The sequence below is a fragment of the Vibrio sp. 2134-1 genome (genome assembly GCF_033339495.1).
This window is the reverse complement of sequence record NZ_JAWOUS010000002.1, coordinates 173015-403700: the sequence shown is the minus strand read 5'-3', so window position 1 is coordinate 403700 and position 230686 is coordinate 173015. Positions and strand designations below refer to the sequence as shown.

Here is a 230686-nt window from a genome sequence, read left to right as displayed (position 1 = left end):
ACGACCTCAATCACTTCGTCTTCATCGCACTCGTAACGGTTCGTTTTGTTAAGCTTTTCGGCAACAAATAGATACTGTATCTCATCACAAAATCCGGCAAGAGGGGTGACTTGGCCGAGAGACGTGAATTTCTCTGCACTAAACCCAGTTTCTTCCTCTAACTCTCTTTTGGCGCAGCAGAGTGGCTCTTCGTTGCCTTCTCTGGTACCAGCAGGAAGTTCCAATAGCCATTTATTAAGTGAAGGCCGAAATTGGTGGACAAGGACAATCTCACCCTCCGCTGTAATAGGGAGAATCACCGCAGCACCCGGATGATGGATTGTGGTGTGCGTAATTGCCTGTCCTGTAGGAAGCATAACGTCTTCTTCAATCAGAGAAATTTGCTTCCATTTATAAATTATCTTGCTCATGCAGTTATGAACCCTAGCTGTTACCGCATTTTTGACGTTTTTCGACATTAACCACAAATGGTGGGAAACAAAAGCAAAAAATACTGCAACACGACGAAAGCGTTTGCACTTTAAGTGAGCAATGTCTCATAAATGGAAACTTTGATTGCTTCGTCAAGAAGCGGAAAAGCATCTGCTATAAGGGGAATTCGACAAAATATATTTGTAACAAAGTTATAACAAGTGTATAAAAATGTTAACGCAATACCACTTCAGTAGCCGGAGAACGTATGACACAAACCTTATTTGCCTCAAATGCCGAAAAAGCGCTTCTCTCAGAACGCATCAATAAATTGGCGAAAGCGTTAACGGATGGCGTTTATGAGCGTGAACATACGATCAAGCTCTGCCTTCTTGCTGCACTTGCTGGTGAAAGTGTTTTTCTTTTAGGTCCCCCTGGTATTGCAAAAAGCTTAATTGCCAAACGACTCATCCAAGCGTTCGATAACAGCAGTTACTTCGAATACCTGATGACGCGCTTCTCAACCCCTGAAGAGGTGTTTGGGCCACTGAGTATCCAAGAGCTAAAAGACAACGGCCGTTATGTTCGCTTAACTAAAGGGTATTTGCCAACTGCACAAGTCGTATTTTTGGATGAAATCTGGAAGGCGGGGCCTGCAATTCTTAACACATTGCTGACAGTGGTTAATGAGAAAACATTCAAAAATGGCAGCGATATCGAGCGTGTGCCAATGCGCCTGTTAGTATCGGCTTCCAATGAATTACCCGATGAAGATAGTGGATTGGATGCGCTCTACGACCGCATGTTGGTGCGTGTGTTTGTGAATCGAATTCAGAATAAACAAAACTTTAAGTCGATGTTGACTGTGGGCACATCGCAAGAGGCACAAGTACCAGAAGGCCTAGCGATAACTGATGAAGAATATCATCAATGGCAACAACAGCTCGACAAATTGACGCTAACCGACAATGCATTCGAAAAGCTTTTCCAGCTTAAAACGATGTTAGAAAGCAAAGTTGAAGCTCAGTTTGGTGATGTGGCCAATACCGACATGTATGTCTCTGACCGCCGCTGGAAGAAAGCCGTGAAGTTGTTAAAAGCGAGCGCGTTTTTTAATGGTCGCGATGAAATAAATCCGCTTGACCTTCTACTGTTGCAAGATTGTTTATGGAACAGTCCTGAATCGCGAGATGTGGTACGTGAAGTGGTTCAAGAGTTCGCCTTAAAACATGCATTTGATCAACAAGACGCGGAGCAGGAAATTGAGTACTGCCGTGAGTCTTTGGTTGATGTTCAACATGAACTTGAAGATGCCTACCGCATGACGTTAACGTCTGAAGCGGCAACGGGTATTTTGCGTAAAGAAACCATGCGCTTTGATACCTCTAAAGCCAAGATGTACAAAGTTGGCGCAGCCGTTAACTTAGTTAAATTGGTTGTCTTGCAAAGCAACATGTCGGTTTCAGAATCAGAAAAAGGTGATAGCCGCTGGGTTTATGTACCCAAAGATGAGTTAGATCGAGTCATTAAAGAGGGAAGCGGTGATGTGTATGGTTACGTCAATCAAAACACCAACATGTGCCGTTTACGATTTGACGTTGACGCGGCGAATAACCTAGTTATCCGTGATATCGCGAACCGAGGCATTCTGGTTAGCCTAGTGACTCAAGAGGGCTTGGATGTAGAGCTCTACCAAAAGTGGTTAACGCAGAGCGAAAAAGCCGTAAATCAGCTTAGTGAGGCAGAACACCATATGCGCAAGGTGAAAGCGAACTTTCATGATGCGCTTCCGCATAGCTTTGTTGATCCTGAATTACCCCGCCTAATGGAGTCGAGTCTGCAACAGGTTAGTCAGAGACTTGAATCAATCCAAGCAGAAAGTGAAAAAGTTATCCAACGCTTTAAAAACTTACATCAGTTTTTCTCATAAGGAGACGACATGCTAGGTGCAGACGGACTTAACCTCGCGCTGATGGTGGCCGACTCCGGCATCATCGATAGCGCAGTTAATGATTTGATGGCGCGTTCACAAGTCATGATGATGGCAGAAAACAGAGGTGTTAAATCTTCGGTCAAAGGTCACTTGTTAAAGTGGCGAGGCAGTGTTAAAAAACGGATCACCAAGGTATGTGAGACAGAGCGTTTCCAACAAGAGCTGTCTTTATATCAAGAGGTTATTCATTGGGATGAAGAGGCGTTTTTTGAAAACATCGAAGATGTGATTAAAAAGCTGGAATGGCACTCTGCGTTTTACATGCAAGCTCGCCGAATGATGGAAAAGAACAAAGGGATGAATAACCCTATGTTCCCACATTACTTTTGTGATCAATGGTACCAAAGCCTCACCGATGCAATAAAACAAGCGCAAGTAAGCGAGCTTGAAGCCAATAAAGAAAAGGTGCTGAATGACCTGTATCAACGTATGGAAACCATGCGTAATATGGATAAAGTCACGGAGTCGGGTGACGCTGAAAGTGTAGGGCGCCTGTGGGATATGGCATCTGCCAAGTTGAGTAAAACAGACTTAACGGTGATGAAACGCCATGCTGAGTTTCTGAAGAAGCACCAAGGCTTGCAAGAAATTGCGGAGCAACTCGGTCGTATGGCGGGGCAAGTAAATGATCCTGAACTAAATCGTGCGCCCACTGAAGAACTTCAATTGGTCGAAGAGAAAAGTGATGAGGCGACGGATGATATTGTCGGTATTCACGAAAGCGATGATCTAAATAAGCTACTTCCCAACGAAACGATGTTTTTGGCGTATCCTGAACTTGAAGTTGTGTTCTATAAACACTTAGTTGATAAACGGCTCATGAACTATCGTACACAAGGCAAATCGCGCACGTTACGTAAAGTTAAAGCTCACCGACCTGACCATAAAGCGGTAGATATCGAAAAAGGCCCCTTCATTGTTTGTGTGGACGCGTCCGGTTCCATGAGTGGCTTTCCTGAGCAATGCGCCAAAGCCATGGCTTATGCTCTGATGCAAATCGCACTAGCGGAGCAACGTGATTGCTATGTCATTATTTTTTCTACGGAACACATTACCTACGAACTAACCAAACAAGATGGTCTGCGCGAGGCGGCGGACTTTCTAACTTATAGCTTCCATGGTGGTACAGACTTAGAGCCAACTTTGATTAAATCTATCGACTTGATGAGCGGTGATAAATATAAAAACGCAGACATGGTAGTCATTTCCGACTTTATCGCGCCAAAACAACAAGACGAGTTACTGGCCAAAGTGGATGCGCTCAAAGCGAAGAAAAACCGTTTTCACGCGATTAGCTTATCGAAATACGGAAATCCTGCATTAATGTCGATGTTTGATCACACTTGGTCTTATCACCCTAATGTTGTGGGAAGATTGCTAAAAAGGGTCAGCAACTATTAAACGCCTTAATGTTTCATGGGACAAAACGAACTGAAAGCGAGATTTATATTGCTTCGTTTTAAGCCAATAAGATCGAACTTTGGTCGAATTGACTTAAAAGAAATCAAACGAACAGAAAATGAAATATTTTTGTTTGACTATCTTCCCTCAATCCGTAAAGTAGCCACCAACGCAACGGGGTAGAGCCCTGAAGCGTAATAAAAAGGCGCCTTGGCAGAGTGGCTATGCAGCGGATTGCAAATCCGTGGACCTCGGTTCGACTCCGGGAGGCGCCTCCATTATTCTTTTGAGAGCAAATGGCTTTCGAGAAAAATGCGACACTAGCTCAGTTGGTAGAGCGCAACCTTGCCAAGGTTGAGGTCACGAGTTCGAACCTCGTGTGTCGCTCCAAATTATTCAGATATGGCCATGGCGGTATCTCGATGCCAAGTGCATCAACTTAAAACCAGCGAAAGCTGGTTTTTTTGTATCTGAAGACTGATAAATTCACACCATCTCTTTTTCATTACCTGTGAGCTTAGCAACACCATCTCTGTCACGAGTTTCTGATATTAAGTGTGACCCGATGTTTCGCACCTCAGCCAATTTCAGTTTACAATACGGGCTTCCAAAGGATTTGACGAAGACGCATGAGAAATACCGACGATTACATCATTTTTTATCACTTGATCGAGCAAGGTTCATTCAGTGCTGCCGCGAGACATATGTCACTGACCAAATCGGTCGTCAGTAAACGCATTGCCAAGCTTGAACAAGAGCTTGGTGTACAGCTTCTCTACCGAACAACGCGAACGCTAACGTTGACTGAAGCAGGACGAGCGTTTTTTACTCATGCAAAAGCGGTTTATCAAGCGGTGGCAACGGCGGAAGAATCCATTGTGGGTTTAGGTAAAAACTTATCTGGACACATTAAAATTTCGGTGCCTACTATCTCTGGTGAATTAATTCTTCCTCAAGTGATTAATGAATTTAATCAGAAATACCCAGACATCAATATCGATATGGATCTAGATAATCGTTTCGTCGATATCGTGAATGAACGTTTTGATTTGGCAATTAGAACGGGTGTGTTGCCAGATTCTAGTCTGATTGCAAGAAAGCTGGTGGATGCGAATTGGATCATTTGCGCGTCACCCCAATACCTAGCTAAACATGGCATACCTAAACAACCTCAAGCCTTGGCTAAACACAATTGTTTAGTCTATTCCTACCAAGAAACCGGAGCGCATGAGTGGGCGTTTAAAGATGGAGACGAGGTATATCAAATCACCGTCGACGGTAATCTCTGTACCAACAATTCTTCTGTATTGAGAAATGTGGCGCTGTTAGGGCAGGGAATCATCTATGTGCCGCGTGTCTTGGTTTATGAAGACTTAAAACAAGGCAGTCTGATTCAGTTATTTAAAGACGAAACCGCCAAATGTTTGGGTATTTATGCGGTGTATCCCTACACTCGTCAGCAACCAGAAAAAATTAAGATCTTTATCGATCATCTATACACAAGCTTTCAAAGTCAAAGCCATCGATTTTAAGCCAATAACTCAACACCGATCGTTATGTTGGTGTTGAGCTTATGTTTCCATCTTCATTTCTAAGAATCCTCTTAAATTTAGGAGCTTACGCTTCTCCTCGTTTTCTTCACTAATATTGATAACAAGATACCCCGCACAACTGTTAACAAATGGTTTTGCTATTGTTTCTTTTAAGAAACGGTCTGTTTCTTACGTTAAATTTCTCAAATGTGAAAGATAAGTGACAGAAAAATAAAGAATTATTTTGTTTGTTGTTTATTGATTACGTATTGCTCGCCCGTCTGACATAGACGCAGAGAAATGGACTGCTTATAGTGGCTCAAACGCCATGCCTGCCGCTAAGCGGTGTTGTGAGCGAAGTACAATAACTAGAGATACGGATATGAAACAAAAGCAGCTGATTGAAGAATTTAAAGCCATCGTTGGGGAAGAAAATGTTCTAACCGACGAGGTTAAAACGAAATATTACCGCTCGGGGTTTCGTTCGGGTAGTGGTAATGCGCTTGCTATCGTGTTTCCTAACACTCTTCTAGAACAATGGAAGATTATTAAACAGTGTGTTGAAGCAAACTGCATCATTATCATGCAGGCGGCTAAAACAGGTTTAACAGAGGGCTCGGCTCCGAGTGGTAATGATTATGATCGCGATGTGGTTGTGATCAATATTACCAAAATCAAGAAGATTCACTTATTAGATGGCGGTAAGCAGGCGGTTTGCTTGCCTGGTGCGAGCTTACACTCTTTGGAGAAAGAGTTGAAGGCAGTGAACCGAGCACCGCATTCTATCATCGGCTCTTCATCGCTAGGTGCCACTGTGGTCGGTGGTATCGCCAATAACTCAGGCGGTGCGCTAGTTAAGCGTGGTCCTGCTTATACGGAACTGGCGATCTATGCGCAGGTCGATAAGCAAGGCCAGTTACATTTGGTGAACCACCTTGGTATTGAAGGATTAGGTGAAACGCCAGAAGAAATTCTAACAAACCTGCAAGAAGGGAACTTTGACCCAGCGAAGATCATTCATGATGAGCGAATGGCATCAGACAAAGAATACGATGAACGTGTTCGAGACGTGACTTCTGACATTCCTTCTCGCTTTAATGCCGATGAACGCCGATTATTTGAAGCCAGTGGCTGTGCTGGAAAGTTGGGTGTTTTTGCCGTTCGGGTTGACAGCTACCCAGTACCCGAAAAAGAGCAGGTTTTTTACCTTGGCACCAATGACCCTGCGAAACTAACGAAGTTGCGAAAAGACTTCTTATCTACGTTTGATAACTTGCCTGAGATGGGAGAATACTTGCATCGAGATATCTTCAACATGGCAGAGAAGTACGGCAAGGATGTGTTCTTATCCATCGACTTGTTAGGCACAGATAAGCTGCCAAAAATGTTCGCACTTAAAGCTAAGGTAGAAAACTTCTTAGAGCGCATCCCGTTTGTCAGTAAATATCTGCCAGACACCATTTTGTACTACGCGAGCAAGTTGTTCCCACAACACTTACCAGAGCGAATGCTGGATTTCCGTGACAAGTATGAGCATCACCTGGTATTGAAAATGAGTGATGGTGGTATTGCTGAAGCACAAAAATACCTCAAAGAAGTTTGGGCTGTTGAAGACGACTGTGATTTCTTCGAGTGTACGCCGGAAGAGGGTAAAAAAGCTTATTTACATCGCTTTGCAGCAGCAGGTGCAGCAATTCGTTACGAGACGATTCACCGAAAAGACGTAGAAGACATCGTTGCACTTGATATTGCATTGCGACGTAATGATGAAGAGTGGCTAGAAACTTTGCCTGAAGAGGTAAGTAAGAACCTTGTTCAAGCGCTCTATTATGGTCACTTTATGTGTTACGTCTTCCATCAAGATTACATTTTCAAAAAAGGGACTGACACGAAGTTGATGAAAAAGCTGATGCTAGAGCACCTCAATAGCCGTGGTGCCAAATACCCAGCAGAACATAACGTGGGTCACTTGTATGAAGCCGAAAACTCGTTGCAGAAGTTTTACCACGAATTAGACCCAACCAATACCTTTAACCCTGGTATTGGTAAAATGGACAAATATAAGCGCAATTGTAACTGCTGTGCGTAATGTGCTGTCTCTCCATGATTAATAATCGTTGTTCATCGTTAAAATGATGGGCATAAGATAAGCCCTGATGACACTTGTGACATCAGGGCTTTGTGTTTTGGGTCTTTTTATTGATGACTGGTATCGGCGTTGAAACAGCGACTAAAGAGCACGTACTGCGGCGGCGGCGATGATGCCTGCTGCAATTGCGGGTAGAGGCTTTTTCACGATGAACATGACAACGGCAGTAGAAAACAGTGCTGCTCTAGCACCATTATCACCCTCTACTGCTAGCGGAGCTAAAAGGGCAACCAGTACGGAGCCTGACATTGCAGTAATGAAACGTTGAACCCGTTCGCTAATTGGAATGAATGACATAACATACACTCCGCCCCAGCGGGTTATGAGCGTGACTAGCGCCATAGCGATGATGATAAGCAGTGTGCCACCTAAGGTTGTTTCGATGTTCATGCTTTCTTCTCCTTCCAACAAGCACCCAAGACTCCGCCAGTAATGGCGCCAACCACTACGTGGCTATTCTCTGGCAAATACCAATACGCCAACATAGAAGAGGCTGCTGCTATGGCCCAAACTGCAAAGATTCTTAAGTCTTTCGGCCCAGCCACCACCATAGACAGCAGGAAGCATCCCATAACCATATCGAGCCCGAGGCCCACCGGATCTTTGATTGCGCTACCAAAATAAATGCCGATCCAGGTGCCCACAATCCAAAAAGACCACATCGCTAAGCCGCCACCAACAAGCAAGCCAAAGCCTGGTTCTTTTCTACCAAATGCATTGAGTGCCATTGCCCAGTTAGCGTCTGATGCTACCAGCATTACACCGTAACGTTTTGTTGGTGGGAGTTGTCGTAACCATGGATAAAGTGTGGCTCCCATCAAGAGGTGACGAGCATTAATAGCAAATACAGTAATAAGAACTGGAATGAGAGGGACTTCTGCTCCCCACATTTCTAACGTGGCAAATTGTGAAGCACCGGCGAAGACCAGTGTGCTCATCAACATAGTGGGAAATACATCTAGTCCAGTCTGTACCGCAGCAACACCGAAAGCGAGGCCAAATATGACCACGAACATAGAGAGGGGTAAAAGTTGGGTGAAGCCGTTCCAGACGTCAAGCCGATTAAATTCGTGCAACTCAGTGGAGGAGCGTTGAAGATGTTGAGTATTTTCTGTCATAGAGATACCTAGCTAGCAGGCAAAGGGGCAGTGCCATACGAGTGTGTTTGTTATTCTTTTGTAAACTTCATGTTTAACATCAATTGGAGGGGCTTTCAAACACTAAGTGCTATATAAAAATGAGCCATCCAAGCGGCTTTAAGAAACAGAGTGTAGAGAGTCGCACTTGGTAGTGCTAAAGGAGAGTAAAACAACAGAAATAGTAAGCTCTGTTCAATTGATAACATCACGAGCTAGTACAGATTAGTAAATAAGAAAGAAAGCGAGCACGAGGCTCGCTTTTTCGCTCTGTTACGAATAACTGAGTAGGTTTATTTTACGTAGACACGAGGGTTCGCGCTTCCCCAAACCGTGTATAGTTCAGGGAAGATGACTTCTGCGTGTTTTTCCATCTCAGCAGCTGAAATCGTTTTGCCTTGTTGGGAGCCAAACAAAACAACTTCAGAACCAGGCTCAACATCTTTGATACCTGTAACATCTACCATTGTGGTGTTCATTGAAGCAACGCCCGCAACTTTTGCACGTTGGCCATTGATCAGAACTTCTGCTGTATTCCCCATTTTTCGTGGATAACCATCAGAGTAACCAACAGGAATGTTCGCCATTAAGCTTTCTTTGCTTGTTGTGTAGCTGCTGTCGTAACCGACTGTGCTATTTTTTGGCAGGTGGTGAACGGATGCCACGCGTGTTTTGAAAGACACGATAGAAGGGTACTCAGGGTTAGTCGGTAAGTCTCCGTATAAAACGCCACCAGGGCGAACCATATCAAGCTGCGCCTCTGGAACATTAAGCGCGGTGTAAGAGTTTGCTACGTGCAGTAAAATGTTGTCGCGTTTTAGATTCGCTTCTTTAATCAGCCATGCAGAACTGTCTTTGAATGAAGCTAACTTTTGGCGCACGTCGTCTGCATTGTAGTTAGGGAAATGAGTCATGATACCAACAATATTAACGCCAGCTTGTTGAGCGATTTCTAGCGCTTCTTTCTTGCCCGCTTCTGTCGTCATATCAACACCATTACGTCCCATACCACCGTCGTTCAGAGCAAGGTGAACTTTGATTTCTTTACCAGCTTTCTCGGCTAGTTTAGACAGTGCTTTAGCTTGCTCTGCTGTGCCTATCAACTCTTCGACATTTAGGTCGATTGCGGCTTCAATCTCGCCAATATCCGCTGAGCGTACACGCATAAGTTGGCCTTTAAAGCCACTGTCGCGAACAGTTTGTGCTTCGGCGTTACTTGCAACGGCAACGCAAGGAATTTGTTGCTCGATAATAGTCGGCATCAGGCCTGCGATACCATTGCCGTATGCGTCGGCTTTCATCACGGCACAAATTTTCGTTTTGCCATCCATGTGCGATTTAAACTGCTCAATATTATCGCGGAACTGACCTAAGTTTATTTCTAGCCAAGCGTTAGCACCTTGAACTTGCTCTGCTTTTGCTGCTGTATTGCTAATTTGAAGAGGAGCAGCAGTAGCTTGCATTACAGGAACCGCGATTGCAGCAGCGATAGTCAGTGATAGTAAGGTTTTATTTAAGCGCATAAAGTCTCCGTACGCGTTTTTTGTATTGGTTATGTTATTGAGTACTTGGGGAAAGTACCTGACGAAGTAAAACGCTCCAAGTGGTGCTTTGGAGCGTTTATTAAGATAGTGATTTAATATATACCTAAATATACCTCAGTGATGACATTCAATTTAAGCAAATCGGGATTGATTTGATATCTACTAAGGTACCCACTGAGTTTAACTCAGTTTAAAGCGGCTCATTACATCTTTAAGAGAAATGGATAGCTGGCTTAGTTCGCGGCACGCCTGTGCGGTTTGCTCCGAGCCTTGCGAGACCTCTTGAGATGCTAAATGTATGTTTTCAATGCTGCGGTTAAGCTCTTCCGCAACAGAGTCTTGCTGGTTACAAGCCGTGGCGATTTGGGTACCCATGTCTGAGATGTCCGAAATCGAATGCTCAATGTCGCTCATCAGCTGTTTTGATTGAATGCCTTGTTCTGCACATTCTGAAATACTGGTTCTAGAAAGTTCAGTGGCTGATTTTGCGTCTTTTGCAAGTGATTGTAGCTGCTCAATGATCGAAGTGATTTCACTCGTTGAATCTTGCGTACGGCCGGCAAGCGTTCGAACTTCGTCTGCAACGACGGCAAAGCCACGACCAGACTCACCAGCACGCGCCGCTTCAATGGCTGCATTAAGTGCAAGTAGGTTGGTTTGATCGGCAATGTCGCGGATAACATCCACGATCACGTTAATTTTATTCGATTGCTGTTCAAGCTCTGCTACGGTATCGCCTGCAGCGCCAATTACGTTGGAAACTTCTTGAATCGCGTCAACCATACCTTGGGTTTCACGAACACCGTGTTGTGTGCGTCGGTTTGCTTCGTTAGCTTGGTTCGCTGAGTCTTCAGTGTTACGAGCAACATCGGCTACGGCCGCTTTCATTTCTGTCATTGCTGTTGCGATGTGCGTAATTTGCAGCTGTTGATCTTTCATACCAGACGCAGAAATATCGGAGATTTGGTTCATCTCTTCGACAGCGCTGCTTAACTGAGTAACTGCAGCAATCACGTTATCGATAACTTGGCGTAAGTCATCTTGCATCTTAGTGGTCGCGTCTGCCAGTTCACCAAGCTCGTCATTGCCGATTGCTTTACGGTCAATGTCACTTGATAGATCACCTGTCGCGATGGCATTTGCTTGCTCAACAACAAGTTTAAGTGGGCCACAAATTAGGCGAGTCAGCACGTATGTCATGCCTACCATGATCAGTAGAATAATCACGTTACTTGCAATTGAAGAATTACTCAATCCATTTACAGAGGACAGGATATGAGTTTTGTTGCTATCCATAGCTTCTTTAAGGAGACGGATTAGTTCGCCTAACTCTGAGTCAACCGCTTCGAAAGCAGACAAAGAGTTCGCCAAAATAGGGTGGGCCTTGCTTTTGTCGTTAGCTAGCATCGCTTCATTGTACTGGTCCATAGTATCCAAGTACTTTTTCCACTGACGCATAAGACGCTGGTAAGTTTGCTGCTCTTCGCCAGGCCAGATAGTTTCACCGTAAGCGTTGAGCTCTCTAGTGATCTTTTCGCGTTCTCTAATATTGTTAGAAATTTTAGTTTTGACTTGGTCTGCGTCTTCATAAGTGTACGCAGCAAACTGAGCTCGGCGCCAGCGAGACAAGTGATCTCGAATCGAATCGACCCTTTCCATTGCAGGAAGCGTATCGTCGGTATAGTTTAAAAGCTCAGATTTGATGCTTTTGAGCTCTGTAGATAAAAATACGCCAAATGCAATGTTGACGATGGCAATGAGTAAAAACGATAGCGATATCTTTTTCGCTATAGAAAGATTCTTGATAGACATTAGTGATATACCTTGTTTTTCTTATGTTGTGTCGCCAAAGTAAACCACATCCTTATATGTGATATATGTCCATTAAATTACTGCAACTCGTGTAACGTACCATTATTTATTGATATTTTCGATAATGAATTGAGCTTTGTTTGAAAATAAAAAAAGTCAATGATTTTATAAAGGTACGACCACATTCGATATAAAGTTATCGGTAACAAAATATGATGTTCTGTACGCAGTCGTGCCAAGAGTAGGGAATCAAATTGTTACAGATGTTACAGCGGTGAAAAGATCAGCGTTCATAACGTGATAGTCGCGTGTTTACCTCGAAGCAGTTTCGGGCACTAGTATGCGTATGACTTTATAGCTAATGAAAGGGAACGGGTGCTTATTGGTCTAATTGAATGCCAAATATACTAGGCAGATCGCTTTTTAAGCACTTAAATCAAAAAGATAAAATTTATTGTTGACCAGATAAATTAATCCGTTAAAGTACGCCTCGTTCTCACGGCAAAGGTCGCTGAGACAGATGGTGTCTAACCCATCGCATGATTGCGTTGCCCTGGTGGTGGAATTGGTAGACACAAGGGATTTAAAATCCCTCGGCGTTCGCGCTGTGCCGGTTCAAGTCCGGCCCGGGGCACCATCAAAACCTTTGGTGACAGAGATACAAAATCAGAAAGGCGCCTTGGCAGAGTGGCTATGCAGCGGATTGCAAATCCGTGGACCTCGGTTCGACTCCGGGAGGCGCCTCCACTATTTCGAAAGCCAGTCTTAAATGACTGGCTTTTTTCGTTTTTAGTCTGCCTTTCCGTAATCCTTTGCGCTTTCCTAAAGTCTCCCATGTTTTGATCACCATTCAATATTTTTAACGCGCTAATCATTGATTTTATAAATGTTAGACAACTCAATAATTGTATAGTGTGATTGGTGATAGTTTCTCTTCGATTGTAATCCGAACTTTTTGTATTACAGGCAGCAACCTAGCTAGCGTCATAGTTAGCATCGCTTGGTGCGTATATGCAGAAAGGAGGATTCTAGTCCTTAACGTGAGAGAAAAATAATGAAAACATTCAACCTTAAACCTACACTTTTACCCTTAACTTTGCTGCTCAGTTCGCCTGTAATGGCGGCACAAAATGGCACCATGATGCAGTACTTCCATTGGTATGTGCCAAATGACGGTGCACTCTGGACACAAGTTGAAAACAACGCGCCGGCACTATCGGACAACGGCTTCACCGCGTTATGGCTACCGCCCGCCTATAAAGGTGCTGGTGGCAGCAACGACGTCGGTTATGGCGTTTACGATATGTATGATTTGGGAGAGTTTGATCAAAAAGGTTCGGTGCGCACCAAGTATGGCACCAAAGATCAGTACCTAAGCGCCATCAATACTGCCCATAAAAACAATATCCAGATTTATGGCGATGTGGTGTTCAACCATCGCGGCGGTGCGGATGGTAAATCCTGGGTCGACACCAAGCGAGTCGATTGGAACAACCGAAATATTGAACTTGGTGATAAATGGATTGAAGCGTGGGTAGAGTTTGATTTCCCTGGGCGCAACGATAAGTACTCAAACTTTCATTGGACGTGGTACCACTTTGATGGCGTGGACTGGGACGATGCTGGCGAAGAAAAAGCTATCTTCAAATTCAAAGGCGAGGGTAAGGCATGGGATTGGGAAGTGAGCTCGGAAAAAGGCAACTACGATTACCTTATGTACGCTGACCTAGACATGGATCACCCTGAAGTGAAGCAAGAGCTGAAAGACTGGGGTGAGTGGTATATCAACATGACTGGTGTTGATGGGTTTAGAATGGACGCGGTGAAGCACATCAAATATCAATACCTGCAAGAATGGATTGATCACCTACGTTGGAAAACAGGGAAAGAACTTTTCACGGTCGGAGAGTACTGGAACTACGATGTGAATCAGCTGCATAACTTTATCACCAAAACTTCTGGCAGCATGTCTCTATTCGACGCACCGTTACATATGAACTTCTACAATGCGTCTAAATCGGGTGGTAGCTACGATATGCGTCAAATCATGGATGGTACGCTGATGAAGGACAATCCAGTCAAAGCGGTAACCTTAGTAGAAAACCATGATACTCAACCTTTGCAGGCTTTGGAGTCGACGGTTGATTGGTGGTTTAAGCCGCTCGCTTACGCATTTATCTTATTGCGTGAAGAAGGTTATCCATCCGTGTTTTATGCAGATTACTACGGCGCGCAGTACAGTGATAAAGGGCATGACATCAATATGGTCAAAGTGCCTTACATTAAAGAGCTAGTAACATTGCGTAAAGATTATGCGTATGGCAAACAACATTCTTATCTCGACCACTGGGATGTAATTGGTTGGACTCGAGAAGGTGATGCAGAGCATCCACATTCAATGGCCGTGATCATGAGCGATGGACCAGGCGGCTCGAAGTGGATGTATACGGGTAAACCAAGTGCTCGCTACGTAGACAAGTTGGGTATCCGAACTGAAGAAGTTTGGACTGATGCGAATGGTTGGGCTGAGTTCCCAGTAAACGGCGGATCTGTCTCGGTTTGGGTTGGCGTTGAATGATCCATTCCTGTGATTTTGATACAGAGTAGGCAATTCTTAATAAAACTTTTCAATGAATCAATGTGTTGTTTGATATTCATTCTGCAAATGAGTAACTTATATTTGAGCATAATCTAGAGGAAGATAAAGAATGGAATCTATTGCTGATGTATTGGTTGTGGCTATTGTGTTCGGTGCCATATTTGGGGGCGGGATAATAAAGTTAATCTTGAACCATCGTAAAGAAGTAAGAGCGTTGGAGATATCTGAACGTAATACGATGAGCCGAGAAGAACAAGATAACCTTAACAAGCAAATTGGTGACTTGAAGCGACGTGTTGAAGTGTTAGAGCGAATTGTCACAGATAACAAATATCAACTTGAAAAAGAAATTGCCTCTCTGTAGATCACCACTTAATCGTAAAGCCGGCGAAGTCCGGCTTTTTCGTGTCTGTACGTCAGACCTTTCGGATGTTTAACTCAGCGTTCATCAAAAAAGTCTTTGTCGCGAATGTATTTACTCATAAAGTGATAAGAGAACGGTCGCATTAACCAACTAAATAAGGAGCGCCCAAGCCGTATGAGCGTTGGGGTGTTCTCGTATATTCTCCCGTTATATAACCATAGCATTTTGCCTACATGCCAATACAAAAAAGGTACGGGCGGCATAAAGGTCACGATGTCGATGTCGCAACAAATCCTGTATGTTTTGTGCCCCAAACGGTAGCGTTTCTTAAACGTCCAATCCCCGACAGCGGGCTGTCCGAAAGTGACCACGCGTTTAATGCTTTTTGGGTATTTTTTCTCAATATAGTCAGCAAAAACACTGCCAATCGCGCCACCTGAAGAGTGGCCAGTAATAGTGATTCTTTTCCCCCTGAGAATAAGTGGTACAACGATACCTTCGAGGCGTTCGATCACGGTCAACCCTAACCGATCTTCATTCCGGCTCGGTAAACTTTCTTGGAACAACAGATGATAGAAACCCGCGTGAATGCGATAGTTTAGTCCCAACCTTCGACAGCTTCTCGTCCACATCGCGAAGTTCAACAACCAATCACTGATACTGTGTGAGCCTTTAATCACTACGACCACTTCACTCTGTTTTTTACTCCAGAGCACGCGAATCATAATCTTACCGTGTTCATTTCTAATGACTCGTTGCCCATTAGGATCGAACCCGTATTGAGTTTGCCTGAAGACGCGAGGGTAGGCGAGATTACAAAGCACCGCATAGCGCTCGTATTGGTATCGTTTTAATGGTTTCACGTTAACTTTCTTAGTGGAGCCTAACGGTTGACTGTAATTAATGAATATTAAAAATACGTGAATCTTGATTTAGGGTCGGTAGAGATTCTGTATATTGGTATCGCGAATGAAAGACTCAAACTGGCTTAAATGCGTCAAGATGGTTTGGCGAGAGAGTGCATGATGTTCGCTAAGCACGTTAATTAGCTTTTTCAAAGCCTTACGATCTTGTTTATTGAGATTTGCTGTCTCTTTGAGTTGTACGAAAAATTCAATTTGACTTGAAGTGTCGTTAAAGTCACCGAGCTTGTCTTGCAATAGTTTTAGTTGTTTCACGTTGTTTTTGTGCTGTTGGGAAGGGTAGAGCGTGGAAAACCCTTCCAACAAATAACGCAGCGCTTTGCACTTTATCCGCATCGAATGAATCACGCTGTCACGACTTTTGTCCGAGATCTTGCGTCGTGCTTTATCAACTTTTTTAAATTGATCGGAGATTTTTTGGCTTGCGAAGAGTAACGCAGGTACGTTGCTATCCACTCGTTCGTGTTGCGTACTTCGCAGCAGACTATTCCTGACCAAAGTGCAGTGCGTTGTGTATTCTTCTGTAGCTAGCCAACGCGTAACTTTTGCCTGTTCGTAAGCACGTTCGGCTTCGATAAAGCCAAAAAGCTGCTCAAGAGACGATTTGTGATTTGGGAGCATTTCAATGTATTGGTTTTTGTCCAAGATAAATACGTCCAAATCACGCAGCTTATTTGTTTTCTTCATCATTATTTTTAAATGAGGTTTCAAAATACGCTGTTCAAAAGGAGGGAGCAGTTCGCGAAGTAGTAAGCATAGTGAGCGTATGCGCCTCAGTGTGACGCGATACTGGTGAGTATATTCAGGATCCAAGTCTTCGATGACTCCCAGCTCCAGAGAGCGTCCATAATCAAATTCAGTAAGGAAGAAGTAGGGCACTACGAAGTCGAGTTCGGAATCAGTATGTAGCGGTAATTGAAATGATGACTTTCGAAACATGATGAGCGCTTATTTGTCCCCTGCAGTACGAGTTAAGTTTATACCCATACTGCCAATTTGTGCGACTTGTCGATTCCTCATTGACATGAAGTGATGAAGCAAAGTAAACGAGAGCAAAGCATGCTGATGTTCTTGTGAGCAAAATGATCGCCCTTTGTTCGTTTGAGTTGGCTTTTTAACCATTTGAATAAAAAAGACTAATTTTTTGTTGACCAGATAAATTAATCCGTTAAAGTACGCCTCGTTCTCACGGCAAAGGCCGCAGAGACAGATGGTGTCTAACCCATCGCATGATTGCGTTGCCCTGGTGGTGGAATTGGTAGACACAAGGGATTTAAAATCCCTCGGCGTTCGCGCTGTGCCGGTTCAAGTCCGGCCCGGGGCACCATCAAAACCTTTGGTGACAGAGATACAAAATCAGAAAGGCGCCTTGGCAGAGTGGCTATGCAGCGGATTGCAAATCCGTGGACCTCGGTTCGACTCCGGGAGGCGCCTCCACTATTTCTAAAAACCGGCCTTGTGCCGGTTTTTTACTATCTGGTATTGTCAAACTATTCTAATACACATTTATTATTGAATAATTAATTTTTGTACAAATACCAACCTCAATTATCAGTTAATCACTCTTTAACAGGTTTTCCTGAATTGCTATCTATAGCGTTATATTATCAATGTGATTTTAGTTCAATATTGAAAATAAAGTTGTGCATATATCCTGCTTGTTTCTCTATATGCCTCTAGTTGATATTGCACTGTATCGCTCAGTCTGTCTTTTAATCGAGTATAAAACTAGGTGAGCAAAAAACTTCCACCACTTTAATTTAACGTAAATTTAACAATTAAAGATGGATAATATTACTCATGAGTTGTTGAGGTATATTATTAGAATGACTCGCTATTAAGTTAATGAATTTAAAGGTTATAACTTTATGCGATGAAATTGAGATTGTTTTAGTTAAATTTATAATTGTTTGATTTTTAATGATTTAAATTGGCTGTAGTGCAAGTGATTTATTAAAGTCATTGTTGAATACAAAGGCTGTTCATATAAAACAATCATAAGATTATTTTAAGTAACTGACAAAAATGGATAAATTTATTATTACACAAACTTAACCTAAATTACTTATCACTCTGGTTGAATTTTGACCGGTTGCTTTGCTATGATTCCGGCTCTTATATTTTTGGTGGTTATCCTTTTATAACCATGTTGATGTATATAGGAACATATTTGGCTTTATAGGCTAGGGCATTTTATTTCCTAAAATTTATATTATTTTACCCTACCATTTCTGCTTATATTGGCGGGAGGGTGAACTCGTTATTAAATTAAAATTAGGTGAAGCAGTGATAAAAAATATTAAAATAAATAGAACAATCCTAAATAAAGGGTTGTCATTTTTATTAGTAATATTCGCTTGTTTACAGAGCATCCATTACGCCAGTGCAGCAGGAAGTACGACGGGACAGCAAAATACATTGGTTATCCTGCTGAACTTCAAAGAAAACCCAAATGAGCAGCCATTAACTTTGTCAGAGGCAAATAATCTAATCTTTGGCACAGTAAATGACTTCTACCGTGAAAGCTCTTTTGATCAAATGTGGCTGTCTGGGAAAGTCGTGGGTTGGTTTAATTTACCGTTGTCTAATCAGGTTTGTGATTTTACCGCTGTTCAAGATGCAGCGGATCAAGAAGCCATCGCAGCGGGAGTGAAGCTTGAAGAGTACGATCGTATTGTTTACTTGATGACAAAAACGGCATGTGGTGTCGCTGGATCCGCAACTATTGATGGCATGCCTTCACGCGCGCACATCAATGGTGATTTTTCTCCGATGAACATCGCTCATGAGCTTGGACATAACTTTGGTTTGCATCACTCTCGTGCTCTTGATTGTGGCGAGCATACGCTTTCAGACAACTGTACGTTGCGTGAATACGGTGATACCTATGATGTAATGGGTGGTCCAGACATCGGCTATTTGAATACTTTCCAGCGCGAGCGACTAGGATGGCTAGAGGGAGAGCACGCTTCAAAGACACTGGAAGTTACTCAAAATGGTACATACTCCATCGCGAATTACGAGACGACTAGTGCTCAGCCAGTTACGATAAAAGTACCTCGTGGTACTGATCCTTCTACAGGTGCAAAAAAATGGTTTTACATTGAATACCGCCAGTCTATTGGGTTTGACGACTTTTTAGATGCTCGTTCTTACTCGTTCTATCGTGGGGACGTTACGGATGGCATCATCATTCGAAGCGCTGTAGAAGGCGATGGGCGCAGCAGTAATCTGCTTCACTTTAAAACTGATTCTGAATATCGTGCGGTTTTTGGCCGAAATGACTGGTTTGACCCATCTATGCCGGTCGGTGGTAGCTATACTGACCCAGACTCAGGTGTAACATTGAGTTTGGTGAGTGCAGCGAACGGCATCGCCGAAGTAAGCGTTGTCTTTGACGGCTCTGACAACGGTAATATCGGGACTTGTACTGTAAATGCTCCATCAGTGACTGCGAAAGCTGCAACAAGCCACTCGGTTGCAGCCGGCGATGAGGTTCAATATCAGGTCACTATTACCAACAAAGATAGTGCAGATTGTTCAGCGAGCAGTTTTTCTGTAAACGCGTCAGTGCCAACTGGTTGGAAAGCGAGCAGCAGTGCAATCACGCTAGCAGCAGGTGAAACCGGACAAGTAATGATATCAGTCGTATCTTCGGTTGAGGCTAGTGATAAAGACTATGCTTTGAAGATGATCGTGACGCACGGAGAAGACTCAAGTCTGCAAACCGCAGCATCCGTGAACTACTCTGTAACCAATGAAATCTCGCCATCACCAGAGCTCGTTGCTGTTGATGATCAGGTGACTATGTCTTCGAAACAGTCGGTGATTATCGATGTGATGGCAAACGATGTTGTTGGAGAGCAAAACTCTGCAAGCGTGGTTTCTCTTACTAGACCAAGTAAGGGGCGACTAGAGCTGTTATCAGATGGCACCCTGCGTTATACACCTGAGAAGAAATTCAAAAATAACGACAGCTTTACCTATACCATAGGTGATGGTCAAAGCAGCTCGACCGCTCAGGTCTCAGTGAAGTTAGAGTCCTCATCTGGTGGCGATTCTGGCAACTCTGGTAACAATGGGAAAGGTAAGAATAAATAGAACGGTATAGTTCGAAAGAAAACGCCTGACGAGTTAACGTCAGGCGTTGTTTTATTAAGTTGTAAGTAGACCTTATTCAGGGCAGTTAACAGGCTCTGGACAAGTTGGACATAGCGTACATTCTGCAGACGCTGTTATCGCTTCTACGACAACATTGCCGAAGATAGTTTCACCACTCGCATCCACAGTATCTGTAAACGCTCTGACTTCTTCACCCGGTAATGGAAGGCCTTCACCATCTCCTGGGATTGGCTCGTAGTTACCAGTAAAGTCGTAACACTCAGCAGGCGCAAGCATACCAACCTGGATTGGATTCGAGTCTTTGTTGTCGATTACGACAATGCCGTCAATGGTGACATTGGAGGTATTACATACACTACCACTGTAATTGACTTGAAGACCGTATTCATTAATACCAGTATCTTCAAATCGATTCACGACGACGACACTACAGTCTTTCTCTAGAGACAATGAACCAGGGATGTTTTGGCTTGGGCATTCCCAATCTGCGTTGTCAGAAACCGCAACACCACCACCAGTTTCAAGTGCTGCGCTTACTTCTGCATAGTTAGTGATACCGTTTTGGTCAATAATAAACGAACCATTAAACTCTTGCGTTTGTCCAACGGCGAGCATCGCTAAATTGAACACATGGTCACCAGCAGCCATATCGTTGTCAACGGCTGTAGTGTCTGTTGCCACAACATCATACAATGCAAAGTCACCGGTGTTTTCTACAGTGAGTTTATAGTTGTATTTCAAAGTGTTACCATTGACAATATCACCAAATGTACAAGTTTTAGTGATTTTAATGTCTGGTACGCCTGGTGTGTAACAGAATGAAATATGACTTAAGCCATAGTATCTACCATTTTTCCCTACAGGTGAATGCAGCAAGGCATCATCTTGATACAATAATCCATCTGTGAAGTAGTTATATAGGTTTCCGTCAGGACCACCTTTAACAAAGATAGCTTGCATAATCACAGGGCTATCACCTTGATCCCAACTGAAGGTTTTTGCCCCAGGTTGTTGATCAATAACCACTTCAAGCATGCCATCACCGAAAGTGCCGTCTGTAACTGGCTCAAGCTTGTATTCTATCAAACCATCGATCCCTGGAAGTAATTGTTGACAGGTGTTATTCCCTTCAACAAATATTGGTTGCACGCCTCGGCTTGAAGGGTCGCCAGCGGATGCGTAAACAATTTGAGAGCTCAGCACTAAACTAACCGCTATGACCCAAGTAAACAGCTTAAACATGCTGCTGATATTGATCGCTGTAAGTATATTCTGGCTACATAAAGTGGAACAACGGTAACTCTTATTGCCCCACCAAGAGTTAAATATGGTTTTCATAAAACCTCCTTGTGTAAGTGGGCTCGCTACGTCCTTGAGCCCACATACGTGATAGTTTTCTCACAGAGTTAAACTGCGTCGGTTGACTAGCATAGAGTGTTCCATATTTAACCTTTTGTATTTGTTGGTTATTTTTTATTTTTGTACAGAGGGGTGAACAGTTTGTTTATATTTTCATAAATGGTTGAGCTAAAACTTATTCGCTAAACTACTGAATATGTTTTAGTTAAATGAGTATTCAATTAGATGTGTAAAGGATGTAACACTATGCAAACAGGTGTTACACATCACCTTCACATTAGTTGGAACAGGTGAGTAAGCGTCTATTTCATATTCATAGTGGACAGTTTCAATACCGTCGTTTTTGTGCACCTGTCACAGGTGTAAACAATAAAGTGTCAATCTGTAACATTATCCTAGAACACGTATATATCTTTGTTATCGTAGGTTTTTTTGTCTCTTTTGTTTTCTTTCTCTTTCTTTAAAATTGAACACTCTGTTCATTCTCTTCGCTGTTGAAAATATTTAGTTTAATAAAATCATAACCTTAAGTAGTGGCATGCTCTATGCGTTATACAAGCCGAAACGAAAGTTGTATCTCGCTTTCACTCTTTCTTAAAAGGCAATTAATGACATAGGGACCTTCGTCTAGCTTTAGAAGCGTTCTAAGGAGTAGGTTATGAATTCTTGTAAGTCAGGTATCTGGCATACGATGAAGAGCTTTCTTTATGCAATATTTACAAGTTTGCTAATAGGTAGCTCTGCATTTGCAACACCAACAGATGGCGTATTTGAGTTAGAAGCAAATGCTAATGCGATAGATGACTCTGGAGTGGGAGCTCCAGATGACTGGTCAACGCCGCCAAACAGTGGTGGAGCATTAGTATTTAGCTTTGAGAATGACACGGCAACACCGGATACAATCTTTACTGGTGGTAATAAAGACATCAAAGACATACCAGAACTCGGTTGGAAGACTGGGACGGTACTCGATAAAGGGGATATTCTTCATGCGTATGCAGCGGCATACAACATTAATAATGACCTTGTACTCACCTTTGGTGCAGACCGCTTTGGTAACAGCGGTGATGCCTTCTTAGGTTTTTGGTTTTATCAAGACTCAGTCAGTACAAACCCAGACGGTACATTCACTGGTCAACATATTGCTGGCGACCTTTTGATTCAGGTGAATTATTTGCAAGGGGCAAATGAGGGGCCAGAAATTTTGGTTCTTGAATGGGACACAACTTGTGCGAAAGCTGATAACAATAATCCACAAGATGGTCAGTGTGCTGCGACAAACTTACGTTTGAAAGTTAAGACAAATGCACTGTGTTCACCGGGCGCGCAAGATGTGTGTGCTTCAACCAATACAACTGACTCACCTGCACCATGGGCGTATACGCCAAAAAGTGGTGTCGAAAATGTCTTCCCTCCAGAAACCTTCTTTGAAGGTGGTGTAAACCTTACTGAACTTCTACAAACAGACACCTGTTTTAGCTCATTTGCAGCCGAAACAAGAGCATCAAGCAGTATTACCGCTCAGTTGAAAGACTTCGTGGTTGGTGACTTTGAGTTGTGTAGTGTTGATATCACCAAAACATGTAATCAAGCGGTCGTGAATGATACAGAAGATGGTTACGTTTACTCATACAGCGGCGACGTGATTAATGATGGTGTTGGTACGCTATACGATGTTGTTGTAGAGGATTTAGAAGCAGGTACTACACATAGCTTAGGTGCCATTGCTTCAGGTGACAGTGCTTCATATAGCGGCAGTTTTGAAAGTACAAATAACGGTCTAACTAATACGGTAAGAGTCACAGCAGCTGCGACTCCGGGTGGCCAAGCGACCATTACTGATACCGCAAGTGATCCATGTGAGTCATTGAGCTTGTCTCCAATGATTAGTGTAACGAAATCATGTGAAAGCGGCTTCAAACTTACTGAAAACGGTATCATTGCAGAAGTGAGCTTCTCGGGAATGGTATGTAACACAACGCCTGGACTTACTTTAGTGAATGTTTCTGTTGTGGATGACTCAGGTACGCCTGAGGATACTTCTGATGACGTGAAAGTGGTAGATAATATCGAACTCGCTTCGGATCAATGTCAGTCTTATACTGGTAGTTATATCCCAACGGCATTTAGCAATGCAGAAACACAATCTTTCCGTGATACTGTGACAGCGGTTGGTTTCTTGAAAATCGATAATACTCAAGCGACGAATACAGCTTCTGCAGACTGTGACATTTGTCCTGCACCAAGCAACTAATTGACGTCTTGTGAATAAAAAGCCTGGAGTATTCTCCAGGCTTTTTCATATTGAATTGCGTGATTTAGTTCGGTTTCCCTTTACCGTTTCCACCACCATTCCCACCAGAACTCGATTGTAAGGTGATGCTAATCGTCGCGGTTGAAGAAGATTGACCGTCACTGATCGTATAAGTGAATGAATCATTATTCTTAAACTTCTTCGAAGGTATGTATTCAATGGAGCCATCGCTCAGTACACGGGCGCTGCCTTTGTTTGGCTTAGCGACCGTAATTGCAAGAGAAGTCGATTGTTCAAATGAGTCATTATTTAACTGTTGGATGCGAACGACGGATTTATCACTGATCGTTGCGCTATCATTCACCGCTTCAAGTGGTGACGTTGACTCAGATAACACTGTGTAAGGTAGCTCGGTTTTGGCTGATTGTTCATTTTCAGCATCTATAACGTCAACGGCTATGCTGTAAGAGTTCGGTTGAGCATCGCTGTTTGACGTAACCATGACCGTCGTTTCTGCACTCATGCCGGAAGGAACCGTCAAGGCTCTTGCGTCATAATTCCAACCGTCAGGAACGCTTAAAGCTGTTGTATAGGTCGCGTCTGCACATTCTGTATTGTTCTGGTTCGTCACTTTAAGATTATACGCTAATGTTTCTCCGGCATTAGCATCAAAACCTGAAAGTGGGGTTAGAGAGAGTAGAGGCGATGTCGCAACGCATTGCCCTGATTCACCACCAAATATGACACTGACCTGTGCGTTTTGACCATTAGCACTTTCCAAAGTAATCGACACGCCTGTTTTTGGATCGGTGAACGTTCCACCGATTGGAAGAGCGGGGTCTTCCCAGTCATTACTCCCAAATAATTGTTTGAAAGTGGAGTCAGGCTTCATGTGTAGCAAGCGGCTACTTTTAAGATCACCGTCTGTCGCTAGGCGCACAACCACACCTTCTGTCACATCTTGGCGGTATACGATGTACGAACGGTCACGTAAAAAGCTGTCGTAGCCAAGAGCTTGTCGATATTCAACGTAAAACCATTGGCGCTGGCCTGTAATTGGATCGGTACCTCTTGGGATTTTTAAAACTTTTGATGAAGTACTTTCAAAGTCTTCATAGGCATCAATAGAGTAAACACCATCACTAGAAATGATTTGAGCAGGGGAGGTCTGCCACCCTAAGTTTTCCAGTTGGAAGGCGCTAAAGTAACCCATATCGTAGTTACCCATCGTATCGTAGCTATCACCGTACTCTATGACACGGCAATCACCAGCCAACGTACCGTCTTTACAGTCGAGTGCGGAAGCGTGATGCAATCCAAAATTATGTCCTAATTCATGGGCGATAACTCGAGGCTCGAAAACCGCATTTATTGACGCTCTAGAGGGAGTTACTCCTTGACTACCAGAGCCTTCTGATGCACATCCAGTTTTGGTTGTTAAGTAGATAAAACGGTCATAGTTTGATAGTTGATATCCCGCAGTTTCAGCCATTTTGTTGGCTTCCGCAGCTACAGCATCATCATCGCAAATTTGGTTTGATATCGGCAAGGTGAATGTTCCAGCAACATCACCAGTTAGCCAAAGTTGCCCCTGGGACATTTGCGAATAGAAGTCGCTAACGGTATTAAAAACCACATGATGGGCGTCTTCTTTAGAGATCGGGATCTCTTGAGGGTTTTCTTGGAAATTGACGAGTACAACTAATGTTTTTTGTTCACCACTAGCCACTTGCTCAGAATAAACCTCTGATGAAAAAGAATATGCTGACACGAGGGTTACAAAGCCAAGAGCTAGCAAGCGTAAATTTGACGCAACAAAGCCCAATTGAGGGAGGATGACCTTCTTCAATTTATATACCTACTTAATATTTTGATATTAAATGAAATTACAAATTCATAATGTTTTAAATAAAATAAATAACGAGCTCTACCCAAATAGAACCAGTAATGATCAAGTGTGCATTATGTTTTATAAAGTTTGTTTTATATTTGTGTGTGTTTATTACTTTTAAACACGAGGCGAGATATTAGCAGAAGGGGTGGTTAAAATTCAACCATGCATTTCGGTTTTTATAAGTTTATGAATTATAATGTTTAACTACTTGTTATTGGTGGTTTTTATAAAAATAATAAGAAATAATATTGTATGCAACAAAAGCAGTCACAAAAACAGTAATAATATTACACCGTGTAGTATGCAACACTCTTAATTGTTTGTTATTTCTTTTGTTTCCTATATAAATGACTTATTAAAAATAAGACGCTATCAATTCCGTAGAGAAAATTGTCAAATTAAAGAAATATTAATTTCAAAAAACAAGAGACTTATTATATCTGGATATAGGCAACGCCATTTTTGCCATTTTTCTTTATCTCATACATTGCGTGATCGGCTTTTTGATACACTTCATTAAACGGTTGCTTTCCTTTGTTAAAGAGACAAACACCGATACTCATTCCTATCGTTACTTTATGTAAGTCTTGATTTATCGCTGGAATGATTGAATCTAAGAGTTGATTGCAAAGTTGGGATATTTCCTCTCGACTTGAATGCCAGTTTAAGATAACAAATTCATCGCCTCCTATGCGTCCAACTTGAGACTTGCTTGACGCAAGCTCTGTTAAGCTATTGGCGATATTGATGAGGAGGGTGTCGCCAGTATGATGGCCTAGCTGGTCGTTAACTGCTTTAAAATTATCTATATCAACAAACACTAAAGCAGACTGCTGAGACGGTTCGGTTTGAGGTTGATGATTAAAGTTTTCCTCAATTGCTTTTCTATTTAACAATCCAGTCAATGGATCACTCGAAGCCAACTTGGCCAGTTGCTGCTCATAACGCTTTTCTTTTGTAATATCGATATGAGTACCCATCATCCGTAGTGGTTCGCCATCAGAACCATACTCGACGATGCGGCCTCGATCATAGACCCAACTATCACTGCCGTCTTTATGAATCATGCGATGAACTACCTCATAAAGGTCGGTTTTGCCAGCTAGGTGATCTTCAAATGCACCCACCGCAAGATCATAATCTTCAGGGTGGAGATTGTTTTTCCACGTTTCAACCGTCGCGGTTAACTCATGGGGCTGATAACCTAGCATTTTGCCCCACTGCATGTTGAATATCGTCAAAGTACCTGAAGGAATATGCTGCTCCCACAAACACAGTCCATTACTGTCGAGTGCAGCATTCAACTTTTCTTGTAGTCGCGCATTTTTCCGCTTCAGCTCTTCATTTTCTTTTTCTAAGCAGGCAATTCGAGTTAGATATTCTTCCATTTTGCGCATAATTTACGTCGTTTTCGGAGCGACAATATACGAAAAATACTTTGCAATTTCTATGATTGAGCTTGGAGATATAAGTATTGAATATGCGGTAAATAATAAAGAATCGGTGATGTTACTTAAGAGCAGCAAAGTAAATGCTTGGAAAACAAAGAAGGAAATAGGGGGTAAGCGAGGGGCTCTCCTGGTGCAAAGTCTTAAATGGAGGCCTTTGCACCGGGACTACTGAGGGTTAGCGGTTTAGTGCACCACAACGCTCAGGCTGGTAGGTGATATCGACAATTTCAATTGTCTTCACTTGATTATTTGGCATTGGCCAGTCAAGTTTTTGACCAACAGACAAACCGATCAGTGCGCTGCCTACGGGCGCAAAAATAGAGATATCATCACTGCTTTTCAGTTCAGAAGGGTAAACCAGTGTCTTTGTCATGGTTCTATCTTCACCTGAAAATTTAAACTCTACAGTCGAGTTCATCGTGACCACGTTATCTGGCATTTGTTCTGGCTCAAGAACTGTTGCTCGGTCGAGCTCTGCTTCTAATTCCACAAGCTCCGCTGCGATGTTTGGCATTTTATCCAACAAAGCCGTGATTCGGTTCATATCTAAGCTTGAGATGTAGATAGAATTGTTTTCTGACATTTTATGACTCCCAAATAAAAGGCCGCCTCACAAAAATGGGACGGCACTCTATATGTCAATTACGGTATCAATCATATGGACGCTATTCCATATGAACTAAACCTGATTTTAGTCTTTATAGTGCGACTTAGCTAGTAAAAAATTTTTGTTGTGAAGCTTGATTTTTCTAAATCTTTCAATCACTTCAGATATTGTTCTCTGATCACCTTGAAACGGTGAAGTCAAGTGAGTGCGTCGTTTAGAAGCAAAACAGGATTTATCGTAGGTGTGCTCGGTTTCGATGGTCAGCCTAACTTCATAAAAGCAAAACGGTATAGTCCGTTGCTAGCATGGCTTCGGTTATCTCAGTTTGTTAAAACTACCAATATCCGTTAATAAATTACTTTTTATTTCGCAATAGTCAGATAAATACGTTCATCTACCCCTTTAGGGTAGTTTGAAATTGTAATTGATTTACATCATGTATTAATTTTCTTTCACAACTAACAATGAGCTCAGTGATAAGAACCTAACCCTTAGGAATTATAATGAGCAAGTTGAAGCTAGTAGTCATCGGTAACGGTATGGTAGGGCACCGTTATATTGAAGACTTAGTCGAGAAAGCTGATATGTCTAATATAGACATTACGGTTTTCTGTGAAGAACCTCGTGTCGCATACGACCGTGTGCACCTTTCCTCTTACTTTTCTCACCATACTGCAGATGAACTTTCTTTAGTAAAAGAAGGCTTCTACGAGAAACACGGTATTAACATGCTGATCGGCGAACGCGCGATTAACATCAACCGTGAAAACCGCATTGTTTACTCAAGCACTGGCCGTGAAGTTCAATACGACAAGCTGATTCTTGCTACTGGCTCGTTCCCATTTGTTCCACCTATCAAAGGTCACGAAAGCAAAGACTGTTTTGTTTACCGTACTATCGAAGATCTTAAAGCGATCGAAGCGTGTGCGAAGAAGAGCAAATCAGGCGTTGTTGTCGGTGGTGGTCTGCTAGGTCTTGAAGCAGCAGGCGCATTGAAAGCACTGGGTGTAGAAACGCATGTTGTTGAGTTCGCACCGAAGCTAATGGCTGAGCAACTTGACCTTGCTGGTGGTAACCAACTTCGACAAAAGATCGAGCGTATGGGCGTGAACGTTCACACTAGCAAAAACACGCTTGAGATTGCGCCAGAAGGCACAAACGCACGCAACGTTATGCGTTTTGCTGACGGCTCAGAGCTAGAAACAGACTTCATCGTATTCTCTGCAGGTATTCGTCCACAAGACAAACTAGCACGCCAAATGGAGCTAGAAGTGGCACCTCGTGGCGGTGTTGCTATCAACGACCATTGTCAGACTTCTGATGAGAACATCTACGCGATTGGTGAATGTGCTTCTTGGAACGAAATGTTCTACGGCCTTGTTGCTCCTGGCTACAAGATGGCGACAGTTGCTGTTGATCACCTACTAGGTAACACAGAAAGCAAATTCGAAGGCGCTGACATGTCTGCGAAGCTGAAACTTCTAGGTGTAAAAGTAGGTTCAATCGGTGACGCGAACGGTCGTACTGAAGGCTGTAAGAGTTACGTTTACCAGAACGAAGAACAAGAAGTTTACAAACGTCTTATCGTTTCTAAAGACAACAAGAAACTGCTTGGCGCGGTTATGGTTGGCGACACCTCTGACTACGGCGACCTGCTTCAACTTATGCTGAACGAAATCGACCTACCAGAACACCCAGATGCGTTGATCCTTCCTGCTCACGCAGGCGCTGAGAAACCAGCATTAGGTGCAGACGCTCTACCAGAAAGCGCAGTGATCTGTTCATGTTTCGACGTGACAAAAGGCAAGATCGCACAAGCAGTTGCTGATGGTCACCATACATTGGGTGACATCAAAGCAGTGACTGGCGCAGGTACAGGCTGTGGTGGTTGTATTCCTCTAGTTACGTCTGTTCTAAATGCTGAGCTTGCTAAATCTGGTATCGAAGTGAAGAACGACGTGTGTGAGCACTTTGCATACTCACGCCAAGAGCTGTTCCACCTAATCCGTATTGAAGAGATCAAAACGTTTGATGAGCTTCTAGAGAAATACGGTAAAGGTTACGGCTGTGAAGTTTGTAAACCACTGGCTGGTTCTATCTTGGCTTCTTGCTGGGGTGAGCACATTCTTAAGCCACAACTGGTTAAGCTGCACGACACGAACGATAACTTCCTAGGTAACATCCAAAAAGACGGTACTTACTCTGTTATTCCACGTATGGCGGGTGGTGAAGTAACACCTCAAGCACTGGGTGCGCTAGCGAACGTTGCGGCAGAATACAACCTATACACCAAAGTCACTGGCGCTCAACGTATTGGTCTGTTTGGTGCTCAAAAAGACGATCTTCCAGAGATCTGGCGCAAGCTTATCGACGCTGGTTTCGAAACAGGTCAGGCGTACGCAAAAGCCCTTCGTATGGCGAAGACCTGTGTTGGCTCAACGTGGTGTCGTTACGGTGTTCAAGACTCTGTTGGTCTAGGTTCCTACATCGAGAACCGTTACAAAGGCATTCGTACACCTCATAAGATGAAGTTCGGTGTTTCTGGTTGTACTCGTGAGTGTGCGGAAGCACAAGGTAAAGACCTTGGTATCATCGCGACTGACGCAGGCTGGAACATGTACGTATGTGGTAACGGCGGTATGAAACCTCGTCACGCAGACCTACTTGCAAGTGACCTAGATAAAGAAACGCTAATCAAGTACATCGACCGCTTCATGATGTTCTACATCCGTACTGCTGCGCCATTACAACGCACATCAGTTTGGATGGAAAACATGGAAGGTGGCGTTGACTACCTACGCGAAGTGATTGTTGACGACAAACTTGGCATCAACGCGCAACTAGAAGCAGACGTAGCGAAACTTGTCGACGAATACGAGTGTGAGTGGACTGCGACTATCAACGACGAATCACAACTGACTCGTTTCGCGCACTTCATCAACTCTGACAAGCGCGATGAAAACGTCGTGTTTGTACAAGAGCGTGAACAGCACCGCCCAGCAACCTTCACGGAAAAACACCCTGAAGCGAAAGGCGACATCCTACACGTAGCGATCACTGAAGCATAAGGGAAGGTTGATTATGTCATTTGAAAAGATTTGCCAAATCAGCGACATCGTACCGGGCACGGGTGTTTGTGCACTGGTTGATGGTCAGCAAGTTGCGGTATTTCGCCCAACACAAGCAGAAGAAGTGCTGGCTATCAGCAACACAGATCCGTTCTTCCAATCAAACGTGCTTTCTCGCGGTTTGATCTGTGAGCACCAAGGCGAGCTTTGGGTGGCTAGCCCACTTAAGAAGCAGCGCTTTAACCTGACAACAGGTGCGTGCATGGAAGACGAACGTTTTAGCGTGAAAGCGTACAAAACGCGTGTAACCAACGGCGAAGTAGAAATCTCTGCGTAAGCTTGGTTTTCATTCCCTCCTCTTAGGGGGAGGGAATGAACTGAAACCTAGATTTAATAGACAAAGGCTTTCCAAGCATCATCTCAGGGGAACAGGGAAGCGAGGTGTTGTAGACAGCGTTCAGGTGTCAACGGGAAGCCTTTCTCTATTCAATCTTTAACTTTTTAACTTTCAATTTTGGATAAGGACACATTCATGTCTACTGATTTTAAGCCTGCAGAATTCGTGCAAACCATGATCAATGTTGGTGAAGCGAAAACCAATACAAGCACGCGAGATCTTCTGCTTCGCGGTACGATGGCTGGCGTTATTCTTTCGCTTGCGGTGGTGGTTGCTATTACCGCGATTGTACAAACGGGTATCGGCCTTGTAGGAGCACTTGTTTTCCCCGTTGGTTTCGTAATTCTAAGTGTGATGGGGTATGACCTAGTGACCGGTGTTTTTGGTCTAGCGCCTCTGGCTAAGTTTGCTAACCGTCCGGGCATCACTTGGGGTCGTATCTTCCGTTGTTGGGGTCTTGTAGGCTTGGGTAACCTTATCGGTTCTCTGATCGTTGCTTACCTAGTGGCTATCTCTCTAACAGGTAACTTCTCTCTAGAACTGAACGCAGTAGCGAAGAAATTTGTCGCTGTTTCTACGGCGCGTAGCCTTGGTTTTGAAAACATGGGTATGGACGGATGGATCACATGTTTCGTACGCGGCATCTTCTGTAACCTAATGGTGTGTCTAGGCGTTATCGGCAACATGACGGCACGTTCAGTGTCTGGTCGCGTAGCAATGATGTGGTTCCCAATCTTCATCTTCTTCGCACTAGTATTCGAGCACACAGTAGTAAACATGTTCTTATTCCCACTAGGTATGATTCTAGGTGCGGATTTTGGTATCGCGACTTGGTTGAACTTCAACCTTATCCCAACCATCCTAGGTAACATTGTTGGTGGTCTAGTAATGACTTGTATTCCACTGTACCTAACTCACGCTAAAACTGCGCCTTCTATCAATGCTGAAGAAGAAGTAAAAGCACAGCCTGCAATCGCAAAATAAACCGCTTTTATCTGGCCCTACCTATGATAGGTAGGGCTGTTCAACTCATTTAACTTTCGATAAGTATTGTATTGATTTAGCTATAAAAAGTAATAACTCCTTGGGGTGATTTTAACCTTGAGTTAATGACTTGAGTGTTACTTTTTATGTCCAAATTTTCGATAGGCGTTGATATGACAACTGTTAACTCATCTTTAAACAGCGGCTTTGTTTCTCTTGTTGGTGCAGGTCCAGGTGATCCTGATTTACTCACAGTAAAAGGCTTAAAAGCCATTCAAGCGGCTGAAGTTGTTGTGTACGACCGATTGGTATCAAAAGATATTCTTGAGTTGGCCCATACATCAGCAGAGATGATTTACGTAGGAAAAAAATTGGACTTTCACTGTGTGCCTCAAGATCAAATTAACCAAATCTTGGTGCAGAAAGCGCAAGAGGGTAAACGCGTTGTGCGCCTAAAAGGTGGGGACTCATTTATCTTTGGCCGTGGTGGTGAAGAGCTAGAAGAGCTAGCCGAATTTGGCATCAAATACGAAGTGGTTCCGGGTATTACGGCGGCGGCGGGCGCGACGGCTTATGCTGGTATTCCATTAACACACCGCGACCATGCACAAAGCGTTCAATTTATCACTGGTCATGTACAAAAAGATGGTCGTGAGATTGAATGGCATTCACTAGCGCAATCCAACAACACACTTGTGTTCTATATGGGTTTGAAGCAAAGCGGCCACATTATGGATAAGCTGATCACTCATGGGTTAGATCCTGAGATGTCATGCGCCATTATTGAAAACGGTACGCGCCCAGAGCAGCGTGTGTTCCAAGGAAAGTTGAACGAGCTATCGAGCATGGCAGAGCAAGCCGTGAGCCCAGCATTGATTGTGGTTGGCAGCGTGACTCAACTTCACAACAAGTTGGATTGGTTCGCAAAGTAACATTGCCCAGAAGTGACTATATTTTACAGGGGCTTTGCTGCCTCTGCATTTCTTGCTTACGCATAGGCATTTGATCAATGAGGTTGTTGATAAACGGCCAGTCTGTTTCTGCGCCCCAGCGGTGCTTTTCTAGACCATCTTTACCAAGCAAAATAGCGGTGTGAGATCCTTTTTCGACCTCATAAAGACGAGCTAGCATTTTTAAGTCGAACTCTTCTTTAAGCCAAGCAGGAAAGGTATACCCTTGCTCTGTAATGACCAGTGTGACGACATCTCTGTCTTCCAACTCACACTCATTCATAAGTGTTTCTAGCAAGAATTGTTTGACGTATTCATCATTTTCCGGCGCAAAGTAGAGCACACTTCTATGTGGCCAGTATTTGGAGTGCGCTGGATAACCAAATGCTGTCGATGACAAGATACAAGAAAGTAGTATCACTAGTAACTTTCCGCCCATGACAGTTCCCCTAGAAACCCAAATAACTTTTTATACGTTAAGTTTAGTGGAATTGGCTCATTGTGCTTTTTCCAAAACTGGCATAGGGTAGGCAGCAAATAAATTGAGCGTAGAAATAGATGAGTTCGGAAAGCAAACAAAAAATCGCTATTTTGGTTGATGTACAGAATGTGTATTACACCTGTCGCGAAGCGTATCGAAGCAATTTTGATTACAACCAGTTTTGGTATGTTGCCACACAAGGGAAAGAGGTGGTAAGTGCTCGTGCTTATGCTATTGCGAGCAATGATCCCAAGCAACGTCAGTTCCACCATATTCTTCGTGGTGTTGGCTTTGAGGTGATGCTTAAACCCTACATCCAGCGTCGTGATGGTAGCTCGAAAGGCGATTGGGATGTGGGTATTACTCTCGATGCAATTGAAATTGCTCCCGAAGTTGAGGAAGTGATTCTAGTTTCGGGAGATGGAGACTTTAGTCTGCTAGTAGAGAGAATTCAGCAGCGCTTCAATAAAACGGTGACCGTTTATGGTGTACCTAAACTTACATCTCAAACTCTGATTGATTGTGCCGACAATTTTGTCGCGATTGATGACGATTTCCTGCTGTAGTTAATAGTGCAATAAAGAAAGGCGAGTCACTCAGGCTGTACGAAAACGTACAATGACTCGCCTCTAATTTATCGTTGATTTGGCTAGTTACGAAGGAATGATCATTTGCCCTAGCAAGTAACCCAAGCAACACGCACCAATCACGCCGATTAAGCCCACAGACATGAATGAATGGTTGAAGTACCACTTACCAATCTTAGTTGTGCCCGATGTATCGAAGTTCACAGTCGCGATATCTGAAGGGTAGTTGGGAATAAAGAAGTAGCCGTATACCGCTGGCATCAAGCCGATAAGCAGCGCAGGTTCCAAACCTAAGCCGAGACCAACAGGCAGCATCATGCGAGCCGTTGCAGCTTGAGAGTTCACCACAACCGACACAATGAATAACGCAAGCGCGAATGTCCAAGGATAGTTGGTTACCATCTCTACGATGCCAGATTTAAATTGAGGCATAGCGTACTGGAAGTAGGTATCTGACATCCATGCAATACCGAAGATAGCAATCGCCGCCACCATACCAGATTTAAATACCACCCCATTTGGTACGTCACGCGGGTCAGTTTTGGTCGCAAGCAAAATGATACCGCCGAAGCAGAGCATCATCATTTGAATCACAACTGCCATGCTGATTGGCTTCGAGCCATCTACGATGGTACGAATGTCTGGCCACATCGCGATAACGACGATAACCAAGATAGAAGCAATGAACAGCAATACAGAGTTACGAGCACTTGTTGGTAGTACTTCATCAAGAGACGTTGCAGTTGTGTTGAGGATTTTTTCTCTCCACACAGGATCTTTCAAACGCTCTTGGTATTCTTCATCGTCGTCTAGCTCTTTACCACGCTTTAGGCTGTAAAGTGACATCAACAACGTACCGAATAGCGTTGCAGGTACGGTAACGAGCAGAATTGAGAGCAGAGTGATCTCGTGTTGAATATCAGAGAGTTGCGCCAAGTAGTAAACTACGGCCGCTGAAATTGGTGATGCCGTGATTGCGATTTGAGAGGCGACAGAAGCGGCAGCCATAGGACGCTCAGGACGAATGCCGTTTTTAAGTGCAACGTCGCCAATGATTGGCATGATAGAGTAAACCGCGTGACCTGTACCAAGTAGGAAGGTCATAAAGTAAGTCACGAACGGAGCAATAAGGGTGACGCGTTTTGGGTTCTTACGAAGCACACGCTCGGCAACTTGCAGCATGTATTTCAAACCGCCAGCGGCTTCAAGAATGGAAGCACATGTTACCACCGCTAAAATGATCAACATGACGGTGACAGGAGGAGAGGTTGGCGGCATCTTAAAGATGAATACTTCAATCACCAAGCCAATTCCGGATACGACCCCAAGGCCTATACCACCATAACGTGAGCCGATATACAGCATCACGAGCAAAAATAGAAACTCAAGATACAACATGTGGATTTCCTTATTCAAAACAGAGGGCTACATAGCCAAATTACCTCTTTGTATTGTCTCGATATTCAGAAAGAAAATACTTCATGTTGTTCACAATCCGCTGGATAAGAAACAGCAATATTCAATTATTGGCAATAACTCACGCTACACAGGGAAACTGTTAACACAGTTTTATCAGGGTGTTTTTATGCTGTGTATTTTTGCGATCATGTGAGCGTTAAATGCGAAGAGGTTTAAGAGTTTGTTGCTATTCATCGCATACGTAACCAGACCTTACAGCTTCACAGAACTCGGAAATACAGTCATAACTAACCCTAAGAGTGCTTCTTTGTTATGAAAACGCAAAGGATAATAGTTTGCATTGCGATTGGGGCTTGGGTATAAAGGTGTCAGAATGACTACACCAACAATAAGCCACCATGTCTGAGCAATTTTTCCCGCAACTGTTTCAAACTTCGAGTGAGATTACACCTTACCTACACGGTGATATCGGCGAGATAGGGCAAGAAGCTATCCATATAGAGAATGATATCAACCCGATCATCCAAGTCCTTTACCAGCAAATCTCGGAGGCTCATCCGGAAGCGGGAAAAGCATATTGGTTGACAAGAACGTGGGATTTACTTTGTTGGCAGCCAGTTTATGTCGCATTCATCTCTATTTACGGTTACCACACGTTGCCAAACATTCGCGAGATAGCGCAGCACCTCAAACCTTGTTTTGTTTCTGGGTACCGATTCGCCGACGAAGCGCATATACATGGCGAGCCAGAAGCGTTGATAAAAGAGGCGGGGCGTCAAATCCGAGAACTGTTCGACTTCTATCAACAAGAGATGAGTCAATGGACACGCATTCGTCCTGGCTTCACCCATCAATTGATGTCGGACGGAATCATGGCTTGTTTAATTCGTCTCCAACAGCGCTTTCCGCAAATGACTAACTCGACACTTCAGGAGCATGCGGTCTTGTGGCTAAGCGCAATGGGTTTGGATGTTGATAATAGTCGCTCACTTCATGAGACGGAATCTGATCAGCCGCTAAAGTTAGTAAGAAAAAGTTGTTGTTTAGTCTATAAGTGTGAAGGCAGAAAGCTTTGTGCAGATTGTCCTCGTTTAGAGGAAAATCGACAGCTTATGAGCAAGAAGGTTCTTAATTAACATTTATTTAACTTGTGTAACAGTGCTCGATTTGAGAGTGAGAATAAGTATCATTGCATGCTCTTGTTGACAACAAAAAGATAAATACAATGATGAAAAGGACGTTTTCTTTCAATCTCATCGTACTTGCGATGAGCAGTGGATACGCAGTTAGCTCAATAGCAGCAGAAGATCTTCAACAAACATCGACTCCGAGCGATGAGCAATTGGTTGTTGTAGGCAGTGTGATGCCGAAATCGATCTCCGATATTCCAGGAACGGTTTGGTTTGTTGGCCAAGAAGAGATTGCTCAGCAATATCGTGCGGGCAAGACACTGGGTGATATTCTTTCTGCAACCATCCCTTCTTTAGACGTCGGCACCGGTGGTCGAACTAACTATGGTCAGAACCTTCGCGGTAGAGCAATGTTGGTAATGATTGATGGTGTCTCGTTACAGTCTTCTCGCCCGATTAGTCGTCAGTTAGACGCAATAGACCCATTCAACATCGAGCGAATTGAAGTACTATCTGGTGCAACCTCCATTTATGGTGCAGGCGCTACTGGTGGTGTTATTAACATTATCACCAAGAAAGCGTACTCGGATGACTTGTCGTTTGAATCCTACGTGAGTGGCACTACAGGTTTTAATAGCAGCGATGACTTTGATTACAAACTCGCTCAGTCTATCTCGGGTGGTAATGAGCGAATTACCGCTAGAGGTTCGGTTGTGTACACCGAGACACAAGGTGCATTTGACGCAAATGGCGACATTGTCACCCCAGACATTTCACAGGGCTCTTTGCAGTATAATTCAACGCTCGATGTTATGGGATCGACCGAGATTCAAATCTCCGATGCCAGCAAGTTAAACCTTGTCGCACAATACTATGACAGCCAGCAAGATTCGCCATACGGTTTGTACATTGTTAACAATAAATTTGTTGACGTACGAGAGGGGTTCGATTCCGACCGTGAACATGGTACAGAGCGAGTTCTCTTAAGTGCGAACTACGCTCACGACAGCGTATTCGGTCATCAACTGATAGGCGAGTTATCTTACCGTAGTGAAGACCAAACCTTTACTCCTTATTACCAAAGTGCCTCTCAACAAAAAACAGAAGTTTTTGCTGGGCGCTTAGCGTTAGCTAAAAGCTGGGAGTCATTCAAACTTGTTTATGGTGTCGATGCGTACTTAGACCGTTTTGAAAGTAACCAGGCTCTGTTCGATCCAACCATTGCGAACAGCTCTGGGAACTTAATTAATCGAACCTATGCCGAAGTGGGGCGTTACCCAGATGTTGATGTGGCGTCTTACGCAATGTTTGTCCAAGGGGATTACCAAATCAATCAAGATTGGTCAGTACAAGCAGGCTACCGCTACCAATACATGGACAATAAGATTGATGATTTTGTTGCCTATAGTATACAAAAGAAGATCGCATCGGGTAATGGTGTATCAGCGGATGCGGTACCAGGTGGCAGCACTGACTACTCTGTGAGCTTATTTAATTTGGGCACCATTTATCAGCTTAACGATGAATCTCAGCTTTGGGCGAACTTCTCTCAAGGTTTCGAACTCGCTGATCCTGCAAAGTACTACGGCCAAGGTAGCTACGATGCCGCGGATGCAAATGGTCACTACGCGTTGAACAATAGCATTAACGTATCTGACTCAAAAATGTCGGGCATCAAAACGGACAGCTATGAAATCGGTTACCGATTAGATACCGATACTGTCGCACTGCAAGCGGCGGGTTACTACTCGGTGTCGGATAACTCAATCAAGTATGACAAGAAGACGCTCCTAATCACCAATGTTGATGACGAGAAACGTGTATACGGTGCCGAAGCAAACATTAACTACTGGGTAAACCGTGATATTTTGTTAGGTGCATCAGGTCACTATGTGGTTTCTGAGCTGAAAACCAACGGTAAGTGGGAAGATCTAAGCGCGGGTAAAGCAAGTACATCAAAAGCGAACGCGTGGGCGGCTTACTATCAGGATGGCTATTCAGTACGTTTACAAAGCCAGACGATGTTTGATTACGAAGATGACGCAAACAATAAACTAGATGGATACACTACGTTTGATCTTCTTGGTAACGTAACACTACCTATCGGGCAGTTAGGTTTTGGTATTCAAAACCTATTTGACGAAGACTACACAACCGCTTGGGGACAACGTGCGCAGATTCTTTATGCAGCACACTACGATGCAGCAGCGTACGACTACAAAGGAAGAGGTCGCACATTAACACTGAACTACAGTGTCGAATACTAAAGCTAACTCTCTCCGAATATCAAAAAAGCCGCTGAAAGCGGCTTTTCTTTTAGGCTTGATCTGTCTGCGCTGTGTCTACAACGTTTTCCGTGTGTTCTGAAGCTTGGTTTTGTTCTTCAGCTTCCATTTTTGCGCGTTCAGCTTTGGAGATATAACGCGGCTTATTGCTCTTATGTAGCTTAGCGTTATGCTTCTTCTGCTTCGCTTTCAAGATCTGATTGATTTTCTTCTTGCGGTTCATGGTGGTGGTCCTTTAATTTAGCGAGGCAGGATAGTTACTTTTTTATCAAGTTACAACTAAATAAGCGCCGGTATCGGTCGCAAAATTCAAGTACGTTCCTATGTCCAATCATCTATCGCGTTTTAATGGAGCCCAAATGAAAACACTGTACACCGAACGTTTGATACTGCGTCTTGTGAGTGTAGATGATGCACCATTTATACTAGAACTTTATAACCACCCAGACTTCTACCGTTTTGTCGGAGACAAACAAATTCGTACCGAATATGAAGCGGCGCGTTACATAAAAGAAAACATGCTACGCATGCAACAAATTAAAGGCGTGAGTTTACTCGTTGTAGAGAAGAAAGAAGATGGGCAACCCATCGGGATTTGTGGGTTGGTTAAACGTGACACATTACAATACTATGATCTCGGATATGGATTTTTACCTTCCGCTTATGGCTTCGGCTACGGAACGGAGTCTGCAACCGCAGTGCTGGAATACGCTAGAGAGGAAATGAAACTCGATAATTTGGTTGCCATCACCAATAATGACAATATTCGTAGTATAAGTTTGCTCAAAAAACTGGGCTTTGAGTTTGAACGAGTTGAGCAGCAATATGATAATGGCCGCACGTTAGAACTTTACACAATGATGTTGTGATTTTTGGATAGCGCATGAGCGATATTTTACTTGGCAAACTCGCCACTGAATTTAAGACAGTAAAAGCCATGGTAGAGGTTTACTGTCATGACCATCATGGAACAAAACGTGACTTATGCTCAGAATGTCGTGAGCTGCTTGAATACGCAGAAGTGCGCCTCGACCGCTGTCCTTATGGAGAGAATAAACCGACGTGTAACAAATGTCCGATTCACTGCTACAAACCAGAGCCGAAAGAACAAATGCGTTTGGTCATGCGTTACTCTGGCCCCAGAATGTTACTGAAACATCCCATCTTGGCGGTTCGTCATTTGCTTCATGAAAAGCGCATGGTACCGGAAAAGCCTGCAGCGAACGCGTCAAACCGTCACAAGCGTTTATCTAAACAAAAATTCGAAGAATAAAAAAACGAGGGCGACATGCCCTCGTTTTCGTTGAGTAGAAGCGGCGTGGTTAGAGGCCAGCGGCCATACGCTGCTTGGTTTTGCTCGCAGCAAGTAGCATGTATACGCCAGTCGCAACCAAAGCGGCAAACAAGTAGCCTAGCAAGCCGTGTTCTTGGCCCATGAATTTATCAGCGACAACAGGACCAGCAACAGAGCCGATGCTGTAGCTAAACAGCATGACTTGTGTCGCAGAGACAATAAAGCGTTCATCAAGACCTTCGCAACCTAAGTTGATTGCAATCGGGTACAAAGCAAAAGTAGCTGCACCTAAAAAGAATAATGCAGCAGCCAATACCACGGCTGACGAGGAAATAAACGTCATACCGATCGAAAAAATACCCAAAATACAGAAAAACGCCATTAGCACTGTGCGGCTCATGTATTTGTTTAACGCGGTCACCATTGGTTGAACTAGCATGCCACCTAGAATCACTAGCGCCATCAATGTACCAATGTCTTGATGGCTAATTTTACGGTTAGTTAACTCAACTGGCATTAATCCGTAGATCGCGCCTAAGGTCAAACCTGAAACAACACAACCAATAATTGCTGCATGGTTTAGTTTGGCAATTTGCTTAAATGATAAAGCGGTTGATTCATGGCTGTTTGGCTGCTCACACTCAATGAACATTAGCACCAGCATCGCCATTAGGATCAACGTCGTGATCGCAATAAACGGAACGCCGCCACTTACGCCAAGCACGCCAATACCAAACTGGCCTAATGCTGAACCACCATAAAGCGATAGCATGTACAAGCTCAAACGTTTCGCACGCGATGCTTCGTCTCCAGACATTAGCCAAGACTCAACAATGACAAAAACACCAGCAACCGCGATACCCGCAATAAAGCGAGCGGCAAGCCACATCAATCCGTTAGCAAACACGGGTAGTGTGACGATAGTTAGCGAAAATACGGCCAAGCAACCAATAAACGCGTTACGGTGACCAACTTGACGTACGATACGTTCAATAAAAATAGCACCGGTTAATAAGCCGCCATAAAACACACTCGCCAACCAACTCGCGTAATCTGCTGAGATGTTGTATTCACCGAGCATGAGAGGGATCAAGCTCATTAAATAGCCCGAAGCCACCGCATAAAGAGACAGTGCGACGACTGGAACTGTAACTCGTGGTGATGCTGCAGGAACGACTGTGTTTTCCACTGTTTTGCGCCTATAAGTTAAATGAAATCTAAGGGTTATTCGGCGCGAATATGAGGCTAATAGTTAGGCAAGTAAAATGATAAATTTAAGTCGTTTCGATAAATAATATTTGTTAACTAGATAGGTTGATAAGTTGCATAAAAACGCCAACCTACAAACAAGGTTGGCGTGGAAGATTATTTAGTAAGTGCTTGATTTAACCATTGATCGAATTGAGTTTTAGGTAACGCACCATTGATCATATCAACGCGTTGACCATTCTTGAAAACCATAATGGTAGGAATACTGCGAATACCAAATTGCGTCGCAAGTTGTTGTTGAGCTTCGGTATCAATCTTAACAAAACGAGCCGTTCCGGCTTGCTCATGAGCAACATCAGAGAAAACAGGAGCAAAGCCAACGCACGGGTTGCACCATGGGGCCCAAAAATCTACTACAACAGGCATATCACTTTGTAATAGAGCAGAAAAGTTATCTTGTGTACCTTCGATAGGCGAGCCGTCTAAAAGTGCACTTTTACATTTACCGCAAGTTGCAGATTCGGCAACGCGCTCATTAGGGACACGATTTAGACCGCCGCACGAAGGGCAGCGAGTTTTAAACGATGACATGACTTCTTCCTTTATTACGTATTGATGAAAACATGACTTACCAGTCAGCCTCATTATTTGTATACTTATTTTTTAACCTGCCGAAATAACGCAGCGCAGGTTTGTATTTGAGCCTAAGGTTCTAAGAAATTTTATTAAAATACAACAATAAATAGGTCTGCGATGACAAATTACTACGCTGAAATTACAGGTTGGGGGAAATGTGTTCCGCCAGCCGTGCTCTCTAACGATGATCTTAGCACTTTCCTCGATACTTCCGATGAGTGGATTCGTACCCGCACTGGTATCGAAAACCGCCGTATTAGTCATGTAAACACGTCAGACATGGCGACCGTTGCTGCTAAACATGCATTAGCTCGAGCAGGCGTCGATGCAACAGACGTGGATTTAATCATTGTGGCGACTTGTTCACCAGATTCATTGATTCCAAATATCGCGTCTAAGGTACAGCAGAACCTAGGTATTCGTGCAGCCGCTGCCTTTGACTTAAATGCCGCATGTACGGGATTTGTCTATGGCCTAGAAACGGGCACACGTTTGATTCAATCAGGTAACTATCGTAACGCGATCATTATTGGTGCGGAAAGATTGTCTTTCTACATCGATTGGGCAATGCGAGATACCGCTGTTCTATTTGGTGATGGTGCGGGCGCCGTTGTGTTATCAAGAACGGAAAAAGAAACGGGTTTACTACAGTCTCAAATCGGTTGTGACGCAAAAGGCCGCGATATTCTGTCCGTACCAAAGTTTGGTACTTGTATGGATCGCTTTGCGGAAGACAACGGTTACTGGGATTTCAACTTTGTAGGACAAGAAATTTTCAAACGTGCGGTAAAAGGTATGGGGCTAGCTGCGAAAACCGTACTGAAAGCATCACAGTTAACGACGGAACAAATCGATGTTGTGATTCCGCATCAAGCGAATATTCGTATTATTCAAACCTTGTGTGACCTGTCTGGAATTCCACACGACAAAGCGTTTGTTAACATTCAAAACTATGGCAATACTTCAGCTGCGACGGTGCCAATTGCATTGTGTGAAGCGGTAGAGCAAGGTCGAGTTAACCCAGGTGATAATATGCTTCTTGCTGCGTTTGGTGCAGGTTTGACATGGGGTGCGGCAGTATTGAAATGGGGTGACCGCGTAACGCCAGTTTCTGAAAGTGATGCGGTTCTGCCTGAATGTGAGCAATCCGCGTTAGAATTACTTGAGCGTGCCATTAAGCTGTGTAACGAACGCCGTCGCGACGAGGTGTAACGGACACTCTGCAAACATAAGATGAGTAAGGGAGCGCGAGGCTCCCTTATTTGATGATGCGTTCTACAGCTAACCTGTAAAATATCTTAAGCCATAAAACCCAGGTTTGAATGAGTAAAATTACGGATGTTCGGGAACACGTATTCCAGTGCAGCGTTATCACTCACGCCCATCCACTGCGCTAGTGTTGAACCAACTTGATCAGCGGCAATTTTGGGTATGAGTCGGCCTTGAGAGTAATCATCGTTTCCGCCCAGTATTAGTTCCGGCCATGTACCGATAGGTTGTTTCCCATTTACCGCGCCTCCAATTAATAGTTGATGGCCACCCCAGCCATGATCGGTACCATTTCCGTTGCTCATCATCCGTCGACCGAAGTCAGACATAGTGAAAGAGGTGACTTGCTTGTTTAGCCCTAACCGTTCGACCGCACGATACATTGCTAAAAGGTTTGTCGCGAGATCCTCAAGTAACACTGGATGACGTGCCAGTTGCGAATCGTGTAGGTCATACCCAGAGTGTTTAACGAAAAAGACTTGTCGTTGCTGCTTCAGGACATCTTGGCTTGCTATCAATTTGTACACGGTTTGCATCTGCTTGCCGAGCGTCGACGACGTAAACAGCGGCTCGTCAGCAATGTGGTTGAGTTGCTCGCTCAGTACACTGCTCATTACCATCGACTCATCAACCATCAAATTAAAATGACCATTAAATGGATTGTCAGTTTGATGAGAGAGAAGGCGATCATAGATACCTTTGTATAAAGGGTTATCAATCGCGGTAAGCTGAACCGCGCGATCTTTTTTCAGGACGGTTTGGCGGTGTTCCATTGCCCGTAACCAAAGCGAGTTGCCATGCACACTGTATAGCGGTGTTATTTCTGATTCAGAGTTTAATACATCCAACATTCTGCCAGCCCAACCAAGATTTTTAGACTCGCTCATTCCACCAAGTAACCAAGCGTCTGTTTGAGAATTATGAGAAAACAGTTGCTCGGGAAGTGATGCTTCACCTTGCTCAATAGCTTGTTTGGTGACGGGATGGTTGAGAATGCCACTATTGAGCACGATGCTGGCATCGCCTTGTTCGAAAACGGAAGTTAACGCATTTAACTTTGGGTGTAAGCCGAGCTTCACTGGGTGATTTGAGCTATCGACAGCACTTAAATTGATAGGGAGTATGTCTTCTTTGGCGACAGAGAGTGGCCCTCTGACTTTGGAATATTGACGATAGTGCGCCTCCGATAATGGCAGTATGGTGTTGAATGCATCGTTTCCGCCTGCTAAATACACACATATTAATGCTCGAAAGTCATTGGATGGCGCTGCGAGAGAGTAACCTGGCAGACTAAGAGAGGCTAGTGCGCCCATCGATAGCGTGCTTTGTATAAAATGTCGTCGTGAAATATCCATAATTCACTCCTAATCCTGAATATAGAATTCGTCGCCAGAAATGGCGGTAAATATCACTAGAGCGAGTTTTGTTGTTGGCACATAGTCCCCACGATAATCATTCAGGGCGGTGAGCATGAGCTCTTTCAATTCAGCAGAAGCCGTTCCAGCAAAGAAACGCTCGTTAACCAATTCGACTAAGGCACGGTGATCGTCCAGAAGAAGATAAAACTCGTTAAGATCGAAGTGGTAGGAATCACCACCTCCTCTACGAGTGCTGGTTAACATATAGTTGACCAAATCGGTATAAACAGACCAATTGAGAAGTTCATACTCTGGAGAGTTAATACCAGACTCCGTAAACTCGTTAGACGGCTGATAGTCTGGAGAGTAAAAATTAAACACGGAAGGAGAACGAAGCGGCCCTTGATTAGCGATGTTCATCATCGTTGTTGCGTCTTCGTAACGTGAGCCTTTAACCGTAAAACCTGATGCTCGATGAAAATTAGTCAGGACCAGTATCGGTTCTTTCACTTTTATAGGCGGGGTATCCGTCATCCCTAATGCTTCAGGGTCGAGCAATATGGCTCGAACAACGGCGGTTAGATCGCCTTTTTCTCCTTCCCCATTGTTGTTAAATATCGTAGCAACACGCGCGACGTACTCTGGGCTTGGATTTGAACTGACCAAACGTTGGATAAGTAACTTTGAAACAAATGGAGCAACATTTGGGTGAGACATCAACATATCAATCACTTTTGAAAGCTCTTCTTGTGCGGTTAGACCCGATGGGATCACGTTCCCTAGAAATCGCTTCTCGCCGGTGTCGTGTCTTTGACTGATAACTCGCATCGGTTTCACGAATGCGATGTCGGAATTTTTCCATCCAGTTAATGCTCGCGCGAGCTCTTGAATATCAGTTTGATTGTACGTGGGGATAGGTTTGCCTGTTGCGTGGTTTAGTTTTTTACTGCCATCTAAATTGAGTTCATACAAACCGATAGTGAATAACTGCATTAACTCTCGAGCAAAGTTCTCATCGGGAAGCGTTCCTGTCGTACTATTTTCTTTTGCACTACCGAGCATAGATAAATAGCTTCCCATGACTGGATGGATGGAAACGTCGTACAACAGGTCTCGGTAGTTGCCAAACGCATGTTCAACCAACAGATCGTAGTAATTCACCAACCCTGTAGGTTTGCTGGAAAGAACGCCGCCATAACGAGAAACGACTACGATCTGACTCAATGCATAAGCCGTTCGCTGCCTAAGCTGATCTTCAGCAGTAACAACAATTTGATACCAAGCATTTTCTCGGTTTGACTGTAGGCCTTTAGAAAAAGGCGTTTGATAAAGTGGTTGATGGTAGGTTGCTGGCAGGTTGATTTGTTTCTGTATCCAATCCTCTAACCCGTTTTCCCTAACCTCATTAATTAACGCAGGTGTTGGTCCAAAAGAGGTTTGATAGAGAAAACGCGCAACGGTTTGATCGGATGGGGATTGCTGTATTTGTGCTGATACATTAGACACATGGCTCAACAATAAGATAGCCAATCCTAGTACCCAAGCAGAGATTTTATTTAGCTTCTGACGTCTCATAGTTAACTCGCTTACCCGAAGTAACGATTTAAGTCCATTTAACGGGAGTTATTAAGCTCTTTTGAGCTGTTTAGTAAATTTATGAAAATCAAGCAGCTGCATAGGCGAGTATAGTAGCTATAAGTGGTGAACAAAAAACTCAAACGGTGAATTTGGTACTATAGTGCTAGAAGTTTTTGATGCTATTTTTTCTAAGATACTGATATTAAATATGGCCAATGAAGAGTGACAAGCAGAGATATCGCAATGGATATAGAAGGGGGACAGCTAAAGTACTGTTAACAAGAGATTGGTATGTTTGTTAAGGCTTAAGTTAGTTTCAAGAAATTATTGAGCCAATAAATAAAGTCCATTGGTTTACACAAGAGAAAACCACACGGATGTTCTCTTGTACAAAGCAACAAAGGTTATTTTCGGGCAAGCTTATGGTGAGCACGAGAGAAGTGATCGGCACAAAATGCGCCCACAATCGAGAGTTCGCCAGCTAGACAAAGCGAAGCTGCGACTTCGGCTAACGCTTTCGCATTGCCGTTGCCGTGCAAACCCAAAATATCCAAACATGCTTTTTGCGTTGGAAGGCCAGTACCACCGCCAACCGTTCCCACCATGATGTTTGGCAAGGTCACGCACGCGTACAAGTTGCCTTGAGCGTCCACATCCATACGAGTGATTCCAATGGCAGACTCTGCAACGCAAGCGGCATCTTGACCACAAGCAATGTACAGCGCGGCAAGGGCGTTTGCGTAATGCGCGTTGACGCCAATTGTCCCGCTGAGTAAACCGCCCACTGTGGTCATTTTGCCAAATTGAACCATAGACTCCGGCGTCGTATGCAGATATTTTTCCACCAACTCAGCAGGAATGGTCACTTCGGCGGATACTTTCTTACCGCGTACCGAGCGCAGTGTGTGTGCGTTTGGTTTTTTGTCGCCTGATAAGTTGCCATCCAAGAATGCTTGAGTTGGTTTGATTGGGCTGGTCGCCAAAATATGATGGAACACTTCGTTTGTTGCGATGGTCACCATGTTTTGTCCGGAAGCGTCACCAGTCACGTATTCAAAGACCAAATAAACATGGTTTCCTTCGATATTTACATTGATGTCTTTGAGTTTGCCATGTGAGGTGGTGGATTCCGCAATTTGACGAAATACGTCAAACTGGGTCACAACCCAACTGACGAACTGGCCGGCGTCAGCAAGGTGATTAAAGGCGAATACTGGTGTTCGGCTCACCCCTTCACTTAGTAACAATGCGCTCGCGCCACCAGCGGCGGTGATAAGATTTGCGCCACGGTTGTAGGAAGCGACTAACGCGGCTTCTGTCGTTGCGAGCGGAACCAAAAAGTCATCGTTCGCATACAAACCGTTGACGCGTAAAGGACCTGCGATGCCGACCGGCACATTGACAGTACCAATGAAGTGCTCGATGTTGTTGGAGTAAGCGTCGCAATGTGACTGTGTGAAAGGATCAAGAAGATGATCTTTATTGGTCACTTGTTCCAATACTTGCCAACGGCGCGCCAAATGCTTATCCGATAGGCCAGGGCTTAAGCAGAGACGTTTCTCTGGCTTGTGAAACTTCGGTTCTAATGCCGATTGAATCTTACTGCTGGTTTCGATATCGGAAAGGGCGGAGCTTTGAACAGGGTTATCTTGGTTTAACTTCGGCATACAAACGTTAACTGAAAAATCGAACCAGAGATTGTAGTGATTGGGGCTTTGATTACAACGTTGATTATACGTTTTGCAACAAATACCACTGTGCAAGCGCCTTTATTATCCAAGTGATTTTATATTGGAGCGGCGAATTTACCGGAAATAAATGGGTTTTGACAATGAATGTTGCAGTAAATGGCAGAGCCGGGAGGTTATGGCTCTTAGAGAAACTGGCCTGTAGGTGTTTGGATTCGGCAAGGTGTAAGCATGAGTGCCTTAAAAGCGGAATGGTTCAATCTATGAAAGGAATAAATTGTCTAACCCAGTCCCTTGGGTCAGACGTTAGTTTGAATCAGTTATTCAAAAACTAGTTGAAGGCGCGAGCCACACGTCCCGCACTTTGAATACGGTAATGGCCAACGTAAGCAGGAACAAATACAGATTGTCCTTTCGCAGCGGTTAACGTCTCACCGTTATCACTGATGAGTGTCAGGTCGGCATCAATCGCCATCAAAATCTCTGCGCTGTTTGCCTCAACCACTTCATTGTTCGGTTGGTTAAGAATGCTGAAACTAAAGTCTGCCACTGGGACCGGATAAAGGCTTTGGCAACCATTGGCATTGGGTTTAAGAACAAGGCTGTTAAACGGCTTAGGCACAAAATCTGTGCATTTAACCAGTTCTTCAACATCCATGTGTTTCGGCGTGAGTCCTGCACGCAAAACATTATCTGAGTTCGCCATGATCTCTAATCCCGTTCCTTTAATGTAAGCGTGTGGCGTTCTTGCGCTCAGGAACATCGCTTCGCCAGGTTGCAGCGTGATGACATTCAACAGTAATGGCGCAAACAAGCCGACATCGCCGGGGTATTGAGTGGATAGATCCAAGATGAGCTGGAAAACGTCGCTGTCAGTGCCTTGCTCCGATTGACGTGAAGCGTGGGCAAGAAGCTGTTTCAGTGCTCGCTCTTTTGTTTCTCCTTCCATGGTAAGAATGTGCACAAAGAAATCGCGTAAACCTTGTGAGTTGATTTCGCGTTTGAATGTGTCAAGAGGCGCGCGTAGCTCATCGATATCGCAAAGGCTAAATGCCTCAATAATCTCGGCATACGAGCGAAAACCGTTCATGGTTTGGTAACTTGTCAGCGCGTACACCAACTCAGGTTTGTGGTTTGGATCCTTGTAGTTACGATGGCTTGCGTTTAGTGGGATCCCGGCACTTTGTTCTTTTTCGAAGCCTATTTCGGCATCTTGTTTGCTTGGGTGAACTTGAATCGACAGTGCATGTTCGGCCGCTAAGATCTTAAACAGAAAGGGCAGGTCGCCAAATTTCGCTGCGGTTTCTGCTGATAAGTAAGCGGGTTGGTTTTGTTTGATCAGTTCAGACAAAGGCAGCGTGTTCTGCTCAATCTGAACTTCAGAGCAGCCGTTTGGGTGAGTACCCATCCATACTTCTGCTTGAGGCTCATTCGTTTCGTTAGAAAAGCCAAACAAATCGTGAATAGAAGAGGTGCTTCCCCAAGCGTAGTTTTGGATTTTGTTGTTCATTTGAAAGAAGCTATGTGATGAAATAGTGTTCAAATTCATGAATTTTTCCCATAGTTAACCCTCCGAACTGAATCGGAAGAAAAATTGAGCAGAGATACGTTAAATAAGGTGGGCGAGCGCGGTTAGGTCACTCGCCAATTTGCCCGAAGGGCGATAAGTCGATTTACAACCGAGGTTTTGGTTCGAGTGGTTTTCGTGATGGTTGCGCTTGCAAAAATGGCAGCAACAAAAGGCCAATGACGGCTGCACAAACTGAAATGGTGATGAAGAAACCCGTCCAATGATATTCTTCAAGAATTAACGCCAGTGGATAACCAGACAATGCTGCGCCCATGTAGGCGAACAAGCCCACGAATCCTGTTGCCGCGCCGGCAGAGTCTTTGTGAGAGCACTCCGCCGCCGCCATACCGATCAGCATTTGTGGTCCAAAGACAAAGAAGCCGATGGAGAACAATCCCGCTGCTTGGAATGCAAAGTTGGTCAGAGGCATTAGCCAAAGCGCGGAGACAGATAAGAAAATCCCAATCGCGAACAGCAAGTTCATTGGCCCACGGTTACCGCCAAAGAGTTTGTCTGAGCCCCAACCCGCAACCAATGAACCAACAAAACCGCCGATTTCAAACATCGACAGAGCAGCGTTGGCGTTAATCAGGCTGTAGTGATGCTGCTCTGTTAAGTAAAGGTTTCCCCAGTCGTTGATTGCGGTTCGGACGATGTAAACCAACACATAACTGAACGCGAGCAGCCAGATGTATTTGTTGTTAAATACGTACGATTTCAGAATTTCTCGGTAGGTGAGGCCACGTCCGTAATTTTCTTGCGCAAGTTCTAGTGCGTCGTTGCGCCATTGGCCGACACTTGGTAAACCCATTGTTGTGGGTTTGTCGCGCAATCGCCAACAAACGAATAGACCGAGTAATACCCCGATGATGCCGGGTAGAATAAAACCTTCACGCCAGCTGTAGTGCAACGTTAAATAGCCCACCAAAATAGGGATCAGCGCGCCACCAACGTTGTGTGCGGTGTTCCAAATCGCCCATAAGAAGCCACGCTCGGAACGTGAATACCAAGTCGTTAACAGCTTGGAGCATGAAGGCCAGCCCCAGCCTTGGAACCAGGCGTTTAAGATCCACAGAGTGATGAAAGCCGCGAGTGAGCTAGAAAAACCGAACGCGATATTGACCAGACCTGTCGCAATCAATCCTAATCCCATGAAATAACGAGGGTTAGAGCGATCCGAAATCGTGCCAGAAATAAACTTCGAGCAGCCGTAGGTGATGTAGAAAAGTGTACCGATAAGACCCAAGTCGCCTTTATCTAAGCCAAGGTCGGTGATCATCGCTGGTGCTGCGTAGTTAAAGGTCTTACGGGTAAAGTAGAAACCTGCGTAGCCGATGTACATCCCCAACATAATGTGCAAACGCCAATGGCGGTAACGCTGGTCGATTTGCTCGTTGCTCAGACTCGGTTGAGTAAATTTAGGTGAACGTAAAAATCCAAACATCTTGAGTTACACCTTAGGTAAAGTAATGCTGATTTGTGTGCCGATCATTTGATCGCTGGTGGAGTAGATAACCATTTTTCCACCTAACGCGTGCACACGCTCTTGCATGCCGCGAACGCCCATGCCTTTCATGCTGTCCTGAACTTTGAAGCCGACACCATCATCGTGAATCATTAGTGACACCGCCGTTTCTCCAATTGTCAGCTCAATATTGATCAACTGCGCTCCTGCGTACTTGGCGGCGTTATTCAATGACTCTTGGCATAAACGGAATAGGGTGACTTTGAGTGTGTCACTCACGCTGGTGTAATTGCCTTGCCAGTTCAGTTGAACAGTTGTTCCATGATTGGCGAATTCCATCTCTCGCGTCAGTTGCTCGACGGATTCTTTCAAGTCCAAATCATCCAGCATTTTGGGTCTTAGCTTGCTCAACAGTCGCTTAGTGGTGTCGTACACGTTGAGCGAAAGTCTTTCAATCATGTCTGCGCAACCTACGCGTGTTTCTGTGTTATTTACCCGCTTAATGATGTTGGCTTGTGTGCGGATTGCCGTGATGTTCTGGCCGATTTCATCATGTAGCTCGCGCGCAATATCGCGTCTTACCGATTCTTCCGCTTTGATAAGCTGGCGAGACAAATTCTGATTGCGTGCAAGTTCGCCGCGCAGTTTGTGATTGAGGTCTTTTTGTTTCTGAACCCCTAAACCGAGCATAATGCCAGTAATGGTTTGCGCCGAGAGAGATAATAACAAATCGGTGATTTCTAGATTCGATACGCCGCTACGAGCCGCAATCAGCGCTATGCTGTTGAGCATGGTGGCGAGTAGGGCACCTTGCCAGCCGTAACGCAGAGCAAGCACGATGATTGGAATCGCCATACAAAACGGCGCAAATCGTTTTAGCTCTTCAGGCAAACTGGTTTGCACCAAAATACTGCCGATCAAAAGCAGCGCATAAAGCACGATATGACGCACCTGAAATACAACGGCATTACTAAGTAGGAGAGAGCTGAGCGGAGACCAACGACTTTGGAACAAATAGCTCCACAACAGGTAGCACATAGGCACCACGAGCAAGCCTCCAGAAATGCTAGCCAGCCATACCATGTAAACAGAAGGCACGTGAAATCCGACCGCCATTACGTTGATGAAGGCGGTAATGATGATCACAATGCCCATGACGGCTAAGTGGCGGTTTTGGTCACCGTAGTAGTATTTTTTCGCAATCAGTGTGACCGGGATACTGGCAATGCTCGCAATCAGCACGGTAAGCCACTGCGGTTGACCCAGTAACATCGCAAGTGCGATGGAAAGTCCCCACTCCGAAAGGTAAATCGTCGGCCAATAAGCGGTGCGAGTGTGAAGGGCGACACCTAATCGTAAAGCGAAAGGAAACAATAAGATCGCCAGCTCGGGATCATTGACAAAGTAATAGGCAATCACCCACAAGCAAAACCAAGCGCAAGCCATAACAAAAAGTCCGCAAATGGTGGTAACAGCATAAGCTCGCATTAAAAGGACTCTTGAGAAAATAGTTTGGCGAGCTCAACGTTGTTTTTCACGCCGAGTTTGTCGATGGCATTCGCACGATGAACATGCACAGTCTTGTGGCTCAAGCCAAGCTCTGCCGCGACAGACTTTACATCCAACCCAGTGGCAAGTAGCTGACATACCTCGTTTTCACGTTTTGTCAGTTGGCATAGAGAGGTGGTGTTGTCGCTAGGCGTTGCAAGTTTAAGTGCAATATCTGATGTGAGGTAACAGCCGCCAGAAGCACTGGTTCTCACGGCTTGAATAAGTTCGTCTGGGCTACAGCGTTTACTAAGATAGCCTTTTGCACCTAGCTTTAGTGATTTTTCCACCATCGCAGGGGAGTCATGCACGCTAAGCATCACGCAGGCAATGCCAGTTGGTATTTCGCTGAGAAAGTTTAAGCCGCTTTCATCTGGCATGGAGATATCTAGGATGACGACGTGTGGGTGTACCGCAGGCAACCCTTTTCGCGCTTCGGCGACAGAGCCGAATTCACCAACAACGGTAATATCACTTTCTAAATTTAATAATTGTGCGAAACCTGAACGCACGATGACGTGATCATCAACTAGAGCAACATGAATCATTATTACAACCAAATAGAGCAGACGACTAACAACAATAAGCTCCAACAGGAGCTAATAGAAAAATCTTTAATGATACTGAATTGAGCCATGCTTTTTAATGATCTTGCGCGCTTTACCGAAGTAAAGCGCGCAGAGAAGCTAGGCTTGGTTTTGTGCAAGTTGAAGCTTCTTCGCGTGTCGAATCTTCTTCTCTTCCGCGATAGCGACGAAAGCGAGCAAAACAATACAAATCATGGCGGAGGTATCTAGGGCTGCGAAGGTACCTTTCCAACCTGTTAAGCCGAAGATAGGTGTACCGTCTGCAATCATACCGAGACCAAGTTTCGCGAAGCTGTCACCGATTAGGTAAGCGAATGTACCTTTTACGCCGTCAGCCACACTGATTGCTTTTTTAGGGACAAAACCAACTGCGGCAACACCGATAAGAAGTTGCGGACCAAACACCAAGAAGCCCAATACAAATAGTGAGGCCAAGTACATGAACTCGCTAGTGGCGTGCTGGTAGAACTCAAGCGATACGATGATCAAGCCAAGAGACACACAAGCAACCAATGCGCGGCGACCGTTTGCTAGGTCAGACAGGTAACCCCACATCAAAGTACCCACAAGCGCACCGACTTCGAACAGAGTAAAGCCAGAGATTGCCGTTTCTTTTGACAGACCAAGTTCTTGGTACGCGTATACCGTTGACCATTGGTCGATACCGATACGAACGATGTAAAGGAAGATGTTGGCAAAGCAAAGTAGCCAGATAACTTTGTTTTTAAGAACGTATTCAACAAAGATTTCTTTTTTGGTCATCTGGTTTTCTTCAGCGGCGGTGTCTTCTTCACTCACTGCTTCATCGAAAAGTTCTTCTACTTTACCTAGACCGTAAGCTTCTGGAGAGTCGCTACCAAAGCGCATACCGATAAAGCCGACGATGATCGCGATGATAGAAGGGAACACGAACATGCCGATTACGTGTCCGTCGAATAGGTAGTTGGCACCGAAAAGAGCAACACCCGCTGCGCCCGCACCACCAACGTTGTGTGACATGTTCCACAAGCCTAGGTAAGAGCCGCGTTTGTTACGAGGTGTCCATTTTGTAATGGTTGAGTAACTAGAAGGGCCACCAGTACTTTGGAAGAAACCACTCAGAGCGTAGAAAGCCACCATCAAGAACAGGCTTGCACTACCGCCGCCCATGCTGAAGCTGAAACCAAGCATTGCAAGACCAGAAAGGATCAGCATAAAAGGGAGGAATTGCTTGGTGTTCTTACCGTCAGCGTAGTAAGACACAACGGTTTTACCGATGCCGTATGTGATGGAGAAGCCAAGGCCAATAAGACCTAGGTCTGTCATGCTCAAACCGTAAGTTGAGATCATGTCGTTTTGCGCGACATTGAAGTTCTTACGAATCAAGTACATGGTTAGATAGCCGATGAATACGACCAAGTAAGATTGGATGAACGGTTTAAACCACATCTTTCTTCTAACTTCGACAGGAAGATCGAGGGTCGGCTTCCGCACCTGTTCGAGGAATTTTAACATGATGAACTCTCTTGTAATTGTTTTAGAAACACAACGGAGACCGTTATGCGCTCTTGTTACCTTTGACTGAGCGGAATTCTAGAGAGTGGTTTTGTGAGGCACATGAGATGGTTGCCTAGATCGGCTAGGAAAAATTCCTAGAAATGCCTAGGAAGGCGGAAAAGCGTGAAAAGAGTCACACAAAATCCTTACTAATCTATGGGTTTTTGACTGGGTTCTTATCGGATTGGAAAGCGTTCAAATGCAAGCAGGTTAATATACGCAAGCTTAGTGCTGACAAGGGGTGAGCACGTTTGGTTGGAAAGAATAGTGGCTGGTCGCTAAGTATCAATTGGGAATCAGAAGCAAACAACAGAGGCCCAGAGGTCTCTGTTAGAAATATTAGGAATTCGGCTAAGTTGACGTGTTAAGGCGCTGGGCTGTATAGACGCGGCGAGCCGTGTTTTGGTAAGTGAATTAGGTTCAAATGGTTTCTTCTTGCCCATTCGACGGTTAACGCTGTAGGCGCAGATAAGCAAACCAGAGTGGGGATACGCGCGCGAACGGCTTTGTGGATCAACTCCAAGCTGCAACGGCTTGTCATGATAGCGAAGCCACTTTGAGGCTCGATGTGATTGTTGGCCAATGCACCAATCAACTTATCTAGCGCGTTGTGACGGCCGATGTCCTCTCGACACAACTTGATGTTGCCTTGTAAATCTGCAAATAAAGCGGCGTGTAACGCGCCAGATTCACGTGCGGCTTCTTGATGCAGTGCGACTTTGTCTCGCAGCCCTTCGAATACATCGGAGCGCGGAGGAAGAGACGGTGTCAGCGACGCCAAATCAGGCAAAGCTTGTTCCAGAGCCTCTACACCACAAATGCCGCATCCGGTTGTGCCGGCAAGATTTCGGCGCTGTGTTTTTAACGCCCAGAAAGCGCGGTTGCTGATTTCCACTTCCGCATAGTGAGATTCGTGATCGCCACCAATTTCAATGTCTTTAATCTCTTTGAAATCGTGGACGATGCCTGTGCTTAGGCTAAATCCTTTCACGAAGTCTTCCAGATGGCCTGGCGTCACCATCATGACCGCTTGGCTAATGCCGTTATAGCTGATAGCTAAGGCGGATTCACTCGCCAGCGACATTTGTTGCACTGGGCGGCCATCAATCAATTCTCGGTAATTGAACGCACTTGGTTGAGGTGGTGCTTGATTGAAATCGGACAGTTCAAAATAAGATTGAGTAGTACATCTCATGAAATCACCTCATAAGCCGTTATGTATGCCAAAATTGACATGTGGGTTGTTGTTATCGATTGAATATGTTTTTTGCTTCTGCGAAGCACTGATCGGTTAGCGCGGAGAAGGGTTCTTGTTTTCGCTTTAACAAACCTAGCGGGGCGTGAACGGCGGCTTCTTCGATAGGGATAATGCGAAGCGTATCGTTCAACTCTTCCAATCCACAGTTCAGCGGCATAATGGCGCAACAAAGGCCACTGGTTACTGCTTGGATCAAGTGAAAGGTGGAGTTACTTTCAATGACGGTTTGCGGAACCAGCCCTTTACTCACAAAGCTAAGATCAATTGAGTGGCGATAGTGCATACCCTTCGAAAGCAGCCCTAGCGGAATGTTATTGAGTGACTCCCACAACACTTCAGATTCGCCAAAATCAAAATGACGCTCATCGAATAAAACGCCAAGTTTGGTCGAGTCGAGCTCGATAACATCGAAGTAAGCGGTGTTAACTTGATCGACATAACACATGCCCAAATCAAGCTGATTGCGATTGAGTTGGTCTATGATCTGTTCGGTCGTCATGGAGAGTATTTGAAAGCGTAACTCAGGGAACTGGTGAGCTAATGGTTTGAGCAATTGCATCGGGTTTTGGCTGGCGAGTGGCACCATTCCAAGCCGAAGTGAACCGACCAACTGACCACGGCAGTTAGCAGCCTCGGCTTGCAATCCATCATGAGCGGCTAAGACGGTTTTCGCCCAAGCTAAAATGCGTTCTCCTGCTTCAGTAAACCCTTCAAATCGTTGACTTCTTTGGATTAATTCGAGATCGAGTTCTTCCTCTAAGCTCCGGATTCTCATGGACAAGGTAGGCTGCGTAATGTGGCACAATGCGGCGGCTTGACCAAAGTGTTTGGTCTGTTCAAGTGCGATGAGATATTTAAGTTGTTTGATATCCATAATGGCTTGTTAACCTTGCGTTGTGAGTCACATGTACGGGGAACTCCCTAAAAAGGGCACAGCACTACCGTACTTTTTAAGCGCTGGAGCGTTTTAACTGGGAAATGGAAAACCAAAACCAAGTCAAGAATAAAACCACACTCAAAATTGATCTGAATCAAGGCTATTCCTGATATTAATTAGGGTCAAATTTAAAGTATCTATAGTGTGATAGATATTATCTATTATCAAGAGTGCCGATTTTATTGAGTTCGTTAAGCGAACTAGGTGGAATCGGATGGGAAAACGATTAACCTCATAAATTGTATTGATTAAAAATGTGATGACCGTCAGTGGAAAAATTCGTCATAGATTTTGTTTATCACTCGGTCAGGATTATCAATTGGACGCATATTGAATAACGACTTAATCTTTGATTTAGATCAAGACGCAACAATGCGAATTGAATCTACCAGTCTTAGAAACAGTAGGCGGGTATCCGATATCAAGAATCTAGATAAGTAAACGCTCGGACAAGCGAGAGCATGTTGAGTGGTTACTTATTTGGATTAAAAAATACATGGATTAGAAACTAAGCCCTTCAATACTTCCGCATTATCTCAATAAATAACGCGCTTGTTTTCACGGGCACCCTGCTTGCTGGTATATCTGCGAGGAGTAAAGTCGTGAGCCAAAAAGAACAAATAAAAACATACAAAGGTCCAGCTGGTGGTTGGGGTGCACTGAAAGCCGTAACCAGAAGTTGGTGGGGCAGTGAAAATGCAGTTAAAAACATTCGCACCATGCTCAAAACCAACCAAAATGGCGGTTTCGACTGCCCGGGATGTGCATGGGGTGAGTCGCCAGATAGTGGTAAAGTCAATTTCTGTGAGAATGGCGCGAAAGCGGTAAACTGGGAGGCGACCAATCGTCTGGTTGATCCTGAGTTTTTTGCCAATCACAGCGTTTCATCTCTCTCAACGCAAACCGATTACTGGTTGGAATACCAAGGCCGTATCACGCACCCAATGCGATACGATGCTGAATCCGATCACTATGTGCCAGTCTCTTGGGATGAGGCTTTTGCACTTGTCGCGAAACATCTCAATCAATTGGATTCACCACACCAAGCGGAGTTTTATACCTCTGGTCGTGCAAGCAACGAAGCGGCGTTTTTGTATCAGCTATTTGTGCGCGCATTCGGTACCAATAACTTTCCAGATTGTTCCAACATGTGTCACGAAGCCAGTGCAATAGGAATGAAAGACACCATTGGCGTTGGTAAAGGCACAGTGATCTTTGATGATTTTGAAGAAGCTGATGCGATTTTCGTGATTGGTCAAAACCCGGGCACGAACCACCCACGAATGCTTGAACCTCTGCGCGAAGCGGTAAAACGTGGCGCACAGGTTATCTGTCTAAACCCGCTCAAAGAGCGCGGATTAGAGCGTTTCCAAAACCCACAAATGCCGATTGAGATGTTGAGTAACGGCTCAGAGCCTACAAACACGGCGTACCTGCGCCCTGCTTTAGGTGGAGACATGGCAGTGTTTCGTGGCATCGCGAAATTCTTGTTGCAATGGGAGCGCGAGGCATTGCAAAACGGTGGCAAAGCGGTATTTGACCGTGAATTCATCAAGCAGCACACGATAGGTATAGATGACTATTTGGCTGAAGTGGACGCAACCGCTTGGGAACACATCACGGAACAATCGGGTCTTGATTTAAGTGAAATCGAGATGGTGGCGAGCATGTATCGACGTGCAGAACGTGTGATCATGTGTTGGGCGATGGGGTTGACTCAGCATCGTCACTCTGTACCAACGATTAAAGAAGTCGCAAACGTGCAAATGTTACGAGGTAACGTTGGTAAGCCGGGCGCGGGTCTTTCACCAGTGCGTGGTCACAGTAACGTTCAGGGCGACCGTACGATGGGCATTGATGAAAAACCTTCAGATCTGTTGTTGGATCGTATTGAAAGTCGATTTAACTTTGCCGTCCCGCGCGGTGAAGGCCACAACACTGTGCAAGCCATTAAAGCGATGGAAGAAGGGCAAGCGAAAGTATTTATCGGTTTGGGCGGTAACTTTGCACAAGCAACGCCAGACACAGAACGTACGCACAACGCGATGCGAAACTGTAATTTAACCGTACACATTTCGACGAAGTTAAATCGTTCTCACCTTGTCACAGGTAAAGATGCGCTTATTCTTCCGTGCTTAGGCCGTACCGAGATTGATCAGCAAGCGACGGGCCCACAAGGTGTGACGGTTGAAGATACCTTCAGCATGGTACATATCTCATTTGGTCAGCTAAAACCGCGTTCGGAGTATTTGCGTTCAGAACCAGCGATTATTGCCGGTATTGCCAATGCGACACTCGGCGCAAAACCAATTGATTGGTTGTGGGCGATTGAAGATTACGACCGTATTCGCGATTTGATTGCCGACACGATTCCGGGCTTTACCGACTTTAACCATAAGCTTAAACAACCGGGTGGATTCCACTTGGTAAACCCAGCTGCCGAGCGTCGATGGAATACACCAAGCGGCAAAGCACAGTTCAGCTCTAGCGAGTTGCCGAAGCAGTTGATCAGCGAAGCGATACTCGAAAAAGGCCAAAAGCCAGATTTGATCTTGCAAACCATGCGCTCGCACGACCAATACAATACGACACTTTACGGCTTGAATGACCGTTATCGTGGAGTATTTGGTATGCGCGAAGTGCTGTTTATCAATGAAGCGGATATTCGTAAACTCGGTTTTGAATCGGGCGACAAAGTGGACATGGTGTCATTGTGGGAAGATGGCGTTGAGCGCCGTGTGAGCGGATTTACGCTTGTTGCCTATGATGTACCAGCAGGTCAGGCGGCGGCTTACTATCCAGAAACAAACCCATTAGTTCCTTTGGACAGTTATGGGGATAGGACGTTTACGCCAACCTCTAAGTTTATTGCGATAAAATTGGAAAAATCTACATCCGATAAGATCGCTTTGGTGGAAGCGGAATAGTGACCAAACCGGCACAACGACATTTCCGATAAGCAAACGGCTGATATTAATTATCAGCCGTTTTTAATTACGCTCAGTCTGCATTTAGTGCGCATAGCTTGTGTATAATGTTAATGACATTATGCTGCTCGATAATAGACAGATAAGGCCGATTTGAATCTAAATTCAAGTAGTAAAACTAATAAGAAGATGCTTATGACCTTGAAAAATATAATTAAATTAACAATCAGTCACTTAGTGTCAGTTTCTATTGGCATTGCGATAGGTATCTATACTTTACCGATCCTTATTGCACCACCTGCGCCGACCGATGAACAAGTTGCTAAGAGCAAGCAAGGTGCAGAATACAGCGCAGTGTTTAAGAGGGAACTCAAAGGTAGCGATGCTTTTCATTGGGGAGAGGGAGAGATTCATTTGAGTTCTGAAGTCATTACGTTGGTAGGAAAACTCGCTCCCGGACCAGACTATAAACTCTATCTATCTCCTAAGTTTGTCGAAACGGAACAAGAGTTTAATGACCTTAAATCTGAAATGAGCTTAATTGGTGATGTAAAAACGTTCGATAACTTCGTTGTTGAGGTTCCTCAAAGCACTTCAATTTCTGAATACAATACGGTTGTTGTATGGTGCGAGACATTCGGTGAGTTCATTACTTCGGCAAAGTATCAATAAACCTTAGCAGTAGAGTAAAAGGCTTTTCTTTTCACTTTACGCTAGGATGTTGTTTCGCATCATTAGAAGGCAAAGACGCTTAAACATTCTAAATTTAAGAGTCTTTGTTTAGAGTTATTGACAGAACCATTCGACTTGTAAGTCGTTTGCACCTTTCAGGCTACGTTCTGGAAAAACAAGATTTCGAACTATTTAGAGTTATTCTCTGTTTGGCTTGTTTCGTTCGATGACGCTAATCGCAATGGCTAAAAATAGAATATCTTTTACTAAAAAGAAGTTTGTCACCAAAACCCCATCAGATACTTTCCATGTATTCGGTGTCGTAATTAGAAAGCTGAGTGTCGCAAGAAAAATAATTGCGGCGGCTATGCCAGAAAAATAAGCGACTCGTGTATTTTTAAGGCCAACGATTAATCCAATAGCGACAATGATTTCTGTTGCGCCAATGATGTTTGATACGGCTTGAACTGACATCACATCATACAACCAACTCATCAGAAAATGATTTTCAACGAGCGGTTGTATAAGCTTGGCCTCTGTAGGTGTGAATTTATAAATACCAATCCATATTAGAACTAAAGAAACGCCGAAAACTCCGATAAAATATCCAATTGAGTCACATTGATGATGGCTTTTTACGTTTTGCATAATTAACTACATTCTCCTGTTTGTTAGCGCTTCCAACAAGACCTATAAGGTTGGTAGAAAATTTCATAGGTTTTTTTTCGCTCAAACAACAGATATTAAAAATCACGTGATACAGAATTACGTGTTTGATAGAACTTAAGGATATTTCGTGGAAGTTAAAATTTTTCAGGTTGACTCGTTTACATCAGAGGTTTTCAAAGGTAATCCCGCGGGTGTTTGTATCACAGAGTCAAGCCTTGATGAGGAAACGATGTTGGCCATCGCGGCCGAGATGTCGTTATCTGAAACGGCATTTCTGTCACTCAGTACAATGCAACTTCGTTGGTTTACACCGAGGACGGAAGTTGCTTTGTGTGGACACGGCACACTTGCAACGGCGCACGTTCTGAAAGAGCAGGGGTTATATAATACTGGAGATACGATTGAGTTCGTTACGCTATCTGGGGTTTTAACTGCACAACTCGATCATGAAGAAATTCATTTGGTGTTTCCTGCTCCAACTTTAGATATGCGAGCTAGTATTAACAAAGACTTACTTCATGGTTTGGGGCTAGATGCCGCCAATGTAGTCGCCTACGGTCAGTTTGATAATAAGCAGTTGGTCGTCATTAATGATGAATTTGTGCTTGAACAGCTCGACCCTGATTTTGGTGCGCTGCTTAAACAAAAAGGCCGTGGCGTCGTCATCACTGCTCAATCAAGCACTGACGCCGATTTTGTCTCTCGATACTTCGCGCCTTGGGTAGGTGTTAATGAGGACCCAGTTACAGGCTCTGCACATTGCGCTTTATGTGTTTACTGGGCTAAAGAGCTCAACAAAAAGCAACTGAAAGGCTTCCAAGCCTCCAAGAGAAGTGGGGTCGTCCATACAGAGTTGTTAAGCACTGAGCACGTTAAGCTTTCTGGAAATGCAGTAACGATATTGCGAGGATATATGAGAATCGCGTAGCGGTCCTTGTGGGAATGATTTTATTTTCGTGTTACCCAATACTCAATAGTGAAGACGCTTGAATGCTGCTTATTTAAGTGGCTGATTTTTTTTAAAAACACCCCTGGCACGGTGGTGTATAACGATTGGAGAGTTATATGAAAACTATCGGCCTTCTAGGTGGTATGTGAATAGCCACCGACTTGATAGACACCTTTTAGTTAGGCAAAATGACTAAAAGAGAGGTGCTTATGAGCAGCAAAAGATATCCAGAAGAATTTAAAATTGAAGCGGTCAACCAAGTGATTCAGCATGGCTATGCCGTTAACGACGTTGCTGCTCGCTTGGTGATATCCAGTAAGACGCTTTATAACTGGGTATCAAAGTTCTCTAAGCCACCGACTCAGTGTAAACAAGATGGCGATCTTCTCACTGAAATTGCGCGCTTGAAGAAGCAACTCAAGCGAGCCGAGCAAGAAAGGTATATTTTAAAGGAAGCCGCAAGGTTGTTTGCCAACGAGTCAAAGAACGATACGCGTTCATAAAATCTCGCAGTCATCACTACCCCATCCGAGCGATGTGTCGCTGCTTAGGGCTACACCCTAGTGGTTATTACACATGGCTGAAAGAGCCACAAAGTAAGCAGTATATTGAAGAAAAAAGCTGTTGCTCAAAATCAAACAGCTTTGGCTTGAGGGTGGTGGTTTACATGGATACCGCAATCTTCACTTGGATTTAAAGGATGAGAAAATAGCCTGTGGGAGAAATCGAGTTCTGAGATTAAAGCAGAACGCTAACCTCAAAGTTTTACGAGGTTAGAAGCGTCCAAAAGTGGATTACTCCGGTCTTTAATAATGGCCTCAATAGAGAGTTTTAAGTGTTAGCGCCAAATCAGTGGTGGGTGAGCGATATCATTTATATCCACACGCACGAAGGATTTTTGTTCTTGGTGGTTGTAATGGATTTTTACGCTCGGCAAGTTGTCGGTTGGTCTATGTCACCAAGAATACGGAGGATCTTGTTTTATTAGCGATCACGATGGCATATTGGAACTGAAAGCATGAGTCGCCAACCCAAAACTGCGACATAGATATATAAAGATAAGATAATTGTGCTCATGCTCAATTATTAGGCATGTATAAACTAATCGCCGTACGATTTATCCCTTCCATGTAATGCAGAAGGTGGCGGAAGGCGTTTGCTGGTGCTCTCTCAGCCTGTGTAGGATGTAATAATTCATAGCAATAATCATTAAGTGGATGAAAACCAAGTAATGCCGCTTGCTGTCGCCACGCTTCAAGTTGCTGTTTGGTTTTTGGGCGTAAGTTATGAGCCCCTTGCTGTAGAATCGCGTGAGATAACTGTTGCCATTTCAGTAAAAAATCAGAGAGTTGATTTCGTTCCATTTAGTTTTTGTCCTTTGTTTTTATTTGCACTAAGCCGAATTTTTCATCAGAGAGTGGGGTTTTGGTAAACATCGCCAATACCTCAAAATAACTCTGTTTTGCATTGCAGTTCCAGCGACCAAAGAGCAGTTGCTGATGCTCATTACTCATAGATAAGTCTATATTTTTTGGGATACGAACATTCACCCTTGTATCGCATGTGGTAACGATCTCCGCTTCTTGATAGTGACAATATGGCATGTGTTGCGTCTGGTATGCTTGTTCGCAGCATAGCCAACCTAATTGATCCGTATTGGATGCAAAACGGTTTGATAAACGACGGGTTTGCATACGCTGCCATTGGGCACGAACCTGAAGTTCTGGGTGATCAAACAAGGTTTCCCATTCAATATCGGTAGGAGACGATGTGATTTTAGTATCTTTTATGGATAACTCATTGTGATGCGTTATTTTTGATTGCGCCGAAAACGACATCAGTGCCAATGAAGGCAGAGCTTTGAGATCGCACTGAGTATGCGCAAACGCCAATTGACTATTCCAGCCTTGATTTCGCTGTGCTTTTCGACCATCGGTGATGGTAGTCCATTGGTGCTGAACATGATCATAAAGATAAAAACGATACCCTTGAGCGCCTTTATCGGTACGCCAAAACTCCACACTTATCCCCATTAGGTTGTGATAACTCACTGGATGATAACGGCGCTTGTGTTCACCCGCTAAGAGATACAGTGGACAAGGCAGTGGCGTTTGTTGTAAAGCATGAAGTTGCAAGCTTAATGCCGTGATCTGCGGTATGACGGTGGCGTAGTCAACATCAATATAGTTAGCGACTAAATACTCAATCGTATTCAATACACTATTGAGTTGGGCTGACAGAGAGGGTAAATCCACTTGGTTTAACTCAAGTACCAAAGTATGCGCTTGTGCCAGTTGTGCAGGAACGATGTTTTGCACGCCCACTGAGAGCGTCTCTTCTAACCATTGTTCTAATTGCTGTAATTGAGCGCGTTGCTTATCGCTGATTTGTTCAATGAAGATCGCCTCATCCATGGCTAAGGTATTGCCTTGTATGGAAAGTGCAATCAGTGCCGCCGCTTGGTGTACGCAAGGGTGTTGTTTGCATGAGCAGGTGGCAAGTTCCCATTGCGACGCTCGTGGGAAATAGAGACGAAAGGATTTGCTGCTTGCGAAATGACATTGAACGATGGCGTGTTCATCATGGATTTCTACATCAAGGGTAATCCCTTTTCGCCAGTGCTGAATGGCCTTGGTGACGGTGCTCTTTCCCATAATAGGGGCGAGGTCATCACAGTGCTGTATAAACCAATCGTTAAGGGAAAAAGGCGCCAAAGAGGAGGCGACGTCTGTGGTGGTTTCAGGAGTAGTTTGACTTTCACATTGACGTAATGCAATAAAAAACGCCACTTTATGAAAGCAGGTATTGATGGCACCACACGAGCAAGTTAAGGCATCAATGCTCTTTTCACTGAGCGTTAATTGGTGTTGATCAATGACGCCATTTAGGTGAGAGGGGGTGATGTCCCACTCACTGATATCCATATCTTGGCTTTGTTTGGTGGCGCGACGTAATAAACCGCGATTTGTCCAGTTAACTAAGAAATCATCGCTTAATTGTTGCGACCAGTGTAGCAATGTCATTATTTGATTACCTCAGCAACCCATTGACTTAAATGTTCGGGCGTCATTGATGCTATCTCCATCCCCTTATGTAACAGTTGGTTGGTGATTTGATTGTCGTACTGTGGAATGCCCGCCGTATCTAATGCCGTTAATCCAAGCAGGGTTACGCCATCGCGGTGCATTTTTTCAGTATAGTGATACAGCGAAGCGGGTGAGCCACCTTCATAGAAATCACTGATCAATACCACCATGCTACGAGCCGGATCCGTGATGCGTTCATGCGTGTATTGCATGGCTAAACCGATGTTTGTCCCACCACCTAATTGAGAATTCAACAAGATGGCCAGAGGATCCCCTGCATGATCGGTGACATCGACAACCCGTGTATCAAATAAATAAAGTTTGACATTGAGCATAGGCAATCGACAAAAAATGGTGGCTACCACAGCGGCATGGATCAAGGAATTTAACATCGAACCACTTTGGTCAACCACCAAATGAATGTCCCACGGCACTTTATTTTGTTGGGTTTGATAAAAGAAAGGGCGTTCTAAAATAAACGTCTCTGTGTCAATTTGGTAGTGCTTTAAATTTCGTTTAATGGTGTGATGCCAATGCGTATAGGATAACGGCATCGGTTGTGCGTGGCTCATCGGTATTCTGTGATGAGAAAAAACACTGCGAATTTGTTGTACGAGTACCTCTTCTAACTCTTTGCATACGGTTTGAATAATGCGTTCTAGCTCAGAATGAAGAGAGGCTGGGATTTGTTCGCGAAACGATAACAGCAGTTGCAATAAATCCAAATCGGCCGTTTGTTGCTTGAGGGTATCTTCATCGAGTAGCAGCGATGTTAAGCCATAGCGCGCTAAACCGTGTTGTTGTAAAATCTCTACGGTGGATTTAGGAAAGGCTTTTTTTACGCTTGAGAGCCATGTTATTGGGCTAGGTAAACCGCTGTTGATGCCACCTTTAGACGACACGGTAAATCGGTCTTTATATTCCTGTGAATACAGTTGATCCAGACACTGATCTTTTAATGCGTCTTCTTGATTAAGGGTGTGTGAATAGCGTTGGCCTAAGATTAACCGCCAACGTCGATTTTGCTCATTAGTCATGAGAGATCCCCCATAATGATAGCCACTCTTCAGCTAGGTGTTGAAGTTGATTCGCTTGAAGTAAAGTATCATGACTTGGTATCGTTAAATTGAGCCATAAAGTATCGCTCTCTTGGTGACATAAGTGCCCAAACTCTTCGATTTGATTAGGGGTCATGAGCATAAAGGCGCGACGCAAAGCGGGAAGCGTGTGCAGAAAATCGTGTTCATCAAACTCAGAAATGATCTGATCTAACGCCGGTTGGATCGCATCATAATATTGGTATATTTGCGTGTCGACTAAGCCCAACCCATAACAGAAATCCCCCAGAGAATCCGGAGTGAGATGGCATTGGCTGGCGGCACTTCTCATCATTAATATCACGTTTTGTTGTTCATCTTCTTCGTTTGAAGAGGGAGCAATCGATAAGGCCAATCCTGCAAATACCCCTTGTATCTCAAAAGGGACGGCAATGTCAGACAGCGAATGAATCGCATCCAATAAAAAATAGGCCGGACATAATTGTGGCATTCGATTAATCAGCTTTCCAAGATCAGAAAGCAAGGTTGCCTCAGCGGTGCTGGAATGCCCATTAATGGCACGAGGCAGCCGAGTGCAAAGACGAACATAACAACGGTAAATCAAGCGTTCTATCTCGTTTTTCGTGTCTTGCACAAACAACGAACTGTTCCATTGAGAGCGAAATAACAGCGTCAGTGTTTGATTAAGAATATGCAGATCACTTTCTTTATCCACCTGCTCAGAGAGGCGATGTAAGAATGGGGTAAGCCATTTTTCCAGCCCCATCTGCAAAGAACGCAATAGCAACGCCACAAGATTTTCGCTGTTTAGGTATTCATCAGCGAGGTGTTGTTGTATTTTATAGTTGATCGCTTCTACAATGGTGCTGCCTTGGTAGCCAAGCTCAATTAATGTGGTTTCTGTAGTAAGTTCGTATTGAATCAGCCACTTTTCTCGTACGCGATAAAGATCCGTTTGAGTGACAAAATTCGGGCCTGCGATCTGAGTGGCGTAAGGAATCGATAAAAAAGCCAAACGATGTAAACACTGAGAAAGCGCAAGGTGTTTGGGACTTCGATAAATAGCCAGCTCTTTAGTAATAGTGAGATCACTGAGTGTTTTTGGTAATGCAAAAGCATCACATTGACGGTGAAAGTCAATGATGATCGGCGAAGAAGGCAGCGTATTCGGCACCTTTCCGTATTGTGAATCAACAAAAAAAGCATCAAGCCATAATGAAAAACGCGATATGTGATCGCTTAAGCTCGGATCTTTTTCTAAGATTAAGCACGCGGCCTCACAAAACTCACTGCGTCCGACTGGCACTTGGCGCAGTTGAGCTAAATGCTCGGCGGCCACCACCAAATCGACCAATTGCGGCATGGCAACAGGGTGCTCTTTTTGCTGTAAGAATGACATGAGCTCTGTCGCCAGTTCCGTGTGCAGGCGGGTGGCTAGTGTTGCTCGTTCTTTCTTCGTGCTTGATTTTAGTTTTTTCCACCAATGCGCATAATAGCCACTTTGCGATAAATGCGCGCCGTACTGGGGATGACTTAATCGTGATAAAGGATAAGGGATCAGGTATTGATAAGACGTTTCCACTTTTATTTGAGGTAAAAAATCGGAGGTGCCTTGTTGTAAATAGTGCGAGATCCCCATGCAGTGAAACGCACCACAGACCACCAATACGCGTTTTCCCTCTTGGATATGAGGCGCAATGTGGCTTGCCATGTACTGTTCACGGTATTGAGTGTGACGATCCGTCTCGACACGCCCCTCCCGCATTTGCAGTCCAAATAGGTGCATGCGTGTAAAAAACTCAGAAGGTGACAAGGTCACATTGGCTTCAAAATGGCGATCCCACCACTGATCAAAATGTTCGCACCCAGAGCGTTGAAGTAACGCGTCAAGGTAACGGTGTTGAAAATGCTTTTTTTCACTGGAAGCGTAAATTAACGGGTTATTTCCTTCTTCGTTTTCCTCTTCCTCGTTACTCTCATTCCAATAACCGTAAGGCAAATCAATAAATTGGCAAGGAATGTTCTTTTTCTTTGCGACTTTTAGAGCGTTCCATTCAGGTGACATCTCTGCAAATGGGATAAACCCGCGTTGAGCATAAGGGTCACTCTGGGTCTCATTCGTTAAGCGTGCTTGTTTGTGTAGATAAATCGCCACTGGCGCTTGGCATTCATCGGCTTGCATGTAGGGCAGCAAGGATTGTGCATCATGTGGTGTTTCAATGAGAATCACATCAGGTTTGGCTTGTTTGATCAATTGCAACAAGTACCAACTGCATGTTGGACTGTGATGACGAATGGGAGCCCAAATGAGGTTATTATCGTGATGGAATTGAGCCGCAAGAGAAAGAAGATCAGATCCCTGCATGTTTGCATCCATCTAAGAATAGGGCCCATTGTGGGTCATTCGCACGCTGACGAGTGATCACCCGGATGTAATCGCTTAATGATTCATGATCTTTTTGATTGTCTTTAATGACGGTGCCCATTAAAAATTGAGCCAAATGCACAGGAGTAACGTGATTATCCCCAAAGTAGTGGCACTGCATGGCGGCATGAAAGGCTAAGTTGATGCTTTCAGGTATGGAGAGTAACGTCGAAGGCGTTGGGATGCTCACTCCTGCCACTTGGCCTGATTTCAATTCATCAAATACCGTGACTAATACATCAATGGTGTCATTCTCTAAACGTAAATCGACTTTTTCATGTTTGAGTCGATCATTCACTTGCGTCATGACTAATTCAATGCGTTGCTGGCGTTGAGCTAAGGGTTTCAATACTTCAAAATTAAAACGACGCTTGAGAGCAGAAGACATTTGATTAACGCCTCGGTCGTTTAAATTTGTAGATGCAATGATGGTGAATCCAGGCTGAGATAATAGGTAGTTGGTCTCAGATTGAATCTCTGGAATGTGCAAAATGCGATCCGATAAGATAGGGATCAGGTTATCTTGCACTTCTGTTGGGCAGCGCGTTAACTCTTCAAAACGCATGATGGCCCCTTGTTTCATGGCATTAAAGAGTGGGCCGGGTACCATGGCATCCATGGTTGGGCCTGATTTTAGCAGGGTAGCGTAGTTCCAACTGTAGCGAATGTTTTCTTCAAATAACCCAGCACTGCCTTGAACGGTATAGGTACTGTTACCACAGATAGCGGCGCTCAGCAGTTCAGACAGTAACGATTTTGCGGTGCCAGGCTCACCAACAAGCATTAAGCCTTGTTGACCAAGCAGCGTGACGATGGCGCGCTCTACCACCGCATCGTTACCGTAAATTTTACGTGTGATGATTTGCCCTGAAATTGGCGTGTCGCTACCAAGAATGAAGGTGCGTACCGCTTTAGGACTGAGTTGCCAATGAGCGGGCTTTGATGATGTATCCGCATCTTGTAGTGCTGTTAATTGTTCTTTGTACAGTTGCTCTGCGGGTAATCGTTGTACTGCAAACATGGTTAATCCATTTCATGTGAGTCATGCCACCAATAGGGAGTTGATGGCATGTATTAACGTGTTTAATGTAGGGTTATTTTATTGATTCAATATCATTAATTACTTCACTGTAGACCATTGGGGAGACGTTACCCAGCTCCAGTAAGTGATTGTTGCGATCCGAATAATAATGATAATCACCCGTGAAAAACTTAACGTGTGGGATGGTTTGATTCTCGTCATAATCGTACGATCCCATACAAAAGCCTTCTTCCATATAAATCAGGGCGCTGATGTTGGCTTGAACAAAGTATTTTTCGAACCATTGCACCGAGCCGCCATCCAAAGGCTCACCGGTTCGCCATCCACGTTTTTCCAACGAGCTGCGCATACGTGATGTGCCGAATTTTTCTTTTTTATAGCGAGTGATCGTTTTATACGCGTGATCGTCTTCGGCTAACGTAAAGGTTGGGCGTGACAATTGAGCAAAAGGCGGCACAATCTCATAATCATCCAATAGATTATTCCACTCGATGCACGTTGCTTCTTCCAGCGTTAATGGGTGGACGACAGAGAACAGGCTCTCGTTGTCTATCGTAATGTTTTCATCATCAATATCCACAAACTGGTTGCTTTCGTCTAGACGAGCAAGCGTGATCTTATCTTGGTGCTGAATTGACCAAACCACACGACGTGCAATGTAACTGAGTAGTGGGTTGTGACCCCATGTTTGATTAAATAAGCTTGGTGAGAAAAGACGACCGGTGATCATCGCTTGCTCTAAACGATCAACCGCATTACGGTACACTTGTTTGATGTGTTTACGGAATTGAGTCAGCTCTGCGCGGCGTACTTTTAACAGCTCAGCATCATCGTCTTTACGTGTCGCTGGTGCCGATTGTAGCACTTTGCCATCTAAGCTGGTGATCAGTGAACCTTCATCGCAGAGTGTTAACGTTAGCGTACGCTCCCCAAATGGGAAAGCCGCGTTTCCTTGTTGGTCAAAGCCGAGATCCGCAGACACAAGATCTGAAATCTCATCGCGAGAAATGCCTCTTTCTTTTGCCAGTTGATTCAGGGCTTTAATGCAGCGCTCTTTCAATCCTTGGCTACGGGCTTTGCGTGACCAGTGATCCAGCCAAGTGAGTGCCACGGTAGAGCTTTGGTAAGCTAAGACTTCAACTTTATAGAAGGCACTGGCAGACGCCCCGTTGCGTGATTCATCATCGAGATCTTTGCCGTAGGCTTGCATCAAGGTGTCATCACCCAGTAAAGCCGCAGAGAACAATACCCATCCTAAGCGACGCGATTTATCATCCGCTTGTTGATAGAGGGCGTCCCATAACGGTTTGAAGCCTGCGTTATCACAGTGTGCGATCACCTTAACCAATAAACTTGAGTGCTGTTTCGCGCTCTCTTCTGATAATTTAGAGATCACCCATTGCATGACTTTTGGTGGTAACGGGTTACCTGTTGTCCAATGAAGTGATGGTAAATTCTCAAGCTCGATGCCTTTTGGTAGTGCGCCAGCAAATTCACTTAATAGTGCTTCAAGCTGGGTAAGGGTATCCGTTGAAAGTGGTGCATCGGCATCTAATTGCGTTTCAAGCTCGCTCTGAGCTAGCGTGATCGTAATGGCGATGTTGTTCATCAATAGGCTTAATGTATGGTTTTTCTCTTTTACTCGGGCTTTATTTAATGCCGGAAGCGCCTCTGGAATAGGGGCTTGAGATAAGGCTTCAGCCACTTGCTTTCGAGTCGCGAGTTTTTTATGCGCCAATAGGTCAATAATGATAGGGTACGTCTCATTTGGCGACCATTGAAGCGCTAATGCCATTGATCGTGCTGAGGCATTGGGACTGAACGCTTTAAATACGGTTAACGTATTGGCGGATTGCAGTGGTAAATAGAGTGACCATAGCAGATCCATCGCCAGAGAATCCATTGTGGATAAGATAATCTCCGCGGCCTTAATGGCATTCTCTTGGTAATACTCTAGGAAAAACTGAAATGCGTGTTTATTGGTTTCTGTATAACCGCCATCAGCCTCGATATCTTGAACCCAAAAAGTCAGGCAAAGCAGTGCATTTTGCTCATTATTATCATGGTGTTCCATGAGTTTTTTAAATAATGCTAGCTGATAATAGTGTGGACAAACGTGATGAATTATGGCACTCAGTGTCACCACTAAAGCACGCTCACCATGTTGGCTCAGCAAGTTATTGGCGATTTGTTCGACATAAGAATCGAAGTTTTTCACCCAATTTTCAGAGGTGTCACAGCCACACTCAGGATCACGACAGTTTGCATTGGCTTTGATGGATTTAATGGCTTGCTTAACGGTTTTATGATCATCATTAGACACGGCTTGTAATAATTGTTTCACCGTATTCGCTGGATTTGTATCAACACTCACCTCATTTTCTTGTCCGGATAGAGTGGCAAGCAATGATTTTATCTCAGCGACTTTTTCTTTTTTGAACAATGGCGTCGTTGTGCTCACGATGATGTCGGTCAGGCTTGGATCTGACACCAATGAAAGCAATGCTTCACACGCGTGAAAGCGCACATTTTTTTTACGAGAAGATAAGGCATTCAATAATGCATCACTTGCTGTGGAACCTTGTTTAAGCAATCCTTTTGTTGCCGCTTGTCGTACGCTCTCAATGGTATCATCAAGATAGTCAATTAAGGTAGGGATCGCAGCAGGATCCGTCGAGACACTCAAGGCGTTGACAAGGAAAAAGCGCTGCGGGATTTTTTTGGTTTGGAGTGCAGAAATCAACACATGTGGAAAACCTGTACCAATAACAGCCAGCCCTTTTTCCTCTTTCTTATCAATGCGAAGCTCTGAGCGTCCCCAATCGACAATACGTTGAACCATGCGAGTGGCCACATTCTCATTACAGAAAAGGTTAAGAAGCTCTACTTTATGCAGATGCTTAAGTATGAATTTTTCCATGTGTTGGTCTGATAATGCCGACAACACAGCACTGTTTGTTCTTAGGTCGTAAGCACTTAAATGCTCAACAAGGTAATCCGCACGAGCGTCGTCAATCTGTTGATTTTGCTTTTTTAAATGTAATGCAAGCCAAGGAAATAACGCCATTGCTCGTGAATGGCCATCATAATTTTGTGGCACAGGGTAAGCTAAGGCTATTTGACAAATTGCGTCACTGTGTTGGTCGAAGTAAGGTGCAATGTCATCATAATCGACACGATGATTCTCAGCAATTATGCACAGTTGTTCTGGAGTGATGCTGTGACACGTGAATGCTAAGAAATCCAGAGAATATATATATCTTGCTTGCGTTGCAGCGATGTTGATGGCGTCACACACGTCTTGGTGTGGCCAGCATGCAAACATCTCCTCTAGTGTGCTTTGCTCTCTATCATCAACAACGTCCTCGGCAATTTTTGTTAGTAAGCAAGCAGGGGTTTGATCGACATTGATCTGTTTATTTTTTAAAAATTCAAAGTAGAGAGATAAAGAAATGGATTCTAAGAATGAAGGCAGCGCATCAATTAATGGTTGAACATCACCTTGAGCCTTCTTTATCAAAGACACCGAGTAGTCGGTCATTTTACCATATTGATTCCAACGATTGATGTTTTCAGGTTCTTTACTGGCTTGAGTAAATAAATCAATACAATCAGCAATGGTATAGCCATTAGAAGCCCCACTGAGTGTATACCATGAGTTTATCTCAGTCGCGAGATTGAGGATCTGCTTTTTGTGCAGTTCCCACAGTATATTCTTATATTGGTCGCCATCTTCAAAGTGCTCACGCAATTCATCTTTTATTTCATAAAAAGAGTCGTTGTCTTCAACAATTTTTTTAGCAATATTTAGTTCTGATTCAGTTATCATACTACGCTCACTATTTAGTGATTTATTTTTATTAAAAAGGTAAGTCTGCCTTGTCTTGGCGTCGTCGATCTTCTATCTGATTTGATCAACAATGCCATCTCGAATTAATGACCGTTTTCAGGAACCAAGCCCGCACCTTCAGTTGACTCGGTACACAGTGAGCGGCATTAGCTACAATGCCGCTTTTTCTTATTCAACGATATGTGGCATGAAACGTTCTTTATGAAGCTGGAGTACTTCACCTGTGAACTCTCTCACAGCGATACCGGAAGATTCCATATCTAGTGCTTCGCCATCTACCCACGGAGCGAGCCAAGAGCAAACGATGGCTTTTGTTTCGCCCTGATCTGCAGATGTAGTTGGGCAAAGTTCTTGATAAATGAAATCATCTTCAGCGTAAAATCCAGAGGTTTCGTGAACGAGCTTGTCATCATGATAGAACTCAATGTTGTTGCTCATTCGGCCTTGGAGCGGCTTTTTTACGTAATGTGAGAGGTGGGGGGGCTTTTCCATGAATGATGGAATAACGTATTGCCATGCTTCAGCGTTTGCAGTAACAAAAGCCTCTATTACACGATCTTCCTTAGCAAGCACGTCTTTTAAATACGTTAACCATGCCCAGACTCCCTTATTTGAGACGAACCATCGCCAAGCGGGCTCCATGAAACGTGTTTTATTAGACCACTTGTGCCACTCTAAAAGGGGATTAGACGTTTCAGCATATAGGTCCCGAACCATGTCTTCCCAAGGGTAGAGTGCGAAAATGTAATCTAACTCTAAATCGTCAAGTAACCACGTACTTCGATTTAGGGAGAAATCATAAACCAGCCTATTGATGTCGGAGAACTGGACCAAATGTTCGGTTTGCTCGTTAAATGCATGGAAAAGCAGTTCTGTAGTGATACAGTCTTCAGTCAACTTTGTATCACATAAGAAAGCCACACGCTTGGGCGATTTACCTATCACTCGGTCTAAAGTCTTAGTCAAGTTTTCATAATGTAGATTGTATTGGTCGTTTGCCTGATCGAGCTTAGTAACCAAATGATCCTGCATAATCACAGAATCATAATACATCGTTGGAGTGTCTAAGTTACCTTCGTAGAACTTTAAAACCTTACCATTCTCAAAATCATAGGCGATATCAAATCTGCCGTAGATTGCCTCATGATTTTGCTCATAGGTATGGATGGCATACTCAACAAACTCGGGAAACTGTTCGATGAATTCCCTTCCATAAAAGGTTGGAATTAGGGATTTGTAGGCTTCAGAAAAAAGAAAGTCTAGAGAATTGACGAGTAGATTGTAAACCTGCTCGGAAGCAATGTTGATGGCTTTAACCTCCTCTCGTGTAAAGCGATAGAAAGGGGTTTGGGCATCCTTATTCTCAGGAAAAACAAACTCGTCTTCCAATGGCGTTAAAGAAGTATTGCCACCATGAATCAATGCGATCGCAGATGTGCGGGGGCACTCTGCTTCCAGAGCGAAGTAATCTGGTGTCACGGGTAATAGTATTTTACGCATATTTGTGTGCATGAAGGGGGAGCCCCCCCCCTTATTTCCTGAGATGAAACTATCCACCCCACGAGCGAGATGAACTGAAACCCATCGAGCTACTGCGGCTGGAAGAACGTTTTGTTGAGAACGCTTGACGTTGTTGAGATAGTGTCTTGTCGGATGATGCTTTTGCTTTGATTGCAGCGGCACGCTCGGCAGATGTTTTTTTAACAGTTTGCGCACTGTAGATCCGTTTCTCTTTGGACGTTGTCGTGCTGTAGCTATCCATCGTTGAGTAAGACGTACGCGAGTAGCTATTCCAACTCGAATAATTCGAGACGTGGCGATAACACTCGTTGTCGTCGTCATCAAAAAGATAGCCGGGTTCGCAATTTGACTGACTGCTCAACTCTCGAGCGAGTTGTGAGTTGGCTTTTCCGGAATGGGTCTTATCCAGTTGAATAATATATTCAGTCACGCCACTCTTCGTGTCACCTTTGACGTTCAGTACCGCGACGTACAGATACTTCACGTTATTGAGGTAACCGTATCGTGCACCTACAACTTCGGGATGAATCTTTTGAATTTCAGCCAGAAACTCTTTGAGTTCGATATCTTCGTTATTCAGTGTTAAAAGAACGTCATCAACAGCATTTTGAATTTGATCAGGCGAGGGCGTTATGGTGTTGTCGTATTGGTGAGAGGAGCTATGTACTGTGGCCATTACAGTCATGCCGGTAATGAAACCAGCGCCACCCACCAACGCAATCTGAGACTTTTTCATTGTTTGCACCTATGCTGGTTAGTTGCTCATTGAAGCTGCGTTGATGAGACCAGCACTAATTGAAATGCTAGCAAGCAAAATAGCTTTAGCTTTTTCACCTGCGTTGATACGCTCAACAATAGTGGGAAGAGTGAGACGAACCAAAGCAAATACGGAAATTTGAACAACCATTGCAACCACACCCCAGATCGCAAAGTCTATCAAGTTTACTGATACTTTTGAGGCAGCAGTCAACGCTAAAATGAAACCTAAAAGGGCACCGCCAAACGAAATCGCTGCTGCTTCATTGTTTTGTTTTATCAATGCAAACTCGTCGTGAGGTGTAAATTTGGTATATACAAAAGCGAAAACAATAACCATCAGTAACGAAAGGCCAAAATATGCAATGAAAGGAATTAGCCCAGAAAGGGATTGCATTACATTAAATTCATAGGAGTTGAACATCTAGAGTTATCCTTGTTGGTGATTAATAGTTAACTGTGTGAGAGGTATGGAAACGCCAAGTGCGATGGAGCAGATGTAATTTCCTCGGTGAACAATATCGTGGTTGTCGTTAACCACGACTTCTTGCTCGACATTGACAATGACGATCTCTTGCATTTGCGCGGTTATATCTCGAAAGAATACAGCGAAGTTATTGTCAATAGTGTTTAAGTCATCGCCGATGACTTCCACGACTTCTAGGCCACCAAGCACACCCGTTAATCGGTGATATTCAGCGCCTTCAAAAGAAAATATTTCACTTTCTTCAATTATGTTTCGCCAGTAGTTTTCTGTTGCTTTATCACTCTTCGAACAAAACTCGTCTCCGGCATCTAATTGATATTTGAACAGCATAATGTCGATAAGGTTGTCAATTTTGTTTTCGCCAAAAAAGTTAAACTGAAAGAAGTAATCGTCTTCGGTATAGAAACGATGCGTATGTTCACCTCTTTCATTGTGGCTAGATTTACCGGTCACTTTTTTCGTCTCAGAACCAATCTGAAACTTTAGTTCAGGCGTGAAACGAAGCATCGGATAATCAACAGTGATAAGTTTTTGGAGGTCTATACCTAAAGTCGCTGTTTCACATTTCGTGTTTTCAACGAGATCAGGATTAGTTTTTAATTCAAAAAGTGTTTTGAGTTTTCTTAACATAAATAATTCTTCAAATGAGTTTCAATTTTCTGGATCTCTTGGTTTGCGATGTAATGAATAAAATCACCACCGCTGACCATGGCATCATCATCGGGGTTGAGCTGCAAATTTCGCCCTAGCTTGTCACTCTTTTTGGAAAAGCCTATCGAGATGACTTTTAGCTCTCGCTTAAGGATTGCCGACAATTCAGAGAAAGCCATTTCTCGCATTTGAATGGGGAGTTTAAGTGTGAAATGTGTTGCTAAAAAAGCAGGGTTAAGCAGCGCCTCTGTGCAAGAGCTGCTACCAGGGAACATTGCTGAGCGTGAAAGTAGGTGTTCGTCATGAATATTGATAATCTCAGTGCGGCCACTCGCGCCTTCTAACAGAGCTTGAATGTCCTCACACTCTGAATAGACTACGATATGGGCGTTGGATCCAATACGCTCTAGGTAGTGATCGACGGCAACTGCAGTTAAATAGTTAACTGCATCTATACCCGTGTTTACGATAATGCTATCGCACTTTTCCAAACCCAGTCGTTTTAGCTCTTTAACAGAAACATAGTTCTCAACATTTACATAGAGAATATCGGTGTTCATCAGAGGATGCTCTAAACCTTTTTCATCAGAAACGATGACGATTTTTTCTTATTTGCTTGGAGAAGCTTTGTCAGCTTAGCCGTGCGTTGTGGTATCCAACCAAAGACAATGATATGTCTACTGAGATCGCTCACGTCAATTGTTCCTGCTACAAATCTTTTTTTCAGTGTTAAGTACAATTCGCCTAACTTCGCCAGCGCTGAGCCAAATAGCAAAATACCAGTAGGGGCGATAATCAATGCATAGAACAACCGGCCTCCAGGCGTTACTGGTGAGATATCCCCGAAGCCAACTGTGCTCATTGAGACACTGTACCAATAGGTATAATCAATAAAGTTTTGGGTCAGCGGTTCACTGAATGCGGCGAGCATTGCCCATGTAAAAAGGTAGTGAATGAAATAGGTGGCGAGGAGTACTCGCCACGTTGTATTTCCCACCATCCTTTGCAAGAAACTCACTAGCAATGGACGATGTAAAAACATTGAATCACCAACCTAAACCGTCATCATCGGTTGTCGCTGCGTCGATTTTATCTTGTAGGCTATTTGATGAAGCGTTCTTACGTTCACGTTGCAGTCGAATGAGTTCTCTTTCTTCTTCTTGACGTCGGGCGAGTTTTGACACGGCACCGCCGCCAGCTACAGATACGCCTTTAATCTCTGCTGCAAGCTCTGTTTGTGCTTTGTGAACTTTAATTAGCTCAGCATTCGCACGATAGTTTGCAATCAGTTGCTCTTCTGCTTGGATTTCATTTTCCATCTCTACAATCAAAGTGCGATTTTCTTTAATTGTATCTAGCGTGAACTCATATGCTTCAATCTGTGGCGTATACTTCGCTTTTAGTGACTTGATCTCGTTATGAATTTCTAGGCCTAAAGCTCGGAATTCTGTTGCTTTTTGCTCATCACCAGCTGCTTTAGCGTTGTCATGGCGTTGTTTGATGTCTGCCAAACTCGCTTCATAACCTTCTACTTGAGACTCGTAAGCTTCAAGGTCTCGTTTTTGGACACGGTTTTTTGCCTCGCACTCATCGACTTTCTGTTTTGCGCCAGTTAGACGTTTACGAGCACGAGCAATATTCGACTCATGAATTTCTACGCCATAGCGGTCATCGATAGCCTCTTCTGCTTTCTTGGCTACGGCTTCGCCAAGTCCAAATAATTTTTTAAACAAACTCACGGTGTATTTCTCCTGAAATTAGTTTTGCTGATTATGCTCAGTAATCAGCTGCGCGACTTCAAACGCGTTGATAGCCAGTTTATTAAGCTCTTTCTCTACGCCTTCGATAGGCGTGTTAGACAATGTCTCACCTAAAATCACATAGCATTCTTCGCCATCGATCTCTTCCAAGGCGAAACTAGATAAAGGCAACAGCTTTGCTGCTTTCAATAAGCAATAATTCAGTTTTGCTGGATCCTTAACCTGATCGACCGAGGCCAGCACTGCCTCAGCGGTCATGTATTCTCCGTTTATGACAACAGCAATTGCTAAGTCTTGATGCTCTTTTAAAACAACAGAAAGAGAAGATTCACCGATCACTGTAGGGATGAACTTAGTTTCATTTAAAGATGATGCCAATTCGTTAGCAGTCCACATATTCACTTCCATCTGTATTTGTTTGCTATAAGTTGTGCTCACTCATGAGGAAAAACGTTCCCACTGAGTTTACTTCAAACCGCACAGGTGGCGGTCAAACGATATCGTCTTGTTCAGGGGAGGAGAGTACGCCTTTAACCATTCGGTTAGCTTAGAAATATCAATGGGCGTATCGGACCTGCTTGAAAAACAAAGCAATTATATCGTGATGGTTAGGGTTATTCACTTGGCAAAATGTCTGTTCGTATAAGCAATCTCACGGTTCTTGCCGACATAAAGAAAGCATGTTCTATTTTGATGTGTCTTTGGTGCTTTTTGATAACTTGGATGTGCAATTCAATTAACGGGTTTGCATGCGACAAAAAGGTATACGTGAGCAGGATCTGCTTGATTCGTACTCTTCTTTCCTAAGGCTAAATACACCAGAGGAAGTTTTTCTATTGGACAGAAAACTGTAGTAACGCACCATTTTAAAATGGTGCCGAGGGATACGACTCACGAACCGTAATATCATATCTTCCTTCGTCAACGTCTTCGTTTTGTTCTGACCATCTCGATGGTCTAGGTACTTAAACATGCCCGTTCCTCCGTTGTTGGCTCATCGCTCGCAGCTTCAATTTGATGGCTGTCCGCCGTGTGTTCAGACATCCACTCCGTTACACGTTGCTGCCCTAATTATGGTGTTGTGTAGCGACTAAGATAGTCGTAGCACCGCAAATCAAAGTTTGGGCCTTCATCAGCGTTTGTTTCTTGCGGAATTTTTTGCGTGAGAGAGTTGTAATCGTCGTAGCTCACTAAACCAGTACGAGTTCGATGGATTTGCTCAAGGTCGAAAATATGTTCTCTGTCTGGCGTACCACCGCCTTGGGAATGATAAATCATTGGTCCTAGGTATTTGTCTTGACAATTTATCGATACCACTTCATTCATTACACGAACATCAACGCTGAAACGAGCTAAAAAGCTTTCTGGTGTTTGTAGCAATCATTTACTGCTATCTTTGATGTCGCCACCGATGTGCCAGGGATGGACACAGTTAGCAAGGCAAGAGTTGGGCAAAAGCCAACACAAACGGGTAAGCGACATTCTCTCCACATCGATCGCCTCAGGTTCATTCCATGCGTTTTCAAGGATGGAATGGCAGGGTAACAACGTTCTAATGATAGGAAAGATTCATCGATACTTTACATGTGTTGTTCTGGAGCGAGTCGACTAATAACTTGCATCATTTGGGACGACAGGTCTGCGTACAATTCGTAATTGGATGATAAGGTAATGATTCCTTTCTGCTCACAAAGTGCTTTAACTTGAAAGAATGATTTGAACTTCTCAATGCCTGCTTCTTTGGCTTGTCGATTTGCAGCCACCACGCCCCCCGTCGCTATTGGAAAGAACAACGACGGGCTTACCTCGCCAGTCGGGACGGAAAACTTGCTCAGCACTACAATAAAATGAGTTCGAATCGACTAAGGCATACATTATTTTTGCTCTCAGCAGGTTACTTGGTCGATGACAACGTATGGATCTGATGACTACACCTTCTAACGAAAATGAGTCACATTCGGTAATCAGGGTTGGTTGATACTTACTGTGTGCCGATAATAGCCGCTTGCGATGAATATGAATTCACCATTGAGGTTTGTGACAATAACGTCGTTCTGTTTAACATCTATATGTCGAAAACGATCAGCAAATCCTGATCAAATATACCTAGCCCTTGCATGGAATCACCACATGCTCGCCCGATGAAGGTTGCATTGGGATGCTCTACTAGCAGTTCGTCTAGATCTAGAGAGTTGAATGTATTCAGTAGCTGGAGACTAAATCCAGTGATGCCAGCATGTGCGCTAATTGGAATAACTCTCATAAATAATACTGTGTAAGTGAACAGTATTATTTGGTGTGAAAAGTCATTTTGGCAAGTGGGTGTAAACTGTCGGCCTAATATCTCAGCAAATTTAATTATGTGATTTGAAGGTTTGTTCCTATGTTTCTGATAATCAAGAATATATGAGGACAAACGTAGTGATGGAATTAGATCAAAGGCGACTTACCGCGGTTAAGAACCTGCTTATTGAGATCGAGTTTTGCACTGATGAGGTGGTCGAAGAGGGGAGTCGAAAAGGGCTGTATATAGATATAAACGATTGGCATCTTTACCCAGTGTTTCAGTTTGATGAAGAGATGGAAATATATGGTTAACTAAAGAGACGTCTTGATGACTTAAGAGCAGGCCGAGATGAAGTTGATGTCCTTCACGGGAGCTTTTCTGAGAAAAGCGTGCTGATGTGCAAGGCGGTTACGTCTTACTAGTTGGTCGAGAAAGCTTTGAGTTTCGGTGACTTAAAAGCTCATTATGAACTGGTGTCGGCAGAAGCTAGACAGAGTGAGTATCTGACCGCTCGTCCTATTGAGTACCTAGGAAAAGACGAATTCGACGTATTTGTCGACGATTGGAAGCTTGGAGACTATCGAATGATCCCGAGGAAAGAGGTTAAGGGCATTTCGGGGTGGTGAAGCTGAAGTAGGAAACATCAAAGCGTGACTTTGAGCCTAGTAATTTCCCCTATCAAAAGTTATCCGAAGGAGTTAGGGTAACACTATTATTCTGAAACTATGAGGCATCATACAATCTAATTTCTTTTAACTTTCATTAACCTATTGATTAGATTGTTGGTATGGTATTAAAAAGGTTACATAATAGGAATATGAAATGGGCTAAAAGCCGCATAGAAAGCGTTATGCTCTTTGGAGGGGATAATGACATCCTTATCCGATATTAGCTCTAGGCTTCAATAATCTTTACTTTGTTGTATTCGCGTAGAGCTCGCCCACCGATAGGATTAGTACAGGTTAAGTTGATTAAGTATTCACCTGTTGAAAGTAGGTTGGCGGCCTCAGTGAGTGTTGGAACACAAACCTTATTTTTTGCCTTGTTTGTCCTGTTTGAGTCAGTTGGCGTATGAATCTTTTTATTTAGCACATAATGACCATCAAGGTTCTGCTTTGCGACAAACTCTAAGCCTTTAACTTTACCACGTGTACCAGTAGCTGAGATTTTGATTACGTTTTTATATTTCATTTTAAGTCACCCTGAATTGCGTGCGTAGATCATAAATTGGTAAGCCTGCGTAATCAAAAATAAATTAATCTCTAAAAATCAAAGCAATAAAATGCATTGGAACGAGCATAACAAAGCATTTAAGAGGGATTCTCAACGCTTGGCATTTTCAGTTTGAGTCGGCAGTAGTGTTTACGGCACAATGCTTTAGGTAGGGTGGTTTGCGTTGTTCACCCCTTAACGCGGCGTTATGCTGCAATGAGCTTTCGATATGATCTAATGTTACATAAATCGTTATTATCCCGAGAGAAATCGAATCATGTATCAATTGCGCTGCACTAAGAAATCACAAGACTTGCTGGGTCTTAGACCCCAAGACATGTCAGATATTGAAAGCGAACATCATATTCTCGGTAATTGGTATATGCATACATTTACTCAAGAGCGTCGAAAATGTCTCTTTTTCATGGAAGAGAAAACTCTGATGTCTTTTGTGCTTATCGGTTTCAAAAAGTCAGAATTCAAGCATTTTAATGAAGCTTTCAAAAGTGGGTTGTTGACCTTACTAGAGCTTGAAAATGCTCCAAATGAGATTCTTTCTTCGTTTGGAAATGCAGAGCCGAATATTAGCTTTACCAAAACTGACAGTCGAAAGTTACTTGGTCACGTTAACGATAAAATGTCGTTGTACCAAGATTTCATATATTCAGATGGCGGTTTTGAGCATTGTGATGTAGCGCAGATCACCGCAAAAATTAATAGAATGCCTCAAAAAGAGCTGGGTTGGGCATTATCAATAGATGTCTTCAATGAGCTCTTCAACTAGCAACATAACAAACTGTTCAAGAGGGATTCGCAACGCGTGGCATTTTTACTATGCGTTACGTTTGGTGTTTAGGTTGTATGTGGGGGCATCGGTATTGCGTTGCTCACACCTTAACAGGGCGTTGTGAAAATGAGGGGAATTAACATGTTAGATAGTGAAAAAATCGAATTAATAGAATCTTATGTCAGTAGCTACAATGCTTTTGATGTGGTTGGATTACTCGATCTTCTTGACGATGGTGTAGTGTTCGAGAATGAGTCAAATGGAGAAATTACCGCTCGTTCAAACGGCAAAGTTGAGTTTGAAAGCTTGGCTTCTGAGTCGGCAAAGATTTTTAGTGCTCATCAGCAAGTTGTGCTAGCTACGGAGATGTTGGAAATGGCAGCGACGGTCAACATTGAGTATATGGGGACTTTGGCAATAGACCTACCTAACGGTCTCAAAGCGGGGCAGGTTTTGGAGTTAAAAGGTCGAACATACTTTGAGTTTCAAAATGGTAAAATTAGTTACATAAAAGATGTCAGCTAAATTTGTATAACAAACAATTTAAATAGATTCGCAACGCTCGACATTTTTGGTTTAAATCAGTTTTAGTGTTTAAGGCGGTGTGCCGCGGCTTTTGTATTACATTGCTCACACCTTAACAGGAAGTTTTGCCTTTTCACGTTGAACAATTCGTGCTAATAAGTGCTTTAATTTGATTGGTCTTGTGAATGTATTGGTTGTTGTCATGAAATCTGAGTTTATAGTTATCGGTTTAATTAGCAGTTTTTCTATAGGTAGCTTAGCTAACGATATTCGGATTACCACGCCTGTTGACGAAAAAGAAGTAGGCTGTTCCAGTGTTGTTTGTAAAAATATTATTGCAGAAAAAAGTGTTAGTAAAGCAGGGGACTTTCCAGAAAGAACGGGTAATGAAACCTTCTCGGCTATAGGGAATGTATTATTCGTAGTTGGTGAAATGGGTTTAGCTGAAAACTTGCAAGAAGATAATGTTGACCACAGGGTTATGAAGCACCCTTGAACATAGGTATAACAAAGCATTTAAGAGTGATTCCCAGCGTGTGGTATTTTTACTGTGCCTCGATTTTAGTGTTTAAAGTGGTTACGTGAGCTTCGGTATTGCGTTGCTCACCACTTAAGCGGCGCTAGTGCTCTCGCTAAAAATCAAGAATAAGGATTTTTAATGTCAAAATTTCAGTTTTATAGTAAGCCCGATACCAATGATAAAGCGTTTACATTTCTAGATATGGGCACAAACAGTTTTCTCGATGAAAAAGAAATATTATTTAAGCAGGGGTTTGAGGTCTCAGGAGATGTCATTTTTGCCGCTACTCCAAAAGAGGCTGTAGAGAAATATAGATCAAATTTTTTATATGTATCAGAAGAATACACGTATTCAAACTTGATTACAGCGATACCTTTGCTATTGATTGATTGTTTTAGGTGGGCATTTGGTCGCCGTTCAAAGCACTAAAAAAGTATTTAAGGCAGATGCGCAATGCATGGCATTTAGGTTTCTTTTAAATTTAGCGTTTACGTCCATAGTGGTTTAGGCTCAGTGGCAGTGTTGCTCATTACTTAACGCGGCGTTAGCCCTCAAAAGTAAAATATGGATACTTCCCCAGAAATAGAGTTATCTAAAGAGTAGCATAACTCAATTGAAGTCCTCAGAAACAAGTCGTTTCCTGAACATCAAGTAACTCGTTCTTACTATAAGCAACTCCCGTATATGAGGGCTTTAAAGTACAGAGATGATCAACTGGTTGGTGACATGGGGCTGGACTATAGAGTTGTTAGCGTCGGCGATGAAATTTACAAATATTGGGCGTTAGTGACTTTTATGTTGAACAATCACCTCAAAGAAATGGTATTGGAACTGCCATGTTGTCTCAACTCAGCGAGTATGCCTCAAGCAAACAGATCGACTTTATTAATTTAATCTCCGATTTAGATACTTTTGTTATGGTAATGGTTATCTTCGTCTTAGTTCTTTAAGCTCTTGGTTGCGAATACATGATCATAAGAATGATGGCGTTGCAGTTGATCAAGTCGATGATTTGTATGTTAAACCGATTAGCGGTAAAACTTGGGCTGTTGGTCATATAAACTGGTTAGGGTATATGTATTAGTCGGGTATCGGGCTAGCAAATTGTTCAAGAGGGATTTCAGCACGCGCGGCATTTTTTACTATGCGCTGGTTTTAGTGGTTAAGGCGGCATCGGTGTTGCGTTTCTCACACCTTGACAGGGCGTAATATTCAAATTAAGCCAATAAGGTTCTGTCCAAAATAAGCTACGCGCGGTGTGAAATAGGGGCTCGAAAGAGCCCCAAGCATTGTCATGACTTAGACTTTGTCCCTACTTTACGGCTCTTCCTCTTAACGCTTCAAAGGTTGCTCTAACGCGAGATGTGGTGTTGGAAGTGGCGTTTTCTGAAAGCGGCGTCAATAAACTTTCGTCGCAGATAGTGAAACGGGCCATGCAGTCTTGCTCGAACTTAGATTGCTTCTCCTTCTTGCCCAGACCTCCAATCGTTCGACCCATGTCATACTTTTTGTCCATGAATTTGGCGAGCTCATCATTTTGGTACTTCTCTACATTAAAGCTTCTATAGCCGTAGCCCATGTTAGACAGTATCGACTCTAGAAGGGCCAAGGCCTGCTGAATGTCCTCGGCTTCATACTCTTTTAGCTCTAATCCTCTTGAATCAGTTGTGCGACTGCCGTCGGCACGTTCAATTTGACCAATAGTTTCACACAAATGGTGGATCGGGGCAGCGAACTGATGAATGGTATCGCCGTTTTCGAGAGTAACAGTCCCTCGTTCAATGTTTGCCACGCGTTCGAGGTTTTCTTTGACTGCAAGTTTGAGATACACCTGAATTTTCTCGAAGTAGCTGTCTTTTAGAGACATGATGTGTGGTTGAAAGTGCTCTGTGGCGTATCTACGCTCTATGTCGTACTTTGAGTTTGGTATCTTAGTAGCGGTATCCAATGGGATCTGGAAGATAACGTCAAATGAGACGACAGAGTCTCTATCAATAACAGTTCCTCTTACTGATATAGACTTACCGTTATCACGTGGTAGACGCAATTGATACCATACCTTAATGTTTGCAGTATTTGCGTTTTCTTCTCTCATGTCGGAAATGATTTTATTTGCTTCAATTACACTGATCATAAGTTGTCCTTTTTATTATATTTATTAGTAAGGTTATTTAAATAGTAAGCTCTTGTTTTTCCAAGCAATATAAAGTTATTTTACATATTTTTACTATTAAATATTAATTCGTGGTTTTTTTCATACTTGGATTGCTAAGTTAGTGATTTATTTGCATTAGTTTGTTTGGTAATTAATTTACTTATATTTAAAAAATATTTTTAGTCAACTTATTATTCTGATTAAGAACCATAATAAGTTGACTAAAATTAGTAAGCTAGAGTTTACTCTTTAAGGTTAGAGCTAGCCCTTGCTCCTCGCACATCTCTAAGTAGCGTTCGATATGTCCGCTTGCGTTTGCATCTTGTATAGCATTCAGAATCTGGGGGATGGTGTGGACGGTGTGTAGTCCGTCGTCGCGCCTTAACTGGAAGTCTTGTTGCTCTTTGTAGTCTCCCAGATGGCTTTCTGCCTCAATAGTAAGGGGAACAAAAGCCCAACATATGCAGCAATGATTCAATGAACTCAATCAATAGCTCTGCCAGATGTTGATTGACTAATGCAAAGAATTCATCACGAGTCATTTTGGGAGAATTGAACCAAGATTTGCTGTAGCGTTCCTTATGCCATTTTTGATTGATTTTCACCCTGAAAACAAAGGCATGAAGCTTGGAGTCGTATTCCCTGGAACCGCCCTCGTTGTAAAGTTGAAGGTAAGTGCGGAGGCGTGAGTACTTGAGAGCTTTATTGTTTTTTGTGAAATCTCTCGCTCTGAAGCGAAGCACCACATTGCAGTGGCGGTCATCATGACTCAGAAGATGACCGTGCTCATTCTCTATGGTCTGGGTTGGGCCTTTAACAATGGCATAAGCACGCTTAGATTCAAGAATATTTAACTGTTTAAGGCTTTGACTGTCACTTTCGGTCATTGTAAATCGACCGTTATTCAGCAGTTTTTTAGGGAGTATGCGTTGCTGTGTCCCATCTTTGAAGAAGGAAAGTACAAGGCTGGCCTGTTAGTCTTGTTTCGTGATTTATTGGGCTTACTTAAACGATAGGACATACCGTTGGGTAGCTTGTCTGTTTGAGATTTGTAACTAAGCCTAGCTTGCACACCAACGGCTTCTAACTGCTCTAGAAAAACTGGGAGGGTTGGCTTTGCATTAAGAAGCCTGTTTTGTTCAAGAACAAAGTCTAGCTTGCGTCGTGTTTGGGCTTTATCGCCCCCTTTAACTTTTTGGTTTGGTGTGATGCGAATGGGCTTTAGTTTATAGTTCTCATCCCTTTCGTTAATCTTATCGCCTGGATTGGCGACGCTACCGAGTCCAAATTCCTTTTCAATTTCACGCATGACCATCGTGGCTTTAGGGTGGTTCTGCCATTCGTTAACGACTTTCTTTGTTTTGACATCTATGGCTCCGCAGTTGATGTGGATATGGCTATGGTCAGTGTCATGGTGAATAAACACAACATATTTTGTGTGTTGAAGTCCCATTCTACGCATATACTTCTTCACGAGCTTGCGCTATTGTTTATGGCTAAGCTGCTCACCTTTCTGAAGAGATATCATTCGGTGGCTGGTGGGTTTCTGCAGGCCAGTCTTGCTTTTATAATTTGCTATCTCACGACCGATGTCAGACCAATTCATCTCGTGAACCTTGAAGTTGGGCGTTTTTAAGATAGGGAGTGGTGATGAGATGTTGTAAGCCATTAGGAATTCGGTTTTTTCACTAATGATGTTTTCTTCTTCATGAGGCTTGAACTTGCCAGAAGCGTATTCGACAAGGATACATTGCTGTAGATCTTTGGTTGTGCCTGCCGCGTAGCTAGTGGTGCAGCAGACTGCTCTTCGATGGATTGTTTTTTGTTTGGCGTTTTCGTCTTGAAAATCTTGTGAATAGCCATCGTTACACCTTTTTATAATTGTAATGTGGTGAGTAGAATCGGTAGGTTCGACCCGACGGGGTCGGAAGGGAGCGACATAGTCGCCCCTTGGTTACATGTAAGTTGCTTCTTCGCGCAGTTCTTTGAAGTCAGCGAGTTTTTGAAGCTGCTCTTGGGTCAAATGCCTATTAGCAAGCATCAAAGCGAAATCTGAGTTGTATTCACCCAGCTCTTGTTGCTCTCGCTCAGCAAGTTTTTGTTGAATCAGTGATAGGTATTCGATGATAAGGTTTACTGTTTCTTTATCTAAAACATTCTCTTGCAGGGCATGCATCAGTTGAACGCTTGAGAACTGGATATCTTCATTGATAGATTCAAGAACACATTCATCAACGCTGGGCCTCTCAATCTGGCTGACTTGCAGAGCTGGTGTAAGGTTCAGAGTGATATCACGCATGTAAGTGGATAGGTGTTTGTAGCCTAGCTTTGTTCTACGGTACTCAAGGTCAGCTCTTTCTTGCGGGGTTATATTTATTTTAACTTGTTCACTGCATTTGGCTTCTGCTAGTTTTCGTGGTCTACCACGGCTAGGTTTATTGAGGTATTGTTCAATAAGCTCTAAGGCTTGAAGCTTTTCTTCAGAATCACGTAGATGGCGATACAAGCCTCGTTCTTCGAACACAAGCTGACGTTGTTCAATAAGTTCAGCTTTGCTCATTTTTTCTAGTCTTTTTCTGATACTTAGATCGAAAATATTCATACTTGTTACCTTTATTATTTTTATTAGTGGTACTAGGAGCGGAGCGACGAGCGCAGAACCGCAAGGTTCGAGCACCGCAGCACTAGCAAGGAAGCTCCGCAGGACAAGCTGCTAATTAATTTCGAGGAACGAGAAATAAATAGTACTGGCTTGTTTCCGTGTTTTGTAATTTAGTGGAACCACTGTGGTTATTCTTATGCCCGCACTCATGGAGTGCGTTCCCATTATTCATGGGCGTAAATTAAAATAGTGTTCCTATGTTTTATTTTAATCCAATGTGTGCGATTTATTCAACTGACATGAAATTTAATATTGAGTATAGTTTGAGTTATTTGGGAAAAAATTTGTTTTTGTCATATGAAGTAAGTTATGTATTGATAAGTTAATAAATGATAAATCACTTACAGTGGGGGTATATTAGAGTGGACTAATTCCCGCATAATATAAATTTATAGTTAGTCAACTTATTACTTTTTAAAAGGTATCGTGTGGTGATTTTGGGTATTGGATTGATTAGGTTAATAATTAACGATTCGAACCAAATTAAATGAGTAGGAGAATAAATACCAGTATGCTTAAGGCTGATTATGTTGGCCGACTTCGTCGAACTTGTCGAGTTGAGGTCGCGTGCTAAGTGGAGGGGTTATGGATGGTAAGGTAAAACAGCGCAGAGCTAGGAAAGCTTATACTTCTGAGTTAGCTGAATCCTTTGCAAAAGCTGTTAATTTGGCAGCAAAGCAGGTTAGTAAAAAGAAACCTGTTTCCTCTTCAGCAACGCTGAATTAAAAAAGAATGTTGTAAAGCTTGTTCAGCGAAAAAAGTAGCATTACCTATTTCTTTGCTTCATAAACAAAAAAGGCGCACACAGAGTGCTCCAAAGGATAAGGGCAGTGTTTGGTTTACCTTAAGCAGTGGCGAACTTGTAAGTGCGATAGCCGCCAAGCAGGTTACGTGCTTTAAACCCTGAGTTGACCAGCTGACGATAGGCGACGTTACCGCGCAAACCGACCTGACAATAAATCACGATCTCTTTGTCTTTAGGAAGTTCGTGCATGCGACGACGTAGTTGATCGACAGGAATATTAATTGCACCTTCAAGATAACCAACGGACTCCAATTCACCAGGATTACGAACATCAAGTAACAGTTGGTCTTCTGTCAGTGAATCCATTTCATCATAATGAATCGCGGTCGCATCGCCTTTGATGATGTTATTTGCCACAAACGCCGCTTGGTTAATTACATCTTTAGCAGAGCCATAAGGTGGCGCGTAAGTTAGCTCAAGGTGTTGCAGTTGTTCTACCGTCATACCAGCACGCTGAGCAACTGCCATTACGTCGATACGTTTATCAACACCGTCTTTACCTACTGCTTGCGCACCTAATATTTTACCTGTTACTGGATCAAACAGCATTTTGAATGACACGGTTTCTGCACCTGGGTAGTAACTCGCGTGACTTGCTGTATGCACATACACTTTTTCATAAGCGATGTTTTCACGTTTCAGCTGTTTCTCGTTTTTACCAGTAGAAGCGACGGCTAAATCAAAGATCTTACAGATCGCCGTGCCTTGCGTACCTTGGTAAGTTTCTTGGCGGCCAAGCATGTTGTCTGCTGCCATTCGGCCTTGACGGTTTGCCGGGCCCGCAAGTGGCACTAGAGTTTGCTCGCCAGTCACGAAGTCTTTCTCTTCTACCGCGTCGCCGACAGCGTAGATCGAAGGATCGCTGGTTTGCATGTATTCATTGGTATAAATACCACCAAGAGCGCCGATTTCTAAGCCAGCTTCTTTTGCTAATTTGGTCTCGGGGCGAACACCAATTGCCATAATCAGAATATCGGTGGTGAGTCTTTCACCATTGTTTAGTGTTAATTCCAATTCACCTTCTAGATGTTGGTGTTTTTCGCTCTCACCAGAGTCGAAACTTGCCACGTGCTCGTTAGGTACGAATTTCACCGACTCAAGTGCGACGCCAAGTTTAAGGTCGATGCCTTTCTCACGAATTTCAGCATGTGCGAAGCCAGCCATTTCACGGTCAACGGGCGTCATCACTTGATCCGCCATTTCAACTAATGTGGTTTTTATGCCTAGCTGGTGGAAGGCTTCCATCATTTCCAAACCGATAAAACCACCACCAACGACCGTAGCGTGTTCAACTTTGTTGGTTTCGATCGTTTTAATGATGCGATCCATATCTGGAATATTGCGCAGCGAGTGCGTTAACGGGTTATCAATACCCGGAATAGGCGGCACAGCTGGACCTGCGCCAGGGCTGAGTAGAAGAAAGTCGTAGCTCTCTTGGTATTCAGAGCCATCAAGCAAATTGTTAACCGTAACCGTTTTGTCTTGACGGTTAATAGAAACCACTTCGTTCATCACACGGACATCAACATTGAAACGCGCTAAAAAGCTCTCAGGCGTTTGAAGAAGCAGTTTGCTGCGCTCTTGGATATCGCCACCAATGTGATAGGGCAAGCCACAGTTTGCAAATGACACAAATGGACCGCGTTCAAACATAATGATTTCTGCGTCTTCACTAAGACGACGAGCGCGAGCTGCTGCAGATGCACCGCCAGCAACCCCACCAATAATCACGATTTTGCTCATGGATTTCTCCTGCTGAATGATCGAAAACGCCTACACCTTACTTAAATAAATTAGCTGAGTCTAATGTTATTTAATCTACATTAGCATTGACTTAATAATATTAATTAGTAATATCTAATAAAATGTAATGTAGTAATGAAGAGGCATAAGAATGGGCGACAGTATGCTACAAAGTGCGACCGAAGCGAGTGAGCTGCTTAAAATTATGGCTCATCCAGAGCGCCTAATCGTGATGTGTAAGCTGATTGAAGGTGAGAAAGGGGTCGGTGAACTGTTTGAAGGTTCATCATTAAGCCAATCTGCTTTTTCACAACATCTCACCGTATTGAGAAAGCACGACATCATTAAAGCTAGGAAGGTTTCTCAGCAGGTATTTTATTCAATTTCTGATGAAAGAGTTGGTCCGCTGGTTGAAGCGTTTAAGCAAGTTTTCTGTAAGTAATTAGTTTGGCGGATGCTATGTTTGAAGTTCCTTGGATGTCGCTTTTGGGCGGCATAATAGTTGGCGTATCAGCGATAACACTGATGCTATTTACTGGCAAGACTGCTGGGATCAGTGGGATCTTAAACGGTGCCGTTGAGAGCGCAGACCGCGTTTGGCGAATTGTTTTTTTAATTGCGATGGTATTAGGTGGCTTGTTTGCTGTTTATGTTCTTGGCGGGCATGTACCAGATCAGTACAGCGGTTCTCTTATTTTAGTTATCGTTGCTGGCTTGTTAGTCGGTGTTGGTACGCGTATCGGCAATGGTTGTACTAGTGGCCATGGCATTTGTGGAATAGGGCGTTTCTCAATCCGTTCTGTGGTCGCGACGTGTACTTTTATGGCCACAGCCATGTTAACCGTCTTGCTAGTATCGTGAGGAATAGTGTCGTTATGAAAACTCACGTAATGAAAAGTATTAAGCAAATGTCCGTTGTTGCATTTTCTGGTGTGCTCTTTGGTATTGGTATGGTGGTCTCTGGTATGGCTGAACCGGCAAAAGTGATTGGCTTTCTCGATATTACTGGGGCATGGGATCCAAGCTTAGCCTTCGTAATGGGCGGAGCACTTGCGGTGTTCGTTCCAGCTTATCTTTTATTAATAAAGCCAAGAAGCGAATCTGTGTTTGGTGATGAGATTGTATGCCCAACTTCTAAAGCGATAGACAAAAAGTTAGTCGGTGGTGCTGTACTGTTTGGTATTGGTTGGGGCTTACTGGGTGTGTGTCCTGGTCCTGCGGTTGCCAGCCTTATTACTGGCAACACACAAGTTCTGCTCTTTATAGCGGCAATGTTGGTTGGGTCATTCACCGCTAAAAGAATGGTTCGTGGCTAAAGAGTTCTTCAACGCAAAAAGAGTATCTCAACGTTAACAGAGAACTTAAACGCTAAAAAGTGAGTGTCGTAGAAACCGGGCAATGGTCACTCAGTTTATAGTCGAGTACATCTTGTGTTTTGAAAACGGTTTGAACACCAGACGACGCCTTTAAATCACCACTCACAATAATGTGGTCTATCACCGAGCGGAATTGATGGGTTTTATTCGGATTACGATTAGAACGCACTTTACATTCCGCTTTAGTGTCTTTAGTCACTAGCTTTGCACTAGTATTGTCCGATATCACGTCCCATAACCAATCTCCTTGATAACCCAAGTTGTGGTTAAAGTCGCCAAGCACGACATAATGTTGTTTGTTGTCCTCGCGCGCCTTTATCCACTTAGCTAGTGCCTGTCCTTGTTGTTTCACTATCTTACAATCGCGGTTATTACTATACGCGCCACTGCAACCCGCTTTCAGATGTACAGAGAGTAGGTGAGTCTCGTTTTCTTGGTTTGGATTTAAAACAAGGTAGCTCGCGAAGCGCAGCTTGCTGTTGCCTCGTGTGATAGAGAAGTCTGGCTTGTCTAATACGCTTACGCCATTGCGCACGGCAAAGCCTGTGTATTGGTTGGTGTCGTTAAACTGAAGGTGTCGGTTGGAGGCGTTTGAACGATCGGAAAGATAAATAGTGAAGTCATTGCCAACAGCTTTTTGCATTGCAGCGACGCTTTCGACTTCTTGAAAAGCAAGAATGTCGGCTTGTGTTTTATCCACATAGTGGGTCAGTTTTTCAAAATCTTGTGGTGTTCTCGACACTTTTCCACCATCTATAGATAACCATTCTATGTTCCAACTGGTTAGATTGATGGAGTTTTGAGCAAATGAAAGAGAACTAAAAAGTAATATTAACGTAACAAAAAGTGATCGCATTTTGGCCTGTTGCACTCCTATCTTTTAGCGTATTCCTTTCCATCCTTTATCCTACAAGACCTCCAAAAATAGCAAGTAGATTTAGTACCAATTTTGCAATTTTCATGGTTTTCTTCGCAACTGAGATCAACGCCAATAAGATCGATTTCTTCTTGTTCGCTAGCCAATCTTTATTGATCAAAATCAATGTTTTCGAGTGGTGCTTCTCGTTAAATACGCCACAATATATTGTGTTGTTAGAATGAAAAATAACCCCATATAGTGTGTTTGTGGATAACTCTGTGAGTATGCTCGGGTAAGGAGAACAAGGTGAAACCAATCGTAATCAAACGCGACGGATCAAGAGCTCCGTTCAACAGGGATCGTATCCAAGCAGCAGTTGAAGCAGCAGCGGAAAACAAAGATAAAGATGTCGCTATTTATGCTCTTAATGTGGCTCTTGCTGTCGAGTTACAGTTAAGAGAACACGATGAAGTTCACATCCATGAGATTCAAGACTTAGTCGAAAATGAACTCATGCAAGGTCCTTACAAAGCCCTAGCGCGTTCTTACATTGAATACCGCCACGATCGCGACATCGCTCGTGAGAAGCAAAGTGCACTAACTCGCGAAATCGAAGGTTTGATTGAAGAAAGTAATCTGGATCTAATCAACGAGAACGCGAACAAAGACGGCAAAGTAATTCCGACTCAACGTGACTTGTTGGCTGGTATCGTAGCGAAACACTATGCGAAGACGCACATTCTTCCTCGCGATGTGGTTCAAGCGCACGAAGTGGGTGACATTCACTACCACGATTTAGACTACGCACCGTTCTTCCCAATGTTTAACTGTATGCTTATCGATCTTAAAGGTATGCTGACGCATGGTTTTAAAATGGGTAACGCTGAGATTGATACGCCAAAATCAATTTCGACTGCAACAGCGGTAACAGCGCAAATCATTGCTCAAGTCGCGAGCCACATTTACGGTGGTACAACCATCAACCGTATTGATGAGGTTCTAGAACCGTACGTAATCACAAGCTACGAGAAACACCTAGAGATCGCAAAAGAGTGGAACATTGCTGAGCCAGAAGAGTTCGCAAAAGCGCGCACTGAGAAAGAGTGTTACGACGCATTCCAATCTCTAGAATACGAAGTAAACACGCTGCATACAGCGAACGGTCAAACCCCATTCGTTACGTTCGGTTTTGGTCTTGGTACAAGCTGGGCATCCCGCCTTATCCAGAAATCGATTCTGAAGAATCGTATTGCAGGTCTAGGCAAGAACCGTAAAACAGCGGTATTCCCTAAACTTGTATTCGGCATCAAAGATGGTTTGAACCACAAATCAGAAGATCCCAACTACGACATCAAGCAACTTGCGCTTGAGTGTGCGTCTAAGCGTATGTACCCAGACATTCTTAACTACGACAAAGTAGTGGAAGTAACCGGTTCATTCAAAACGCCAATGGGTTGCCGTAGCTTTCTTGGTACTTACGAAGAAAACGGTGAGCTGATTCACGAAGGTCGTAACAACCTTGGCGTCGTGAGCTTGAACCTTCCTCGTATCGCTATCCGTGCAAACGGAAGCGAAGAGAAATTCTACGAGCTTCTAAATGACCGCCTACGTCTTGCTCGTAAAGCACTAGAGACACGTATCTCTCGCCTTGAAAACGTGAAAGCACGTGTGGCCCCAATCCTATACATGGAAGGCGCATGTGGTGTTCGCTTGAAAGCAGACGACTCAATCGCAGATATCTTCAAGAACGGTCGTGCGTCTATTTCTCTTGGTTACATCGGTGTACACGAGACAATTAACGCGCTATTCGGTACAGAAGCGCACGTTTATGATGACGCTGTTTTGCGTGAAAAAGCGGTCGCGATCATCAAGCATCTAAAAGATGCTGTGAATCAATGGGCTGGCGAAACAGGTTATGGCTTCAGCTTATATGCAACGCCAAGTGAAAACCTATGTAGCCGTTTCTGCCGCATCGATGCGAAAGAGTTCGGCGTAATTGAAGGCGTAACAGACAAAGGTTACTACACCAACAGCTTCCACCTAGATGTTGAGAAGAAGGTGAACCCATACGACAAGATCGACTTTGAGATGCCTTACCCAGAAATCTCAAGCGGCGGCTTTATCTGTTACGGCGAGTTCCCGAACATGCAACGTAACGTTGAAGCACTAGAAAACGTATGGGACTACAGTTACACCCGAGTGCCTTACTACGGTACAAACACGCCAATTGATGAGTGCTACGAGTGTGGCTACAACGGCGAGTTTGACTGTACAAGCAAAGGCTTCACTTGCCCAAGCTGTGGTAACCATGACTCAACTAAAGTATCAGTAACACGTCGAGTTTGTGGCTATCTAGGCAGCCCAGATGCACGCCCGTTTAACTTCGGTAAGCAAGAAGAAGTGAAGCGCCGAGTTAAACACCTGTAAGGTTAACTACCACTCGTTTACACTTTGAAAATCAACTTTAAACAGGTTGATTTTCTCTTTCTCGATAACACAGAGACGCATTATGAATTACCACCAATACTATCCAATTGACGTTGTTAACGGACCGGGTACGCGCTGTACGCTGTTTGTGTCGGGTTGTGTGCATCAGTGCCGTGGCTGTTATAACCAGTCGACGCAACGTTTGGATTCTGGTGTACTTTTCACGCAAGAAGCGGAAGACAAAATCATCGCTGACTTAAACGACACGCGTATCAAACGCCGTGGCTTGTCGTTGTCGGGTGGAGATCCGCTTCACCCTGCTAATGTGTCTCATATTTTGAAGATAGTGAAAAGGGTGAGAGAGGAGTGCCCAGGTAAAGACATTTGGGTTTGGACTGGCTACACGCTGACGGAACTGAATGACGCGCAAAGGGAAGTGGTGCAATACATCGATGTTTTGATTGATGGTAAGTTTGAACAAGACAAGAAAGACCTCAATCTCGAATGGCGTGGCAGTTCAAACCAAATCATTCATCGATTTACGGACATCTAATCAAGCATTCTCCGCACATAAAAAGAGCTCACGCGTGCAGAACGGGTGAGCCCTTATGGTGTGAGTTCGTTAATGTCTTTTTGGTTACGCTGTCACCGATTGGTCATCTTCAACCATATTATTTATCCAACGTTTAGATTGAATACGGTAAGTCGTCAGTACGCCTTTCACTAACTCTTCCGCGAGCAGAGACATCAAGACAAAATGCAAAGGCAGCCCTAACACCATGCCTGTGTAATAAGTAAGGGGGATGCCAATAGCCCACTGACCGAACGTGTCGATGAAAATGCTATAGCGAATATCAGCGCCACTCTTTAGTACGCCGCCAATCCCAACCATGTTAAACACCCTCAAAATCATACCTAGCGCCATGACTAAACATACGTTAAGTGCCATGTCTGCATCGGTTAACGGGCTCAGTACCAATAGGTGATGAATCATGGGCGAGCTCAACCACACTAGGAAAAACAGCAAGGTGGCTAAGATTGCGCTGGTTAACACATACCACCACGCCGTTTTCTCGACTCGGTCATAATGTTTTGCACCAATATCATTCCCAAGAAGAACGGATGCAGCGACCGCAAATCCCATAAAAGTTGAAATCAGTACCCCTTCAATCGGTGATAAGAATGAGATGATCGCCAGTTCTGAAACGCCCAATTGACCATAGATGATGCTGTAAACGATCAATCCACCAGTCCAAAGCGCATCGTGGACCAACATGGGTAAAGAAACCTTAAAGTACTTTTTTCGATACTGTTTTAAGCGGCCTTGTACCCAATCGAACTTAGTCGGAATTAGGTAAGCATATCGTTTGTAGAAAAAATAAATCAAGACAGCGGTTTGGAAAAATCGAGAAACAAAACTACCTACGGCTGCACCAAATACGCCCCATTGAGGGAAACCAAATAAACCAAAAATCAAAACATAATTAAGCGCGACGTTAACGACAATGGCGGAGATACTAACGTTGGTTGCCAGTTTGGTTTGGCCCACGGAGCGCAATACCGCTTCAATCGGTACTACTATCGCCGTAGCAATGAGGCTAAAGCCCGTAACCACAAGATAATCACGTGCATAAGTGACGTATTCAGGATCGTCTGACATAAAAGAGACGATCTCTTCATCAAAAATCGCATAAAGAACGATAAACGGCAGCGTCACCAAAATGGAAATAAACCAAGATTGCGCCAACGTTCTGCGAATTCCGGCTAGGTTTCCTGAGCCGTAGTATTGAGAAGCAAGTACGGTAACTGCACCGCACAGGCCAAAGACAACCGCTAGGTTGAAGAAAAAGATACGATTTCCAACTCCAACTGCTGCCGTTGCAGATTCTCCGAGTAGGCTTACCATGAAAATATCCACGACGCCGAGCAAAGCAAAAAGCATGGACTGAAGTGAAACAGGTAGGCCAATCGTAATCAGCTTTTGCCAAAATGCTTTATCGATGTATTCGCGTGTTAAGAGCATCGCATTTCTCCTTAAAGATTAATGCGAGTAGTTTATCCTCATGATTTGGCGGTGTATTTTTCAAAGGAATCCAAAACCTTTGTAAAACTCTCTACTAACGCACATGTGAGCCAATAAATCATGGAAGATAAACAAGAACGCTACGCGATTTCAGAAAAAACTTATCAAGAGTTTATTGATCACAGTCGAGTATTAGCACTTGAGGAGAGAGGCATTGTGCAGTGCGGCATTGCCACTTGTCGTGACTTCTTCTCTGTTTATCGTAAAAACCAAAAGAAACACATGCTGCTCTATACGGTGCGTGGTAAAGGGTGGCTAGAGAGTGGGGCTTGTCGATACGATTTGGAACCGGGCTCGTTGATTACAGTACCCGCAGGTGTTGAAAACGGTTTTGGTATAGAAGAAGAACCTTGGCAGATCGCGTGGCTTTTTCTTGCTCCTGATAGAGAGTGGCCGATATTAGAATGTGATGTTCGCTATCAGCTTTCATCTACACCTGAAGTGATGTATGCATGTATCCAAACACTACTACGCAGCATTCACCTTCCAATCGATTATGGTGGTGCGGTAGGTGAGCATAGTGTGGCTCAGTTAGAGCTGATGTTAAACATGCCGCCCTCAGAGTCGATATCACGCAGCCAATTGAGGCTTCGGCGTGTATTTGACCTTGTCCAACGTCAGCTCCATAAGGATTGGAGCGTTGAGCAGGTGGCGGCTCTATATCCATGTTCGGAGCCTCATTTGCATCGACTGACTCAAAAGCAGTTTGGTCGAAGCCCAATGGCACATTTAACGCGTATGCGCATGGAATATGCTGCTAGGTTACTTCGTTCAACAGAATGGCCAATTCAGCATATTGGAGAAATAGTCGGATATCCGACCAGCGCTAACTTTAGTACACGTTTTAAAGCGTGGTCGACCATGACACCAAGAGAGTTTAGAAAAAACGGTAGAGTGGATTGGTACGACGAGGAGTGAATCGTTCTTTTTCTGAACGATAGAGCGCACAAAACTCACCGCAATCCAGAATTTTGTTCTCTAATTGATGAAATAAGTGAAAAATCATTTCGTCATTTTTTGCGATGGTGTTAACGTGAGGTTCGGTACTTGAATTTCAAAGGGTTATGACTTTCATGTTTTCTAATCTCCCAACTCCCGTATTAGATCCTATTTTATCTCTATCCGTTGCATACCGTAACGATGAACGTCCAAACAAGGTTGACCTTGGCATTGGCGTATACAAAAACAGCGCAGGCGAAACGCCGATTATGAAAGCCATTCAAATGGCGCAGGATGTCGTTGTTGAAACTCAAAAAACCAAGTCTTATGTTGGTCTTGCGGGTTGCGAAGAATTTAATAAAAGCATGATCGATTTGCTGCTGACGGGAACGTCTGCAATGGATCGTGTTGCAGCTATTCAAACGCCAGGTGCAAGTGGTGCGCTGCGTATGCTCGGTGATCTAATGAAGATCGCACAGCCAGATACGACGGTTTGGATTTCCAACCCAAGCTACGTAAACCACAAGCCAGTGATGGAAGCAGCAGGCCTTAAAGTTAAGTTCTACCACTATTTCTCTTCGGAAACGAAACAAGTAGACACCGCAAAAATGATGGATGATCTTGCGAAAGCTGGGCCTTCAGATGTGGTACTTCTTCATGGTTGTTGCCACAACCCAACTGGTGCAGATATTGACTTCTCTGCTTGGCAAGCCATTACAGAATTGTCGCAGAAGAACGGTTTCATCCCATTTGTGGACATTGCTTACCAAGGCTTCGGTGATGGCCTAGAAGAAGACGCAAAAGGTCTTCGTTTTATGGCAGATAACGTTGAAGAGATGTTGATTACTACTTCATGTTCGAAGAACTTTGGTCTGTACCGTGAACGAACTGGTGCAGCGATTGTGGTTGGTAAGAACATGCATGATGTAACCAATGCAAAAGGTAAACTCCTCACTCTAGCTCGCTCGACTTACACGATGCCACCCGACCATGGTGCAGCTTTAGTCAAGACCATTCTGCAAGATGACAATCTCACTTCCGTTTGGAAGCAAGAATTGAGTGAAATGCAACATCGTTTGGTTAGCCTTCGTCAAAGTTTGTGTAACGAGTTGAGAAACAACCATAATACAGATCAATTTGATTTCATTGAGGGTCACAAAGGCATGTTTACTGTGCTAGGCTTTAGTGGAAACCAAATGGCGCAACTGCGTGAAGATTATGGCATTTATGGTGTTGGCGATGGTCGAATTAACATTGCCGGACTTACCGAAACTCATATTCCATACGTAGCGGACGCAATTAAGAAAGTATCTCAAGCTTAATTGGAGTGTGGATGAAAAACTGGAAACTGATTCTGCCGCTTATGATGAGCGGCAGTTTAATTGCTTGTACGTCAACTCAAACGACGCAGGAACCTGTTGAGCCAGAGTCGCCAAAGGTCGAAGCGCCCGTTAAAGTCGAGCCAGAAGTGAAACCTGATGTAGATCCAAAGCCAGAGGTGGAGCCCAAACCAGAAGCGAAACCTGAGAAAAAGCCGGAACCAAAGCCTAAGAAGCCAGTCAAGGTCACAAAAACACCCGATGGCATGTTAATTCTTGGTTCTGAAGAATGGGTTTATGTTCCTGAAATTGACCAGACTTTCAAGGCTAGAGTCGATACAGGTGCGACAACATCATCAATTAGTGCGACTGACATTGTTCCGTTTGAGCGTGATGGTAAAGACTGGGTTAAATTTAAGATAGATTTAGGTGACAAAGACACCAAAGAATTTAAAGTACCCGTTGAGCGCTGGGCTAAAGTTAAGCAGTCTTCGTCAGAAGAGGTGGATAAACGAGCGGTGGTAAAAGCCTACATTACCGTTGGGGATCACAAAGAAAAGACAGAGTTTACGTTAGCGGATCGCGGACATATGACGTTTCCAATTTTGCTTGGTCGAAGCTTTTTTAGAGATATTGCCGTTGTGGATGTATCGAAAAAATATGTGCAAGATAAACCTAAAAAAACCGCTAAAAACTGATGTATTAAAGCTAGTTTCTGCTACAAGCTAATAATTCTTGATTAGCAAAAAATGGCCTCCAAAATCGGAGGCTATTTTTATTGAATCATATGCTTGCTTGTGATGCCTGGTAGTCATATCCACTAAAATGCAAAACGAGCAGACATTACAATTTGCTGGCCATAGACACCATTATTTTTGAAATCTGCACCAAGCGATAGTTGTTGAGTTGAGTGGAATCGTGCGCCCAGATTGTAAATGGTGTTCGAATCGTCATTATCTATGATTTGGCCGATACGGCCATGTAGCTCAACATTTTGCATAAACCAAATACGAGTGCCAATATTCACTTCCGTGCGCCACTCGTCACCCACTTTATCACTGCCGTTCTCTTTAATGTTGTGTACCAACATTTGGCCATAAATATCTGCAAATTGGCCTGCTGGCCCATTAAAGCCTATACCACCAGCAATGTCCCAGTCTCCGCTAAACTCACTGTCTGCGCGAGCAATGAAATGGGTATTCTCTGTAAAGTAGGTATTGAACTCGCCACCAAATGTACCAGGGCTAGTGCCCATGCGAAATTCCATCGTGTTGTAGTTGAAATTATTTGCATGTGCGGAAAGTGGCAAAATAGCACACAAACCAAAGGCTGCAACCTTTAGAGCTTTACCTAGCATGGTGTCTCCGGGCAAGATGATTAAAATGAACAAAAAAATGGTCTGCAAAAAGCAGACCAAGATTGATAAAGCTATCATTTTAAGTGCTTGCCGTCACTATTTAGCTGTAATCGTCACTACATCATGTTGATATGCACAGCAATCGGGGTTTGTTTTACATGACTACGAGTTGTTCGACTTCAATCTCTGGTTTGTTCCCGCCTTCAAATTCGCCAAACAGACGGACTTTAGTCGTGTGATCAATCGGAGTATTTAGCTGAATATCGTCATCGAGTTCGACCATCACTTCACCGGAACCATCGCTAAAGACAAACTTATCCGCGCGAACTTGACGCAATAAGTTACCTTCAACGACCACATCTTTTTCAGTAAACATATTGGAGTCGTTTAGCAAGGCATCCAATTTTTCCACAGTGACAGGACCGTTAAACTGCAAGTTTGATTGGTTTTGAGCGTTATCTTTCGCGAACGCGATAGAAGGAGCAATAGCTAAGGCGGCGATTGTTGCGATAATTGTATTCTTTTTCATGTTACATCCTCATCGGTTTGTTTTGATGGGGTCATTAAAACAGGGCTTGTTTGAACCAATGATGATTTCAACATTCATATTCTATTCATTTGCTTGAGTAAGTGGGGACGATGACGTTATGATTGTTCATCTTCCTCTATTCCTTACGAATGTTCATGAAATCAGCGATCCCATCTTTAATGGTTCAAGGCACCACTTCGGATGCCGGAAAAAGTGTCCTTGTGGCAGGTTTATGCCGTGTATTAGCAAGAAAAGGGATAAATGTTGCCCCATTTAAGCCACAAAACATGGCACTAAATAGTGCGGTAACCAAAGATGGCGGTGAAATAGGTCGAGCACAGGCCGTTCAGGCACAGGCGTGTAATATTGAGCCAACCGTACATATGAATCCGGTTTTGATTAAACCTAACAGTGATACAGGTGCTCAGATCATTTTGCAGGGTAAGGCGATTTCCAATATGGATGCGGCTGGCTTTCATGATTACAAGAAAGTGGCGATGGACACGGTGTTAGATTCCTTCTCTCGTCTGACTCAAGAATTTGATTCGATCATTATCGAGGGCGCGGGGAGTCCTGCTGAAATCAATTTACGAGAAGGCGATATTGCAAACATGGGTTTTGCTGAGGCCGCTGATGTACCAGTGATCATTGTTGCTGATATTGATCGTGGTGGAGTGTTTGCACATTTGTACGGAACACTTGCGCTACTTTCTGAATCTGAACAAGCGCGAGTAAAAGGATTTGTTATTAACCGTTTTCGAGGTGATATTCGTTTATTGCAATCGGGCCTCGATTGGCTAGAAGAAAAAACAGGTAAACCTGTACTTGGTGTACTTCCTTTTCTCCATGGTTTGAATTTAGAAGCAGAAGACGCGATCACTGCGCAGCAAGAGTTGCACTCTGAGGTAAAACTGAATGTTGCTGTGCCTGTTTTAACCCGGATTAGTAATCATACTGATTTTGATGTGCTGCGATTGAATCCAGACATCAATCTACGTTATGTAGGTAAAGGCGAAAAAATAGATAAAGCCGACCTGGTTATTTTGCCTGGGACCAAATCAGTGAGAGACGATCTGGAGTATCTAAGAAGCCAAGGGTGGGATAACGATATCTTGCGTCATATTCGTCTTGGTGGAAAAGTGATTGGTATCTGTGGCGGCTACCAGATGCTTGGAAACTTGATTGATGATCCAAACGGCGTCGAAGGCCAACCAGGTCAAAGCGAAGGACTTGGGTTGCTTGATATCACTACGACGCTAACTAACAGCAAACAGCTTACAAACACACAAGCACAGCTTTCTCTTAACGGCAAAACAGCCAATGTAAAGGGTTATGAAATCCACGTAGGGCGAAGTGAAGTACGGGGCCTGCAACCTCTTACATTCAGTTCCGGTGAAGCGGAAGGGGCGATCAGCGAGTGTGGCCAAATCATGGGAACCTACCTTCACGGGTTCTTTGACGAGGCAGATGTCTTAAGCCTGGTATCAGAATGGGTAAACGGCACCCAAATCAAACAACAAGACTTTGAAGAGTTAAAGGAGCAAGGCATTAATCGCATCGCAGATGCGATAGAACAACATATGCGCCTTGATTTTTTGTTTAAATAGCACATTAACTGATTGAACTTTATATTCAAATAACCTGTTCTTTCGCTTGCCTTGTATTGGAGTATCTCTATGAAAGCATGGAAACAGCATGCTTGCCTTGCGGCAGTATTAAGCATTTCATTTTCAGCAAACGCAGCAACGAACCTAAAAGTGTATGCAGCCTCTTCTATGACGAATGCGATTAACGAGATCGCGCAAAACTTTGAAGAAAAGTATGACGTTTCTATCACTCCCGTTTATGGTGGTTCTTCTGCTATCGCTCGACAAATTATCAATGGCGCACCAGCGGATGTATTCATTTCTGCGAACACGAAATGGATGGATTATTTGGTCGATAAAGACGTCATTTATCGTGACAATGTCACAAATCTAGTGCGCAATAGCTTAGTCTTGATTGCTCCTCAGTCTTCAGAATTAACCTCATTTAACTTTTCTGATGCAAAGGCATGGGAGAAGGCATTGCATGGAAATCGTCTTGCGTTAGGCAATCCGACATCAGTACCTGCTGGTATGTACGCGAAAGAGTCATTGACTACACTGGGTGTATGGAAAGCGGTTCAAACTCACGTCGCACCGGCAAAGAATGTGCGCTTAGCTTTGGCGTTGGTTGAACGTGGAGAAGCGCCTTTAGGTGTGGTCTACAAAACCGATGCTCAGTTAACTGGTAAAGTCAAAATTGTCGGCGAATTTGCGAGTGATACGCATGCGGCTATTGTGTATCCGGCTGCAATTGTGAATGATTCTACTGAGTCGGAGCAGTTCTTCCAATACCTAAAATCGGACGAAGCCGCACGCGTTTTTGCTCAATATGGCTTTCAGCAATAGACCGGCCCTCAATTATAGGAACTAAGCGTGACAGAACTGGAATACCAAGCCTTAATGTTAAGCCTCAAAGTAGGCGCGTACGCAGTACTTTGGCTGATTCCTCTCGGCGTTTTTCTTGCTTGGCTACTTTCTCGAAAAACGTTCTTTGGTAAATCGATTCTCGATAGCTTAATTCATTTACCACTGGTATTGCCGCCAGTGGTAATCGGCTATTTATTGTTGATTTCTTTAGGACGACAAGGGTTCCTTGGAAAGTGGCTCTATGAAAACTTAGGGGTAGTATTTAGCTTTAATTGGAAAGGGGCAGTAGTCGCTTGTATTGTCGTGGCTTTGCCTTTGATGGTTCGTTCAGTACGCTTAAGCTTAGATAGCGTCGACCCTAAATTGGAGCACGCAGCCTCTACGTTAGGCGCTTCTCCTTTAAAAGTGTTTCTCACCGTCACGTTACCACTGACCATTCCCGGAATTATTACGGGCACGATGCTGTCATTTGCTCGTAGTCTTGGCGAATTCGGGGCGACGATCAGTTTCGTCTCTAACATTCCGGGTGAGACCCAAACGATTCCGCTGGCAATGTACAACTTTATTGAAACGCCAGGTTCAGAAATGCAGGCGGCTCGTCTGTGTATCATTTCTATCGCGTTAGCCTTGTCTACATTAATGATCTCTGAATGGCTAAATCGTAAAGCGGCAAGCAGATTGGGTGCGAAGCAATGACGATTAAAGTCCAATTTAAACAAATGCTTGGTGAGACTGACTTCGACATCAAACTTAAGTTACCCTGTAACGGAATTAGTGCCTTGTTTGGACGATCTGGTGCAGGTAAAACGACGTTGATTAACATCATCAGCGGATTGGTCACTCCAAGGCAAGGGTATGTTGCGGTTGGTGAGCATGTTTTGTTTGACAGTGAACAGGGAATCAACCTACCAACGCACAAGCGTGGTATTGGTTATGTGTTTCAGGATTCACGTTTGTTTCCTCACTATTCGGTTCAAGGCAATTTGTTATATGGCGTTAAAGAAAAAGATGACGAGTATTTTGATGCAGTCACCGAACTCTTGTCTATCAAACCGTTACTAAAGCGCTTTCCGGTATCACTTTCTGGTGGTGAAAAGCAACGTGTTGCGATTGCGCGCGCATTGCTATCTAAACCCAATTTGCTTTTGATGGATGAGCCACTTGCCTCACTCGATATGCCAAGAAAGCGTGAGGTAATGCCTTTTCTTGAGGAGTTGTCGGAGAAGGTAAATATCCCTATTATCTATGTCACACACAGTCTCCAGGAAATTTTAAGGCTTGCTCAGCACCTTGCAATTATTGACCAAGGTAAAATTTCGAGTTCAGGTAAGCTTGAGGAAGTGTGGGCTTCTCATGCTATGCGTCCATGGCAATCTTTCTCAGATCAAAGCAGCTTATTTGAAGGCCGGATTGCTGAACATCATGAACGTTATGCACTGACTTGTATCAGCCTTGCACCTAATGTATTCCTGTGGGTGCAAAAGATTGACGGAACACCAGACACGCCAATACGCTTGCAAGTGCGTGCCAACGACGTTTCTATCACGCTCGAGCAACCCAAGGCGACGTCGATTCGAAATATTTTGCCTGCTATTGTCGATTCCATCGAGGCGCTTAACGCAGCCGATGACAAGCAGAGTATTAATGTATCACTCAAGCTAGACGAGAAATGTTATTTGTGGGCAACGATCACACCGTGGGCCCTTGATGATCTCAACCTAAAAGTTGGTAGTCGTGTTTTTGCACAAATTAAAGGTGTCAGTGTGACACAAAAAGATATGGCACTAGCGCCTCATTAACCGTTTAGACTGATTTACGCTTCATGATCAAAAAAGGCCGCAAAGTGCGGCCTTTGTTACTAGAAGAATGACGGAATTACTTCGCGAATACTTCTTTGAATTCACGCTTAAGAAGTGGGTCACGACGTGCTTTCTTCAGTTGCTTAACCATGTCTTTCACGCAGTTGTGAAGCACATTATCAAGTAGTTGAGCACGGTATTCTTCTTTATCTTCATCTGTCATGTTTTCTGGCAGATTAAGAGTAGGGAACTCTTCCATCACATTAATACCAGCGAATGCTTGGCCTACAGAAACTAGAGCATGAAACTGTTCAAAGTTGTCTAGAATGTTCTGTGCACTTGCTGGCATTTCGTCCCATGATTCACGTACCGCTTCTTCAGACACTTCATGGATAGAGGTAACCATTTCGAACATTTGCTCTGGAACTTCGTCAAATTCGATAACTTTACGTAGCTCTGGAGAAATGCTGGCTAGATCGATTTTTTTGCTTTCGCTGTTAGTTGCTTCTGACATGGTGTGTCTCTCATTACAAAAAGGCGGGAATATTAATACCAAATGCATCAAATAGCTATACCCATTAGTCCGCAAGATGACCAAAGTGAATGAGTTTGTTGAACTTCTGCTCACAGGCCATGATTAGATAGGGTAACGTTCAGTCTAACTGCTTTATGCAATGGATTCCGTGATATTCAAACAAAAATATAGCACTTAATTATGAGTCAAATGCAACAACTCTATGAGTATGGTATATGTTTAATAAAGACATAATTAAAAATGGAACGCGTTATGCAACCGACAGGGACATCGATGCGAATCCTTCTGGTTGACGATGTTCAGCTAGACAGGATGCAGTTGGCTATTCGTCTAAAGCAACTTGGACATATTGTAAAAGCCGTAGGTAGTGGACTAGAGGCGTTAACTACCTACGAGAGTTTTGACCCGGAACTGGTGTTGCTCGATATATCAATGCCAGATATGAACGGTTTTGAAGTCTCTCTTCATATAAGAGAAACGTTTCCGGATTGGATCCCAATTATTTTCTTGAGTAGTCACGAAGAGCCAGAAATGATTGCTAAAGCCATAGACGCGGGCGGTGATGACTATTTAATTAAGCCGGTAGATAAACTGGTACTGAACTCTAAACTTATCGCAATGCAGCGTATTGCTCATATGAGACGAGAGCTTAAGCAAGCGACAGCTCAATTAGAGCAAGTTAATCAACTTTTGACTCAACAAGCGAATGAAGATGGCCTAACCAAACTCTATAACCGCCGTTATATCGACCATAAGTTGGAATCGATGGTTGCATGGCATGGCCGTCACAATATGCCAATGGCTTTGATTCTATTGGACGTCGATTTTTTTAAACCGTTTAATGATAATTACGGTCATATTGAGGGCGACCGTTGCTTGCAAGCGATTGCGAATCAACTCAAGGCTACTTTTTGTCGCTCTGGGGAATATGTAGGTCGATATGGTGGAGAAGAGTTTGTCGTGTTGCTAGGGTGTACCGACACTCAAACAGCAGAAAGAGAAGCCGAGCGTATACAAGAGGCTATGTATTTTCTCGATTACCCACATGAGTATTCTAGTGTGTCAAATAGGGTGACAGTGTCACAGGGTGTTTTTGTTTTTCAACCGACAGGGAAAGAAGTGCAATCAGACTTGTATGCAACCGTTGATAAAGCGCTATATACCTCGAAGTCTTTGGGAAGAAACACACATACTGTAGTTAATTCTTTTTAAAAACAAAATCTTATGAATGCCACTCTTTTTGTTGCGTTGTCACGTTTTGGTGGTTATTTTAAAGCTAACTCAAAGTAAGATAGGCAAACAGTGCGAACGGAATGTCGCAATCGGGCGTATACCTTATACCTATGATTAGATAGATAACATCGGGATAGTGGCAACGATGAGTGCAGTTGTTATGCTGATGGGGAAGTTCGGTTTTGTTTTAAACCCGGACAAGCTTGTTAACTTTCACGATTGGTGAGGGTCTAACGAAGCTTTATGCAGTTACGTCCGGCCTTTTTCGCTTTGTAAAGTGCTTCGTCCGCTAATTTAATGACGTCCAGAGGAGCTTGCCCATTCCGGCTATCTGCAACTCCGAAACTTGCGGTAACAAAAACCGACTTTCTTTTCGAACTGTTGCTACCACGACGTTTTTGTCCTTGTTTATGGTTCTCAGGGCGAGATTCTTCATCGCGTAATATCATCTCATATTCTGCAATCGATTTGCGAGCTTCTTCCAAAAAGTTCTTACATTCGTCAGCGTATTTGCCTTTAAAAACGATGGTAAATTCTTCTCCGCCAAATCGATAAACTTTTGCGCCGCCTGGGGTTTTAGTGAGGCGCGAAGCGACCATTTTTAGAACGTCATCACCAGTATCGTGACCGTAGGTGTCGTTAAACTTTTTAAAATGGTCAACATCAAGCATTGCGATCGTGAACTTCTTACCCATGTGTTTTAGATCGAGATCAAGTGCACGTCTGCTCGGAATCAGCGTTAGGCTATCGGTGAAAGCTAGTTGATGGCTAGCGGAAGCGGCATAAATAATGATAAGCAGCCCTGTTAGCGTAAACATGGTGCTTGATATGTATTGCACATCAAAGAAAATGAACGTCGCAGACGCCAATACCATGGCAGAGTAGGTCATCGCATGGATAATTTCATTCTTCTTTAAAACAAGGATTCCAAGAAAACAGACAATACCCACGCAATATAAAACAAGAATGAAAGGCAGTTTAGAGACCGTCGGTACAATAAATAAAATACCGCTTGTCCATTGTTCAAACCCTCCTTCAACGTAATATGCTAGCGTTAGATAAGACCAAAGAACGAACATTGCTAACATCAAGATGTAAGTCAACATGGCTCTAGAGTCAAAACCTTCTTTACTAAACAAAAATACCGTAAGAAACGAGACAGGAAGTAACGTGGCTAAAATGGTTAGCTCAAGTAAAGCGGTACCACTTTGAAGCGGGACTTGTAGGCGGTGCTGTATCACGAAGTAGGCTAGCAACATTGCCAAGCACACCATGGATTCTCTGCCTTGCTTAAATGAATAACAAAGGAGTAGCGCACAACCTAATAGTATGTACGGCAAGTTTGCGGCAATGCCCCAGTTTGCCTGAGTCATCTGAATAATGCTGTCCATGCCCGAACTCACTATGCCCAGTAGCAAAAAAGGGAATAAGAATCTGAAGCCTGATGAAGTCATTGACGATGAGGACATCTATTACAAACTGCCTGAAAATAGTTGACTATATAATTGGTTAGGTAAATCGTTTTATCAATATGGATATTTATCCGTTATTGAATTTCGAACTTTGAGAACTAGCAAGAATACGTCTATTTGTTCCTTTTCCCAAGTATTTTGGAAGACATTACGGCAAAAAGAGAGAGATTGATTAAATTAAGAGCAATCAATAAGTTGTTATAAACAAGTCGTTGCTATACTCATTTCATAGGAAAAAGGAGATTTACAGATGCAGATAAGCTCAGATGTACACAATTACATGGAAACATTAGTAGGCCAGGTTCTCAGTTTGCCCGAATTTTTAGAACAGTATGACAACGAACAGTTAGCCGATATTGCTTGCCTTGCGCTTATCCAGCTCAAGCCTGTCTATATCCGTCATGATATTGATTTTTTGTCTTCACTTCCTGAACAAAAATTAAGCCAGTTTAAGCAAAGCGCGGATATAGCGGTGAAAAACGCCGCAGAAATGGTGAAAGAAGACAGGCGTAAGAACCGAGAGTATGATGTGCCTGTAATTTTTTCCCATACTAGTTATGATGATGACAAAGAGTTGGATTGGTATGAAAAACCGATCCTTAACGTTAATATCAAGTAAGAGTCGCTCAGTTGACTAGTGAGTTGACCCAAGGAGGAATCGTGGGATTTTTTTCGCGTTTGTTTGGTGGTAGTGAGAAAACGGTTGAAGCCAAAAATATCGAACCAGTTGAGTATAAAGGTTTCCTTATTTACCCAGAGAGCCTTTCAGAGGGCGGACAATATCGCATCGCTGGTCGAATAGAAAAGCATGACAATGATGAAGTGAAAACACATCGGTTTATTCGCTCCGATTTACTTGGCTCAGAGCAAGATGCCAATGACCTTATGTTGAAGAAATCTCAAATGTTTATTGATCAAATGGGCGATAAAATCTTCGACTAGCAATTTACTGCAATTTGATTCCAGTCATCTTAAAAAGAGCCATTAGTGTATATGCTAGTGGCTCTTTCTTTTTAACGCATAAATCTCTGTTAAGTCAGTATTTAATCGTTACCTGGTTAGACCTCAGTCTAGTACGGTGTTGCGTTGTTATTTTTCGAGCACAGAGCGACAATCATTCATTACTTAGCGTTATATGTAATGAAATTTAGTATTTAAATTACAAAAGACTTGAAGTAATGAGACGCGTTCGATACAAACAGAATAATAACAGGGCTGTTAGTCAAGGTGTTATTGTGCAAATGGGTGTCCCCAAACATCATCTTTCGTTTGCAATTGTCTTGCGTGGTAAACAGATAGAAATAAAAAAGAATTAGAGTAGAGCGACGCTCTGTTTTGGGACTAATTTATTGATATGTATACAAGGAGTATGCGTTTTGCAAATCGGTGTACCTAAAGAGATACTCGCGGGTGAATCGCGAGTGGCTGCATCGCCGAAGTCGGTTGAGCAGTTAATAAAATTGGGATTCGATGTCGCGATTGAATCCCAAGCGGGGGTGCTAGCGAGTTTCGATGATGCCGCTTATGAAGCAGCTGGTGCGAAAATCGTTTCTAGTGAAGAAGTTTGGGCATCTGGCCTTATTTTAAAAGTTAATGCGCCAATTGTGGATGATGAGCAAAGCATTGACGAAATTGCGTTACTGCAAGATGGAGCAACACTGGTTAGCTTTATTTGGCCGGCTCAAAATGCTGAGTTGATGGAACAACTTTCAAGTAAGAACATTAACGTTCTTGCCATGGATTCCGTTCCTCGTATCTCACGTGCACAAGCCTTAGACGCGCTATCTTCGATGGCTAATATCGCTGGTTATCGTGCAGTGGTTGAGGCAGCTCATGAGTTTGGTCGTTTCTTTACAGGTCAAATTACGGCTGCCGGTAAAGTACCTCCAGCGAAAGTATTGGTTGCGGGTGCTGGCGTCGCTGGCTTGGCGGCTATCGGTGCTGCAGGTAGCTTAGGTGCCATTGTCCGTGCGTTTGACGTCCGCCCAGAAGTAAAAGAGCAAGTTGAATCGATGGGCGCTGAGTTCCTGACCGTTGACTTTCAAGAAGAGTCAGGCTCCGGGGATGGCTACGCAAAAGAAATGTCTGATGACTTCAACAAAAAAGCGGCAGAGTTATACGCAGAGCAAGCTAAAGATGTTGATATCATTATTACGACCGCGCTCATCCCTGGTAAACCTGCGCCGAAGTTGATCACCAAAGAAATGGTCGACAGCATGAAAGCGGGCAGTGTTATTGTCGATTTGGCAGCTGCTAATGGCGGTAACTGTGAATATACAGTGAAAGACCAAGTTATCATGACGGATAACGGCGTAAAAATTGTTGGTTACACTGACATGGTTGGTCGTTTGCCAACACAATCTTCTCAGCTTTACGCGACAAACCTTGTCAATCTTCTAAAACTGCTGTGTAAAGAGAAAGATGGCAACATCAATATTGATTTTGAAGATGTTGTTATCCGTGGCGTTACCGTGGTGAAAGAAGGTGAAGTTACTTGGCCAGCGCCACCAATTCAGGTTTCAGTTCAGCCGCAAGTGAAACAAGAACAGCCTGTGAAGCCAGAGCCTAAAGTAGAAGAACCTACGTCTCCAACGAAGAAAATTATTGGTGTGGCAGCGGCTGTTGGAGCCTTTGCATGGGTTGCATCGGTTGCTCCGGCAGCGTTTCTTTCTCACTTTACTGTATTTGTTCTAGCGTGTGTTGTCGGATACTACGTAGTATGGAATGTTACCCATGCACTTCATACTCCACTAATGTCAGTAACGAATGCTATCTCTGGCATTATTGTCGTTGGTGCATTACTGCAAATTGGACAAGGTAATGGCGTCGTTTCATTCCTATCTTTTATTGCCGTATTGATCGCGAGTATCAATATCTTCGGTGGTTTCACCGTCACCAAGCGTATGCTTGAAATGTTCCGCAAAGATAAATAGGAGTCACAATGTCTGCAGGATTAGTACAAGCAGCTTACATTGTTGCTGCATTATTTTTCATCATGAGTTTGGCGGGGCTTTCAAAGCAAGAGTCTGCTCGTAATGGTAACTACTACGGTATCGCTGGTATGACGATCGCGCTAATAGCGACGATCTTTAGCCCAGATGCGCAAGGTTTTGGTTGGATCATTATCGCGATGGCGATAGGTGGTGCGATCGGTATTTTCTATGCGAAGAAAGTAGAAATGACCGAGATGCCAGAACTGGTTGCGATTCTACACAGCTTTGTAGGTTTAGCTGCGGTTTTAGTTGGCTACAACAGCTACCTAGATGCGCCAGAAGCAGCAACACATGCTGAGCATGTTATCCACCTTGTAGAAGTATTCTTGGGTGTGTTCATCGGTGCCGTAACTTTCACCGGCTCAATTGTCGCATTTGGTAAGCTGCGTGGTGTGATTTCTTCGTCGCCACTTAACCTGCCTCATAAGCACAAAATGAACCTCGCAGCGGTTGTTATTTCTACGCTTCTTATGATCTACTTCGTAAAAGCAGATGGCAGCATGTTCGCTCTTATTGTGATGACTTTGATCGCGTTCGCATTCGGCTACCATTTAGTCGCTTCAATCGGTGGTGCTGATATGCCAGTTGTTGTCTCTATGTTGAACTCATACTCAGGTTGGGCAGCAGCGGCAGCAGGTTTCATGCTAGCAAATGATCTATTGATTGTAACAGGTGCTTTGGTAGGTTCATCAGGTGCGATTCTTTCTTACATCATGTGTAAAGCAATGAACCGTTCGTTTATCAGTGTTATTGCCGGTGGTTTTGGTCAAGAGATAGTGATTTCAGGTGACGAAGAGCAGGGCGAATATCGTGAAACAACGGCTGAAGAAGTTGCAGAGATGTTGAAGAACTCAAAATCAGTAATCATCACTCCAGGATATGGCATGGCAGTAGCTCAGGCACAATACCCTGTTCATGAAATTACTGATGTACTTCGTTCACAAGGTATTGAAGTTCGCTTTGGGATTCACCCAGTAGCGGGTCGTCTACCGGGGCATATGAATGTGTTACTCGCTGAAGCAAAAGTACCGTATGATATCGTTCTTGAAATGGATGAAATCAATGATGACTTTGCAGAAACCGATACCGTATTGGTTATCGGTGCTAACGATACGGTCAACCCAGCCGCACTGGAAGATCCGAACAGCCCAATCGCTGGTATGCCCGTATTGGAGGTATGGAACGCGAAAAACGTAGTGGTATTCAAGCGCTCAATGAATACTGGTTACGCAGGAGTACAGAACCCACTGTTCTTCAAAGAAAATACATCAATGCTATTTGGTGATGCGAAAGAAAGTGTTGAGTCTATTTTTAAAGCACTTTAACCATTCTTGATTTAAAACTATACAGGGTCAGCAATCGCTGGCCCTTTTTTGTTCCGTTTCAATGTTATAGTAATGCAAATCCTTTTGTTAGCAGATGTCAATTGCTTGTAGATTGATGTATAGTTTTGGCTAATGTAACAAGTGACGGTAACAGTTTGATTAAAAAGTTTTTGCTCGGTTTTGCAACTGTATTGCCGATTTTTTCGGCACCTGCATTTTCCGATTCACTACCAGAAAGAATAGATACGTTTACAGAGCTATTTAACTATGAAGTAGCTCTTAAGTCGTACGATATTCGTATTCTGCAATCAAATTATCCTACCAAGTTACTTGCGCCAGATTCGCTTCTGCCGCAAACGTCTGACTATCCGTTAAAAGATATCCAACAGCTTTACAGCTTGGCGAATACTTGTCGTGGCAAATTACCATTAAGTCCTTTAATTACTGAGCCTTTAGTATTTACAAGGGCGATTTGTAAAGGGACGCAGCTGACACCTCGTTGGTTCTCGCGTAGTGGTCTCATTCACCCTGGTGGTGGGACGTATGCGGCACGTTATGTGGATAAGTATCCAGAACTCAAACCCAAACTATCTCAGTACATGCATATAAAAGAGCGTGATAACGAGGAAGGGGATGAGTTGCTAGAAAGCTTGAAAAACATGGATGACGACGCCATTAATGCTTTGATTGCAGGCGCGAGCATGTTTATTGAAGGTAACGAACTTTGGTTAAGACGTGGTGACCGTTACTTTGTTTTCGAGAAAGATATCTGGCAAGAGAACGTAGCGAATGCGGGTCTGTCATACGCTCTAGCGTCTCAAAGCAAAAGTTGCTTTGTTAAACGAGGTAATATTTGTTGGGATGTAGAAGATCACTCGCAAGTTTTGCGGATCAGTATGATCATACTGGTAATCGCCAATATTCTTTTGGTGATTGGTTGGGCGGTGTACCGTTGGAATAGCAAGCGAGAAGAACTACGTAGTAGAATGCTCGTGTTGCAAATTTTAACGCATGAGCTCAGAACACCGATTGCATCTCTGTCACTAACGGTTGAGGGCTTTCGTCGAGAGTTCGAGCATTTGCCTGAAAGTGTGTATGACGAATTCCGCAGATTGTGTGAAGATACGCGCCGCCTGCGTCAATTGGCAGAAGCGAGTAAAGATTATTTGCAATCTGATAACCAAATGCTTGCAACAGACTGGGTACCATCCGTTGCAGATTGGTTAGAATTTAAGATCGAAGAAGAATTTGATAGTGCCGTGCTTTTTAACATCAATGAAGATGTGGCTGCTAAAGTTAATGTGTACTGGTTAGGAACTTGTATCGATAACTTGCTTCGTAATGCGCTTAAGTACGGTGTCGCACCGGTTGAATTGGATGTCTCAACTAGTGAAGAAAAAATAGTATTCCAAGTCCGAGATGCAGGAGGCCTAACGGCTAAAGATTGGGCAAATTTGAAGAAACCGTTCGTAAGTAAGAGCGGGTTAGGACTTGGATTAACAATCGTTGAATCTATGGTAGGCCGCATGGGCGGAAAAATGTCCTTAATGGGACCACCTACAACTTTTATATTGGAGATACCTTGTGAAACAGACACTGCTTCTCGTTGAGGACGATAAAAACTTGGCTGACGGCCTGTTAGTAAGCCTGGAACAAGCAGGATATGAGTGTTTACATGTGGAGCGTATTGCAGACGTAGAGCCACAATGGAAAAAAGCTGACTTGGTAATTCTCGATCGCCAACTCCCAGATGGTGACTCTGTACAATGTCTCCCAGAATGGAAACAGATTAAAGACGTACCAGTTATCTTGTTAACGGCACTTGTTACCGTAAAAGATAAAGTTGCAGGCCTTGATTCCGGCGCGAACGACTACTTAACAAAGCCTTTTGCTGAGGCGGAGCTTTTTGCGAGAATCCGTGCACAGCTACGAGCACCGGATTCAGCAGAACAAAGCAACGCTGATAAAGTGATTACAAAAGACTTAGAGATTGACCGCTCGACTCGTGAAGTGACTTATAAAGACGAGCTAATTACGCTTACTCGAACAGAGTTTGATTTGCTGCTATTTTTGGCGTCAAACTTAGGTCGCGTGTTTACTCGTGATGAGCTACTTGACCACGTTTGGGGTTACAATCACTTCCCGACAACACGTACGGTTGATACACATGTACTACAGCTTCGTCAAAAACTGCCAGGACTGGAAATTGAAACACTTCGTGGTGTTGGCTACAAGATGAAAGCATAAGTCGTAATGAAAATACTACTCCCTGTAGTTCTCTCATTAGCGTTAGTGAAACCAGTCCATGCAATGGACTGGTTTCAAACTAACACGCCTTTAACACAGGCACATCAACACTTACTTGAAGATGATCTTGCGGGCATGTTCAACTCTCTTGTTGAACTCTGGCAAACGGAACCAAGTAAAGATTTGACTCCTCACCTTAATGATCTTCTTGGTCAGTCACTATCTAAAAACTGTGGCAAGGCTCTCACTGGTGTAACGCTGCCTGATTGGATAAGTGGTGTGAACGTTATTCGTCAGACTATTCAAAGCCCTGGGCGAGATACATTTAGATTGGTAATCAAGCTAAGAGCTACAACTGACATCGAAAATATTTCATTTAATCGATGGGTGGATGATTCTATATCCGCGGACAGTTCATTCAGCTATGAACAACAGCCGAACGGGACAGAACTTGCCAACGAGCGTAGTTACTCGAAACGCTATAACTTAACCGGTAAGCTTGAAGCTGGTTTATATCACTTAACCGTTGTTTCTACTGATAAACAAGAGTATCGAACTTGGGTAATACTTGGAGATTCAAACTCTTCTCAATATGTTCGTTGGACATCTAAAGAGAATTGGAAAGTAGAAAAGAGCGCACTTCGTAATCCCCATTGTCCATTACCGCAACTTGAAGTCGGTTTGTATGACTACATTGATGGCCAGTACGAGCAAATGTGGAAAAAGACTTACGAGTCTAACTATCCAAATTCATTGGAGCTAGCGGGTGTCCCAAACGATAGATACGTATTGGCGGTAAGTATCAATAGTCGCCGTTGGCAGGGCGATATAATTGTTGAGCAGGCTCAAACTATTAGCCGAACCTATGATCTTTCCCAGGAAGAATAGTTAAAGAAATACTACTTGTGCCGATAAAGGTTCAGGACGAACTAAAATCACAAGTGTAGTATGAAAAACAAATATAAAATTCTTGCCACTTCTGTTGCTACTATTCTTTTCGCTAATGCTGCTTCTGCTGCTACTTATGCGATAGAGGCTCGTAGTGATGCAATGGGTGGCGTTGGTACCGTATCAGCAACTTATCTAACTGCGCCTTTTTTCAACCCTGCTCTTACTGCGATTTATCGCCGAAATGACGATGCAGGCATGATCGTGCCAAGTTTTGGTGGCAGCTACGATGATCAATATGATCTAGTTGATGAGATCGAACGCATCAGCAAATTGACAGACGTCGATGAAATCAAAAAATCGATGGATGCTATCGATGGGAAAAAGACAGACTTTGATCTTGGTGGTGTCGTTGCCATTGGTATTCCCAACAAATTCTTATCTGCAACTGCATACGGTAAGCTATACACTGAGTCATTCGTACAACCAAATGTTGATACCTCAGGTACTAATCCATTAGATGATAGCTATGTACAAGGTGTTTCTATTGGCGTGGCTGAAGCTGGTATTTCACTTGCTAAATACACTAATTTCATGAACCAACACCTTTCTTTTGGTGTTACTCCTAAACTTCAGCGTATATACACATACTCATACGCCACGAGTTTTCAGAATTTTGATACTAAAGACTTACGTGAAAATGAGACCGCGGAAACGATGTTTAACTTAGACGCCGGCGCACTTTGGTTCTTTGGCCCATATCGTCTCGGTATTTCAGCGAAAAATTTGATCGGAAGAGACGTTAAAACAAAATCATTCCAATATGGCAGCGATACGATAAAATCATACGAATATAGCATGCGTCCTGTATACACCGTTGGGGCAGGGATTGTTGCCGATTACTTTACGATGAGTGTTGACTACGATCTTAACGAAGAAAAACGTTTTTCATCCTTTGATGATAATACGCAAATGATTCGAGCCGGTATTGAATTTGATATTTTGCGTCAAATGGCATTACGAGCAGGGTATATGAAGAACTTAGCTCGAAGTAATGACGAAGGAACCATTACTGCTGGTATCGGGTTGTCTCCACTTAAGTTGTTCGAATTGGATATCGCAGCTCAGTACACAAACGAGAACGCTATGGGTGCATCCATTAATTTCCTTGCTACCTATTAATCGAATCGTTATAGTCAGCTCCTCAAAATGAGGAGCTTTTTATGTTTGACGATTTACCCCCTCTATCTCACCAAGAGCAACAACAAGCTGTAGAGAGAATTCAAGAATTGATGGCGAAGGGCACAAGTACTGCAGAAGCTATCAAAATTGTTGCCGAACGGATTCGATCTGAGTACGCAGAAAAACAACAGCAACAAAACTAATCAATTCATGGACAGGGCATACGCCCTGTTTTTTTTGCCTTTCTATTTTCTATTCCTCTACATTCCCAAATACCACCCTGGTTACGCTGTAACTACAATTTACTATACCTATATGATTTTAATCTTGTTCAATTACCTTTAAGACTAAATAGTGAGTTGGTAAAATTTTACCTCATTATGTTAACCTTGGTTTGCATAGTGCAGGTAATTAGGCGGTTTTTAAAGAACTTATAAATTAAACTTAATTATATCAATTATTTACCTTGGTATTTTAATCTGCCAACCATATTGGTCGCGATTGATCTTGTAATTTAATTACAAAGCCCAAGAGAGCCTCGTTCTCAGGCAGAAGATTATGCTAAAAAAAGAAAAAAGAGACACCGTAACTTATAACGATAATTCAACTAGAGTTATTAAATAAGCGATATAAGAACAGTAAGCACTCGCAGACATATGTAATAGATGAAGCGAAATTCATCTTATTGAGCTGCTTTTTTTAGCCGAAATACGTCTCCTGGATTTGAGCGGAGCGTTACATATTGAGCATGCTTAATCTAAAGTAGTTTTACTAAACTAGGCGACGTTGAAGTGGGTAATATAAAACCTCAAGAGTAGTAGAAATCAAGAGTAGTAACGCGTGTTACAACGTAATGTTTTCTGGCATCCTTCCTGTTAAATAGTCCGATAATTAGAGAAGAAATTGGAAAAACATCGTTGATCTTTGGATGAGAGGAAGCAACAAGGTTGCAATGAAAACTATTTGCCTGTTTTACACTAAACTCCTTTAACTATCATGTAGCAGTAGTTTTGATGTTGTGTTCGCTCTATGTGGACTAGACTTAATATGAGAACAAAAACTAACCTAGGGAGGAATGATGGGTTATAAGCACGTTTTGGTTGCTGTCGACTTATCTCAATCTAGCCAAGCCGTTATCGAAAAAGCAATAATGCAAGCAGATAACTCAAGCAGCAAACTCTCATTTGTTTACGTAGATGTTGATCGCATAGTCATGGAAGCGAAGGAAGAGCAAGAATTGGAAAGAAGGCTGCAAGAGCTCGCTGATAAATGCTTATACCCAGTCAACGAGACCATGGTAGTAATAGGCGATCTTCATATAAAACTATCGGGAATCGTCAAAAAAGAGGGGATAGATTTAGTTGTCTGTGGTCATCATCACAACTTATTGAGTCGCTTTTTTTCATCGATACCAAAGGTTGTGAACGAAGTTGAAGCTGATTTATTAATCGTCTATTTAGACGAGTGATCGACAACTCTTGTTCGCACTCATCATTTTTTGTCACTAAAAAGCCGAACGTTTATGTTCGGCTTGGTGTATCGGTGATAATAAAAGTTTTTAGCCAGGAATGATTGATGCCTCATGAGATAAAACAGATGCAGACTCCGCGTTTGACTGCAGATCAAAATGTACGTTAACTTGCACGCCTTCTCGCTCAAAAGTGACATCATCAAAATCGGTCATAGCGATTTTGAATCCATTTCTAGCAAAAAAGCCAGTCACCATAGTTCGCTGCTTAATTTCTAATGCAGACGCGAGTAGCTTATCCATGGCATTCTCCTTGGTTATTGTGGGGATATGGGTAGAAGATACACATAGATTGGTATGAAATCAATTTTATATAAAGTTGCTTTTGATGAAAATTTTAATGTAAGTCAATCTAACGTTTACCCCACGTGATTTATTCCACGCAAAACCTTGATAACAAGACGGCAGAGCATCTCACATTGTGATAGCAAGCATAAAGATGGGGGTGTTAATAAATACCGCTGAAACAATATGTTACAAAGATTAGCGTTAGGCCTAGTTGAGTAGACAACGCAAAATTCTAAATCTGAACAACCGCCCTAAAATGACTCACTCTTCAATACTTGTGATAACTCAGACCTAATAAAAGTAGATATCTCAGCTAGCTTTCTTGGCAAAGGGTTTTGATAAGGGTAGGCAATATACATAGAACGTTCTATATCAAAAGTTTGCGATATTCGGATGTTTTTGTCTATATAGTTACTTTTAATAAGATAGTTTGGAATGACACCAACCCCAACTCCCTCAGAAACAAAGTTTATTAAAATAGAGGTGTTATCAACTTCGATAACATCAGTATATTGATTTTTAATTGATTCCTTATTCGAATGATGTTTGTAGATTAATAGTGTTTTGTTGTTGGCATTACTTACCCTAGATATCAAAACATCACTATAATCACCAATTTTATGTGCAATAAGAGTGTCATCAATAACATTATTAATCCTAATCGCTAAATCTACATTGCTTTCTAATAAATTTTCTACATTGTTACTTGACGATATTTCAAAATCAACTTTTGGATATCGTTCTTTTAAGTCTTTAAGAACAGAACCAAAAATAGAAGAGGCTATAGAGTTGGGCATTGTGATTTTAAACTTTCCATCAATGCATTCACTCAACGAGCTAGCTCTGTAATTTAACTCGTGCAAACTCTCTAACGTCTTGATAGCAAGCTCTCTAATGCTTTCGCCATGATCAGTTAAAACGAGTTTCCTTGTTGTTCTGTGGACGAGTGTTACGCCAAGTTGTTTTTCTAATGCTGCTAGCTGCCTGCTGACTTGAGCTTTAGACTTTCCAAGTTCTTTTGATGCCGATGTAAGAGAGAGGTGTTTACAAATGGCTGCAAAGCAGATCAGCTCATTGTTCATCAATTCCATGATTGTTACCTTTTTGCAACTCTGAGTCACGTTGTCTTTTAACTGGTGGGAAAGTATAACTTGCATCATCGGAGGGGGACAATGATATTTAAAAGCCGCCATGAAATAATGGCAGACTACTATCTTAATAAAACCATATTGGATATTAAGTTAAACCAATATCCTGAAGAAATTAACTCAATCGGATTAAATATAGAAAATAAAGATTTAAAAATAAAAAATTTGTCTCGTGAAATTACTAAGTTGGATTCGGGTGATTTAATTCTTGATTGTGCATCATTGATAATGACTCATTCTATATCGGAAAAAGTAATAATAAAAGTTGAAATTGACTCTTTAAATTATAAAGTTAAACGTGTGAGGATATTTAAATATGAAGACTGCAATACAAAATTCGAAAAGATCTGTTTATCAGAAAGATACATTGTATAGAATAATAAATAATATTTGTGCTTTGTATACCAAATCACTAGTAAAATTATTTGGTGAAGAGTTGAGAATCCATCATTGCAAACATAAGATTAATGTAAGAACCACTAACGAGTTGAGTGAGCATATGAAGAAAGATCTAGGTATAGATTGAAAAGTAGAGAGTTTACATCTGTTAGATTCCTTGTTCCTATAAAGGTAATCTAGTACTTATACGTTTGGGTTAAGCAAATGCGTGTCCATGTTGACTCATATTGAATGAGCAAGACGCAGAACCAACGTGTACTGTGTTGAACGTAACCCAAGATACAATGAAGGAACTTAATCAGCCACACGGTTTTAAAGTTGATGACTGGTTATTATCAAGTTGTCGCTGTGGTGAAATCGAAGTTCACGATCCATACAAGACAAGCAGCAACAGCCAAATACGGTGTAACTAAACTGACTTCACCAATGCTAATCTTCTAACCCTTAAGTTCGCATTATGGGTTTGAATTATGTTGAGCGGTTTGCTGAAAGCCTAGAGTGAACAAAGGGTGGGCGGTGCGACTTGACCAAATCCGGCTTGCCGTGATGGCTAGGAGAGAGAATCGCTTTGAAGGGATAGCCCGTAATATAATTTGCATAATACGCATAATGTGCAAAATATGGTTTGCGGTTTCTATGAAAATTGCAAAGAGAATTTTCAAAATAACTTTACAAATTTTTTCTGAATATAGTATTGTTAACGACAGGACGTTTAGTCCTAATGTTGTTTGATGTGAAAGCTGCAACTTCCACATCAAACTGTAGTTACCAACTGATTATGATAGTTGGATGACAAGCTCAAGAACTACGCGAAGTAGCTTTATGAGCTCAAGGATGATGAGTAAAACCATCAGTACCCCCTTGAATACTTTTTGTATGATGTCGAGTAATGAGAGGCCTAATTCACGTCACTCTACATCAGATTGAAAGAATGCCGCTTTAGTGCGGCTTTTTTCGTTCTTGTTTCATAAGAACTGCACCGATAATTACACGCTTTTAAAATCTTTGCAAATTTGACGACTCGGTGATCTATTGGTCTAAGACCAAAGCTCGATTTTCACTGCTATAAGCTTGCTTGTAGAGTGGAAATGAGTAGCCAAGCGCCCACCACTTTTAAGTTATCGTACGAGTAAGTTCGCGCGGCAGTTTGCTGTTATCTATAGGGTATTTTAATTCCTTGTCTCACACTGTAAGACAACATTTAATAGGGTACTCTTGTGCGGATTTCGCATTTTTGGCAGGCGCAACTGTGGGGTGAGACATGCGAAGCCTGAGCAGGCGCACCACAAAGTGCGCCGTTGAAAGGTTCGGGTTCTGTTACACCCGAACTAAGTCCGGAATACCGGATTATCACAGAACATTAAATACCTCATGATCTTCATAACCTTCGATCTCTCCCATTCTCAGGCTATGAATGAAGGCCTTATGATCCGAAATCTGTTCCCAAGCTCTGAGCGCAATCAACTCAGTGTTAGGCCTGATCTTAGCGATGTTAAGAATAAAGCTGTCCAAACTCATCTTCTCTTTTAACTCACCGTTACAAATCTCATCGGCAGTAATGTCTAGAACCTTTGCTAGTTTACTTATCTGAGATGCCTTAGGCTCGGTCGCATTATTTTCCCATTTTAGGTAAGTCTGCTTGGTCACTCCGACCAAGTTCGCGACCTCTGGCTGGGATAAGTTCTTTAGTGCTCTAGCTTCTTTTAGTACAGAACCAATCATCAATAATCTCCAAAAGGTACGTATACCTTTAACTATACACCTAGTTTTTTATACCATAATCTTGAGGTAACGATAAATTACCTGTATGGTAAGTAAATATGTACCATTAAGGCTATTGACAGGGTTTTGGCTTGTTCTTCATCGACCGCTTATTCATACAACAAGACTACCACGAAGGAGGTTTACCTCTCGTGGGGCGTCATGTTATCGAGCGAGTAGATTTAGAAACAGGAGAGTCATTACCACCATCTGTGAATCAGAAGATCTTAGAGGGGTCACATAGTACTAAGTTAACCATCCGCTGCGATGGCTATCGGGTAAGAGTTGAAGGAAATCCGTCTCGCTGGCAAAGACAAGATAACCTCTTTGGACTAGAAACGATCGATGAATGTGTAGAGATATACAACCATGTTCTAGCCAAATATGACTTACCTCCGTTCACTAAAAACACCCGTCTGAAACACCGTCAAACTCCTGATGGAAAAGGATCATCTCTCGTTGGTAATGGTGCTGAAATCACAAGCATCGACTGGACTCAAAATCTGGCAGTAGGCAAGGGCAGTGAACAGTCATTTATCAGGGGCATGTCTTCGATGAACCTTGGTCGAGCACTACAACCGAAACTTTATCCCGATGGTTACAGCTGCTACTGGGGAGAAGGTTCTGAATGGTTACTTATCAAACTCTATACAAAAGCTGTTGAGCTACAGCGCCATAGAAAGAAAGCTCACAACGTAGATGAAGACACGCAACGTTACATAGACAAACTAATCACTTATTGCGAGAACAATGGAGTTGTTCGCTTAGAGTACAGCTTAAGGCAGAAGTTATTGAAAAGACATAACTTACAGTTTTATGGGCTGACTGAGGAACAAGACTTCTTCACGCACATTAAGCACTTCGAGGAAGCTATGGATACGATCACAATCTCACATGATGAGCATCTAAGTGTTGCTCAACAGCTTCTCCAATCAGGAGCAGTCGATACAGTCAGAAAAGCTAATACTACAATGAATTACTTTACTCTCTGGCAAAACGGCGTCGACTTACGCAGTACTTTAAATCGTTCTCAGTTCTACGAACACAAGGCTCGCTTGAAAAAAATCGGCATCGATGTGGGGCAACAGTTCGATGTAACACGTATGTGCCCGACACTGAGACGTTCAAAAGTAATAGATGTTCAATCACTAACAGCACCGTCATGGTATCAACTACCAAAACCAGCACAATCAAACATATTACCGTTCAAAACATACGCAGCTTAAGGAAAACAACGCATGTTAAAAGTAGAAATCTTCCCAGAACACGAGCAAATAGAAACACGCACAATACCAGGCAAAGAAGACAAACCATCAAGAACTATTTACGAACAAATCGCTTATGCATATCTAGGTGGTAAGTTCCCAGTGGAAATGAAGTTGTCACTTGAAAAAGATGAAAGTCCATACAAAGTAGGTATCTATACAGTTGATAGTTCAAGCTTCATTGTGAACAACTATGGCAAGTTGGAACTTAAAAAGTACGGCATGAAGCTGACTCAAATGGAGGTTGAGCTATGAACTTTACAGACCAAGACTTGAAGGAATCGTTAGGTTGCTTATCTGATATAACCGTGTTCTTAAACACTGGCTCATGTCCAGCAGAGTTAGTATCAGAGCTTCAAGAACGCCAGCTTGAACTGATAAATAAAGTCAGTTGCGGTTCAAAGATCTTGTTAGCTCAGAAAGTTGGAGAGAAATAATGGAATATCCAATCCAGTTGTTCGGTTACTTGAATGAGCAAGATGCAGAACCAACGTGTATGGTGTCGAACGTAACCCAAGATACAGTGCAGGAACTTAATCAGCTACACGGTTTTAAAGTTGATGACTGGTTCTTATCAAGTGGCCGCTGTGGTGAAATCGAAGTTCACGGCCCATACAAGACAGCTGATGAAGCTTGCAAGGCCGCAATAGCCAAATACGGTGTAACTAAGCTATCATCGCCAATGCTAATCTTCTAACTCTAAAGTGCGTATTATGGGTTTGAATTATGTTGAGCGGTTTGCTGAAAGCCTAGAGTGAACAAAGGGTGGGCGGTGCGACTTGACCAAATCCGGCTTGCCGTGATGGCTAGGAGAGAGAATCGCTTTGAAGGGATAGCCCGTAATATAATTTGCATAATACGCATAATGTGCAAAATATGGTTTGCGGTTTCTATGAAAATTGCAAAGAGAATTTTCAAAATAACTTTACAAATTTTTTCTGAATATAGTATTGTTAACGACAGGACGTTTAGTCCTAATGTTGTTTGATGTGAAAGCTGCAACTTCCACATCAAACTGTAGTTACCAACTGATTATGATAGTTGGATGACAAGCTCAAGAACTACGCGAAGTAGCTTTATGAGCTCAAGGATGATGAGTAAAACCATCAGTACCCCCTTGAATACTTTTTGTATGATGTCGAGTAATGAGAGGCCTAATTCACGTCACTCTACATCAGATTGAAAGAATGCCGCTTTAGTGCGGCTTTTTTCGTTCTTGTTTCATAAGAACTGCACCGATAATTACACGCTTTTAAAATCTTTGCAAATTTGACGACTCGGTGATCTATTGGTCTAAGACCAAAGCTCGATTTTCACTGCTATAAGCTTGCTTGTAGAGTGGAAATGAGTAGCCAAGCGCCCACCACTTTTAAGTTATCGTACGAGTAAGTTCGCGCGGCAGTTTGCTGTTATCTATAGGGTATTTTAATTCCTTGTCTCACACTGTAAGACAACATTTAATAGGGTACTCTTGTGCGGATTTCGCATTTTTGGCAGGCGCAACTGTGGGGTGAGACATGCGAAGCCTGAGCAGGCGCACCACAAAGTGCGCCGTTGAAAGGTTCGGGTTCTGTTACACCCGAACTAAGTCCGGAATACCGGATTATCACAGAACATTAAATACCTCATGATCTTCATAACCTTCGATCTCTCCCATTCTCAGGCTATGAATGAAGGCCTTATGATCCGAAATCTGTTCCCAAGCTCTGAGCGCAATCAACTCAGTGTTAGGCCTGATCTTAGCGATGTTAAGAATAAAGCTGTCCAAACTCATCTTCTCTTTTAACTCACCGTTACAAATCTCATCGGCAGTAATGTCTAGAACCTTTGCTAGTTTACTTATCTGAGATGCCTTAGGCTCGGTCGCATTATTTTCCCATTTTAGGTAAGTCTGCTTGGTCACTCCGACCAAGTTCGCGACCTCTGGCTGGGATAAGTTCTTTAGTGCTCTAGCTTCTTTTAGTACAGAACCAATCATCAATAATCTCCAAAAGGTACGTATACCTTTAACTATACACCTAGTTTTTTATACCATAATCTTGAGGTAACGATAAATTACCTGTATGGTAAGTAAATATGTACCATTAAGGCTATTGACAGGGTTTTGGCTTGTTCTTCATCGACCGCTTATTCATACAACAAGACTACCACGAAGGAGGTTTACCTCTCGTGGGGCGTCATGTTATCGAGCGAGTAGATTTAGAAACAGGAGAGTCATTACCACCATCTGTGAATCAGAAGATCTTAGAGGGGTCACATAGTACTAAGTTAACCATCCGCTGCGATGGCTATCGGGTAAGAGTTGAAGGAAATCCGTCTCGCTGGCAAAGACAAGATAACCTCTTTGGACTAGAAACGATCGATGAATGTGTAGAGATATACAACCATGTTCTAGCCAAATATGACTTACCTCCGTTCACTAAAAACACCCGTCTGAAACACCGTCAAACTCCTGATGGAAAAGGATCATCTCTCGTTGGTAATGGTGCTGAAATCACAAGCATCGACTGGACTCAAAATCTGGCAGTAGGCAAGGGCAGTGAACAGTCATTTATCAGGGGCATGTCTTCGATGAACCTTGGTCGAGCACTACAACCGAAACTTTATCCCGATGGTTACAGCTGCTACTGGGGAGAAGGTTCTGAATGGTTACTTATCAAACTCTATACAAAAGCTGTTGAGCTACAGCGCCATAGAAAGAAAGCTCACAACGTAGATGAAGACACGCAACGTTACATAGACAAACTAATCACTTATTGCGAGAACAATGGAGTTGTTCGCTTAGAGTACAGCTTAAGGCAGAAGTTATTGAAAAGACATAACTTACAGTTTTATGGGCTGACTGAGGAACAAGACTTCTTCACGCACATTAAGCACTTCGAGGAAGCTATGGATACGATCACAATCTCACATGATGAGCATCTAAGTGTTGCTCAACAGCTTCTCCAATCAGGAGCAGTCGATACAGTCAGAAAAGCTAATACTACAATGAATTACTTTACTCTCTGGCAAAACGGCGTCGACTTACGCAGTACTTTAAATCGTTCTCAGTTCTACGAACACAAGGCTCGCTTGAAAAAAATCGGCATCGATGTGGGGCAACAGTTCGATGTAACACGTATGTGCCCGACACTGAGACGTTCAAAAGTAATAGATGTTCAATCACTAACAGCACCGTCATGGTATCAACTACCAAAACCAGCACAATCAAACATATTACCGTTCAAAACATACGCAGCTTAAGGAAAACAACGCATGTTAAAAGTAGAAATCTTCCCAGAACACGAGCAAATAGAAACACGCACAATACCAGGCAAAGAAGACAAACCATCAAGAACTATTTACGAACAAATCGCTTATGCATATCTAGGTGGTAAGTTCCCAGTGGAAATGAAGTTGTCACTTGAAAAAGATGAAAGTCCATACAAAGTAGGTATCTATACAGTTGATAGTTCAAGCTTCATTGTGAACAACTATGGCAAGTTGGAACTTAAAAAGTACGGCATGAAGCTGACTCAAATGGAGGTTGAGCTATGAACTTTACAGACCAAGACTTGAAGGAATCGTTAGGTTGCTTATCTGATATAACCGTGTTCTTAAACACTGGCTCATGTCCAGCAGAGTTAGTATCAGAGCTTCAAGAACGCCAGCTTGAACTGATAAATAAAGTCAGTTGCGGTTCAAAGATCTTGTTAGCTCAGAAAGTTGGAGAGAAATAATGGAATATCCAATCCAGTTGTTCGGTTACTTGAATGAGCAAGATGCAGAACCAACGTGTATGGTGTCGAACGTAACCCAAGATACAGTGCAGGAACTTAATCAGCTACACGGTTTTAAAGTTGATGACTGGTTCTTATCAAGTGGCCGCTGTGGTGAAATCGAAGTTCACGGCCCATACAAGACAGCTGATGAAGCTTGCAAGGCCGCAATAGCCAAATACGGTGTAACTAAGCTATCATCGCCAATGCTAATCTTCTAACTCTAAAGTGCGTATTATGTATATTATGTTAAATTGTATATCGCCGTACGCTAAATGTTGTCTGAGTATGCTCCTATTCCCCTGCAGATTTTAAATTTAAGGGCCTTACTGTGAGCATTAAACATAATGGTTATTTACCATAAAATAGCTAATATCGATCTATCAATCTACGATTGCTTGCTCTTCAATTAGCAACTTATAAAAAATGGCGTCTATTTCTTTAGACGCCATTTTTGTTTACTGGAAATATTAAATTAGCCACCGGCTAATTTGACTGTCATGCCTTTCTTTTCAAGATGTGCCTTGATCTTGTCTCTAGCATCACCTTGAATCTCGATATTGCCATCTTTTACAGAGCCACCACAGCCACAGACTTTTTTGAGTTCTGCCGCTAATAACTTTAAAGGTGCATCATCCAAGTCTAAACCTGTAACAATGCATACGCCTTTACCTTTACGGCCTTTCGTTTGGCGCTGAATCCGAACAACACCATCGCCTTTAGGGCGAGATACTTTTTCTTCTTCCGGTTTAATTCGACCGGTTTCTGTTGAATATACCAGAGTCATTCTATTGTTTCTTTTGTTGTTGAGCTTGCATCGCTTTTTGCTTTGCAACCAAATAAGCTTCGATATGGCGTTGAATAGCGGCTTTACTGCCCTTAATCAGTTTACCATTAAACATACAGTACCAAGAGTTAGGTTGGCCTGTATCGTTTTGAATAGTATAGCCGTTAAAGACCTCTGATTTTGCAACACCAGTTTGCTGCACTCTTTGCCCGAGTGAAGCAAACTCTTTGGGATCAATAATCGATGCGGTGTCACACCACCAATCAATGCTTTTCTTTACCGCCGTCAAACTGCCCTGTAAAACGTGGTTCTTGATTTTAACCTTCCAAACACTGCCATCTGATCCGACTGACTGCAGGTTAAAACCTCTATAATTTGAAATCGCCATACCACTGAGTCATCTGTTTAATGCGTTGATATAATCATAATTGCTACTGAGCAATATTCAAATACGGCTTGAATAATCCTTGCTCTAGAAAACAACTTGTATCATAAAACGCGTCTCGATAACGTTAATCACTTTGCACTGTTTATACAATCTTCCAAGAACTCATGAAATTTGTGCCCGTTGTTTTGAAGCATTTTAGGGAACATTGAGATCGGAGTCATTCCTGGAAATGTGTTTACTTCGTTTAAGTAAATCTCATCATCTTCCGTTAGGAAAAAGTCGATACGAGATAAATGACGAAGATTCATTTGTCTAAATACCGTCTCTGACGCGTGTTGGATGGAATCTAATTGTACTTGAGTTAGATTCTTCGCCTCAACTTCTGTGAGCGAGTGACTTGAACTGCTGTACTTTTCATCGTACGAGTAAAAAGCACCATCAGGCGCGATGACCTCGCCTGGCTTAGTGATATGTAGTTGGCCATTCATCTCATATGCAGCAACTTCAAGTTCTCGAGGTTTTACTGCTTTCTCAACCAACACTTGGTCAGAAAACCCAAAAGCATCATTTACTGCATTAGAAAGCTTGTCTTTTTCTGTGACACTGTAACAACCAACGGAAGAGCCTTGGCGAGCGGCTTTAACAAAAACTTTTCCCCATTTTTCAAAGGCTTTATGAGCTTGAACGTGAGCTTCTTCATCGTTTCGCGTTAAGAATAAGTATGGCGTATTGGGTATGCCGATAGCGTCGTACCAAAGCTTAGATGTGATCTTATTGAAACTATTGCTACTCGCTTCTGGCCCGCAGCCAAGATAAGGAATACCTGCGATTTCAAACAGAGATTGAATGTCGCCTGTTTCGCCAGGAAAACCATGTATACAAGGCACGATGAAATCAATGGTTTGATTAGATTCACTTGAGCACAACTGCTTGGTATTGAGATCCAAGTAAACCAACTCACCTTGGTTGGTCATCCAACCTTCGTTTTTTATTTCTACGCGTGTAACGTGAACGTCTTCAATAAGATTTAGTTGTTGTTCGACAAAGTTTGCAGACAATAATGAAATCTCGTGCTCAGAAGAGCCACCGCCGCATAGTAAAAGAATATTTTTAATCATGAATCCATCTTTCCGTGACCTACAAAAGATACTATTTATTATGATAAACCTTTGAAGTGTGACGTACAGTAATTTTAGTGTGAGGAATTTTGTTCGAATAGGATTTGAGCAAATAAATAAGGGAGCTATTCGCTCCCTTATTTGATGTGTTAATTTAATTTGTTAAGCGTTGGGTAAGCTGAGTTTTTGATTGCATCAATGCTTTTAACAAATGGCCTTAACTGCTGAAATTGAGCTGGCAAAGTCGAAATCGCTTGCTTGGCTTCTGCGCTTGTTGCGTAGTCTCCGTATAAAACTGAGAACCACTTAGTACCGTTTACAACTTTGTAGTTTTCCCAAATTGGCTGACCGTTCTGTGGCAGCTTATTTGCAAACTGATCGACTTTAGCTTGGAGCCATTGGGTTGAGCAAGTTGCGAAACGACTTGTTGACCACACTGACTTACTGCTCGTGGGACACTTTAACAAACACGAGATTCAAACGATGCTCACAGGACTAGCACAACAAGATTGCGACTTGTTGCTACTGAGTGAGCGTTCATGGCCTTCTCACGCCAACATGCTTTGTGCAATCGACCCACTTCATCGAGGGGATGAAAAGTCGATAGTAGATAAAGCCATCGTCTCGCGAGGCTCAAAATTAGAACAAACCTTAAGCGGGAAAATGACGCTCGTTTACTGCCGATACGTCGCGCCATACCTCTCTCGCTATCGTGCAGAGATATTAAGCAATCAAAAAGCAGGCATTACAGATTTTATTACTGCGCAAAAGTTAACGCGAGTTCCATTACTATTACCGGAAGGAAACCCTGAAACGGCGTTACCAAAAGCAGTTAAGCAATCACAAGCAGCGATTTTGATTATGGGGGCATGTAAACGAAGCATGTCATCTCAATTTTGGTCTGGCAGCACTGTAGACACGTTACTTGATCAACCACCTTGTGACCTACTGTTGGTCAACAACTCCAAGGGCTGACTAGGTATTCTCTATTAACCTATCCTTTCAATACCAAGCGCAGTTATTGGCTCTTTACATCTTCTAACTGCGCGGCTTCATGCTCTGCGTTCAAGGCTTGTTTCTGCTGCTGTTTTATCTCATCCCAACTGCGTCCCGACTCAATCGCAGATACACGCTGATCGTATTTGTTGCAGGCTCTTTCGAGTACTTTCTCAGGATCTATGCCCTTTTCTCTTTCCAGCGCTTTTAATACGTTAAGATAGTTCCACAACACATCGCCTAACTCGTCTTCCAAATGACAAAGGCGATCCTCACGAATCTCTTCGCGGACTTCATCAACTTCTTTGCCAATGGCCTCCAGATAAGTCTCTACGCCTTTAAACCAAGTGTTGGTTTGGTCATATTGAGATTTTCTCGTCGCAATTGCATACAGCTCATCAAATTTCTTCATTGCCTCTCCGTAGAACACGTTTTTATTTATGCCTTTTTAGGACGAATAAACTTCCCTTTAGCCGTCACTCTAACTTCGCTTTCGACCCGCAATTGAGCCACCAGTTGATATATACCGCGTCGTTCACCTTCACAGTGTGCAGTAATCGTGACTCGATCATCTAACTGAATAGGTGCATGGTAGCGCACATCCAACTGCGCCGTAAGGGCTTGAATGTCTCTAGATAACAAACAATGCGTCATTGCACCATCGAGAAGCGAACTGGCAATACCACCATGCAACAGGTCTGTGTAACCTTGATGACGCGATAAAACGTGAAACTCTCCGACAACAGAACCATCGGCTAGGTATTGGTAGTTCACGGCCAAAGAGTTCGGATTCACATTAATTGAAGAACAAACCGCACATTGATGATGAGATTCGTGAGTGTAATGACAATAGCTGTTTGTAGACATGATAGTTACTCGGTTTCTCAAAAGAGTAATTAGCATATGCCAACAATTAAAAAGAAACGGCGAGTAATCTTTGTTTGCATGTTGCAGGGCCAGCAACCTCGCTTTTCATAACACTAAATAATCATTTTAATAATTAACGATAATTTCCAGTTTATTTAGAGTGGCGATATGGTTTGCATAGTGATTACGCAACGTTATAAAAAGGCGACTTATGAAGTTTCTCCACACGATGATCCGTGTAGCTGACCTAGACAAATCTATCGAATTTTATACAAAAGTTCTGGGAATGAGTGTTTTGGATCGTTTTGAAAACCAAGAATACCGTTACTCACTGGTGTTTGTTGGTAACCCTGATCAACCAGATGGCGCGACCATCGAGCTAACTTATAACTGGGATACCGACAGTTACGACTTGGGTAACGCATTCGGACACATGGCACTGGGGTCTGAAGATATTTACGCCGCTTGCGAAAAAATTAAAGCGCTTGGTGGCAACGTTACTCGCGAGCCAGGTCCAATGAAAGGCGGAGAAACTCACATCGCGTTCATTAAAGATCCCGATGGTTACCAAATCGAGCTCATCCAAACTCAAAAATAACGAGGTTTCCTATGACAGACGCATTATTTCAACCCATTCAACTTGGCTCTCTCTCATTAAAAAACCGTATCGTTATGCCTCCGATGACGCGTTCTCGTGCTTCTCAACCAGGTAATATCGCTAACGACATGATGGCGACCTACTATGCTCAACGTGCTGAAGCGGGCCTAATCGTTGCTGAAGGCACACAAATTTCGCCAATGGGTCAAGGCTATGCATGGACACCAGGCATTTACAGCCCAGAGCAAATTGCTGGCTGGAAAAAAGTAACTGATGCAGTGCACGAGAAAGGCGGCACTATCTTCGCGCAATTGTGGCACGTTGGTCGTGTGACTCACCCTGATAACATTGGCGGTGAGCAACCTATTTCTTCTTCTGCGCTAAAAGCAGAAAACGTGAAAGTATTTGTCGATAACGGCACAGACGAACCGGGCTTTGTCGACGTGGTTGAGCCACGTGAAATGACCAAACAAGACATCAAGAACGTTATTGAAGAGTACCGCCAAGCCGCACTAAACGCGATAGAAGCCGGATTCGATGGTATCGAGCTTCATGCAGCGAATGGCTACTTGGTTAACCAGTTTATCGATTCTGAAGCGAATAATCGCACCGATGAATACGGTGGCTCTATTGAAAACCGTCTGCGTTTTCTTGGTGAAGTGATAGAAGCGATGACGCAAGCTATTGGCGCTGAGCGTGTTGGTGTTCGTCTTGCACCATTCACTTCGTTAAATGGCACCGTTGATAGTACGCCAGTAGAAACCTACACCGCCGCTGCAGCGCTGCTTGATAAACTCAATGTGGTTTACATTCACATTGCAGAAGTAGATTGGGACGACGCGCCAGACACTCCGCACGACTTTAAAACCGCAGTTCGTGAGGCGTATAAAGGCACACTGATCTATGCCGGTCGTTACAACGCAGAAAAGGCGCAACACGCGATTGAAAGTGGTTTAGCCGACATGATTGGCTTTGGCCGTCCGTTTGTTGCAAACCCCGACTTACCAAGCCGCATCAAGCATGGCTATCCGCTGGCAGAACATGACCCTGCCACATTGTTCGGCGGCGGTGAAAAAGGCTTGGTGGACTACCCTGCGTATCACGCGGGTTAATTCATCTACGTAAAGCTGATTCGTAACTCGCGACAAACCAATAGCGAAACCAAAAGAACCTTGCTCTTCCCCCTGTGACACCAAGATGCAGGGTTCTTTTTAGGCAAGCCACCAGAATTAACGTCTTTGACAAGATGTACAACCTCGGCACGCAGAGCGCGTCGTTTTACTGAGCAAACTGCGTTGTACTTTACAGTAAGCATTCTTTAAAGCACGACGACCTGAAAACCAATCATCCGGTTTAGTGAGGATTAAGTAGCCGTGAAACCTCTTAACCAACTCGGTTCGATTGTTTTCGATAAATCGGCTATCAAACTCGATGTCGAAGTAATTCAAAGCCTCTTCGATACAAGTAAAGCTGGCAATTTTTTCCTGAATCGTATTCTCTGTCATCGTTTCTTTAGCGTAATCATTTTCAATGAAGTCTAAGTGCCTCGCGCTTTACGTTCTTTGATTTAGCGCTTCTTAAGATCATTCTTTATGGGGTTTCCATATTGAAATTCAATTTGGGAATTCGTTAACCCACCTAGCATCTTCATTTTGACAATCAATTTAAGGTACTGATTTAAATAAATATTATTTCTGGTTCATATTTTGCTCTACTTCATTAAACGGAATGTTGGAGCAACACGATATGACTTACAGAGCAGAAGTAGACGGATTAAGGGCGATTGCTGTCACGTTGGTGATTTTGTTTCATGCAGGAGTTGAGCAATTCGCTGGTGGCTTTATTGGCGTCGACGTGTTTTTTGTGATCAGCGGCTATTTGATCACCACCATCGTGATTAACGACTTAGAAAACCAGAAGTTCAGCCTTGGTGATTTTTATGAGCGACGCATTCGTCGCATACTCCCCCTCTTACTGGTGGTGATCACCGTCAGCTATTTGATGTCTTGGTGGCTATTTTTGCCGCAAGCACACAAAGACGTTGGTCAGTTTGCAGTATCTTCCATTCTTTCCTCATCCAACATTCTTCTGTATTTGAAAGGCCACAATTACTTCGGTTTAGAAGATCAAGCCAACCCGCTGTTCCACACATGGAGCTTGGGCGTTGAAGAACAATACTACATTGTCATTCCTTTGCTACTCATGCTACTCGCTCGTGGCAAAAACGCGTTTTACCTGACTTTTTTTATCACGGTATTTGTGCTGAGTTTGATGACTATTGTCTACGCGAGCAACGATCCTGATTTCGCTTTTTACATGATCTTCTCTCGCGCTTGGGAGCTGGCAACCGGTTCATTACTCGCATTAGTGATGAGAAAAGTCCAAGTTCAATCTAACGATACTCTAGCAACCATTGGCATCGTTTTGATATTGGCTTCCGCGCTTTTGTTTGAAAAATCGCAAGATGGCGCGGGCATTACGCTGCTGGTGCCGGTCATCGGTAGCGCGTTGGTGATTTTGTTTGCCTCTAAAGACAATGTCTGCTGTAGATTACTGAGCCTAAAGTGGGTCGTGTTCGTCGGCTTAATCAGCTACAGCTTATACTTGTGGCACATTCCATTATTTGTCTTTTACCGCTACGTGTTGGACACAACACAAGACATCAATATCCCGCTTTACGTTATCGCTCTTTTTGTACTGTCTTACTTCACTTGGCGCTTTATTGAAAAGCCGTTCCGTAGCCGAAAAGCCATGAGCATGCGCACTGTGTCCGCGGTTATTGTGTTGTTGACGTTGCCCTTGCTAACGCTCGGCGTTATCGGTCATCAAAACGGTGGTTTTCCAGAAAGAAGCGCATTTTTCGAGGCCATGCGCGTTAACAACGGTTATGGTTTAGATTGCAACGGCAACACCAACGTTAACGATGTGTGCTCGTCTGCGCCGCAGCCCGCCATTGCTGTGTTAGGCAATAGTCACAGCATGGTTTACGTGAAGCGTCTATCTGAAGTAACACCAACTGGCGTGGTGCAACTTACTCAAGATTCCTGTGCGGTCGGTTATGTCGACATCCTAGAAGCTGCTGGCTCAGTTTCTTGCCGACAGTTCTTCAATGAGGCTGTCGATACCATTCTAAGTACCCCTTCCATTCGTCGCGTTGTTATCTCTTCTAATTTCAATAAAGAGCTTTCACAAGCCGATTATGAAGCATCATTAACCAAATTATTGAATGAACTGAAAGGAAAGGAAGTGGTCGTTTTCGGTCCAACCCCTTCTGCACCGTTTGCGGTAGGAGAATGCCTTTGGAAAGCGCGTTTGTTTGGCGAGACAGAAGAGTCTGCCTGCGACTTTTCTCCCAAACAACATCACCCTCGAAACGTGGCGAAGTTAGTGAACTACTTTGAGCAATTTGAGCACGTTGAGTTTGTCGACTTGACCGATGCCATTTGCAGAAATGGCGTATGTCGAATGAAAGTTGGAGCAAACAATGCGATGTATACGGATGACAGCCATTTATCTTACAAAGGTGCTGAGTTGGTGCTTGGGCATTACCACAACACTACAAATGAAGCGCAAAAGTTCACTTACAACCGACAATAACCAAGGGAAGAAACTTTTATGCTTCAGCGCTTATCTCAGGTAAGCGCTGAATGCTTTAAAGCAAGACAAAGCTAGGCGTCTATTTGAAAATGCGCGGATCAAACGCGAAATCGAGCTTTTCGGCTTTCTTGATGATCTCTTTCATTTTGGGATGATTTGGATTCACCACGTAGTTTTTATCACGAGGTGAAATCGTTGAAGGCACTTGCAGCGCGGCAAACTCTGGATGAGGATCATTGAGAAACTGATCACCAATGTACTGCGTAGACTCGCTCGCCGGTATTGCTCGCCACGTCACCGGGAGATCTTCTTCATCTAAGGTGGCGATGAGGTATTCTGGCATTTCAATACGATATAAATCGTAAAGTTTGGTGATAGCAGGGTCGTTGTTTACGTGAACAAATACTTCCAACGAGCAAAGGGATTCCGATTCAGAGAAGTAGAGGGCTTCGGTTCCTTTTGAATTCCATCGCCCTCCAAACAACTTTGCGCCAACGGGGCTGAATGGCGTGTCAGCGAATTTCTTTTGTGTGAGACGATAGAGCTTCATATTACGAGAATACCCCGTGCTCTAAACGGCCGATCAAATCTTTTACGATTTCAAAATCCACCGTGGTCGAGACCATATCAAGTGGACGTTTTCCACCTAAGCCATACACATTCTCTCTCATCCATTTTAACGCGCGCTCTTCGTCGTCAAACAGTTCTGTCGCGAGTTTCAATAACATCGCTAATCGATAGATTGCATCACTTTCTTGCGTATTGAAGCGTTCATCGTTTTTTAGACGACGCTTGATCGTGCTAACAGGTATCAATGTGACGTTTTGAAACTCACTCTGAGAAAGCTTCACACGCTCAACAATATTGCGATACACCTTTGGCTCAAAGCCTTTGTGAACCGCATCAGTGCGACCTGTTTCAGCGTCTTCAATACCCAACATAAACCAGAAATTGGCTTTATGAGGTTGTTTCGGTTTGAAGCTTTTTAATGCTGCAGTTGCCATATCAAGCTCCTATGGTTCATATGGTCCAGTTATTATGGTTCAAATGAGCTTAACTTTCAATCAAAGTAACAATCAAAGTAAAAAGATAGGTAAAGAAAAAGGCGAGCTTTTCGCCCGCCTCTCTTACTTATTCATCAACCCATCTACCGACGGGCATCGTTTCACTTATTGCAAGTCAAAACGATCCGCGTTCATGACTTTCGTCCATGCGGCGATGAAGTCATGGATGAATTTTTCCTGATTATCATCTTGCGCATACACTTCCGCATACGAACGCAGGATCGAGTTTGAACCAAAGACAAGATCCACTCGAGTAGCCGTCCACTTCACAGCGTCGGTTTTACGATCACGGATTTCATATTGATTAGCACTCACTGGTTTCCACGTATATGCCATGTCAGTAAGGTTCACGAAGAAATCATTCGACAAAGTGCCTACTCGGTCAGTAAATACGCCCTCTTTTCCACCGCCGTAGTTACTGCCTAGAACGCGCATACCACCGATAAGTACCGTCATTTCTGGCGCCGTTAGCCCCATAAGCTGAGCACGATCTAATAAAAGCTCTTCTGGCTTAACCGCGTAGTCTTTCTTCAACCAATTTCGGAAACCGTCAGCAACAGGCTCAAGTACTTCGAACGATTCCACATCCGTCATCTCTTGGGTGGCATCACCTCGGCCTGGCGCGAATGGTACGGAAACATTATGACCTGCGGCACGCGCAGCCAGTTCAATACCTACGTTCCCAGCAAGCACGATAGCGTCTGCAACACTACAGCCCTCTTCTGCTGCTATTTTTTCTAGCACAGCAAGAACGCGGCTTAGACGTTCAGGTTCGTTCCCTTGCCAATCTTTTTGCGGAGCCAAGCGAATTCTCGCGCCATTTGCACCGCCTCGGCGGTCAGAGCCACGGTAAGTACGCGCACTATCCCACGCCGTACTTACTAACTCACTAATGGATAGGCCACTTGCTTCGATTTTTGTTTTTACTAAATCAACATCGTAGTCTGTCTTACCTGCGGGCGTTGGGTCTTGCCAAATAAGATCTTCGCTTGGCACATCAGGGCCGAAATAACATGATTTTGGTCCTAGATCGCGGTGTGTCAACTTAAACCAGGCACGAGCAAAAACGTCATCAAAGTACGCAGGGTCATGTTGGAACTTTTCTGCAATCTTACGATATTCAGGGTCCATTTTGAGCGCCATATCGGCGTCGGTCATGATTGGATTGTAGCGCTTAGAACCATCTTCAACATCGACAGGCTTGTCTTGTTCTTCAATGTCGATTGGCTCCCATTGCCATGCGCCAGCTGGGCTCTTTTTCAGTTCCCAGTCATACTTAAATAGTAGGTGGAAGTATCCGTAATCCCATTGTGTAGGGTGTGTTGTCCAAGCACCTTCAATACCACTCGTTACCGTGTCACGGCCAATGCCACGTGTTTTGTGATTAATCCAGCCAAGACCTTGCTCATGAACGTCTGCTGCTTCGGGCTCTGGGCCAAGGTTTGCGGCATCACCATTACCATGACACTTACCCACCGTGTGACCACCAGCTGTGAGCGCGACGGTTTCTTCATCGTTCATTGCCATTCGCGCAAAGGTCACTCGCATGTCATGTGCTGTTTTGAGAGGATCTGGGTTACCGTCTACCCCTTCAGGGTTCACATAGATAAGACCCATCATTACCGCAGCAAGCGGGTTTTCTAAATCTCGCTCACCAGAGTAGCGGCTGTTATCAGCGTCACTTGTGGCTAACCATTCTTGCTCAGAGCCCCAGTAAGTGTCTTTTTCTGGGTGCCAAATGTCCTCTCGTCCAAACGCAAAGCCAAAGGTCTTAAAACCCATGGATTCGTACGCCATGTTACCGGCAAGGACAATCAGGTCTGCCCAACTTAGTTTGTTGCCATATTTTTTCTTGATTGGCCATAAAAGGCGTCGAGCCTTATCGAGGTTGGCGTTATCTGGCCAAGAGTTGAGAGGAGCAAAGCGTTGGTTGCCTGTAGCAGCACCGCCACGGCCATCCGCAATACGATAACTGCCCGCTGCATGCCATGCCATTCGGATCATTAAACCACCGTAGTGTCCCCAGTCGGCAGGCCACCAGTCTTGGCTATCAGTCATTAAATCTTTTAAATCTTTTTTAAGTGCTTCGACATCTAGCTTTTTCAGTTCTTCTTTGTAATTAAAGTCCTGACCAAATGGGTTGGTTTTGGAGTCGTGTTGATGCAGGATGTCTAAGTTCAAGGCATTCGGCCACCAATCCATCACCGACTTATCTGTAGATGTTTGCCCACCATGCATAACTGGACATTTACCTACCGAACCGCCGTTTGCTTTGCTCATATAATGCTCCTTCGTGTCGTGGTTGTGGTAACCACTCTTTGTTATTCAATAAATCGAATATCCACCTCAAACAGCGTAGTTCATACACTGTTTTTTTAGTTAACGCCAAGTCAAAATTTCAAACATTTCAGCGAATAAATAATTGTTATCAAACATGTACCTATATGTAGAAAATATGGATAGAGATCAGTTTAAGTCCATACCTGAATACTTAATCCCAGACAGCCTCGCCATGTTGTGATCCCAGGTCGCTAAATCATGATGACTAAATTCATTCAGAGCGTGATGACCACACGCCCTTGCCATAACTTGCATGAGCTCGACCGAGGATTCGAAGAAATTTTTCAGTTGCTGGGATGACTTTTCAACGTCGAGACGCTGCCTCAAATCGGCATTTTGTGTCGCAATGCCTGCCGGGCAATTATTGGTGTTGCAGATGCGAGCGGCGACACAACCGATCGATTGCATCGCACTGTTTGCTATCGCTACTCCGTCTGCTCCAAGTGCCAACGCTTTGACAAAATCCGTAGGAACTCGCAACCCACCGGTGATGATTAATGTGACGCGGTCACTTGCACCTTTTTCATCTAAGTATTTACGTGCACGAGCTAACGCAGGAATGGTGGGCACACTAATATGGTCACGGAACATAGTTGGCGCCGCACCCGTGCCACCACCGCGACCATCTAAGATGATGTAATCAGCCCCAGCATCAAGCGCAAACTGAATGTCTTGCTCAATATGGTTGGCACTGAGTTTAAATCCAATTGGAATGCCGCCTGTGATGCCACGAACTCTGTCAGCAAACTTTCTGAAATCGTGAGTAGTGTGAAGATCTTTGAACGTTGGTGGTGATATCGCTGGTTGTCCCTCGGGGATGCCTCTCACCTGAGAGATCTTACCTACATTTTTATTTGCAGGCAGATGACCACCCGTGCCCGTTTTTGCTCCTTGCCCACCTTTAAAGTGAAACGCCTGAACATTAAGAAGCTTAGATTCGTCGTAGCCAAATTGAGCACTAGCAAGCTCATAGAAATACCGTGAATTAGCGGCTTGTTCTTCCGGTAACATGCCACCCTCACCAGAGCAAATCCCAGTCCCTGCCAACTCTGCACCTTTTGCTAGTGCAATTTTCGCCTCTTCAGAAAGTGCGCCAAAACTCATGTCCGACACCAACAAAGGAATGGCGAGTCTGAGCGGCTTACGCGCGTTTGGTCCCACAATCAACTCGGTAGACACAGGAACGTCTTCCAACAACGGTTGTGTCGCCATTTGCGCCACCATGATTTGTATAGCATCCCAATGTGGTAGCAAATGCCTAGGAACCCCCATTGCAGCCATCGGACCATGATGACCGAGTTTAGAGAGTCCTTCTCTCGCTAATTGGTGGATAAACTCGAGGGTTGGTTCTTCTTGAGTAGCAGACGCCGTTGGTTTGTCTCTTTTCTCTCGCTTTTGTTCCGGTCCCTCTTTACCGACTTGCTCTGCGGTAAATCGCTTGTGTGTACCATCACAAAAAGGAGCATTGGCGGTATGCTTACATTGGCAGAGATAGGCATCTTCGTCTTTTTCCGCACTAAAGCTCATTGGCTTTAAGCCGGTTCCCGAATGAGACCCATCGCAGTAAGGTTGATTTTTAGAACGCCCACATCGGCAGAAGTAGTATTCTTGCCCAGCTTTCAACTCTACTTTGATCGGCTTGTTATCAGCGATGATTGGCTTGCTCATGTTGCCCCCTATTTATTATTGTTAACCATGCTTTCTCGCTGGCTTGCAATAAGCGTAGAACAGGAGCGTAAAGAGCGTCAGTGTAGCCGAGTAAAATGCGCGATTGTCGCCCGACTAACCTATACTTTTTATGGGTCTCATACACGTGGAGGCTATATGACGATTGCAACCCGATTAGATGAATATTTGACTGAGCATAACATTCACTTTCAAACCGTGAATCACAGCCACAGTCATAGCTCGCTACAAAGTGGTGTTGCAGCAGGTGTGCCTTTAATGAATATCGCAAAAGGTGTGATTCTAGAGGATCATGAAGGGCGTCATATGATGGCGGTCTTACCTGCCAACAACAAAATCAGTTTGTCGAGATTAAACGACGAATTTAATGCCACCTTCCACTTGGTGAAAGAGCGTATGGTTTACCGACTCTTCACCGATTGTGAACACGGCGCTATTCCACCGATTGGTAGCCCTTACCACATGTCGACAGTTTGCGATGAAAGACTAGCAAACTTGGAACATGTCTACCTTGAAGCTGGCGATCATGAAACTCTGATTAAGCTGGACCGAAAGGCGTTTAAAGAACTGATGAACGACTGTAGATATCTAAGATTCAGCAGTGAAGTTCTGCATTAAACTTGCCAAGATCTCTCGACACTTCCTGAACAAGGCTCTATCAACAAGAGCCTTTCTTTGTTTTGTTGGTAGCACGCGATGGAAGTTTCTCGGACTTTGGTGCCCAGCGTTTCAGAGCATATAGAAACAAAAAACCGCCTATTCGGGCGGTTTTTTATCAATCAAATCATAATTATTATCGAACAAAGATCTTTTGGATCGCTTTTATCGCCATAGCCCTACGGCGCATTAATACGCTCGTTCTTGGCAACCATTTCGGTGTGTGAAGAATGGTTTTCGCATGACTAAAAGTTCTGAATCCTTCCTCTCCGTGATAATGCCCAATACCCGATTCACCAACGCCACCAAAAGGCGCATCTTCAGCGCCAACATGTAAAACCGTATCATTAACGCCGACGCCACCACTGTGGGTGTTGCGTACAATATGTTTGATGGTCGATTTGTCGTCCGACATAACATACAGCGCAAGTGGTCTTTGGTGCTGATTAATGTAGTCAATCGCTTCATCAACGGCATTGTAGGGCTTAACAGGTAGAAATGGCCCGAAGATCTCCTCTTGCATGATTCGCATATTCGGCGACACATCCGTGACCAAATGAGGATACAGAAGTCGTTCCTCTTGGGGCGACGCCTCAACAGTGTGAAGGTTAGCACCTTGCGCTTTTGCATCCTCAAGTAGCGCAGTCAAACGATCATATTGTCGTTGGTTGACAATATGGGTCAGCTTTTGATTCTTGTTGGATTTTAAATAGAGCTTTTCAAAACGTTTTAAGAATAGCGAAATGAACTCTTCGACACGTTCTTGCGGTACAAACGCGTAGTCAGGCGCGACACAAATCTGGCCTGCATTAATGCATTTACCAAACAAGACAGCATCAACGGCTTTCTTCATGTCTGCATCTTTTGCAATGATCACCGGGGACTTTCCACCCAACTCTAACGTCACCGGGGTAAGGTTTTCCGCTGCCGCTTTTGCCACTGCGCGACCAACACTCGTAGAACCCGTGAACAAAAGGTGATCGAATGGCAGTTGGCTGAATGCTTGTGCGACGTCTGCTTCACCCTCAAAAACTTCGACATACTCAGACAACCCACGGCAAATATCGACGATGACTTTATTGGTTTTTGGCGTAAATTCGCTGAGCTTCATCATCACGCGGTTGCCAGCAGCCAATGCTGTCACTAAAGGCGCAAGGCTCAAAATCACAGGAAAGTTCCACGGTGAAATGATCCCGACGACACCTAACGGTTGATACTGAACGGTGACTTTAGAAGGTGCGAGCAATAAGCCGGATTCGCGCTTGCTGGGTTTGCACCATTTTTTTAGTCGTTTGAGGGTATAATTAATATGCGAGACCGTTGGCAAAACGTCGGTCATGGCGGTATCAAATTCTGAGCGATAGCCAAAATCGTCACTTAACGCTTCAACCAAAGCTTGTTTGTTCTCAAGCAGCGATTTTTTTAACAAAACGAGGCGCTGTTTACGTTCATCCAAACTAGGATAAGGCTCGGCTGCATATGCCGCTTTTAAGCGTTCGAGGCTTTGCTGTAACAAGTTATCTACTTCAACCTCTGTGATTGCGTTCATGATGCTTCTCCTAGCCTAGTTTCTGCCAATGACGCCCCAAGTTAACACGAGCGCAACAATGTTACTATTGTAGCGCTCGTGAAGTTAGAGTTCGAACTCTGATTAAAATATTTCTGGGGTGGATACTACATCAAACGTAGTTCATAAATGCCTAGTCGTTGAGAGCGGTCAAGCATATCGAACTCATGATCAACGTATTCTTTTAATGTGGCGCCTGCACGCTCAGCAATATTGATGCTAGCGATGTTATCTTCCATACAATGGAACTGAATGAATTGTGCGTGCCCTTTCTGCTTCAAAAAAGGGATCAATACTGCGAGCACTTGATCAATCACACGATGGCCTCGCCCATTGTTGGCAAGCCAGTAGCCAATTTCAGTAACACGCGTATGTGAATCTACACCTTTAATGCCAATAACACCCGTAAGCTGCTCATCAAAATAAATTGCACACCAGTGGGAATCCAGCGCGTTACTGTTCACTCGCTGGGAAATGTAGTTCACGGCCTCTCTATGATTCGTGACAGAATCCGTCCAAGGTAGATAGCCCTCAAGGCTCTCTCGGTGAGTGTTCACAACCTCTAGTAAAGCGGACGCGTGTTTCGTGTTGAGGGGCTCAATTGAGACCCTTTGCGAGACGGAAAAACGCTTCTGTAAGTGATTTCCTTGATACGTCTCTTGGCATGTGACTTCATCCATAGATGTTATTCCTTTTTATTGTGAACGCTCAGCGCAAATCCTAACGCTTCATTTTATGAGAACAAACCTCTCTATAAAAACTAATCAAAGCCGTTGCCGTTCATTTAGCCCTTTTGATCGATCAGCGTAAATGGCGTTAGTGATGCCACATCTACATAATGTTTCCATACATGTTCATATAGGTGATGCTGATTGGCAAACGGAGCCAGCTGCTTAGCTTCTTCAAGCGTACACCAGCGATACTCTGTATGCTCTTCGTTAAGAACAACTGATTGGTTAGGCGGACAAAATAGCACAAAACATGGGATAACCATGATACGGTTATTTTTTGCTTCGTAGAACTGCTCTAGGAAGTCTGCTGTATGTAACTCAACTTGGTCAATTAGTGTCTCTTCTTTTAACTCTCTTAAAATGGTTTGCCACCCGGCTTCACCCGCTTCGATACCACCTGCAACATGGCACCAATAGCCACCTTTTACGCGTTTGAGTAACAGCATTTTTTCTATGCCATCAATTTTTGAAATGACAACGCCTGAAACATGCGTTGCTTTTATCGGGATCATGTAAGCTCCTTAAATATCGAGTTTTTATTGTTACGCTGAAGAGAGGCAGATTAATTGCTACGTATTCTACTGTTTATTCATCTTGTCGACAGAAGTGTTTGAGTTGAGAGGATTTAATCGCTAACTAAGTATGCTAAAGTGAGATCTGTCGCAACAAATGAGCAGTAAAATGTCCAATTCATTCAACACTATGATTCCCATCGGTGTGCGCTTTATGGTGCTTTCCGCGTTCGGCTTTGCTCTGATGTCGGCTACAGTAAAGCACGTCGGCAACTACGGTATCCCCGTTTTTGAAATCGTTGCAGCAAGAGCGCTCGTTTCACTTATCATTAGTTATTTCGATGTAAAGCGAAAACGAATTTCTGTATGGGGCAATAATAAGCCATTACTATTTGCACGCGGTGCTGTGGGTACGATGGCTCTGATGTGTGTATATTATTCAGTGACCACCTTACCTTTGGCAGAAGCGACGATATTCCAATATATTCATCCGGTGTTTACTGCACTACTCGCCGTATTTTTCTTGAAAGAGCGCATCCAGCCGTCAACTTTCCTTTGTATTGCGTTGTGCTTACTCGGCATCTATATCATGGTAAGCCCAGAAACGGGGCAAGGCTCAGATAGCGCTTTACCAATGTTTAGCGTCATGATTGCGATCTTAGGCGCATTTGGTAGCTCAATTGCCTACGTCATTGTCAGAAAACTGAGTCAGACAGAAGACAGCTCAGTGATCATTTTCTATTTCCCGTTGGTTGCTCTCCCCGCTTCACTCTTACTGATTGGCGACGATTTTGTAATGCCCGATCTATATCTGACTTTCATGTTGGTTCTAGTTGGTGTCTTTACCCAAATTGGGCAATTGGGGTTAACCAAAGCGATGCAAACTCAACAAGCGGGTAAAGCCTCCGCTTATTCGTATATCCAGATCGTATTTTCTGTGTTGTTAGGCATCATTTTCTTTGGCGAGGTTCCGATCATTTGGACGTACGTCGGTGGCGGTCTGATTGTTACAGGCGCATTAATTAATGCGTTTGGTCATCACTTACGGTTACCTTTTATTAAGCGCAACGCTTGATATACCTACCCAGAACCGTAAACACGACATTTAGAAAAACAGCCAGAGTGACTCTGGCTGTTTTGTGTTTAGCCTAACGTTAAGCTGATATTTTTAACCCTGCGATACCAGCGACAATCATTAGCAAGCTTAAGGCTTTGATCAGTGTTGCTGGCTCATTGAACAGATAAATACTCACGACTGCCGTGCCTATTGCGCCAATCCCTACCCATACGCCATAAGCAATGCCTAAAGGCAAGGTTCTTAACGCAATGCCAAGCAACCAAAAGCTCAATAACATAAAGACAATAGTGAATGCCGAAGCACCGAATTTGGTAAACCCTTGTGAATATTTAAGACCGACAGCCCATGCGATTTCACACAAGCCCGCAATGAAGAGAATTCCCCAAGCCATGTCACATTTCCCAACGAGATGGGGTCGTCCCCGAGAAAAGATAGAGCGGTGAGGTCGTCCTCACTTCTGATTGACTGCTTATTATATACAGAAATTTAAACATAAAAAATAAAACACGGCGATAAGCATACAACTCAAACATCTCATGTACGCTTAAATTCTACGCTTTTCTTTTTAACGGTGGCGGACTCTCTATTTCGCATCAATAACGACACCGTTTTTTAACAATTTACATATAACCTTCTGGTGTTGAAAGTGTTGCATTTATTGCACAAATCACACAAAAACTAATTGAACATGTAAATATGAAAACGTTTGTGTGACTAATATCGCTTAAAACAATGACTGATGACTTTAATATTCAGCCGAATTAATTATAAGGTATGACGTACCCATGAAAGCAATCAAAACCTCTATCGCTGTCCTTGTTGGCGCCGCTCTACTATCTGGATGTAATGACGATACTGAATACGTCAATGTTCAGCCTAAAGAAGTAAAAATAGCGACTTACAACCTCTCTTTTGACCGCGCTACCTTCGAAACTTTGGTAGATGAAATGCAAATTGAACCAACGCAGCAAACTGCGTTGGTCACCTCTTATTTAGACGGTTCAATCGCAGCCGAAGACAAAACCACTGCGGAAAAAGTCATTCAAATTCGTAACGTTGCAGCAATCATTCAAAAGAATCGTCCTGATGTTCTTATGATGGCGGAATACAACAACGACGGAACAGGCGAAAACGAAGCAGCCATTGAAGGATTCCAGAAGAACTACTTGTCTGTCGCGCAAAGCATCAATGGCGCGGGCGGTGAAGCAAACCTTGAGCCTATTGAATACCCTTATGCTGAATCTTACTCAACTAATACAGGGTTGTTGAGTGAGTTTGATCTCGACAACAACGGAACCGCAGGTCAAATGCCAGGTGATGCATGGGGCTTTGGCATGTACCATGGTCAATATGCATTTGCCCTTATGTCTAAGTATAAAATTGACACAGCAAACACACGTACATTCCAAGCATTTAAATGGAAAGATATGGAAGGTGCGAAAATTCCAACCATTACTATCTGCGATGGTTCGCAAAAGATTCCAGACGGCATGAAGTGTGGTGATGAATGGTACTCAGCGGAAGAATGGGATCAAGTGCGTCTATCTTCGAAAAACCACGTTGACGCACCAATCATCATTCCAACTCGCAATGGCGAGGAAGTTGTACACTTGTTGATGTCTCATCCTACTCCACCAGTATTCGACACCGGTAAAAACAAAGCGCAAAACGCAGCAGAAGTGGAGTTTTGGCATCATTACATTCAAGGCAAAGACTATTTTTACGACGATGTGGGTAAAACAGGTGGCTTAACGAACGGCGCTAAATTCGTAATGATGGGTGATCAAAACCTTGATCCAGTGGCTGGTGACGGTATTAGCTCTGTAATGCAAGAGCTGCACAACGATCCATTGGTTAACCAAACCGTGATGAATGGTGAGCTTTACCCAACAAGCTTTGGTGCAGCTGAACACGCTGTTGACCGCAGTTCAACTCACCCATATCCGAATCGCATCACTTCAACGTTTGGCTTAGGGGTAGACTATGCCTTGCCTTCAGCAAATTTGAATGTAATAGACTCTGGTGTGTACTGGTCAGCGTCTTATGAAGAAGGCCGTAAACTATTTAACGATGCACGTATCGGTAAGTATGGTGATGGTAAGGATGTATCTTCCGACCATCGCATGATCTGGATTAAAGCACAGTTCTAGACTGCATAAAAAAAAGCCAACCACAAGGAGTCGTGATTGGCTGTATATATTTGTGAACAAGATGGTTCACTAACAACGTCAGTTGGCTAGGTGACCCTCGGCTTAGAAAGGGTCACTCATACTAAAGCATGAGGCGTGCCAACTTTTCAGCGCACAAAAACAGGTTGTTATTTAATCACTTTCATTAAAACTTAACCAATAGCTACTGTTTGCTCACCGAATAAATTGCAATTTGCAAACTACCATTGGCATTTCGCAATAAGCCTGATCTTTAGCTCTTGCTTTTATTGTTTCCTAGCTAAGTCGCGTGCAAGGATTAACGCAAGTCCGAATACTTGCAAGAAGAGTCCGATATTCTTGTACCAAGCGATCTTTTCATCCTGCTTTGCCATTACCTCATTGAGCTCTACATTCTCAATGTAGTAATTATCGATGCGGTCTCTATACGAAGCTTGTGCCTGATTTATCTTTGACATCAGTTGAGGAAGTTGATCAATTTTTATTTCATCCGACTCGTTGAGAACCCAAGAAGATAAATGCCCTGCTAATACCTCTTCTAGCTCTAAAGGTATCGCTACGCTCTGACTTATGTGCACATGCAGCAGTAAAGCTTCTCTTTTCCTTTCTAGGGTTTCCACACTGTTCCATGCGAGTTGGATGGAATACAAGTTTTTTGCTGTTTGCTCTGCGAGCTGCGATTGCTGTTTACCCAACTTATCAAGGACTAAGCTAGTAACGATGATCGCGCCAATATTCAGTACTAATCCAATCAGAACGAGTACCCAAGGTGGTGGAATGTAACGTCGCAGACTTACCATAACTTATCGTATGGCAGGTAAATCATATTTAACACAACCAATGAAAGTATCACCAGAAATGTCACCTGCATCCCTCTAATGCGCTTTTTCAAGTCTTTTTTCAATATGCCTTTAGCATGAATAACTCGACCAATTACAAAAATAATACCGGTGAGATGTATCCATGTTGGGTAAGCACTATTGAATTCTAAAAGTGCCATTAAAATCAGGGTGATGGGGATATATTCTGTCGCATTACTCTGGGCACTACGAGCAATTTGTAGTGCCTCTACCCCACCATCTGCATAAGCAATTTGATTTAAGCGACGTTGCTTAATTACTTGAACAGCCAACCAAATAATGAGTATTGCGAGAATGTTGGCATACAGAGCTGTGATCATATGTCGTCCTTCTTGATCTGGTTTTCACTTATATAAGCGTGTCACTTGGCTATAACTATAGCGGTATCATTATGATAATGCGTCAAATAATCTCAAGTTATGATTTCTACTCGGAAAAAACGAAAGCCAATGCTTCATGACATTAAAAATGCCCTCGAATGGAGGGCGTAAGAATAAAGAAGCTAATATGTGAGAATATTGAAACCACTATAAGGGGTGTTTGACCAGCTTTTTGCGCCGATGCCCTTTGATAATACTTTCAAAAATTGTGAACAACAGCCCTGCCCAAATAAATGCAAAGGTCACCGCTTTCACTTCGTCAAACAACTCGCCAAAAAACATAACTGCCAACACAAACTGCAAGCTTGGTTCGATGTATTGCATTAGACCGACGGTTGATAAATTAGTTATACGTATTGCGATAGAATAAAATACGAGTGGTAAAAGTGTGATAGGTGCACTGCCAAAATACAAAAGCAATGTTGTGGTATCTGTGCCCGAAGCCAGTTCACCAGTTGCCCATTGTTTATAGAGCAAATATGCGAGTGCAACTGGAGTCAGTAACAACGCCTCAACAAACAAGGTTGTACTCCAGTCATAATTTATCTTCTTCTTGTACAGCCCATACAAAGCAAAGAACAACCCCATCGTTAGTGCGATAACGGGTAGCTGACCATAGTGAATCACTTGATACATAACACCAATTGTTGCCAACACTATTGCAATAAGTTTGCCTTTTGAGAGCCTATCCCCAAGAATAAATACGCCCAGCGCAACAGATACTAATGGTCCAATAAAGAAGCCTAAGCTGGCATCGATGACCCGATGATGGGTCAAAGCCCAAGTGAACGCACTCCAAGAAATACACATCAAACTGCTCGCCACAAACGTGTACCACAAGGATTTTTTATCAAGCCAGATTTCTTTCCAATTCAGCCCTCGACGGGTTATCCCAAGTACAATTAGAAACCCGACAGGTACAGACCCAATGATTCGCCATGCTAGCAACTCATCCATAGAAGCATTCGGTAAATAACGATAATAAATTGGTAGCAATCCCCAGATCACAAAGGAGAATGCTGCCATAAAAGTGCCATAACGAGTGTTATTCATAAAACTATCGCCCATCTAAACGACCAATTTGGCGTAAGTAAACAAGTCCGCCATACATAAAAAGGAATGCAATCCCGCAGTGACTTTATGATGCAGATGGCATTATTGGCTCAACGCTTGTACGACGGCGGTAAAGCCACTCACAAAACACAACATAAGTGCCCCAAACCGAATCTTTTCTTTTGGTAACGACTGGGTAGTTTTCATTGCTAGCCAGTAACCAAGCGCCGCAGCAGGTAATAGAGGAATAGTAATGACCAAATGATGCAATGTGAAGAAGCCCACTGGGATTTGTACTATTAGTGAAATAATCGAACTGAAAACAAAAAAAGCCGATAAATTACCGCGTAACTGATTCGCTTCTTGATGCTGCAACAATAACGCCATCGGAGGGCCTCCAATCGCAGAACTGGTACCAAACAACCCAGAAAAGAAACCAGCACATGTCATACGCGAAGGCGTAGGCTCAACCCGAAACGGTAAAACACTCACCAAGACTGCAAACAGCACCAACAAACCAATCCAAAGCGTGAGAGTTTGTGTAGATACAAAAAAGAGTAGCAAGCCACCAGCAATTGATCCCGGCACTCGCCCAATCAACGCCATCTTTAAGCCGCCGATCTCAACACTACTGCGGTGCTTCATCGCATTCATCAACGAAATAAATAACGCGACTAAACAGATTGGCGCAGGAACATATTCTGGCGCCCAAAGAATCAGTAAAGGTGCGGCAACAATAGCCAAGCCAAAACCGATTGCGGTCTGGACATAAGAGCCAAGAAATATCAAACCTATTGCAAGGAAGTTTATCGAATCGAATTCCATTTAGATTATTCTTATATTTGAAAAATAAACACAAAACCAAAGCACATTCGCATGATGAATGCCTCAGGCACACTGCGATATGAATTCCGCGTAGCATTCATCAAAGTGAATAAAAAGACAATCCATTTGTGCGGTTCGCCCTCATTTGCATTTTGTATTTCATTCCGCTGATGTACATGTTTGCTTACATCGAAGAGGATTCATGCTCGCCTGTTCACGCAGCATTTCTTCAACGGAATTAATGACCTCTTAAAATCTAGCAGAATTAGACCCGTGAATTCTCCATTGCATTTAATGGATTCAGTCAATTAGTGCGGCGTCGGTATAGCACTTTACAACTCACCTCCTTATACTACTGATCGATTTATCATTACCGTACTTATTTACACAATAAACAAGTGTACGGTCAGTGTTTTTCTACCTTTAACTTGCTGTGAAAATAATATGAAAAAACAAACGGGATTTACTCTAATAGAGTTAGTCGTAGTTATTGTCGTGCTCGGTATTCTTGCTGTCACTGCCGCGCCACGCTTTTTAAACCTTCAAAGTGATGCACGTGAAGCTCGTTTGGAAGGAATGAAAGGCGCTATTGCGTCAGCATTAGGCGTCGGTTATGGGAAAATGGCGATTGCGGGATTGGAAAGCAAGCCTTACGTTTCAAACTTCGTAGACAGTGCTTTAATGGCAGATTTACCATTTGACGGCTGTAATATTGGTGGTTCAAAGCGCTGTGTTTTTTTATATGGATATCCTGATTCTGATAGCGAATCGATGAAGTTACTCGTGCAAGGACTGAACGAAGAAGACTCGGATTGGAAAACATTTCATCACCCGGCTGGTTCAACAACTCGCGAAATGGTCATTGCTGCAGCCGACGAAAAAAGAGCTAGCCTTACACAATGTGGAATTTTATATGGGCCACCGCAGACTCCAAACAAGAGTTACACCTTAGATATTCTTCCCTGCCCTCAATAAAAATAAGGCTGCCAATCGGCAGCCTTATTTGTTTCATCTGATCGGTTTTTTACGCAAAGTTAAACACGTATTTATCCATCATATTCACCATGCGGCCAATCTCTGGCTTGGTAATCGTATCATTTGCGCCAAGAGATAGTGCTTTCGCTCGGTTATCCTCACTCATCAATGACGAGAACATAATGATCGGCATTTCATGAAACGCTTCGGTATCGCGTAGTCTCTTCACTAAGTGCATACCATCCATTCGAGGCATTTCTACGTCCGTAACCACCGCATCTAATAGCTCTTTAACTGGCAAGTTTTCTTCTTTCGCAACCTCGATCAAGCTCATCAACTTCTCATGCGCCTCACCACCGTCTTTACATGTGATCACATTGTAGCCTGAAGAAGCTAATGTATCTTGGATCAAAGAGCGAATAAATGCTGAGTCATCCACCACCATGATCGTTTTAGCATTACGCTTACCGACCATTCTCTGGTTGAGATCCACCGACTTGTCCCCTTTCACATCGTATTTTTCCATACTCAATTCTGGGTTGATGTCTGCGATGATTTTTTCAAAGTCGAGAATCATGATCAGGTTGCCTTCTTTACGGACAACGGCTACTACACAATCTTGTTCGCCCGCTTCCAAAAACTGACTTGGTGATTCCACATCATTCCAAGAGATACGATGAATACGCGAAATGCTGTCAATTAAGAAGCCATTGGTCATTTTGTTGAAATCCGTAACGATTACAAACTTGCGCTCCAGATCTTGTCGTGTTGGCACACCTAACCAACCAGCTAAATCCACTAAAGGCGTCAGTACATCTCTGGATGAGAACACACCAATCATATGAGGTTGTGCGTTTGGATAATCGGTTGTTTCTGGCACGCGAATCACTTCTCGTACTTTCGCAACGTTAATGCCGTAATAACAAGTTTTTGTGCTGCCATCTGGCAATGTTTTTTCTAAATGAAACTCGATGATTTCAAGCTCATTGGTACCACTTTCTGTCAAAATGGTGCTGGTTACGTTACTCATAAAGCCAATTATCCAACCAAAAATACGCATCAGAAAAGTTTGATGCAAAAGCCATGAGAAGCCGTTCTCTGGCTAAAAATCCAAAAGTCCTTTTTAGTCGTTACAACAAAATTTGTAAACCATCAAAAGGACGGCTAACGCACATTTCCATACCAAACCATGTAAAATTGTCTCATTTTTGAATACGACATTATGAGTGGCCAAAGTGCGAATTAACACCTCCATTTTTAGCGGCAGAGTCAATGAAAAGTTTAGAAATAATTTGAAGTGATGTTCAGCGTCAATAGCCAAACCTATCTAACAGATATCAGTACAAAGTTGGCTACTGTGCTCATGCCTGGTGTATAACAAGCTCTCTTCAAGTGGCATGGTATAAAACTGCGCTTGTGAACACACGGGTTTAAATCGAAGCGCTAGAGGCATCGCAAGAAAATCTGAAGGCATAGAACACTGAAAGAACACTTTCAGTTTGTTAGTTTTCTGTCAGCGTAAGTTTTAAGCAATCATCCTATCACTAGGTATTTCAATACCTGACATCGCTATTCCCATAATCAAGACACTGATTTTCACTTTTGGAAAGAGTCATTTTCCTTCCTCTTAGCAAGGTTTTTCCTACAATCCTATTCATCCAATTGCGCTGTCGCCTGACAGCACACTAGTTGATGTATTAGGTGAGGTTAACTTTGAATAATGTTCTTATTATCGACGCTCAACCATTGTATAGCGAAGCTCTTGCTTCTCTAGTTGAATCTGTAGTCAACACAGCTGAAGTGATTCAAACCACTGACAGTGCGGAAGTGATGGATCTTGTTCGAGGCCAAAAGATTGATTTGATTATTCTAGACGTAGTGCTTGGCGACCGCGATGGTATGCGTTTAGCCAAAAACATTTTAGCGACGGGATATCGTGGCCGACTGTTATTTGTTTCTTCACGCGACTACTCGAGTCTTTCTAAAGCAGCGTACGAAATGGGCGCAAACGGCTTCTTAAGCAAGCATGAAACAAGAGAGACCATTATCGACGCAATTGTGAGTGTTTCACGCGGTTACTCAATGTTTAAGTCGACTCACACACCATCGTCGGGTAACGTAACACTTTCAAATCGCGAAGCCATGGTGTTCCATTATCTTGTACAAGGCTACTCTAATAAGAAGATTTCTGAACAACTTTCACTCAGCGCTAAAACAATCAGCACCTACAAAACGCGTATTCTGAAAAAGTACCATGCGGACACGTTGATTGAACTTCTGCATACTATTCCTCAGTCAGAAAACATTGAGTTTTGCCGCTAAGCGCTCATGTATTTTGCAATAGCACCGATTAACAGCTGGTGCATTGCATCATGTCTTAAGCTTTGCTTCACCTGTACAACCACTTTTGGCCAGCCATCTGGGTAAAAATGCTCTGGCACTCTTATAAATTTATATCCATCAATTGGCGCCTGATATTCAAGTAGCACGGTTGCGGCGCTTTTTTGCTTAATTAGCTTCAATACGCTGCTTACGTTGTCTAGAGCCGCAATACGGTTGATGACCATACCGTGGCTTTCCATTGCACGCTTAACGAGCTGCTCTTTCTCTTTCCAACCGATAATCTCTAACATGATAAAGGGAAGTTTGGCTGCTTCTTCTAGGGTGGTAATTCCCAGCTCTTCAGGGACAACTAACACAGCAGGCGCATAGCCGATGAACTTCTGATAAACAGATTTCGGAACATCCTCGTTGAAGTAATGTAACTGCGCATCCACTTTGCCTAGGATTATCTCTTCTATCGTATACTCTGTAATCGTTGCTATCGAAATGTGCGCCTTGGGAAACAGCGCCATTAAATCCATTGCAAGTAAATGCCCAAATGAGTATTGAGCGGTTTGCGGCAAACAAATGGTGATGTCTTTTTCGTAATTTTCCGGTTCAAACTCATCTCTAATTAGACAAGTTTCAAGCTTCTCGAGTGCATCGGAAATTTTAGGTAATTGACGTTTTAAATAGTCCGTCGGTTCCATGTGGTGAGGATGCCGAATAAACAATTCATCGTTTAGCTGGAGTCGCAATCGGGCAAGGTATTTGCTAATTGACGCTTCGCTCTTCCCCATCGCTTTCGCAACGGGCTTGAGCTGACGGTGCTTATCCAGTAAGACAAGTATTTTAAGTAAGTTTAAGTCGAGATCTTTGTTCACGTGCGACACCAAATGTAAGGTCGAGAATAAATAGAGCAATCACTATTTGTTGACTGCTCTAATATAAAAGACCACTCATTCTGTTTGGTCAAATTAATCAAACAGTTATGTCATGGTTATGTTCCGTAACTTAACATTGAGTCAATACTAGCGCTGCTTAATGGGACTTTTGTCTGTGTTTTTTCATCTCATAGAGATCTTCATCTGCACGTACAATAACGTCCTGAAGCGTTTCGTGTAATTCATTCGTCGCGATACCAGTACTCACACTAACTTCGATATCCAAGGTCTTTAGTCGGTTATCTTTAACGACACTACGAAGCTTCTTCGCCAATATTGAAGATTGACTGATACTGCAACCCGGCAGAATCGCAACAAACTCATCACCACCAGTTCGAACTAGATAATCACTATTTCGAAACACTTTAGACATAGCATCAGCAATAATCCCAATAACTTCGTCCCCTACATGGTGACCGTAATGGTCATTGATTCGCTTGATCCTATCGCCATCTATTGCAATGACAGAATATGGCGCGGTTTCCAAACGACGTTTGAATTCGCTATCTTGAAAGACTCTGCGGTTAAACAATCCCGTTAAATCATCTTTCGTCACGTTCGTCAGTGCTTTCGCGAGGCGAAGTTTGCTCTCTTTAGATTCATAAGCTTTGTTGTAATACGCTAAGGTTACGAAAAAGAAGATGATAAACAAGAACACGTAATCCAATACAATTTTACTGAATGGGTACATGTAAACGATAAGATTGTTGTTGTCTGCAACATATGATTGGGTGTACGCGAATGATGGAAAGGGGTAGCCAGCGAAATAAATCACCATTTGCTTGTTCCCATTCGCTATTTGAACATCTACCGCTTTCCCATCATTGTAAAGCGGCGAGAGGTACAATTGTTCCGAGAACTCCCCCACTAACTCACCTTGAAAGTAAACCGGACTCATGATGCTTATCGCCATGTCATCGGAGTATGTCGTTTTAAATGGTAGGGAAAACAATACCCGGTCCGTCAGTTGCTCTTTCCACGCAGCTAACACACAAGAATAATTACTTTTACACCAATCAACATCAAATGTGGCTTTCACTCCCTCTAACGCTTCAATCGGTCTCTCTAAGATGAGTTTGTTTCCAGTATAAGAACGAAAATACATAACGGCATTTTGTCGATTGAACGCATTTGATAAATACGCTTCAGCCTGATGAAGCGATTTCCGTGCAACAGATTCAACGTAATTGAGTTTTTCATAAGGTGACAGGGAGTAAATCGCATCTTGAAAGCTCAGCTCTGTTTGCGCTTCTACTTCACTCACGCTCATGCCTTTGTATTGCTCGAGCTGCGCTTCCGTCAATAGCCCCATGAGAATCACTTTTTGTTTTATTTTGGCTAAATTATTCGCGTAAGTGTTGAACTGCTTTACTTCATAAGAAATTAACACCGCACCAATCATTGTGACAGAAGTGACGAATAGTAATGTTGCGATGAAAAGAGACAACGCGATACTTTTAAGTGTCATGATGCGGTCTTACGCCCCCGCCACTCTTGTTAGCTCAACAATGTTCTTTACGTTAAATTTATCCAATAGACGACGTTTGTATGTGCTGACTGTTTTGTCACTTATTGATAGCACTGAAGCGATTTCTCTATTGGACTTTCCTTGTAGTAAATACTTCATTACTGCGTTTTCTCTGCTTGAAAGTTGTGGCATTTCTCGAACGCTATTAACAACTTGCTTAAATTTGAAGAAGGTATACCCCTTCTCTACCGCTTCTATCGCGTCTTTAAGAATGTCGTGATTTTCCGATTTACACACATAGCCATCAGCGCCAGAACGAAAAGCCATTTGGCTGTACATTTGGCTAGTTTCTGCGGAGAAGAAAATGACTTTGCCTTCATAACCATGGGATTTGATACGTTTGTAGAAATCAAACCCATCGCAATCTGCCAAGTTCACATCTAAGATCAACAGTTGAATTTCTTCCTTTTTCAATATTTGTAATGCCATCTTCGCTGATGTTGCAGTAAATACCCCATTTGTTTTACCTAACTCTTCCAACAACGACTTGATTGCAACACAAACGAGAGGATGATCGTCAAAGATCAAGTAATTCAATTTATTCATATCTTTCATTTAGTATGGCTATGGCTTCTAGTGGCATGGGTTTATCAATGTAAAAGCCTTGGCAAAGATCAATCCCATACTCACGTATCGCTTGCAGTGTGACTTCGTCTTCAATACCTTCCGCGACCAGTCGTATATTCAAACTTTTCGCTAACGCGCAAATAGCAACAACGATGTTGCGTTTTTTGATGTCGCATTCGACACCTTGTACAAACGAACGATCGATTTTTAACTCGTTGAATGGCAGTTGAGCCAGTTTTTCAAACGTCGATGACCCCGTGCCAAAATCATCTATTGAGACAGTGACACCGTTCATCCTCAACTTGAGTAAATTCTTGTACAGGGACGCGCTAGTCTGAAATGTATCTCGCTCTGTAATCTCAATGGTGATTTGTGATGGGTCAATCTCGCTCTCTAAACATTGCTGTAAAAAGTAATGAGAGAACGCCGTATCTTCTAAATTTTCATGGTCTACATTGATGGATACGTTTTGCGTCAATCCGCGGTGTTTCATGTCATAGATAACATTACTCAATACAGCTTGAAACAACTCTCCTGAAAGGCGGCAACGCTCTACAATTGGCAAAAAATAATGAGGGGGTAACACACCATAAATAGGATGATTCCAACGCGCGAGCGCTTCATACCCAAGCACTTCCCCACTTTGCACATCGACTAAAGGCTGGTAATAATTTTTCACTCGCCCTTCAGCCAGAGCAAACAGGAATTCTTGATCTTCCACTTCAATAGGTTGAGCAAAGCTGACTTGTTTCGCTTTTTCATCTTTTATTTTACCCAACAAATCAACGACTTCATTTTCATCGTATGGCTTAGGCAGCTTCCCTAATACTTCAAAACTAAATCCCTCGCACATGGCTCTTACCGCAGAAATAATGGTCAATTCCATTGCACTGACCAGTACAACTTGCCCCTGGTACTGGACTTTATCGAGCATTTCCATCATATCGATGCCGTCTTTTCCGGGCATTTGGATATCACAAAAAATTACGTCAAAATGTTGTTCCTGCACACTCTGAATAGCAGCATCCACACAGTTAAAGGGGATGACTTGCGCGCAATAGCGATCCAATATTTGCGAAAGTATTGTGGTTTGTAGCGGATGGTCATCAATCACCATCACATTAAGTTGTGTATTCATTTGTCTCTACCCAATAGTTTATGTTTTCGATCTCCTGCTCGATTCGTAAAATTAGCTCCGCTGTTCGCCTGTCAAACTCCGCAGCACTAACTCGTTCTGCCTCAATACAAAGCTCAGTCAGCATGCTTACCCCTATCGCCCCAACCGCTCCTTTGATGCCATGAATGACCCGTTTTTTGTCTCGCTCAGTCGATGCGGCGTTTAAGTTTTTTATATCTGTAGACATTGATTGACTAAACACGCGCGCAATCTCTTTTGCGTCCTGTGCTTTGAACCGTTTAATCCAGCCGGGCAGCCTACCCCTCTCTTTTTCGCCAATAAATGGAATCAAAACGGTTTTTAATTGATTAAGGTCATAGGGTTTGTAGAGCACATCATCAATGCCGATATCCTGTGTACGTTCAATGGCAAGACGAGCATCTTCTGCTGTCACACCGATGATTGGAATTGCTTTAAATTCGGAGTTTTTCACGTGCCTAACAAGCTCATAGCCATCCATTTCTGGCATATGAAAATCGGTCAGCAGCAACACAACGTTTTCATCTTGGTTGATGTATTCCCATGCTTCGCGGCCGTTATTCACAATGACAGGTTCGATTCCAAGTTCATGAAGCTGCATTGCTATCACACTTTGGTTAATGGGATTATCTTCTGCGACCAGTACCGTGCCGAGAACCCAAGAAACCACTTCTTGATTTGCGTCACTAAGCTTGGTTTCTTGCTGCGTTTGGCTGAGCAAATTGAACAATGTATCTGGATATTGAAGCTCTCTTAGCGTAAGACTGCCAAGTACCCTTTGTTCGTCACGCAGCATTAGGCCATTAAAACTGGCATCGCTGTCGTGTATAGGGTGAAGGTTCGCCACCATTGTTTTTAACGTCGCTGGACGCATTTTCCACGCGTCACACCACTGGCGAACATTAAGTGGTAAGCTCTCGCTATACGTCCAGTTCAAACAAACGTCTGGCTCAGAGTCGCAATGCTCAATTGGCAGTCTGACGGTAATCGTCGTGCCCAAGCCAAATTGTGAATCGATGCAGAGCACGCCGCCCATGCTGTCGATCAATCGGTCAACAATGCTTAGCCCCAATCCAGTACCGCCATATTTACGCGTAATAGTGTCATCCGCTTGAACAAAAGGATTGAGAATGCCTTCGAGTTGGTCATCCGTCATGCCGATACCTGAATCCGCCACTTTCAAAATAAGCTGCTTTTCATGAAGAATGACACTGATTCCAACCTCTCCTTCGGCAGTGAATTTCACCGCATTGGAGAGCAGATTGGTGGTAATTTGCACCAATCGCAGCGCGTCGATTTCAATGAAAGCATTCGAAAATGGTTTGATTGTCACTTTGTAATCCAAACCTTTCGCGAGCGCTCGTGGTTCAAAGCTTCGAAACACATCGCACAAGGTTTTAAGCAAGTCGGTCTTAGCTGGGGCGACGGTTAAGTGCCCTGCTTCTAACTTTGAATAATCCAGTACTTCGTCTACTAGCGTATTCAAATGATTGAGCGAGCGTATGGCTTGGGCAATTAACTCGCGATTTGAATCTGCCGTCACTTGGTGATTTAGCAGATCGAGGATGCCGTGTGCTGCCGACAATGGCGTTCTTAATTCGTGACTCATGGTTGCCAAAAAGTTTTCGCGCGCACGTACCGCGGTTTGCGCTTCTTTTTGCGCATCGATTAACGCCTGCTCACGTTCTTTTTGCTGGGTAATATCTTGAATAACCGTCAGTACAAACTTGTTCTTACCGCTAGGAGAAGCGATGACTTTGCGTTCTCGATATACATGTTTAATATCAAGTTCACAGCCCGACGAGGCAACCTCTTCTGAAACACGCTTTCCAGCAATAACAGTGGTCAGTTCATCAAAATTATTCACCAGAGGAGCGTGCGTAGAATCACTTTTCAACTTACATTGTTGGCACTGTTTACTGTTGTAGTTGGCACAATTGCTCATCTCCATATGGTTATTTTCACTATGGATAAAAACCAAGCTATTGATCTCTTTGATGATGTCCATCAGCCATTGCTTTTGCGCTTCCTCATTGTCAGCATTAAATTCGGCTAACCTCACTTTAAGTCGCATGTGAGATAAGGTGAAATACGCCGCAATTAACATGAGACAGAATATGAATGAACCAGCAACAACAAATGTAGCGATCTGCTCCGCGTCATAGCCATAAGTCAGTTTGAAGCTTCGGTGAGAACGCTGCAGTTTTTCGATCTCGTTAGAATCAATGGTTTCGATGATGCTGTTCAACATGTGTTGCAGTTGTGTATTGTGGTTTGCAACCGCAAATGCATTAGAGAACGTCAAAACGTCCTCCGCATTGATCACCAAGCCATCGACTTGATCTTGTGCAATCATGTTGTGAACGATGTCGTCAGGAATGTAAGCCACATCCAAAACGCCCGATTTCAAATCGGTAAGCAGCTTTTTCAAATCATCATAATGATCAACTTGGCCTTGCTGCCAAGTGCCCAAATGAACTAACCCTTGCTTTTTCAAAGTGAGCAGAATACCCGCTTCTTTCAATGCAGATTTATCTCGCTTGCTCTGCTCCGCTTGGATAGCCACGTAATTACTGTGCATGAATGGTTTAGTGAACAACCAATCTGACTTAGGTAGCTCACCCACATAAGAAACGGGGACTATATCGGCATCAAATGCCGTTAATCCATTAGAAAGGCTCGACGTCGGTTTCACATACTTAAAGCTCAAGCCAGTACGAGACTGCAATAAGTCGATGAAGTCTGGAAAGAAACCGTCTAGCTCGCCCGTTTGCGAATCTCGGTAGAGAAACGGATAAGCTTCGTCACTGCTGCTGTAAGTTATCACTAGTTTGTTTTGATGATTACGTCGGTAATCTACCAATAACTTATCACTGATATGGTAAGGATTTTTCGAGGCGACGGAGCGAATATTTTTTCCATTTTGCTCCCACTGAAGGATTTTGTTGATGTCATCGATCAGACTCTGTTTGTCCAACGAAGCGATAAAACTCACCTCTTCGTTTTTCAACCAACTGGGAATATCGACAACCCCTTTTACAATGTCATTCAAATCCAAATATTGGGTAATACCAACATAAGTGTAAATCAGCGCGTTCGCTTTACCTCGCTTAACTTCATTAAACGCCTCTAAACGTGTTTTAACGTAATGTATCTTATCGATACCGCGTTCAGTGAGGTTGTCACAATACACACTGCCCTCAACACACACCCATTTAAGATCACGCGCATCACTATCTCGGTAAGTGGCATTCCGATACCAAACAGCGATAGTGCTCGAAAAGAAAGGCATCGAAAACAAGAAACGCTTTTCTCTTGCTGCTGTTTTACTAAATCCAACCGCACCATCAATCTTCTTGCTTTCGACATCCGCAAGTAAAGACGGAATATGCTTGTAAGTCCGAAGTTCTAACTCATAATCCAAAGCTTTAGTAATGTTAGACAAATACTCAAGACTAATTCCGTACGAAGGACCAACGCTACCGTCAAACGAGTCTTTAGCTTCGTCTTGCGCAATAACACCAACGATGACCTTCGGTTTAGGACTCTGTTTGGCAGTTGAGCAAAAAGAACTCGCTAAAAAAATTAAGGCGACGGACGATACCGTAATACTTCTAAGAATACTGAGCATGACTGCTTCCTCTGAATGGAAGCTCAGACTAGTTTTTGTCAGATAAAAGTCAAACTTCGCTCAATAGCGAAATAAAAATAAAGCTTTGATATAAAATCAAAAAACCAAAATCCGTCAGAACAATCTGACAACACAATCCACCTTTGACTACACAGCGTTTGCGTTCGGTCTCTCACCCAGACGGATATTCACTGCGAGTCGGTATATATAAGAGATGTGTGCTTTTAGGTTTGCACGCCATAGCTTTTTACTTTCATCTTGAATGATTCATCATCATTCCATGATAAACTGACGTATTAACATGAAAGAAAGCTCAACTCCGCGGTTTCGAGCAGCTTGAAGTAAACACAGTTTTAGAAAATGCGTTCTAGTATTGTATTACTCAAGATTCACATTGCTACTTTACAACCGCTGGAGCATTAGAAAAATTAAGGTATTAAATTCAAATGGTTAATAACTCAATCCAGTGGTTTCCTGGCCACATGCACAAAGCACGTAAAGAGATCGAAGAAGCAATCCCTCAAGTGGATGTGATCATCGAAGTACTGGATGCTCGTATTCCTTTCAGTAGTGAAAACCCTTTGATTTCTCAAATCCGTGGTGACAAACCTGTCGTTAAAGTTTTGAACAAACGTGATTTGGCCGATCCAGAATTAACTCAACTGTGGATTGAGCACTTGGAACAAGAGCAACATGTAAAAGCAATGGCGATCACGACTTCTGAACCACAAGAAGTGCATCGAATCATGGAGCTTTGCCGCAAACTTGCCCCACACCGAGAAGAAATTGGTAAAAACATTCGCACCATGATCATGGGCATCCCAAACGTTGGAAAGTCGACGATCATTAACACCCTCGCAGGTCGAACAATCGCTGTAACAGGTAACCAACCCGCGGTTACACGTCGTCAACAACGTATCAATCTGCAAAATGGCATCGTATTATCTGATACTCCAGGAATTTTATGGCCAAAAGTGGAAAATCCACACAGTGGCTTCCGCCTTGCGGCTACTGGCGCGGTAAAAGATACAGCGATGGAATATGACGAAGTCGCATTCTATACCATTGAATACCTAGCAGCTCATTATGCAGATAAGCTTAAAGAGCGTTATCAAATTGAAGAGCTTCCAGAATCAGATATCGAGATCATGGAAGAAATTGGTCGTCGCCGCGGTGCACTACGTGCAGGTGGACGTGTTGACTTGCACAAAGTATCAGAGATCTTATTGCACGAACTTCGTCAAGGCACTTTGGGCCAAATTACATTAGAACGCCCAGAAATGATCACTCAAGAGCTGATTGAAGTCGAGATTGAAACCGCCCGTAAAGAAGAAGAGAAAGCGAAGCGTAAAGAAGAGCGTCGTAAGCGCTATTTACGTAATAAGCGATAAGCTTGTCTCTTATCTACTCATGTTTCAAGGCGCGATTTTCGCGCCTTTTTTGTTATCTAATGCGCCCATTTTTTTCACTTTTCAAACTTTATATTCCTCATCCAAAATCCCAGATATGAAGCACGAAAAAACACCGCAAAATCGCCGTATAAACTTTAAGCACAAACTAGTTTAGACCCCGGGCCCCTATAGAGTTACAGCCACCATCCAACCCTCAAATGTCGAGTTTGCAAGGGTCTGCAAACTTATGCAACCTGGTTAGTGACACTCTCCCCAAAATCCGCAATATGAATAAGTGTCAGCGCTGGCGTTTTTCCATATGAAGAAGAGATTTATTATGAGTGAAACTATACAAAGCAAACCACTTCCCTCCTTTATCGAGGAACGCCTAGATTTTTATATTCAAGATCTAATCGAACCGAATGAGAACAAAAAACACCTTGTTCTTGGTAAACGCCCACCGTGTAATGCCGTTGTCCTGCAAAGCAATGATTACCTTGCACTGTCTCATAACAAGGAGATTCAAAACGCGCATCGTGATGCGATTTCCCAGCACGATGACAACGTCGTGATGTCCGCGATTTTCTTACAAGATGATGAATCGAAACCTGCATTTGAAACGCAACTAGCCAGTTTCGTTGGTATGCCTAGTTGTCTACTTTCTCAATCTGGTTGGGCTGCGAATGTCGGTTTATTGCAGACTATTTGTGCACCGAACATACCTGTGTACATTGATTTCTTTGCACATATGTCTTTGTGGGAAGGCGCACGTATTGCCGGAGCACAAATTCATCCGTTCATGCATAACAACACCAGTCACCTAAGAAAACAGATTTCACGTCACGGTTCAGGGATCATTGTTGTGGATTCGGTTTACAGCACTATCGGGACCATCGCTCCTCTACGTGATATCTACGAAATAGCACAGGAGTTTGACTGCGGCCTGGTTGTAGATGAATCACACTCTTTAGGTACACACGGTCCACAAGGTGCGGGGATACTGCAGGGTCTTGGCTTAACTCATAAGGTAGATTTTATTACCGTTAGTCTTGCCAAGACATTTGCTTATCGTGCTGGCGCGATTTTAGGCCCAGAAAAACTGTCGAAGACGCTTCCGTTTGTGGCGTACCCTGCAATATTTAGCTCTACCGTATTACCGCAAGAGATCATTCGGCTAGAGAAAACACTGGACGTTATAAGAAAATCAGATGATAAGCGAGACATTCTGTTTGAAAGAGCCAAGTCTTTAGCCGTTGGTTTAAAACGCATTGGATTTACTATTCGCAGTGAATCACAAATTATCGCATTAGAATGCGGCAACGAGAGAAACACTGAGCGAGTCCGCGACTTTCTCGAAGAGCGAAATGTTTACGGCGCAGTGTTTTGCCGCCCTGCAACTGGAAGGAACAAAAACATCATTCGTTTTTCAGTCAATGCAGACATGACTGCTGCTGAAGTTGATCATGTACTCACTGTCTGCCAACAAGCATTTGCACACCCTGACTTAGAGTTTGTATAAGTTAGTGTGTAGATAAAACTAAAGAGCTCAACAGTTTTGCTGAGCTCTTTATTCGTGTTATTCGTTGTGAGCAACTCGCCTCAAGAAAACAAGTCGCGAATGATTAGATCCAGTTTGCGATTTTATCGAACAAGCGATTTTTATCCGCCGGTTTTACGATGAAGTCAGACATACCCGAAGACCCAATTTTGTCCAACGTGACAGGTGAACTATCCCCTGTATGTGCAATAATAGGTACCGACGCATAGTTTTTATCCGAGCTTCGAATTCGCCTAGACGCTTCTACACCATCCATAATTGGCATTTCGATATCCATCAGAATGAGATCAACATCTTCTTGCTCTAGTGTATCCAGAGCCTGCTGCCCGTCTTCTTTCTGAATCACTTCAAAGCCTTGCTTTTCAAGTAACATTGCCGTGAATTTACGCAAAGATTCATTATCATCCACGACCATAATTGTGCGCTTATTTGAATTATCTAACGTCACCGAGGCCGTTGGTGTCGATACATAGCTTGAATCATATAAGAGACGCTCAACCGTTGGTTTAGTATTCAATAACCAGGCTTGCGTTTCGATCCAAATAGGTTCATATGCAGCCTTGCGTGCTCTCTGAGTCGGATGATGCTCAAAAAGATAAACGATGCGTGCTTCAGTGAAAGACAAGAGAGATTCTAATCTATCCAATTGGTTTGCTCTTGAATCTAAGCTCTCAAGATCGATAAAAATCAGATCGAATTCGAACTCGTACTCTTTCTTTTTGAGTACTTGGTTGGCATCTAAAATCGTCGAGTCAAAGCCCATAAAACGGCTAATATCTGTTACTTTAGACACCAAGATATCTTGGCTAGTCACCGTTAGAATGGTTTTGAGTTTAGTCAGATCGTTTTTGATTTCAGTAACGGTATCAGATGTCGTTAGTGGGAAAGTTAATGTAAATTGAGACCACTCCCCTAACTGAGATTGACACTCAATGTTCCCCCCAAATGAACGCATGACTTTTTTACAAAACGGTAGACCCAAACCATAACTTCCTGATTTGCCAGTGGTGTAAAAGTCTTGAAAGATATTGCGTAGAACATCAGGAGCAATGCCAGCACCATTATCGGTTACAACAATTTGATTAAAGCGTTCTGAACTTATCATGGATACATGTATGTGAAAATCTTCAGATTTACGGTGATGGAAGGCATTCTTGAAGAGGTTATACATAACGTATTTAAGTAACGTATCACTACCTAGAAACTCAAACTCACTTCTCGCATCCAGCGATATGGCAAATCGATCAGTGGCACGTTTATAACTGAAGCTTTCAATTGCCTGTTCAACGACCGAGTGAACTGAATATTTTTTGAAGCTAGAACGAGAAACTCGATTTTCATCAATCGAAGTTAGCAATAAATCGATGGTTTCATTACCCGATTGGATAATGTTCATTGCATCCTGACTCACTTCACGTAATAAGGTGACATCCTCTACACTCATGACGTACTGCTCTTTTCCTGCCTCTTTCATGTTGGGCAAGATCGACTGGATAACATCTATTGAAGTGCAAAGCCCACTCAACGGGTTACGCATTTCATGTGCAATCCCTGCCCCGAATGATTTTGCCAGCGAGACTTTCGCTTCATGTTCAACTTGGTTACGAAAATAGAACAAATTACCGAAGACATAAATAAACAGAAAGATTGGCACATGAGTCCAATCCATGGTCAAGTCAAGATGGAACCCTTTTGCAACCCAAGCGAAGAATGTTGCTAAACCTATCCCAGCAAAGGTTTGAGCAAACATGACCCTAGTAACATGAACCAGTAAAATGTGTAAGAAAATTGCAGACATAAACGACATAACCCATACATTGGACCAGTCATTCATCAGTAACATATAAAAAAAGAAAAACGGTAAGCACAGCGTTATCGTCACTTGGTAGTAAATAGGAACATAATCTCTCCAAGTCGATGATAAGCGGTTTCTAAAAATGATGCCGAAAAACAATAACGAGCAAAACAATCTAAGAGGTAAATTTTCATAAGCCTGTGGAAAGGCAAACTCCCAGACAAAGTAGTACAGCGGAAAGCCAAGAAACCCCATCCAGCCAACGAGAGTTAGGTTTGGTTCTGCATATTGATAAACCTTACGTATCGAGTCCATATAATCTGTTTTGCTTACTCCGCCTGACGCACAACAATGTGATTTTGATTCACTTTTATCATTTTATTATTAACTAATTATATATTAATCATCATTTATAAGCAGCGCGAAATGACGTAAACAGCTCGCAATACTTATCTTTAGTTTCAATCTTTTAAGACAGCTGCACTTGATTTACAACCAAATAAACAAAGTTGCATATAGTTTAGTGTAATTTTGCGATAATCGCTCTGTATCCAATTGGATGTTAATCTCATTTTGTTCTAGAAACTTAAGTCGCGCCTTTGGCACGACTTTCCAACGATTCAAAACAGCACTCACCGCATATAGCGCGGTGACAAACAATTGGCTTGGGGTGTGTCATGAATTTTTTCCAGATAAAAAATGTCATTTTTGATGTAGGTAATGTATTGGTACGCTGGTCTCCAGTAGAAATCGTTCGCTTAACATTTGGTGGTTCCGTAGAGTCAGAGAAAATGGCTCAGATGCTATTTTCATCACAAATCTGGAAAGATTTAAATAAAGGGACGATCTCCGAAAGGGAAGCAAAACAGCGTTATCAACATGAACACCAAGTAACAACGGAAGAAATGGACCGCTTCTTTTATTATGTAAAACACACTCAAATATTACTTTACGGCAGTATAGAGCTGTTAAAACGAGTAAAAAGAGCCGGATATGGCGTATATGCGCTCACAGACAACATCAACGAAATTGTGGAACATCTTCGTACTACCTATGAGTTTTGGCCACTGTTTGATGGAGCAATCATCTCTTCTGAAGTTCAATTACTAAAACCACAAGCGGAGATCTACCAAACTCTACTTTCAAAGTATCAGCTTAACCCCGAAGAGACAGTATTTCTTGATGACATGCCTTACAATGTTGAAGGTGCCCGAGCAGTTGGCATGGCTGCTATTCAGTTTGAAAATGCTCAGCAATGTGAGCTCGAACTAAAAGCCATGGGGGTTAACTTCTAGAAAGCTTTTAATAAAACATAACGTTAGGGTGCATAAACAAAAAAGAGCAGTGTTGAGACTGCTCTTATCTAGTGTTTTAGAACGCTAGGTTAGGAGTAAATCACGTTTTCCTCAATCCCACTAACTAATGACTGGGCGTTCTTCCAACGGAATACTTTTTCTAACACCTCTTTGCCATCAGGTGCGCGCCAAGTTCGCTCTTGATCCTCTTGTCCACCAATGTGGCGATAGAATTCAATCGCAGAAATGTTTTGCGACACAACTTCTAAATAAAGACCTGTGTCTTTAAAGTACTGCTGTTGCCATTCGGCGACAGCAAGTAATAGCTGCTTACCAATCCCACGACCACGGTAACTGTCATCAACATGCAATGCATCAATAAAGGTTCCACGCTCGAAATCATGGTTGCCGAACACACAAACAAAGCCAAGTAGCAAACCTCCCTCCTCCGCCAAGACAATGTGCTGATTGAATGGTGGGTTGGTCAAACGGGTTTGCCAAATCAGTAGTTTGTCGTCAATCGCTTCTTTCTCAAGATAGTTATCACTAAGAATGCCACGGTAATGACGCTTCCAGCTATCCGCATGAAGATGCGCAATGCGCTCGTAGTCCTTATATTCCGCTAATCGTAAATCCATTACGTATTCCTATTTTCTTACATTTTTGCTTCTTTATAGAGTCTCGGTATATTCCACCTTTATAACACTTGTTTCTTGGCAGATTTTATACACCTTAAGCCAGAGCTCATTTTTTAATACTACTCATTATTCAATTAAAAGCAAAATATCCCATCAAGTTCCTTAATCTACACCCAAAGGAATAGTCACATTTGTCTAACTTTAATTTGACTTACATGTGTACGCTGATATTCTGGCGAACAGTTGTTAGCTCAAAGTTAGGGATACACCTGTGACTCAAAACAAACCACCTGTTATCTGGTTGAATACATTGATATTTTCTGCCAGTTTTGTTCTGACTTTTATTGTAATGCCTTGGTATGCATATCATTTTGGACTGGGTTGGGAACATCTAATTTGGGGAGTGATTGCATTTAGTTTTACTAACCTTTCTATTACAGCAGGCTATCATCGTCTCTGGAGCCACAAAACGTACGAAGCTCATCCTATTTTGCGCGCCATTTTTGCGATTGGAGGAGCATTTTCTTTGCAAAATAGTGCATTACATTGGTCTTCTGATCATCGTGTGCATCACAAACATGTCGACAATAACGATAAAGATCCGTATTCAGCCAAGCGGGGTTTTTGGTATTCTCACATTGGGTGGATGTTACGTGATTACAATAAATCAAAGGAAAACGAATATACAAACTGCCGTGATCTAAAGCGCGACAAAATCGTCATGTGGCAGCATAAGTATTATGTTCCACTTGCCCTACTGACTAATATTGGTTTCCCAGTCATGCTCGGACTGATCTACGGTGATATCTGGGGGATGTTATTGGTCGTTGGTGCGGCTCGACTCTTTATGAGTCACCATACGACTTTTTTCATTAACTCCCTCGCACATATTTGGGGTAAGCAAACTTTCACAGACAAAAACACTGCTCGCGATAATGGTGTACTCGCCTTTTTCACATTTGGAGAGGGTTACCATAATTTCCATCATATTTTCGAGAATGACTATCGCAATGGCGTGTATTGGTGGCATTACGACCCAACGAAGTGGTTGATAAAGTCATGTTCTTGGCTAGGACTCACATCTAAGTTGCGCACAACGCCTACATTTAGAATTGAAAAAGCCCGTGCGAGTCAACTTTTGAAGAAAGCAAGAGAAAAGCTAGAATCGAAACCGAACACGCAAACAATCCTCGATCAGCTGCAGCACGAGTTTGATACTCTAGTTCATCACATGCAGGAATACTACGAGATGCGCAAAGAAGTACTCGGTGCCAAAACTGCCAGTGTGGTAAAAAAATACGAATGTTCTGTAACGAAAATGAAGTACCAGCAAATTAAAGCAGAGTTCGAACGGCAGCAGCGTAGTTGGAACCTTATGGTTCGTCGATACGCATAGTTTATCCTCATTCTTACGATTACTTAGCTTCGCTTCGGCGAAGCTTTTTTGTTGTGAAGAGTGTTTTCCAATAATTGCTTACTGAGTAAAGTCTTTTTCCTATTGTGAATCAATTCACTCTTTATTCATTCACTTTCCTAGTCATATTTTCCTTCCTATAAATAGCTTCAAACCAGCACATAACACTTAGAAAACCAAATTCCAACAATACAATCTAACGAAATTATTTATTAAATTATTATTTGTCTCAGATCATGCAAGCCCCATATTTGTCTCGTGCCACAGCTAAGAATTCTGTAAATTCCTTGTCATAAACTGAAACAGTTTCTTTCTTTTTTACATAACATTCGGAGATCCCTATGTTAGAGCTCTTAATTGGCTTAGTGGTTACCATTGCGGTGGGTTACTTTATTGTCAAAGGCTATAAAGCTGCGGGCGTGTTACTGACCGCTGGTATTGCTTTACTTCTTATGACTGGCGTTTTGGGGCACGACGTGCTGCCGTCAAAAATCACCTCAACTGGTAACATGGTGACAGATGCGCTTGAATACGTGAAATACATGCTTCAATACCGCGGTGGCGGTCTTGGTATGCAAATCATGCTGCTTTGTGGTTTTGCGTCATACATGACTCATATCGGCGCGAACAACGTGGTAGTGAAACAGTTCTCTAAACCGCTTTCTGTCATCAAGTCTCCTTACGTCCTTTTGGTAGCGGCTTACATTGTGGCGTGTTTAATGTCTCTTGCGGTAAGTTCTGCAACAGGCCTTGGCGTACTATTAATGGCGACATTATTCCCAATGATGGTCGCGATGGGCATTTCTCGTCCAGCAGCCGTTGCAGTGTGTGCCTCTCCAGCGGCAATCATCCTTTCTCCTACTTCTGGTGATGTTGTTATCGCAGCAGAAAAGTCTGGTTTAGAGCTTGATGTGTTTGCGGTACAAACTGTGTTGCCTGTTTCTATTTGCGCAATCATCGTCATGGCAGCGGCAGCGTTCTTCTGGAACAAATACTTAGATAAGAAAGAAAATACACCAATGGAAAAAATTGATGTATCAGAGATCAAAGCTGACGCACCAGCGTTTTATGCAGCTCTTCCATTTCTACCTATCATCGGCGTTTTCCTATTCAACGGTCGTACCATTCCAGGACTTAGTCTAGACATCTACACTATTGTGGTTGGTTCGATTTTCCTTGGAGCTCTGATCCATTATGTTGTAAATAAGTTCGATGGTAAGAAATCACTAGAAGATTTAGATTCTTGTTACGCGGGCATGGCTGACGCGTTCAAAGGCGTTGTGATGCTTTTGGTTGCCGCAGGGGTTTTTGCACAAGGTCTGATGTCTATCGGAGCTATCGATAACCTACTTCATCTAGCAGATAATGCTGGTGCAGGCGGCGTTGCTTTAATGCTTATTCTAACTGCATTGACAGTTGCAGCAGCAATTGCAACGGGTTCGGGTAACGCGCCTTTCTATGCGTTCGTGGAGTTAGCACCATCTTTGGCTGCGAAAATGGGATTAAACCCTGCTTTCCTAATTATCCCGATGCTTCAAGCATCAAACCTAGGCCGTACTATCTCACCAGTATCTGGCGTAATCGTTGCGACATCAGGTATGGCAAACATCAGCCCGTTTGAGGTTGTAAAACGCACATCCGTTCCAGTTCTAGCAGGCCTTATCACGGTGATTATTGGTACTATGGTGCTTGTTCCAATGAGTGCCTAACGGTATTGCCACGATCAAACTAAAAGCAATATCCGAACAAAATTACGTTTAATTAAAAACGCCAGCAAATGTGCTGGCGTTTTTTTTATTCTAATGTGTTGATTTACGCTGACTTAAATCGGTCAGGAATCTTAGTGATGCTCTCTCTGTAGCTAAACCATAAGTAGGTAACGGCAAGCGAAAAGAATAAATATGAAAGTGCGAATACGATTGGAGACGTGATTAATTCCGCGGACATTCCCCACATCACACCGACTACGGTTATCGTCAACTTAGAAAGCATACCGCAAATGAGTAGGAATAAAGCAAGCTGTGGAAAGCGCGAGCTGCGAAATGCGAAGAAATAACAGCTACCTACCGCTAAAGAAGCAATAGATAAGCCCAACATAAATGAATGGATGTGGTCTGCTGATGCGATACCAGCGGATACCGAAGCCATGAGTAATAGGAACAGTTTCATAAGTCACCTCACAACAAATCTAAAAAGCATCCCTTCATAAATGAAAACTCATTTTTCACTATATTCTGCGCCTAAAATCAGCAATTACAAGTTACTTTTTTGCTCACTTAATGAACATAAAAGCTAATCAGCTTCAATTATTACAAAAGGTTAACAATTAAAAATTAAGAAACCCTTTGCATCTGATACTTACGACAGTCAGATGATAAATTCGCCATTTTTGTTACAGATGGTTAACATGGAAACATTTTGAAATTTTTTATTTGAAATGTGAACTGTGCACTCAACAGCGTAAAACCTCTCTGTCTTGACTCATCATTCGTTATTAGTGAACAAAAAATGTCACTTTTTTACAACGTTCTTACTACATACAAAACCATGAATTCACATCCACTTTTAATGTTGCAAATTATTTTATCAGTAACCGTAAAAAGAGATTCCAATCACATATTTATTGGTTATAATCCGCGCTCATTGCGTTAAACGTTGAAAAACGCAAACTAATTTTGAGAAAAAACATCTTTAAACCAACCTTCTTTGCGGCATTGCCAATAAGAGGAAAAACTGAGAATAAAAATGAGCAAGATTGATAAAGCTATGCGCATCCTGTTAGCAGGGTTCTGTATCAACCTTTGTCTTGGCATCCTGTATGCTTGGAGTGTATTCAACAAGGCACTGGTAACTGAATCAGGCTGGAGTGCTGCAGAAGCTTCTGCACCTTACGCAACTGCAACCATCACTTTCTCTATCTGTCTTCTTATTGCAGGTATTCTTCAAGACCGCATGGGCCCTCGAATGATCCTTATCCTAGGTACTGTTCTTACAGGTCTGGGCATGATCGCGTCTGGCTTTGTTGACACTCCACTCATGCTGAACATTACCTTCGGTGTGATCACAGGTGCAGGTATCGGTTTTGGTTACGCATGCCTATCACCTTCTGCGATGAAGTGGTTCCACGCTTCGAAGAAAGGTATGGTTAACGGCATTATTGCGGCAGGTTTTGGTCTAGCGGCTATTTACCTTGCGCCAGTAACTTCTGCGCTAATAGACAGCATGGGCATTCAAACTAGCTTTATGGTTCTTGGTGTTGGTATCCTAGCGATTGCGGTTCCTCTTGCAGCAACCATCAACAACCCACCAGCAGACTACACACCTGCGGAGCCTAAAGTAAAAGAAGGCCAAGCACCTAAAGCGGTGAAAAAGTCAGATGACTTAACTTGGAAAGCAATGTTGAAAACGCCACAGTTCTACTCTCTATGGATCATGTACGCGTTTGCAGCTTCTGTTGGTCTAATGATCATCGGTAACATCACGACAATCGCAAGCGTTCAAGCAAACTTGCCAAACGCGGTTTACCTAGCGTCTATTCTTGCTGTATTTAACTCTGGCGGTCGTGTTGCCGCGGGTATGCTTGCAGATAAAATCGGCGGTGTTCGTACGCTTCTACTTGCGTTCGTTCTACAAGGCGTAAACATGGTGCTGTTCGCGACGTTCGACTCTGAGTTTACACTGATCATCGGTACAGCAATCGCAGCGGTAGGTTACGGTACACTTCTAGCGGTATTCCCTACTCTAACGGCTGAGTTCTACGGTCTGAAAAACTACGGCACTAACTACGGCGTGCTTTACACAGCATGGGGGATCGGTGGTGCAATCGGCGCAGCGGTTGTTGGTTTCTCGATGACAAATGGCGACGGCTACACCTTGGCTTACACAATTTCTTCAGCAATGATGGCAGTATGTATCGTACTTGCGTTCATCACTAAGCCATTGTCTGAAGCGAAAGTAGCACAGCTAAAAAACGCATAATTGCGAATTGATTTGATAGCAAAAAGGCTTAACCTATGGGTTAAGCCTTTTTTGTTATCGGTCGTTTATGGAAAGCCCTATCGAACTTGCACCAGACTACTATCTAGAGAACTTCTTTAAGCTGACTCATCACGCAGTAACTTGGTACAGCGATTTACTGACCAAGGAAGAACACGCATGGCTTTGCTCGTTTGATTCTTTGAGCAAACACGCCCAGTGCCTTTTGGTACGTTTATACAGCCGAAAGGGATGTTGGTTTCGAAGTGATAAGCTGAGTTATCCAGAAATACCTTCTATCAATGAAGCACTGGCAGAATTGAGTCAACATGAGTTTGTAGCCCTTTCCCCACCCCTTTCTCATCAAGGGTTAGCGGCCAATTTACTGACCAAGCCAGAAATCTCCACGCTTTATCCCGAACTGCCGAAATCACTCAAGAAAGACGCCCTTGTCGAACGTTTGAGTAATGCGGAATTTGATCGTACAGAGAAGCTTGAGTTTACGATCGTCAAACTCAATTCAGCTCATATGATCGACGTGTTGCTCACTCTGTTTTTTGCCAACACCCATCAAGACTTAAGTCAGTTTGTGCTTGATGACTTAGGTTTGCATCAGTTCGAGCAATATCAATTGAGTAAAGTGCGCCGTTTCTTTGATTCACGTGAGCAAATAGACCGTTTAATTGAACTGAGCCAGTTGGCCAACCTGTACTGGCAATTTGGCCGAAAAGACAAAGCCAATCTCGACTTATTAATTGAGGCAATGCCTCAGCCCGTTAAACACCGTTACGTAGATCGTAAACGCGAGCACATGTTGAATGACATAGCACGTGATTACGAACGGCTTAATGATCTAGAGACCGCCCTATCTCTATTTGGCCAAACTCAACTCACACCGAGCCGAGAACGACGCGCACGTATCTATGACAAATTAAACCATGATGATTTATTTTATGACATTGTCACAGATATGCTTAACTCACCGATCGATGTGTCTGAGCTCGAAGTTGCACAAAAACTTGAGCAACGGTTAAAACGAAAACAAGGCGAGAAAGTGCCAAGAGTGACGAAGCCAACCTGTACGGAATACCGCCTTGAACTGGATTTATCTCAACAGAGAGTCGAACTCGCCAGCAAAGCGTATTTTGAGTCCTTAGGCTGGACTGTATTTTACGCCGAAAATGCACTGCTGAATGCATTACTTGGACTCACTTTTTGGGATGCGATTTTCGCTCCCATTGAAGGGGCATTCATCAATGCCTATCAACACCGTCCTCTGGATTTGTACCATTCCGATTTTGTAGCAAAGCGCCAAGCACTGATTGATGAAGCTTTCGCACAGTTAAAATTGGGTAATACACAAGCGATTTTAACGAAATACGATGAAAAGTTTGGTATCAGCAATCCGTTTGTTCAATGGAGCTTAATAGGCAAGGAATTGCTTGAACAGTCACTCAACACCATTCCTACCCGCACATTACTCGAACTATTTAAGGTTCAGTTAAGCGATCTTAAGCTTTACCGCAATGGGATGCCGGATCTGATTGCTTTTAGAGACAACGAGTTCGAGTGGATTGAAGTAAAAGGGCCCGGCGATAAACTCCAAGACAACCAATGGCGTTGGATTAAAGAGTTTACCCGCCTTAATGTGCCATTTGCGGTGTGTTACGTCGCCGCAAGTTAACTCTCTTTATATAAAGAGCTTGGCGCATGTTCATTAAAGCAATTTCTTCTTTACCGCACCTTGCTCTTTTTCTGAAATATTTTCGTTTCTTCACGATCACTTCACGCTTCATCACACACAATGCGCTTCTACTCATTAAGTTGATTTGAAGAGGCAAAAATAAAATGAACAAAACCATTCTTGCGTTACTCGTTACTTGCTCAGTTTCGGTATCTGCGGCTCCTTATGTAGGCCTGGAATATGGACTAGGCACCACTGACCATGACTTGGAACCTCACTTTTCAGCTGAAAATGTAACACTTAACCCAGAACTTGAGGATGGTATTTTCTCAGGTTTTATCGGTTACTCGTTTAATGACAATTGGGCAATTGAGTTAGGTTACAGCCAGTTTGACCTTGATGACGGCCGTTCTAAGAACCTTGGTATCAAGACAATTGATGGCAAAGATTACCATCATGAAATGGATTGGGATGCGTCAATCAAAGCCAAACAAGTCTCGCTAGCACCAGTGTTTAGCTATGCATTAAGTGATAAATGGACAACAAAATTCAAAGCGGGTTTAACTTACACGCAATACGACGCCAAGGTTGCTCAACATCAAGAATATGAGCTTGTCGCGAATGACGATGTGGAAATAAGCAACTCGCTTTTCCATAGCTCAGAGAAAAGCAACGAGTTAGGCGCAATGTTCTCTGTGGGCGCGGAATACCAAGTGTTGCCAAAGCTCACCATTGGCGCAAACGCAAAATACCAACTAGACAGCTACGCAAACACTGCATCCTTTAATGTAGGCACAACTTATTACTTCTAATATCAGGAGAAGATAATGAAAAGAGTATTGTTAACATCCATGCTTGCCCTACTTTCAAGCTCGGCTTTCGCCGCGTTTAATGGTCCAGAAGTCAGTGCAATCAATACGGTGAAAGAGGCGCGCAACGCAACCGACGACAGCGCTGTAGTGCTAACCGGGCATATTGTTCAATCATTTGGTAACGAGACTTACTTGTTCAAAGACAACACTGGTGAAATCGAAGTAGAGATCGACAACGAAGATTGGATGGGTCAAGAAGTGACACCAAAAGATACCGTAATGATTCGAGGAGAGGTTGACGCAGATTGGACAACTACGCAAATAGACGTTGAGACCATTCAAAAACGTTAAGAAGTTGACTAATACCTCAACACAAATAACACAGCCACATTTTAGTGGCTGTGTTACGCAATAACCATGGAAAACGCTCGTTTAGCTAGTCAAGCAAGGGCAATCTTGCGGTACGACTAATCGTATACTCTTAGGCTGAACATCAAATCTAATGGTTCTCGAATGATAAGGTTCTCCATCTAAATTAAGAGGCAATGGATTCGGAAAATCTATCTCCAACCAGCTTGCTTTAGTGTACTTCACAAACTCTCCTTTCTCACTCGGATTATTGATCTCGTCGATTACTTTAGGCAGCTCATGAGGTAAAAATGGGCGCACCAATGTTAGATCCATCATCCCATCATTAATCATCGCTTTTGGAGCTAACTCTTGCCCACCTCCAGCAAGGCGCCCATTACAAAACGCACCGAGCAACATTTCTCCCTGATACGCACCACCTTCAATCGTTATTGTTCCGTCATATGGTTTAAAGCCAAGTGCTTTTACAACACCAGTTAGCGTGTAAGCTCCACCGCCAAGAAAGTTTTTGAGTTCAACAGGCGTTTCTGCTGTAACTTCTGCGCCAAACCCTGCTGTTGCCACGTTAATAAAGCAGCGATCGTTCGCTTTGACGCAATCGACCAAAGCGGACTGCCCCTCAACAGCAAGAGATAAAGACGCCTTAATGGAATTAGGTACTTGAATAGCGGTAGCAAAGTCATTGGCGGTACCAAGGGGAATAATGGCTAACTCAGGGCGTTTTTCTTCGTCAATTTGAATAATCGCAGAAGCCGCCTCATTGACGGTCCCATCGCCACCAGCGACAACAATACGTTCAATGCCTTCATCAACCGCTTCTTTTACTAGCCGCGGCATGTCTTGAGATTCCCACGTCACACGCACCTGTACGTCGATGCCTTTGTCTCTCATTTTCATGATTGCATCTCTTAACTCTGGATTCCCAGCTTTTTTTCCGTTAAGGATGGCACGTATTGTCTTTTTCATTGCACTTCCTATTGGTTGATGACTTTTCCTGCTTGCTTAATCTGTGAACGCAACCACTGATGGGCGCTGTCGTTTGTGCGACTAGGATGCCAGATTGTGCAAAGCTCATACATTTGTTCATCAAATGGCATTGATAAAGATTTAACATGATAGGTGTTATTGAACAAGTTGATCATCGACTCTGGCATTAAACCAATGTATTCACTACCACAAATAATTGGGAGCATTTCTAGTACGCCTGAGGCTCGATACTTAATCTTTCTCTTATCCAAGTCGACAATGTCATCGGCGTTTAACAGGCTCTTACGACTCTGCCACTGCGAAACTACTACGTGTTCTTCTTCAAAAAATTGTTCAGCCGTAATCTCGTCATTCAAGCGGGGATGCGCTTCGCTACATACCACCACCAAACGCTCCGTAAGTACAGTTTCCAGTTTTAGCACCGTTCTTGCTCTTGGTGTGATATCAATGATCAAATCGTATCGTTGTAACCGCAGATCACTTTCAAAATCTTCCGTAAAAAGCGGATGTACTTCTAATGCAACATTTGGCGCCGACACACGGATTTGTTTCATGACTTGAGGTAGCAACTCAAAACTTGCAACGGACACACAGGCAATAGAAAACACTCTATTCGACACTTTAGGGGCAAACTCACTAGAGGCCGATAATGTCGAAGTGAAATTTTGTACTGAAGCTAGAAGAGCAGGATAAATATCCATCGCAAACGAGGTAGGCTCGACACCTTTAACGCAACGATGAAACAATGGATCATCGTAGATATCACGTAGCCTTGCTAGCGCTTTACTCACCGCAGGCTGGGTGATGTTTAAACGCGCCGCCGCCCGAGACAAGTTACGCTCTTCATAGATGGCAGTGAAAATGGGAATAAGATTAAGGTCGGTCGGTTTCATGCTATTAAATTTTTCAAAAGTCACTTTCTCTATTTTAATCTAACAGCATGATCCTTCACGTAGCCAAGTGCAATAAATGGGCGGTATCGCTTGTTTTAATGAGTTTTAACTCAATTTTGACGCACTTCATTCACCACATAAACTGGCACCATAGTGCAACGTAAAGCTTGACTTAGGCTTTGCCTAGGTAAGGGGTAAGAAACTCGCTGACTTCCTCGCCGCATAAACCAGTTTCTACCTCTATACCTGCTTGTTTTAGAATCTCGATACCTCGACCACTGTTGCGTGGGTCGGGGTCCAATATGGCTACGACGACTTTGCTTATGCCGGATTTGACTAATGTCACCGCGCAAGCTGGCGTGCGACCAACAAACGAACACGGTTCCAGCGTAACGTATGCCGTCACCGATTCTAACGAGCCTTGATACGCATTCAGCGCTTCCACTTCCGCGTGATTGCCACCAATCGCTTGAGTATGACCTTCAGAAACGATTTGATTGTCTTTCACTAACACGCAGCCAACCGGCGGGTTGGGTTGACATTCAGGAAGCGCATTTTTGGACACTTCCAATGCGCGGCGCATAAACTCTTGGCTCATTTGAACTCTATTCTCTAATAAAAACGAGGCGCTATATTAGCGCCCCGTTTTATTCATTGCCATCTCTTCCAATGACTTTGTCCAGTTCTGGTAACGCTCGCGGAATACGGAATTTAAAGCGTTTTTGTTTGGTCTGGATTTTGCGCCACATCGAATTCAGTAAATGAGCGCTATTTTCACCATTTTGCATTCGCGACGCACTTTTTTGCCACGATTCACTCGTATCGGCTTTGGTCATTTCTAGCTCGGCCGTATTTAAACGCAATTGTTTGTACAATATGGTCCTTGCTTCAGACCAACGTTTAGCCTTTAACAAACGGTGAAACGTCAGCCATGCTGGTGTCGGTCTGTTGCGGTAGTAACGTTTAATGGCTACCAATGAAATAATCACAAAACCCAGCAACACAAGCGTGGAAACAATCCATTCAAAGTACGTTCTGATGAAGGACTTCAACGTGTGCTTCGCGGCAAAAGTTTTGCCCTCTAACATCACCGTTTCCACTTGCTGAGTCTTACTGTTCCACCAACGGAACTCATAATCCGGCAGGGTTAATTCACCACCTTGTTGAATCACGTACACGCTCTCTTCTGTGCGTGTTGACTGGTAATCACCACGTGTTTGCGTATCTGTCAAACGGTGGGGTTGAGGATATGCTTGATAACGGGTTGTTGATTCTCCTTTCAACAAGTCTGGTAGCAATACAGATAGTGAATCTTGAGCCAAAATGGTGATTTTACGCGTGATTGCATCCCCAACTTTGAGTGACTCAGTGGAGGTTTCCCACTCTTGTTTTACGTCTACGTGCGTTGCAGAAAACCAAGGCGTATCACCGCTCAACAATCCCGATGGCAAGACAGTTTTGAACTTAATCGGCTGCGTATAAAGTGTGCCTGACACCTTCTCGCCATCCGGCGCCGACACCTGAACGCCCACTGCGACAGGTGGAATCACAAAATCACCAGATGCTTGAGGATACAAAGTCACTTCCCAGCGTTGACGCGACCAAGTTTGTCCCTCTTTTTGCTCAGTAAAGTTGGTTGCTAGTTGATTACGTTGTTTGGCGATAACATTGGGTATTTCAATATTGCCAATTCTCGTACCACCCGTAAACCAACGCGGCGTTGCCACTTCGATGGTTAAAATAACTTGCTCATTGACGCTAAAACTTGGTGTTTTACGCTTCTCTCCAGCCGTTGGTTGTTTACCAACCCACGCTTGTAACTCAACACCATGCTCTCGTTGAACGTCACGAATATCTTGAGCCAACACACTACTGCTCAGGAGGAAACCGAAACAGATAACTAACCACAAGGGTAAAGCAAAGGGCGTAAAACGGTGGCTTTTCATCATTGCACCGCCTCCTCTGTATTTTCGTTCGCAGTAGAAGTTGATTCTCCGGTTTCTATTGAACGCAATTGAATCTGAAACTTCGCATTTAAGAAGTATTTAGGATCCGCTTCGACTCGCTTTAACCATTTGTCGGCTAATTCTTGGCTACCTAAGATGTCGTCTGCACTTAACGTCTCTTTAATCATCAACTCCGCTGACGTTTTTTCATCCGCCCCTTCTGCGGTTTGAGGGTTATCGCCTAGCTCGGTTGATGCTTCTTGCTCCGTTCCTGCCTGACTCTCACTCATCCGGTTGATGTCCTCTACAATACCACCAATCACTTTCAAGTTATGCTCAACATCCGGTCTTAGCCTCTCGCTTAACGTTGGCTTGTTGGCTAGGGATTTTAACAAGTCACGTGCAGCCAAATATTCACGCTGACGCGCCAATGCACTCGCCGCATTATAAAGACCGTAATCTCGAACCTCTTCGGACGGGTCGTTTTGCATTTCCAAAAACGCACTGTGGGCGAGTTCAAACTCGCTAGCGTAGTAGTACGCCGTCCCTTTGCGTAATGGATCGACAAAGTGTTTCGCGGCTTCTAAATACGCTTGTTGGTTGAACAAACGCTGTCCTTGTTGATCTGGCGTTAGCCACAAATCCCACCACCATTGCGTCACCTTGTCGAAAGCCGTCACTTTTTGCACAACTTGTGGCTGCTCGGCTTTAACTGAAATGTTCTCGGCCAATGCACTTGTTGGCATCAATAACGTGCCGCTCACCATTACAATCACGCACCACTGCACTAACCACCCTTTTCTAAACCACAGCATCATGATCAGCGCGATTGGGAACAGAAGTTGATACCCCATGTCTTTCCAAGGCATTGAAGATTCGCCATTAAGCTGCATATTGCGCTCAACGTATCGATTCAGTTGCTCGATATCACTATTATCGACGGTCACTTCCACCAATCGACCGTTAGTCTGACTAGCCAGTTTTTGTAGAGAATCCAAATCCATTGGGTTGTTACTCACAATGTCAGCATTCCCTGCCGCAAGAATTAACAGTTGATAAGGTTTGCCCGAGAAATACGCTTGGTATTGCTCAATCGTGGCTGGATTAACGCCATCACTCACCAACAGAACAGTGGAGCCTGGTTGACCTTGCAATTGTTGGTCAATTAACGGCAATGCTTTTTCGGCAAGCTTACCTTGCACGGGCATAATTTCTGGCGTAATGGCCGCCAAAAACGGGTCAAATACTTTGCTGTCTTGAGTTATAGGCATCGCGACATGAGCACTGCCCGCGAACACGACTAAACCCGTTTTTCCGCCTTTTCGCGCGGCTAGCAAATCGCGTATTTTCTGTTTGGAACGCTCAAGGCGGCTTGGTGGGAGATCTTTTTGCAGCATCGAGTCGCTGTTATCAAGCACCACAAGCATAGAGGCTTTATCTTCGCCAAAGGGGGAAGATTCACGTTGCCACGTTGGGCCTGCACAAATCACAATGGCGATGAACACAATCAGCATCAAGAGCTTAAGCGGCAGCTGCTTACGCCAGCCTCGCTCACCTATCGTCAAAGCATTGCGTAAATGTTCGGGCAGAATATCCTTCCAGCTTGGCTTGCTTTCTTCTCGCCAGCGTAACCACACCAAGAAAAACATGGGGACCAAAGCCAGTAACCACAGTGGTCGAATAAAATGAAACTGCGTAAAGAATTGCGTCCAACTAAGAGAATCAAACATCGCTCTCTCCTAATGATGATCGTGTAACAGCCCTTCTTTTGAGTGTTGCGACGCTGAACGCGAGCAAATGCATGATGACCACTAACGCCATCAAGTAATGATGAAGGCTTTGTTTTGGGCGGTATGTAGTGCTTTCGTAAAGTTGAGGTTCCAGTTTGCCAATTTCGTCGTAGGCAGCCGATAGTTCATCACGGTTGAGTGCTTCAAACGCTTCACCGCCGGATTCTTTCGCAATGCGATGAATTGTGTCCATATCCAACGCGGTTTCACCTATCGTTTCCGGATCACCCATCGCAATCACGTGCACTCTCACGCCTTTGGCTTTCGCCACTTTCGCCGCATCAATCGGTTCAACAAAACTGCCCGTGTCGTTACCATCGGTTAATACAATCGCGACTTTTTCACGGTTTTGGTCTTGTTCTAAAGCACCACGCGACTTATCGCTTTGCTCAAAAACTTTAATCGCTAAGCCAATCGCATCACCAAGATGGGTACTCTGCCCTGCCATCGCCACATCGGTTTGGTTAAGCAGTTCGAGCCACACTTTTTGGTCAGCGGTAAATGGCGTTTGCACAAAAGCGGCATCACCAAAAAGAACCAAGCCTAATCGGTCACCTTTACGAGACTGAACAAACTCCGTCAGCACTTCTTTCGCCGCATCAAGGCGAGAAATTTTTTCACCTGTACGAGACGTGAAATCAGGCTCAGCCATGGAACCCGAAAGATCCACCACCACCATCACATCGCGCCCTAAACTCTCGCGAACTTGAGGCTCGCCTAACACGGTGAGTTTTGCCATCGCACACACCACCAAAAGCCATGAGAGAATTAACGTTGCTCGTTGCCACCAACTCGGGGTCAACTGGCTTGCACCTTCTGATGGCGTCTCGCCAATCGCTTCCACCAGCTGACTAAAAAACGGCACTTTGATCGCCATTTGCTTAGTGCGATATGCAGGCACCAAGTAGTACACCACCAACGGCAAGGGCAAAACCAGAAACCACATTGGGTGAGCAAATTCAAAACCAGACAAACCAGTTATCGATGCAAGAAGATCATTCATGTTGACCTCCCTGATGTGCTTTGCGTTTCAATCGTGGTGATTTCTTTGCCGCGCTTTTTTGAGCATCACCACGGTGTTCACTCACCCAGTTTTTCGCACGAGCAATTAGCGTTACACGATCTTCGTTGGTTAGCGTAACCCTTGGGTCAACAATACTTTGTAGCCAGCGCTTTGAAAGCTCATCGTTAAAGACCACAAGCGAGTTTGCTTGAGAATCTTCGGTTTGCGGATACAGCGCATCGAGCTTGCGCAGAAAGGCGGTATCAAACAATTTCGCGTTGCGGCTATCAATATGAATCAGCACTACTTTAAGCACCGAGAACAATGCTTTAGGCATATCTTTGTTGCTCGGTTTGATTTGCGAAATCGCCATTAGAGCCTCTTTTCGGTAACGATTATGCCACCATTGCCGAGCCAATCGATATACGACATACACCAATGCAATGAGCACAACCGCCGCTAAAATTTTCCAGCCAATAGTTTGCGGGTACCAACTCACGCTGGGTGGTACAGCCACATCATGCAGCTCTCTGAGTATGTAGGTACTCGGAGGCGTAGGAAGATCACTCATTTAACGCCCTCCTACCAGTTTTTGGAATTGTTTAATGTGCTCACCTGTCGTATCGAGTTCGATGTGCGGAAGGTGTTTCATCGCCATAAGTTGAGAGAGTGATTGACGCTGTAAGCTAGTTCGAGCCTCAAGCTTTGCGCTCGCAGCTTCTACCTTTGCTTTGCTGTCTAAATTGAGTTGATACTGCCCATCACCAACCACCCATTTCGATTTTGCCAAATCGTCTGGTAGCGCTTGTTCTAATGGGTCACTGACCATCACTGCAAGAACATCGTTGTGCTGTTGTAGCTGTTTAAGGTGATCAAGGTGGTGCTCCTCGCAGTCGCTCCAGTCGCTGATAAAAATCAAAGTGGATTGCTTGAGCTTCATGCGTTTAATAAGCTCAATCCATTGACTGAACGTTACTTTTTCGGAATTGCGGGAGTCCACATTGAGCGATTGATTGGCTTTAGCGAGACGTTTAAGTTGCGCCAGAAGATCGTTTTGCGAACGCTGTGCCTTGCTGTGAAACAATGCCTGCGGGGATGCGATGACAAAACCGACTCGGTCGCCATCTTTTAATACTCGCCACCCACACATCGCTGCGATCTCTGCCGCGACAACTGATTTCATTACTTGCGTCGAAGCAAAAAACATTGTGCTTCTCTGGTCGACACACACGATTACGTTGCGATCTTTTTCTTCTGTATAGCTGCGCACGTGCGGCTTACCTGTACGCATCGTAACTTTCCAATCAAGGTTACGAATATCGTCACCCAATTGGTAATGGCGCAGCTCTTCGAAGTTCAATCCACGACCGCGAAACAACGAATTGTGTCGGCCAGAGAGTACGCTACCCGCTTTTAGATGAGGAAGTAAACTGAATGATTCTGCTTGTGCTTGCAGACGTACTAAACGAGCATAATCGCAGTACAAACGGGGATCCATCCCCTGTGATTTTGGCGCAAGAGTTGGCTTAGCCATAATGCCTCCCACTTACCCAATTTCTACACAATCTAGCAGCTCTTGTACGACTCGTTGATGATCGACCCCATCTGCCAGTGCATCGTAGGTCAAAGAAAAACGGTGGCCCAATACAGACGGAACCATGGCACGCACATCGTCAGGAGTAACGTGGTCACGTCCTTGCATCCACGCATACGCACGAGCGCATTTGTCGAGTGCGATAGAAGCACGAGGACTAGAGCCAATCTCAATCCATTTTGCTAAGTTTGAATCGGCATAACGCTCTGGCTTACGAGTCGCCATCACTAACGCAACGATGTAGTTTTCCACTAGGTCTGATACCACGATGTTTGGTAACTGACGACGCGCTTCTAGCACCACGTCTGGCTCGATGTGTTTTGGCGTAATAATTTCGCTGCTGGTTTCCGCACCCAATTCTTCACTGCGCACCAAACGAATGATGTCACGTTCTGCGTCATCTTCTGGATAATCGACGGTAACCTTCATGATAAAGCGGTCCATTTGCGCTTCTGGCAGTGGGTACGTGCCCTCTTGCTCTACTGGGTTTTGCGTTGCAAGCACCATAAATAAGTCTGGCAATACGTGAGTTTTATCGCCTACTGTGATTGTGCCTTCGGCCATGGCTTCAAGCAGTGCCGCTTGTACTTTGGCAGGTGCACGGTTGACCTCATCAGCAAGTACAATGCTGTTAAAAATGGGCCCAGGTTGAAAGTGGAGTTGCGGCTTACCATCCAGCTCTTGATAAACCTCAGTACCCGTCACGTCAGATGGTAAAAGATCCGGCGTAAACTGGATTCGACCAAAACTGGTGTTTAACAAGTTCGCCAACGATTTTACGGAACGTGTTTTTGCCGTTCCCGGTAAACCTTCTAGCAGAATATGCCCATTTGTTAATAACCCGATGACTAAAGCTCGAACCACGTGGCTTTGTCCAATGACGCTTTTTTCTGTTTGTTCGATGAGTTCTTTTATCGCTTGTTGTGCGTGGTTCATAGGATACCTTTTCAATGGTTTAAGCCGTCTTTTCGATAGTTAAGTATAAGAACAAATGAAATAACTTAAGGTTATATTCACTATGTTATCTTTGCGGTTCTTGAGATTGGAGAAGTTGTGCAAGACCAACCAACATCGGTAACGCATAATCAAAGAACATTTTGATTCCCGAACACAAATAGTTTAGACCACTCTCACCATTCGGCGTTTTGATCAAACGGTTTTTTGGGCACTCACCCCAACAATAAGGCAAGTAAGGGCATTGCTTACAATACGTCGGCAATGAATCGCGTTTTGCCATGCCAAAAGTATATTGTCTTGTAGAGAAGGCCATTTCATTCAGTGAGTGTTCATGAATGTTGGCGAGTTTGTATTCTGGATACACATAGTGGTCGCAACTGAACACGTCGCCATTGTGCTCAATCGCCAACCCTTTGCCACAAAACTCCGCCGTCACGCAAAGCTGAGACGGTTTCCCCATTACTTGCGCCACCGCGGTTTCAAACAGATTAACCAGCACACGGCCAAGATCGTTATTCACCCACTCTTCAAAGGTCGCCATTAAAAAGCGTCCCCAGTCTTCAGGATCGACTGACCAATCCGTTACAATCGACATTGGATGCCCCGGTTTAGCCAGATCACTGCCTTTGGTTGGGATCATCTGTTCGTTCCAAAACTGCGGCGCGGTTGTTTGGAAGTTGTTGGCTTCTACCACCGGCGCAAACTGAATATAAGTCACATCCAATTCTTGGGTTAAAAATCGATATACTTCGAGCGGGTATTTCGCATTGTGACGATTCACCGTGACCAACGCGTTGAATTTCACGCCATGCGCTTTGAGCTTATCTACCGCCTTCATTACGAGATCAAACGTTGGCTTACCGCTGCGGGTTTTGCGATATTTGTCGTGCAGCTCTCGTGGTCCATCAATCGACAAGCCAACTAGGAAGTTGTGCTCTTTTAAAAACGCACACCACTCATCGTTTAGCAAAATGCCGTTGGTCTGAAGGTCGTTTTCAATGCGAACGCCTTTCGGCTGATATTTCTTTTGCAAAGCTACGACATTGCGGAAATAGTCCAACCCAAACAGCGTCGGCTCCCCGCCCTGCCATGAGAATACAATTTCTTCGCCATCCTGACTTTCGATATAGCTTTTCACGAACGCTTCCAGTGTTGCGTCGTCCATTTTTGGCTGCTTTTCTTGGTGCAGTAGATTTTCTTTATGCAGATAAAAGCAGTACTGACAATCGATGTTGCACTTTGCTCCGCCTGGCTTTGCCATCACATGGAATCGACGGTCATACGCGCCCAGAACAGGCGCTTTAGACGCCGTTTTAAGAGGAACAATAGGCATAGTAGTAGAATGGCGAGGGGAAATCTTACTCATACGTTTCTCACTATTACATATACCCAAATAACCTCGTGAGCGCTGTACAGCAAAAGTGAAGCTATTTGGGTATATAGCGCTCCAAAAAGCGCTATATAATCTTAATTTACTTAGAAGACTTAGGTACGAACGAACCTGCTTCCATACGAGGCGGGAATTCTTTGAATGTACCCATCACCTCTTTCACTGTATCCATTGCTGGCATCATTAAGAATGAACGCTCGTACATCCAACGAGAATAACCCATGCCTTGATCGCCTCGTTCAAATGGATCAATGCTCAAGTCAAAGATCAGTGGCACACGAAGTTTAGTGAACGGCTTACGCCATACATCCATACCCGTTTCATTCTCTTGAATCATAAAGTGGAACTTGTACTTTCCTTGGCGCAATGCCACAAGATCGCCGTCGTCGCTCCAGTAAACGAACTCATTTCGTGCGGATTTGTCTGACTTACCCGTTAAATATGGCAGTTGGTTGTAACCGTCTAGGTGAACTTTGTAGTCCATATCGCCAACTTTTTTGCCTTTTAGCAGTTCGTCTTTAACTTTGGTATCACCTGCCGCAGCAACTAGTGTCGGGAAAAAGTCCTCTAATGACATCATGCCGTTGAATGTTTTACCTGCCTCAATTTTTCCAGGCCATTTAATCAACATTGGCACACGGAAACTCCCTTCCCAGCCAGTGTTTTTCTCTGAGCGGAACGGTGTCATCCCAGCATCCGGCCACAAATCAACCATAGGGCCGTTGTCAGTGGTGTAAACAATGATTGTATTGTCATCCACACCTAACTCTTTGATCTTGTTAAGTAGCTGACCGATTTGGTCATCGTGCTGCTTAACACCATCCGCGTAGAAACCGGCACCTGTTTTACCTTGGTATTCTTCAGGAACATGTGTGAAGTTGTGCATGCGAGTGGTGTTAAACCAAGTAAAGAACGGCTTGTCCGCTTTTACTTGTTTTTCTATGAAGCTTTCTGCGGCATCAAGAAACTCACCATCAACATTTTCCATACGCTTACGCGTAAGTGGACCGGTATCTTCGATTTTACCGTCAGCGTAAGAATGAATAACGCCACGAGGACCAAATTTCTTCTTGAACTCCGGATCTTTAGGGTAATCCACGTTCTCTGGCTCTTCTTCTGCGTTCAAGTGGTATAGATTGCCGAAGAATTCATCAAAACCGTGGTTGGTAGGAAGATGCTCGTCTCGGTCACCTAAATGGTTCTTACCAAATTGTCCGGTTGCGTAACCCATTTGTTTAAGCACGGTTGCAATCGTCGGATCTTTTTCCGAGATACCTTCCGGAGCGCCTGGTAAGCCCACTTTTGATAGACCTGTACGTTTTGGCATTTGACCAGTGATGAATGCAGAACGGCCTGCTGTCGAGCTTTGCTGTGCGTAGAAGTTAGTGAACTTCGCACCTTCTTTAGCAATGCTATCGATTTTTGGCGTGTTGTACGCCATCATGCCTTGGTTATAGGTACTAAGGTTCCAGTAACCAACATCATCACCAAAGATGACAAGAATGTTGGGTTTGTCCGCTGCATGTGCAACTGCAGATGCAGCGCCCAAAGCTAACGTACATGCGTTAAGTACGAGTTTTTTACTGCTCGTTTTGGTCGCATTTTTCATATTATCTCCAAGAGTTCGCTAGTGCGTAAAAAAATGGTATTCGCTTTTCAATACCATTGTTGATATAAGATAAAGCACTAATTTCAGGCGATAAATGCAGTCAAAATTAGTTAACCTATAAATTAAATTTATGAGTGACATTATGGACTTGAATTTGATCCAAACTTTTCTTGTTGTTGCGGAGTTTCAATCTTATACAAAAGCCGCGGAACAATTAGGGCTTACACAACCTGCTGTGAGCGCTGCAATAAAGCGTTTAGAGCAAGTCGTCGATAAGCAATTATTCGTTAAAAAAGGGCGAGGTATCGCACTAACCTCCACCGCTTATCAATTACTGCCGCAATTCCAGCAAGCGGTTAATATTATTGACAATGCGATATCTGATAAAAATCATTTTGAAGTGTGTTGTTCGGAAATTTTGTTGCACATTATGGACCCGATAAAGAACACTATTTTTTATGAATCACCACCCGAAAAATTCCTATTATTTGAGCTGTTAAGACAACAAAAAGTCGATCTAGTAATCGATACGGTGATCACAAAAGATGCAGCGTTTATTATTGAAGATGCCTATGAGGAAGAAGCCGTGGTTATCTGTCGTGAGAACCATCCCCGTGTACACGGCACGCTCACAAAAGAGCAATTTTATGAGGAAACTCACTGTTTATTTTCAGGAAAATGGAACAACATGTCGGGGTTCGAGCAACTAGCAAAGGAAACAATTCAAGAAAGAAAAGTCGACTTGATCACATCTTCGCTAGCAGGCATGGCGCTGTATGTCGCCCAAAGAGACAGTTTAGGGATCGTTTCTCAATCTTTTGCAAACAAGTGGAGCAAAGCGCTCAAACTTCAAATTTTGCCCTGCCCCATTTCGATACGCTCTATCCCTTACAAGTTCGTCTACCATAAGCGAGAGGTAAACAACCCAGCCCACATCGCTCTACGTGAAAAAATCAAAGCCAACTTAACGGCAGCCCACTACGAACCAATTTGTTTATAACTCTTGTCAATTGAAGCGTTAGGCGTTTTCGTCATCAAGCTTTCTACAAACCTGAATAGATAGAATTTTACAGATAAAAAAGAGGCTCATTTTAATGAGCCTCTTTCTATATGTGATACTTCACTTAGCTTTTCCTACTTATTTGGGTTCTCTTTTAGTTTCTCCATCACTTGATCGAGCGAGAAGCTTGCTGCTTTTTGCCTTGGTGGGAACTCTTTAAACGTTTCAAGGAATCTGCCTACGTAAGCTTGCGCAGGAACAAGCATGTAAGCACGGTCTAGCATCCAATCGTAGTAAGTGTTAGAAGTGATATCAGCCACTTCGTAAGGATCCATACGCAAGTTGAAGATCTTAGGAACACGAAGTGTGGTGAATGGTTCAGCCCAAATACGCAACGTACCTTTTGCTCGTTGCTCCATAAAGACCAGCTTCCATTTGTTATAGCGAAGTGCAGTTAAGTCTCCATCATCTGAGAAGTAAAAAATTTCTTCTCGTGGGGCCTTATCCTCTTTACCAGTCAAATATGGTAGGAAGTTATAGCCGTCTAGGTGAACTTTGAATTTCTTACCATTCGCACTGTAACCTTTGAGCAATTTCTCTTTGATATTGTCATCACCCGCGGCAGCAACGAACGTTGGCATCCAGTCCATGTGATGCATGATATCATTCGAAACAGAGCCAGCTTTAATTTTACCCGGCCAACGTACCATCGCAGGAACTCGGTACGCACCTTCCCAGTTGGTATTTTTCTCTCCACGGAATGGCGTTGTACCTGCATCTGGCCACGAGTTCATGTGTGGGCCATTATCGGTGGAGTAAAAGACGATTGTGTTGTCTTTAATACCCAAATCATCCACTTTTTTCAGTAGCTGACCTACATGGTTATCATGCTCGACCATACCATCTGCATACTCGCTGATACCTGTTTTTCCAGAGTTCTCTTCTTTCACATGAGTACGGAAGTGCATACGAGTTGCGTTCCACCAGACAAAGAAAGGTTTTTCAGCCTTGACGGCACGATCCATAAAGTCGAGTGCCGCATCTAACGTCTCTTCATCCACGGTTTCCATGCGCTTGCGAGTTAGAGGTCCTGTATCCTCAATTTTGCCATCAGCGTACGAACGGATAACGCCGCGCGGACCGAACTTTTTACGAAACTCAGGATCTTTAGGATAATCGACGTTTTCTGGCTCCTCCTCGGCGTTCAAGTGATAAAGGTTGCCAAAAAATTCATCGAAGCCGTGATTAGTAGGAAGGTGCTCATCTTTATCACCTAAGTGGTTTTTACCAAATTGCCCTGTCATATAGCCCATCGGCTTCAGCATTTCGGCAATGGTTGCGTCCTCTTCCTTCAAGCCAAGATCAGCACCTGGAAGCCCCACTTTACTCAAACCTGTTCTAAGAACGGTTTGGCCCGTAATGAAAGTAGAACGGCCCGCTGTACAAGATTGCTCACCGTAATAGTCAGTGAACATCATGCCTTCTTTGGCGATACTATCTATATTTGGTGTTTTGTACCCCATCAAACCAAACGTGTAAGCACTGAGATTGGACTGGCCAATATCATCACCCCAAATGACGAGAATATTTGGTTTCTCTGCTGCGATACTGCTACTTGTCGCACCGATTAAAGCGGCGGCAAGAATCGCTAATCGGCGTTTAACGCCATATTTCGCTGTCATATAAACCTCTGTGTGTATTAGAAAAGTGCTTCCTGCAACAGAATGTATAGTTCACAAATAGCGGATAAGCGAATTTACTAAATGAGAATTCTTTCTATCTTTGCCTAACATTACACCGTTATTTGTCGCTAATACGCACTCCAATAGCACTTTAGTTCAGAGCGCCATCGCACCATTCATCACTACTGTTAATCTCAAATATTAAGATTGTCTACGCATATCACAGTGCTCATAAAGTACCTGATTGCTTTTATATAAATATTAATGATAATACGTTTTACTACTATTAATAATTAAGGTACCCGTGTGCTTGACTCCAAGGTTTCAAATGGAAAAACTTCCCAATGCCAACACAACGGCGTTCACCATAATGATGAGGAGCTATTACTAGATAAGCGCACTCACTCTGTGGTACTCAATTACTTGCCAAACAAGAAATCTGTTCAGTTAACAAGCATTCAATTTAAGCTGCTGCAAACTCTCACTCACCATCAAGATCAAGTACTTAGTAAGCATTTTCTTTACGAAACAGTACTAAAACGTGAATTTACTGAACATGATCGAGCACTCGATATGCACATGAGCAGAATGAGAAAGCGTCTAGTTCACGAAGGCGTTCCAACAGACAGAATTCAGACAGTCCACCGCCAGGGTTACATTTTCAAGCGCTCAGACAATCAACAGAAAAATTAACGCTAATTGACCCAACTTTTGGTAATTGACCGCTTATTTTGCTTTAATTAATGCAAATTCTAATCACGTAAAATAACTCAATGAATTTGCGCTTAATTTTTACACTTTGCATTGCTACTTTGTTTGCCGGCTGTGCAACCTATGCTGGTCTTAACTATGACCAACTGTTTGGTCCACAGCTCGTGCGTGAACGCACAGTTGACGTGGAAACCCCTCAAGCAAACTTCTTCCAAAGCGAAGTTAAACCCATTATGGATAACCGCTGTGTCGTCTGCCACGCGTGCTACGATGCACCATGTCAGCTTAAGCTCTCTTCTGTTGAAGGCATTGACCGTGGTGCGAGTAAAGCACTGGTATATGAAGGAACAAGACTCACAGCCGCAGTACCAACACGCTTATTCGAAGATGCAGAAACAACCCAAGAGTGGCGCGATGCGGGTTTTCATCCGGTTCTCAACGAACGTGATCAAAGCATGGCAGCCAACATTGACGCAGGCCTTATCGCACGTTTGCTACAGCAAAAAGAGCGCCACCCATTGCCTGACCAAGTCCAGTTAGAAGGCTTTGACTTTTCGATAGACCGAGAGCAAACCTGTCCAACGATTGAAGAATACGAGCAATACGAAAAGGATAACCCAACCTGGGGCATGCCTTTTGGTATGCCAAATCTATCAAACAGTGAATACCACACTCTCATGACTTGGTTGGAAAACGGCGCAATAATGAACGTTCACCAACCTGTTAGTGAGAATGAGCAAGCGCAAATAGATAAGTACGAAACATTACTTAACCACTCTGATTTGAAAAATCAGCTGATGGCTAGGTATATATATGAGCATTTGTTTTTATCTCATCTCTACTTTTCGGAACTCGATGAAGATCCCCGATTCTTCACGCTCGTCCGCTCTGCGACACCACCAGGACAGCCCGTCAAACGTATTTCAACGCGTCGCCCGTACGATGATCCAGGGGTTGAACGTGTGTTTTATCGAATTATTCCAGAGCAAGGGACCATAGTAGATAAAACTCACATGCCATTCGCGTTAAACAAGCAACGCATAGAGAACTGGAAAACTTGGTTTATTGATGCTGATTACATGGTTAGTCAGCTACCGAGTTATGAACCAGAAGTTGCTGCAAACCCGATGACATCATTCATCGACCTTCCAGTGAAGTCGCGCTTTAAGTTCATGCTAGATAATGCACAAAATACAATAATGGCATACATCAAAGGCCCAGTTTGTCGTGGCCAACTGGCATTGAATGTTATCAATGATCGCTTTTGGGTGTTTTTCCTTGATCCAGATAAAGCAGACATCCCAGAAGTAAATGAGTTTTACCGATCTCAGGCTGATAATCTAAAACTACCGGCAGAACAAGAGAGTAACACGCTACCTGTTACCAACTGGGTCAAGTACGCGCGCCAGCAAGCTCGCTACCTAGAGGCTAAATCTGAGTTCACTAATAACTGGTTTAAAGAAGGTGAAAACCTATCCACCGATGTAATTTGGGATGGTAATGGCACCAACCATAATGCGGCATTAACGATATTCCGCCATTTTGATAGTGCTTCTGTTGTTCAAGGTTTAGTTGGTGAGCAGCCTAAAACAGTGTGGATTCTTGACTACGCGTTACTAGAGCGTATCCACTATTTGCTTGTTGCTGGGTTTGACGTTTACGGTAACTTCGGCCATCAGCTCATGACACGAATGTTTATGGACTTCTTGCGTCTAGAAGGCGAAAGTAACTTTATCTCGTTGTTACCCGCCGATATGCGCCATGAACTTCAATCTAGCTGGTATAAAGATCAAAGCCCGCAGTTGAGTGACTTTTTACAACGAAATGTGAAGCCGTTTAACCAACCAACCAGCGTTCAGTATAAGAGTGACGATCCAAAAACGGAGTTGGTGGAGTTGTTGAGCGAACATGTTTCAGATGTGCTTCTGCCTCGCTACGAAATTCAAGACACGGCTCTTTCTGCGAGTAGTGAAAAGCAACTAAAACGTATTGACCACGTTCGTGGTGAAGGCCTAAAAACCGTTCCGCAAATCACTATGCTTATGGTGAGAAGTCAATCAGGGGAAGATGAACTGTTCACCTTACTTCACAACAATGCACACACAAACATCTCTAGCTTGTTTGATGAAGAAAGTAACCGTGACTTTGCTAACGATGATATGACCATTGTACGCGGCGTTGTGGGAAGCTACCCTGCGGCATTTTTCTCGATCAACGAAAACCAAGTAAAAGATTTTGTCGATCAATTTAGTGCCATCCAAAACGAGTCCGATTACGTTAAGTTATTGGATAATTTTGCGATTCGTAGAAGCTCAGAAAAATTCTGGTCATTTAGCGATCGTTTACACAATTGGTACCGTACAAAACAACCGATCGAATTTGGATTACTTGACTATAATCGTTTTGAGAATCGATGATGATTTAAGGGGGTTCTCATGGGTATCCGAGATAACATTGCCGCTCTTGAACAACAGATTTACGTTGCTTGTTCTGAGGGAGACTACGAAACGGTCAATATGCTTGAGCATCAACTCGAATACTTGCGTGGCAAAGTGGAACATCCTTTTGATGATGACCCTTATGCCCTAGACACTCGATTCGAGTGGGAAGATGACATGACCGAATAGAAAAAACCTCCGGAAAGCCGGAGGTTTTTTTATTTTCAATGCTCGATGGATTACTTCGACATTAACTCATCCAGAGCTTGAATTGATGCAGACACTTGAGAAACTAAATCATCTTTAGTCGCATTATAGGTATCTAGAGGTTGAGGCGCGGCTTCAATTGCTTGGCAAGCGTTCATTAGCGCAGTTAGTCCTAAACTTCCCGCGCTGCCCTTTAATTTATGGGCAAGGTTCTTTACTTCTTTACTATCATTGTCCTCAGCAGACGCTTGCAGCTTGCTTAATACATCGGTGCTGGTGGCTCTAAACAGATTAATAATGTGCAACATCTTATCTCTGCCCAAGATTTTCATATCGGACTCAATCACGCTCGGATTAATGATAACCACATCGGGTTCCTTTGTTTTAGGTGCTTGAACGACCTTTGATTGTAGCTCTTGTTCTTGAGGCGAAATTTGATCAAACGGGGTACAGTCGGCATTTTGTGGCAACAACAACGGCTTTCCGTCTAGCGCATCCAGAATCAATGCCGCGAGTGCCTCTTTTGCCAATGGCTTAGGCAAGTATCCGTCAAAACCAGCGGCTAGATAGCGCTCAACTTCTTCCGCAAAAACGTGCGCAGACACTGCAATCATTGGCGTGACGGCAAGCGCTTTATTGGCCGGCTTATCACACTCAATCCGCTTTAAGCGTTGGATCAACTCAGTTCCATCACAATCAGGGAGGTTGATGTCGACCAAAGCGATATCAAAATCTTGTGTGCTGATCAGTTGCTCTGCTTGTGAGCCGTTTTCTGCCATCACGACTTGATGCCCCATGCTTTCTAGAAAACCTTCCGCGACCACTCGGTTGACTTCATTATCTTCTACCAGCAAGACCTTTGCTTTCACTTTGCAACGTGCGGTTGCCACGGTTCCTGTTTCAACAGGTTCGCTTTCCTCTAACGGAATAGAGAACCAGAATCGGCTACCATTTCCCTCTTCGGAATCGACTTCTAAAACACCGCCCATCGCTTCAATGATTCGCTTACTGATAGCAAGTCCAAGCCCCGTGCCTCCAGTTTGGCTCATCCCACCTTCAGCTTGCGTGAAGGCATCAAACAACGTTCTCTGGTATTTTTTGGCAATTCCTATTCCAGTGTCTGATACTTCAATCAGGACTTGCGACTCGTCCTCTGGGTTCAGGCTAACGTAGATATCAATTTCTCCTTCGTCAGTGAACTTAATCGCGTTACCAACAAGATTGTTCAGCACCTGACTGATTCTGGTGACATCCCCTTTCCAGTAGCGACTAACATCACTTTCAATATGGTAGGAGAACAGCAGCTTCTTCTCTTGTGCTCGACTGTTCATTAACTGGAAAGTGTCCTCCACCATTTGGTGTAAATCAAAGCCCATGTGACGAATTTCTAAATGCCCCGCTTCAATCTTGGAGTAATCCAGTACATCATTAAGGATCGCGAGCAACGTTTTACCACTACGATTAATGATTTCCGCATAACGCTTTTGAATTGGGTTGAGGCCTGAGTCAATCAACAAGCGTGCTGTCCCCAACACTCCGTTCATTGGCGTTCTTATCTCATGGCTCATCGTCGCCAAGAAAGCCGATTTTGCTCGGCTCGCTTGCTCTGCTTGCTTGCGAGCTTTAGCGTGATTCAAAACCTCTTCATTCAAACGGCGGTTTGCTTGTTTTAACTGCGAGGTGCGCTGCTCAACGAGCTCTTCTAAATGCTCTTTATGCTCCTCAAGCTCTCGCTTGGCTTGAGCTTCACCCTCTGCTACCACTTTTAGTGCTTGCGCGGTATTACGAGCCGTGATGATGGCCTGCCCCATATGCGCCAACTCATCTTTGCCTTTCACTTCCAACTCAACCGCTAAGTTACCCTGTGCCACAGACAGTAACGCAGCGGAATATTCCGCTAACCGCTTCACAACAGAAAGGTACACCACACGCCATAAAATCAGCACCAATACAATCAAACCAACAATTGAAATAACGGTTAGAGACCACTGAGCGAATTTCAGTGTGCTGGTCAATTGGTCTACAGCGACGGTAGTGGTTTTGTTTGAATCATCAACCAATTTGTTGACCGTGCCATTAAGCTCTGAGAACAACTCTAATGTATTTTGCATCAGTTGTTGTGACTGTTCGTTATTCTCGTATTGCTGCATCAGTATAGAAAATACGACCTGACGCTTACCAAGCTCTATGAGCAGTTGGCTCATTTGCTTAGAGCGCGTAGGATCTTCCACAGCGAGTACACGGCGTTGCATGATTTTGAGGTTGCTATCGAAATCACTTTGAACCTGTTGAATTCGCTCAATATTCGTTAATGTCCGAGCCTCTTCAATCTGATTCAACATTTTAAAGGCCAACAAGTGCAGTTCATGCAATCGCTCAGTCAGATCAAGATCGACCTCCACCAGTGCATCTAGCGCCTGATAAACTTGCGATTTTTTATTCGATTCTAATAAGTCATAAATATGCGTGACGTTAGCAACAGCAATGGTGCTTGTATTCTGAACTTGCGTACGAGTTAGTTGTTCTAGCTCTTCACTGAGCAGACGCATTTCTTCAACACGAGTATCTATCTCTTTTGCAAGCCACAGCTTTTTTTCAACCGAAACACCGAGTTCTGCCAAATTGTCGATAACGTTCTGGACGTTATTCTCTAAAGCTTCTAACAATTGAGAATCGAACGACTCGCTCCCGAGCTCCTTGATGTGAGTGAGTAAAGACTCGAGCTGTTCGAACAGCACTCGCCCTGACTCCTTTCTTTCCTGTTCGTTTCTTGCGTTCGACAACATTTGTACAGACGAAATAATACGAGTACTCAACTCAGAGACTTGCCTCGCCTCAATCATGGCGGGAATCGCAGAATCCACGACATTTCTTTCGGTTTTGGCAACCAAAGAAAATCCAGACACACCAATAAGTGCCGATAACATGACCAGTATTGCCATCGCAATGAAAGACAACAAAAGTTTACGACCGATGCTTGCAGTTGCTAGCAGCATATTTTCATGACCTTAATGTTCGTGTTCAGCGACATATTACGTTATATTTTGCAGTGTTTACTTAATCTATGCCAACGAACTTCATTTCATGGTTAAAAATCAACACGCATTTCGCACATTTTTCAAACATTCTGCAGCCACTTTAACCCTCGTTGCTTCTTTGCCAGCGGTTGCCGCAGAGAAAATATGTGCAATATACCCTCACCTAAAGGATTCATACTGGTTGTCAGTAAACTATGGAATGGTGTCCGAAGCGAAAAGAGAAGGTGTCGAGCTACGAGTCCTTGAAGCGGGCGGCTACCCAAACAAAACCCGTCAAGAACAACAACTCGCACTGTGTAACCAATGGGGAGCAGATGCGGTTATCCTTGGGACCGTGGACCCACAGGCTTACGAGCACTCACTTAAAAATTGGGTGGGGAATACTCCCGTTTTTGCTACTGTGAACCAACTCGACTTGGATGAAGAACAAAGTGAGTTGCTAAAAGGGACTGTTGGTGTTGACTGGCATTGGATGGGATACGAAGCGGGTCAATATTTGGCAGCTCGCCATCCAAAGGGGTCAGGAAAAACCAACATTGCCTTACTTTTGGGGCCGCGAACTCGTGGTGGTACGAAACCCGTTACTGCCGGATTTTATGAAGCGATACAAGGAAGTGATATCAACATTGTTGACTCATTTTGGGCAGACAACGACAAGGAGTTACAACGTAACCTAGTTCAACGTGTGATCGATATGGGAAATATAGATTACATTGTTGGCAGTGCAGTGGCGATTGAAGCGGCCATCAGTGAGCTGCGCAGTGCCGGCAAAGCTGAGGAGATCGGTTTAGTTTCTGTGTACTTAAGTCATGGTGTATATCGAGGCCTGTTACGTAACAAAGTGCTCTTCGCACCAACAGATAAAATGGTGCAGCAAGGTCGGCTTTCCGTGATGCAAGCAACGCATTACTTAAGAGGGGAAGCGTATGACAAACATGCCTCACCAACCATCAAACCACTGACTCCGAAGACGCTTCATGATGACACGATCGAAGAATCGTTATCTCCGTCAGAATATAGGCCGACATTCCGTGTTAAGGCTGTTGATTGAAAGACCAAAAACGTGTTCTATTGAGTCACAACAATTTTAAAATCATACAAACGGAAACATCTTGATGCAAAAAACCATTCGTACCATGCCAACCCATAAACATGTGGCTTTGGTTGCTCACGACAACTGCAAACCTGAGCTACTTCGCTGGGTAAAAGAAAACAAAGAAAAGCTACAGAGTCACTTCCTTTACGCAACTGGCACGACAGGACACATGCTGAGTAAAGAAACTGGACTTGCGATTAAGAGCATGATCAGTGGTCCGATGGGCGGTGACCAACAACTAGGCGCTCTCATTTCAGAAGGCAAAATCGACGTTCTCGTTTTCTTTTGGGATCCACTGAATGCCGTACCTCACGACCCAGACGTTAAAGCGCTTCTTCGTATTGCTAGTGTTTGGAATATTCCTGTAGCAACGAACCGAGCCACCGCTAAGTTCCTGTTTAACTCCCCTCTTCTTGAGCAAGAAGTAGACATCGAAGTACCGGATTACGAAGCCTATCTTGCTGAGCGCATGTAAGCTTTGATGCCAACCAAATAAAGCAAGGGCGATACCAAGTATCGCCCTTGCTGTTTTTAACATTCTAAACGTTGCATTTAACGGGAAGTCACGATGGGATAGTCACCATTAACGAGCTCTTGAACGAATGCAGATCCCGCGCCAGTATGCGTGATCCAAACCTTCTCTTTCGCACGTGTAATCGCCACGTAAAATAGCCTGCGCTCTTCTGCGTAAGGGAATTTGTCTTTGGACTCCGTCAACGCACCATCAATGTGAATTTGCTTCTTCTTAGCGGGGAATTGCCCCTCATCCACAGAAAGAATAATCACAAAGTCTGCTTCGCGTCCTTTACTCGCATGGCAAGTCATAAAGCGAATATCGAGATTAGGGAAACGTCGCAACCAATCGTCGAACAAATCGGGCTTATGATAATGGTTACGTCCTAGCAATAAAACTGACTTGGTTTGCTTGGCTTGTTGATTCAAGTGATCCAAGATCTTTTCCACTTGATTGCTCGGCGCGGTATGTACGCTCTTCTGCTTGCGTTGTTTGTGGCTGTTTAGTGTTTTCGGCAACTGCGATGGGTTTTGCTGCACGAATGTATTCGCTACATCACCAATCTGATTGTTGAAACGATAAGTTGTATCTAAGTGATGAACGGTTGAGTGAGCAAAGCGTTCTTTAAAACCAGTGATAAGATCGACATCCGCTCCTGCAAACTGATAGATAGCTTGCCAATCGTCGCCAACAGCAAATAACGTCGCACCTGCTTGTTTCTGAGTGGATTCACACAGTGCTTCAATCAATGCCAGACGGTCTGGAGAGATATCTTGATACTCATCGACCATAATAAAGCGCCATGGCGAGACAAACTTTCCTTTATTCACATAATCTGTCGCACGACTGATCATGGTTGGGAAATCCACTTGGTTGCTTTCTTTAAGCATTTTCTGCCACGCTGTAAAACATGGCCAGCATAAGGCGAGTTCACTATTTAAACGCGTATAGTCTTGGTGGTTTACGAGCTTTTCTTGTACTTGCTTTTTGGTCAACCCTACCGCCGCTAAATGAGACAGCTGCGAATCTAGCCAAGCGATCAGTTTTGGATTTTCTGAATGGCTTCCTAACTCATCATCCCCTTTTAGGTACGCAATCGGCCATTTGTCTAAATGTTTTTGCCAACGTTTAAAGTTGGTGGGTGTCATCCAATGTTTTTTCAACCAGTCTACACACCATGCCGTTCGTTGATTTTCGTCCAACGCTAAAGGGCTAATTTCGACAGGTTGCTGTTCGACTTGTTTAAGAATATACAAGCCCAACTGATGGAATGTGTTGACGCGCACACCGTCTGCCGCCATGCCCACTTTATCTACTAAGCGTTCTTTCATTTCAGTCGCCGCATCACGACCGAACGCTAACATGAGAAGCTCTTCTGCTTGAGCCTGATGGCTTTGCAACAAATAGGCAACTCGTGCGGTTAAAACGCTGGTTTTGCCCGAGCCGGCACCAGCAAGAACTAAGTTGTGGTCGTCGTTGAGTAATACCGCATATTGCTGGGATAAATTCAAAGGAGAGGATTCAATTTGATTAAACAGCACTTCCCAATTTGGACGTTCTGCTTCTAGCCAATCGCGATTACGCTCACCAAGCGCCTCAGAGGTATCAATGAGCCAAGGCTCTATTTGCGACATACGATTCGGCATTCGCATTTTGGCTTCTTCTAGGGTGGTTTTCATCTCGCTTAACTCTTGGTTAAGACTTTCAACCCAGGAGACCACTTGAGAATGCGATAAGTAAGCAGGCAAGTGCTTTAGTTTGTAAAGCTCTTCTTCCCACTTAGGTAGATACTCAGCCAGTTTTCGGCACTGAGTGTTGTGCCATTCTTGATACTGACGAACAGCTTCAAGAGCAAACTTACGGCATTGTGGCCACGGTAGTCCTTGTACTAGCCAACTTTGTTGTTTGCCTTCGTGCTCATGAGCAAAAAACTGCAAAGAGCTCCATAACAACCCACGCTTTACGCTAACTTTGCCATTCCAGATCGTAAAAGGAATATGTTCTTCACTGCCTATTGAGCTTAATAAAACACTGTTCTCTTTTATTTCGACGTGATGGTACTCATTTTGAATAAAAAACTGTGCTTTGCTAGTGGCAGTGAGCTGCATGAAACGTGCGCCTTTTAATTTAGAAGTTGTCGATTTATATCATTTTAAGGCGCCAAATTGTAGCAATGGCGAGCACCTAAGTAAGCATCTTCTTTTATTCTTTAATAAAATTCACATTACTGTCGATTTAGTAACCTAAAGCTCATTCTATTTGAAGCTGACTTTACAATTATAGACACATTGCGTGGCTGCTTTAGTATAAGTCAATGACATCCCTGTTGATTTTATCAGCAACAACGAATTTTTCTTAAAGTAAATCATAAACGCGCTATAGTGGGTTTGGTAGTATTCCCCCGTTCTTCATCGGAAACATAAGGCGCATTGTGCAAGCAACTTCTAAATTTCGGCTCTATTGGGCAAACAAGACCATAAATTACAGCGTTCTTATCCTAATCACCTTACTGGGTGTAGTTATCCCGACTTGGTACTTCGAGCAAAACACGCTGATCACGCCGCTAATACTGGGCGTTATTGCTGCTGCTTTGGCAGAGAGTGATGATAGTTTCACTGGGCGCATCAAGGCGCTGATTCTCACCTTTCTCTGTTTTGCGCTTGCTGCTTTTTCAATTGAAATCTTGTTCGATACCCCATGGGCTTTTGCGTTGGGATTATTTATCTCAACCTTCGGCTTCATCATTCTTGGGGCGATAGGTCCTAAGTACGCGAGTATTGCTTTTGGTTCGTTGCTGATCGCTATTTATACTATGCTTGGCGCACATGAAAGCACCAACATTTGGTTTCAGCCACTACTGCTTTTGACTGGTGCCGCCTGGTATTACTTCATGTCCATGATTTGGCAGATATTTTGGCCCCTTCAACCGGTGCAACAAAGCCTAGCCAATGTGTTCTTCCAAATGGCGAATTATCTTGATGCGAAAGCCAAGCTTTTTCACCCTGTGACCAACTTGACGCCACAACCGCTGCGGATTGAAGCTGCAAAATGCAATGCTGCCACGGTTACGGCACTAAACGTTTGTAAAACCACATTACTTAACCGATCGAAACGGGGTCACATTGATGGGCCTAGTGACCGATTTTTAAATATTTATTTCATCGCTCAAGACATTCACGAACGAGTCAGTTCTAGCCATTATCGCTATCAGGATTTAGCGACCGAATTTGAACGTTCTGATGTGCTGTTTCGTTTTAAATATCTTTTGGAGTCTCAAGCCCAAGCGTGTCGTGATATTGCACTAGCCATTCAGCTAGGAAATGAATACTCCCATACCGATCAATCTATTCTGGCATTAGCTGAAGTACAAAACTCTCTTGCTTATCTAGAAGAACAAAAGCAAGGGCACTGGAAACGTCTTCTGATGCAGTTAACATATTTATTCAATAACTTAGCGACGGTAGAAAAACAGCTTAATAACATTAACAACCCAGATGTTGAAGGCCTCGAAGAAGATACCCTCGCCGATACCAACCCACACACGCTAAAAGCGATGTGGCAGCGTATATCAGCAAATTTACACAAAGATTCGATGCTGTTTCGGCATGCATTACGTATGTCAATTGCCTTAACGATTGGCTATGGAATCATTCAAATATTCAACATCGACCGAGGTTACTGGATACTCTTAACCACTTTATTCGTATGCCAACCGAACTACAGTGCCACTCGCCAAAAATTGACGGCGCGAGTAATAGGTACATTAGCTGGTTTGTTGATTGGTGTACCATTGCTGACTTTTTTCCCTTCTCAAGAAAGCCAGTTAGTATTTATCGTTATCTCTGGTGTAATGTTTTTCGCCTTCCGGATGAACAACTATGGGTACGCGACTGGTTTTATTACACTGCTCGTCCTCTTCTTATTTAATCAACTAGGTGAAGGTTACGCAGTTGTCCTTCCTCGACTAGCAGATACCCTCATCGGGTGTGTGCTTGCAGTAGGAGCTGTATTAGTTATTTTGCCCGACTGGCAGTCGAGAAGGCTTCACAAAGTTATGTCGGATGCGATAGAGGCGAACAAGCAGTATCTCGATCAGATCATTGGTCAGTATAGAATCGGCAAGAAAGACAATTTGAGTTACCGTATCGCTCGCCGCCAGGCCCACAATAATGATGCCTCACTCTCTTCTGCGATTAGTACGATGCTGGCGGAGCCTGGCAAATATCGCGCAGCTGTTGATGAAAGTTTTCGCTTCCTAACGTTAAATCACGCAATGTTGAACTATATTTCTGCATTAGGCGCGCACAGAACTCGCATCGAAGATGAGTCAATTCATAAACTCGTTTTAGATGCTCACCGTTGTATTCATCAGCATCTGGATGTACTTCATAAACAGCTTCACCAGCATTGTGAGGAGTGTGACCTATCTAATATTGATGATGCTGGACTCGAGCAACGCTTAAACGAATGGCGCGATGAAGACGACAGCTCTGCCCGCATGGTATTGCAGCAACTTCATCTTATCTATCGCATGCTCCCAGAGCTTCATTCACTTGCTAGTAAGTTTGCCGTCAGGGTAAGTTAGTAACATTCAAACCATATGTAAGAGGGAAGCGCTATATCGCTTCCCTTTTTCTTTTTACGTTTCCATCTACCCCAAAGTGGGTAATTATGTACCTTCTTAGGAAAAATCTGACGTATCACTTAACACACCTTGACAATATTCGGACAAAAAGCAATCGATCAAATTCTAATCTATTTTGGTTGAATAAATATATTGTATCCAAAGGATGAAGAATTTCGGGCAACGACGGATAAACCGAATCACGACGAAGGTATTGAGATGAACGCACAACAATTTAATGAACTTAAGCAAAAGCTCAGTGATTTAACGGCAAGTCAGTTAAAGTCATTACAAGGTGAGATCAGCGTGAAACTAAATAAAGCGCAAAAACCGGTTCTATCTGGTGAAGAAAGAGAAATGCTTGCCAAACTGTTTGCCTAATCAAGTCATTGATATAAAACACTTGAACGTTTTATAAACTCCACCTATGCTCTCACTATCATAATGTTGGGAGTAGTGATATGCCTGTATCGGGAATTCAATCTGGATACCACATCGTTCAGATGTCACAACAAATGGCCGAGAAAGCTGCACATGGCATTAGCAATAATGTAAGTAAGGTAAAAGAAGAGCTTTCTGATCACAACATCGATTTAGCTGCGGTTGCGGATGTCGCAATAACAGCCTCAACACCTAGCCTTCCCTCTCAAAAAGTTGAATCTCTCATCAACCTCGCACAAGCCGCTGGTTATAACCGAGTTGGCGCGTCTGTCATAGAGAAAAACAATGAAATCATTGGCAGCTTGCTAGACATCCACGTTTAGGCAATTTAACGTCAAATTATCGCTATTTTAATTTCCAACTATCACTATAACGTCGTAACAAGATAACCCCTTTGCTTCGCTCTTTCTTTCTATTTCGATTCAAATACTCCTGTTTAAAATCAAGCTTTCCCGAAAAAAATGGGCGGCTTATCAGAGCCGCCCATTTTTGTGTTGTATACAGGTTTATCCGTTATCAATAACACCGTTGTTGAGCAATGACTCTACAATCTCGTTGGAGCTGAGACCGTTGAAGTCGATTGAAGTACCTAAGTTTTCCACGACAATAGTCTGTTGAACATTTGCATCCGTCGTAATGTTCAGAGAAACACTTTCCGTCGATGCATCGTAGTCTGCCGAAATGTGACCAAGCAGATCATCCATGTCGATCATTGAGTTATTGAGATCAGAGATAACTTCACGTAAATCGATACTGTCTTCGTTAACAGTGAAGTCAGTAATGGTATCCACTGCCCCTTCATCAACGGAATCTACCGTCCACTTGAAGATATCGCTGCCGTCTCCACCCGTTAAGATATCTGAGCCTAAGCCACCGATAAGCACGTCATCACCATCACCACCCAGAATAACGTCGTCACCGTCTCCACCAATCAAGTTGGTACCTGTGTCTCCGCCGACTAAATAGCTGTCGTCCACTGCGGTTGACTGGTCAATATCGTCGCTATCACTACTCACATCCAAACTAATTTGGACAGGTGAAGACTGCGCTTCATCGCCATTAGATTCCGTTGATATCGCCGTAAGCGAAATATCGTAAGAACCGACATCAATACCACTGTTAGTATCTGTTGCGACAATTTCTAGCGTATCAATTTCATCGCTTGGTACTGTCCAAGTGGTACCATCGAAGCTAATGCCTGATGGAGAAACGCCACTTGTTACCTCAGCACTAGCTGGTACGCCCGTTAGCTCCAAAGACAGCACCTCGTCAATATCAGTAAGCGCCGCCATGATTCCGACAATCGCTAAACCTTGACTGCTCGCGGTTTGGCTAGCCGCAATTTGACGAATGTAATTAAACTGAGGATTGATACTCAATGTAGGTGCATCAGCTACAGGTGTCACATTGATAGTGAAGTCTTGATTCGCTTCCAATGCGGTACCCGATGCATTTTCGAAGTACACGCCGTTGTCTTCGACTTTCACCGATAAAGTGATTGAAGCTGCGTTGACATCTCCTGCATCCACAAATACCCCCTCAGAAGCGTCTGTTGCTCCAAGAACGGAGTTAATATTATCTGGTGTGCCCATTAGGGTGATTTCACCAGCCATCCCCGCCCCAACAGTCACACCACTACCTGCTGGCGGCTCGACACGAAGGTCGCCCTCGGTAACTGTAAGAGTCACGGTCATGCTTTCATTTGCTTGTGCGCCCGCAAAGTCGACGTCACTCACACTAATACCCGTTATTTTCTGGCCATTGGCTTCGTTGATCGTATCCGTTACCGACGTTGCAGTGATTTCAGGTGCGTCATTGGTCGCTTCAACATTCAACACTGCTGTGCCCGCGATTGTAATTGGGTCTGGAGCGCCGTTAGTGGTTCCGTCATCTGTGATTTCATAAGTGAAATTAACGTCACCAAAGAAATCTGCTGCGGGTTCAAACGTCCACTCTGTCGCACTCACTTGAGTCAGCGTGCCGGAAGTTGGGTCCACTAACGCAACATTATCGACGGTCAAGTTGTCTGACTCAGGATCACTTGCGTTGCTCAGCAACTCAGTAGCCGTAATAGTTACCGAACCACCATCTTCTTCGGTACTACTCAACGTTACCTCTGATGTTACCGGTGCATCGTTCACCTCAGTGACTTCGAAGGTCGCCGTTCCTGACACCGTTTGAGGATCTGAAACACCGTTCGTTGTACCGTTGTCGGTAATGTCGTAGGTCAAATCGACCTTGCCGTTGTAGCCAGGCGCAGGAGTAAATGACCATGTACCTGTTACGTTGTCGAAATCCAATGTGCCGCTGCTTGGATCAACCAACTGGACATTGCTCACCATCAAGGTGTCGTTTTCAATATCAGACGCATTCGCCAACAAATCAGCTTGGGTAATATCAACCGCCGTACTGTCTTCTGCGATATCAGAAAGTGTCACTTCAGACGTCGTTGGAGCATCATTGACTTCCGTTACGTTGAACGATGCGCTGCCGTTAACCGATTTAGGATCGGATGCACCATTTGTCGTGCCATCATCTGTAATGGTGTACGTGATTTCAACTGGACCGTTGTAATCTGGTGCTGGGGTAAATTCCCACTCTCCCGTGCCACTGTTGAAAGTAATGCTGCCCGAATTCGGATCCGTTAACTGAACATTGCTGACCGTGAGGTTATCGTTCTCTACGTCTGTCGCATTCGCAATAAGATCCGCTTCAGAGATGGAGAACACACCACTGTCTTCTTCAATATCCGGTAGCGTCACTGGCGTAGTTTCTGGGGTATCATTCACCGCTGTTACTTCAATATTGAAGCTGCTGCTGTTGGTATTTAGGGTGTCATCTACCCCACCAATTACGATACCTTCATTACCTTGGTCATCGACTGTCACGTCCACCTGAACGTCACCAAAGAAGTTCAGCTCTGGGTTAAACTCAATCAGACCGTCTGCAATGGCATTGTTTAGATCGGCCACTGTGCCTTTCAGTTCAACGGAGTCCGTACCATCACCGCTCACGGTTAGGTTGTAAGTAGCGATGAGCGTTGGATTAAGCTCCAAGATACCGCTGTCGACGTTCACATTGAGTACGTATTCAGCATTCGGATCATCGAGTACGGCATCAATATCGGTAATGCTGAAACCATCAAGCAGCATTGGCGTATCTTCTGGTGTTTCCACATCCACGGTATTGACGAACTCTGGACGATCGTTCACTGCTTCAACATCAACAGTGACATCAAACTCCTCTGCGGAGCCCAAGCTTTGACTGCCATCGAGCCCAGTATCAACGGCTTGCACTTTGAAATGCAGCGAACCATCCCATGAGTTATCGTTGCGATCACCAGAATTAAACACCACTTGATCCAAGTCTTGAGCATTGATTTCTAAGACAAAAACGCCGCCGCCTTGGTCAGTAAATACTGTCCCATCAGGTAATGAAACGCTCGCCCCATCAGGGACATTTGAGACCTCAACTCTCAGCGTCTCTGGATCATTTTCCTGGTAGTTTGCACCATCTCCGATGGACTCTTTGTTATCAACCACTAACGCATTTACATTAATAACAATGTCTTCGCCCTCATTACCTGCAGCCGAAGTGTCGGGGTTCACATCAACATCATCACCAATAGGATTGACAATAAGCGTAAAGTTGTTGTTTCGTTCCGTTGGAACTTGTAGCAACTCCTCTTGAATGAAGACCGTAATACCTATCTCAGCCTCGCCACTAAAGTGTTTTGGCGGTTTAATTTGGATGTCACTCAGGTCAATGGACGTCTGAGTGAGATCTTTTAGTTGAATACTCCATTCGCCCCCACCGTTGTTCTTAACAACATAATCAGAGGAATTGGATTTAACGATAAAATCATCAGGAAGTCCCGTTAACTTGAGTGAAACGAAACTCTCAGAACCGTCATTATCGTTTAGGCTGATCGAAACACCAGAGCCCGATTGATTCAGCGAAATTAAAGTATCTTCGTCACCAATCACCGTGATTGGCTGCGTCGGATCGGCACCTGTAATGGTAATGTCATCAACGACTGGCGTAACTTCAAATGTGACATCGTCAGTGAAGGTTCTTACATCTATATTATCGCCAGAGTTATTCAAGATAGACTGATCAAACACAGCTTCATCAGTAATTTCTCCCTCGATATTAATCTTGACGGTATTTTGGCCACCACCTACGGGGTAATTTTCTTTTGGCTTAAACAGAACATTGTCAAGCGCACCAGCTAAAATCTCAGCTTCATTAAACTCAATACTGGTTCCTAAGCTGTTACCATTGGCATCAACAAACTCACCTAATGTTGTGTCATCAAGCTCTAACTTGATGTTCGTTAGTGTTTCTCGACCACCTTGAGTGTTGTTAAATTGATCGGCAAAATCAACACTTAAGTTAAGCTGGATTAAGCCATCTTCGTAACCGACACCATCCGCCGTGGGAACGTCGTTATTTAGATCAGTTACAGGTTGTTTGTTTGCATCCAAGCCGAAAGTACCAACGATATCTACTTTTACATTCGGTGTGACATCGCTATCCAACGGCTGATCCCCGGCTGAACTCGGAACGTCTGCAACCGGTAAAACCTGAACTGGAAACTGGACATTATTTTCTTTTTCATCACCGGACTCAGTGTCTTTAGTGACGAACCGAATTGGTAATTCGAAATCACCTGAGTAATCTTCTGCCAAGTGCATCGTCAAACCATCAAGGCCAGTAATATTTCCACTCGCATCGATATGGGCTTGGAACACGTATTTGCCATTGACAAAGTCGATATCCGTCCCCGTAATCACCAAACCAGGAGGAATGCCAGGAGCTGAAGGATCGACGATAATAGTCAAGACATCCTCCACGCCATCTGCATTAATCGCATCAACTTTCGACGTTAACTGAGCACCAAGGTTGATAGAATTATCTTCCAACGCTTGAATTTGGACATCATCAGCCACCTGAATCTCTGCCGCTACACTCATTTGCGGTGTGAGAACGGTAGGAAATTCAAGTGTCACATCCGTTTGGCGCATGACCGTCGCATCTTTTTCGTTGCCCAAATCTTCGCCCAAATCATTCACTTCTGCGTAAATGGTTAAGCCAATTTGAGAGAGACCACCGTTATCGCCATCGTCACTGTCATCGTTTGGTGTTAAATCAAGTCCAGACGGCGCTTTAATTGAGAAGTTGTCTTCATTAGTTACTGTCCAACGACCTCCACCTTCATTTAGTGCACCGACGATAACCAATTGGTTGAGGATCTCAGGGTCCACATTGTGAAATTGAACAACAAGTTGAGTCACCACTTCATCTGAAGACGCATCAAACTCTTGATATTTAATGATATGAGCACCAGATTCGCCCCCCATAGAAGTGTTGATCGTAAAGTCAATGTTACCTTGATCGTCTGACTTCACGATATCGGTAGCACCACCACCACTTTCAGTGACAAGCAGACGGGTTTGGTCATCTATTGCCCCCGTATTATCCTCTGGCTCAACGATTGGATTAACTTGGACATTCACCGTACCATTGATGGTTTTCTCAGCGATACCTTCACCGGGATTCGAAGCGTCAACATATTCATGGTCAATCTCTTTCACAGTGACGGTCGTGGTCAAGTCAAAGTCAGTACTTGAATCCTGCTCCAACTGGACTTGAACATAGCCACTTTGAGAGATTTTAGCGGAAAAATCTTGCTCTGATTCACCGGCTTGCGGTGAAAGCGTTAGTGTTCCAGAAACAAGCGTTTGTGCCACACCATCTACATAGACCGTGCTGCCTGGAGGAAATCCAGAGATGGTTACATCACTAAAGAATTCATCGGTATCAGGGCTTTGTACGAGCGTCGGTTTCCAATCGATGTCAAAGCGCGTATCTTCATCTCCCTCCGATCGAACAACGTAGTTATCTTGAGCGTCAATAACGGGTTCGACCTTGATCCTTACCTCTCTTTCAATCACACGACTATGACCATCATTCTCGGTAACAATGATCGTCCCTGTAATCGCAATGTTTTCAGTTGAAGAGGCTTCCGGAATAATTTGAATACCGGAATTAAAATTCAGCCCAGTGATGTTTGCTTCGTAAATCGGTTGACCGTTACCATCATAGCCAACAAAGGTGAGGTCAACGCTTGAGCCGTCTGAATCTACGACACGAACACCGTCGGGGATGTTGGACAGGATAACAGTAATGGCTTCTGAATCATCCTGTGGTCTATCGGCAACTTCACCAGATACAACCGAGAAGTTAAGGTTTACAACACCATTCTCTTCGATAGTCGTCTCTATCCCGGCCACATCTCCGTCTACGAACCGGTTCCAAACGTTCCCCGCGTCAATTAATACCGTGTCTGGTATGTCAGCAACACCTTTTACACCAACGATGACGGTCTTACTGCCCAGTGACAACACATCTTCTGTCGTACCGGTAGACAATGATGCTGTGTCTTTCACAATGCCTTCGACATTGAAAGTAAAGTCATCATTGCTGTGCAACGGAGGAAGAACTTCGACGTTCGCTAATTCAGACTCTGGCACTTCGTAATAAAGTACATTGCCGCCTGAATCGGTCACTTCTACTATCTGACTTGGGTTTGCTGAGTCCAGCCACACCAAAGTAACCCCATCAATTGAGAAGTTAGAAATGCGCACAAATAACGCTTCAGAACCATCTAAGTCCGCTGATGGTTTCATGGTGATCACTTCACTTAATTGGAGTGGGTCGTGATCAGTGACAGGGTCTACCGTATTTTGAGTTCGAGCGTTATCCTCAAACACATTAATTCGATTTACAGTAAAACTACCTTTATCCGCAACTGGGTTTACATCAATAATGATGGTTTCGGTTTCTGAGCGAGCGGTATCTTTCCCAAGCAGTGGATTGTTGTTTTCCGTCGTAATAGCGGTGACATCAATTCTGATTTCGCCCGAGAAGTTATTTATCGGATCAACTTGAACTTCATCAATTCGGCTTGCATCCACCAGATAAACACCACCGGATTTTGGTATCGCACTACCATCTGAATAGACTAACTCTGCGTTACCTTCTCCTTGTGTAAAGACAAGCTCGTACACAATGCCTTCAGGGTTACTAGTGTCTTGGGTTTCAGCCGTGATGTTAAGTGCGACATTGTTTCCATCTTCATCAACCGAGTAGTTAAATTCGCTGCTTGCCGTCCACGTTGCAATATCTGCAACGGCAGCAACTTCAATTTCTAAACGACCATTAATCGTATGATCTGGCGTACCATTGTTAAGAATTTCCACACGGATACGAGGATCGATACCAGAAGCATCGGTTGATGTATGACGATCTGGTACGAAGTACAAGTTATCTAACGAGACAAGCTCACCATTGAATGACTGCTCGACATTTGATGCGTCGAGAACAACCGTATTGCCCACAGATGTTAATTCAATGTAGTTGCCACTGCCGTCTCTGTAGTAGAACGTACCGTTGTGAGTATCAGCATCTCGAATAGTGATGTCACCTAAGCTCTCGTTACGGTCGATATCATGTAAATTGATAACCAAGTCGACTTTCGCAGGGCTAACATCCAGCGTCGACAAGTTGTCCTGAGTATTTGCAGAGTCAACGCCCACAACGACACCATCACGCCCTTGGTCTTCGAACGCAGTAACGGTAGACGTGTCAATTTGCGCATTGCGGTCTCTTATCGAGATATCCACATCGGCATCTGCGATATCGCCATCACCATCGGTTGCAACAACGTTGATGGTGAAATCAATCGAGTCGGTTTCGGTATGGTCAAGATCGTCATTCGGACGGAATGACACACTGCCATCGGTTCGAACAACCAAACGACCGATTTCAGTATCCACTCCGTCAAGAACCTTGTGAACAAATACGACTTGGTCGCTGCCGTTCAAATCGACAGAATCAGAATCAACACCGTTTTGCTTAAAGTAAATGCCTGAATCATCAGCCGAGAATGAAGTCACTTGTGCGCCGTCAGCACCAAGGTCATCATCCCCCTCTACAGGGTCTCGGAATAAACGAACCGTGCGGCTGCCTTGTCCCTCAACACGCGAAATAGATGCATCGTGCAAGGTTGGAACATCATCGGTAATCGTCACTGGTAAGTTAATACCTGCCGTATCACCATCGACATCGGTCGCAAAGACTGGGAGATCAAGTATGAGTGTATCTTCGCCTTGAGTTGAGTGATCTAGCGCACCCTCAAGCGTAAACTTGTAAGAGCCGTCAGCGTTCAAAACTAGCGTGAACACTGAGTTACCATCAGGTGTTTGACCTTGATAAGTAAAGTTGTTGTTGCTTACCGCGGTTTGAACTAACGTCACCGCAAGACCACCTGAAGTTACTCCTGGTATCGGGTTAGAAGTAAGATCCAGCTGATAAGAGACAACGGTATCTGCCCCTTCCACCGTATCGAAATTGCCCGTTGCTTCTAGGCTGTCTTTGTTGGTTGCCTGAGAGCCGTTGGCAAGGTCATCCTCATCAACAGCCAAAGCATCTGCTGATTTAATTTCGGGAATGTCATCAACTACGGTAATTGGAAGATTCAGTGATGATGACGTGTCACCATCAAAGTCTGTTACTGTAATTGGAATATCAATGACAAGGTTGTTTTCACCTTGAACAGCGTCATGGTCGATTGGTCCCAACAGCTCAAATTGGTAGCTGTCATTATTCGCATCAAGAGACAGCGTGAAGATCTTAGTTGATGTGCCAGTAATAACCGCTTCGTAACTGGTTACTCCACCATTCGTGCCTACTAGATTCAACTCGATGCTGCTGCCGTTCGACGTTAAGCCAGACACGACTGCATCGAGGTCTGAAACTTGGTAGCTGACAATCTTGTCTGCACCAGCAACGACTTCAAATCCACCAGTCAATACCGTTGAATCGCTACTTGTCGTGTCAGAGCCACCAGCAAGATCATCTTCATCAACGGTTTGTTGGCTTGAGTCTGTCACTTTCACAATCGCTGGAACATCGTCCACTACTGTGATCGGCAAGGTGATGTTATTGGACACATCACCGTCAAAATCGGTCGCGTTGACAGGGAAGTTGATGACTAACGAGTTTTCATCGTTACCCGCAGGATGATCAAGTGCACCCAACAGTTCAAATTCATAACTGTCTGCTGAACCATTTAGCGTCAGTTTAAAGACGGTGTCCGTCGTACCTTGTACATAAGCTCGGTACTCAATCACACCGTTTGAATTTGAAAACTCAATCAACTCAAGCGGTTGACCACCTGAGGTAAGTCCAGAAACAGGCGACGTTAAGCTATCCAACTGGAAGCTAACGATAGAGTCGGCACCATCAGTAACGTCAAAGTTGCCACCAATGATATTGGATTCTGGCGTGTCGTCTGAACCTTGGCTTGGAATATCATCCTCATCCACAGACAAGGTACTACCAGAGCTAATAGCATCAATGGTTGGCTTGTCATCTACGATGGTCACTGGCAAGGTCGCAGTGATGGTATCGTTGTCGCCATCCGTGATCTTCACAGGTAGATTCAACAAAATCTCATCAGAGTTAACCGCGTGATCTAACTGACCAGATAACTCAAAGTCGTATTTACCATCTTGATGAAGTGTCAACGTGAAGACCGTCACTCCACCCTGAGTTTGTCCCACGTATACAAGCGCGTCAGCAGTTGAAGCGCCAACGTCTTGAGAAAGTGTTACCTCTTCTCCACCCAATTTCAGATACGGGATAGGATTTGAGCTTAGATCCAATTCGAAAGCATCAATACCATCTGCGCTAGTGACTTCGAATTCACCTGATACCGTTAACGACTCTTTAGTACCATCAGAACCAAGAGGTAAGTCATCTTCGTCGACACGTAGACTTTCAATATTGGTAACAACTGGAACATCGTCCACAACGGTAATTGGCAATGTGAAGGCTGGTGAAGTATCACCATCATTATCTGTCGCCGTCACAGGGAGGTTAATAACAATCTCGTTTTGCTGATTACCATCGGGATGATCAAGCGGCTTCTGTAAATCGAACTCGTAGGTGTTGTTCGTTGCATCCAACGTCAGTTCGAACACCACTTCAGCAGGATTGCCAGCGACACCTTGGTATACGTTCACGCCGTTTGCGCTAGAAGACAGGACTAAGGTGATAGCTTCACCATCTGAAGTCAGTGACGCAACAGGCGTGGTCAGGTCACTCAGCTGAATAGAAGCAACTTGGTCAGCACCTTCGGTGATATCAAAAGTACCTGAAATAACAGTATCTTCTGCACTTGCAGCATCCGTACCTGCTGGTAGGTCATCTTCATCAACGGTTTGTTCGCTGCCTGCTAGCAAACCATCAATGGTCGGAACATCATCCACAACCGTAATTGGTAAGGTGATGTTGTTCGACACGTCTCCATCAAAGTCAGTCGCGTTTATCGGTAAATTTATGATCAGTTCATTCTGGCCATCAGCATTTGGATGATCGAGAGGAGCGAGCAAATCGAACGTGTAGCTGTCATCAGAGGCATCGAGGGTTACACGGAATACTGGTGTCGTCGTGCCATCAATACGAGCTTCGTAAACTGAAACGCCACCTGCGTTTGATACTTCAACCATAACCAGAGATTGACCACCAGAGGTCAGGCCTTGTACTGGCGTCGTTAGGTCAGAAACGCTGTACTCGACAATGCCATCAGAACCATCAGTCGCGATGAAGTTACCGGCAATGCTGTTCGACTGTGTACCATCAGATCCGACTGTTGGGATATCATCCTCATCAACCGTTTGCACACTTGTTGCTTCGATTCCACCAAGTGTCGGCTTGTCATCAACGATCTTGACAGGAATTGTCTCAGCAGAGGTATCGCCATCAAAGTCTGTCGCGATGATTGGGAAGTTGAGTGTTAACTCATCGCTATCTACCGCATGGTCGATTGGACCTTCTAGCGTGAAGTTATAAGAGCCATCAGTATTCACTATCAGCGTAAAGACCGCTTCACTACCCGCCGTCGCCTCGTAAGTAAAGCTGCCATCACCATTTGCGCTTTCAGTCAGCGTGACTGCCACGCCTTGTGATGTGAGTCCAGCCACTGGTGTTGCTGAAGCATCAAGCTGATAGCTCACTACTCGGTCAGAGCCTTGTGTGGTGGTGAAGTTGCCATCGATTGAAATCGGGCCAGTCTGATCCGAACCAATCGTGCCTAAGTCATCTTCGTCAACGGTAATCGCATCGACATCGGTAATGGTCGGCTTATCATCCACTATGGTGACTGGGATCGTTTCTGTGGTGGTATCACCATCAAAATCCGTCGCGATGATTGGGAAGTTCAGTGTCAGCTCATCACTGTCTACCGCATGGTCGATTGGCCCTTGAAGCGTGAAGTTGTATGAACCATCCGTATTAACGGTCAGCGTAAATACGGCTTCAGTTCCTGCTGTTGCTTCATAAGTGTAGCTACCGTCGCCGTTTGCGGTTTCAGTCAGCGTCACTGCCACACCTTGCGATGTTAGACCATCAACTGGCGTTGCAGCAGTATCTAATTGGTAGCTTACTACCCCATCAGAGCCTTGCGTTGTAGTGAAGTTGCCATCGATTGAAATTGGATCTGAGCCATCAGAGCCAATCGTCGCTAAGTCATCTTCATCCACGCGGATTGCGTCTACGTCAGTGATGGTTGGTTTATCGTCAACGATGGTGACAGGTAGTGTTTCTGTCGACGTATCGCCATCAAAATCTGTCGCGATAATAGGGAAGTCGATTTGTAGACTGTCGCTATTCACCGCATGGTCTAATGGACCTTGCAGAGTAAAGGTGTAGCTGCCATCTGGCTTCACCACTAATTCAAATACGGCATTGCCATCTGCTGTGGCTGTGTAAGTAAAACTGCCGTCGCCGTTAGCAGTTTCAGCAAGCACGACAGGCTCACCATGAGAGGTCAACCCTGCTACTGGATCTGCCGTTGCATCAAGCTGGTATTTAACAACACTGTCTGAGCCTTCAGTTGTGGTAAAAGAACCCGACATAAACGCATCATCGTTTTGGTCTGAGCCAATTGAGGCGAGATCATCTTCGTCTACTGTTAGTGGAACAACATTGTCAATGGTTGGAACGTCATCAGTAATCGTAACTGGAATGGTCGCGGTCGTCGTATCTCCATCAAAGTCTGTTGCAATGATTGGGAAGTTCAGAACTAATTCATCGCTGTTTAACGCATGATCAACCGGACCTTCCAGACGGAAGTTGTATGTGCCGTCTGCATTCACATTCATGGTGAAAACCGGATTGCCATCCGCGGTAGCCACGTAAGTAAAGCTGCCATCGGCATTCGCAGTCTCTACCAAAGTAACTGGCTCACCTTGAGAAGTTAAACCTGCGACAGGATCAGAAGTTGAATCAAGTTGGTAGCTCACCACACGGTCTGAACCTTGAGTAGTCGTAAACGCGCCTTCCACAAACACAGCATCAGTTTGGTCTGAGCCAATACCTGATAAATCATCTTCATCCACAGCAAGAGGCACAACATTATCGATGATTGGCGCATCATCTGCGATCGTAACGGGAATGGTTGCCGTGGTCGTATCACCATCAAAATCGGTGGCAACAATTGGGAAATCAATCGTCAGGCTATCGCTGTTGGCGGCATGATCAATCGGGCCTTGCAGCGTAAAGTCGTACGTACCATCTGTTGCTACGTTTAACGTGAAGACTGGATTACCGTCAGCGGTCGCCACATAGGTAAAGCTGCCGTCACCATTCGCGGTTTCCACCAAGGTAATCGCCTCACCTTGAGATGTCAGACCCGCAACAGGATCAGCGGTTGAATCTAGTTGATAGCTCACCACTCGGTCAGAGCCTTGTGTGGTCGTAAACGCGCCTTCAACGAACAGATCGCCGCCTGGGTCTGAGCCCACACCGCTAAGGTCGTCTTCATCGACACTCAACGCATCCACCGCTGTAATGGTCGGTACATCATCAACAATCGTGACTGGAATGGTTTCAGTAACGGTGTCGCCATCAAAGTCGGTTGCGATAATTGGGAAGTTAAGTGTCAGCTCATCACTATCAACTGCGTGATCAATTGGCCCTTCAAGCGTGAAGTTGTATGAGCCATCAGTATTTACAGTCAGCGTAAAGACCGCTTCAGAGCCCGCTGTTGCTTCGTAGGTAAAACTGCCATCACCATTTGCAGTTTCTGTTAGCGTGACAGCCACACCTTGCGAGGTTAAACCGTCAACTGGTGTTGATGTGCCATCGAGTTGGTAGCTCACCACTCGGTCTGAACCTTGCGTGGTGGTAAAGTTACCATCAATAGAAATTGGATTGCTTTGGTCTGAACCGATTGACGCTAGATCATCTTCATCAACCGTGATTGCGTCGACGTCAGTAATCACTGGCTTATCGTCCACGATCGTCACAGGGATCGTAGCGTTTGTGGTGTCGCCATCAAAGTCGGTCGCAATAATTGGGAAGTTGAGTGTCAGCTCATCGCTATCTACCGCGTGGTCGATTGGACCTTCAAGCGTGAAGTTATAGCTACCATCAGTATTCACTGTCAGCGTAAAGACCGCTTCAGTCCCCGCTGTCGCCTCGTAAGTAAAGCTGCCATCACCATTTGCGGTTTCCGTCAGTGTGACTGCCACGCCTTGTGATGTGAGTCCAGCCACTGGTGTTGCTGAAGCATCAAGCTGATAGCTCACTACTCGGTCAGAGCCTTGTGTGGTGGTGAAGTTGCCATCGATTGAAATCGGGTCAGTTTGGTCTGAGCCAATCGTACCTAAATCATCCTCATCAACGGTAATCGCATCAACATCGGTAATAGTTGGCTTATCGTCCACGATGGTGACTGGGATCGTTTCTGTGGTGGTATCACCATCAAAATCCGTCGCGATGATTGGGAAGTTCAGCGTCAGCTCATCACTGTCTAACGCATGGTCGATTGGACCTTGAAGCGTGAAGTTGTATGAGCCATCCGTATTTACTGTTAGCGTGAAGACCGATTCAGTACCTGCCGTCGCTTGGTAAGTGAAGCTACCATCACCGTTTGCAGTTTCAGTCAGGGTCACTGCCACACCTTGCGATGTTAGGCCATCAACTGGCGTTGTAGCAGTATCTAATTGGTAGCTTACTACCCCATCAGAGCCTTGCGTTGTAGTGAAGTTGCCATCGATTGAAATTGGATCTGAGCCGTCAGAGCCAATCTTCGCTAAGTCATCTTCATCCACGCGGATCGCGTCTACGTCGGTGATGGTTGGTTTATCGTCAACGATGGTGACAGGCAGTGTTTCTGTCGACGTATCGCCATCAAAATCTGTTGCGATAATCGGGAAGTCGATTTGTAGACTGTCACTATTCACCGCATGGTCTAGTGGGCCCTGCAGAGTAAAGGTGTAGCTGCCGTCTGACTTCACTACCAATTCAAATACGGCATTGCCATCTGCTGTGGCTGTGTAAGTAAAACTGCCGTCGCCGTTAGCAGTTTCAGCAAGCACGACAGGCTCCCCATGAGAGGTCAACCCTGCTACTGGATCTGCGGTTGCATCAAGCTGGTATTTAACAACGCTGTCCGAGCCTTCAGTTGTGGTGAAAGAGCCCGACATAAACGCATCATCGTTTTGGTCTGAGCCAATTGAGGCGAGATCATCTTCGTCTACTGTCAGTGGGACAACATTATCAATGGTTGGAACATCATCAGTAATCGTGACTGGAATGGTCGCGGTCGTCGTATCGCCATCAAAGTCTGTTGCAATGATTGGGAAGTTCAGAACTAATTCATCGCTGTTTAACGCATGATCAACTGGGCCTTCTAGACGGAAGCTGTATGTACCGTCTGCATTCACGTTCATGGTGAAGACAGGATTGCCATCCGCGGTAGCCACGTAAGTAAAGCTGCCATCGGCATTCGCAGTCTCCACCAAAGTAACAGGCTCACCTTGAGAAGTTAAACCTGAAACAGGATCAGCCGTTGAATCAAGTTGGTAGCTCACCACACGGTCTGAACCTTGGGTAGTGGTGAACGCACCTTCCACAAACACAGCATCAGTTTGGTCTGAGCCAATACCTGATAAATCATCTTCGTCTACAGCCAGAGGCACAACATTATCGATGATTGGCGCATCATCAGTAATCGTGACTGGAATGGTTGCCGAAGTCGTATCACCATCAAAATCGGTGGCAATAATTGGGAAATCAATCGTCAGGCTGTCGCTGTTGGCGGCATGGTCAATCGGGCCTTGCAGCGTAAAGTCGTACGTACCATCTGTTGCTACGTTTAACGTGAAAACAGGATTGCCATCTGCGGTCGCCACATAGGTAAAGCTGCCATCACCGTTGGCGGTTTCCACCAAGGTAATCGCCTCACCTTGAGACGTTAGCCCCGCAACAGGATCAGCGGTTGAATCCAGTTGATAGCTCACCACTCGGTCAGAGCCTTGAGTGGTCGTAAACGCGCCTTCAACGAACACAGCGTCAGTTTGGTCTGAGCCCACGCCGCTAAGGTCATCTTCATCGACACTCAACGCATCCACCGCTGTAATGGTCGGTACATCATCAACAATCATGACTGGAATGGTTTCAGTAACGGTGTCGCCATCAAAGTCGGTTGCGATAATTGGGAAGTTGAGTGTCAGCTCATCACTATCAACAGCGTGATCAATTGGCCCTTCTAGCGTGAAGTTATAAGAGCCATCAGTATTCACTATCAAAGTAAATACAGGGTTGCCACCCGCTGTCGCTTCATAAGTGAAACTGCCGTCACCGTTTGCGGTTTCTGTTAGCGTGACCGCTAAACCTTGCGAGGTTAAACCGTCAACTGGTGTTGATGAGCCATCTAACTGATAGCTCACCACTCGGTCTGAACCTTGCGTGGTGGTAAAGTTACCATCAATAGAAATTGGATTGCTTTGGTCTGAACCGATTGACGCTAGATCATCTTCATCAACCGTGATTGCGTCGACGTCAGTAATCACTGGCTTATCGTCCACGATCGTCACAGGGATCGTAGCGTTTGTGGTGTCGCCATCAAAGTCGGTCGCAATAATTGGGAAGTTGAGTGTCAGCTCATCGCTATCTACCGCGTGGTCGATTGGACCTTCAAGCGTGAAGTTATAGCTACCATCAGTATTCACTGTCAGCGTAAAGACCGACTCAGTGCCTGCTGTTGCTTGGTAGGTAAAGCTGCCATCAGCGTTTGCGGTTTCAGTTAGCGTGACTGCCACGCCTTGTGATGTGAGTCCAGCCACTGGTGTCGCAGAAGCATCGAGCTGATAACTCACTACTCGGTCAGAGCCTTGTGTGGTGGTGAAGTTACCATCGATTGAAATTGGGTCAGTCTGGTCTGAGCCAATCGTGCCTAAGTCATCTTCATCAACGGTAATCGCATCGACATCGGTAATAGTTGGCTTATCATCCACGATGGTGACAGGCAATACGATTTGGCTTGTGTCACCATCGAAATCGGTAGCAATAACGCTAAAATCAAGGGTTAAGCTGTCGCTATTTGCCGCATGGTCGATTGGACCTTGCAGCTCAAAGCTGTACGAGCCGTCGGTATTCAAAATTAATGTGAAGACTGCGCTGCCATTTGCCGTTGCGCTGTAGGCATAGCTGCCGTCTGCATTTTGCGTTTCGGCAATGGAGACGGTTTGTCCTTGAGATTGCAGGCCATTTAAAGAATCAGCGTTTACATCCAACTGATACTGTACGACGCCATCAGAACCTTGAGTTGTCGTAAACTGACCTTCGACCAGCGTTGACTGTGATTGGTCAGAGCCTACCAAACTTAAGTCATCTTCATCGACGGTAAGAGCGACAACGTCATTAATGGTTGGCACATCATCGGCAATGGTTACCGGTAGAACAAGTGAACTGGTGTCACCGTCAAAGTCCGTTGCGACAATAGTGAAGTCTAGAGTTAAGCTATCGCTACCCACAGCGTGATCGATTGGACCTTCAAGGGTAAATGAATAAGAACCGTCAGGGTTAACTTGTAAGGTGAAGATAGCGTCCCCTTCTGCCGTTGCAGAATAGGTAAAACTACCATCTGAGTTGACAGTTTCCGTCAGAGAGATAGATCGCCCCTGTGATTCCAACCCATTGAGTGGATCAGTGCCGCTTTCTAATTGATAACTTACAACACGGTCTGAGCCCTGAGTCGTTGTGAAACTGCCTTGCGCGAGCACAGAGTCACTTTGATCAGAGCCGACGCTTGATAAATCGTCTTCATCTACGGCTAGCGCCTCAACGCCATCAATCGTAGGAACGTCATCTTGAACTTGAATGACAATTTGCGCTGCTTCTGGTGTGTTCGAACCGTCGGTAATCGAGGAGCGATCACCATCCGCATCTACCGCGTAAACTGGCAGTGAGAAAGTAAGCGAGTCATCGTTAGCACCCGTATGGTCAAGTTGTTCATACAAGTTGAATTGGTATTCGCCCAATGCAGGTGCATCAATCGCCACATCAAATACGGTAATACGCACACCATCCAGCTCGATGAAGCCTTCGTAAGTACGTACGCCGTTACTCTCGGACGCTAGTTCTAGTTGAACAACCTGCCCTTGAGATTGGAGTTCTCCACCAACATTAAACTCTGTAGGTTCCAACTCATAGTGATCAATGATGTCACTTCCGACCGCTGTCGTGATCGACCCAGTACCACTTGTTACTGCCGCGCCTTCCTGTGAACCTTGGTCAACCCCCGCCTCGTCTAAAGACAAGCCCGTCACGTTCTCAATCACTGGATTATCGCCATCGAGGATGGTCATCGTAAAGGTGTTGCTTGCCGTATCTTGGTCGAAATCGACGATTGTGGTTAGCAAAGAGAGCTCAATCGTATCTTCACCGTTTGTTTGTTCTAACGGCTTAAATTGCTCAAATTGGTAGGTACCATCAGTATTCAAACTGATGGTTAAGACGGTTTCATTCGAGCCCGCAATGGACAAGGTGATAGTACTGCCGTCTTCAGAGAGTACCGCTTCTGTCGCCTGATTATCACTCAGTAGGCCATCGAACTGACTAAGTCCTTCTTGATTAAACGTGACCGTTGCCAATTGATCACTACCAATATCAACAAAAGTGCCAGTAATTGGTGTAGAAGAAGATTCAACGTTTTCAAAAGTAACGTTCTGCGGCGCAGGATCATCGCCATCAATAACGGTTGTCGTAAAATCGATAGGCGCTTGAATGCTATTACCACCAATATCTGCGCCTGTAATGTCAAAAGCGATATTGATTTGATCACCGACGATAGATACTTGGCCATCAGCGATGGACGCCACATGGTCAATACCCTGGCTAATCGTGGTAACGACCTCTAACTCTAAATCACGGCCTAAAGATGTCGCTTCGATCTCGATACGAAGCACTTCGTTACCACCTTGAGTGCCGATAATGGCATTTTGCGCTTCGTCGTAAACGAACGCTACTGGCTGACCACCAGAGGTAATGTCACTATTTAACTCGGTTAACAAAGACTCTAATGAGGACGTTTCAGGTACAAATGAAGCAGTATCAAGTGCGAGATCCCCTGCTTCAACCAGCACACTAGAAGAAATGGTTTGCGGGTAGCTAGATAGAGAAATTGAGCCTTCTGTTACGCTAGATTGCAGTGACTGCCCACCATCAGCAAAGATCGTGACATTCAAACCGTCATCTTCATCGCGATCATCTTCTCCGCTGCGAGTCGCAGACGTTTCAAAAAAAGTAGACGCGAGTACTTCCGGGTTATTATATTCAACCGTCACGTAGCCAGCATTAGCCGAGCCTTCAGCACCTGCGCCAGCAGCTGTTGCTTCTAAGATAGCGGTAGGGTCAGCTCCGTCTAAAATAGCTTGCTGGATAGCGGCAATATCGTTGGCGTCGAAGTCAGCACTTCCAATAGCCGTTGGGTCAAAAGTCACCAAGCCATTAACTGGAGATTGTACCAATACTGGTTCTAACGGTTCAGAAGAAGGCACAGGAAGACAAGCAACACAATTTGCGTCGACCAGATAAAGCTCATTATTTATCTGTACGTCGAGAGAAGCATTATTTTCTGTGATAATAATCTCGCCAGGTCTTAACTCATCCCCTGATTTTATGACCTTAACGTTTCCGTCCAGGCCCAAAACCAAAACTTCACCTTTGACAGCATTTACAATCGCGCTCTGCGGTACCGTGTGCGTACTCATCTGACCTCCGCTAATGGCTTACGTTTCCCATTAACCTTTTTAGATAATTTCTTATTAATTTAGTGCGGCATACTGCACACCTTTATACGATTAAACTAAGTATTGAATCATTAAACAATCGATAAATACCCTACTACCAAGCAACATAAGTAAAACTTACTCGTAGTCACAGAAATGTGACACATGTGCTGACGCGTAGATATCGAATAATTATATGAAATTGATATCTTATTCTGATTAAGTGTAGTTGTTTTAAGAAAAGAAGAGAGATGAAATCATTCAGCTAAACGCCAGACTGCCGGTTGCGATCAATAATGGAAGAAAAGCAATGAGAATGTTGTATACACCGGATCGTGATGACAGCTTAATCAATATCGGTGACGAAAAAAACGTAACGATTAAATATTGAACAACATAAATTGCAGGACAAAATGCAACGATAAAAAAGTGGCTTACGATATGAATCCCCGCACACCACGAGTTCGGTTTTGTTCTGATATACAGCAAAAAAAACACGAGCAAGCTAATAATAAAATACATAAATACAGCACTTGAAAATAATTATCATTTTCAATCATATGTAAATATTCCCTTACTTTCAATGGTGTTTGAGCTATTAATGTCATCGTTATTATCAATCAACACAATAAGTAAAATTATCAGTAATTCCAGCCCTAAACGTTTGCGTAATCGCTAACCTTCTCTTAACCTTGATTTGAGGCTTTTATCACGGTTTTTCCATTGATATAGTGCGTCCATACAACAAAAAAAGACCATTCGAGGCATGGAGCTTCCTCATTAATCTCAAGATGAGAAGAATTGGTACCGACAAAATTCGGCAGATTTTAAGAGGGTCAAAAAATGGACATGAATATGGTTGAGATTTTAGGTTATGCAGCTTCAATCATGGTCGCTATTTCGCTAACTATGAAAGATATTGTTAAGCTTCGTATCCTTAACTTTATTGGTTGTGCGCTATTTACTGCTTACGGACTAATGATTGATTCTTGGCCTGTAGTACTAACTAACGGTTTTATAGCTTGCGTTAACATCTACTTCCTAGCAAAAATGCAGCAGGAAAAAAAAAGCCTAGAGCCTGAGAAAGCGCAATAGCATTCAAACAATAAAAGCCCGCAAATCATAAGATTGCGGGCTTTTGCTTTTAACATTCCCTTTCTATCACAGCATCCTTAAACGAGCGCTAACGAACCCAGCTAAGTGCTAATGTTTCTCGACGAGAAAACATGTCCACATGCGATGAAATGATCGCCTTCACCGTATTCAGTTTCTCTTCTGAATCCGCCTCACAGGTTATAGTTAAGCTAGATGCACAAAGGTTAAACTCAGCTTTTCCCGTCGGAAATGTCACCAAACCGCTATTTTCATTCCAAGTAGCAGGAACTTTTCGTCCAAAATGCCGACAAAGCGTCACTAAGTATTTGTCAGCGTGTTCGCTATCTATTCGGGTGCTTTCTTTAATCATGAACTTACTCGTTACTTTGAAACGTCCTATGAAGAACCTTGTTAGAATTGATAAGCTGCAGAGAGCTTGAAGTTGCGACCCGGCTCGTAGTCATCAAGTGTGAAGCCACGTGCAGTACCAGAACGAGACGCGTGAGAGCTGTACAACTCGTCAAATACATTATCAATACCAAAGGTCACCGACAGTCCATCAATATCAGACGGCACCCATTGAGCGTATAGATTATGTACATCATAACTTGCTTTCTTTGGCTGACCATCAAAGACGTTGTCTTCCTCTAGAACAAACATTGAGTTCCACCCGAAGATCGTTTCTAAAGCGTCTGACTGGTAATCCAAAGTTAGAGCAATGCTATCACCCATATCAATGCTACGCCCATTGCCCCCAGCAACAGCACCACCAGTATTCTTGTTTTTGGTGTCCGACTTAGAGTAAGAAAGTTTGCTGTTAAACTTGTCGTAACCATAAGAAGCACTTGCCTCAAAGCCTTTAATCTCAACATCACCTAAGTTGTAAATCAGGTAAGTTTGAGTCGCGTTTTGGTACTGATCTGCAATGTAATCATCAATTTCCGTTTGGAATACCGTAATATTCGCCCCAAAGAAATGCTTATCAAAGGTTTTATCAAAACGAACACCACCCTGCGTGTTCAATCCCGTTTCTGGCTTTAGCCCATCCTCTAAAAATGCAACGTCTTGGTAAGCAATAAAGGTTTCCATTAGCTCTGGACCTTTAAATAGAGAACGTGCACTCGCAAACAACGTCCAATCTTGAGTCACCGCCCACTCTGCAGCTAGAGCCCAAGTCACATCATCATAATTACTGGTTCCTGTCTCAGCTTTGCGTTTGTAATCATCAAAGCGCATACCTGCGGTAATAAAGAAGGCATCAGAGAAGAAGAACTGATCTTCTACAAACAGTGCGGTTGAAATCGCCGATTCGTCCATAAACTTACGACTACCGTAGTAACTCGAAGACGTTTTATCCATGTAGTCGAAGCCATAAGTGACTCGATTATCAAACTCACCTAACATAACATCTGACTGGAATTTGCCATTCAAACCAAAGTTTTGGTTTTTGGCGGTGTTCTTTGATAAACGGTTCGAGGGCCAACGAGGGGCCATCACCGTTTCGTCACGTTTAATTTCTGTCTCGGTATTATAAAGAGTGACGTTTCCTTGGTGTTGTTCGCCTCGCAACTCGTAACTCAAAGTAACGGTATCGCGGTCATAATCCGTAGGGATAAGTAACTTGCTCGACAGGCTATTATTTGCACTACCAGACATATCAGGACGCGGACTGTAATCTCCACTGTCTCGGTACATGTCATAAGAGAGCTCAAAACGATGGATGTCATTTAGTTCATACCCCAGCTTAGCCAGAATGTTGTAAACATCACCTGCAGCACCATAGGTTTTATTGCCATCACCATCTTCAAAATCATCACGCGTAACGTAATGGCCATAGACCATCGCATCAATGTTTTCGGACAAAAGTCCGTACAGTGTCAACGAACCTTGTTGGTTGTCGTTGGATGCATAGCCGCCATAAACACGCGCACCAAACTTTTCATCGTAACGAAGTAAGTCACGAGCGTCTTTCGTTTCAAAGTAGACCGAACCGCCTAACCCGTTTTGAGTCACAGAGTTATTACCTACCTGAATGTCCGCAGATTTGAGAATGTCAGGGTTCAACGTCAAGTTACCAATATGATGGAACATGCTCGCATGCTGAGAAGCACCGTCAAGACGAATGTCCAAATCGGTTTCGCTCAAACCACGAATCGTAATACGTTGATTCACAGAGTGTGTTCCACCAACATCCACACCGGGAATATCGCGCAGTAAATCAGACATATGATCGGCTTGCTTCAGTGACATGTCGTCCGCAAACATCGACTCAGTGTTGCTGGAAACTTTCGTTCCCCATACAACGACCTCTTCAAAATGTGACTCAGTATCTTGAGCTAAAACAGGGGTTGATAGCGCCATTCCCACTGCAAGGCAAAGGCTTGAAAGCTTGATAGGTGAACAAGCAGGGCTTTCCATAACTTCATTCCTAAATATTAATGATAATAATTCTCAGGTATAATAAGCATGAGTTTTATAAATACAAAGGCGATTTGGTTATGCGAAATCGCACAAGTGTTATGAGGAAGTGTCAAATGCAGGAAGTCACAACAAAACGAACTAAAATTGCCAAGATAGCTTTAACCCAAAGACTAGAGGCGACAGAGAAACAATGGATTGTCACGCAAGGCCAACCTTGTCAAACTCAACTGGCCGAAGGTAAGTTCCTATCATATCAGTACAATGATCAAATTTTTGTTCATGGCGGGCGTTGTCTAGAACTTATTGATTCGAATATTGTTTCTACTGCACACGCCTCACTGCTGGTCACTATTCTTTTAGAAGGTAGACTCTCGTTTGGCTACGACGATTTGCAATTTGATTTAGACGCGAGCGACGGCCCTAAGGGTGTAGTGGTGAACTTACTCAAACCTGCAAATTTTCGTCGTTCACTGCTCAAAGATAACCTCATTAATAAGATCAACATATTGGTTAAGCCCCAATGGCTAGAGGCCCGCCTTGAGCAAAATTGTAGTCATCGAGCCTTTTTTAACTCTCATCAGGCGTTTCAACAGTTGGAGCTTACCCAGACGCTATGCGAACTGGCTGAAACGTTAACAAATATAGAAACACCGCAAGAGTTTCAAGAGAAGCTAGAGGTCGAAAGCTTGATCTATCAAATATTACATCAAGCCACCAAGCAAATTCCTAAGAATTTCAGTGCTAAAAACAGCAGTATTGAACGACACATTGATGGTCGGATTGAGGATATTGTCAGCTATATTGAAACTCACCTTGATCAAGAACTACGCTTGGAAAAGTTGGCGAGCCAATTCTCAATGAGTGTTTCAAACCTGCAGCGCCGATTTAAACAATCACTTAATATGACCATAAACGGCTACATTCGTTTTCGACGTCTTGAGATTGCTAGGCAACATTTGGAACGTGGCCTAGTGACGATAACAGAAGCCGCCTATGAAGCCGGATACCACCACCCTTCTAACTTCACTTATGCCTTTAAAAAGGCATTTGGTGTGCCACCACATGAAGTGATTAAAGAGTAAGGGGACTCTAGGTAACAGACTGTTATTTAGGAGTGTCTTATCCACAACATCGGTATATACTCGCCTTAAACGTTATGGAGGTTAAACATGAATATTGGTGCCGTCGCGAAGCTCACTGGGCTTTCATCTAAGTCGATTCGATTATATGAAGACAAAGGGATCATATCTCCACCAGCGCGTAGCGACTCTGGCTATCGCGAATATTCAGATAATCATATTCAAGAGCTTAACTTGGTATCACGCGCAAAAAGCGCAGGCTTTTCGTTGCAAGAATGCAAAGAGTTCGTACAACTTGCTCATAACCCCAATCGCAAAAGTAGCGAAGTAAAAGCAAGAACCATGGACAAACTGAGAGAGGTTGAAGAAAAAATTGCACACCTCATGGAGATCAAAACGCAACTTGAAGGTTGGGTTTCTTCTTGTCCTGGAGATGCAGAGAGCCGATGCCCAATCATAGACGAGCTCACCAAGTAAGCCCGCCTATCTATTGATCTCGTTAAAAACGAACTAGCTCGCTTAATGATAAGTACACATGCGCTTACCGTTTAACTCTATGATGTTAAATGGCGTTTCATAGATGTCCTCTAGCGTAGACGCTTGAATAACATCTTCAACCGCACCACTCGCCACAACTTTACCTTTCTTAAGCGCCAATATGACATCTGAGTAACACGCCGCGAAATTAATATCATGAATCACGACCACCATGGCTTTATTCATGTCATGGGCTAACTGCTGCACAACTTTCATGATCTGAAGAGAGTGTTTGATATCTAAGTTATTAAGAGGTTCATCAAGAAAGACATAATCTGTATCTTGTGCAATCACCATAGCAATAAATGCAAGCTGTCGCTGACCACCACTTAATTCATCCAAGTATTTGTCTTGAATATCTTGCAAATCTAAGTAGTCGATCGCTTGTTCTATGACCTCATGATCTTCTTTAGTCAGATTTCCTTTAGAGTATGGGAAACGACCAAAAGAGACTAACTCTTTTACGGTAAACCGCATTGTAATCGAGTTAGCTTGGCGAAGTACTGCCAGTTTTTTCGCTAGCTCTTTTGTGTCCCATTCCGCGATTTCCTTGCAATCAATGATAACACTACCGCCATCTCGCTCCGTTAAGCGTGAGGCCATAGATAACAGCGTGCTCTTTCCCGCGCCATTTGGACCGATAATCGATGTTACCTTGCCCTTTTC

At 43.7% G+C, this 230686-nt stretch carries 197 protein-coding genes, 6 tRNA genes and 5 pseudogenes (2 of these 208 cut by a window edge); 100 read left to right on the top strand and 108 right to left on the bottom strand.

The genetic code is table 11. The features are described 5' to 3' along the window. A protein-coding gene (locus tag R7R78_RS04200; protein WP_213969379.1) for an NUDIX hydrolase crosses the window boundary here: on the bottom strand, positions 1–410 show its 5' portion. 106 nt of this gene lie to the left of the window's left edge; only the first 410 of its 516 coding nucleotides appear in the window; it begins with the start codon at positions 408–410; its stop codon lies beyond the left edge, outside the window. A 269-nt stretch (positions 411–679) separates the two neighbouring features. On the opposite strand from R7R78_RS04200, the gene R7R78_RS04195 reads away from it, so the two are divergent. From R7R78_RS04195 to dld, 6 genes are all read left to right on the top strand, one after another. After that, entirely contained in the window at positions 680–2341 is a 1662-nt protein-coding gene (locus tag R7R78_RS04195) for an ATPase RavA domain-containing protein (RefSeq protein WP_053303672.1), read from the top strand. Between the two features lie 9 nt (positions 2342–2350). Continuing rightward, a complete protein-coding gene (gene viaA, locus R7R78_RS04190; protein ID WP_033907023.1) occupies positions 2351–3805 on the top strand; it encodes an ATPase RavA stimulator ViaA in 1455 nt (484 codons plus the stop codon). Positions 3806–4009: 204 nt separating this feature from the next. Next, a tRNA-Cys gene (locus R7R78_RS04185) sits at positions 4010–4083 on the top strand. A 36-nt stretch (positions 4084–4119) separates the two neighbouring features. Continuing rightward, positions 4120–4195, top strand: a tRNA-Gly gene (locus R7R78_RS04180). Between the two features lie 239 nt (positions 4196–4434). Continuing rightward, entirely contained in the window at positions 4435–5337 is a 903-nt protein-coding gene (locus tag R7R78_RS04175) for a LysR family transcriptional regulator (protein ID WP_225473115.1), read from the top strand. A gap of 382 nt (positions 5338–5719) precedes the next feature. Then, the gene (dld, locus tag R7R78_RS04170; RefSeq protein ID WP_033907024.1) at positions 5720–7426 is read left to right on the top strand and encodes a D-lactate dehydrogenase; all 1707 of its coding nucleotides are present in this window, start codon (positions 5720–5722) and stop codon (positions 7424–7426) included. Between the two features lie 141 nt (positions 7427–7567). Here the strand turns inward: dld and R7R78_RS04165 are convergent, their stop codons facing one another. The 4 genes from R7R78_RS04165 to R7R78_RS04150 form a co-directional block, all read right to left on the bottom strand. After that, positions 7568–7876: an AzlD family protein gene (locus R7R78_RS04165; RefSeq protein ID WP_017820198.1), complete on the bottom strand. Its 309-nt coding sequence runs from the start codon at positions 7874–7876 to the stop codon at positions 7568–7570. Continuing rightward, complete coding sequence (locus R7R78_RS04160; RefSeq protein ID WP_225473113.1) at positions 7873–8604, bottom strand: AzlC family ABC transporter permease; 732 nt, start codon at positions 8602–8604, stop codon at positions 7873–7875. Before R7R78_RS04160 ends, R7R78_RS04165 begins: the two co-directional genes overlap by 4 nt. A 311-nt stretch (positions 8605–8915) precedes the next feature. Continuing rightward, positions 8916–10145, bottom strand: a complete 1230-nt coding sequence (gene alr / locus R7R78_RS04155; RefSeq protein WP_033907027.1) for an alanine racemase — start codon at positions 10143–10145, stop codon at positions 8916–8918. A gap of 201 nt (positions 10146–10346) precedes the next feature. Then, entirely contained in the window at positions 10347–11978 is a 1632-nt protein-coding gene (locus R7R78_RS04150) for a methyl-accepting chemotaxis protein (RefSeq protein WP_053303666.1), read from the bottom strand. A 550-nt stretch (positions 11979–12528) separates the two neighbouring features. Between R7R78_RS04150 and R7R78_RS04145 the strand changes: the two genes are divergently transcribed. The 4 genes from R7R78_RS04145 to R7R78_RS04130 all read left to right on the top strand — a co-directional run bounded on the left by R7R78_RS04145 (position 12529) and on the right by R7R78_RS04130 (position 14941). Continuing rightward, positions 12529–12615, top strand: a tRNA-Leu gene (locus R7R78_RS04145). A gap of 36 nt (positions 12616–12651) precedes the next feature. Continuing rightward, a tRNA-Cys gene (locus tag R7R78_RS04140) sits at positions 12652–12725 on the top strand. Positions 12726–13032: 307 nt separating this feature from the next. Next, entirely contained in the window at positions 13033–14556 is a 1524-nt protein-coding gene (gene amyS / locus R7R78_RS04135) for an alpha-amylase (RefSeq protein WP_225473111.1), read from the top strand. Positions 14557–14686: 130 nt separating this feature from the next. Further along, complete coding sequence (locus R7R78_RS04130) at positions 14687–14941, top strand: hypothetical protein (protein ID WP_005375990.1); 255 nt, start codon at positions 14687–14689, stop codon at positions 14939–14941. 74 nt (positions 14942–15015) lie between these two features. Here R7R78_RS04130 and R7R78_RS04125 read toward each other — a convergent pair whose 3' ends face one another. Both R7R78_RS04125 and R7R78_RS04120 read right to left on the bottom strand, forming a co-directional pair. Then, on the bottom strand, positions 15016–15804 hold the full coding sequence (locus tag R7R78_RS04125; RefSeq protein ID WP_005375991.1) for a lipase family protein: 789 nt from the start codon (positions 15802–15804) through the stop codon (positions 15016–15018). A gap of 69 nt (positions 15805–15873) precedes the next feature. Further along, a complete protein-coding gene (locus R7R78_RS04120) occupies positions 15874–16803 on the bottom strand; it encodes a CHAD domain-containing protein (RefSeq protein WP_213886028.1) in 930 nt (309 codons plus the stop codon). A gap of 301 nt (positions 16804–17104) precedes the next feature. Between R7R78_RS04120 and R7R78_RS04115 the strand changes: the two genes are divergently transcribed. From R7R78_RS04115 to R7R78_RS04105, 3 genes are all read left to right on the top strand, one after another. Then, positions 17105–17191, top strand: a tRNA-Leu gene (locus tag R7R78_RS04115). 36 nt (positions 17192–17227) lie between these two features. Then, positions 17228–17301: transfer RNA gene (locus tag R7R78_RS04110), tRNA-Cys, on the top strand. Between the two features lie 981 nt (positions 17302–18282). Then, entirely contained in the window at positions 18283–19965 is a 1683-nt protein-coding gene (locus R7R78_RS04105; RefSeq protein WP_222711982.1) for an Ig-like domain-containing protein, read from the top strand. A gap of 72 nt (positions 19966–20037) precedes the next feature. Here the strand turns inward: R7R78_RS04105 and R7R78_RS04100 are convergent, their stop codons facing one another. After that, positions 20038–21324 (bottom strand): hypothetical protein, encoded by a 1287-nt coding sequence (locus R7R78_RS04100; protein ID WP_213866317.1) that lies wholly within the window; start codon positions 21322–21324, stop codon positions 20038–20040. Positions 21325–22003: 679 nt separating this feature from the next. On the opposite strand from R7R78_RS04100, the gene R7R78_RS04095 reads away from it, so the two are divergent. Continuing rightward, positions 22004–23599 carry a DUF11 domain-containing protein gene (locus R7R78_RS04095; protein WP_167416012.1) on the top strand — a complete coding sequence of 532 codons (1596 nt, stop codon included), beginning with the start codon at positions 22004–22006 and terminating at the stop codon, positions 23597–23599. Positions 23600–23663: 64 nt separating this feature from the next. Here R7R78_RS04095 and R7R78_RS04090 read toward each other — a convergent pair whose 3' ends face one another. From R7R78_RS04090 to rnk, 3 genes are all read right to left on the bottom strand, one after another. Next, positions 23664–25448 (bottom strand): Ig-like domain-containing protein, encoded by a 1785-nt coding sequence (locus R7R78_RS04090; RefSeq protein WP_225473109.1) that lies wholly within the window; start codon positions 25446–25448, stop codon positions 23664–23666. A gap of 479 nt (positions 25449–25927) precedes the next feature. Further along, positions 25928–26881: a GGDEF domain-containing protein gene (locus tag R7R78_RS04085; RefSeq protein ID WP_225473174.1), complete on the bottom strand. Its 954-nt coding sequence runs from the start codon at positions 26879–26881 to the stop codon at positions 25928–25930. Positions 26882–27119: 238 nt separating this feature from the next. After that, positions 27120–27527, bottom strand: coding sequence for a nucleoside diphosphate kinase regulator (rnk, locus tag R7R78_RS04080; RefSeq protein WP_005390213.1), 408 nt, complete (start codon positions 27525–27527; stop codon positions 27120–27122). A 527-nt stretch (positions 27528–28054) separates the two neighbouring features. Here rnk and nirB point away from each other — a divergent pair. From nirB to cobA, 4 genes are all read left to right on the top strand, one after another. Beyond that, complete coding sequence (gene nirB / locus R7R78_RS04075) at positions 28055–30619, top strand: nitrite reductase large subunit NirB (RefSeq protein WP_225473107.1); 2565 nt, start codon at positions 28055–28057, stop codon at positions 30617–30619. Between the two features lie 13 nt (positions 30620–30632). Beyond that, on the top strand, positions 30633–30956 hold the full coding sequence (gene nirD / locus R7R78_RS04070) for a nitrite reductase small subunit NirD (RefSeq protein WP_005387969.1): 324 nt from the start codon (positions 30633–30635) through the stop codon (positions 30954–30956). 195 nt (positions 30957–31151) lie between these two features. Beyond that, on the top strand, positions 31152–32000 hold the full coding sequence (locus R7R78_RS04065; protein ID WP_225473105.1) for a formate/nitrite transporter family protein: 849 nt from the start codon (positions 31152–31154) through the stop codon (positions 31998–32000). Between the two features lie 173 nt (positions 32001–32173). Next, positions 32174–32932, top strand: coding sequence for a uroporphyrinogen-III C-methyltransferase (gene cobA / locus R7R78_RS04060; protein WP_225473103.1), 759 nt, complete (start codon positions 32174–32176; stop codon positions 32930–32932). Positions 32933–32948: 16 nt separating this feature from the next. On the opposite strand, the gene R7R78_RS04055 is transcribed toward cobA, so the two are convergent. Further along, complete coding sequence (locus tag R7R78_RS04055) at positions 32949–33389, bottom strand: DUF4174 domain-containing protein (protein ID WP_005376058.1); 441 nt, start codon at positions 33387–33389, stop codon at positions 32949–32951. 119 nt (positions 33390–33508) lie between these two features. Here R7R78_RS04055 and R7R78_RS04050 point away from each other — a divergent pair, with 119 nt between their 5' ends. Continuing rightward, positions 33509–33997: an NYN domain-containing protein gene (locus R7R78_RS04050; protein ID WP_005387978.1), complete on the top strand. Its 489-nt coding sequence runs from the start codon at positions 33509–33511 to the stop codon at positions 33995–33997. Between the two features lie 87 nt (positions 33998–34084). Here R7R78_RS04050 and R7R78_RS04045 read toward each other — a convergent pair whose 3' ends face one another. After that, complete coding sequence (locus R7R78_RS04045; protein WP_005376060.1) at positions 34085–35416, bottom strand: anaerobic C4-dicarboxylate transporter; 1332 nt, start codon at positions 35414–35416, stop codon at positions 34085–34087. A 419-nt stretch (positions 35417–35835) separates the two neighbouring features. Here R7R78_RS04045 and R7R78_RS04040 point away from each other — a divergent pair, with 419 nt between their 5' ends. Beyond that, positions 35836–36573: a siderophore ferric iron reductase gene (locus tag R7R78_RS04040; RefSeq protein ID WP_025767741.1), complete on the top strand. Its 738-nt coding sequence runs from the start codon at positions 35836–35838 to the stop codon at positions 36571–36573. Positions 36574–36662: 89 nt separating this feature from the next. Continuing rightward, positions 36663–38834 (top strand): TonB-dependent receptor, encoded by a 2172-nt coding sequence (locus R7R78_RS04035; RefSeq protein ID WP_225473101.1) that lies wholly within the window; start codon positions 36663–36665, stop codon positions 38832–38834. A 49-nt stretch (positions 38835–38883) separates the two neighbouring features. Here the strand turns inward: R7R78_RS04035 and R7R78_RS04030 are convergent, their stop codons facing one another. Further along, positions 38884–39075, bottom strand: coding sequence for a DUF2986 domain-containing protein (locus R7R78_RS04030; protein ID WP_005376066.1), 192 nt, complete (start codon positions 39073–39075; stop codon positions 38884–38886). A gap of 136 nt (positions 39076–39211) precedes the next feature. On the opposite strand from R7R78_RS04030, the gene R7R78_RS04025 reads away from it, so the two are divergent. Further along, positions 39212–39721 (top strand): GNAT family N-acetyltransferase, encoded by a 510-nt coding sequence (locus R7R78_RS04025; RefSeq protein ID WP_054579612.1) that lies wholly within the window; start codon positions 39212–39214, stop codon positions 39719–39721. A gap of 14 nt (positions 39722–39735) precedes the next feature. Further along, positions 39736–40125: a nitrous oxide-stimulated promoter family protein gene (locus R7R78_RS04020; RefSeq protein ID WP_054575964.1), complete on the top strand. Its 390-nt coding sequence runs from the start codon at positions 39736–39738 to the stop codon at positions 40123–40125. A gap of 49 nt (positions 40126–40174) precedes the next feature. Here the strand turns inward: R7R78_RS04020 and R7R78_RS04015 are convergent, their stop codons facing one another. Together R7R78_RS04015 and trxC are read right to left on the bottom strand one after the other, a co-directional pair. After that, on the bottom strand, positions 40175–41335 hold the full coding sequence (locus R7R78_RS04015) for an MFS transporter (RefSeq protein ID WP_033907039.1): 1161 nt from the start codon (positions 41333–41335) through the stop codon (positions 40175–40177). A gap of 176 nt (positions 41336–41511) precedes the next feature. After that, on the bottom strand, positions 41512–41946 hold the full coding sequence (gene trxC / locus R7R78_RS04010) for a thioredoxin TrxC (protein ID WP_005387991.1): 435 nt from the start codon (positions 41944–41946) through the stop codon (positions 41512–41514). Positions 41947–42108: 162 nt separating this feature from the next. Here trxC and R7R78_RS04005 point away from each other — a divergent pair, with 162 nt between their 5' ends. After that, positions 42109–43203: a ketoacyl-ACP synthase III gene (locus tag R7R78_RS04005; protein WP_053349917.1), complete on the top strand. Its 1095-nt coding sequence runs from the start codon at positions 42109–42111 to the stop codon at positions 43201–43203. Between the two features lie 86 nt (positions 43204–43289). Here the strand turns inward: R7R78_RS04005 and R7R78_RS04000 are convergent, their stop codons facing one another. The 10 genes from R7R78_RS04000 to R7R78_RS03955 form a co-directional block, all read right to left on the bottom strand. Next, a complete protein-coding gene (locus tag R7R78_RS04000) occupies positions 43290–44615 on the bottom strand; it encodes a DUF1501 domain-containing protein (protein WP_053349916.1) in 1326 nt (441 codons plus the stop codon). A gap of 9 nt (positions 44616–44624) precedes the next feature. Beyond that, positions 44625–46193, bottom strand: coding sequence for a DUF1800 family protein (locus tag R7R78_RS03995; RefSeq protein WP_213866327.1), 1569 nt, complete (start codon positions 46191–46193; stop codon positions 44625–44627). Positions 46194–46600: 407 nt separating this feature from the next. Further along, on the bottom strand, positions 46601–47863 hold the full coding sequence (locus tag R7R78_RS03990) for a hydroxymethylglutaryl-CoA reductase (protein ID WP_225473099.1): 1263 nt from the start codon (positions 47861–47863) through the stop codon (positions 46601–46603). A gap of 352 nt (positions 47864–48215) precedes the next feature. Then, a complete protein-coding gene (manA, locus tag R7R78_RS03985) occupies positions 48216–49433 on the bottom strand; it encodes a mannose-6-phosphate isomerase, class I (RefSeq protein WP_225473097.1) in 1218 nt (405 codons plus the stop codon). A gap of 124 nt (positions 49434–49557) precedes the next feature. Then, entirely contained in the window at positions 49558–50898 is a 1341-nt protein-coding gene (locus tag R7R78_RS03980) for an MFS transporter (RefSeq protein WP_005480243.1), read from the bottom strand. A gap of 6 nt (positions 50899–50904) precedes the next feature. Then, entirely contained in the window at positions 50905–52407 is a 1503-nt protein-coding gene (uhpB, locus tag R7R78_RS03975; RefSeq protein WP_005388004.1) for a signal transduction histidine-protein kinase/phosphatase UhpB, read from the bottom strand. Further along, a complete protein-coding gene (gene uhpA / locus R7R78_RS03970; protein ID WP_005376090.1) occupies positions 52407–53015 on the bottom strand; it encodes a transcriptional regulator UhpA in 609 nt (202 codons plus the stop codon). The genes uhpB and uhpA overlap by 1 nt, the downstream gene beginning before the upstream one ends. A gap of 138 nt (positions 53016–53153) precedes the next feature. After that, positions 53154–54548, bottom strand: coding sequence for a hexose-6-phosphate:phosphate antiporter (gene uhpT / locus R7R78_RS03965; protein ID WP_021707729.1), 1395 nt, complete (start codon positions 54546–54548; stop codon positions 53154–53156). A 406-nt stretch (positions 54549–54954) separates the two neighbouring features. Then, on the bottom strand, positions 54955–55785 hold the full coding sequence (fdhD, locus tag R7R78_RS03960; RefSeq protein WP_025526892.1) for a formate dehydrogenase accessory sulfurtransferase FdhD: 831 nt from the start codon (positions 55783–55785) through the stop codon (positions 54955–54957). Positions 55786–55837: 52 nt separating this feature from the next. Beyond that, positions 55838–56722 carry a LysR family transcriptional regulator gene (locus R7R78_RS03955; RefSeq protein ID WP_054700890.1) on the bottom strand — a complete coding sequence of 295 codons (885 nt, stop codon included), beginning with the start codon at positions 56720–56722 and terminating at the stop codon, positions 55838–55840. A gap of 665 nt (positions 56723–57387) precedes the next feature. On the opposite strand from R7R78_RS03955, the gene R7R78_RS03950 reads away from it, so the two are divergent. Next, positions 57388–59712, top strand: coding sequence for an FdhF/YdeP family oxidoreductase (locus R7R78_RS03950; protein ID WP_225473096.1), 2325 nt, complete (start codon positions 57388–57390; stop codon positions 59710–59712). Between the two features lie 195 nt (positions 59713–59907). After that, positions 59908–60384 (top strand): DM13 domain-containing protein, encoded by a 477-nt coding sequence (locus R7R78_RS03945; protein WP_213970862.1) that lies wholly within the window; start codon positions 59908–59910, stop codon positions 60382–60384. A 198-nt stretch (positions 60385–60582) separates the two neighbouring features. On the opposite strand, the gene R7R78_RS03940 is transcribed toward R7R78_RS03945, so the two are convergent. Beyond that, positions 60583–61032: a YkgB family protein gene (locus tag R7R78_RS03940; protein WP_031781163.1), complete on the bottom strand. Its 450-nt coding sequence runs from the start codon at positions 61030–61032 to the stop codon at positions 60583–60585. A gap of 148 nt (positions 61033–61180) precedes the next feature. Here R7R78_RS03940 and R7R78_RS03935 point away from each other — a divergent pair, with 148 nt between their 5' ends. From R7R78_RS03935 to R7R78_RS29970, 4 genes are all read left to right on the top strand, one after another. Then, entirely contained in the window at positions 61181–61981 is an 801-nt protein-coding gene (locus R7R78_RS03935) for a PhzF family phenazine biosynthesis protein (RefSeq protein ID WP_031781164.1), read from the top strand. A gap of 230 nt (positions 61982–62211) precedes the next feature. Continuing rightward, complete coding sequence (locus R7R78_RS03930) at positions 62212–62505, top strand: transposase (protein ID WP_225473094.1); 294 nt, start codon at positions 62212–62214, stop codon at positions 62503–62505. A 121-nt stretch (positions 62506–62626) separates the two neighbouring features. Then, positions 62627–62779 (top strand): IS3 family transposase, encoded by a 153-nt coding sequence (locus tag R7R78_RS29975; RefSeq protein ID WP_225473093.1) that lies wholly within the window; start codon positions 62627–62629, stop codon positions 62777–62779. A gap of 58 nt (positions 62780–62837) precedes the next feature. Then, positions 62838–62990: a DDE-type integrase/transposase/recombinase gene (locus R7R78_RS29970; RefSeq protein WP_390902713.1), complete on the top strand. Its 153-nt coding sequence runs from the start codon at positions 62838–62840 to the stop codon at positions 62988–62990. A 91-nt stretch (positions 62991–63081) separates the two neighbouring features. On the opposite strand, the gene R7R78_RS03925 is transcribed toward R7R78_RS29970, so the two are convergent. The 18 genes and pseudogenes from R7R78_RS03925 to R7R78_RS03840 form a co-directional block, all read right to left on the bottom strand. Next, positions 63082–63366, bottom strand: a complete 285-nt coding sequence (locus R7R78_RS03925; RefSeq protein ID WP_213899875.1) for a hypothetical protein — start codon at positions 63364–63366, stop codon at positions 63082–63084. Next, a complete protein-coding gene (locus tag R7R78_RS03920; RefSeq protein ID WP_225473092.1) occupies positions 63367–65025 on the bottom strand; it encodes a hypothetical protein in 1659 nt (552 codons plus the stop codon). It abuts the gene before it with no gap. After that, positions 65025–66125, bottom strand: a complete 1101-nt coding sequence (locus tag R7R78_RS03915; RefSeq protein ID WP_225473091.1) for a VWA domain-containing protein — start codon at positions 66123–66125, stop codon at positions 65025–65027. The genes R7R78_RS03920 and R7R78_RS03915 overlap by 1 nt, the downstream gene beginning before the upstream one ends. Continuing rightward, positions 66118–68511, bottom strand: a complete 2394-nt coding sequence (locus R7R78_RS03910; protein ID WP_225473090.1) for a DUF5682 family protein — start codon at positions 68509–68511, stop codon at positions 66118–66120. The genes R7R78_RS03915 and R7R78_RS03910 overlap by 8 nt, the downstream gene beginning before the upstream one ends. After that, the gene (locus tag R7R78_RS03905) at positions 68498–69592 is read right to left on the bottom strand and encodes an ATP-binding protein (RefSeq protein ID WP_225473089.1); all 1095 of its coding nucleotides are present in this window, start codon (positions 69590–69592) and stop codon (positions 68498–68500) included. The genes R7R78_RS03910 and R7R78_RS03905 overlap by 14 nt, the downstream gene beginning before the upstream one ends. 73 nt (positions 69593–69665) lie before the next feature. Then, positions 69666–73442, bottom strand: coding sequence for a DUF4132 domain-containing protein (locus tag R7R78_RS03900; protein ID WP_225473088.1), 3777 nt, complete (start codon positions 73440–73442; stop codon positions 69666–69668). Between the two features lie 189 nt (positions 73443–73631). Beyond that, entirely contained in the window at positions 73632–74963 is a 1332-nt protein-coding gene (locus tag R7R78_RS03895; RefSeq protein ID WP_225473087.1) for a glutathionylspermidine synthase family protein, read from the bottom strand. 49 nt (positions 74964–75012) lie between these two features. Next, a complete protein-coding gene (locus R7R78_RS03890) occupies positions 75013–75720 on the bottom strand; it encodes a hypothetical protein (RefSeq protein ID WP_225473086.1) in 708 nt (235 codons plus the stop codon). Between the two features lie 18 nt (positions 75721–75738). Continuing rightward, positions 75739–76164: a DUF350 domain-containing protein gene (locus R7R78_RS03885; RefSeq protein ID WP_225473085.1), complete on the bottom strand. Its 426-nt coding sequence runs from the start codon at positions 76162–76164 to the stop codon at positions 75739–75741. Between the two features lie 6 nt (positions 76165–76170). Next, positions 76171–76857 carry a DUF2491 family protein gene (locus R7R78_RS03880; protein WP_213899866.1) on the bottom strand — a complete coding sequence of 229 codons (687 nt, stop codon included), beginning with the start codon at positions 76855–76857 and terminating at the stop codon, positions 76171–76173. After that, positions 76851–77438 (bottom strand): hypothetical protein, encoded by a 588-nt coding sequence (locus R7R78_RS03875; RefSeq protein WP_225473084.1) that lies wholly within the window; start codon positions 77436–77438, stop codon positions 76851–76853. The genes R7R78_RS03880 and R7R78_RS03875 overlap by 7 nt, the downstream gene beginning before the upstream one ends. 11 nt (positions 77439–77449) lie before the next feature. Then, positions 77450–77920, bottom strand: coding sequence for a potassium channel family protein (locus R7R78_RS03870; RefSeq protein WP_225473083.1), 471 nt, complete (start codon positions 77918–77920; stop codon positions 77450–77452). A gap of 4 nt (positions 77921–77924) precedes the next feature. Then, on the bottom strand, positions 77925–78617 hold the full coding sequence (locus R7R78_RS03865) for a hypothetical protein (protein ID WP_225473082.1): 693 nt from the start codon (positions 78615–78617) through the stop codon (positions 77925–77927). A gap of 18 nt (positions 78618–78635) precedes the next feature. Then, complete coding sequence (locus tag R7R78_RS03860) at positions 78636–79034, bottom strand: DUF2170 family protein (protein ID WP_225473081.1); 399 nt, start codon at positions 79032–79034, stop codon at positions 78636–78638. 378 nt (positions 79035–79412) lie between these two features. After that, positions 79413–79626, bottom strand: a pseudogene (locus R7R78_RS03855) (transposase); the annotation flags it as partial. Positions 79627–79709: 83 nt separating this feature from the next. Beyond that, positions 79710–80018: a hypothetical protein gene (locus R7R78_RS03850; RefSeq protein WP_225473080.1), complete on the bottom strand. Its 309-nt coding sequence runs from the start codon at positions 80016–80018 to the stop codon at positions 79710–79712. 44 nt (positions 80019–80062) lie between these two features. After that, a pseudogene (locus R7R78_RS03845) lies at positions 80063–80513 on the bottom strand (DNA polymerase V subunit UmuC); the annotation flags it as partial. A gap of 12 nt (positions 80514–80525) precedes the next feature. Further along, positions 80526–80901, bottom strand: a pseudogene (locus R7R78_RS03840) (LexA family protein); the annotation flags it as partial. Positions 80902–81059: 158 nt separating this feature from the next. On the opposite strand from R7R78_RS03840, the gene R7R78_RS03835 reads away from it, so the two are divergent. Both R7R78_RS03835 and R7R78_RS03830 read left to right on the top strand, forming a co-directional pair. Further along, positions 81060–81236 (top strand): hypothetical protein, encoded by a 177-nt coding sequence (locus R7R78_RS03835; protein ID WP_225473079.1) that lies wholly within the window; start codon positions 81060–81062, stop codon positions 81234–81236. Positions 81237–81362: 126 nt separating this feature from the next. Continuing rightward, positions 81363–81551: a hypothetical protein gene (locus R7R78_RS03830; RefSeq protein WP_213899862.1), complete on the top strand. Its 189-nt coding sequence runs from the start codon at positions 81363–81365 to the stop codon at positions 81549–81551. 268 nt (positions 81552–81819) lie between these two features. Here R7R78_RS03830 and R7R78_RS03825 read toward each other — a convergent pair whose 3' ends face one another. Next, positions 81820–82116 carry a hypothetical protein gene (locus R7R78_RS03825; RefSeq protein WP_225473078.1) on the bottom strand — a complete coding sequence of 99 codons (297 nt, stop codon included), beginning with the start codon at positions 82114–82116 and terminating at the stop codon, positions 81820–81822. Positions 82117–82414: 298 nt separating this feature from the next. Between R7R78_RS03825 and R7R78_RS03820 the strand changes: the two genes are divergently transcribed. From R7R78_RS03820 to R7R78_RS03800, 5 genes and pseudogenes are all read left to right on the top strand, one after another. Further along, positions 82415–82921 carry a DUF6933 domain-containing protein gene (locus tag R7R78_RS03820; RefSeq protein WP_318119321.1) on the top strand — a complete coding sequence of 169 codons (507 nt, stop codon included), beginning with the start codon at positions 82415–82417 and terminating at the stop codon, positions 82919–82921. Between the two features lie 144 nt (positions 82922–83065). Beyond that, positions 83066–83449 carry a nuclear transport factor 2 family protein gene (locus R7R78_RS03815; RefSeq protein ID WP_225473075.1) on the top strand — a complete coding sequence of 128 codons (384 nt, stop codon included), beginning with the start codon at positions 83066–83068 and terminating at the stop codon, positions 83447–83449. A gap of 202 nt (positions 83450–83651) precedes the next feature. Continuing rightward, positions 83652–83945, top strand: coding sequence for a hypothetical protein (locus R7R78_RS03810; RefSeq protein WP_225473073.1), 294 nt, complete (start codon positions 83652–83654; stop codon positions 83943–83945). Between the two features lie 162 nt (positions 83946–84107). Then, positions 84108–84398 (top strand): hypothetical protein, encoded by a 291-nt coding sequence (locus tag R7R78_RS03805; protein WP_225473072.1) that lies wholly within the window; start codon positions 84108–84110, stop codon positions 84396–84398. Positions 84399–84581: 183 nt separating this feature from the next. After that, positions 84582–85053, top strand: a pseudogene (locus R7R78_RS03800) (GNAT family N-acetyltransferase). 228 nt (positions 85054–85281) lie between these two features. On the opposite strand, the gene R7R78_RS03795 reads toward R7R78_RS03800, so the two are convergent. The 5 genes from R7R78_RS03795 to R7R78_RS03775 form a co-directional block, all read right to left on the bottom strand. Then, positions 85282–86103: a hypothetical protein gene (locus tag R7R78_RS03795; protein ID WP_225473071.1), complete on the bottom strand. Its 822-nt coding sequence runs from the start codon at positions 86101–86103 to the stop codon at positions 85282–85284. Between the two features lie 452 nt (positions 86104–86555). Continuing rightward, a complete protein-coding gene (locus R7R78_RS03790) occupies positions 86556–87011 on the bottom strand; it encodes a hypothetical protein (RefSeq protein WP_225473070.1) in 456 nt (151 codons plus the stop codon). Between the two features lie 17 nt (positions 87012–87028). After that, the gene (locus R7R78_RS03785; protein WP_262634092.1) at positions 87029–87598 is read right to left on the bottom strand and encodes a relaxase/mobilization nuclease domain-containing protein; all 570 of its coding nucleotides are present in this window, start codon (positions 87596–87598) and stop codon (positions 87029–87031) included. Between the two features lie 194 nt (positions 87599–87792). Next, complete coding sequence (locus tag R7R78_RS03780; RefSeq protein ID WP_225473069.1) at positions 87793–87987, bottom strand: hypothetical protein; 195 nt, start codon at positions 87985–87987, stop codon at positions 87793–87795. Between the two features lie 91 nt (positions 87988–88078). Beyond that, entirely contained in the window at positions 88079–88726 is a 648-nt protein-coding gene (locus R7R78_RS03775; protein ID WP_225473068.1) for a hypothetical protein, read from the bottom strand. 645 nt (positions 88727–89371) lie between these two features. On the opposite strand from R7R78_RS03775, the gene R7R78_RS03770 reads away from it, so the two are divergent. Further along, the gene (locus tag R7R78_RS03770; protein WP_213899853.1) at positions 89372–89512 is read left to right on the top strand and encodes a hypothetical protein; all 141 of its coding nucleotides are present in this window, start codon (positions 89372–89374) and stop codon (positions 89510–89512) included. 118 nt (positions 89513–89630) lie between these two features. Here R7R78_RS03770 and R7R78_RS03765 read toward each other — a convergent pair whose 3' ends face one another. After that, on the bottom strand, positions 89631–91334 hold the full coding sequence (locus R7R78_RS03765; RefSeq protein WP_225473067.1) for an FAD-dependent oxidoreductase: 1704 nt from the start codon (positions 91332–91334) through the stop codon (positions 89631–89633). Positions 91335–91485: 151 nt separating this feature from the next. Here R7R78_RS03765 and R7R78_RS03760 point away from each other — a divergent pair, with 151 nt between their 5' ends. Genes R7R78_RS03760 through R7R78_RS03750 form a run of 3 tightly spaced genes read left to right on the top strand, consistent with a single transcriptional unit; the run spans position 91486 to position 92650 of the window. Next, positions 91486–91776 (top strand): ArsR/SmtB family transcription factor, encoded by a 291-nt coding sequence (locus R7R78_RS03760; protein ID WP_005376206.1) that lies wholly within the window; start codon positions 91486–91488, stop codon positions 91774–91776. Between the two features lie 5 nt (positions 91777–91781). After that, a complete protein-coding gene (locus R7R78_RS03755; protein WP_254901900.1) occupies positions 91782–92195 on the top strand; it encodes a YeeE/YedE family protein in 414 nt (137 codons plus the stop codon). Between the two features lie 14 nt (positions 92196–92209). Further along, entirely contained in the window at positions 92210–92650 is a 441-nt protein-coding gene (locus R7R78_RS03750; protein WP_054700899.1) for a YeeE/YedE family protein, read from the top strand. A 52-nt stretch (positions 92651–92702) separates the two neighbouring features. Here the strand turns inward: R7R78_RS03750 and R7R78_RS03745 are convergent, their stop codons facing one another. Further along, positions 92703–93566 carry an endonuclease/exonuclease/phosphatase family protein gene (locus R7R78_RS03745; protein ID WP_225473066.1) on the bottom strand — a complete coding sequence of 288 codons (864 nt, stop codon included), beginning with the start codon at positions 93564–93566 and terminating at the stop codon, positions 92703–92705. Between the two features lie 309 nt (positions 93567–93875). Here R7R78_RS03745 and nrdD point away from each other — a divergent pair, with 309 nt between their 5' ends. Further along, complete coding sequence (gene nrdD / locus R7R78_RS03740; protein WP_225473065.1) at positions 93876–95996, top strand: anaerobic ribonucleoside-triphosphate reductase; 2121 nt, start codon at positions 93876–93878, stop codon at positions 95994–95996. An 82-nt stretch (positions 95997–96078) separates the two neighbouring features. Next, positions 96079–96549, top strand: a complete 471-nt coding sequence (gene nrdG / locus R7R78_RS03735; protein WP_151515557.1) for an anaerobic ribonucleoside-triphosphate reductase-activating protein — start codon at positions 96079–96081, stop codon at positions 96547–96549. Between the two features lie 84 nt (positions 96550–96633). On the opposite strand, the gene R7R78_RS03730 is transcribed toward nrdG, so the two are convergent. Next, positions 96634–98019, bottom strand: coding sequence for an MATE family efflux transporter (locus R7R78_RS03730; protein WP_005388027.1), 1386 nt, complete (start codon positions 98017–98019; stop codon positions 96634–96636). A gap of 120 nt (positions 98020–98139) precedes the next feature. Here R7R78_RS03730 and R7R78_RS03725 point away from each other — a divergent pair, with 120 nt between their 5' ends. From R7R78_RS03725 to R7R78_RS03715, 3 genes are all read left to right on the top strand, one after another. Then, positions 98140–98997: an AraC family transcriptional regulator gene (locus tag R7R78_RS03725; protein WP_213907658.1), complete on the top strand. Its 858-nt coding sequence runs from the start codon at positions 98140–98142 to the stop codon at positions 98995–98997. A 155-nt stretch (positions 98998–99152) separates the two neighbouring features. Beyond that, positions 99153–100340 carry an aromatic amino acid transaminase gene (locus R7R78_RS03720; protein WP_017634625.1) on the top strand — a complete coding sequence of 396 codons (1188 nt, stop codon included), beginning with the start codon at positions 99153–99155 and terminating at the stop codon, positions 100338–100340. An 11-nt stretch (positions 100341–100351) separates the two neighbouring features. Continuing rightward, the gene (locus R7R78_RS03715; RefSeq protein WP_064354793.1) at positions 100352–101035 is read left to right on the top strand and encodes an ATP-dependent zinc protease; all 684 of its coding nucleotides are present in this window, start codon (positions 100352–100354) and stop codon (positions 101033–101035) included. A gap of 122 nt (positions 101036–101157) precedes the next feature. On the opposite strand, the gene R7R78_RS03710 is transcribed toward R7R78_RS03715, so the two are convergent. Both R7R78_RS03710 and R7R78_RS03705 read right to left on the bottom strand, forming a co-directional pair. Next, entirely contained in the window at positions 101158–101694 is a 537-nt protein-coding gene (locus R7R78_RS03710) for a hypothetical protein (protein ID WP_017634623.1), read from the bottom strand. A gap of 154 nt (positions 101695–101848) precedes the next feature. Beyond that, positions 101849–102223, bottom strand: a complete 375-nt coding sequence (locus tag R7R78_RS03705) for a YgiW/YdeI family stress tolerance OB fold protein (protein WP_005376220.1) — start codon at positions 102221–102223, stop codon at positions 101849–101851. Positions 102224–102378: 155 nt separating this feature from the next. On the opposite strand from R7R78_RS03705, the gene R7R78_RS03700 reads away from it, so the two are divergent. From R7R78_RS03700 to modC, 4 genes are all read left to right on the top strand, one after another. Continuing rightward, the gene (locus tag R7R78_RS03700) at positions 102379–103830 is read left to right on the top strand and encodes a cobyric acid synthase (RefSeq protein ID WP_225473063.1); all 1452 of its coding nucleotides are present in this window, start codon (positions 102379–102381) and stop codon (positions 103828–103830) included. A 69-nt stretch (positions 103831–103899) separates the two neighbouring features. Further along, complete coding sequence (gene modA / locus R7R78_RS03695) at positions 103900–104655, top strand: molybdate ABC transporter substrate-binding protein (RefSeq protein ID WP_225473061.1); 756 nt, start codon at positions 103900–103902, stop codon at positions 104653–104655. 27 nt (positions 104656–104682) lie between these two features. Further along, positions 104683–105372: a molybdate ABC transporter permease subunit gene (gene modB, locus R7R78_RS03690; RefSeq protein ID WP_225473059.1), complete on the top strand. Its 690-nt coding sequence runs from the start codon at positions 104683–104685 to the stop codon at positions 105370–105372. Continuing rightward, positions 105369–106475, top strand: a complete 1107-nt coding sequence (gene modC, locus R7R78_RS03685; RefSeq protein WP_225473057.1) for a molybdenum ABC transporter ATP-binding protein ModC — start codon at positions 105369–105371, stop codon at positions 106473–106475. The genes modB and modC overlap by 4 nt, the downstream gene beginning before the upstream one ends. Positions 106476–106551: 76 nt before the next feature. Here modC and R7R78_RS03680 read toward each other — a convergent pair whose 3' ends face one another. Beyond that, positions 106552–106989, bottom strand: coding sequence for a DUF3069 domain-containing protein (locus tag R7R78_RS03680; protein ID WP_005376232.1), 438 nt, complete (start codon positions 106987–106989; stop codon positions 106552–106554). A gap of 273 nt (positions 106990–107262) precedes the next feature. Here R7R78_RS03680 and R7R78_RS03675 point away from each other — a divergent pair, with 273 nt between their 5' ends. Further along, a complete protein-coding gene (locus R7R78_RS03675) occupies positions 107263–108222 on the top strand; it encodes a diguanylate cyclase (protein ID WP_225473056.1) in 960 nt (319 codons plus the stop codon). A gap of 251 nt (positions 108223–108473) precedes the next feature. Here R7R78_RS03675 and R7R78_RS03670 read toward each other — a convergent pair whose 3' ends face one another. Continuing rightward, positions 108474–109712 (bottom strand): sensor domain-containing diguanylate cyclase, encoded by a 1239-nt coding sequence (locus R7R78_RS03670; RefSeq protein WP_130545642.1) that lies wholly within the window; start codon positions 109710–109712, stop codon positions 108474–108476. A gap of 253 nt (positions 109713–109965) precedes the next feature. Between R7R78_RS03670 and R7R78_RS03665 the strand changes: the two genes are divergently transcribed. The 10 genes from R7R78_RS03665 to R7R78_RS03620 all read left to right on the top strand — a co-directional run bounded on the left by R7R78_RS03665 (position 109966) and on the right by R7R78_RS03620 (position 119818). Then, positions 109966–110334, top strand: coding sequence for a late competence development ComFB family protein (locus R7R78_RS03665; RefSeq protein ID WP_005376241.1), 369 nt, complete (start codon positions 109966–109968; stop codon positions 110332–110334). 41 nt (positions 110335–110375) lie between these two features. Further along, a complete protein-coding gene (locus R7R78_RS03660; RefSeq protein WP_005376244.1) occupies positions 110376–110657 on the top strand; it encodes an HlyU family transcriptional regulator in 282 nt (93 codons plus the stop codon). Between the two features lie 434 nt (positions 110658–111091). Beyond that, on the top strand, positions 111092–112648 hold the full coding sequence (locus R7R78_RS03655) for a Re/Si-specific NAD(P)(+) transhydrogenase subunit alpha (protein ID WP_225473054.1): 1557 nt from the start codon (positions 111092–111094) through the stop codon (positions 112646–112648). 8 nt (positions 112649–112656) lie between these two features. Then, on the top strand, positions 112657–114033 hold the full coding sequence (gene pntB / locus R7R78_RS03650) for a Re/Si-specific NAD(P)(+) transhydrogenase subunit beta (protein WP_005376248.1): 1377 nt from the start codon (positions 112657–112659) through the stop codon (positions 114031–114033). A 155-nt stretch (positions 114034–114188) separates the two neighbouring features. Next, entirely contained in the window at positions 114189–115643 is a 1455-nt protein-coding gene (vxrA, locus tag R7R78_RS03645) for a sensor histidine kinase VxrA (RefSeq protein ID WP_225473171.1), read from the top strand. Then, entirely contained in the window at positions 115618–116280 is a 663-nt protein-coding gene (gene vxrB, locus R7R78_RS03640; protein ID WP_005376251.1) for a response regulator transcription factor VxrB, read from the top strand. Before vxrA ends, vxrB begins: the two co-directional genes overlap by 26 nt. A 6-nt stretch (positions 116281–116286) precedes the next feature. Beyond that, the gene (locus R7R78_RS03635) at positions 116287–117168 is read left to right on the top strand and encodes a DUF2861 family protein (RefSeq protein ID WP_053303637.1); all 882 of its coding nucleotides are present in this window, start codon (positions 116287–116289) and stop codon (positions 117166–117168) included. A 60-nt stretch (positions 117169–117228) separates the two neighbouring features. After that, positions 117229–118350 carry a conjugal transfer protein TraF gene (locus R7R78_RS03630; protein WP_005388052.1) on the top strand — a complete coding sequence of 374 codons (1122 nt, stop codon included), beginning with the start codon at positions 117229–117231 and terminating at the stop codon, positions 118348–118350. Between the two features lie 41 nt (positions 118351–118391). Continuing rightward, complete coding sequence (locus R7R78_RS03625; RefSeq protein ID WP_005376257.1) at positions 118392–118553, top strand: YoaH family protein; 162 nt, start codon at positions 118392–118394, stop codon at positions 118551–118553. Between the two features lie 875 nt (positions 118554–119428). Continuing rightward, positions 119429–119818 carry a universal stress protein gene (locus R7R78_RS03620; RefSeq protein ID WP_017634770.1) on the top strand — a complete coding sequence of 130 codons (390 nt, stop codon included), beginning with the start codon at positions 119429–119431 and terminating at the stop codon, positions 119816–119818. A 90-nt stretch (positions 119819–119908) separates the two neighbouring features. Here R7R78_RS03620 and R7R78_RS03615 read toward each other — a convergent pair whose 3' ends face one another. Together R7R78_RS03615 and R7R78_RS03610 are read right to left on the bottom strand one after the other, a co-directional pair. Then, positions 119909–120121, bottom strand: a complete 213-nt coding sequence (locus tag R7R78_RS03615; protein WP_005376260.1) for a hypothetical protein — start codon at positions 120119–120121, stop codon at positions 119909–119911. Positions 120122–120417: 296 nt separating this feature from the next. Continuing rightward, positions 120418–121257, bottom strand: a complete 840-nt coding sequence (locus R7R78_RS03610) for a LysR family transcriptional regulator (RefSeq protein WP_225473053.1) — start codon at positions 121255–121257, stop codon at positions 120418–120420. Between the two features lie 81 nt (positions 121258–121338). Here R7R78_RS03610 and R7R78_RS03605 point away from each other — a divergent pair, with 81 nt between their 5' ends. Further along, positions 121339–121689 (top strand): hypothetical protein, encoded by a 351-nt coding sequence (locus tag R7R78_RS03605; RefSeq protein ID WP_225473052.1) that lies wholly within the window; start codon positions 121339–121341, stop codon positions 121687–121689. 1374 nt (positions 121690–123063) lie between these two features. Here R7R78_RS03605 and R7R78_RS03600 read toward each other — a convergent pair. Next, positions 123064–123435, bottom strand: coding sequence for a helix-turn-helix transcriptional regulator (locus R7R78_RS03600; protein ID WP_225473051.1), 372 nt, complete (start codon positions 123433–123435; stop codon positions 123064–123066). A gap of 131 nt (positions 123436–123566) precedes the next feature. Between R7R78_RS03600 and R7R78_RS03595 the strand changes: the two genes are divergently transcribed. Genes R7R78_RS03595 through R7R78_RS03580 form a run of 4 tightly spaced genes read left to right on the top strand, consistent with a single transcriptional unit; the run spans position 123567 to position 125436 of the window. Then, complete coding sequence (locus R7R78_RS03595) at positions 123567–124700, top strand: phage/plasmid replication protein, II/X family (protein ID WP_137282011.1); 1134 nt, start codon at positions 123567–123569, stop codon at positions 124698–124700. A 12-nt stretch (positions 124701–124712) separates the two neighbouring features. Beyond that, a complete protein-coding gene (locus tag R7R78_RS03590) occupies positions 124713–124994 on the top strand; it encodes a single-stranded DNA-binding protein (RefSeq protein WP_023625061.1) in 282 nt (93 codons plus the stop codon). Further along, positions 124991–125176 carry a hypothetical protein gene (locus R7R78_RS03585; RefSeq protein WP_023625060.1) on the top strand — a complete coding sequence of 62 codons (186 nt, stop codon included), beginning with the start codon at positions 124991–124993 and terminating at the stop codon, positions 125174–125176. Before R7R78_RS03590 ends, R7R78_RS03585 begins: the two co-directional genes overlap by 4 nt. Further along, positions 125176–125436, top strand: coding sequence for a hypothetical protein (locus tag R7R78_RS03580; RefSeq protein WP_225473050.1), 261 nt, complete (start codon positions 125176–125178; stop codon positions 125434–125436). Before R7R78_RS03585 ends, R7R78_RS03580 begins: the two co-directional genes overlap by 1 nt. Before the next feature lie 909 nt (positions 125437–126345). On the opposite strand, the gene R7R78_RS03575 is transcribed toward R7R78_RS03580, so the two are convergent. Then, a complete protein-coding gene (locus R7R78_RS03575) occupies positions 126346–126717 on the bottom strand; it encodes a helix-turn-helix transcriptional regulator (protein ID WP_225473051.1) in 372 nt (123 codons plus the stop codon). Positions 126718–126848: 131 nt separating this feature from the next. Here R7R78_RS03575 and R7R78_RS03570 point away from each other — a divergent pair, with 131 nt between their 5' ends. Genes R7R78_RS03570 through R7R78_RS03555 form a run of 4 tightly spaced genes read left to right on the top strand, consistent with a single transcriptional unit; the run spans position 126849 to position 128718 of the window. Continuing rightward, positions 126849–127982 (top strand): phage/plasmid replication protein, II/X family, encoded by a 1134-nt coding sequence (locus R7R78_RS03570; RefSeq protein ID WP_137282011.1) that lies wholly within the window; start codon positions 126849–126851, stop codon positions 127980–127982. Positions 127983–127994: 12 nt separating this feature from the next. Continuing rightward, the gene (locus R7R78_RS03565; protein ID WP_023625061.1) at positions 127995–128276 is read left to right on the top strand and encodes a single-stranded DNA-binding protein; all 282 of its coding nucleotides are present in this window, start codon (positions 127995–127997) and stop codon (positions 128274–128276) included. Next, on the top strand, positions 128273–128458 hold the full coding sequence (locus R7R78_RS03560) for a hypothetical protein (protein WP_023625060.1): 186 nt from the start codon (positions 128273–128275) through the stop codon (positions 128456–128458). The genes R7R78_RS03565 and R7R78_RS03560 overlap by 4 nt, the downstream gene beginning before the upstream one ends. After that, positions 128458–128718 carry a hypothetical protein gene (locus R7R78_RS03555; RefSeq protein WP_225473050.1) on the top strand — a complete coding sequence of 87 codons (261 nt, stop codon included), beginning with the start codon at positions 128458–128460 and terminating at the stop codon, positions 128716–128718. The genes R7R78_RS03560 and R7R78_RS03555 overlap by 1 nt, the downstream gene beginning before the upstream one ends. Positions 128719–128972: 254 nt before the next feature. Here R7R78_RS03555 and yciH read toward each other — a convergent pair whose 3' ends face one another. From yciH to R7R78_RS03535, 4 genes and pseudogenes are all read right to left on the bottom strand, one after another. Then, positions 128973–129284 carry a stress response translation initiation inhibitor YciH gene (gene yciH / locus R7R78_RS03550; RefSeq protein ID WP_005376292.1) on the bottom strand — a complete coding sequence of 104 codons (312 nt, stop codon included), beginning with the start codon at positions 129282–129284 and terminating at the stop codon, positions 128973–128975. A gap of 1 nt (position 129285) precedes the next feature. Further along, positions 129286–129672: a DUF3319 domain-containing protein gene (locus tag R7R78_RS03545; RefSeq protein ID WP_005376294.1), complete on the bottom strand. Its 387-nt coding sequence runs from the start codon at positions 129670–129672 to the stop codon at positions 129286–129288. 128 nt (positions 129673–129800) lie between these two features. Then, on the bottom strand, positions 129801–130790 hold the full coding sequence (locus R7R78_RS03540) for a D-alanine--D-alanine ligase (RefSeq protein WP_213874160.1): 990 nt from the start codon (positions 130788–130790) through the stop codon (positions 129801–129803). Positions 130791–130939: 149 nt separating this feature from the next. After that, a pseudogene (locus tag R7R78_RS03535) lies at positions 130940–131182 on the bottom strand (SPOR domain-containing protein); the annotation flags it as partial. Between the two features lie 91 nt (positions 131183–131273). Between R7R78_RS03535 and R7R78_RS03530 the strand changes: the two are divergent. Beyond that, entirely contained in the window at positions 131274–131765 is a 492-nt protein-coding gene (locus R7R78_RS03530) for a universal stress protein (protein ID WP_225473049.1), read from the top strand. Positions 131766–131808: 43 nt separating this feature from the next. Here the strand turns inward: R7R78_RS03530 and R7R78_RS03525 are convergent, their stop codons facing one another. Further along, positions 131809–132198 (bottom strand): MazG nucleotide pyrophosphohydrolase domain-containing protein, encoded by a 390-nt coding sequence (locus R7R78_RS03525; RefSeq protein ID WP_005376487.1) that lies wholly within the window; start codon positions 132196–132198, stop codon positions 131809–131811. Positions 132199–132224: 26 nt separating this feature from the next. Then, positions 132225–132653 carry a PaaI family thioesterase gene (locus R7R78_RS03520; RefSeq protein ID WP_054702670.1) on the bottom strand — a complete coding sequence of 143 codons (429 nt, stop codon included), beginning with the start codon at positions 132651–132653 and terminating at the stop codon, positions 132225–132227. Positions 132654–132864: 211 nt separating this feature from the next. On the opposite strand from R7R78_RS03520, the gene gloA reads away from it, so the two are divergent. Continuing rightward, positions 132865–133251 (top strand): lactoylglutathione lyase, encoded by a 387-nt coding sequence (gene gloA / locus R7R78_RS03515; RefSeq protein WP_005376490.1) that lies wholly within the window; start codon positions 132865–132867, stop codon positions 133249–133251. Positions 133252–133262: 11 nt separating this feature from the next. Further along, on the top strand, positions 133263–134363 hold the full coding sequence (locus tag R7R78_RS03510) for an alkene reductase (protein ID WP_213967537.1): 1101 nt from the start codon (positions 133263–133265) through the stop codon (positions 134361–134363). 117 nt (positions 134364–134480) lie between these two features. Here the strand turns inward: R7R78_RS03510 and R7R78_RS03505 are convergent, their stop codons facing one another. Beyond that, a complete protein-coding gene (locus R7R78_RS03505; RefSeq protein WP_017820985.1) occupies positions 134481–134756 on the bottom strand; it encodes a nitrogenase-stabilizing/protective protein NifW in 276 nt (91 codons plus the stop codon). A gap of 241 nt (positions 134757–134997) precedes the next feature. Between R7R78_RS03505 and R7R78_RS03500 the strand changes: the two genes are divergently transcribed. Further along, positions 134998–136848, top strand: coding sequence for an acyltransferase family protein (locus R7R78_RS03500; RefSeq protein WP_225473048.1), 1851 nt, complete (start codon positions 134998–135000; stop codon positions 136846–136848). A 79-nt stretch (positions 136849–136927) separates the two neighbouring features. On the opposite strand, the gene R7R78_RS03495 is transcribed toward R7R78_RS03500, so the two are convergent. The 4 genes from R7R78_RS03495 to R7R78_RS03480 form a co-directional block, all read right to left on the bottom strand. Then, positions 136928–137398, bottom strand: coding sequence for an RES family NAD+ phosphorylase (locus R7R78_RS03495; protein WP_005376497.1), 471 nt, complete (start codon positions 137396–137398; stop codon positions 136928–136930). Between the two features lies 1 nt (position 137399). Further along, entirely contained in the window at positions 137400–137852 is a 453-nt protein-coding gene (locus tag R7R78_RS03490) for an antitoxin Xre/MbcA/ParS toxin-binding domain-containing protein (protein WP_017820987.1), read from the bottom strand. Positions 137853–138017: 165 nt separating this feature from the next. After that, positions 138018–140192 carry a catalase/peroxidase HPI gene (gene katG, locus R7R78_RS03485; protein ID WP_225473047.1) on the bottom strand — a complete coding sequence of 725 codons (2175 nt, stop codon included), beginning with the start codon at positions 140190–140192 and terminating at the stop codon, positions 138018–138020. A gap of 186 nt (positions 140193–140378) precedes the next feature. Further along, positions 140379–141920, bottom strand: a complete 1542-nt coding sequence (locus R7R78_RS03480) for a glutamate synthase-related protein (RefSeq protein WP_053349154.1) — start codon at positions 141918–141920, stop codon at positions 140379–140381. 156 nt (positions 141921–142076) lie between these two features. On the opposite strand from R7R78_RS03480, the gene R7R78_RS03475 reads away from it, so the two are divergent. Beyond that, a complete protein-coding gene (locus R7R78_RS03475) occupies positions 142077–142556 on the top strand; it encodes an aminoacyl-tRNA deacylase (RefSeq protein WP_005376501.1) in 480 nt (159 codons plus the stop codon). 175 nt (positions 142557–142731) lie between these two features. Here R7R78_RS03475 and R7R78_RS03470 read toward each other — a convergent pair whose 3' ends face one another. From R7R78_RS03470 to R7R78_RS03460, 3 genes are all read right to left on the bottom strand, one after another. Beyond that, positions 142732–144144 (bottom strand): coniferyl aldehyde dehydrogenase, encoded by a 1413-nt coding sequence (locus R7R78_RS03470; protein ID WP_225473046.1) that lies wholly within the window; start codon positions 144142–144144, stop codon positions 142732–142734. Between the two features lie 125 nt (positions 144145–144269). Next, positions 144270–144842, bottom strand: coding sequence for a GNAT family N-acetyltransferase (locus R7R78_RS03465; protein ID WP_047101443.1), 573 nt, complete (start codon positions 144840–144842; stop codon positions 144270–144272). Positions 144843–144946: 104 nt separating this feature from the next. Next, positions 144947–145405 carry an NUDIX hydrolase gene (locus tag R7R78_RS03460; protein WP_005376504.1) on the bottom strand — a complete coding sequence of 153 codons (459 nt, stop codon included), beginning with the start codon at positions 145403–145405 and terminating at the stop codon, positions 144947–144949. Between the two features lie 169 nt (positions 145406–145574). Between R7R78_RS03460 and R7R78_RS03455 the strand changes: the two genes are divergently transcribed. After that, positions 145575–146480, top strand: a complete 906-nt coding sequence (locus tag R7R78_RS03455) for a DMT family transporter (RefSeq protein WP_005376505.1) — start codon at positions 145575–145577, stop codon at positions 146478–146480. A 79-nt stretch (positions 146481–146559) separates the two neighbouring features. On the opposite strand, the gene R7R78_RS03450 is transcribed toward R7R78_RS03455, so the two are convergent. After that, positions 146560–146874: a DMT family transporter gene (locus R7R78_RS03450; protein ID WP_005376506.1), complete on the bottom strand. Its 315-nt coding sequence runs from the start codon at positions 146872–146874 to the stop codon at positions 146560–146562. Between the two features lie 394 nt (positions 146875–147268). Here R7R78_RS03450 and R7R78_RS03445 point away from each other — a divergent pair, with 394 nt between their 5' ends. Beyond that, positions 147269–148633 carry an endonuclease/exonuclease/phosphatase family protein gene (locus R7R78_RS03445; protein ID WP_225473044.1) on the top strand — a complete coding sequence of 455 codons (1365 nt, stop codon included), beginning with the start codon at positions 147269–147271 and terminating at the stop codon, positions 148631–148633. 284 nt (positions 148634–148917) lie between these two features. Here the strand turns inward: R7R78_RS03445 and R7R78_RS03440 are convergent, their stop codons facing one another. The 4 genes from R7R78_RS03440 to R7R78_RS03425 form a co-directional block, all read right to left on the bottom strand. Continuing rightward, positions 148918–149451, bottom strand: a complete 534-nt coding sequence (locus tag R7R78_RS03440) for a hypothetical protein (protein ID WP_054574616.1) — start codon at positions 149449–149451, stop codon at positions 148918–148920. After that, positions 149445–149831 (bottom strand): MAPEG family protein, encoded by a 387-nt coding sequence (locus R7R78_RS03435; RefSeq protein WP_005376510.1) that lies wholly within the window; start codon positions 149829–149831, stop codon positions 149445–149447. Before R7R78_RS03435 ends, R7R78_RS03440 begins: the two co-directional genes overlap by 7 nt. Positions 149832–150038: 207 nt before the next feature. Beyond that, the gene (rarD, locus tag R7R78_RS03430; protein WP_064369681.1) at positions 150039–150944 is read right to left on the bottom strand and encodes an EamA family transporter RarD; all 906 of its coding nucleotides are present in this window, start codon (positions 150942–150944) and stop codon (positions 150039–150041) included. Positions 150945–151046: 102 nt separating this feature from the next. Further along, positions 151047–151769 carry a sulfite exporter TauE/SafE family protein gene (locus R7R78_RS03425; protein WP_005390054.1) on the bottom strand — a complete coding sequence of 241 codons (723 nt, stop codon included), beginning with the start codon at positions 151767–151769 and terminating at the stop codon, positions 151047–151049. Between the two features lie 444 nt (positions 151770–152213). Between R7R78_RS03425 and R7R78_RS03420 the strand changes: the two genes are divergently transcribed. After that, positions 152214–152744: a prepilin-type N-terminal cleavage/methylation domain-containing protein gene (locus tag R7R78_RS03420; protein ID WP_053303523.1), complete on the top strand. Its 531-nt coding sequence runs from the start codon at positions 152214–152216 to the stop codon at positions 152742–152744. Positions 152745–152793: 49 nt separating this feature from the next. On the opposite strand, the gene R7R78_RS03415 is transcribed toward R7R78_RS03420, so the two are convergent. Continuing rightward, complete coding sequence (locus R7R78_RS03415; protein WP_025998672.1) at positions 152794–153774, bottom strand: chemotaxis protein; 981 nt, start codon at positions 153772–153774, stop codon at positions 152794–152796. 683 nt (positions 153775–154457) lie between these two features. On the opposite strand from R7R78_RS03415, the gene R7R78_RS03410 reads away from it, so the two are divergent. Then, entirely contained in the window at positions 154458–155066 is a 609-nt protein-coding gene (locus tag R7R78_RS03410; protein ID WP_054701768.1) for a response regulator transcription factor, read from the top strand. Here the strand turns inward: R7R78_RS03410 and R7R78_RS03405 are convergent. From R7R78_RS03405 to R7R78_RS03385, 5 genes are all read right to left on the bottom strand, one after another. Beyond that, on the bottom strand, positions 155063–155950 hold the full coding sequence (locus tag R7R78_RS03405; RefSeq protein ID WP_025767842.1) for a LysR family transcriptional regulator: 888 nt from the start codon (positions 155948–155950) through the stop codon (positions 155063–155065). The two genes, R7R78_RS03410 and R7R78_RS03405, sit on opposite strands and share 4 nt — an antisense overlap. A 157-nt stretch (positions 155951–156107) precedes the next feature. Beyond that, the gene (locus R7R78_RS03400) at positions 156108–157478 is read right to left on the bottom strand and encodes a GGDEF domain-containing protein (RefSeq protein WP_225473042.1); all 1371 of its coding nucleotides are present in this window, start codon (positions 157476–157478) and stop codon (positions 156108–156110) included. 9 nt (positions 157479–157487) lie between these two features. Then, positions 157488–158084: a response regulator transcription factor gene (locus tag R7R78_RS03395; RefSeq protein ID WP_225473040.1), complete on the bottom strand. Its 597-nt coding sequence runs from the start codon at positions 158082–158084 to the stop codon at positions 157488–157490. After that, entirely contained in the window at positions 158077–159243 is a 1167-nt protein-coding gene (locus R7R78_RS03390) for an EAL domain-containing protein (RefSeq protein WP_225473038.1), read from the bottom strand. The genes R7R78_RS03395 and R7R78_RS03390 overlap by 8 nt, the downstream gene beginning before the upstream one ends. Then, positions 159227–162892: an ATP-binding protein gene (locus tag R7R78_RS03385; RefSeq protein ID WP_225473036.1), complete on the bottom strand. Its 3666-nt coding sequence runs from the start codon at positions 162890–162892 to the stop codon at positions 159227–159229. Before R7R78_RS03385 ends, R7R78_RS03390 begins: the two co-directional genes overlap by 17 nt. Positions 162893–163338: 446 nt before the next feature. Here R7R78_RS03385 and ylqF point away from each other — a divergent pair, with 446 nt between their 5' ends. Together ylqF and cqsA are read left to right on the top strand one after the other, a co-directional pair. Beyond that, positions 163339–164283 (top strand): ribosome biogenesis GTPase YlqF, encoded by a 945-nt coding sequence (gene ylqF / locus R7R78_RS03380; RefSeq protein ID WP_005376521.1) that lies wholly within the window; start codon positions 163339–163341, stop codon positions 164281–164283. A gap of 337 nt (positions 164284–164620) precedes the next feature. Further along, positions 164621–165802: an alpha-hydroxyketone-type quorum-sensing autoinducer synthase gene (cqsA, locus tag R7R78_RS03375; protein WP_151515634.1), complete on the top strand. Its 1182-nt coding sequence runs from the start codon at positions 164621–164623 to the stop codon at positions 165800–165802. Between the two features lie 103 nt (positions 165803–165905). On the opposite strand, the gene R7R78_RS03370 is transcribed toward cqsA, so the two are convergent. Then, positions 165906–167951 (bottom strand): hybrid sensor histidine kinase/response regulator, encoded by a 2046-nt coding sequence (locus tag R7R78_RS03370; RefSeq protein ID WP_225473034.1) that lies wholly within the window; start codon positions 167949–167951, stop codon positions 165906–165908. 362 nt (positions 167952–168313) lie between these two features. On the opposite strand from R7R78_RS03370, the gene R7R78_RS03365 reads away from it, so the two are divergent. Next, a complete protein-coding gene (locus R7R78_RS03365) occupies positions 168314–168931 on the top strand; it encodes an HAD family hydrolase (protein WP_225473033.1) in 618 nt (205 codons plus the stop codon). An 89-nt stretch (positions 168932–169020) separates the two neighbouring features. Here R7R78_RS03365 and R7R78_RS03360 read toward each other — a convergent pair whose 3' ends face one another. Further along, complete coding sequence (locus R7R78_RS03360; protein ID WP_005376525.1) at positions 169021–169569, bottom strand: GNAT family N-acetyltransferase; 549 nt, start codon at positions 169567–169569, stop codon at positions 169021–169023. 271 nt (positions 169570–169840) lie between these two features. On the opposite strand from R7R78_RS03360, the gene R7R78_RS03355 reads away from it, so the two are divergent. Together R7R78_RS03355 and dcuC are read left to right on the top strand one after the other, a co-directional pair. Next, on the top strand, positions 169841–170965 hold the full coding sequence (locus R7R78_RS03355) for an acyl-CoA desaturase (protein ID WP_017821552.1): 1125 nt from the start codon (positions 169841–169843) through the stop codon (positions 170963–170965). A 359-nt stretch (positions 170966–171324) separates the two neighbouring features. Next, positions 171325–172692 (top strand): anaerobic C4-dicarboxylate transporter DcuC, encoded by a 1368-nt coding sequence (dcuC, locus tag R7R78_RS03350; protein ID WP_005376528.1) that lies wholly within the window; start codon positions 171325–171327, stop codon positions 172690–172692. A 103-nt stretch (positions 172693–172795) separates the two neighbouring features. On the opposite strand, the gene R7R78_RS03345 is transcribed toward dcuC, so the two are convergent. Further along, a complete protein-coding gene (locus tag R7R78_RS03345; protein WP_005376535.1) occupies positions 172796–173152 on the bottom strand; it encodes a hypothetical protein in 357 nt (118 codons plus the stop codon). 576 nt (positions 173153–173728) lie between these two features. On the opposite strand from R7R78_RS03345, the gene R7R78_RS03340 reads away from it, so the two are divergent. From R7R78_RS03340 to R7R78_RS03325, 4 genes are all read left to right on the top strand, one after another. Further along, entirely contained in the window at positions 173729–174961 is a 1233-nt protein-coding gene (locus R7R78_RS03340; protein ID WP_017635352.1) for an OFA family MFS transporter, read from the top strand. Positions 174962–175028: 67 nt separating this feature from the next. Then, positions 175029–176642: a VRR-NUC domain-containing protein gene (locus R7R78_RS03335; protein WP_225473032.1), complete on the top strand. Its 1614-nt coding sequence runs from the start codon at positions 175029–175031 to the stop codon at positions 176640–176642. Positions 176643–176806: 164 nt separating this feature from the next. Further along, the gene (locus R7R78_RS03330) at positions 176807–177454 is read left to right on the top strand and encodes an AcfA family outer membrane beta-barrel protein (RefSeq protein ID WP_225473031.1); all 648 of its coding nucleotides are present in this window, start codon (positions 176807–176809) and stop codon (positions 177452–177454) included. Between the two features lie 15 nt (positions 177455–177469). After that, entirely contained in the window at positions 177470–177805 is a 336-nt protein-coding gene (locus R7R78_RS03325) for a YgiW/YdeI family stress tolerance OB fold protein (protein ID WP_130546257.1), read from the top strand. Between the two features lie 81 nt (positions 177806–177886). Here R7R78_RS03325 and yegS read toward each other — a convergent pair whose 3' ends face one another. From yegS to R7R78_RS03270, 11 genes are all read right to left on the bottom strand, one after another. Continuing rightward, positions 177887–178789, bottom strand: a complete 903-nt coding sequence (gene yegS / locus R7R78_RS03320; protein ID WP_225473030.1) for a lipid kinase YegS — start codon at positions 178787–178789, stop codon at positions 177887–177889. Positions 178790–178797: 8 nt separating this feature from the next. Next, the gene (locus R7R78_RS03315; RefSeq protein WP_225473029.1) at positions 178798–179703 is read right to left on the bottom strand and encodes a LysR family transcriptional regulator; all 906 of its coding nucleotides are present in this window, start codon (positions 179701–179703) and stop codon (positions 178798–178800) included. A gap of 172 nt (positions 179704–179875) precedes the next feature. After that, positions 179876–180301, bottom strand: a complete 426-nt coding sequence (locus tag R7R78_RS03310; protein WP_005376542.1) for a bifunctional diaminohydroxyphosphoribosylaminopyrimidine deaminase/5-amino-6-(5-phosphoribosylamino)uracil reductase RibD — start codon at positions 180299–180301, stop codon at positions 179876–179878. Between the two features lie 49 nt (positions 180302–180350). Further along, entirely contained in the window at positions 180351–181652 is a 1302-nt protein-coding gene (locus R7R78_RS03305; protein ID WP_054576040.1) for a BatD family protein, read from the bottom strand. After that, positions 181649–183379 carry a VWA domain-containing protein gene (locus R7R78_RS03300; protein WP_025767854.1) on the bottom strand — a complete coding sequence of 577 codons (1731 nt, stop codon included), beginning with the start codon at positions 183377–183379 and terminating at the stop codon, positions 181649–181651. Before R7R78_RS03300 ends, R7R78_RS03305 begins: the two co-directional genes overlap by 4 nt. Next, complete coding sequence (locus R7R78_RS03295) at positions 183372–184442, bottom strand: vWA domain-containing protein (RefSeq protein WP_225473028.1); 1071 nt, start codon at positions 184440–184442, stop codon at positions 183372–183374. Before R7R78_RS03295 ends, R7R78_RS03300 begins: the two co-directional genes overlap by 8 nt. After that, entirely contained in the window at positions 184435–185013 is a 579-nt protein-coding gene (locus R7R78_RS03290) for a DUF4381 domain-containing protein (RefSeq protein WP_225473027.1), read from the bottom strand. The genes R7R78_RS03295 and R7R78_RS03290 overlap by 8 nt, the downstream gene beginning before the upstream one ends. After that, complete coding sequence (locus R7R78_RS03285) at positions 185014–185976, bottom strand: DUF58 domain-containing protein (protein WP_170896947.1); 963 nt, start codon at positions 185974–185976, stop codon at positions 185014–185016. Positions 185977–185988: 12 nt separating this feature from the next. Then, positions 185989–186972, bottom strand: a complete 984-nt coding sequence (locus tag R7R78_RS03280; RefSeq protein WP_005376549.1) for an AAA family ATPase — start codon at positions 186970–186972, stop codon at positions 185989–185991. Positions 186973–187057: 85 nt separating this feature from the next. Then, complete coding sequence (locus R7R78_RS03275; RefSeq protein ID WP_225473026.1) at positions 187058–188359, bottom strand: anaerobic sulfatase maturase; 1302 nt, start codon at positions 188357–188359, stop codon at positions 187058–187060. Between the two features lie 106 nt (positions 188360–188465). Further along, positions 188466–189992: an arylsulfatase gene (locus tag R7R78_RS03270; protein ID WP_151515641.1), complete on the bottom strand. Its 1527-nt coding sequence runs from the start codon at positions 189990–189992 to the stop codon at positions 188466–188468. Positions 189993–190134: 142 nt separating this feature from the next. On the opposite strand from R7R78_RS03270, the gene R7R78_RS03265 reads away from it, so the two are divergent. Then, positions 190135–190992, top strand: coding sequence for a LysR family transcriptional regulator (locus R7R78_RS03265; protein ID WP_025767859.1), 858 nt, complete (start codon positions 190135–190137; stop codon positions 190990–190992). Between the two features lie 134 nt (positions 190993–191126). Here R7R78_RS03265 and R7R78_RS03260 read toward each other — a convergent pair whose 3' ends face one another. Further along, complete coding sequence (locus R7R78_RS03260; protein ID WP_005376560.1) at positions 191127–192674, bottom strand: arylsulfatase; 1548 nt, start codon at positions 192672–192674, stop codon at positions 191127–191129. Positions 192675–192980: 306 nt separating this feature from the next. Between R7R78_RS03260 and R7R78_RS03255 the strand changes: the two genes are divergently transcribed. From R7R78_RS03255 to R7R78_RS03245, 3 genes are all read left to right on the top strand, one after another. Continuing rightward, on the top strand, positions 192981–193367 hold the full coding sequence (locus tag R7R78_RS03255; RefSeq protein ID WP_005376561.1) for a winged helix-turn-helix domain-containing protein: 387 nt from the start codon (positions 192981–192983) through the stop codon (positions 193365–193367). An 80-nt stretch (positions 193368–193447) separates the two neighbouring features. Next, on the top strand, positions 193448–195802 hold the full coding sequence (locus R7R78_RS03250) for a fatty acid cis/trans isomerase (RefSeq protein ID WP_225473024.1): 2355 nt from the start codon (positions 193448–193450) through the stop codon (positions 195800–195802). 18 nt (positions 195803–195820) lie between these two features. After that, positions 195821–196012: a hypothetical protein gene (locus R7R78_RS03245; RefSeq protein ID WP_005376565.1), complete on the top strand. Its 192-nt coding sequence runs from the start codon at positions 195821–195823 to the stop codon at positions 196010–196012. Positions 196013–196062: 50 nt separating this feature from the next. Here R7R78_RS03245 and torS read toward each other — a convergent pair whose 3' ends face one another. Beyond that, positions 196063–199026, bottom strand: a complete 2964-nt coding sequence (torS, locus tag R7R78_RS03240; RefSeq protein ID WP_225473023.1) for a TMAO reductase system sensor histidine kinase/response regulator TorS — start codon at positions 199024–199026, stop codon at positions 196063–196065. Between the two features lie 43 nt (positions 199027–199069). Between torS and torT the strand changes: the two genes are divergently transcribed. Both torT and R7R78_RS03230 read left to right on the top strand, forming a co-directional pair. After that, a complete protein-coding gene (torT, locus tag R7R78_RS03235) occupies positions 199070–200119 on the top strand; it encodes a TMAO reductase system periplasmic protein TorT (RefSeq protein WP_080960073.1) in 1050 nt (349 codons plus the stop codon). 64 nt (positions 200120–200183) lie between these two features. Next, positions 200184–200639, top strand: a complete 456-nt coding sequence (locus R7R78_RS03230; protein WP_005376571.1) for a methylglyoxal synthase — start codon at positions 200184–200186, stop codon at positions 200637–200639. A gap of 77 nt (positions 200640–200716) precedes the next feature. On the opposite strand, the gene helD is transcribed toward R7R78_RS03230, so the two are convergent. Beyond that, positions 200717–202786, bottom strand: coding sequence for a DNA helicase IV (helD, locus tag R7R78_RS03225; RefSeq protein ID WP_005376572.1), 2070 nt, complete (start codon positions 202784–202786; stop codon positions 200717–200719). 323 nt (positions 202787–203109) lie between these two features. Here helD and yccS point away from each other — a divergent pair, with 323 nt between their 5' ends. The 3 genes from yccS to R7R78_RS03210 all read left to right on the top strand — a co-directional run bounded on the left by yccS (position 203110) and on the right by R7R78_RS03210 (position 206066). Then, positions 203110–205263, top strand: coding sequence for a YccS family putative transporter (gene yccS, locus R7R78_RS03220; RefSeq protein WP_031781171.1), 2154 nt, complete (start codon positions 203110–203112; stop codon positions 205261–205263). Positions 205264–205521: 258 nt separating this feature from the next. Next, complete coding sequence (locus R7R78_RS03215) at positions 205522–205683, top strand: hypothetical protein (protein WP_169618042.1); 162 nt, start codon at positions 205522–205524, stop codon at positions 205681–205683. Positions 205684–205763: 80 nt separating this feature from the next. Further along, complete coding sequence (locus R7R78_RS03210) at positions 205764–206066, top strand: hypothetical protein (protein ID WP_047101396.1); 303 nt, start codon at positions 205764–205766, stop codon at positions 206064–206066. A gap of 183 nt (positions 206067–206249) precedes the next feature. Here R7R78_RS03210 and R7R78_RS03205 read toward each other — a convergent pair whose 3' ends face one another. Then, positions 206250–224870 (bottom strand): retention module-containing protein, encoded by an 18621-nt coding sequence (locus R7R78_RS03205; RefSeq protein ID WP_225473022.1) that lies wholly within the window; start codon positions 224868–224870, stop codon positions 206250–206252. Positions 224871–225731: 861 nt separating this feature from the next. On the opposite strand from R7R78_RS03205, the gene R7R78_RS03200 reads away from it, so the two are divergent. After that, entirely contained in the window at positions 225732–225983 is a 252-nt protein-coding gene (locus R7R78_RS03200) for a YgjV family protein (RefSeq protein ID WP_005376619.1), read from the top strand. 88 nt (positions 225984–226071) lie between these two features. On the opposite strand, the gene R7R78_RS03195 is transcribed toward R7R78_RS03200, so the two are convergent. Further along, positions 226072–226353, bottom strand: a complete 282-nt coding sequence (locus tag R7R78_RS03195; RefSeq protein ID WP_005376622.1) for a DUF2218 domain-containing protein — start codon at positions 226351–226353, stop codon at positions 226072–226074. Between the two features lie 41 nt (positions 226354–226394). Beyond that, positions 226395–228401 carry a TonB-dependent siderophore receptor gene (locus R7R78_RS03190; protein WP_225473021.1) on the bottom strand — a complete coding sequence of 669 codons (2007 nt, stop codon included), beginning with the start codon at positions 228399–228401 and terminating at the stop codon, positions 226395–226397. A gap of 116 nt (positions 228402–228517) precedes the next feature. On the opposite strand from R7R78_RS03190, the gene R7R78_RS03185 reads away from it, so the two are divergent. Beyond that, positions 228518–229486, top strand: coding sequence for a helix-turn-helix domain-containing protein (locus R7R78_RS03185; RefSeq protein ID WP_213866754.1), 969 nt, complete (start codon positions 228518–228520; stop codon positions 229484–229486). Between the two features lie 87 nt (positions 229487–229573). Continuing rightward, positions 229574–229960, top strand: coding sequence for a Cu(I)-responsive transcriptional regulator (gene cueR / locus R7R78_RS03180; protein ID WP_005376627.1), 387 nt, complete (start codon positions 229574–229576; stop codon positions 229958–229960). A gap of 42 nt (positions 229961–230002) precedes the next feature. On the opposite strand, the gene vctC is transcribed toward cueR, so the two are convergent. Next, on the bottom strand, positions 230003–230686 hold the 3' portion of the coding sequence (gene vctC / locus R7R78_RS03175) for an iron chelate ABC transporter ATP-binding protein VctC (protein ID WP_025767868.1). Its footprint extends 72 nt past the window's final position; only the last 684 of its 756 coding nucleotides appear in the window; the start codon falls outside the window, past its right edge; it ends in the stop codon at positions 230003–230005.

Coding starts and splice junctions, on each gene's coding strand:
- R7R78_RS04195 (WP_053303672.1), top strand. CDS start 680: ATGACACAAACCTTATTTGCCTCAAATGCCGAAAAAGCGCTTCTCTCA.
- viaA (WP_033907023.1), top strand. CDS start 2,351: ATGCTAGGTGCAGACGGACTTAACCTCGCGCTGATGGTGGCCGACTCC.
- R7R78_RS04175 (WP_225473115.1), top strand. CDS start 4,435: ATGAGAAATACCGACGATTACATCATTTTTTATCACTTGATCGAGCAA.
- dld (WP_033907024.1), top strand. CDS start 5,720: ATGAAACAAAAGCAGCTGATTGAAGAATTTAAAGCCATCGTTGGGGAA.
- R7R78_RS04165 (WP_017820198.1), bottom strand. CDS start 7,876: ATGAACATCGAAACAACCTTAGGTGGCACACTGCTTATCATCATCGCT.
- R7R78_RS04160 (WP_225473113.1), bottom strand. CDS start 8,604: ATGACAGAAAATACTCAACATCTTCAACGCTCCTCCACTGAGTTGCAC.
- alr (WP_033907027.1), bottom strand. CDS start 10,145: ATGCGCTTAAATAAAACCTTACTATCACTGACTATCGCTGCTGCAATC.
- R7R78_RS04150 (WP_053303666.1), bottom strand. CDS start 11,978: ATGTCTATCAAGAATCTTTCTATAGCGAAAAAGATATCGCTATCGTTT.
- amyS (WP_225473111.1), top strand. CDS start 13,033: ATGAAAACATTCAACCTTAAACCTACACTTTTACCCTTAACTTTGCTG.
- R7R78_RS04130 (WP_005375990.1), top strand. CDS start 14,687: ATGGAATCTATTGCTGATGTATTGGTTGTGGCTATTGTGTTCGGTGCC.
- R7R78_RS04120 (WP_213886028.1), bottom strand. CDS start 16,803: ATGTTTCGAAAGTCATCATTTCAATTACCGCTACATACTGATTCCGAA.
- R7R78_RS04100 (WP_213866317.1), bottom strand. CDS start 21,324: ATGAAAACCATATTTAACTCTTGGTGGGGCAATAAGAGTTACCGTTGT.
- R7R78_RS04095 (WP_167416012.1), top strand. CDS start 22,004: ATGAATTCTTGTAAGTCAGGTATCTGGCATACGATGAAGAGCTTTCTT.
- R7R78_RS04085 (WP_225473174.1), bottom strand. CDS start 26,881: ATGGAAGAATATCTAACTCGAATTGCCTGCTTAGAAAAAGAAAATGAA.
- rnk (WP_005390213.1), bottom strand. CDS start 27,527: ATGTCAGAAAACAATTCTATCTACATCTCAAGCTTAGATATGAACCGA.
- nirB (WP_225473107.1), top strand. CDS start 28,055: ATGAGCAAGTTGAAGCTAGTAGTCATCGGTAACGGTATGGTAGGGCAC.
- nirD (WP_005387969.1), top strand. CDS start 30,633: ATGTCATTTGAAAAGATTTGCCAAATCAGCGACATCGTACCGGGCACG.
- R7R78_RS04065 (WP_225473105.1), top strand. CDS start 31,152: ATGTCTACTGATTTTAAGCCTGCAGAATTCGTGCAAACCATGATCAAT.
- cobA (WP_225473103.1), top strand. CDS start 32,174: ATGACAACTGTTAACTCATCTTTAAACAGCGGCTTTGTTTCTCTTGTT.
- R7R78_RS04055 (WP_005376058.1), bottom strand. CDS start 33,389: ATGGGCGGAAAGTTACTAGTGATACTACTTTCTTGTATCTTGTCATCG.
- R7R78_RS04050 (WP_005387978.1), top strand. CDS start 33,509: ATGAGTTCGGAAAGCAAACAAAAAATCGCTATTTTGGTTGATGTACAG.
- R7R78_RS04045 (WP_005376060.1), bottom strand. CDS start 35,416: ATGTTGTATCTTGAGTTTCTATTTTTGCTCGTGATGCTGTATATCGGC.
- R7R78_RS04040 (WP_025767741.1), top strand. CDS start 35,836: ATGTCTGAGCAATTTTTCCCGCAACTGTTTCAAACTTCGAGTGAGATT.
- R7R78_RS04035 (WP_225473101.1), top strand. CDS start 36,663: ATGATGAAAAGGACGTTTTCTTTCAATCTCATCGTACTTGCGATGAGC.
- R7R78_RS04030 (WP_005376066.1), bottom strand. CDS start 39,075: ATGAACCGCAAGAAGAAAATCAATCAGATCTTGAAAGCGAAGCAGAAG.
- R7R78_RS04025 (WP_054579612.1), top strand. CDS start 39,212: ATGAAAACACTGTACACCGAACGTTTGATACTGCGTCTTGTGAGTGTA.
- R7R78_RS04020 (WP_054575964.1), top strand. CDS start 39,736: ATGAGCGATATTTTACTTGGCAAACTCGCCACTGAATTTAAGACAGTA.
- trxC (WP_005387991.1), bottom strand. CDS start 41,946: ATGTCATCGTTTAAAACTCGCTGCCCTTCGTGCGGCGGTCTAAATCGT.
- R7R78_RS04005 (WP_053349917.1), top strand. CDS start 42,109: ATGACAAATTACTACGCTGAAATTACAGGTTGGGGGAAATGTGTTCCG.
- R7R78_RS04000 (WP_053349916.1), bottom strand. CDS start 44,615: ATGGATATTTCACGACGACATTTTATACAAAGCACGCTATCGATGGGC.
- R7R78_RS03995 (WP_213866327.1), bottom strand. CDS start 46,193: ATGAGACGTCAGAAGCTAAATAAAATCTCTGCTTGGGTACTAGGATTG.
- R7R78_RS03990 (WP_225473099.1), bottom strand. CDS start 47,863: ATGCCGAAGTTAAACCAAGATAACCCTGTTCAAAGCTCCGCCCTTTCC.
- manA (WP_225473097.1), bottom strand. CDS start 49,433: ATGAATTTGAACACTATTTCATCACATAGCTTCTTTCAAATGAACAAC.
- R7R78_RS03980 (WP_005480243.1), bottom strand. CDS start 50,898: ATGTTTGGATTTTTACGTTCACCTAAATTTACTCAACCGAGTCTGAGC.
- uhpB (WP_005388004.1), bottom strand. CDS start 52,407: ATGCGAGCTTATGCTGTTACCACCATTTGCGGACTTTTTGTTATGGCT.
- uhpA (WP_005376090.1), bottom strand. CDS start 53,015: ATGATTCATGTTGCTCTAGTTGATGATCACGTCATCGTGCGTTCAGGT.
- uhpT (WP_021707729.1), bottom strand. CDS start 54,548: ATGTTAAAATTCCTCGAACAGGTGCGGAAGCCGACCCTCGATCTTCCT.
- fdhD (WP_025526892.1), bottom strand. CDS start 55,785: ATGAGATGTACTACTCAATCTTATTTTGAACTGTCCGATTTCAATCAA.
- R7R78_RS03955 (WP_054700890.1), bottom strand. CDS start 56,722: ATGGATATCAAACAACTTAAATATCTCATCGCACTTGAACAGACCAAA.
- R7R78_RS03945 (WP_213970862.1), top strand. CDS start 59,908: ATGACCTTGAAAAATATAATTAAATTAACAATCAGTCACTTAGTGTCA.
- R7R78_RS03940 (WP_031781163.1), bottom strand. CDS start 61,032: ATGCAAAACGTAAAAAGCCATCATCAATGTGACTCAATTGGATATTTT.
- R7R78_RS03930 (WP_225473094.1), top strand. CDS start 62,212: ATGAGCAGCAAAAGATATCCAGAAGAATTTAAAATTGAAGCGGTCAAC.
- R7R78_RS03925 (WP_213899875.1), bottom strand. CDS start 63,366: ATGGAACGAAATCAACTCTCTGATTTTTTACTGAAATGGCAACAGTTA.
- R7R78_RS03920 (WP_225473092.1), bottom strand. CDS start 65,025: ATGACATTGCTACACTGGTCGCAACAATTAAGCGATGATTTCTTAGTT.
- R7R78_RS03915 (WP_225473091.1), bottom strand. CDS start 66,125: ATGACTAATGAGCAAAATCGACGTTGGCGGTTAATCTTAGGCCAACGC.
- R7R78_RS03910 (WP_225473090.1), bottom strand. CDS start 68,511: ATGCAGGGATCTGATCTTCTTTCTCTTGCGGCTCAATTCCATCACGAT.
- R7R78_RS03905 (WP_225473089.1), bottom strand. CDS start 69,592: ATGTTTGCAGTACAACGATTACCCGCAGAGCAACTGTACAAAGAACAA.
- R7R78_RS03900 (WP_225473088.1), bottom strand. CDS start 73,442: ATGATAACTGAATCAGAACTAAATATTGCTAAAAAAATTGTTGAAGAC.
- R7R78_RS03895 (WP_225473087.1), bottom strand. CDS start 74,963: ATGCGTAAAATACTATTACCCGTGACACCAGATTACTTCGCTCTGGAA.
- R7R78_RS03890 (WP_225473086.1), bottom strand. CDS start 75,720: ATGAAAAAGTCTCAGATTGCGTTGGTGGGTGGCGCTGGTTTCATTACC.
- R7R78_RS03885 (WP_225473085.1), bottom strand. CDS start 76,164: ATGTTCAACTCCTATGAATTTAATGTAATGCAATCCCTTTCTGGGCTA.
- R7R78_RS03880 (WP_213899866.1), bottom strand. CDS start 76,857: ATGTTAAGAAAACTCAAAACACTTTTTGAATTAAAAACTAATCCTGAT.
- R7R78_RS03875 (WP_225473084.1), bottom strand. CDS start 77,438: ATGAACACCGATATTCTCTATGTAAATGTTGAGAACTATGTTTCTGTT.
- R7R78_RS03870 (WP_225473083.1), bottom strand. CDS start 77,920: ATGTTTTTACATCGTCCATTGCTAGTGAGTTTCTTGCAAAGGATGGTG.
- R7R78_RS03860 (WP_225473081.1), bottom strand. CDS start 79,034: ATGTGGACTGCTAACGAATTGGCATCATCTTTAAATGAAACTAAGTTC.
- R7R78_RS03825 (WP_225473078.1), bottom strand. CDS start 82,116: ATGAAATATAAAAACGTAATCAAAATCTCAGCTACTGGTACACGTGGT.
- R7R78_RS03820 (WP_318119321.1), top strand. CDS start 82,415: ATGTATCAATTGCGCTGCACTAAGAAATCACAAGACTTGCTGGGTCTT.
- R7R78_RS03815 (WP_225473075.1), top strand. CDS start 83,066: ATGTTAGATAGTGAAAAAATCGAATTAATAGAATCTTATGTCAGTAGC.
- R7R78_RS03810 (WP_225473073.1), top strand. CDS start 83,652: ATGAAATCTGAGTTTATAGTTATCGGTTTAATTAGCAGTTTTTCTATA.
- R7R78_RS03805 (WP_225473072.1), top strand. CDS start 84,108: ATGTCAAAATTTCAGTTTTATAGTAAGCCCGATACCAATGATAAAGCG.
- R7R78_RS03795 (WP_225473071.1), bottom strand. CDS start 86,103: ATGATCAGTGTAATTGAAGCAAATAAAATCATTTCCGACATGAGAGAA.
- R7R78_RS03790 (WP_225473070.1), bottom strand. CDS start 87,011: ATGACCGAAAGTGACAGTCAAAGCCTTAAACAGTTAAATATTCTTGAA.
- R7R78_RS03780 (WP_225473069.1), bottom strand. CDS start 87,987: ATGGCTATTCACAAGATTTTCAAGACGAAAACGCCAAACAAAAAACAA.
- R7R78_RS03775 (WP_225473068.1), bottom strand. CDS start 88,726: ATGAATATTTTCGATCTAAGTATCAGAAAAAGACTAGAAAAAATGAGC.
- R7R78_RS03770 (WP_213899853.1), top strand. CDS start 89,372: ATGGATGGTAAGGTAAAACAGCGCAGAGCTAGGAAAGCTTATACTTCT.
- R7R78_RS03765 (WP_225473067.1), bottom strand. CDS start 91,334: ATGAGCAAAATCGTGATTATTGGTGGGGTTGCTGGCGGTGCATCTGCA.
- R7R78_RS03760 (WP_005376206.1), top strand. CDS start 91,486: ATGGGCGACAGTATGCTACAAAGTGCGACCGAAGCGAGTGAGCTGCTT.
- R7R78_RS03750 (WP_054700899.1), top strand. CDS start 92,210: ATGAAAACTCACGTAATGAAAAGTATTAAGCAAATGTCCGTTGTTGCA.
- R7R78_RS03745 (WP_225473066.1), bottom strand. CDS start 93,566: ATGCGATCACTTTTTGTTACGTTAATATTACTTTTTAGTTCTCTTTCA.
- nrdG (WP_151515557.1), top strand. CDS start 96,079: ATGAATTACCACCAATACTATCCAATTGACGTTGTTAACGGACCGGGT.
- R7R78_RS03730 (WP_005388027.1), bottom strand. CDS start 98,019: ATGCTCTTAACACGCGAATACATCGATAAAGCATTTTGGCAAAAGCTG.
- R7R78_RS03725 (WP_213907658.1), top strand. CDS start 98,140: ATGGAAGATAAACAAGAACGCTACGCGATTTCAGAAAAAACTTATCAA.
- R7R78_RS03720 (WP_017634625.1), top strand. CDS start 99,153: ATGTTTTCTAATCTCCCAACTCCCGTATTAGATCCTATTTTATCTCTA.
- R7R78_RS03715 (WP_064354793.1), top strand. CDS start 100,352: ATGAAAAACTGGAAACTGATTCTGCCGCTTATGATGAGCGGCAGTTTA.
- R7R78_RS03710 (WP_017634623.1), bottom strand. CDS start 101,694: ATGCTAGGTAAAGCTCTAAAGGTTGCAGCCTTTGGTTTGTGTGCTATT.
- R7R78_RS03705 (WP_005376220.1), bottom strand. CDS start 102,223: ATGAAAAAGAATACAATTATCGCAACAATCGCCGCCTTAGCTATTGCT.
- R7R78_RS03700 (WP_225473063.1), top strand. CDS start 102,379: ATGAAATCAGCGATCCCATCTTTAATGGTTCAAGGCACCACTTCGGAT.
- modA (WP_225473061.1), top strand. CDS start 103,900: ATGAAAGCATGGAAACAGCATGCTTGCCTTGCGGCAGTATTAAGCATT.
- modC (WP_225473057.1), top strand. CDS start 105,369: ATGACGATTAAAGTCCAATTTAAACAAATGCTTGGTGAGACTGACTTC.
- R7R78_RS03680 (WP_005376232.1), bottom strand. CDS start 106,989: ATGTCAGAAGCAACTAACAGCGAAAGCAAAAAAATCGATCTAGCCAGC.
- R7R78_RS03675 (WP_225473056.1), top strand. CDS start 107,263: ATGCAACCGACAGGGACATCGATGCGAATCCTTCTGGTTGACGATGTT.
- R7R78_RS03670 (WP_130545642.1), bottom strand. CDS start 109,712: ATGTCCTCATCGTCAATGACTTCATCAGGCTTCAGATTCTTATTCCCT.
- R7R78_RS03665 (WP_005376241.1), top strand. CDS start 109,966: ATGCAGATAAGCTCAGATGTACACAATTACATGGAAACATTAGTAGGC.
- pntB (WP_005376248.1), top strand. CDS start 112,657: ATGTCTGCAGGATTAGTACAAGCAGCTTACATTGTTGCTGCATTATTT.
- R7R78_RS03635 (WP_053303637.1), top strand. CDS start 116,287: ATGAAAATACTACTCCCTGTAGTTCTCTCATTAGCGTTAGTGAAACCA.
- R7R78_RS03630 (WP_005388052.1), top strand. CDS start 117,229: ATGAAAAACAAATATAAAATTCTTGCCACTTCTGTTGCTACTATTCTT.
- R7R78_RS03625 (WP_005376257.1), top strand. CDS start 118,392: ATGTTTGACGATTTACCCCCTCTATCTCACCAAGAGCAACAACAAGCT.
- R7R78_RS03620 (WP_017634770.1), top strand. CDS start 119,429: ATGGGTTATAAGCACGTTTTGGTTGCTGTCGACTTATCTCAATCTAGC.
- R7R78_RS03615 (WP_005376260.1), bottom strand. CDS start 120,121: ATGGATAAGCTACTCGCGTCTGCATTAGAAATTAAGCAGCGAACTATG.
- R7R78_RS03610 (WP_225473053.1), bottom strand. CDS start 121,257: ATGGAATTGATGAACAATGAGCTGATCTGCTTTGCAGCCATTTGTAAA.
- R7R78_RS03605 (WP_225473052.1), top strand. CDS start 121,339: ATGATATTTAAAAGCCGCCATGAAATAATGGCAGACTACTATCTTAAT.
- R7R78_RS03600 (WP_225473051.1), bottom strand. CDS start 123,435: ATGATTGGTTCTGTACTAAAAGAAGCTAGAGCACTAAAGAACTTATCC.
- R7R78_RS03590 (WP_023625061.1), top strand. CDS start 124,713: ATGTTAAAAGTAGAAATCTTCCCAGAACACGAGCAAATAGAAACACGC.
- R7R78_RS03585 (WP_023625060.1), top strand. CDS start 124,991: ATGAACTTTACAGACCAAGACTTGAAGGAATCGTTAGGTTGCTTATCT.
- R7R78_RS03580 (WP_225473050.1), top strand. CDS start 125,176: ATGGAATATCCAATCCAGTTGTTCGGTTACTTGAATGAGCAAGATGCA.
- R7R78_RS03575 (WP_225473051.1), bottom strand. CDS start 126,717: ATGATTGGTTCTGTACTAAAAGAAGCTAGAGCACTAAAGAACTTATCC.
- R7R78_RS03565 (WP_023625061.1), top strand. CDS start 127,995: ATGTTAAAAGTAGAAATCTTCCCAGAACACGAGCAAATAGAAACACGC.
- R7R78_RS03560 (WP_023625060.1), top strand. CDS start 128,273: ATGAACTTTACAGACCAAGACTTGAAGGAATCGTTAGGTTGCTTATCT.
- R7R78_RS03555 (WP_225473050.1), top strand. CDS start 128,458: ATGGAATATCCAATCCAGTTGTTCGGTTACTTGAATGAGCAAGATGCA.
- yciH (WP_005376292.1), bottom strand. CDS start 129,284: ATGACTCTGGTATATTCAACAGAAACCGGTCGAATTAAACCGGAAGAA.
- R7R78_RS03545 (WP_005376294.1), bottom strand. CDS start 129,672: ATGGCGATTTCAAATTATAGAGGTTTTAACCTGCAGTCAGTCGGATCA.
- R7R78_RS03540 (WP_213874160.1), bottom strand. CDS start 130,790: ATGATTAAAAATATTCTTTTACTATGCGGCGGTGGCTCTTCTGAGCAC.
- R7R78_RS03530 (WP_225473049.1), top strand. CDS start 131,274: ATGCTCACAGGACTAGCACAACAAGATTGCGACTTGTTGCTACTGAGT.
- R7R78_RS03525 (WP_005376487.1), bottom strand. CDS start 132,198: ATGAAGAAATTTGATGAGCTGTATGCAATTGCGACGAGAAAATCTCAA.
- R7R78_RS03520 (WP_054702670.1), bottom strand. CDS start 132,653: ATGTCTACAAACAGCTATTGTCATTACACTCACGAATCTCATCATCAA.
- gloA (WP_005376490.1), top strand. CDS start 132,865: ATGAAGTTTCTCCACACGATGATCCGTGTAGCTGACCTAGACAAATCT.
- R7R78_RS03510 (WP_213967537.1), top strand. CDS start 133,263: ATGACAGACGCATTATTTCAACCCATTCAACTTGGCTCTCTCTCATTA.
- R7R78_RS03505 (WP_017820985.1), bottom strand. CDS start 134,756: ATGACAGAGAATACGATTCAGGAAAAAATTGCCAGCTTTACTTGTATC.
- R7R78_RS03500 (WP_225473048.1), top strand. CDS start 134,998: ATGACTTACAGAGCAGAAGTAGACGGATTAAGGGCGATTGCTGTCACG.
- R7R78_RS03495 (WP_005376497.1), bottom strand. CDS start 137,398: ATGAAGCTCTATCGTCTCACACAAAAGAAATTCGCTGACACGCCATTC.
- R7R78_RS03490 (WP_017820987.1), bottom strand. CDS start 137,852: ATGGCAACTGCAGCATTAAAAAGCTTCAAACCGAAACAACCTCATAAA.
- katG (WP_225473047.1), bottom strand. CDS start 140,192: ATGAGCAAAGCAAACGGCGGTTCGGTAGGTAAATGTCCAGTTATGCAT.
- R7R78_RS03480 (WP_053349154.1), bottom strand. CDS start 141,920: ATGAGCAAGCCAATCATCGCTGATAACAAGCCGATCAAAGTAGAGTTG.
- R7R78_RS03475 (WP_005376501.1), top strand. CDS start 142,077: ATGACGATTGCAACCCGATTAGATGAATATTTGACTGAGCATAACATT.
- R7R78_RS03470 (WP_225473046.1), bottom strand. CDS start 144,144: ATGAACGCAATCACAGAGGTTGAAGTAGATAACTTGTTACAGCAAAGC.
- R7R78_RS03465 (WP_047101443.1), bottom strand. CDS start 144,842: ATGGATGAAGTCACATGCCAAGAGACGTATCAAGGAAATCACTTACAG.
- R7R78_RS03460 (WP_005376504.1), bottom strand. CDS start 145,405: ATGATCCCGATAAAAGCAACGCATGTTTCAGGCGTTGTCATTTCAAAA.
- R7R78_RS03455 (WP_005376505.1), top strand. CDS start 145,575: ATGTCCAATTCATTCAACACTATGATTCCCATCGGTGTGCGCTTTATG.
- R7R78_RS03450 (WP_005376506.1), bottom strand. CDS start 146,874: ATGGCTTGGGGAATTCTCTTCATTGCGGGCTTGTGTGAAATCGCATGG.
- R7R78_RS03445 (WP_225473044.1), top strand. CDS start 147,269: ATGAAAGCAATCAAAACCTCTATCGCTGTCCTTGTTGGCGCCGCTCTA.
- R7R78_RS03440 (WP_054574616.1), bottom strand. CDS start 149,451: ATGGTAAGTCTGCGACGTTACATTCCACCACCTTGGGTACTCGTTCTG.
- R7R78_RS03435 (WP_005376510.1), bottom strand. CDS start 149,831: ATGATCACAGCTCTGTATGCCAACATTCTCGCAATACTCATTATTTGG.
- rarD (WP_064369681.1), bottom strand. CDS start 150,944: ATGAATAACACTCGTTATGGCACTTTTATGGCAGCATTCTCCTTTGTG.
- R7R78_RS03425 (WP_005390054.1), bottom strand. CDS start 151,769: ATGGAATTCGATTCGATAAACTTCCTTGCAATAGGTTTGATATTTCTT.
- R7R78_RS03420 (WP_053303523.1), top strand. CDS start 152,214: ATGAAAAAACAAACGGGATTTACTCTAATAGAGTTAGTCGTAGTTATT.
- R7R78_RS03415 (WP_025998672.1), bottom strand. CDS start 153,774: ATGAGTAACGTAACCAGCACCATTTTGACAGAAAGTGGTACCAATGAG.
- R7R78_RS03400 (WP_225473042.1), bottom strand. CDS start 157,478: ATGACACTTAAAAGTATCGCGTTGTCTCTTTTCATCGCAACATTACTA.
- R7R78_RS03395 (WP_225473040.1), bottom strand. CDS start 158,084: ATGAATAAATTGAATTACTTGATCTTTGACGATCATCCTCTCGTTTGT.
- R7R78_RS03390 (WP_225473038.1), bottom strand. CDS start 159,243: ATGAATACACAACTTAATGTGATGGTGATTGATGACCATCCGCTACAA.
- R7R78_RS03385 (WP_225473036.1), bottom strand. CDS start 162,892: ATGCTCAGTATTCTTAGAAGTATTACGGTATCGTCCGTCGCCTTAATT.
- ylqF (WP_005376521.1), top strand. CDS start 163,339: ATGGTTAATAACTCAATCCAGTGGTTTCCTGGCCACATGCACAAAGCA.
- cqsA (WP_151515634.1), top strand. CDS start 164,621: ATGAGTGAAACTATACAAAGCAAACCACTTCCCTCCTTTATCGAGGAA.
- R7R78_RS03370 (WP_225473034.1), bottom strand. CDS start 167,951: ATGGACTCGATACGTAAGGTTTATCAATATGCAGAACCAAACCTAACT.
- R7R78_RS03365 (WP_225473033.1), top strand. CDS start 168,314: ATGAATTTTTTCCAGATAAAAAATGTCATTTTTGATGTAGGTAATGTA.
- R7R78_RS03360 (WP_005376525.1), bottom strand. CDS start 169,569: ATGGATTTACGATTAGCGGAATATAAGGACTACGAGCGCATTGCGCAT.
- dcuC (WP_005376528.1), top strand. CDS start 171,325: ATGTTAGAGCTCTTAATTGGCTTAGTGGTTACCATTGCGGTGGGTTAC.
- R7R78_RS03345 (WP_005376535.1), bottom strand. CDS start 173,152: ATGAAACTGTTCCTATTACTCATGGCTTCGGTATCCGCTGGTATCGCA.
- R7R78_RS03340 (WP_017635352.1), top strand. CDS start 173,729: ATGAGCAAGATTGATAAAGCTATGCGCATCCTGTTAGCAGGGTTCTGT.
- R7R78_RS03335 (WP_225473032.1), top strand. CDS start 175,029: ATGGAAAGCCCTATCGAACTTGCACCAGACTACTATCTAGAGAACTTC.
- R7R78_RS03330 (WP_225473031.1), top strand. CDS start 176,807: ATGAACAAAACCATTCTTGCGTTACTCGTTACTTGCTCAGTTTCGGTA.
- R7R78_RS03325 (WP_130546257.1), top strand. CDS start 177,470: ATGAAAAGAGTATTGTTAACATCCATGCTTGCCCTACTTTCAAGCTCG.
- yegS (WP_225473030.1), bottom strand. CDS start 178,789: ATGAAAAAGACAATACGTGCCATCCTTAACGGAAAAAAAGCTGGGAAT.
- R7R78_RS03315 (WP_225473029.1), bottom strand. CDS start 179,703: ATGAAACCGACCGACCTTAATCTTATTCCCATTTTCACTGCCATCTAT.
- R7R78_RS03310 (WP_005376542.1), bottom strand. CDS start 180,301: ATGAGCCAAGAGTTTATGCGCCGCGCATTGGAAGTGTCCAAAAATGCG.
- R7R78_RS03305 (WP_054576040.1), bottom strand. CDS start 181,652: ATGATGAAAAGCCACCGTTTTACGCCCTTTGCTTTACCCTTGTGGTTA.
- R7R78_RS03300 (WP_025767854.1), bottom strand. CDS start 183,379: ATGTTTGATTCTCTTAGTTGGACGCAATTCTTTACGCAGTTTCATTTT.
- R7R78_RS03295 (WP_225473028.1), bottom strand. CDS start 184,442: ATGAATGATCTTCTTGCATCGATAACTGGTTTGTCTGGTTTTGAATTT.
- R7R78_RS03290 (WP_225473027.1), bottom strand. CDS start 185,013: ATGAGTGATCTTCCTACGCCTCCGAGTACCTACATACTCAGAGAGCTG.
- R7R78_RS03285 (WP_170896947.1), bottom strand. CDS start 185,976: ATGGCTAAGCCAACTCTTGCGCCAAAATCACAGGGGATGGATCCCCGT.
- R7R78_RS03280 (WP_005376549.1), bottom strand. CDS start 186,972: ATGAACCACGCACAACAAGCGATAAAAGAACTCATCGAACAAACAGAA.
- R7R78_RS03275 (WP_225473026.1), bottom strand. CDS start 188,359: ATGAGTAAGATTTCCCCTCGCCATTCTACTACTATGCCTATTGTTCCT.
- R7R78_RS03270 (WP_151515641.1), bottom strand. CDS start 189,992: ATGAAAAATGCGACCAAAACGAGCAGTAAAAAACTCGTACTTAACGCA.
- R7R78_RS03265 (WP_025767859.1), top strand. CDS start 190,135: ATGGACTTGAATTTGATCCAAACTTTTCTTGTTGTTGCGGAGTTTCAA.
- R7R78_RS03260 (WP_005376560.1), bottom strand. CDS start 192,674: ATGACAGCGAAATATGGCGTTAAACGCCGATTAGCGATTCTTGCCGCC.
- R7R78_RS03250 (WP_225473024.1), top strand. CDS start 193,448: ATGAATTTGCGCTTAATTTTTACACTTTGCATTGCTACTTTGTTTGCC.
- R7R78_RS03245 (WP_005376565.1), top strand. CDS start 195,821: ATGGGTATCCGAGATAACATTGCCGCTCTTGAACAACAGATTTACGTT.
- torS (WP_225473023.1), bottom strand. CDS start 199,026: ATGCTGCTAGCAACTGCAAGCATCGGTCGTAAACTTTTGTTGTCTTTC.
- R7R78_RS03230 (WP_005376571.1), top strand. CDS start 200,184: ATGCAAAAAACCATTCGTACCATGCCAACCCATAAACATGTGGCTTTG.
- helD (WP_005376572.1), bottom strand. CDS start 202,786: ATGCAGCTCACTGCCACTAGCAAAGCACAGTTTTTTATTCAAAATGAG.
- R7R78_RS03215 (WP_169618042.1), top strand. CDS start 205,522: ATGAACGCACAACAATTTAATGAACTTAAGCAAAAGCTCAGTGATTTA.
- R7R78_RS03210 (WP_047101396.1), top strand. CDS start 205,764: ATGCCTGTATCGGGAATTCAATCTGGATACCACATCGTTCAGATGTCA.
- R7R78_RS03205 (WP_225473022.1), bottom strand. CDS start 224,870: ATGAGTACGCACACGGTACCGCAGAGCGCGATTGTAAATGCTGTCAAA.
- R7R78_RS03200 (WP_005376619.1), top strand. CDS start 225,732: ATGGACATGAATATGGTTGAGATTTTAGGTTATGCAGCTTCAATCATG.
- R7R78_RS03195 (WP_005376622.1), bottom strand. CDS start 226,353: ATGATTAAAGAAAGCACCCGAATAGATAGCGAACACGCTGACAAATAC.
- R7R78_RS03190 (WP_225473021.1), bottom strand. CDS start 228,401: ATGGAAAGCCCTGCTTGTTCACCTATCAAGCTTTCAAGCCTTTGCCTT.
- R7R78_RS03185 (WP_213866754.1), top strand. CDS start 228,518: ATGCAGGAAGTCACAACAAAACGAACTAAAATTGCCAAGATAGCTTTA.
- cueR (WP_005376627.1), top strand. CDS start 229,574: ATGAATATTGGTGCCGTCGCGAAGCTCACTGGGCTTTCATCTAAGTCG.